The organism is Rufibacter latericius (assembly GCF_003721515.1).
Classification (GTDB): Bacteria; Bacteroidota; Bacteroidia; order Cytophagales; family Hymenobacteraceae; genus Nibribacter; species Nibribacter latericius.
Map to the genome: position 1 here is coordinate 749728 of NZ_RJJD01000001.1, position 230686 is coordinate 980413.

Annotated in this window: 163 protein-coding genes, 1 other RNA gene, 1 pseudogene and 1 riboswitch (2 of these 166 running past the window's edge); of the genes and pseudogenes, 75 read left to right on the forward strand and 90 right to left on the reverse strand. The window is 52.0% G+C overall.

Translation table 11 applies throughout. From position 1 onward, the window contains the following. Both EFB08_RS02935 and EFB08_RS02940 read right to left on the reverse strand, forming a co-directional pair. Window positions 1–887: the 5' portion of a trans-sulfuration enzyme family protein gene (locus EFB08_RS02935; RefSeq protein ID WP_123125390.1), read on the reverse strand. Its footprint begins 283 nt before the window's first position; 887 of the gene's 1170 nt are visible here — the first part of the coding sequence; it begins with the start codon at window positions 885–887; its stop codon lies off the left edge, out of view. 264 nt (window positions 888–1151) lie between these two features. Beyond that, on the reverse strand, window positions 1152–1574 hold the full coding sequence (locus EFB08_RS02940; RefSeq protein ID WP_123125391.1) for an OsmC family protein: 423 nt from the start codon (window positions 1572–1574) through the stop codon (window positions 1152–1154). Window positions 1575–1630: 56 nt separating this feature from the next. Between EFB08_RS02940 and EFB08_RS02945 the strand changes: the two genes are divergently transcribed. Then, complete coding sequence (locus EFB08_RS02945) at window positions 1631–2686, forward strand: homoserine O-acetyltransferase family protein (RefSeq protein ID WP_123125392.1); 1056 nt, start codon at window positions 1631–1633, stop codon at window positions 2684–2686. A gap of 78 nt (window positions 2687–2764) precedes the next feature. Here the strand turns inward: EFB08_RS02945 and EFB08_RS23955 are convergent, their stop codons facing one another. The 7 genes from EFB08_RS23955 to EFB08_RS02985 form a co-directional block, all read right to left on the reverse strand. Further along, window positions 2765–4264, reverse strand: a complete 1500-nt coding sequence (locus EFB08_RS23955; RefSeq protein ID WP_123125393.1) for a TSUP family transporter — start codon at window positions 4262–4264, stop codon at window positions 2765–2767. A gap of 204 nt (window positions 4265–4468) precedes the next feature. Further along, complete coding sequence (locus EFB08_RS02955; protein WP_123125394.1) at window positions 4469–6148, reverse strand: NADPH-dependent assimilatory sulfite reductase hemoprotein subunit; 1680 nt, start codon at window positions 6146–6148, stop codon at window positions 4469–4471. A 204-nt stretch (window positions 6149–6352) separates the two neighbouring features. Continuing rightward, the gene (locus EFB08_RS02965) at window positions 6353–8071 is read right to left on the reverse strand and encodes a diflavin oxidoreductase (RefSeq protein ID WP_123125396.1); all 1719 of its coding nucleotides are present in this window, start codon (window positions 8069–8071) and stop codon (window positions 6353–6355) included. A gap of 10 nt (window positions 8072–8081) precedes the next feature. After that, window positions 8082–8903, reverse strand: a complete 822-nt coding sequence (cobA, locus tag EFB08_RS02970) for a uroporphyrinogen-III C-methyltransferase (protein ID WP_123125397.1) — start codon at window positions 8901–8903, stop codon at window positions 8082–8084. 82 nt (window positions 8904–8985) lie between these two features. Beyond that, a complete protein-coding gene (locus EFB08_RS02975) occupies window positions 8986–10263 on the reverse strand; it encodes a sulfate adenylyltransferase subunit 1 (protein WP_123125398.1) in 1278 nt (425 codons plus the stop codon). 211 nt (window positions 10264–10474) lie between these two features. After that, on the reverse strand, window positions 10475–11383 hold the full coding sequence (gene cysD / locus EFB08_RS02980; RefSeq protein WP_123125399.1) for a sulfate adenylyltransferase subunit CysD: 909 nt from the start codon (window positions 11381–11383) through the stop codon (window positions 10475–10477). A 16-nt stretch (window positions 11384–11399) separates the two neighbouring features. Then, window positions 11400–12155: a phosphoadenylyl-sulfate reductase gene (locus tag EFB08_RS02985; RefSeq protein ID WP_123125400.1), complete on the reverse strand. Its 756-nt coding sequence runs from the start codon at window positions 12153–12155 to the stop codon at window positions 11400–11402. A gap of 498 nt (window positions 12156–12653) precedes the next feature. Here EFB08_RS02985 and EFB08_RS02990 point away from each other — a divergent pair, with 498 nt between their 5' ends. Next, window positions 12654–13985: a leucine-rich repeat-containing protein kinase family protein gene (locus EFB08_RS02990; RefSeq protein ID WP_123125626.1), complete on the forward strand. Its 1332-nt coding sequence runs from the start codon at window positions 12654–12656 to the stop codon at window positions 13983–13985. A gap of 185 nt (window positions 13986–14170) precedes the next feature. Continuing rightward, on the forward strand, window positions 14171–15952 hold the full coding sequence (locus EFB08_RS02995; RefSeq protein WP_193553955.1) for a glycoside hydrolase family 15 protein: 1782 nt from the start codon (window positions 14171–14173) through the stop codon (window positions 15950–15952). 146 nt (window positions 15953–16098) lie between these two features. Here the strand turns inward: EFB08_RS02995 and EFB08_RS03000 are convergent, their stop codons facing one another. Continuing rightward, entirely contained in the window at window positions 16099–18270 is a 2172-nt protein-coding gene (locus tag EFB08_RS03000) for a bifunctional alpha,alpha-trehalose-phosphate synthase (UDP-forming)/trehalose-phosphatase (protein ID WP_123125402.1), read from the reverse strand. A 232-nt stretch (window positions 18271–18502) separates the two neighbouring features. Between EFB08_RS03000 and EFB08_RS03005 the strand changes: the two genes are divergently transcribed. Further along, window positions 18503–19630: a mechanosensitive ion channel family protein gene (locus tag EFB08_RS03005; RefSeq protein ID WP_123125403.1), complete on the forward strand. Its 1128-nt coding sequence runs from the start codon at window positions 18503–18505 to the stop codon at window positions 19628–19630. Window positions 19631–19723: 93 nt separating this feature from the next. On the opposite strand, the gene EFB08_RS03010 is transcribed toward EFB08_RS03005, so the two are convergent. The 4 genes from EFB08_RS03010 to EFB08_RS03030 form a co-directional block, all read right to left on the reverse strand. After that, window positions 19724–20947, reverse strand: coding sequence for an RtcB family protein (locus tag EFB08_RS03010; RefSeq protein WP_123125404.1), 1224 nt, complete (start codon window positions 20945–20947; stop codon window positions 19724–19726). A 379-nt stretch (window positions 20948–21326) separates the two neighbouring features. Next, the gene (locus EFB08_RS03020) at window positions 21327–24605 is read right to left on the reverse strand and encodes a S41 family peptidase (RefSeq protein ID WP_123125406.1); all 3279 of its coding nucleotides are present in this window, start codon (window positions 24603–24605) and stop codon (window positions 21327–21329) included. Between the two features lie 452 nt (window positions 24606–25057). Then, complete coding sequence (locus EFB08_RS03025; protein WP_123125407.1) at window positions 25058–25651, reverse strand: thymidine kinase; 594 nt, start codon at window positions 25649–25651, stop codon at window positions 25058–25060. A 349-nt stretch (window positions 25652–26000) separates the two neighbouring features. Further along, window positions 26001–26321, reverse strand: coding sequence for a 2Fe-2S iron-sulfur cluster-binding protein (locus tag EFB08_RS03030; protein WP_123125408.1), 321 nt, complete (start codon window positions 26319–26321; stop codon window positions 26001–26003). A gap of 34 nt (window positions 26322–26355) precedes the next feature. On the opposite strand from EFB08_RS03030, the gene EFB08_RS03035 reads away from it, so the two are divergent. Next, the gene (locus EFB08_RS03035; protein ID WP_125077636.1) at window positions 26356–27402 is read left to right on the forward strand and encodes a hypothetical protein; all 1047 of its coding nucleotides are present in this window, start codon (window positions 26356–26358) and stop codon (window positions 27400–27402) included. Between the two features lie 185 nt (window positions 27403–27587). On the opposite strand, the gene rodA is transcribed toward EFB08_RS03035, so the two are convergent. From rodA to EFB08_RS03085, 11 genes are all read right to left on the reverse strand, one after another. Beyond that, the gene (gene rodA, locus EFB08_RS03040; RefSeq protein ID WP_123125410.1) at window positions 27588–28865 is read right to left on the reverse strand and encodes a rod shape-determining protein RodA; all 1278 of its coding nucleotides are present in this window, start codon (window positions 28863–28865) and stop codon (window positions 27588–27590) included. A 9-nt stretch (window positions 28866–28874) separates the two neighbouring features. Next, entirely contained in the window at window positions 28875–30710 is a 1836-nt protein-coding gene (gene mrdA / locus EFB08_RS03045) for a penicillin-binding protein 2 (protein ID WP_123125411.1), read from the reverse strand. Then, window positions 30707–31204: a hypothetical protein gene (locus tag EFB08_RS03050; RefSeq protein ID WP_227006185.1), complete on the reverse strand. Its 498-nt coding sequence runs from the start codon at window positions 31202–31204 to the stop codon at window positions 30707–30709. The genes mrdA and EFB08_RS03050 overlap by 4 nt, the downstream gene beginning before the upstream one ends. Before the next feature lie 19 nt (window positions 31205–31223). Further along, a complete protein-coding gene (mreC, locus tag EFB08_RS03055; protein ID WP_123125413.1) occupies window positions 31224–32141 on the reverse strand; it encodes a rod shape-determining protein MreC in 918 nt (305 codons plus the stop codon). Window positions 32142–32153: 12 nt separating this feature from the next. Then, window positions 32154–33182: a rod shape-determining protein gene (locus EFB08_RS03060; protein WP_123125414.1), complete on the reverse strand. Its 1029-nt coding sequence runs from the start codon at window positions 33180–33182 to the stop codon at window positions 32154–32156. A 407-nt stretch (window positions 33183–33589) separates the two neighbouring features. After that, the gene (gene purH, locus EFB08_RS03065; RefSeq protein WP_123125415.1) at window positions 33590–35119 is read right to left on the reverse strand and encodes a bifunctional phosphoribosylaminoimidazolecarboxamide formyltransferase/IMP cyclohydrolase; all 1530 of its coding nucleotides are present in this window, start codon (window positions 35117–35119) and stop codon (window positions 33590–33592) included. Window positions 35120–35151: 32 nt separating this feature from the next. Further along, complete coding sequence (locus tag EFB08_RS03070) at window positions 35152–35979, reverse strand: aspartyl protease family protein (RefSeq protein WP_123125416.1); 828 nt, start codon at window positions 35977–35979, stop codon at window positions 35152–35154. 12 nt (window positions 35980–35991) lie between these two features. Next, window positions 35992–36603: a phosphoribosylglycinamide formyltransferase gene (gene purN, locus EFB08_RS03075; protein ID WP_123125627.1), complete on the reverse strand. Its 612-nt coding sequence runs from the start codon at window positions 36601–36603 to the stop codon at window positions 35992–35994. A gap of 605 nt (window positions 36604–37208) precedes the next feature. Beyond that, window positions 37209–38045: a TIGR03915 family putative DNA repair protein gene (locus EFB08_RS03080; protein ID WP_123125417.1), complete on the reverse strand. Its 837-nt coding sequence runs from the start codon at window positions 38043–38045 to the stop codon at window positions 37209–37211. A gap of 15 nt (window positions 38046–38060) precedes the next feature. Then, window positions 38061–38204, reverse strand: a complete 144-nt coding sequence (locus EFB08_RS23405; protein WP_165864783.1) for a hypothetical protein — start codon at window positions 38202–38204, stop codon at window positions 38061–38063. 80 nt (window positions 38205–38284) lie between these two features. Continuing rightward, window positions 38285–39550, reverse strand: coding sequence for a putative DNA modification/repair radical SAM protein (locus tag EFB08_RS03085; protein WP_123125418.1), 1266 nt, complete (start codon window positions 39548–39550; stop codon window positions 38285–38287). 180 nt (window positions 39551–39730) lie between these two features. Here EFB08_RS03085 and EFB08_RS03090 point away from each other — a divergent pair, with 180 nt between their 5' ends. The 9 genes from EFB08_RS03090 (at window position 39731) to EFB08_RS03135 (ending at window position 53492) form a co-directional block, all read left to right on the forward strand. Continuing rightward, on the forward strand, window positions 39731–41632 hold the full coding sequence (locus tag EFB08_RS03090; RefSeq protein WP_123125419.1) for a BamA/TamA family outer membrane protein: 1902 nt from the start codon (window positions 39731–39733) through the stop codon (window positions 41630–41632). Window positions 41633–41786: 154 nt separating this feature from the next. Continuing rightward, window positions 41787–45617, forward strand: a complete 3831-nt coding sequence (locus tag EFB08_RS23960) for a gliding motility-associated C-terminal domain-containing protein (protein WP_123125420.1) — start codon at window positions 41787–41789, stop codon at window positions 45615–45617. Between the two features lie 12 nt (window positions 45618–45629). Beyond that, a complete protein-coding gene (locus EFB08_RS03100; RefSeq protein ID WP_123125421.1) occupies window positions 45630–46661 on the forward strand; it encodes a PorP/SprF family type IX secretion system membrane protein in 1032 nt (343 codons plus the stop codon). A gap of 111 nt (window positions 46662–46772) precedes the next feature. Then, window positions 46773–47141, forward strand: coding sequence for a hypothetical protein (locus tag EFB08_RS03105; RefSeq protein WP_125077637.1), 369 nt, complete (start codon window positions 46773–46775; stop codon window positions 47139–47141). A gap of 665 nt (window positions 47142–47806) precedes the next feature. Further along, window positions 47807–48643: a CvfB family protein gene (locus tag EFB08_RS03115; protein WP_123125424.1), complete on the forward strand. Its 837-nt coding sequence runs from the start codon at window positions 47807–47809 to the stop codon at window positions 48641–48643. Between the two features lie 32 nt (window positions 48644–48675). After that, the gene (locus tag EFB08_RS03120; protein WP_123125425.1) at window positions 48676–51171 is read left to right on the forward strand and encodes a DUF5916 domain-containing protein; all 2496 of its coding nucleotides are present in this window, start codon (window positions 48676–48678) and stop codon (window positions 51169–51171) included. A gap of 8 nt (window positions 51172–51179) precedes the next feature. Further along, the gene (locus EFB08_RS03125) at window positions 51180–51842 is read left to right on the forward strand and encodes an oxidoreductase (protein ID WP_123125426.1); all 663 of its coding nucleotides are present in this window, start codon (window positions 51180–51182) and stop codon (window positions 51840–51842) included. A 162-nt stretch (window positions 51843–52004) separates the two neighbouring features. Beyond that, window positions 52005–52844 carry an SAM-dependent methyltransferase gene (locus tag EFB08_RS03130; protein ID WP_227006186.1) on the forward strand — a complete coding sequence of 280 codons (840 nt, stop codon included), beginning with the start codon at window positions 52005–52007 and terminating at the stop codon, window positions 52842–52844. A gap of 138 nt (window positions 52845–52982) precedes the next feature. Beyond that, the gene (locus tag EFB08_RS03135; protein ID WP_123125428.1) at window positions 52983–53492 is read left to right on the forward strand and encodes a hypothetical protein; all 510 of its coding nucleotides are present in this window, start codon (window positions 52983–52985) and stop codon (window positions 53490–53492) included. Between the two features lie 106 nt (window positions 53493–53598). Here the strand turns inward: EFB08_RS03135 and EFB08_RS03140 are convergent, their stop codons facing one another. Next, the gene (locus tag EFB08_RS03140; RefSeq protein WP_123125429.1) at window positions 53599–54633 is read right to left on the reverse strand and encodes an alpha/beta hydrolase; all 1035 of its coding nucleotides are present in this window, start codon (window positions 54631–54633) and stop codon (window positions 53599–53601) included. A 272-nt stretch (window positions 54634–54905) separates the two neighbouring features. Next, window positions 54906–55014: riboswitch (SAM riboswitch) on the forward strand. 82 nt (window positions 55015–55096) lie between these two features. Between EFB08_RS03140 and metH the strand changes: the two genes are divergently transcribed. After that, window positions 55097–58786 (forward strand): methionine synthase, encoded by a 3690-nt coding sequence (gene metH, locus EFB08_RS03145; RefSeq protein WP_165864792.1) that lies wholly within the window; start codon window positions 55097–55099, stop codon window positions 58784–58786. A gap of 302 nt (window positions 58787–59088) precedes the next feature. After that, complete coding sequence (gene metF / locus EFB08_RS03150) at window positions 59089–60042, forward strand: methylenetetrahydrofolate reductase [NAD(P)H] (RefSeq protein WP_123125431.1); 954 nt, start codon at window positions 59089–59091, stop codon at window positions 60040–60042. Between the two features lie 218 nt (window positions 60043–60260). Here metF and EFB08_RS03155 read toward each other — a convergent pair whose 3' ends face one another. From EFB08_RS03155 to EFB08_RS03180, 6 genes are all read right to left on the reverse strand, one after another. Next, on the reverse strand, window positions 60261–61208 hold the full coding sequence (locus EFB08_RS03155) for a DUF4249 domain-containing protein (RefSeq protein ID WP_123125432.1): 948 nt from the start codon (window positions 61206–61208) through the stop codon (window positions 60261–60263). Window positions 61209–61214: 6 nt separating this feature from the next. After that, window positions 61215–63545, reverse strand: coding sequence for a TonB-dependent receptor (locus EFB08_RS03160; protein ID WP_227006187.1), 2331 nt, complete (start codon window positions 63543–63545; stop codon window positions 61215–61217). 151 nt (window positions 63546–63696) lie between these two features. Further along, window positions 63697–64635 (reverse strand): succinylglutamate desuccinylase/aspartoacylase family protein, encoded by a 939-nt coding sequence (locus EFB08_RS03165; protein ID WP_123125433.1) that lies wholly within the window; start codon window positions 64633–64635, stop codon window positions 63697–63699. Next, on the reverse strand, window positions 64613–65548 hold the full coding sequence (gene rimK / locus EFB08_RS03170; protein ID WP_123125434.1) for a 30S ribosomal protein S6--L-glutamate ligase: 936 nt from the start codon (window positions 65546–65548) through the stop codon (window positions 64613–64615). Before rimK ends, EFB08_RS03165 begins: the two co-directional genes overlap by 23 nt. Beyond that, window positions 65545–66039 (reverse strand): ATP-dependent zinc protease family protein, encoded by a 495-nt coding sequence (locus EFB08_RS03175; RefSeq protein WP_123125435.1) that lies wholly within the window; start codon window positions 66037–66039, stop codon window positions 65545–65547. Before EFB08_RS03175 ends, rimK begins: the two co-directional genes overlap by 4 nt. A gap of 60 nt (window positions 66040–66099) precedes the next feature. Next, window positions 66100–67308 carry a PQQ-dependent sugar dehydrogenase gene (locus tag EFB08_RS03180; protein WP_123125436.1) on the reverse strand — a complete coding sequence of 403 codons (1209 nt, stop codon included), beginning with the start codon at window positions 67306–67308 and terminating at the stop codon, window positions 66100–66102. Window positions 67309–67540: 232 nt separating this feature from the next. Between EFB08_RS03180 and EFB08_RS03185 the strand changes: the two genes are divergently transcribed. Then, window positions 67541–67726 carry a hypothetical protein gene (locus EFB08_RS03185; protein WP_123125437.1) on the forward strand — a complete coding sequence of 62 codons (186 nt, stop codon included), beginning with the start codon at window positions 67541–67543 and terminating at the stop codon, window positions 67724–67726. Between the two features lie 150 nt (window positions 67727–67876). Here the strand turns inward: EFB08_RS03185 and EFB08_RS03190 are convergent, their stop codons facing one another. Next, window positions 67877–68689, reverse strand: a complete 813-nt coding sequence (locus tag EFB08_RS03190) for an alpha/beta hydrolase (RefSeq protein ID WP_123125438.1) — start codon at window positions 68687–68689, stop codon at window positions 67877–67879. 103 nt (window positions 68690–68792) lie between these two features. Continuing rightward, window positions 68793–68969: a hypothetical protein gene (locus EFB08_RS23410; RefSeq protein WP_165864784.1), complete on the reverse strand. Its 177-nt coding sequence runs from the start codon at window positions 68967–68969 to the stop codon at window positions 68793–68795. 359 nt (window positions 68970–69328) lie between these two features. Between EFB08_RS23410 and EFB08_RS03195 the strand changes: the two genes are divergently transcribed. Then, window positions 69329–69700: a hypothetical protein gene (locus EFB08_RS03195; protein WP_123125439.1), complete on the forward strand. Its 372-nt coding sequence runs from the start codon at window positions 69329–69331 to the stop codon at window positions 69698–69700. A 164-nt stretch (window positions 69701–69864) separates the two neighbouring features. Here EFB08_RS03195 and EFB08_RS03200 read toward each other — a convergent pair whose 3' ends face one another. The 5 genes from EFB08_RS03200 to EFB08_RS23415 all read right to left on the reverse strand — a co-directional run bounded on the left by EFB08_RS03200 (window position 69865) and on the right by EFB08_RS23415 (window position 75191). After that, the gene (locus tag EFB08_RS03200; RefSeq protein WP_123125440.1) at window positions 69865–72441 is read right to left on the reverse strand and encodes a family 20 glycosylhydrolase; all 2577 of its coding nucleotides are present in this window, start codon (window positions 72439–72441) and stop codon (window positions 69865–69867) included. A 335-nt stretch (window positions 72442–72776) separates the two neighbouring features. Continuing rightward, window positions 72777–73319 carry a DUF502 domain-containing protein gene (locus tag EFB08_RS03205; RefSeq protein ID WP_123125441.1) on the reverse strand — a complete coding sequence of 181 codons (543 nt, stop codon included), beginning with the start codon at window positions 73317–73319 and terminating at the stop codon, window positions 72777–72779. A gap of 76 nt (window positions 73320–73395) precedes the next feature. Beyond that, complete coding sequence (locus tag EFB08_RS03210; RefSeq protein ID WP_123125442.1) at window positions 73396–74289, reverse strand: 4-hydroxy-3-methylbut-2-enyl diphosphate reductase; 894 nt, start codon at window positions 74287–74289, stop codon at window positions 73396–73398. A 20-nt stretch (window positions 74290–74309) separates the two neighbouring features. Continuing rightward, on the reverse strand, window positions 74310–75005 hold the full coding sequence (cmk, locus tag EFB08_RS03215) for a (d)CMP kinase (protein WP_123125443.1): 696 nt from the start codon (window positions 75003–75005) through the stop codon (window positions 74310–74312). A 24-nt stretch (window positions 75006–75029) separates the two neighbouring features. Then, entirely contained in the window at window positions 75030–75191 is a 162-nt protein-coding gene (locus EFB08_RS23415; protein WP_165864785.1) for a hypothetical protein, read from the reverse strand. Window positions 75192–75301: 110 nt separating this feature from the next. On the opposite strand from EFB08_RS23415, the gene ade reads away from it, so the two are divergent. Together ade and EFB08_RS03225 are read left to right on the forward strand one after the other, a co-directional pair. Next, entirely contained in the window at window positions 75302–76960 is a 1659-nt protein-coding gene (gene ade, locus EFB08_RS03220) for an adenine deaminase (protein WP_123125629.1), read from the forward strand. Between the two features lie 276 nt (window positions 76961–77236). Beyond that, window positions 77237–78073, forward strand: coding sequence for a sulfite exporter TauE/SafE family protein (locus tag EFB08_RS03225; RefSeq protein ID WP_227006188.1), 837 nt, complete (start codon window positions 77237–77239; stop codon window positions 78071–78073). A gap of 128 nt (window positions 78074–78201) precedes the next feature. On the opposite strand, the gene EFB08_RS03230 is transcribed toward EFB08_RS03225, so the two are convergent. From EFB08_RS03230 to EFB08_RS03255, 6 genes and pseudogenes are all read right to left on the reverse strand, one after another. Further along, window positions 78202–78633 carry a response regulator gene (locus EFB08_RS03230; protein ID WP_123125445.1) on the reverse strand — a complete coding sequence of 144 codons (432 nt, stop codon included), beginning with the start codon at window positions 78631–78633 and terminating at the stop codon, window positions 78202–78204. Then, entirely contained in the window at window positions 78630–79967 is a 1338-nt protein-coding gene (locus EFB08_RS03235) for a sensor histidine kinase (protein WP_165864786.1), read from the reverse strand. The genes EFB08_RS03230 and EFB08_RS03235 overlap by 4 nt, the downstream gene beginning before the upstream one ends. A gap of 125 nt (window positions 79968–80092) precedes the next feature. Continuing rightward, window positions 80093–81070: pseudogene (locus tag EFB08_RS03240) on the reverse strand (PLP-dependent cysteine synthase family protein); the annotation flags it as partial. An 86-nt stretch (window positions 81071–81156) separates the two neighbouring features. Further along, the gene (locus EFB08_RS03245; protein WP_123125448.1) at window positions 81157–81843 is read right to left on the reverse strand and encodes a carboxypeptidase-like regulatory domain-containing protein; all 687 of its coding nucleotides are present in this window, start codon (window positions 81841–81843) and stop codon (window positions 81157–81159) included. Between the two features lie 81 nt (window positions 81844–81924). Beyond that, window positions 81925–82731, reverse strand: a complete 807-nt coding sequence (locus EFB08_RS03250; RefSeq protein ID WP_125077638.1) for a hypothetical protein — start codon at window positions 82729–82731, stop codon at window positions 81925–81927. Between the two features lie 261 nt (window positions 82732–82992). Then, complete coding sequence (locus EFB08_RS03255) at window positions 82993–84222, reverse strand: metallophosphoesterase (protein WP_123125450.1); 1230 nt, start codon at window positions 84220–84222, stop codon at window positions 82993–82995. Window positions 84223–84371: 149 nt separating this feature from the next. On the opposite strand from EFB08_RS03255, the gene radC reads away from it, so the two are divergent. The 6 genes from radC to rny all read left to right on the forward strand — a co-directional run bounded on the left by radC (window position 84372) and on the right by rny (window position 91162). Then, entirely contained in the window at window positions 84372–85076 is a 705-nt protein-coding gene (radC, locus tag EFB08_RS03260) for a RadC family protein (RefSeq protein WP_123125451.1), read from the forward strand. A gap of 201 nt (window positions 85077–85277) precedes the next feature. Then, on the forward strand, window positions 85278–85883 hold the full coding sequence (locus tag EFB08_RS03265; RefSeq protein ID WP_123125452.1) for a DUF1684 domain-containing protein: 606 nt from the start codon (window positions 85278–85280) through the stop codon (window positions 85881–85883). A 437-nt stretch (window positions 85884–86320) separates the two neighbouring features. Beyond that, on the forward strand, window positions 86321–88735 hold the full coding sequence (gene pheT / locus EFB08_RS03275) for a phenylalanine--tRNA ligase subunit beta (protein ID WP_123125454.1): 2415 nt from the start codon (window positions 86321–86323) through the stop codon (window positions 88733–88735). 1 nt (window position 88736) lies between these two features. After that, complete coding sequence (locus EFB08_RS03280; RefSeq protein WP_123125455.1) at window positions 88737–89033, forward strand: hypothetical protein; 297 nt, start codon at window positions 88737–88739, stop codon at window positions 89031–89033. Window positions 89034–89209: 176 nt separating this feature from the next. Continuing rightward, complete coding sequence (locus tag EFB08_RS03285) at window positions 89210–89500, forward strand: cell division protein ZapA (RefSeq protein ID WP_062542813.1); 291 nt, start codon at window positions 89210–89212, stop codon at window positions 89498–89500. A gap of 69 nt (window positions 89501–89569) precedes the next feature. Next, window positions 89570–91162, forward strand: a complete 1593-nt coding sequence (rny, locus tag EFB08_RS03290; RefSeq protein WP_394342944.1) for a ribonuclease Y — start codon at window positions 89570–89572, stop codon at window positions 91160–91162. 430 nt (window positions 91163–91592) lie between these two features. Here the strand turns inward: rny and EFB08_RS03295 are convergent, their stop codons facing one another. The 5 genes from EFB08_RS03295 to EFB08_RS03315 form a co-directional block, all read right to left on the reverse strand. Further along, a complete protein-coding gene (locus EFB08_RS03295) occupies window positions 91593–91898 on the reverse strand; it encodes a hypothetical protein (protein WP_123125457.1) in 306 nt (101 codons plus the stop codon). A 24-nt stretch (window positions 91899–91922) separates the two neighbouring features. Then, window positions 91923–92402 carry a VOC family protein gene (locus tag EFB08_RS03300; RefSeq protein ID WP_227006189.1) on the reverse strand — a complete coding sequence of 160 codons (480 nt, stop codon included), beginning with the start codon at window positions 92400–92402 and terminating at the stop codon, window positions 91923–91925. A 19-nt stretch (window positions 92403–92421) separates the two neighbouring features. After that, window positions 92422–93006: a carboxymuconolactone decarboxylase family protein gene (locus EFB08_RS03305; protein WP_123125631.1), complete on the reverse strand. Its 585-nt coding sequence runs from the start codon at window positions 93004–93006 to the stop codon at window positions 92422–92424. Between the two features lie 155 nt (window positions 93007–93161). Further along, window positions 93162–93719 (reverse strand): peroxiredoxin, encoded by a 558-nt coding sequence (locus EFB08_RS03310; protein WP_123125458.1) that lies wholly within the window; start codon window positions 93717–93719, stop codon window positions 93162–93164. Between the two features lie 59 nt (window positions 93720–93778). Next, complete coding sequence (locus tag EFB08_RS03315; RefSeq protein ID WP_123125459.1) at window positions 93779–94255, reverse strand: Dps family protein; 477 nt, start codon at window positions 94253–94255, stop codon at window positions 93779–93781. Window positions 94256–94514: 259 nt separating this feature from the next. Between EFB08_RS03315 and EFB08_RS03320 the strand changes: the two genes are divergently transcribed. Next, window positions 94515–95450 (forward strand): hydrogen peroxide-inducible genes activator, encoded by a 936-nt coding sequence (locus EFB08_RS03320; RefSeq protein ID WP_123125460.1) that lies wholly within the window; start codon window positions 94515–94517, stop codon window positions 95448–95450. Between the two features lie 92 nt (window positions 95451–95542). Here the strand turns inward: EFB08_RS03320 and sucD are convergent, their stop codons facing one another. Beyond that, window positions 95543–96433 carry a succinate--CoA ligase subunit alpha gene (sucD, locus tag EFB08_RS03325; RefSeq protein ID WP_123125461.1) on the reverse strand — a complete coding sequence of 297 codons (891 nt, stop codon included), beginning with the start codon at window positions 96431–96433 and terminating at the stop codon, window positions 95543–95545. A gap of 302 nt (window positions 96434–96735) precedes the next feature. Between sucD and uvsE the strand changes: the two genes are divergently transcribed. Continuing rightward, complete coding sequence (gene uvsE / locus EFB08_RS03330) at window positions 96736–97626, forward strand: UV DNA damage repair endonuclease UvsE (protein WP_123125462.1); 891 nt, start codon at window positions 96736–96738, stop codon at window positions 97624–97626. A 160-nt stretch (window positions 97627–97786) separates the two neighbouring features. Continuing rightward, the gene (locus tag EFB08_RS03335) at window positions 97787–98755 is read left to right on the forward strand and encodes a DUF6929 family protein (protein ID WP_125077639.1); all 969 of its coding nucleotides are present in this window, start codon (window positions 97787–97789) and stop codon (window positions 98753–98755) included. Between the two features lie 77 nt (window positions 98756–98832). On the opposite strand, the gene EFB08_RS03340 is transcribed toward EFB08_RS03335, so the two are convergent. The 4 genes from EFB08_RS03340 to EFB08_RS03355 all read right to left on the reverse strand — a co-directional run bounded on the left by EFB08_RS03340 (window position 98833) and on the right by EFB08_RS03355 (window position 102523). Continuing rightward, window positions 98833–99246, reverse strand: coding sequence for a T9SS type A sorting domain-containing protein (locus EFB08_RS03340; RefSeq protein WP_227006190.1), 414 nt, complete (start codon window positions 99244–99246; stop codon window positions 98833–98835). Between the two features lie 98 nt (window positions 99247–99344). Next, on the reverse strand, window positions 99345–100043 hold the full coding sequence (locus tag EFB08_RS03345; RefSeq protein WP_165864787.1) for an SGNH/GDSL hydrolase family protein: 699 nt from the start codon (window positions 100041–100043) through the stop codon (window positions 99345–99347). A 211-nt stretch (window positions 100044–100254) separates the two neighbouring features. Continuing rightward, entirely contained in the window at window positions 100255–101640 is a 1386-nt protein-coding gene (locus EFB08_RS03350; RefSeq protein WP_123125466.1) for a lysophospholipid acyltransferase family protein, read from the reverse strand. Window positions 101641–101791: 151 nt separating this feature from the next. After that, window positions 101792–102523: an adenine nucleotide alpha hydrolase gene (locus EFB08_RS03355; protein ID WP_123125467.1), complete on the reverse strand. Its 732-nt coding sequence runs from the start codon at window positions 102521–102523 to the stop codon at window positions 101792–101794. A 270-nt stretch (window positions 102524–102793) separates the two neighbouring features. On the opposite strand from EFB08_RS03355, the gene EFB08_RS03360 reads away from it, so the two are divergent. After that, window positions 102794–104026, forward strand: a complete 1233-nt coding sequence (locus EFB08_RS03360; protein WP_123125468.1) for an ROK family transcriptional regulator — start codon at window positions 102794–102796, stop codon at window positions 104024–104026. A 368-nt stretch (window positions 104027–104394) separates the two neighbouring features. On the opposite strand, the gene EFB08_RS03365 is transcribed toward EFB08_RS03360, so the two are convergent. Next, window positions 104395–104886: a DUF4112 domain-containing protein gene (locus tag EFB08_RS03365; RefSeq protein ID WP_123125469.1), complete on the reverse strand. Its 492-nt coding sequence runs from the start codon at window positions 104884–104886 to the stop codon at window positions 104395–104397. A 686-nt stretch (window positions 104887–105572) separates the two neighbouring features. After that, on the reverse strand, window positions 105573–107225 hold the full coding sequence (gene pruA, locus EFB08_RS03380) for an L-glutamate gamma-semialdehyde dehydrogenase (RefSeq protein ID WP_123125472.1): 1653 nt from the start codon (window positions 107223–107225) through the stop codon (window positions 105573–105575). A gap of 144 nt (window positions 107226–107369) precedes the next feature. On the opposite strand from pruA, the gene EFB08_RS03385 reads away from it, so the two are divergent. After that, window positions 107370–108116: a class I SAM-dependent methyltransferase gene (locus tag EFB08_RS03385; protein WP_123125473.1), complete on the forward strand. Its 747-nt coding sequence runs from the start codon at window positions 107370–107372 to the stop codon at window positions 108114–108116. A gap of 112 nt (window positions 108117–108228) precedes the next feature. On the opposite strand, the gene EFB08_RS03390 is transcribed toward EFB08_RS03385, so the two are convergent. The 3 genes from EFB08_RS03390 to EFB08_RS03400 all read right to left on the reverse strand — a co-directional run bounded on the left by EFB08_RS03390 (window position 108229) and on the right by EFB08_RS03400 (window position 110814). Next, window positions 108229–108768 carry a hypothetical protein gene (locus tag EFB08_RS03390; protein WP_123125474.1) on the reverse strand — a complete coding sequence of 180 codons (540 nt, stop codon included), beginning with the start codon at window positions 108766–108768 and terminating at the stop codon, window positions 108229–108231. A 313-nt stretch (window positions 108769–109081) separates the two neighbouring features. Further along, window positions 109082–109918: a metallophosphoesterase family protein gene (locus EFB08_RS03395; RefSeq protein ID WP_123125475.1), complete on the reverse strand. Its 837-nt coding sequence runs from the start codon at window positions 109916–109918 to the stop codon at window positions 109082–109084. A gap of 155 nt (window positions 109919–110073) precedes the next feature. Beyond that, the gene (locus tag EFB08_RS03400) at window positions 110074–110814 is read right to left on the reverse strand and encodes a nucleotidyltransferase (RefSeq protein ID WP_123125476.1); all 741 of its coding nucleotides are present in this window, start codon (window positions 110812–110814) and stop codon (window positions 110074–110076) included. A gap of 288 nt (window positions 110815–111102) precedes the next feature. Between EFB08_RS03400 and EFB08_RS03405 the strand changes: the two genes are divergently transcribed. Further along, window positions 111103–111507, forward strand: coding sequence for a hypothetical protein (locus EFB08_RS03405; protein WP_123125477.1), 405 nt, complete (start codon window positions 111103–111105; stop codon window positions 111505–111507). Window positions 111508–111517: 10 nt separating this feature from the next. Here the strand turns inward: EFB08_RS03405 and EFB08_RS03410 are convergent, their stop codons facing one another. Next, window positions 111518–112216, reverse strand: coding sequence for a TIR domain-containing protein (locus EFB08_RS03410; protein WP_227006191.1), 699 nt, complete (start codon window positions 112214–112216; stop codon window positions 111518–111520). A gap of 294 nt (window positions 112217–112510) precedes the next feature. On the opposite strand from EFB08_RS03410, the gene EFB08_RS03415 reads away from it, so the two are divergent. The 11 genes from EFB08_RS03415 to EFB08_RS03475 all read left to right on the forward strand — a co-directional run bounded on the left by EFB08_RS03415 (window position 112511) and on the right by EFB08_RS03475 (window position 130839). Beyond that, window positions 112511–114454 (forward strand): DNA polymerase III subunit gamma/tau, encoded by a 1944-nt coding sequence (locus EFB08_RS03415; RefSeq protein ID WP_123125478.1) that lies wholly within the window; start codon window positions 112511–112513, stop codon window positions 114452–114454. A 66-nt stretch (window positions 114455–114520) separates the two neighbouring features. Further along, on the forward strand, window positions 114521–115057 hold the full coding sequence (locus tag EFB08_RS03420; RefSeq protein ID WP_123125479.1) for a hypothetical protein: 537 nt from the start codon (window positions 114521–114523) through the stop codon (window positions 115055–115057). A gap of 536 nt (window positions 115058–115593) precedes the next feature. Then, entirely contained in the window at window positions 115594–118557 is a 2964-nt protein-coding gene (locus tag EFB08_RS03430; RefSeq protein WP_227006192.1) for a M16 family metallopeptidase, read from the forward strand. A 200-nt stretch (window positions 118558–118757) separates the two neighbouring features. After that, on the forward strand, window positions 118758–119252 hold the full coding sequence (locus tag EFB08_RS03435) for an RNA polymerase sigma factor (RefSeq protein WP_123125482.1): 495 nt from the start codon (window positions 118758–118760) through the stop codon (window positions 119250–119252). Next, window positions 119252–119860 carry a hypothetical protein gene (locus EFB08_RS03440; protein ID WP_123125483.1) on the forward strand — a complete coding sequence of 203 codons (609 nt, stop codon included), beginning with the start codon at window positions 119252–119254 and terminating at the stop codon, window positions 119858–119860. The genes EFB08_RS03435 and EFB08_RS03440 overlap by 1 nt, the downstream gene beginning before the upstream one ends. Before the next feature lie 361 nt (window positions 119861–120221). Then, on the forward strand, window positions 120222–121463 hold the full coding sequence (locus EFB08_RS03445) for an alpha/beta fold hydrolase (RefSeq protein WP_123125484.1): 1242 nt from the start codon (window positions 120222–120224) through the stop codon (window positions 121461–121463). A gap of 329 nt (window positions 121464–121792) precedes the next feature. Then, the gene (locus EFB08_RS03450; RefSeq protein ID WP_123125485.1) at window positions 121793–123001 is read left to right on the forward strand and encodes an alpha/beta hydrolase-fold protein; all 1209 of its coding nucleotides are present in this window, start codon (window positions 121793–121795) and stop codon (window positions 122999–123001) included. A gap of 383 nt (window positions 123002–123384) precedes the next feature. Next, on the forward strand, window positions 123385–124578 hold the full coding sequence (locus tag EFB08_RS03460) for an MFS transporter (protein ID WP_227006193.1): 1194 nt from the start codon (window positions 123385–123387) through the stop codon (window positions 124576–124578). Between the two features lie 80 nt (window positions 124579–124658). Continuing rightward, on the forward strand, window positions 124659–125726 hold the full coding sequence (locus EFB08_RS03465; protein ID WP_123125487.1) for an SDR family oxidoreductase: 1068 nt from the start codon (window positions 124659–124661) through the stop codon (window positions 125724–125726). Between the two features lie 545 nt (window positions 125727–126271). Beyond that, the gene (locus EFB08_RS03470) at window positions 126272–128800 is read left to right on the forward strand and encodes a cellulase N-terminal Ig-like domain-containing protein (RefSeq protein WP_123125488.1); all 2529 of its coding nucleotides are present in this window, start codon (window positions 126272–126274) and stop codon (window positions 128798–128800) included. Between the two features lie 548 nt (window positions 128801–129348). Then, window positions 129349–130839: a S8 family peptidase gene (locus tag EFB08_RS03475; protein WP_123125489.1), complete on the forward strand. Its 1491-nt coding sequence runs from the start codon at window positions 129349–129351 to the stop codon at window positions 130837–130839. Window positions 130840–131082: 243 nt separating this feature from the next. Here EFB08_RS03475 and EFB08_RS03480 read toward each other — a convergent pair whose 3' ends face one another. Further along, window positions 131083–133308, reverse strand: a complete 2226-nt coding sequence (locus EFB08_RS03480) for an NADP-dependent isocitrate dehydrogenase (RefSeq protein ID WP_123125633.1) — start codon at window positions 133306–133308, stop codon at window positions 131083–131085. Between the two features lie 810 nt (window positions 133309–134118). Here EFB08_RS03480 and EFB08_RS03485 point away from each other — a divergent pair. From EFB08_RS03485 to EFB08_RS03530, 10 genes are all read left to right on the forward strand, one after another. Then, a complete protein-coding gene (locus EFB08_RS03485) occupies window positions 134119–135912 on the forward strand; it encodes a T9SS type A sorting domain-containing protein (protein WP_123125490.1) in 1794 nt (597 codons plus the stop codon). Window positions 135913–136128: 216 nt separating this feature from the next. After that, window positions 136129–136842: a hypothetical protein gene (locus tag EFB08_RS03490; RefSeq protein WP_125077640.1), complete on the forward strand. Its 714-nt coding sequence runs from the start codon at window positions 136129–136131 to the stop codon at window positions 136840–136842. A 247-nt stretch (window positions 136843–137089) separates the two neighbouring features. Continuing rightward, complete coding sequence (nfi, locus tag EFB08_RS03495; protein WP_262707462.1) at window positions 137090–137716, forward strand: deoxyribonuclease V; 627 nt, start codon at window positions 137090–137092, stop codon at window positions 137714–137716. Between the two features lie 164 nt (window positions 137717–137880). Next, entirely contained in the window at window positions 137881–138072 is a 192-nt protein-coding gene (locus tag EFB08_RS03500) for a hypothetical protein (RefSeq protein ID WP_123125493.1), read from the forward strand. Next, on the forward strand, window positions 138069–138863 hold the full coding sequence (locus EFB08_RS03505; RefSeq protein ID WP_123125494.1) for a prohibitin family protein: 795 nt from the start codon (window positions 138069–138071) through the stop codon (window positions 138861–138863). Before EFB08_RS03500 ends, EFB08_RS03505 begins: the two co-directional genes overlap by 4 nt. A 95-nt stretch (window positions 138864–138958) precedes the next feature. Continuing rightward, entirely contained in the window at window positions 138959–139507 is a 549-nt protein-coding gene (locus EFB08_RS03510) for a hypothetical protein (protein ID WP_123125495.1), read from the forward strand. A gap of 204 nt (window positions 139508–139711) precedes the next feature. After that, window positions 139712–142330, forward strand: coding sequence for an ATP-dependent chaperone ClpB (gene clpB / locus EFB08_RS03515; RefSeq protein WP_123125496.1), 2619 nt, complete (start codon window positions 139712–139714; stop codon window positions 142328–142330). A 681-nt stretch (window positions 142331–143011) separates the two neighbouring features. After that, complete coding sequence (locus EFB08_RS03520) at window positions 143012–143614, forward strand: HupE/UreJ family protein (protein WP_123125497.1); 603 nt, start codon at window positions 143012–143014, stop codon at window positions 143612–143614. 52 nt (window positions 143615–143666) lie between these two features. Continuing rightward, complete coding sequence (locus EFB08_RS03525; RefSeq protein WP_123125498.1) at window positions 143667–144290, forward strand: J domain-containing protein; 624 nt, start codon at window positions 143667–143669, stop codon at window positions 144288–144290. Between the two features lie 82 nt (window positions 144291–144372). Continuing rightward, window positions 144373–146706 carry a M1 family metallopeptidase gene (locus tag EFB08_RS03530; protein ID WP_123125499.1) on the forward strand — a complete coding sequence of 778 codons (2334 nt, stop codon included), beginning with the start codon at window positions 144373–144375 and terminating at the stop codon, window positions 146704–146706. 103 nt (window positions 146707–146809) lie between these two features. Here EFB08_RS03530 and EFB08_RS03535 read toward each other — a convergent pair whose 3' ends face one another. Both EFB08_RS03535 and EFB08_RS03540 read right to left on the reverse strand, forming a co-directional pair. Beyond that, window positions 146810–147310 (reverse strand): hypothetical protein, encoded by a 501-nt coding sequence (locus EFB08_RS03535; RefSeq protein ID WP_125077641.1) that lies wholly within the window; start codon window positions 147308–147310, stop codon window positions 146810–146812. Between the two features lie 129 nt (window positions 147311–147439). Continuing rightward, window positions 147440–148129 (reverse strand): carboxypeptidase-like regulatory domain-containing protein, encoded by a 690-nt coding sequence (locus tag EFB08_RS03540; protein WP_227006194.1) that lies wholly within the window; start codon window positions 148127–148129, stop codon window positions 147440–147442. 82 nt (window positions 148130–148211) lie between these two features. Between EFB08_RS03540 and EFB08_RS03545 the strand changes: the two genes are divergently transcribed. The 4 genes from EFB08_RS03545 (at window position 148212) to ssrA (ending at window position 150986) form a co-directional block, all read left to right on the forward strand. Continuing rightward, complete coding sequence (locus tag EFB08_RS03545; RefSeq protein WP_123125501.1) at window positions 148212–148598, forward strand: ArsR/SmtB family transcription factor; 387 nt, start codon at window positions 148212–148214, stop codon at window positions 148596–148598. 4 nt (window positions 148599–148602) lie between these two features. Beyond that, complete coding sequence (locus EFB08_RS03550; protein ID WP_123125502.1) at window positions 148603–149724, forward strand: acyltransferase family protein; 1122 nt, start codon at window positions 148603–148605, stop codon at window positions 149722–149724. A gap of 57 nt (window positions 149725–149781) precedes the next feature. Further along, on the forward strand, window positions 149782–150486 hold the full coding sequence (locus EFB08_RS03555) for a YjjG family noncanonical pyrimidine nucleotidase (protein WP_123125635.1): 705 nt from the start codon (window positions 149782–149784) through the stop codon (window positions 150484–150486). 127 nt (window positions 150487–150613) lie between these two features. Continuing rightward, window positions 150614–150986, forward strand: a transfer-messenger RNA (tmRNA) gene (gene ssrA / locus EFB08_RS03560). A 112-nt stretch (window positions 150987–151098) separates the two neighbouring features. On the opposite strand, the gene EFB08_RS03565 is transcribed toward ssrA, so the two are convergent. The 12 genes from EFB08_RS03565 to EFB08_RS03620 form a co-directional block, all read right to left on the reverse strand. Then, on the reverse strand, window positions 151099–151623 hold the full coding sequence (locus EFB08_RS03565) for a hypothetical protein (protein WP_125077642.1): 525 nt from the start codon (window positions 151621–151623) through the stop codon (window positions 151099–151101). Window positions 151624–151716: 93 nt separating this feature from the next. After that, window positions 151717–154281, reverse strand: coding sequence for an alpha-L-arabinofuranosidase C-terminal domain-containing protein (locus tag EFB08_RS03570; protein WP_123125504.1), 2565 nt, complete (start codon window positions 154279–154281; stop codon window positions 151717–151719). 134 nt (window positions 154282–154415) lie between these two features. Continuing rightward, a complete protein-coding gene (locus EFB08_RS03575; protein ID WP_227006195.1) occupies window positions 154416–156821 on the reverse strand; it encodes a glycoside hydrolase family 127 protein in 2406 nt (801 codons plus the stop codon). A gap of 433 nt (window positions 156822–157254) precedes the next feature. Further along, entirely contained in the window at window positions 157255–158640 is a 1386-nt protein-coding gene (locus tag EFB08_RS03580; RefSeq protein ID WP_123125637.1) for an aminopeptidase P family protein, read from the reverse strand. A gap of 171 nt (window positions 158641–158811) precedes the next feature. Then, window positions 158812–161997 (reverse strand): glycoside hydrolase family 2 TIM barrel-domain containing protein, encoded by a 3186-nt coding sequence (locus tag EFB08_RS03585; RefSeq protein WP_123125505.1) that lies wholly within the window; start codon window positions 161995–161997, stop codon window positions 158812–158814. 328 nt (window positions 161998–162325) lie between these two features. Further along, complete coding sequence (locus EFB08_RS03590; protein ID WP_123125506.1) at window positions 162326–164308, reverse strand: glycoside hydrolase family 97 protein; 1983 nt, start codon at window positions 164306–164308, stop codon at window positions 162326–162328. 109 nt (window positions 164309–164417) lie between these two features. Continuing rightward, the gene (locus tag EFB08_RS03595; RefSeq protein ID WP_123125507.1) at window positions 164418–166634 is read right to left on the reverse strand and encodes a S9 family peptidase; all 2217 of its coding nucleotides are present in this window, start codon (window positions 166632–166634) and stop codon (window positions 164418–164420) included. A 161-nt stretch (window positions 166635–166795) separates the two neighbouring features. After that, window positions 166796–168568 (reverse strand): DUF885 family protein, encoded by a 1773-nt coding sequence (locus EFB08_RS03600; protein WP_123125508.1) that lies wholly within the window; start codon window positions 168566–168568, stop codon window positions 166796–166798. Window positions 168569–168661: 93 nt separating this feature from the next. Continuing rightward, window positions 168662–169909, reverse strand: coding sequence for an NAD(P)/FAD-dependent oxidoreductase (locus EFB08_RS03605; RefSeq protein WP_123125509.1), 1248 nt, complete (start codon window positions 169907–169909; stop codon window positions 168662–168664). Window position 169910: 1 nt separating this feature from the next. After that, entirely contained in the window at window positions 169911–170912 is a 1002-nt protein-coding gene (locus EFB08_RS03610) for a 4-hydroxyproline epimerase (protein ID WP_123125510.1), read from the reverse strand. Window positions 170913–170918: 6 nt separating this feature from the next. Then, window positions 170919–172373, reverse strand: a complete 1455-nt coding sequence (locus EFB08_RS03615; RefSeq protein WP_123125638.1) for an aldehyde dehydrogenase (NADP(+)) — start codon at window positions 172371–172373, stop codon at window positions 170919–170921. 114 nt (window positions 172374–172487) lie between these two features. Beyond that, a complete protein-coding gene (locus tag EFB08_RS03620; RefSeq protein ID WP_123125511.1) occupies window positions 172488–173420 on the reverse strand; it encodes a dihydrodipicolinate synthase family protein in 933 nt (310 codons plus the stop codon). Between the two features lie 210 nt (window positions 173421–173630). Here EFB08_RS03620 and EFB08_RS03625 point away from each other — a divergent pair, with 210 nt between their 5' ends. After that, on the forward strand, window positions 173631–174539 hold the full coding sequence (locus EFB08_RS03625) for an AraC family transcriptional regulator (protein WP_123125512.1): 909 nt from the start codon (window positions 173631–173633) through the stop codon (window positions 174537–174539). Between the two features lie 71 nt (window positions 174540–174610). Here EFB08_RS03625 and EFB08_RS03630 read toward each other — a convergent pair whose 3' ends face one another. From EFB08_RS03630 to EFB08_RS03655, 6 genes are all read right to left on the reverse strand, one after another. Then, window positions 174611–176926 (reverse strand): S9 family peptidase, encoded by a 2316-nt coding sequence (locus EFB08_RS03630; RefSeq protein ID WP_123125513.1) that lies wholly within the window; start codon window positions 176924–176926, stop codon window positions 174611–174613. A 431-nt stretch (window positions 176927–177357) separates the two neighbouring features. After that, the gene (locus tag EFB08_RS03635) at window positions 177358–179031 is read right to left on the reverse strand and encodes a M1 family metallopeptidase (protein WP_123125514.1); all 1674 of its coding nucleotides are present in this window, start codon (window positions 179029–179031) and stop codon (window positions 177358–177360) included. A 134-nt stretch (window positions 179032–179165) separates the two neighbouring features. Continuing rightward, complete coding sequence (locus EFB08_RS03640; RefSeq protein WP_123125515.1) at window positions 179166–181136, reverse strand: glycoside hydrolase family 127 protein; 1971 nt, start codon at window positions 181134–181136, stop codon at window positions 179166–179168. Window positions 181137–181225: 89 nt separating this feature from the next. After that, window positions 181226–183625 (reverse strand): glycoside hydrolase family 127 protein, encoded by a 2400-nt coding sequence (locus EFB08_RS03645; protein ID WP_123125516.1) that lies wholly within the window; start codon window positions 183623–183625, stop codon window positions 181226–181228. A 360-nt stretch (window positions 183626–183985) separates the two neighbouring features. Next, window positions 183986–185578 (reverse strand): RagB/SusD family nutrient uptake outer membrane protein, encoded by a 1593-nt coding sequence (locus EFB08_RS03650; RefSeq protein WP_123125639.1) that lies wholly within the window; start codon window positions 185576–185578, stop codon window positions 183986–183988. Window positions 185579–185595: 17 nt separating this feature from the next. After that, window positions 185596–188595: a SusC/RagA family TonB-linked outer membrane protein gene (locus EFB08_RS03655; protein WP_227006196.1), complete on the reverse strand. Its 3000-nt coding sequence runs from the start codon at window positions 188593–188595 to the stop codon at window positions 185596–185598. 1154 nt (window positions 188596–189749) lie between these two features. Here EFB08_RS03655 and EFB08_RS03660 point away from each other — a divergent pair. From EFB08_RS03660 to EFB08_RS03730, 15 genes are all read left to right on the forward strand, one after another. Next, a complete protein-coding gene (locus EFB08_RS03660; protein ID WP_123125517.1) occupies window positions 189750–190838 on the forward strand; it encodes an acyltransferase family protein in 1089 nt (362 codons plus the stop codon). Window positions 190839–191246: 408 nt separating this feature from the next. Further along, on the forward strand, window positions 191247–192119 hold the full coding sequence (locus tag EFB08_RS03665) for a YsnF/AvaK domain-containing protein (protein ID WP_123125518.1): 873 nt from the start codon (window positions 191247–191249) through the stop codon (window positions 192117–192119). Window positions 192120–192467: 348 nt separating this feature from the next. Next, window positions 192468–194270, forward strand: a complete 1803-nt coding sequence (locus tag EFB08_RS03670; protein WP_123125519.1) for a glycoside hydrolase family 13 protein — start codon at window positions 192468–192470, stop codon at window positions 194268–194270. 203 nt (window positions 194271–194473) lie between these two features. Next, window positions 194474–194806, forward strand: coding sequence for an ArsR/SmtB family transcription factor (locus tag EFB08_RS03675; protein WP_123125520.1), 333 nt, complete (start codon window positions 194474–194476; stop codon window positions 194804–194806). Between the two features lie 35 nt (window positions 194807–194841). After that, window positions 194842–195414, forward strand: coding sequence for a DUF6428 family protein (locus EFB08_RS03680; RefSeq protein WP_123125521.1), 573 nt, complete (start codon window positions 194842–194844; stop codon window positions 195412–195414). Window positions 195415–195446: 32 nt separating this feature from the next. Further along, window positions 195447–195866, forward strand: coding sequence for an arsenate reductase ArsC (locus EFB08_RS03685; RefSeq protein ID WP_123125522.1), 420 nt, complete (start codon window positions 195447–195449; stop codon window positions 195864–195866). A gap of 109 nt (window positions 195867–195975) precedes the next feature. Further along, on the forward strand, window positions 195976–197070 hold the full coding sequence (arsB, locus tag EFB08_RS03690; RefSeq protein ID WP_123125523.1) for an ACR3 family arsenite efflux transporter: 1095 nt from the start codon (window positions 195976–195978) through the stop codon (window positions 197068–197070). A gap of 614 nt (window positions 197071–197684) precedes the next feature. Further along, window positions 197685–200651 carry a SusC/RagA family TonB-linked outer membrane protein gene (locus EFB08_RS03695; protein WP_123125524.1) on the forward strand — a complete coding sequence of 989 codons (2967 nt, stop codon included), beginning with the start codon at window positions 197685–197687 and terminating at the stop codon, window positions 200649–200651. A 13-nt stretch (window positions 200652–200664) separates the two neighbouring features. Further along, window positions 200665–202134 (forward strand): RagB/SusD family nutrient uptake outer membrane protein, encoded by a 1470-nt coding sequence (locus EFB08_RS03700; protein ID WP_123125525.1) that lies wholly within the window; start codon window positions 200665–200667, stop codon window positions 202132–202134. A 176-nt stretch (window positions 202135–202310) separates the two neighbouring features. Further along, a complete protein-coding gene (locus EFB08_RS03705) occupies window positions 202311–203933 on the forward strand; it encodes a glucoamylase family protein (RefSeq protein ID WP_123125526.1) in 1623 nt (540 codons plus the stop codon). Window positions 203934–203981: 48 nt separating this feature from the next. After that, window positions 203982–205322: a glucoamylase family protein gene (locus tag EFB08_RS03710; RefSeq protein ID WP_123125527.1), complete on the forward strand. Its 1341-nt coding sequence runs from the start codon at window positions 203982–203984 to the stop codon at window positions 205320–205322. Then, window positions 205319–207076 (forward strand): family 43 glycosylhydrolase, encoded by a 1758-nt coding sequence (locus tag EFB08_RS03715; RefSeq protein WP_193553956.1) that lies wholly within the window; start codon window positions 205319–205321, stop codon window positions 207074–207076. The genes EFB08_RS03710 and EFB08_RS03715 overlap by 4 nt, the downstream gene beginning before the upstream one ends. Window positions 207077–207295: 219 nt before the next feature. After that, window positions 207296–209686, forward strand: a complete 2391-nt coding sequence (gene bglX / locus EFB08_RS03720) for a beta-glucosidase BglX (RefSeq protein WP_227006197.1) — start codon at window positions 207296–207298, stop codon at window positions 209684–209686. Window positions 209687–209991: 305 nt separating this feature from the next. Continuing rightward, window positions 209992–212172, forward strand: a complete 2181-nt coding sequence (locus EFB08_RS03725; RefSeq protein ID WP_123125529.1) for a glycoside hydrolase family 97 protein — start codon at window positions 209992–209994, stop codon at window positions 212170–212172. A 293-nt stretch (window positions 212173–212465) separates the two neighbouring features. Further along, complete coding sequence (locus tag EFB08_RS03730; protein WP_123125530.1) at window positions 212466–214604, forward strand: glycoside hydrolase family 97 protein; 2139 nt, start codon at window positions 212466–212468, stop codon at window positions 214602–214604. Window positions 214605–215038: 434 nt separating this feature from the next. On the opposite strand, the gene EFB08_RS03735 is transcribed toward EFB08_RS03730, so the two are convergent. From EFB08_RS03735 to EFB08_RS03765, 7 genes are all read right to left on the reverse strand, one after another. Continuing rightward, the gene (locus tag EFB08_RS03735) at window positions 215039–215566 is read right to left on the reverse strand and encodes a DinB family protein (RefSeq protein ID WP_227006198.1); all 528 of its coding nucleotides are present in this window, start codon (window positions 215564–215566) and stop codon (window positions 215039–215041) included. Window positions 215567–215722: 156 nt separating this feature from the next. Further along, window positions 215723–216412: a helix-turn-helix transcriptional regulator gene (locus tag EFB08_RS03740; protein ID WP_123125531.1), complete on the reverse strand. Its 690-nt coding sequence runs from the start codon at window positions 216410–216412 to the stop codon at window positions 215723–215725. An 89-nt stretch (window positions 216413–216501) separates the two neighbouring features. Beyond that, window positions 216502–216939 carry a DUF1801 domain-containing protein gene (locus EFB08_RS03745; RefSeq protein WP_123125532.1) on the reverse strand — a complete coding sequence of 146 codons (438 nt, stop codon included), beginning with the start codon at window positions 216937–216939 and terminating at the stop codon, window positions 216502–216504. A gap of 179 nt (window positions 216940–217118) precedes the next feature. Continuing rightward, window positions 217119–217517 carry a hypothetical protein gene (locus tag EFB08_RS03750; protein ID WP_123125643.1) on the reverse strand — a complete coding sequence of 133 codons (399 nt, stop codon included), beginning with the start codon at window positions 217515–217517 and terminating at the stop codon, window positions 217119–217121. 139 nt (window positions 217518–217656) lie between these two features. Next, entirely contained in the window at window positions 217657–219087 is a 1431-nt protein-coding gene (locus EFB08_RS03755) for a sugar MFS transporter (RefSeq protein ID WP_123125533.1), read from the reverse strand. A 432-nt stretch (window positions 219088–219519) separates the two neighbouring features. After that, the gene (locus EFB08_RS03760; protein ID WP_123125644.1) at window positions 219520–221328 is read right to left on the reverse strand and encodes a glycoside hydrolase family 9 protein; all 1809 of its coding nucleotides are present in this window, start codon (window positions 221326–221328) and stop codon (window positions 219520–219522) included. Between the two features lie 243 nt (window positions 221329–221571). Beyond that, window positions 221572–225744, reverse strand: a complete 4173-nt coding sequence (locus EFB08_RS03765; RefSeq protein ID WP_123125534.1) for a hybrid sensor histidine kinase/response regulator transcription factor — start codon at window positions 225742–225744, stop codon at window positions 221572–221574. Between the two features lie 599 nt (window positions 225745–226343). Here EFB08_RS03765 and EFB08_RS03770 point away from each other — a divergent pair. Then, window positions 226344–228662 carry a glycoside hydrolase family 3 N-terminal domain-containing protein gene (locus EFB08_RS03770; protein WP_123125535.1) on the forward strand — a complete coding sequence of 773 codons (2319 nt, stop codon included), beginning with the start codon at window positions 226344–226346 and terminating at the stop codon, window positions 228660–228662. 179 nt (window positions 228663–228841) lie between these two features. Here the strand turns inward: EFB08_RS03770 and EFB08_RS03775 are convergent, their stop codons facing one another. Beyond that, window positions 228842–229714, reverse strand: a complete 873-nt coding sequence (locus EFB08_RS03775) for an AraC family transcriptional regulator (RefSeq protein ID WP_123125536.1) — start codon at window positions 229712–229714, stop codon at window positions 228842–228844. A 565-nt stretch (window positions 229715–230279) separates the two neighbouring features. Between EFB08_RS03775 and EFB08_RS03780 the strand changes: the two genes are divergently transcribed. After that, window positions 230280–230686, forward strand: the 5' portion of a protein-coding gene (locus tag EFB08_RS03780) for a glycoside hydrolase family 26 protein (RefSeq protein ID WP_123125537.1). 751 nt of this gene lie beyond the right edge of the window; 407 of the gene's 1158 nt are visible here — the first part of the coding sequence; its start codon is at window positions 230280–230282; the stop codon falls past the right edge of the window.

Below are 230686 nucleotides of genomic sequence, written 5' to 3' on the forward strand. Positions count from 1 at the left end.
CTGGCAACCTCATGACTTGGGTGCGTGGGCAGGAACGGGTATTTTACCCAGTTCAGCTTGGGGTGACCCTGCAGTTTGGTAGCAATGGAAAGGGCGTTACCGGCGTGGCGTTCCATACGCACATCCAGCGTTTCAAGGCTCTTACTCAACACCCAGGCATTGAACGGCGACAGGGCTGGGCCTGAGCTTCGGCAGAAGAGGTAAATGTCCTTAATCAGCTCTTTTTTGCCAACCACAACACCGCCTAACACACGTCCTTGCCCGTCAATCCACTTGGTGGCCGAGTGTACCACCAGGTCAGCACCGTATTGGATGGGCAGCTGGTTTACCGGCGTGGCAAAGCAGTTGTCCACGTTGAAGATAATATTATGCTTCTTCGTGAGTTGGCCGGCTGCTTCCAAGTCTATGATGTCTAACCCGGGGTTGGTGGGCGTTTCAATGTAGAACATCTTGGTGTTGGGTCGGATGGCTGCTTCCCATTCCTCGGGCTTGTCGGCGGGCACGTAGGTGTACTCAATGCCGTACTTGGGCAGGTACTTGGTGATGATGGTATGCGTGCTCCCGAAGATGGAATTACAGGCCAGCAGATGGTCACCCGCTTTCAGCAAGGCCATAAACGAGGCGAACACGGCACTCATGCCCGAAGACGTGGCATAACCAGCTTCCGCACCTTCCAACGCCACCATCTTATCCGTAAACTCCTGCACACTGGGGTTGCTGAACCGGCTGTAGATGTTATCATCAGTTTCATCAGCGAAGGCGGCCCGCATGTCCTCGGCATTGTCGAAGGCGAAACTGCTGGTCAGGAACATAGGCGTGGCATGCTCCATCTCATTCGTGCGCTCGGTTTGTATTCTGATGGCTTTGGTAAGCGGATGGTATTCCATGGGGTAATGTGCTAATTTTTAATTTGCTGATGTGCTGGCTAGGTCTATATCTGTAGCGGCGTTACACCGTAACGGCGTGGTGCTATAAAACGGTAGAGCCGCCCCAAAGAATAAGCCCTGCTACACCGCAGGAAAAGGTTTCTTATAGATTGGAGACTGCGCTGGTGCCTGCCGCCACAGCGTTACGGTGTAACGCCGCTACATTTCTGCGCCTCTGTTCGCTCCTGAAAAACTCAGGACTCAGAACTCAAGACTCAGAACTCGTTACGCAGTAACCTTCACTTCATAGGTGATTTGGGCACCGGCTCTGCGGAGGGTTTCAGCCACGGAGCAGTACTTCATGATGGACAATTCGCAGGCGCGCTCAGCTTTGCCTTGGTCAATGGTGCCCTGCAGTTCAAACACCACGTGCACGTTAGACCACAGGGATGGCTCTTTGCCTTTCTCGCGCTCACCAGAGATATCCATTTTGAAGCCGGTTACTTCCTGCCGCTGCTTTTTAAGAATCATGACCACATCAATGCCGCTGCATCCGCCTAAAGCCATCAGCATCATCTGCATGGGGCGGGCGCCAAAGTTAATTCCGCCGCTCTCAGGGCTGGTATCAGTGGTAATGACGTGCCCGTTGGCGTCTTTGGCTTCAAACCCGTAGTCGCCGCCTACCCGGTTCATCTCAATTCTTATCATTTTTATTACGGTTTTACGCCTGTAGGCCTTTACTTTGTAAGTTATAAAGGTACTACATGAATTATTTTCAATATAACCAACCTTTTGAACTAGAAGGAGGGCAAACGCTTCCGGAAATCACAGTGGCTTACCACACCTTCGGTAAGCTGAACGCAAATAAAAGCAATGTGGTCTGGATTTGCCATGCTCTTACTGCTAATTCTGACGTGTTGGATTGGTGGGGCGGTATAGTGGGGGAAAGTAAGGTCATTGACCCTGAACAGCATTTCATTGTCTGCGCCAACATTCTGGGCTCCTGCTACGGCAGCACCGGCCCGCTGAGCACCAATCCCGAGACCGGAGAACCCTATTACAGCACCTTCCCGCAGATCACCATCCGTGATATGGTACGGGCGCACATCTTGTTGCGCGAGTACCTGGGCCTGAAGAAAATCCATATCCTGGGAGGGGGCAGTTGTGGTGGCTTTCAAGTTCTGGAATGGGCGCTAGCAGAGCCTGAGGTCGTTGATAACCTCTTCCTTTTGGCTACCGCCGCCGCTGAAAGCACTTGGAGCATAGGCATTCATACCACGCAGCGCCTCATGCTGGAAGCCGACGGTACCTGGGGAGAACCCAGCTCTACGGCGGGGAGCAAAGGCCTCAAAGCCGCCCGCGCCCTGGGAACGCTCACCTACCGCAATTACCATATCTTGGCCCAAAACCAAACAGATCCTGATCCCGAGAAGTTGGACAATTATCGCGTGTCTTCTTACCTCAATTACCAGGGCGATAAACTGGTGAACCGCTTCAATGCCTACAGCTACTGGTTCCTGACTAAGTCGCTGGACAGCCATAACATTTCCCGTGGACGCGGCGGACGTTTAGAGCCTGTTTTAGCGAAAATAGCCCAGAAAACGCTTATTATTGGTATCAGCAGTGATATCCTCTGTCCAGTGCAGGAGCAGCAGTTTATAGCCCAGCACCTGCCCAATGCATCTTACGTGGAGATCGATTCCAATTACGGCCACGATGGGTTTATCATTGAAGGCGAGAAGATTTCCCAACATTTCTCTGCTTGGTACCTTGAGGTGCAAAAAGAAAACCAGGTTACTGGGTCTATTCTCTCGGTTTAGACTTCTTTTTACCTAAAAAGCGTTTGGGAGCTGTTTTCATGAAAACAGCTCCCAAACGCTTTTTAGGTTTATGTCTTTTTAGAACAACCCTGCGGCTTTCAGCAGGATGCGGAGGCTCCAGATAATTACCAGCGTTCCTACTGCAATGAACATAGTTTTCATAGGCAGTTTCCCGACCAATCTGGCAGCGATAGGAGCCGCTAACATGCCACCTATTACCAACCCAACAATCACCTGCAGGTGACTCAGCCCTAGCATGGCAAAAAACGTCAGGGCACTGGCAAAGGTCACAAAGAACTCGGTGATACTCACGGTGCCAATCACGAAACGGGGGGTGCGGCCTTTGGCAATAAGCGTACTGGTCACCAACGGTCCCCAGCCGCCGCCGCCGAAGGAATCCAGAAAACCACCGGCTCCGGCCAGAACTCCGGCCATCTTGATCTTCTTCCGTTCTTTGTTTTTCTTGAAGGCCGTGTAGATGATTCTCGCGCCTAAAACCAAGGTATACGCCGCTAAGATGGGCCTAACATAGTTCGCGTACTCCTCTCCTATTTCTGACAGCAGCCAGGCTCCTGCTACTGCGCCCAGGATGCCGGGCACCAGCAAGACCTTAAACAACTTGCGGTTCACGTTCCCGAACTTGTAATGACTGAAGCCCGAGATACCGCTGGAAAAGATTTCGGCGGTATGGATGCTCCCGCTAATGGCCGGCAGATTCACGCCTAAAGACAGCAACACCGTGGTGCTGGTCACGCCGTAGCCCATGCCCAACGCGCCGTCTACCATCTGGGCCAGGAACCCGGCAAAAATCATCCAGTAGAAGATCGGCTCAATGTTACCCACGAAAGTGGAGACCTCGGAAAAGGTGATAGCCGAGAACACAAACCGACCCAGAATCATGAAGAAGAACGCCAGGGCTGCGCCAGAGGCAATCAGTTTCCAGGGCTTTTCCTTGCGTTTCGGAGAATTCCGAACTGGCTCTTTCACGGCCAGCACTTTGGTGATGTCGTTGAGTTGGGTCACCTTGGCGGAAAAGTCTCCTGCGAGTTGGTTCCGGATGGACTGCAAGTTGTCCAGCACCTCGTCCAGTTCCTCGGGCAGCGTCTCGTTGAAGGTCTCCTTCAGGCGCTTGGCCATGGTGGGCGATTTGCCGTTGGTGGAGATGGCAATCTTGAGGTTGCCTTTCCGGACCACCGAGCTCAGGTAGAAATCACATAAATCAGGCGTATCGGCTACGTTCACCAGTTTGCCCTGATGTTTGGCTTCCAAGCTGATGGCCCTACTGACCTCGCGGTCATTTACGGCCACAATCACGATATCAATTCCGTCTAAATCAGAAGGAGTGAACGCTTTGGCTTCTAACGTGATGTTGCCATGCTCTGACGCCAGTTGCAGCACTGATTCATGGAACTGGATGGCCACTACTTTAATGGTGGTCTTTGGAGAATTCTGCAGCAGCGCCGTCAGTTTCTCCAAGCCAATATTGCCTCCGCCCACCACCAGCACGCGCATCTGCTCCAGTTTCAGAAAGACGGGAAACAGGTTGTTTTGTTCTTTGGTAGCGACAGCGGAAATCATCTTTTTAGCTTCTTGGGAAGGAACCAAAATATTGCTTTAATCAAATATACTTGTAATGTCTACCAATCCTATCAGGTATCAGAATTAAAGTTCATATATAAGGGCCACTTTCTTAAAAGCAGCCCTTAAACAGATCATGACAGATTCTGAATGACAGACGGTAGAGCTATTTCTTCAGCATTTTGTCGAAACTTAAGCCGAAGCTTAGTTCAGCAGCGTACGGTACGCGAAGTCACCGAAACGCTCCCCGGCAATGCGGTTCTGCTTGAAGAGACCAAACGCGACATCCAACTCCTGCAAAATAGCGGCTTCATCCAGGTTCTCCTTGTAGAGTTTGTTCAGGCGGTAGCCTTGCTCATCCCCGCCCAGGTTCAAGTTGTAACGACCCGGAGCCGTACCCACGAACCCTATTTCAGAAAGCACCGAACGACCACAGCCGTTGGGGCAACCAGTCATCCTGATGATGATTTCCTCGTCCTGCAATCCGTGGTTTGCTAACACGCCGTCAATCTTGGTGATCAGTTCCGGCAGGTAGCGCTGAGCCTCGGCCAGAGCCAATGGGCAGGTAGGAAGTGCTACACAAGCAATCGCATTTTTACGAAGAGGTGAAGCCGCATCGGTGTGCACGATTACGTTGTGTTTTACCAGAATCTGCTCAATTTCAGCCCTGTTTTCCGGCGTGATGTCGCTGAGAATCACGTTCTGGTTACAGGTGAACCGGAAGTTGGCTTTGCCAGTCTGCGCTACTTCCAGCAACGCCGATTTTAGGGCCACCGTTAGCAAATCTGTGATGCGGCCGTTTTCCACAAACATGGTATAATGCAGTAAGCCATTGTAACTCGTTGCCCAGCCGTAATGGTCTACGCGGGTTTTCAGCTCGTACGAACGGGGTGCTTCCAGCGGAAAACCGGTGCGTTTCTCCACTTCCTGGCGGAACACATCCTGGCCCATGTTGTCCACGGTGTACTTCAGGCGGGCCAACTTGCGGTCAGTCCGGTTGCCGAAGTCACGTTGCACGGTCAGCACCTCATACACGGCTTTGAACAGCTTCTCGTCAGATTCTTCAGTACTCACAAACCCGATTTCAGAAGCCAGACGTGGGTACGTTTCTGCGTTTCCGTGGGTGAAGGATAAACCACCGCCAACGGCGAGGTTAAAGCCTTTCAGTTCATCGTTCTCAATGATGGCAATCAAACCCAAGTCCTGAGCGAATACATCTGAATCATTGTTAGGCGGAATCACCAGACCGATTTTGAACTTGCGGGGCAGGTAGCGGTCCTGGTACAACGGATCTTCTTCCTCTACCTTGTCATAGATTTTCTCCTCGTCCAGCCACACGTCATAGTAAGAGCGGGTTTTGGGCAGCAGGTAGTCACTGATTCTGTCGGCGTACTGGTAGATGCGTTCGTGCAGCGGTGATTCCAGCGGATTGGCAGAAGAAACCACGTTCCGGTTCACATCGCCGCAGGCAGCAATGGAATCCAGTCCGGCCAGGTTGAAGGCCTTAATAGTGGGTTTGGTTTTGCCCTTCACAATACCATGCAACTGCAGGGTCTGGCGCGTAGTAATTTTAATCACCCCAGTGGAGTTTTCACCCGCAATGTCGTGCGTGGCGATGTATTGTTCTGGCGTCATGAATCCGCCGGGCAGGCGCAGACGAATCATGAAGGTGTACAGACGCTCCAGTTTCTTGGCGGCACGCTCTTCCCGGCGGTCACGGTCGTCCTGCATGTACATGCCGTGGAACTTCACCAGCGCGGTGTCATCCTCGCGAATGGCTCCCGTGATTTCGTCTTTCAGGCTTTCTTTGAGAGTACCGCGCAACCCTTCGCTGACCTCTTTTATTTTCTCTATAGGAGATAAATTCTTTTTCTCAGTTGACATGGTAACTGGTGTTTAGGATAACAGGAAAGCTCCTGTCCATAATGTTTGGTATCTGTTCTAAGCCTACTTTCAGGAAAACAGGCTTAGAACAAAGTTTGATGAGTTTCATCTTCGACCCCCTTTGAAGGGGGACGGAATGCGTGGTTTCGCAAGTTGCAAACTTGCCCCATGGTTGCTCCAAGTTAAAAACCTGAAGCATGGACATTAATACACGTCTTTCAGGTAGCGGCCTTCTTCTTTCATTTGCTCCAGGTATACGGCGGCTTCCTCTGGGGATGAACCGGCACCCAGTCCTATGATTTGCAGCAGGGTGTTTTCTACGTCTACGCTCATAGGTTCTTTGGCGCCGCACACGTACACATACGCCCCGGAAGTCAGCCACTCGTAGAAGTCAGTGGCGTTTTCCAGCATTTTGTGCTGCACATAAATTTTCTCTTTCTGGTCGCGGGAGAAGGCTCCGTTGAACTTGGTCAGAGTACCTGTCTCATACCAGTTCTGGATCTCCGTCTGGTACAGGAAGTCGGTGGCGAAGTGCTGGTCTCCGAAGAAAAGCCAGTTACGGCCATCGGCTCCGGTGGCATCGCGCTCTGCTAAGAAGGAACGGAAAGGCGCTACTCCGGTGCCTGGCCCAATCATAATCACATCTTTGTCAGCGGCCGGTAACTTGAACTGGTTGTTCTTGTGGATGTAGAATTCCAGCGGCTGGCCTCCTTTCTGCTCAGATAAATAATCAGAGCAATGGCCGCACAGCAACTCTTCGTTGATCCTGAATTCATCGCGGGCCACCGTCACGTGAATCTCACCGGAGTGCGCTTCCAAAGAGGAAGAAATGGAATACAGTCTTGGCGCAATCGGCTCCAGAATTTGCAGTACATCTTTGAACTGTTCGGTGTCTTTTACCGGGTAAATTCTCAAAAGGTCCAGCAAATCAATGCGGGTAGCTGGAATGTCCTGTTCCACCACCTCGGCGTATTTCTTTACTACGCGCTCAGGCAGGAACGTGATGTTCAGTTTATCGTGGAGCAATTCGCGAACGGTTGATTCGCTGTTGCGGTGGTTTACTTTTTCATCCGGTGAGATGCCAGTCACTTTCAGGATGGCCTCTATGGTAAACGGACGGTTTTTAGGAACTACGCCTAACGCATCACCGGGCTCATAAGCTAAATCTTCGGCCTCGATTTCAATGTGGTGCGTGAGTTTGTTGGAGCCCACATCGTTCAGGATGATGTTGGTGAGGATGGTGCCGTTGTATATTTTCTTACCTGCTTTTTTGGCGGGCGTCGGAGCGGCGGCCGGGGCAGAAGCAGGAGCCGAGGATTGGTTTAAGGTTTCCAGCACGCTTTGGAACCAGGCGTTGGCCTCGTCTTCGTAGTCTACGTCGCACTTCTGAATAGGCACCAAAGGGCTTCCACCTAGGCGCTGTAATTGGGTGTCTACGTCTTCACCGGCTTTGCAGAACAGCGGGTAGGCCGTGTCACCCAACGCCAGCACGCTGTACTTCAGTTTAGGCAGCTTTTTATCGGTCTGGTGCACGTAGTCGTAGAACTTCTGGGCCCCGGCGGGCGGGTCACCCTCGCCTTGGGTACTAATGACAGTTAAGAAATATTCTTCCTTCTCCAGGTCGTTCAGGCGGTATTGGTCTAAGCTGACCACCTTGGCATTAATACCAGACTTCTTCGCTTTGCTCGCAAAATCATTGGCTACGCGCTTAGAGTTACCGGTCTCGGTGCCATAGGCAATGGTAATCTTACCTACCGATGCTTTAGGAGCCTCTGCCGTCACTGCGCCCGCGGCGGGAGCCGAGGATGTTGCACCCTGAGATGAAGTAACCCCCGCCAGGAATCCGCTCATCCAGATGAGTTCATCTTTAGATGATTGCTGGACCAGTTCCAGGAAGGTTTTTAATTTAGCTTCTGCTAACATAGCTTTGATATTATTGAAGTACTAAGCCTACTTGTTCAGAAACCGGCTTGAAGTAATGTTCTCTACTTGGGTTGTTGGTGAACCACTTGAACTCATGGTGCAGGTTCACCACTCTGCCTATAATCACGAGCGACGGCGACACAAACGTCTTTCCGCCTAGGTTCTTCTCATAGTCATACAGGCTGCTGGTTTGCACGTGCTGCAAAGGAGTGGTGGCCTGCTCCACTACCGCCAGTTGCTTCTCCTCTGAGATACCGTGGCGCGTCAGTTTCTCCACCACCTCTCCCAGCCGCTCACTGGACATGTAAAACACCAGCGTGTCTTCGGTCTGGGCTAGTTCCTGCCAGTAGGCATCGGTGAGTTTGCTGTAGGTGTAGAAGGTAAGGAACCGCACGGCGGTAGAATGTTGGCGGGCCGTGAGTGGAATGCCAGCATAAGCGGCTGCGCCTAAGGCTGCCGTAATGCCGGGTATGATTTCATATTCAATCTCATGGGCTACCAGGCTTTGCAGTTCATCCAGCACGTTGGAGAAAATGGACACGTCTCCGCCTTTCAACCGAACCACTTGTTTGCCCAATAACGCATATTCCACCAGCAGTTCATTGATGGTGGCTTGCGGCGTGGTTCCGTAGCTGCGGCACTGCTTGCCCACGTACACCACCTCCGCCGAAGGCGCGGCATAGCTTTGCAGGATTTCGGGGCTTATCAAGCGGTCAACCAGAATCACCTCGGCGTGGCGCAACGCTTTTACCGTCTTCACGGTAATCAAATCAGGGTCACCGGGACCGGCTCCTGCTATGATTACTTTTCCTTTCTGTGGCGCTGCTTGCATGGTTTTAAGCTTCTGTTCATGAACCTCCGGCGAGGGAGATGCGTGAATTGGTTTGATGGGTATTCTGTTTTAGGCCTGTTTTCTAGATTTCCGGCCAGAAAGGCTTCTCAGTGGCTTCGGTGGAAATCATGCAGGCGCCAACCGTTACGTTGCTGGTTTCATCAATTAAGATGGCCCCGCCGTTGGCTCTCAGGTTTTTGTAGGAATCAAAGGCAATCGGCGAAGCCGTTCTGATGGTGGCTTTCACTACATCGTTAAGACCCGCCGACACCGGAGAAAGTTCTTTTTCCAGTGAATTTACATTCAGTTTGTACTCCAGTTCTTTCACCACGCAGCGCACGGTGCGGCTGTTGATTTGCAGCAGGTATCTGTTGCGAGGCACCAGCGGCGTGTTGCTCATCCAGCAAAGCACTACTTCAAATTCCTGGGCCACCTGTACGGGAGCGTCCTGCTTTACAATGCTATCGCCGCGGCTAATGTCTACGTCGTCTTTCAGGTGTAGCACGGCGCTTTGCGGGGCGAAGGCTTCTTCCACTTCCTCGCCGCCAACTTCCACGGCAGAAATGGTGCTTTCCACGCCAGATGGCTGAATCACCACTTTATCACCCTTGCGGTAAATGCCGCTGATGATTTTTCCGGCGTACCCACGGTAATCAGGCAATTCCTCGGTCTGAGGACGGATGACGTACTGCACCGGGAAACGGCCTTCGGTGAGGTTGATGTCCTCGTGTACCTCCACTGTTTCCAGCACGCTCAAAAGAGACTCGCCTTCATACCAGGGCATAGAAGTAGATTTCTCCACTATGTTGTCGCCGTTCAGGGCACTGATGGGAATATAGGTCACATCTTTCAAACCCAGAGATTTGGCTACCTGTGAGTAGTCAATCACGATGTCATTGTACACATCCTGCGAATATTTCACCAAATCCATCTTGTTGATAGCTACCACTACGTGCGGCAAATTCAGCAACGACACAATGATGGAATGACGGCGGGTTTGCTCCACTACGCCATGACGGGCATCAATCAGGATGATGGCCAGGTCTGAGTTAGAGGCACCAGTCACCATGTTGCGAGTGTACTGGATGTGGCCCGGCGTATCTGCGATGATAAACTTGCGCTTAGGCGTAGAGAAGTACTTGTAGGCCACGTCAATGGTGATGCCCTGCTCCCGCTCCGCACGTAAACCGTCAGTCAATAGCGCCAAGTCCACCTGACCTTCTTCGCGGTTTTTGGTGCTCCGCTCAATCGCCTCCAACTGGTCTACCATGATGGATTTGCTGTCATACAACAAACGCCCAATCAAAGTACTCTTGCCATCGTCTACGCTCCCGGCGGTTAAAAATCTTAGAATATCCATTTGAAATGAGTTCTGAGTCTTGAGTGCTGAGTCCTGAGTCTGTTTTAAGGCTGCTTTCTTGAAAACGGCTCCTAAACTCCTCAGTGACTCTTCACAGAAAGGCTCTTTCTATATCTTGCATCGGCTGCGCCGATATTTATTATTATTCACTTATATGAAGTCGGAGACGAATAATTCTCTCATTTACTCCATCCCTCAATCATTCAATTTCCTAGAAGTATCCGTTTTTCTTACGGTCTTCCATGGCGGCTTCCGACACGCGGTCGTCAATGCGGGTCTGGCCGCGCTCGCTGGTGTTGGTAGCGATGATTTCGTTGATGATGTCATCCAGGGTAGAAGCGCTGGACTCCACGGCTGCGGTACAAGTCATGTCACCCACGGTGCGGTAACGAACCACTTTGCGGGTCACCACGTCATGGTGGTCAAGCGTCACAAACTCGTTGGTAGCTACTAAACGGCCATCAAACTCCAACACCTCGCGCTCATGGGCGAAGTAGATGGACGGCAGCTCAATTTTCTCGCGGCGGATGTAGTTCCAGATGTCCAGCTCGGTCCAGTTACTGATAGGGAACACGCGTACGTTTTCGCCCTTGTTGATCTTGCCGTTGTAGGTATTCCAGAGCTCGGGGCGTTGCAACTTAGGGTCCCAGGAGCCGAACTCGTCACGCACCGAGAAAATACGCTCTTTGGCGCGGGCTTTCTCTTCGTCACGGCGGGCACCACCAATACAAGCGTCAAACTCGAACTCCTCAATGGTGTCCAGCAAGGTGTAGGTCTGCAACCCGTTGCGGCTAGGCAATTTGCCTTTCTGCTCAGTGAGGCCTTTGGCTTTGATGGTGTCTTCCACGTTGCGCACAATCAGCTTCTCGCCAATCTTATGGGCCAGGTAATCCCTGAAGTCTAGGGCTTCCTCGAAATTGTGGCCGGTGTCAATGTGCACCAACGGGAAAGGAAACTTGCCGGGACGGAAAGCTTTCAACGCCAAATGCACCAACACAATAGAGTCTTTTCCGCCGGAAAACAACAAGGCCGGACGCTCAAACTGACCTGCTACTTCTCTGAAGATGTGAATCGCTTCTGATTCAAGCTGGTCCAGGTAATCTAATTTATATGCTGACATAATCTGAAAATGCTAACTAAACTATTTTGGCTAATGAGTTGGCAACCCCCGGCTCCTGCTCGGTCACGTGCAAGCCGCACTCTTTTTTGCTGGCGTCTTCCCACCACCAACGTCCAGCCCGGAAATCTTCGCCCGGTTGGATGGCGCGGGTACAAGGGGCGCAGCCGATGCTGATGAAGCCTTTGTCGTGCAGTTTGTTGTAAGGGATGTTGTTCTGCTTGATGAAGGCCATCACCTCGTCGGTGGTCCAGTACAGCAGCGGGTGGAACTTGATGAGCTTGTTTCCCTCGTCCCACTCAAACTTAGGCAAGTCACCGCGGCCCGGAGAGTGCTCGGCTCGCAGGCCGGTAATCCAGACAGCGTTGCCTTTGAGCGCGCGCTTCAACGGCTCCACTTTCCTGATGTGGCAGCAGTCTTTGCGGTTCTGGGTAGATTCATAAAAGGAGTTTGGACCGGTAGAAGACACAAATTCCTCCAGCTGCTCATTGTTAGGGTAATAAGGCTTGATACGGGTGTTGTACGCCTCATTGGTGCGGCTCCATACCGAGTAGGTCTCGGGGAAAAGGCGGCCGGTGTCTAACGTGAAAATGCTGATAGGAAACTGGTTCTCCAGGATCTGGTGCGAAATCACCTGGTCTTCAAAGCTGAAGCTGGAAGAGAACGTCACCTCATTAGGAAAACGGTTGACCAGCAGCGCAAACGTCTGGTCTATGGTTAAACCTTCTGTCTCTTGAATAAGCTGAGACACCTGCTCTTGTGTTGAAGAGGCCATGGCTAGAAAGTACTAAATAAGAAAATGGATTGTAAGGGTGCCGGATAGGCAATAAAGATTTGTTGACTGCTAAGGACTAGCAACAACAGCAGCAAGGGCTGCAACAGCAGAAGCGCATTCGCTTTATGTAAGATGAATAGACCATGTAGTCTTTATCTGTTTCTGACTGTTAATTAGATGACACAAAGGTAGGTACTGATTATTACAAATCAAGTTTTCCTATCAATTTAATAGGGATTATAGATTAAAAATTCAAAGGCTAGTCTGCTTCCTCTTTATGTTTTTCCCTAAAATTTGTCTGTTTCTTTAACGCTTAGTTAAAACCCAGCGTTCCCTTTAGAACCTATTTTTTTCAAAACAGGCCGAAAGCGCTGGAGTATCAGAGAGGTAACAGCATCCGGTTAGGTTTCGATTTTGGTTCGGCTGTTTCCGGCCTGTTTTCCAGAGAAAACATTTAAAGGCAATCCTTACCTTCGCAGCTTTCATACCCACATCCACATGCAAACCCTCCTACGACTAAGGGCCGGCGAACTTTCTGGCACTAAAAGGCTAAAACTATCCTGTGGCCTCACCGAGTTCCCCCTGGAGATCCTGGACTTAGCCGATACCTTAGAAGTGCTAGACCTGACCGGAAACAGGTTAACCCATCTGCCCGAAGAGTTTGCCCGATTGACCCACCTGAAAATTGCGTTCTTCTCAGACAATCCGTTCACAGAGTTCCCAGCGGTGCTTGCCCAGTGCCCGGCTTTGGAGATGATCGGGTTTAAGTCTTGTCAGATCCAATACATCGCGGAGGATGGCATTCCCCTGAATACCCGCTGGCTTATCCTCACGAACAACCAGATCACGGAACTACCGGCTTCCATCGGGAAATGCCACCGCATGCAGAAGTTCATGTTGGCCGGAAACCTCCTGACGCAACTTCCCCCGGAACTTGCTTCCTGCCAAAACCTGGAGCTGCTGCGGATCTCGGCCAACCAGATCACCCACCTGCCGGATTGGCTTTTCTCCCTGCCCCGTCTGTCGTGGCTCGCGATCTCAGGTAACCCTTGCAACCAGCATCCGCATGAAATAGAAGACTTGCCCGAGATCAGCTGGGAAGAACTGGAACTGGAAGAAGTTTTAGGCGAAGGGGCCTCGGGAGTCATTTCCCGGGCGCATTGGAACACACCTGGTGCTCACGGTGCCCCTGATCAGGTAGCGGTGAAAGTGTTCAAAGGCGAAGTGACCAGCGACGGACTGCCGCAGGACGAAATGCAGGCCTGTATGGCGGCCGGGGTTCACCCCAACCTAGTGCAGGTGCTGGGGAAACTCGCGCAGCACCCCGCTCAAAAGCAAGGCCTGGTCTTTGAACTGATTCCGGCAGGTTACCGAAATTTAGGCGGTTCGCCCAGCTTTGCCTCCTGCACCCGCGATGTCTACCCAGAAGGCACTGTTTTCACCTTACCCGAAACCCTCAGCATAGCATCAGGGATTGCGTCTGCGGCGGCACATCTGCACGCCCACGGCATCATGCACGGTGATCTGTACGCGCACAACACGTTGGTGAACGCCACGGGGCACGCGCTGTTCGGAGACTTCGGGGCGGCTACACTCTATGACAAATCCGATGTAAAGCGCGCTAGTGAACTGGAACGTTTGGAAGTGCGGGCCTTTGGTTGTTTGCTGGAAGATTTGCTGGATCACCTTTCCGCAGAAGAGGCCCAAAAGTCAACTGTCGCTTCCCTGGTGCAATTGAAGCAGGACTGCATGAGACCAGAAGTAAAGCTTCGGCCCGATTTTACATCCATTCTGGAACGGCTAACTGACGCTGCGAAAGAGGTGCTTTGAGAAAAGATATGGATACAGGTAAAAGTCCGCAAGAAGGTTTTCGTTTATAGGTTGATTTTCAGGAAACAGGCCTAAAACGGGTGGCTTCTACGGTGGGTATGAAAAATTAGGAAACCTCTATACCTCTAATACGGTACATGTAACCTTAGACATCCACTGGCTATCCACCTATCCGTATAAACCGTATGGCGAAACATACCTATGACATGGGGCTGATTGGCAATTGCGCCTACCTTGCCCTCGTTCACAAAGACACCAACATTGAATGGCTCTGTTGGCCTCGTTTTGACAGCAGCTTTGTATTTGGCCCTCTCATGGACCGGGAAAAAGGCGGCGAGTTTTCCCTCAAGCCCGATGCCGAGGACTTCACCTCGCACCAATACTATGTGGAGAACACCAACATCCTGTGCACCGAGATCACCAGCCCCGAGGGTTCTTACCGCGTCACTGATTTCGCGCCCCGTTTCCGGCAGCACCAGCGGTACTACAAACCTTTGATGCTCATCAGAAAGGTAGAGCCGCTGTCTGGCTCGCCGCGCATCAAAGCCACCTGTCGGCCCGTGGGCAATTACGGCCAACTGGAACTCAAGCGCCGCCGCAGCAGCAACCATATCGCCTTCTTGGGTCTGGACGAGGAAGTAAGGCTTACTACCAATGCCTCCTTGAGCTACATCCTGGAAGACCAGTTCTTTGTCTTGAACGAGACCTTGTACTTTGTCATTACCTACGGAGCACCGCTGGAAGCCAACCTGGAAAGCACCTCTGAGGAATTCCTGCGCCAGACCACCCGCTACTGGCGCATGTGGGTGAAGAACACCAGCATCAGCAACTTCTTCCAGGAGCAGGTGATCCGGAGTGCCTTGGCCCTCAAAATCCATCAGTACGAAGACACCGGCGCCATCATCGCCTCGCCTACAACCAGCTTGCCCGAGCACCCCGGCAGCGGCCGCAACTGGGATTACCGTTTCTGCTGGATGCGCGATACCTACTATATCCTTAATGCCTTCAACAACATCGGGCACTTTGAGGAGATGGAGCGCTATTTCCACTTCATCGCCAACATCACCGCCAAAGACACCCAGCGCTACCAGCCGCTGTACTCCATCAGCGCCCAAAGCAAGCTCACCGAGATTGAACTGGAACTGGACGGCTACCTGGGCAACAAACCGGTGCGCATTGGCAACGACGCGTACACGCACATCCAGAACGATGTCTACGGCCAGATTCTGGTAGCCCTGCTCCCGCTCTACATTGACCGCCGTTTCAATGACGCCGAGCGGATTGAGTCGCAGAAACTCATCTACAAGACGTTGGAGAAAATCAAGCAGACCCTCCACGAGCCCGATGCCGGTCTTTGGGAGTTCCGCGATTTTGCGCAATACCATTGCTACACCTACCTGTTCCACTGGGCGGGTGCCTCGGCGGCCCGGAGCGCCGCCAATTACATGGGCGATGCAGAGCTCGCCAAAGTGGCCACCCAGCTCAGAGAGGAAGCAGCCGCCAAAATTGAGGAGTGCTTTGACGCGGAGCGCGGCGTGTACACCCAGGCCATAGGCAAACACCACCTGGATGCCAGTACGCTGCAGCTCATCATGATGCACTACATTGATCCGGCCTCTGAGCGCGCCAAAACGCACTTAGCCGAGATGGAGAAAGAACTCAAAACCCCGGAAGGCCTCTTCTACCGCTACAAACACGCTGATGACTTCGGGGTGCCGCAAAGCACGTTTCTCATCTGCGCTTTCTGGTACATTGAAGCCCTTGCCTGCGTAGGTCGCCTGGACGAAGCAGTGGCCGAGTTCGAGAACATCCTCAAGTACACGAACCACCTGGGACTGCTCAGCGAAGACGTAGACTCCAAGGACGGAAGCCAGTGGGGCAACTTCCCGCAGGCTTACAGCCACGTGGGTCTGCTCAACGCCGCTTACCGCATCTCCAAACGCTTGGATAGACCGCCGTTTTTATAGAAAATCGGAGTACTGCAAAACAGAGAAGGCCCGCCATTTGGCGGGCCTTCTCTGTTTTAAACTGATTTCAGGAAAACGAGGCCAAAACCGGAGGGGCTTGCAACCCTAACAATCAGCAATTAACAATTATCTACCAACCCCAACCCTCAACAAAGAGATTTCAGCAGTTTCCGGACTTCTTTGGAATTACCCAGATTGAAGCGGGCCAGTGAGCGTTCGCTGCCTACTTTGATGGTGAACGCGTCTTCGGGCATCACCCGGAACATGTCTTCATCGGTGCGGTCATCGCCAATGGAGAGGACGAAGTCATGCGGGTGTTGCTCAAGCCAGCGGGTACTGCCTATGCCTTTGTTCACCTCTACGTTTTTCACTTCTACGATTTTGTCGCCCTCCATAACCTGCAGGTTGATGTTGGCGGCCATAAACAAGAGGTAATTGCTGAGTTCCCGGGCCCTAAGTTCGGCCAAGGCGCGGTCTACTTTACGGTAATGCCACACCAGGGAGAAGTCTTTTTCCTCGATGAAGGAACCCGGAGTGCGACTGACGTGCAATTCCAGGATGGGCCTTACCTCGGCTTTCCAGGAATCAGACAGAGTTTGGAACATTTCCCATTCTCCGCTCCGCTCCCTGAACCAGACTCCGTGCTCGGCAATGAAATCAACAGGCAGGTGCCCCAACCACTTCTGCAGGGTGTTGCGGTCGCGGCCGCTTACAATGACAACGCGGTTTTTAGGATCCTGGGTAAGACATTCCAAGGTGGAGATCAATTCTTTGTCAGGAAAAGCGTTCTGGGGGTTCTTGGTGAAAGACGTGAGGGTGCCGTCATAATCCAGGAACAGCAACCGCTGCTGGGCCTGCCGGAAACTGTTTACCAACTGCTCACATTCCTCAGTAGACAGGTACTGGGTGGCCATGGCTTCTTGCTTCCCTTTGATATAGTCCAGTCGGTTCATGAAAATCTTTACCCAGTGATGGATGTTGTAGCGCCGCACGATGTCCTGCATGTGTTCCATCCGGGTGGTCTGTTCCTCCTCGGGCATGGTAAGGGCAGCGTTGATAGCCTGCACCAGTTGACCCAGATCATTGGGATTAATAAGCAGGGCATCGGCTAACTCCCGCGAAGCTCCGGCCATCTCGCTCAGCACCAATACTCCTTTCTTATCCAATTTACTGGCAATGAATTCTTTGCACACCAGATTCATACCGTCGCGCATGGGCGTTACCAGTGCGACATCAGCGATGGAGTACAGCGCAGAGAGTTCTTCAATGCGAAAAGAGCGGTAAAAATACTGGATGGGGTTCCAGGTGATGGTGCGGTATGAGCTGTTGATGCGGCCCACCAACTCGTCAATGGTTTCTTTCAGCTGACGGTACGTTTCCACCTGGTCGCGTGAGGGCACCACCAGCATGAAAAGGGTCACCTGGCCCTGGAATTGGGGGAATTCTTTCAAAAACAGCTCAAAAGCCTGCAGGCGCTGAGGAATACCCTTGGAGTAGTCCAGCCGGTCAATAGACAGGATGATCTTCTGCTCCTGCAGGGCCTCACGATACTCCTGTATCTTGCTTTTGGTTTCCTCAGAGGCTGCCAGCGAGGCATATTTCTCGTCATCGATCCCCATGGGGAAGGCGTCTACCATGATGCTTCGGTACCCGTTGTCAATCAATCCCTGCGAGGTGTTCAGGCCCACGATCCGGCTTACGGAGGAAAGGAAATGGCGGGCATCGTCATAGGTGTGGAACCCGATGAGGTCGGCACCCAGCATGCCTTTCAGGAGTTGCTCCCGCCAGGGCAGCAACCGGAAGATCTCGTAAGACGGAAACGGAATGTGCTGGAAAAACCCGATGGTACTTTGGGGCATTGCCTCTCTGATGAGGTTGGGCAGCAGCAGCAGTTGGTAATCATGTACCCAGATGGTATCGCCGGGCTGGGCCTGCTCCATGACCGCGCGGCAGAACTTCTCGTTCACCTGCAGATAGGCTTCCCAGAAAGTGTCTTCATACACGGCGTACTGGTTGAAATAATGAAAGGTAGGCCACAGGGTTTCGTTGCTGAAGCCCTCGTAGAAGTCCCTGATTTCGGTTTCGGTGAGGAAGACGGGCTGCATGCTTTGCTCGGCCAGGTCTTTGGTCACCTGCTGCTGTTCGGCTTCGTCGGTGAAGAAGGTGCCGGGCCAGCCAATCCAGATGTTGTCGTCTTGTTTATAGATAGAACCCAATCCGGTAGCCAGGCCGCCCTCGCTGGACTCATAGGTGAGTCCGTTGTCGGTGCGCTGCACCTTGATAGGCAACCGGTTAGAGATAATGATGGTCTTTGGCATAAGAAGATATTTAAAGTAACAGGCCGGTGGCTGCCCTGTTTTGGGAAAGGCCTTCGGCGTGATCCGCAGAAAAAAAACGCGGTGCTCTATTTACTCCCTTTTTCCGGCCGGGGTTAAGACAAAACCAAAAAGTACTATCGCTGAGGGGTAGCAGACTTGGCGCTGGAAAGAACCAAAAGCAACCTTTCGTTCTGGAAACGGGTATGGAGGAACTTGCCTTTGCCTTACTTTTATGAATTTGCTTAATGAATTGCTGGATGACCTCACGCATGTAGTCCAGGACCACCTCCCGCTGATTCTGCAGGGTGCGGGGGTAATTACCGGCGGACTCCTGGCGGGCGGCTTCGCGAAGTGGCTTCTGTTCAGGTTCTTGGCAGCCTACAACCAACGTTTCCCCAGGTTCTGGATTGCCGGCACCCTGAAACACCTAGACCGCCCTCTCTTCTATTTCCTTCCCTTACTGGTTTTGTCCACGGTACTGCCCCTGGTGCCCTTAAGGGCCGATGCCCATGAGGTTTTCCGCCGGATCGTGGAGATTGCTCTTACCTGCGCTTTCGCCTGGACCTTGATAGGCTGCGTGTACGTGGTTCAGTACAGAATCCGTCATAAGTACCAACTGGACAAAGCCGACAACCTCAAGGAGCGGAAACTTTATACTCAGCTCCAGTTCGTGAAGAAAGTGGTGATCATCACCATCGTCTTCTTCACCATCTGCCTGATTTTGATGAGCTTCCCTACGGTTCGGAAAATAGGTACCGGCTTGGTCACTTCCGCTGGTATTGCCGGGGTGATTCTGGGTTTCGCGGCGCAGCGCTCTCTGGGAAACCTGTTGGCTGGTTTCCAGATTGCCTTTACCCAACCCATCAGGATAGACGATGTGTTGGTGGTGGAGAATGAATGGGGTAAGGTGGAGGAAATCACGCTTACGTACGTGGTGCTGCGTATCTGGGACCAGCGGCGCCTCATTCTCCCTTTGAACTATTTTATTGAAAAACCCTTCCAAAACTGGAGCCGCACCACCGTGGAATTGCTGGGCACCGTGTTTATCTATTTAGACTACTCGGCTCCGCTGGAGGAAATCCGGAAGGAACTCACCCGAATCCTGCCCCAAAACCACCTTTGGGACGGCCGCGTAGGCATTCTGCAAGTCACCGATTTCAAGGAACGCACCATGGAGGTAAGGATTCTGGTAAGCGCCAGTGATTCTGCCAGTGCCTTTGACCTGCGCTGCTGGGTGCGGGAAAAGATGGTCACCTTTATCCAACAGAATTACCCCGAGAGTTTACCCGTCACCCGCACCGCCGGCACCGGGGAAAGCTCCAAACCTCCGTTTGTTCCCATGGAGGAAGCCACGCAGTAAAGGCCTAAGTGATTTTCCGTTTAGGGCCTATTTTCTTCAAAACAGGCCCTAAACGGAAAATTTTGTTTCATTTCAGAGAAGGTCTCCGAATTATCAATCTTTGTACGGGTCATACACATCCTCCCCCGCCATGGCAACGCCCAAAGGTTTAAGGGTATGCAAAACCTTGATGGTGTTTCCCTGGTACTTCAGGACGTCTTCCAGCTTCTTGTAGGCCTCAGGTGCTTCATCGGCTCCGGCACCCCGCAGTTCTATGCCTTTGCTTTTCATGCGCTGCTGCACGGCCTCAAAATCTACCAGACCCGGAGAAACCACCGTTTTGCGTTTCACGCCTTTCTTATCCCTGATCCATTTGGTTTTCCCGGCAGCGGCCCGGCGGCTGAGCAAACGACCCGCCCCGTGTACGGTAGAATACAACCCCCTGATGGAAAGCTCACTCTCCACCCCTTCAATGATCACGGAGTTATCAAACATATTGGCGCCAATAAAGCCTTTCTGGCCTGGAAACGCGGGTGTACAGCCTTTGCGCACTACCCAATAATTCTCTCCCTGGTGCTTTTCAAACCACGCGAAGTTGTGGTGGTTGTGGATGACCTCAGTGGCTTTTCCGCCCAGGATCTCCAGCACTTTCTCCACTACCACATCGCGGCCCGCGTAGGCGTACTCGCCCGCCAAAGACATAGCCGCGATGTAGTCTTGGCCCAGCTCAGAGTCGATGTCAAACAGGATGGGCGGCGCATCCATAGAGCCTTCCTTGGCTTTATCGAAGAAACTCAAGCCTTGACTCAGCGCGATGAACCCCGAAGCCGTTTTATGCCCGAACCCTCTGGACCCGAAGTGCACGCCTACCCACAGATACCCTTTCTCGTCTTCAAACAAATCAATAAAGTGGTTGCCGCTACCCACGGTGCCCAGCTGTTCGGTGGCTACTTTACGCAACTCTCGCTGCGGCTTGAACTCGGCTTTCTTGATGTGCTCCAACACCGGATGGTCAATGCGCTTGGGATTAGGCCGCCCCACGCCAAACCCAATGGTTTTCACTATTTCATCCATGATGCGGGAGACGTTCACATCAGAAGCCATGATGTCGGTGCGCACGGCTTTGTTTCCGCAACCAATGTCAAAGCCAACGCCAGACAACGAAACCTTGTTTTTGTAGGCCACAGCTCCGCCGATAGGGTGCGCGTAGCCGTAGTGGGCATCGGCGGTGAGTACGCCAATGTCTTCTTCGCTCACGCAGCGTTTTAACTGATCAATAGCGCTCTGGTCAATGATCTCTTCTCCAAAAACAGTGATGTTGTCTTGCACAATAGCCATGGTCCTACAAATTGGTGGTACAGGCTATACGTGAAAAGGGCATTGCGTTTTTTACCTGTTTTCAGGAAAGAGAGTAAATAAAGGCAGGTCTGTTATAATGCTTTAAATATGAAGTAGAGACCGGATACAATGCCCATCAATCCAGCAGAAATCAGTTGAACATTTGATTTTGTGAACTGAGCCCTGGTCTCCTTTTCATTCGAATGCCAAATCAACATCAATATAATTCCAGCAATCCCGAGGATTAGTCCCCAAATGAAGCTTTCCCATTCTATGTTCATCTTCTTCCCTTTCCAGGCTTTTTTCTCCAAAATAGCTTAAAAACAAAGAAGCCCCACCAAAAGGCGGGGCTTCTGATTATTCATGTATTCCGGAAGGATTACTCCTTCGCAGGTAACTCTTTCAACAGTACTTCTACTGCCTTCTCTATTTGCTGGTCACGTCCTTGCGCTACCAGAGCTGGGTCATTAGCTACGAGGTAATCTGGTTCCAGTTGAGCGTTCTCCAGGAACTTGCCGCCACTGAGCGTGCGGTAGCCTACCTGCGGAATCCCGAAAACCATGGTGGGGTCAATCAGGGTTTCCCACCACACGAAGGTACCGGTTCCGGCCACAGGCATACCCACGGTTTTACCGATGCCCAGTTCTTTGTACAGTACCGGGAAAATGTGCGCATCTGAGTAGTTGCTTTCGTTCATCACCACAATAGACGGACGGGTCCATTTGTTACGGGGCTCGTCTGAGAGGTTCTGGCCGCGCGGGATGAACTCGGCGTATTGCTTGGTGTTTAGGAAGCTGATGAGGTCATCGTGCAGGTTTCCGCCGCCGTTTGAGCGGGTATCTACCACCAACGCTTCTTTGGTGGCGTTTTTACCCAAACCATCTTCATACACCGTGCGGTAGCTGGCATCGTTCATGCCTCTAATGTGCACGTACCCCAAGCGACCGCCTGATAAACGGTCTACTTCTTTGCGGCGATTATCTATCCAGCGTTGGTACAGCAACTCACTTAATTCGGTGCCCGAAATAGGCTTCGCGGTCTCTTCCCAGCGCTGCTTTGTTTTCTCGTTGTACAGAGACACCAATGTGTACTTACCCGATTTGCGGTTCAAAAGCTGGTCTACATCGGTGTTGTCTTCAATAGGCTGCCCGTCAATTTTCTCGATAATGATGCCCGGCTTCACTTTAGAACTGGCGCGGTCAAACGGACTTAGGTTGATGACTTCCTTCACTTTCAGGCCCGGACCGGTGTATTGTTCGTCATAGAACAAGCCTAACGAAGCAGTAGCATCTGGGTTGGCCGAGCGGTGGCTGTAACGGCCTCCCGTGTGCGAGGCATTCAGTTCACCCAGCAACTCGCTCAACACATCGGCGAAGTCATAGTTGTTGGCGATGTGCGGCAGGAACTGACGGTAATTCTCGGTGTAGAACTTCCAATCCACGTTGTGCAGGTCCTTCACGTAGAATTTCTTGTCCAACTGCCGGATTACGTGATCGTACATATAAGCACGCTCAGCGGCGGCGTTCAGGTTCATCTCGCCGTTCACCTTAAGGGTCTCCTGCTTGCCGGTTTCAGTGTCTACTTTCAGGATTTTGCCTTCGGTTAACACAAACAGGTTCTTGCCGTCTTTGCTCATGACCATGTCTCCGCCGCGGGCACCCAGTTTGGCCAGCAGTTTGGTGTCATTGTCGCGCAGGTTGGTCACCCACAGGTCATAGCCTTTCTCGAAACGGCTTAAATAGAACATGCGGTCGCCTTTATCTGTAACCACGGCATCAGCTAAGTCTGAGGAAGTGGCTGTGAGGCGGGCTTTGCGCTGGGGCAGGTTGTCCAGTTCCAGTTTCATACCGGCCGGAGCGGCAGTTTTAGCTGCTTCGCCTTTCTTGCTTTTTTTCTTCGGGTCAGCTTTTTCCGCAGAGACACCTCCTGCCGCAGCTTCGCGCTTCTCCAGGTCTTCCAACAGAGTGAAGTCTTCTTTGCTCAGTTTGAAACGGTCAAAGCCGTCTTGCGTGGTGAAAAGGGCGTAGATGTCACCAGTACCGGAGTTGTTTCCGTTGCCGCGCAGACCTTCGCGGTTAGAGTAGTAGGTGATCATTTTACCACCCATCATCCACTGCGGACTGTTCTCATAATAACCACTCTGGGTCAGGTTGATGATCTCCCCTTTGCCGCTGGCTGAAATCAGCCCTACTTCGCTCAGCCACTGTTTGGGTTGGTTGTACTGCACCAGAAACCACTTGCTGTCCGGTGACCACTCAAAGTACTGGTCACCGTCTGAGTACGAGTAATTGTTGGCGTTGCCCAGAATGGTGCGCACCTGCTTGCTGGTTTTGTTTACCACTTTCAAGGTCACGCGCTCCTCCAGGTAAGCCACTTCCTTGCCATCAGGCGAATACGCCGGCTGGAATTCCTCAGCAGCGGTGGCAATCACGGGCTCTTCTTTCAGCACAGTGGAAGCGTAGAAATAAGGCTCGGCGCTGCGTACCAAGCTGGTTTCATAGATGTTCCAGCTGCCGTTGCGCTCGCTGGCGTAAAGGATTTTACGGCCATCCGGGGAGAAGCTGACGCTCCGCTCCTGCTCTGGGGTGCTGGTGATGCGGCGGGTGATGCCCCCGTCTACCGATGACACGAACACCTCACCCCGGTTCACAAATACCACCTCTTTGCCGTTGGGCGATACCTCCATCTCGGTCATACCGCCGGAGATAGGCAACACAGTCTCTGGGTTAGACCGGATGTCTGAATACAGCTGAATGGCTACTTTCTGCGGCTGCGCGCCCGGCTTCAATGTGTAAATCTCGCCGTTGTAGGTAAACGACAGCACGCCATCTTTAGAACCGCTCAGGTGACGTACCGGGTGTTTGCTGAAGTTGGTGACCGCAGCGCTCTGCTTCGGATTCTGCAAACTCATCTTGCGCACGTTGAACGTGCCGTTGGGCTGCTCACTTAAATAATACACCTCTTGCCCATTAGCGGTAAACACCGGCTGACGGTCCTCGCCCACGTTATCGGTGAGTTTAGCGTGCTGCTTGGTTTTGGTGTTGTACGTCCAGATATCGCGGGCAGTGGACGAGGTCTGGTGCTTCCGGAAATTGTTCTCCAAGCTTTTTTTGTCCTGGTAGATCAGCACATCGCCGGAGGCGTTGTATCTGGCAGCTTCGGCAGGAGTGGTCAGGACCATGGCATTTCGACCACCACCAAGAGAAACGCTGTATAACTCAGGAAAGGTCGCCGAAGGGAACATGGTATTGGCGGCGGCATCTATTCTAGCAGAGGAGAAGATCACGTTCTTCCCGTCTGGGGTAAAGTCTGAGGGCACATCACTTGACGAGTGAAACGTGAGCCGTTTGCTTTCGCCACCTTGGGCAGGCATCACAAACACGTCAAAGTTGCCGTAGCGGTCAGAGGCATAGGCAATGGATTTTCCATCCGGAGACCAGACCGGCATGTACTCGTAGCCTTCGTGCATGGTGAGCGGCGTGGCGTTTCCGCCAGTCGCGGCTACTTTGTAAAGGTCACCTTTGTAACTGAAGACAATAGTCTGGCCATCGGGCGAAATCGCTGGGGTGTTGAGCCAGAGAGGGGTTTGGGTTTGGGCCATGGTTCCCAAGCTACCTGCGCAGCAAAGGGCCAAAATGGCTAGAAACCTCTTTTTCATGATGTAAGCGGTTGTTTGTTAGATTATAATACTAAATGTAATGATTGTTCACTCAGCATCAAAAGAAGCATGGTTACAGGGATGTTTCAGGAAAGAAATAAAATAAATTAGGTGTTTAGGAGGTGTTTTGTCAGAAACAAACTTGAAATGGGAGCGGCGCAACTGCCTTGTTGTAGGGGCAATCCCTTGTGGGTGCCCTTCGCGCAATTTACCGCTGCTTTGGTTGTTGGTGAGAACACCAACAACGGCGTGTGATATAGCGAATGTGAAACGGCTGCCATTAACTCCATCATCACTATGTTGAGGTGACCAGAAACGTTAAGGGCAACCACAAAGGATCGCCAACTGACCAAAATATTAAAGCCGCTTTACCCCTGTTTTCAGAAATTCAGAGGTAAAACGGCTTTCGAGATCCTGACTCAGAACTCAGGACTATAGACTCAGAACTCCCTTTAGTAGTTTCCCTTTAGGCCTTCCTGGAAGCAGTGGCGGCAGCGGGCTTCGTAGGAATCAGTTTCGCCTAAGAGGACTTTCTCCTGGGAGGCAGCTTTCCGGAAAGAGTAGGAGGCAATGTCGCCGCACTGCACACAAATGGCGTGGACTTTGGTCACGTACTCGGCTACACCCATGAGCGCGGGCATGGGTCCGAAGGGTTTTCCCAGATAGTCCATGTCCAGACCGGCTACAATCACGCGGACGCCCGTGTTGGCCAGATGTACGCAGACCTCGGTAATGGCTTCGTCAAAGAACTGGGCTTCGTCTACACCCAGGACATCGCAGCCACTGCCCAGCAACAGCATGTCGTTCGCAAACTGGATGGGTGTGGAACGGATGCTGGTGGCGTTGTGCGAAACCACGTCAACCTCATGGTAACGCGTGTCAATGGCGGGCTTGAAGATCTCCACGCACTGCTTGGCAATTTTGGCCCGGTTTAAGCGCCTGATTAATTCTTCGGTCTTCCCCGAGAACATAGACCCGCAAATCACTTCTATCCAACCTCTTCTCTGGGCCTGTTGGCGGTTTCCCACCCGGGGTTCTATGAACATAACTTCTACTGAATGATTGAATGACTAAGTGATTGAGAGAATAGGTAGCGCCCAATCACAAACCGAAGGTACTAGCCCCCTGCCCTTTCCTAATGAACAATTTTTCCACACAGTTATCCATTTAACTGAACCTCAACGCGTTGAATGATTGAGTCATTTAATGAGTGAGAGAATAAATTTAAACTGATTGTTTTGCAACGGAATATAAGGCTATGAATGATTGCCTTTGCAGGGTGCCCACAAGATCCTTTCAGGATGACAAAGAAGGAGGGAAATTGGAAGAAAGAAGCAGAATAGAAATTTAATTCAATCACTCATTCCCCACTCTCTTATTCTCTTATTCACTCCCTCACTTGTTATAAGAAATGTGGGGGAGTTTCGTTTGATGGGGAACCCGACAGGAAACGGGGCCGGTGAGTTGAGTTTGGCAGGTGAGTCGTTCATTGGGTTTCAGACGACCGTTGTTTCTGAAACGCATCTCGGGAGCCGTTTCGGGGGCCAGGTTCTCAGCGCCTTCCACTACAATCATGCGGCAGGAGGTGCAGCGGCCTTTAGCACCGCAGGCGTGCATCCAGTCCACTCTGGCAACGTGCAAGGCGGCCAGAACCGTTTGCCCCGGGGCTACGTTCACCACAACTCCACCCAGATTTTGAACCGTTAATTCGGCCATATTTCGCTATATTTACGAGCGTATGCTTCCTCCAATGAAAGACAAATATAATCAAATACGCTTGGCGCAGTACAGCCAGGCCCTTGCCCAACGCCTTAGCGAAGAACATTTTGCTCATCATGAGAATGTTACCGCCCAACAACTGATCTCCTTTACCCCAATCAAACAGGTGAACTTGTACATGATCAGAGAGCTGCTTACGCTCTGGAACCATGAGATGGCCAACCTGCGCAGCCCGTACTTTGATTTTGAGCACCCCGAGGTGAAAGATGCCCTGGTGCAGTTCATGAATGTGCTGTCGCGTAAAATCTCCATCAAACGTCCGCACTTTGAGCCGCTGCTCCTGAAGGCCATCCAAGACACCCTCCGTTGCGTGCTAGAGCCGGCAGCAGTTTTTGAGGAAAAGTTCATGCGCCTGGACGACCTCACGGTAGCCAAACTGCAGGAGACCCTGAAGTACCAGGAGGTAGACAAAGACCTGTACCGCCGTTTCCTGGAAACTCTGTCTGACAGCACCCTGGACCGGCACCAGATTTCCTCCCAACTGAACCGCTTTCTGGCTGAGCACGAAGCCGAGCGCACCTCAGTAGAGGAGTTGGTGGCCCGCTTCAATGAATTGCAACCCCTGCGTGTAGATGAACTGTACACCTTGGTAACAGCCCCGGTATCTATTCCTACCCCGGCGGTGAGTACCCAGGTGGTTTCTCCGCAGCCAAGCTTCCGGCCAACGCTCAACCCTGAACCTAAACTGAATGAGCGTCTGCAAACCGAGCAAAGACCCAACCTGAATGAGCGCCTGAAACAACCCGTAGTTGCTTCCATGGCAGACCGTCAGCAAGACCAGAAAATCGAGTCCTTGAAGGAAGCTATCTCCATCAACCAGCGGTTTGCCTTTATCAACGAACTCTTCGAAGGCGACAACATGGCCTATCATGCCGTGATCAAGCAACTAGACGAATACGACAACTCAGACCAGGCCAAACAATACCTGGTGCAGGAAGTAGGCAGAAAATACAACTGGAGCCGCAAAGAAGAGCACGTCCAGAAACTCACCAAGCTCATAGAACGAAAATTCGCCTGATCGTTTCAGGCCTCTTTTTCCTAAAACATACGCCAAACGCCCGCCTCTATTGTAGAGGCGGGCGTTTGGCTTTTGAGACTTACCCCAAATACAGAATTAGGTACTATAAAAAGATGAATCCCTTTTGAGCCTGTTTTGCGGAAAACAGCCTCAAAAGGGATTCATCTTGCTACCTGATACAGAAACTATCCCCTACCTAAATCCAATTTCCGATGAGCGTCAATAGCCAGGAGAATGAACAACAGGATGGTAAAGGACCACAAAGACGAACCGCCATAACTGAAGAACGGTAACGGAATCCCCACCACCGGCGCCAGACCAATGGTCATGCCGATGTTCACCAGAAAGTGGAAGAAGATGATGGAAGCCACACAGTAGCCGTATGTACGCCCAAACACCGATCGCTGCCGCTCAGCCACAAAGATGATGCGCGTGAGCAGCCCCATGAATAAGCCAATGATGATAAAGCTGCCAATCCAGCCGTGTTCTTCGCCTACGGTGCAGAAGATGAAGTCGGTGCTTTGCTCGGGCACGAAGTCAAACTTGGTCTGGGTTCCTTCCAGAAATCCTTTCCCGAAGAATCCGCCCGAGCCGATGGCAATTTTGGACTGCGTCACGTTCCAGCCCACACCCAAGGGATCAATCTCAGGGTCCACCAGTACCTTGATCCGGTTCTGCTGGTGTTCCTGCAAGATGTTATCAATGAAATACGTCACGCTGAACACCATCACCAACACCGCTACCCAAATACCTATAAAGGTAGGCAAGTACCGCTTGATTCTATGAAAATTAAGCCACAGGTAAGCGCCCATCAGCACCGTGACAATGCCCGCCAGATACCACTGCGGAATCAACAGCGTCAGCACAAAGACAAAGACTGCCACTGCCCCTATGATCAGGATCAAAGGCGACATTCCTTCGCGGAAGAAGGCCAGCGTAAAGGCGGCAAACACCAGGGCAGAACCGGTCTCGTTTTGCAGGATGATAATCATGGGCGGCAACAAAGCCAATCCGGCCAGTTTGGCCTGGTCTTTCCAGTTCTGCTGCCGCAGATTGATGCCACTCATAAACCGGGACACCGCCAAGGCCGTGGCGAATTTAGCGAACTCCGCGGGCTGCAGCCGCACAGATTCGGTGATCACGAGCCAGGAGCGGGAACCTTTGATCGGCGAAGCCAACACCAGTGTGCCCAACAGAATCAGGATCACAAACCAGTAAATCCCGTAGGCCAGCGAATCATAGGCTTTGTAGTCAATGGCGAACAGCATGATGATGATTACTACCGAAGTCCCGATCCAGGCCAGCTGTTTTCCGGAGTTCAAAGTGAAGTCAAAAATGCTGGTCACGTTCTCGGGGTTGTAGACGGCGGCGTAGATGTTCATCCAGCCCAGCGTCACCATAAGCCCGTACAAGCCGATGGTCACCCAATCTATGTTCTGCGTTATTTTATAGGAGGTCCGCATCAGTTAATTTTAATCGCCCCATTTGTAGAAACTACCGGTGATAATATCGTGCTCCCACCGCTTGCGGCCTACCGTCTTAATGGTATCGGTCAGGTACTTCTCCACAATCAGACTGGCCATAGGAGCCGCCGCAATGGCTCCGCTACCGGCATTCTCCACGTACACGGCAATGGCTATCTTCGGATTATCTTTCGGGGCGAAGGCGATGAACACCGAGTGGTCTTTTCCGTGCGGGTTCTGTACCGTTCCGGTTTTTCCGCACAGTACTACCCCGATGTGGTCTAACCGGGCATAGCGGGCAGTTCCGGTTTCCACCACCTTCTGCATACCTTCCACCACCGGCGGAAAGTGCCTCGGGTCTACCGAGGTGAAGCGCTTCACGGAGTACTCTGGCAACGGTTTTCCTTTCTCGCCCACAGAACGCACAATGTGCGGGGTATAGTAATAGCCTCGGTTTGCTAAAATGGCCGCAAAATTGGCCATCTGCAACGGTGTCACGCCGGTCTCGCCCTGTCCAATGCTTACTGAGTAAATGGTAGGGAATTTCCAGCCGGTGGCCCCGTAAATCTTGTCGTAAAATTGCGCGTTGGGCATCAGACCCTTCTTCTCATTTGGGAGATCAATCCCCAATTTCGTCGCGAATCCGAAACTCTTGATGTGCTTGTTCCAGGCATCCAGACCTAACTTAGAGTCTTTGTAGACATTCCCCGACCGCCCGCGGTTCACTACGGAACGGAAGACCTGGTAGAAGTACGGGTTGCAGGACTGCTCAATGGCAATGCCTAAATTGGCCGGGTACGGGTGCCGGTGCGAGCATTTCACCAACGACCAGTTACAAGGATAGCCGGTTTCGGGCGTGAGCGTGCCCTCCTGTAAGGCGATGAGGGCCTGGGCCAGTTTAAAGATAGAGCCCGGCGGATACGTGGCCATCAAAGGTCGGTTGAAGAGTGGTTTCACCGGATCTCTGAGCAGCCGCATGTAGTTGTTGCCCAGCTCTTTCCCGGTCAGCTGCGAGGGATCATAATACGGAGCCGAGACCAGCGACAAAATTTCGCCGGTGCTGGGCTCAATGGCCACCACGCTCCCGGTTTTCCCTTCCATCATTTTCTCGGCGTAGGCCTGTAGTTTCAGGTCTATGGTGGTCACCAGGTTTTGGCCCGCCTGGGAAAGGGTGTCATAGGCGCCATCTTTAAAAGAGCCTTTCTCAATGCCGCGCACGTTCACCATGGTGTATTTCACCCCGCGCTTGCCCATCAGGAACTGCTCGTACTCACGTTCCAGCCCGCTGATGCCCAGGTAATCCCCTTGCCGATAGCCGTGATAAGCCGTGTCTTCCAGTTGCCGCGGGCTGATCTCCCCGATGTAGCCCAAACCATGCGCCAAGCTTTTATGCGGATAACCGCGCACGGTACGCGCATTGATGTAGAACCCCGGAAAATCCACCAGGTTGTCCTGAATGGCGGCGAACTCAGCGTTGGTGAGGCGTTGCACAAACGGTGAGGGCCTTACATACGAATACGCCTTCGCGGCTTTGATTCTCTCCCGGTACTCTGGCAGAGTGATACCTACCAGTTGGCAGAACTTGAGCGTGTCAATGGCTTTGGCCTCTTTGGGCACCACCATCAGGTCATAGACGGGCGTGTTCTCCACCAGCAATTTGCCGGTGCGGTCATACACCAACCCACGGAACGGATACTGCACCACCCGGCGCAAGGCATTCGTCTCGGCAGCGGTTTTATAGCTGTCGTCCAGTACCTGTATGTAGAAAAGTTTGATGAGATAAACCGCCCCAATCGCTATGAAAATCGCCTGGATTACGTATTTGCGGCCTTCTAAGTATTTCATCTAAAGCCCCTTGCCCTTCGCTCAAAAAATAACATCTGAAAAATCACCAGCACCGTTCCGGTGAACAAGGTACTGGCCACTATCTTGGCTAACGTAAAACCAATCAGTTTAAATCCGTTGAGCTCCAGAAAAAACAGGGTGAAATGGTGCACGAAGATCAGCGTCATGCCATAGGTGAGAAACCAGCGCCAGCCCATTGAGGGCAAACTAGCATGGTCTGAAGGCTCGTATCCGTCCCGCGGGGTAATCAGTTTGAGCATGGAGGGCCGAAGATACGCCAAAAGCACCGTGGCCGCCGCGTGCACCCCAGAGGTGTCATAGAACAGGTCAATGGTGAACCCGCAGATGAACCCCAGAAGCAGCAACAGCACCTTGTCCATCTCTATGGGCAGGAAAAGAATGAACCCGATGTACACAAAGCAGAAGCCGGTCTCAAAGAGCACCAGGTTGCGCATGAGCAACACCTGCAGGCTCATCAAGACTACGAACTGCACAAAGTGTATGAACCTGAAACTATTCATTGCCTTCGGTTATGCCTGATTTTACCAGCAAGCTGTCAAGCTCGGGCTTGCGTTTGTTTTCCACTACGTACACGTAAGACAGTTTCTCAAAATCAACGCTCAGGCCTACCACAATGGTGTAGAAGCTTTTATCCAGTTCTTTCTTTACGCTAATCACACGTCCCACCAAAATACCCGGCGGATAAATCCCCCCGGCCCCGGAAGTCACCACCGAATCGCCTTTGAAGATCTTCTCACTCAACGGAATGTAATGCAGACTGGCGGTTTTAGGATCTTCGGTATCCCAGCGGATGGAGCCCAAACTCTTGTTTCGCTTCAATTTCACCGAGATCAACGTCTGGGAGTGCAGCAGCGAGGTCACGGTGGCGTAATGCTTAGAGACGGCTTTCACCCTGCCTACAATGCCGTTGGCCGTCAATACTCCCATGCCCGGCTTTATGCCAGCATCTGAGCCTACGTTGAGCGCCAAATGGTTATTCAAGCCACGCACCGAGTTGCTGGTTACCCTGGCAGGATGGTAGGTAAACACCACTGGCCCTAACGAATCTACCGGAGCCGTGAGGGAATCGTTGGCGCCCCCCGGCACTGGAGTTGGAGGCAGGCTCGCGAAAAGAGAATCTCTTGGGGTACCCAGGCTATCGTTCAGTTGCTGTTCCTGTATCTGGGTGATCTGGGCCCTTAGCCGGGCATTCTCTAGGGCCAGGCTCTGGTTTACCTCCGTCAAACGGAAATAATCAGACACCTGGCTCTGGAGCTCTAATATCCGTCCCACATAGTAGTTAGATGACTGATAGAACGCAGCACTGTGGTAGGTGTTGCTCCGGTACAGCAGGTAAATGGAAACCCCCTCTAACAGCAAGAACACCAGAAAAGCCCTAATCCGGAAGATGAAAATAAATAGTTTCCGCATGGGCGCGTGCGCTTAGCTCAACAGCACGTTGCGGAAACCCTCAATGTTTTTCACGGCAGCGCCGGTACCCCGCACCACCGCTCTCAACGGATCTTCCGCAATATGGATAGGCAATTTGGTTTTGGCGGCCAGACGTTTGTCCAAGCCTCTCAGAAGTGCTCCCCCGCCAATCAGGTGAATCCCGTTGTCGTAGATATCGGCGGAAAGTTCTGGCGGTGCAATCTCCAGGGCCTTTAGAACAGCCTCCTCGATTTTAGACACCGACTTATCCAGCGCGATGGCAATTTCCTGATAAGTTACCTTGATCACCTTCGGGATACCCGTCATCAAGTCACGGCCTCTGATCTCAAAGTCTGCGGGGGGGTTGTCCAGCTCGGTTAATACAGCACCAACCTCAATCTTGATTTTCTCCGCAGAACGTTCGCCAATCAGCAGGTTGTGCTGGCGGCGCATGTGGTCCAAAATGTCTTTGTTGAACACGTCACCCGCTACGCGGATGGACTGGTCGCACACGATCCCTGACAGGGCAATCACGGCAATCTCGGTGGTACCACCTCCTATGTCTACCACCATGGTTCCGATGGGCTGCTCCACATCAATTCCAATCCCGATGGCGGCGGCCATCGGTTCCTGGATCATCCAGACCTCGCGAGCATCGGCGTGCTCGCAGGAGTCTTTAACGGCGCGTTTCTCTACCTCGGTGATCCCAGACGGAATACACACCACCATGCGGTAAGAGGGCTGAAAAAGGCGTTTCTTGCCTTTGTCAATCATCTTGATCAACCCCCGGATCATCATCTCAGCCGCGGTGAAGTCCGCGATCACGCCGTCTTTCAACGGACGGATGGTTTTGATGTTCTCGTGGGTTTTCTCGTGCATTTGCTGCGCCTCGCGTCCTACGGCCAACACTTTGTTGGTTCTTCGGTCAAGGGCTATAATAGAAGGTTCGTCTACTACAATTTTATCGTTATGGATGATGAGGGTATTGGCCGTACCCAAATCAATCGCTATATCAGAAGTAAAAAAGTTAAATAATCCCATTATTCGTCAGTGGTGCGGTCTCCGTCAGAACGCTATATATGAAATTTATTTTCGCAGCTAGGCATTACAATGGCGCAAAATTACGTATTTCCCGCCAATAATTACGCTTGAGGGTGAGACAGTTCTGTTTTATCCCTTTTTAATGGAAAACGGCCCTAAAAAGGGCAAAATCCCCCTCCTCTCAACCCGCTTTGGTCTTCTACGAATTAAGAACCGGTAACACTGGAAATACCTATGAATTCAAACGAGATCCAATTTCTGAAATGGGATAGCTATGAGTCCTGGATTTGCAAAATCCATTTTTGCAGGTTTCAGTTTTTAAGCTACTTCCGGGAAAACGCTCTCAAAACAAAAGCCCGGCCGCTTTTAGAGCAACCGGGCCTGCACTGCCTCAAAATGGGTGAGAATTAGTGTTTAAAGTGGCGCACGCCAGTCATGACCATGGCCATGTTGCGGGCATCACAGGCGGAAATGGAGTCCTGGTCTTTGATGGAACCACCCGGCTGCACCACCGCAGTAATGCCGGCTTCTGCGGCGATCTCCACACAATCCGGAAACGGGAAGAACGCATCTGAGGCCATAACGGCGCCTCCCAAGTCAAACCCGAACCCGCGGGCTTTCTCAATGGCCTGGCGCAGGGCATCTACGCGCGAGGTCTGGCCCACGCCGCTGGCCAGCAACTGATTTCCGCGGGCCAGTACAATGGTATTTGACTTGGTGTGCTTGCAAACCTTCAGGGCGAACTCCAGGCCTTGCACCTCTTCCTCAGACGGACCACGCTGGGTAACCGTTTTGAAATCAGCGGCTGTTTCAACAGCGAGGTCTTTGTCTTGCTCAATCACGCCGTTGAGTAAGGTCTTGAACAGCTTGGAAGGCAATTGTACTGGTTTCTGGCGTAGCAGAATGCGGTTTTTCTTGGAACGCAGCAGGTCCAGGGCATCCTGGTCATACTCGGGGGCAATCAGTACCTCGAAAAACAATTTGTTTAGTTCTTCGGCGGTAGCCAAGTCCACGGTTTTGTTCACGATGATCACCCCTCCGAAGGCAGACACCGGGTCGCAGGCCAATGCGTTCACGTAGGCCTGGTGCAAAGAATCAGCCACGGCCACGCCGCAGGCATTGGTGTGTTTCAGGATGGCAACGGCCGGTTGGTCTGAGAACTCCGCCATTAAGAGAACGGCCGCATCAACGTCTACCAGGTTGTTGTACGATAGCTCTTTTCCGTTCAGTTTGTCAAAAAGGGCTTCTAAATCGCCGTAGAAATACCCTTTCTGGTGCGGGTTCTCGCCGTAACGCAGGGTTTGGCTGGTGCGCTCGCTTTGCTTGAAGGCCGGGGCCAGGTCCTGTTCTTTGCTCAGATAATTGAAGATGTGGGTGTCATAGTGCGACGACACATCAAAGGCTTTGGCCGCGAAACGCTTGCGGTCCGCCAATACAGTGTTGCCTTCTTTGGTTTGCAGCAACTCCACCACTTCGCCGTACTGCTCACGCGAAGACACGATCAAAACGTCCTGGAAATTCTTCGCCGCCGCGCGGATCAGGGAAATTCCCCCAATATCGATTTTCTCAATCACGTCTTCTTCGGCGGCGCCGGAAGCTACGGTTTCCTCAAACGGGTACAGATCTACAATCACCAGATCCAGAGCCGGAATCTGGAATTGCTCTACTTCCTGCTGATCTTGTTCGTGGCTGCGGCGATGCAGGATTCCCCCAAAGATTTTAGGATGAAGGGTTTTCACGCGTCCTCCGAAGATAGACGGATAATCGGTCACGCTGTCAACGGCCACCACATCGGCGCCCAAGCCTTCCAGGAAGGTCTGGGTACCGCCGGTAGAATAGAAAGTGACGCCTTGTTTCTGCAACTCGCGCACCAACGGCTCCAGGCCATCTTTGTAGTACACCGAGATTAGGGCAGATTTGATTTTAACGGAATTCATATAGATAACAAAATGTAGGTTCTCAGATAGATTCAATTTCTCCAGACCTGGTACTGCTTCAGGTCAAGGTAATAGGTGTTTTCCCGGATGAAGTCGAAGTTGAGGGCTCCGTCATACAGTATGTCTTTCACGGTAGCAGGTGCCGGCAGTGCTTTGCGGTGCAGGGTTAACGGTACCTTCTCCAACTGAGTACCGGGAGCAGCCGAGGCATTCAATCCCAGTAGGTTTACCGTTGCGGGAGAAAGCAGGATTTGATCCAGATTACCGGAGTCAAACAAAAACCAAAGTTTTCGGTGTGGAGCCTGCACTTCCAGAAAAAGGCTGAGCTCATTTCCTGCCAAACCAGTGGCAAAGCGGCTGTTCACCAAAGCAAGGTTCTTTTGCCTGCCGGCGAAGCTTTTTTGGTCCTCCAGGGTAAGTTGGTCGTTCTTCAGGTCGATACCCAGGATTTTACCGGCAAACGTCTTCAGGGAGATCACGCCGTCTAAGTGGGGCAAACCCGCGGGCAGAATACGCATTAAGTCCCACACCGCCACTTGATTTTGAAACAAGCGCTGCCCGTTCAACAACAACTCCACGCTATCGCATTTCTGGAAAACCACTTTCTCGCCCGTCATTCGGTACGCCGGGATCTGGCCATACGGAGTTTTAGAGAGCGCCTTGGCTACCTCTGGGGAGATGATGGTTTCGCCGCCTCCCGTATCAAACAAAAACCGATACGGCTTGCCTTGTACCACTACCTGCACGGCTTTCAGGTTACCGGCGTATTTTTCAAGAGGGATTCTGGCCTGGGAGAAGGCCCGCAGATGACACGTCCAAAGCAGCAAGAGCAGTAGAAAAGTCCGTGTCAGTTGCTTCATCTCTTCTCAGGGTTAGGCTGCGGGCGTTTCGGGGCTGTTTTTGGAAGAAGTCAGCAATTCCTCCACCACGCGGGGCAGGTGCCGGTGCTCCAGGGTAAGGACGCGGGCGGCCAGAGTCTCGCAGGTATCATCGGCCTGAACAGGGCAACGTTCCTGGAAAATAGGCGCTCCCTCGTCATAATGTTCGTTCACGAAATGGATGGTGATGCCGGTCTCGGCTTCCTGTGCGTTGATGACTGCCTGGTGCACGTGCTGCCCATGCATGCCTTTGCCGCCAAACTTGGGTAATAGCGCCGGATGGATGTTGATGATTTTATCGGGAAACGCCTGCACAAACGAAGAAGGCAACAGCCACAGAAACCCGGCCAGCACAATGAGATCTGGATGGTAGGCCTGCACCTGTGCCAGTACCTCTCCGCTTTTTAGGGCCGCACGATCAAAAACCGCCGTAGGCACCCCAAAGTTCTGGGCACGCTGTAGGGCATACGCGTCTGGATTGTTGGAAAAGAGCGCCACCACCTGAATGTGCGGGTGCTGCTCAAACTGCTCCAGCAGGCGCTGGGCATTGCTCCCTGACCCGGAAGCGAAAATAACGATGTTCTTTTTGTCTGACGTGGTACCCAAAACTGCCTGTGCTGTCAATGGAAGAGCAAAGATAGTGTTTCTGGGGTATTTTTCCGGTAAACCGGGTGAAAACGTTTAAAAGGATAGGGTTTGGCGTTTAACCTGCAGAAAGAGAAGTCTATTTTGTATGGTTTTTGGGTTTCCTGTTAGATTGGCCAGGATTGAGAAAAGATTGTTGAATGTGTTTTGAAGGTAGTTTTCAGAAAACAGCCTCTAAGCCTTTTTTTATTGGAATTGACTTCTTTAACTTTTTTGGTTGTTTTCGGCTTCACTCATCTCTGCAACTTCGCCAGCCGTTGTTGGTGTTCAAATGAACGACTAGAATTGCCTTCCCAAATGCACGTCCCCTTTGAAGTGGGTAGGGGAATGACATCTCCTGCCGGTCTTCTTTCATGGTTCAAGTCTGAGACTTGGACCTACTTTGATCTGTAGTTTGCAACTTCAGTGAGGCGATAGCCTCAAAACCACTTTATGGGTCATTACCTCCCACTTCCTCCCTTCTAACTTTTGGGCGAGGTGACAGCCGCAACTAAGGTTTTTTGTTAAAATAAGGGTACAAGCGTTTATAGGTCGATTTCATTAAAACAGCTTTAAAATGGCAATGCTTAGGCGTTCAACCGCATGACTCCGGTGGGCACTTGTTTGTTTTGGATGGGTTGGTGCGCTTGAACACGGGGTTTCTTTTCCGTCAAATACTTCCAGTAACGCTTGGGCATGTGGCGGAGGTGGAGCTTTTTGTTTTTCCGTTCCGGGATGTTGACGTGGTCAAAATAGGCTTGCCACAGTTGCTGGTAAAACGGTTCCACCTGGGTGAGGATATCCGGAGATAATTGTCCTTTCCGCAAACCCAAAGGTGCTTCTTCCAGGGAAACCATGTTGACTTGCTCCAGATCATAATAAGCCCCGTATTCCCGACGCACGTCATAGATAAGCCAGGGCTGATCGGCGTAGCGTTTCTCAAAATGGGGCACTACCAACGGAAGCACGTTGAAGTCCGGGCTAATGGGTGCGATGTACAACCCATCTTGGGTGCGCTGGAACCGGATAAAGGCTTCCATGCGATGCTTCTCCCGGAACATCTGCTTGCCTACCGCCGCCATTTTCTGGACGCAGGGTTCGGCAAAATTTTCTTCTATGCCTTCCTTGGTACTGGAAAACACCAGACGCACAAACTGGAAGAGGAGCATCTCAAACCCGGGTTGTTCCCAGAGATAAGCCTTGTACACGTTTTCCCAGGCGGTTTTCGACAGCTTTTTGCCTAAACCGTCCCAAACGCGTTTGGCTTTTTCCTCTTGAGTGGGCACGAAGTGGTGGGTTGCGAAAATGCCCGGCGGGGCCTCGCCTTCTTTGCCTATCTGGGTAGGCCATTCTTTGCGCTCATACGCTTCAAACACCACCGTCAGGAGGCCTTCAAAGGAACCATCGTAGGTATAGAAATGCATGGGCACTTAATTTAATCAGGAAGCGATGCGCACAGAGGTGCGTCTGCCGTTGTTGTCGTTGCGTTGCGCCGAAAGCTGACGAAGGTAGGGCACCAGGGTGCTGAGTTTGCAACGGAAAGAAACAGGAGCTACGGTTTGGCGGTTGGCTACAGTTGGCATGGTAGGTAATGATCTATGAGGTTTTACAAAAACAATTCTTTTTCTCTTTAGCGGAGAAAGGATACAAGGCAGATGGGGTTTTAGCCTGCCTGCTGGAACAGATCCAGTTGGCTCCCCCATAAGCTGGCCCGGCTCCCCTTCTCCCCGAAAATGATTCTTCTCCGGATGGCTTCTTCGTCCCATTCTCTTGTCTCCAAACTGCGCCCTCCGCAGGTGATAAAATACTTGGCCCGTTTCAACACCACCCCTATCTGGCGCAGGTGCTCCCAGGTGAGATGGGCAAAGCGGCGGGCGGCCACTATCTTTTTCGCTGACTTAATCCCGATACCCGGCACCCGCAAAATCATCTCGTAGTCGGCGGTATTGATCTCCAGCGGGAACACGTGCCGGTTGCGCAGGGCCCAGGCCAGCTTAGGATCAATCTGCAGGTCTAGTTGCGGGTTCTGTTCGTCCAATAATTCGTTCACTCCGAACCCGTAAAGGCGCACGAGCCAATCGGCTTGGTACAACCGGTTCTCCCGGATGATGGGCGGCGTACTGATAAGAGGCAGGCGGCTATCTGTCACCACTGGCACGTACCCTGAGTAGTACACCCGCTTGAGTTGGAAGTTCTGGTACAGGCCATCGGCCAGGGTCATGATCTGGCGGTCACTCTCTCCTGTGGCACCTACAATCAACTGGGTGCTTTGCCCGGCTGGCGCGAAGGAAGGCGTAGACTTGAACAGTTTCTTCTCCTCCTTCACCAGCACCAACTGGTCTTTGATGTGCCCCATTGGGGTAAGCACCTCCTTGAAGTTCTTCTCAGGAGCTAAGGACTGTAGACTTTCCTCGGTGGGCAATTCAATGTTCACGCTCAACCTGTCGGCGTACAGGCCGGCTTCCTTTACCAGTTCCTCGCTTGCACCCGGAATGGTTTTGAGGTGGATGTAACCGTTGAACTTATGTTCCTGGCGCAGCTTTTTCGCCACGCGTACCAAGCGTTCCATGGTGTAATCTGCGTTCTTGAAGATACCCGAGCTCAGGAACAGGCCCTCTATATAGTTACGACGGTAAAAGTTGATGGTCAGGTCTACTACTTCCTGCACGGTGAAAGCCGCGCGTTTCACGTCATTGCTTTTCCTGGACACACAATAGGCGCAATCGAAAATGCAGAAGTTGGTGAGCAATATTTTTAGCAAAGACACGCAACGGCCATCCTCGGTATAGCTGTGGCAAATCCCCATGCCCTCGGCATTCCCTAATCCTTTCCCCTCATTTTTGCGTTTACCGCCGCTGGAAGAGCAGGAAACATCGTACTTAGCCGAATCTGCCAAAATACTTAGTTTTTCTACAAGCGAAGTATGCATCTGCTATGCGTTTTAAGTCTTTGAATACGTTAGCAAGATAGAGCCCTCCCTTCAAAATAACTAATATTTTTAGTTTAAATTTATCCACAGTCTGTGGATAAAGCTAATTAAAATAGCATTAATGAAGCAGATATTGCACCCAGCAGAAATTTGCTGTATTTTAGGGATGGGTAATAAGGTATGGTAACGGGCATCAAATCTTGGAAGCAATTCAGGGGGCTCCTCTTGCTGGTGGCAGCAGGGTGGTTTACCTGTCTTTGCGCCCATGCCCAGGATCTTCCTCCGGTCTCCTCGCCTGCGGGGACCCAAATGCTGGAGGATACCACCAAAAACAAAAGCTTCTTAGAGTCGCTCAAGCGCATCAGTCAAAGGAAGACGTTGTTTGGCAGGGCGGTAAAGGCTTTGGTGGTATTCAAACCTAGAAGAGTAGATGGGCCCATTGAGAACGAACTGCTGCCCCCCAGCCATGAACAACACACCTATAAGGTAGTCCGGAGTATTTACTTTAAAAGGCTGGATGCCTTTGGGTATTCCATCAACGACACCCTGGCCCTGCCTGACAACGCCTTGGAGCACTTGGGCAATGCCCTGCACATGCGCACCAAACGCAACCTCCTCCGTAACCAGATTCTGTTCAAAGAGGGAGACTTGTTGGAGCCCCTGGCCTTAACGGAGTCAGAGCGTTTGCTACGCCAAACCGCTTACCTCTTAGATGCCCGGGTTTTTGTCAATGACTCAACTTCCACCAAAGACAGCGTGGACGTGGTCATCATCACCAAAGACGTGTTCAGCATCAGTGGTTCCGGCTCGGCCAGTACCTCAGGCACCCGGCTAGCCTTGCGCGATATCAACTTCATGGGGGTGGGGCACCAGATCAGGACCAATTACCGCTTTGGGTTATCTGAACCGCAGCCTTGGCAATTTCTGGGCAGTTACTTTATCCAGAACATCTCCCACACCTTTATCTCAGGAGAGCTGATCTATCAGAACACCCATTATTATAAACAGCAGAGCCTTAGTTTCAGAAGGGATTTCTTCTCCACCAACACCCGGTACGCGGGCGGTGCCTCCGTGGCCTGGTACCAGACCCTGCAACCCGATTACTACGAGCAAGGGGAGAAAGAACCAGAAGAGGGGCAAATCATGGAGCATGTGCCCTTGGATTACAATATTCAGGATTTTTGGATTGGCCGATCCTTCCATTTGAAATCATATGACCTGGCTCAGGAATATGCGGGTAGCTTTATCACCGCGGCCCGGTTCATGAACATCAAGTACACCCAGGGAGGGGGCCCTACGATCCAGAGCGCCCGCCTGTACCTCACCGCTTTTGGGTATAGTTTCCGGAGATACTACAAAGACCAGTACCTCTTCGGGTTTGGCCGCACGGAAGACGTTCCGGCCGGCAACCTGCTGGCCCTAACGGCTGGTTTTGAGGATGGGGCTGTCAAGAACCGCCTGTACTTCGGGATTAAAGGGGCTTTTGGCAAATACCAACCAGATTTCGGGTATTTCTATGGTGGCATTGAATACGGTAGTTACCGGCACCTTAACTCCTGGGAACAGGGCGTACTCACCTCTGAAGCCTTGTACTTCACCCCTCTATACCGTTTACGCAACTGGCGGTGGCGGCATTTCCTGTGGAACAGAACCTCGCTGGGAATGCGCCGTCCAGATTTGTTTGCATTGGACATTGACCAGGAAGATGGCATTAGAGGGTTCAGTTCGGGGCAAGTGCGCGGGTACCGTAAGTTCGTGCTGAATTATGAGACCAACTTTTTCACGCCCCTCACTTTGTTGGGGTTCCGGCTGGCCATCATCGGGTTTGCAGACCTTGCTTGGCTGACCAGCGTTGAAAACAGATCACCACTCAAAGAAAAACCTTATACCGGTTTTGGGGCCGGTTTACGATTCCGGAACGAATTCCTGCCCATCAACACCATCCAGATTCTGCTGGGGTACTATCCCCGTTTGCCACAGGTTAACGGGACTCAGGATTTCAAGCTTTTTCAAACCACCCGGCAGTACTATGACTTTAATGATCTGCGCTTTACCCAGCCCCTGCTTTCAGAGTTCAGGTAGTTTTGAGCAATTTTTCGGTCTTTGCTTAGAATTTAGGCACGGCAACAAACTATATAACTTTAAAAAGCTTATATTGTGTGTTACAAAGAAAAGGCTTTTCCTTCTTTGGGAGCAAAAGTCATAAACGTGGTTAAAATTCAAAAGCTCGGGGACCTTGAAATTTTACCTCAACCTTCTCATCAGGAGCCTACTTTCGGGTTTTCTGCTTCTATGGTGTCTTTCCACAAACGCGCAAACCACCTCCAACAAAGGGCGTGACTTTTGGATAGGGTACATGGCGCACATTCAGAACGAGTCTGGCCCCGATCCGCCGCAGGGCATTTCCAGCATGAACCTGTACGTCACCTCAGACGTCAACACCAATGTGAAGGTAGCCATTGGGCAGGGAACTGCCACTACGTACCCTGTAACTGCTAACTCGGTTACGGTTGTCCCCATCAGTCCTGCTGTGGCGTACGTGGGCTCAAGCGAAGTCATAGAAAATAAAGCCATTCATGTGACCGCTGAAGCACCAGTGGTGGTTTATTCCCATATCTATCACTTAAATAAGTCTGGGGCTACTCTGGTCTTACCGGCGAATACTTTAGGACGTTCGTATTATGCCATCAGCTATCATCAAACCCAATATCTAGACTCCAGAGCGGCCTCGCAACTCATGGTGGTGGCCTTGGAAGACAACACCACCATTGAGATCACCCCCACCGCTACAACCCTGGGAGGACAACCTGCCGGGAAAACCTTCTCCCCTTCCCGGCCCCTGAAGAAAGGCGAAGTATACCAGGTGCGTTCTATGCAAGATCTTACGGGCACTAAAATAGAGTCTGTTGATTCTGGAGTAGGAACCTGCAAGCGAATCGCGGTTTTCTCGGGTAGCTCATACACAGCCATACCGGAGCCATACAATTGCTCTGAGCAGTTCAGCGGAGACAACCTGTACCAGCAGCTTTACCCTGTGAGCGCCTGGGGCAAAAACTTCATGACCGCTCCCTTCAAAAGTCGCACTTCCGGGGAGATTTATCGGGTACTGGCCTCCAAAGACAATACGGTGATTACCGTGAATGGTAACTCGGTGAGCAGAAACAGCGGGCAGTATTTTGAATTTGAGAATACAACGGCCAACTACATCACCGCCTCAGAACCAGTACAGGTCACGCAATACACCAAATCGCAGATGTGCGACGAAATCCCCAGCGACCCGGAAATGGTGTTGATCAACCCAGTGGAGCAGACGCTTAAAGACATTACCCTCTACTCCTCTCCGTTCTTCCAGATTTCGAGTCATTACATCAACGTGACCATGAAGACTGCGGACATTGGTACGTTTCGGCTAGATGGGCGACCGGTTTCGTTTACTCCCGTACCAGCTAATCCGGCGTATTCCTATGCGCAAAACAGCGTTTCCGCCGGGAACCACACCCTTACCGCAGATAGCGGATTCAATGCCTTGGCCTACGGATTGGGGAATTTTGAGTCGTATGCTTATTCAGCGGGGGCAAACGTGACCAATCTGAACCAGAACATCACCGTAGCCTCAGACAGCATCTGTGATGGGCGCAACATCCGGTTTAAAGGATTTGCCATATACCAACCATTAGCCTGGAAGTGGTATTTCGGGGATGGCTCCACCTCATCGGAACAGAACCCTTCCCACAGCTTTGCCAAACCGGGCCAGTACACGGTTTCCCTGGTCACTACCAAATCGAACGGAAATGACTGCGATTCCCAAGATTCCACTTCCATAGAAGTAGAGGTTTTCCCTACCCCAGAAGCCAGTTTATCTTATGAGGTAGCTTGTACCAATGACAGCACCCGCTTCCGGGACGAAAGCAAAATTACCACCGGCGACACCATTACAGGGTGGCGCTGGGATTTCGGTGACGGCACCTTTTCAGACAAACAGCACCCTGCGCACCGGTTCAAGAACCCGGGCACCTATAACGTAAAGCTTACCGTCACCAGCAAGAACCTCTGCGTAGCAGATACCACCCGGCAAGTCATTCTTTTTGCCCCACCGGTAGCCAAGTTCAGTGCCCCTGAAACCTGTGACAAAGAGGTCCTGCTTTTCCAAGACCAGACCACCGTAGCACAGGGAAAAATCACCCGATGGGAATGGGACTTTGGCGACGGAACACCACGCAGCACGGAACAACACCCCCGGCATGTGTTCCCGCAGGTGGGAACCTATACGGTGAAACTTAAAACCTTCTCAGAGCAGGGCTGCAGTGATTCTACCCAACAAACCGTCACCATTAACCCTAAACCAGTTGCTGCCTTCACTCTACCCGATCTCTGCGTTAGGGACGAGGCCGCTTTCCAGAACCAATCCACTGTGCCTTCTGGCACCATTACGTATCGCTGGGACTTTGGGGACGGAAGCACTTCCACTGCCCAGGCTCCACGCCACCGGTACACCGCCGAAGGGGAATACACGGTAAAACTGGTGGTCACCTCAGGCAAAGGTTGCCAGGACAGCGTGTCACATACCTATACCATCAGCGGAGCAGTGCCCGTACCCAATTTCACGGCTACGTCTCTCTGCCAGGAGCAGGGCGTGACTTTCCAGGATGCCAGTTCTATTGCCTTCGGGAAGATCATCCGGCGGCAATGGACTTTTGGCGACGGAACTACTTCTGAGGAAATCAACCCCACCCATTTGTATTCTGCTCCCGGCACGTATCAGGTGAAACTAAGCGTTTGGTCGGGCATTGTCTGCACCGAGTCTATTACCAAGACTCTGATCATTAAACCCAACCCGGCCGCTAGTTTCACGGTCCAGAATGTGTGCGAAGGATCGCGGGCCCAGTTCACCAACACCACCCAAGCCCGCGGAAGCGGAGCCCTCTCCTTTACCTGGAATTTTGGCGACGGCACCAACTCCACAGAAGCCGCTCCCTCGCACCTGTACGCAGCCCCCGGCACCTATACTGTTTCACTGGCGGTGAAAGGCGCCAATGAATGCGAACAGACCTTTTCCTCTACCATCACCGTTTACCCCGCTCCTAAACCAGATTTCTCACCCACCGTGGGCTGCGCAGCCGATGTGGTTTCCTTCCAGGACATGACCAGCCTGGTTAGCGGCAGATTGACACAATGGACCTGGGACTTCGGGGACGGAACTACCGCTACTACTCAGCACCCCACCCACCGATATGGGCGGGAAGGATCTTATACCGTTCGGTTGACAGCGACCTCTGACCTGGGTTGTGTTACCTCCATCAGCAAGACCCTTTCTGTTTCACCGGCTCCTTTAGCCCAGGCAGGCCCTGATCAATTGCTCTGCGGCAGCGTCACGGCTAAGTTGGAGGCCAACGTTCCTAGCCCCGCCACTGGGCAATGGACAGTGGTACAAGGCACGGGCGGAACCTTCTCCAATGCAGCCAGTCCTTCAGCCACCTTTACCGGCACCATGGGCGGAACCTATGTCCTGCGGTGGACGGTAAGCAACAGTCCCTGTGTCAACGCTACCGACGACGTGGAGATCAGATTGAAGCCCATTCCTCAGGTGGAAGCCGGCCCTGACATTTTGTTGATTGAAGGCGAGAGCACGCCGTTGAAAGGCAGCGGCCAGGGCAAGCTTACCTGGAGCCCGGGCACCAGCTTGAGCAATTCGACGATGGCCAACCCAATGGCTTCCCCAACGACGACGACCAGATATTACCTGAACACTGTTTCAGACGATGGTTGCCCCAACCAGGACAGTATGCTAGTGACGGTGATCAAACGGTTGCAGGTTCCCACGGCATTTTCGCCCAACGGAGACGGATCTAACGACACCTGGGTACTGGAAGGAATACAGGATTATCCGCGCATCACCATTGAGATCTACAACCGATGGGGGCAGCAGGTCTATTCCTCGCAAGGCTATCCTAGTCCCTGGGACGGAAAGCGGAACGGAGCCGATCTGCCCATCGGGGCCTACTACTACATCATTGATCCGCATAACGGCCGGCCGAAGATGACGGGGCCACTCACCATTCTGCGCTAACTCAGGAGACCTATGAAAAAGAACCGCTACCTCCTGCTTTTCCTGTTCTGTTTCCCAATTCTAGCGATGGCACAGCAGGTGCCGCACTACAGCCAGTACATGCTCAACCCTGTGCTTCTCAACCCCGCCGTGAGCGGCACCGATAACTATGTGGATGTGCGGGCCGGTTACCGTAACCAATGGACGGGCCTGGAAGGTGCGCCCACTTCTTATTACCTGAGCGGCCACATGCCCCTTTCCCGCATGGATTACCTGAGTCCGCCCACTACGTTCAAGCCCCGGAACGCCGTGAAAGGGAAGTTCAAAAATCAATGGCGGCCAGAGTACCGAAACAACGCCCAGAAAACGCGTCCGCACCATGGGGTAGGTATTCTGGTGCAAGCCGACAAAGCCGCCGGCCTGAAACGCACCGAGGTACAGTTCCTGTATGCATACCACCAACCCCTTACCTCGTCCATTAAACTGGCGGCCGGTGTAGCAGCCGGTGTGACCCAGTTCGGGCTGAACCGAGACATGCTTACCTTCGCCAGTGCCGGAGACCCGGTCATCAGCGCCGATGAGTACAACCGCCTGCTGCCCAACATTGGGGTGGGGGTGCTTCTCTATAGTTCCCGCTTTTTCCTGGGGGCTTCGGTAGCGCAGGTGCTACCTACGCCTTTCAGTTTTCGGGACACCCGTGCAGCCGTATCGGCTAAACAGCAACGGCACTTCTTCGGGCACGCCGGGTACCGGTTGGCGGTGAGCAGTTACCTGAGCGTGATGCCGTCGGTGGTGGTGAAGTATGCGGCTCCCAGTCCGCTTTCCGTGGATCTGAACACCAAAATTTTCTGGCGCGATCAGTTCTGGGTAGGTGGTTCTTACCGGTTGCATGATGCGGCCGTGCTGACGGCGGGGTTCCAGTACAAGCAGAAATTCCATTTGGGGTACGCGTATGACCTCACCACTTCGGGGCTGAGCCAGGTGAGTTACGGGTCGCACGAGATTGTGCTGGGGTTTATGCTTCGTAACCGCCGCAGCATCTATTCCCCGTCGCAGTACTGGTAAACTTGTTTTGGACTCGTTTTCAGAAAAGCAGGCGTAAAATGCCAGCAGCTTTTTTCACTTAGGAAACGGTAATTTGGCTAGGCGAGTCGGTTCATCAACGGAACGGGTAAAATGTGTACATCAGCAGGAAAATTTATTCACTTTGCGCTAAGGTCGCTGCTCTTGCTTGTAGCAGTTAACGCTTTTGGAGGCGGTTACTACGGCATGGCGGGAGCAGAGAATATTCCTGCCCAATGGCTGAAGGGTAGCCCTTTTCAAGACTACTTTATTCCAAGCCTTATCTTGTTTGTTTGCGTGGGCGGTTCGGCGCTTGCTGTTGCTACCCCTCCCTTTTGGCATCATTGGCTGGCCCGAACATCTGCTTTCATTTGTGGTGTAATCCTTCTTCTCTGGATTAGCATTCAGGTAGCCATCATCGGCTTTGTTTCCTGGCTGCAGCCAGCTACTACTATCGCGGCTTTTCTCATCCTCTTGTTTTGAGGGCAGATTCTAAAAAATGGGCATAAAACACTTTCTACTTTGGCTACCCATGATCGTGATTGCATTTGCCAATGCAACGTTAAGAGAATTGGTGTTTATAAAACACTACCATGAGCTTAGGGCGCATCAGTTGTCCACGATAACTCTCATCCTCTTATGTGCCATATATGTAGGATTTGTTTTCCCGCATTTGGGCATTCATTCGGCCAGGCAGTGCTTTCTGATTGGCATATCATGGGTGTTATTGACGGTGGCTTTTGAATTCACCCTTGGCCGGGCAACCAATAAATCATGGGACTATCTTCTCCAGGACTATAACCTGTTAGCCGGCCATATCTGGCCCGTTTTCCTGGTTTGCCTTTTCTTACTACCGTATGTCTTTTATATTTTGGGAAATAAGTAACAAATCCTTCTTCTAACCGCACCCACCTTCGACACAATACCTATGACGTGCCAGATTCACCCAGAAGGTCATTAAAACAGCCGTTCAAACAGCCCCTTTCCACAATTGGGTTTACTTCTGCTCTATTTCAAGATTCCTGTTTCAGCCCTGATTTGAGTAAAACAGCCCCGAAACACCTGCCTAGAACAAACTTTGCCTAACGCATGATAGGTGCCGGATAGATTCAATATCTTTGTCTGAATATCCCAAAACTGCTGACACCATGCTACACCTAGGCGATTACAACTATCTGGAAATTCTGCGCGATGTGGAACACGGTCTTTATCTGGGTTCTGAGGACGGCGACATTCTGCTGCCCCGCAAGTACGTTCCCGCCGATGCCCGCATCGGAGACATGATCCCGGTGTTTGTGTACCGTGACTCAGAGGACCGCCTCATTGCCACCACGCTGGAGCCAAAAGCCAAGGTAGATCAGTTTGCCTGTCTGCAGGTAAGGGACGTGACAGATTTCGGGGCATTTTTGGAGTGGGGCCTGGAAAAAGACCTGTTTGTACCCTACAAAAATCAGCACGACCCTCTGTTCACCGGCCAGTGGGCTTTGGTGTACGTTTACCTGGACGATAACTCAGACCGCCTGGTGGGCTCAACGAAACTGGGTCCCTTCCTGAACTACGACCCCATCACGCTGGAGGAAGGCGACGAAGTGCAGCTGTTGATCGGGCCGGAGAAGGCATTGGGTTTTCAGGTCATCGTGAACAACAAATACCTGGGCATGCTCTACCGCAACGAGGTGTTCCGCAGCCTGGAGCCCGGCACTTACACCCAGGGTTACCTCAAGAAGGTACGCGAAGACAACAAACTGGACGTGAGCCTGCAGAAACAGGGTTATGATGAGGTGCTGGAAGCCTCTGAAATGATCCTGGCGCGGCTGCGCGCTGAGAAGGGGCACCTGCCGCTCACTGACAAAAGCACTCCAGAACTGATCTACCAGACGCTGGGCATGAGCAAAAAAACCTTCAAAAAAGCAATCGGGGCCTTGTACAAACGAGGAGACGTGCAACTATTGCCCGAAGGCATTAGTCTTTTGAATAACCCATAATCTGTTTCCACAACACCCGTCCTTTTTGCTTTATGAAATACGTCTGTCTGCTTTTGCTTTGTCTTTGCAGCACCCTCATCACCTATGCCCAAACCGCTCCTAAAGAAACAAAGCAGATCGCAGCAGGCCGGACAGCCACCCCACCAAAGTTAGACGGCATCCCAGACGAAGACATCTGGAAACAGGTAGAACCCGCCACCGGCTTCACCCAGATGAACCCCGCCAACGGATCTCCGGCCAAGCAACGCACCGAAGTTCGGGTGTTGTATGACGATGAAGCCGTGTACGTAGGCGCCATACTCTTTGACACCGCCCCAGACTCCATCTTGTCGCAGTTAAGCCAGCGCGATGGCGGCCAGGTAAACGCCGATATGTTTGGGGTGTACTTTGACACCTACTTAGACAAGCAGAACGCCTTCGGGTTTGAGGTTTCCACCGCCGGGGTGCAGACCGATTTCAAGGCCACCAGCAACGGGAATGAGACCTCCTGGGATGCTGTTTGGCAAAGTGCCGTGGCGCGTCACCCGCAGGGTTGGAGCGTGGAGTTCCGGATTCCGTATTCCGCCATCCGTTTTCCTAAAAAAGACGTGCAGACCTGGGGCATCAACTTCTGGCGCTCTACCCGCCGCTACCGCGAAGAGGCGTTCTGGAATTTCGTGGACAGCTCCATTCAAGGATGGGTAAACCAGTTTGGCCAGGTGCACGGCATCACCGGCCTGAAAGCCCCTTTGCGCCTGTCTTTGATGCCGTACCTCTCTGGCTACGCCGACCACTTCCCCCAAGACCAACCCGGTAAGAAAGACCTCAAAACTACTGTCAACGGCGGCATGGACATTAAATACGGGATCAACGATGCCTTCACCCTGGATATGACCCTGGTCCCGGATTTCGGGCAGACGCAGTCAGATGCGCAGGTGCTCAACCTCTCGCCGTTTGAGGTCCGTTTTGACGAAAACAGGCAGTTTTTCACCGAGGGAACCGAGCTCTTCAACAAAGCCGGTCTTTTCTACTCGCGCCGCATAGGAGCCCAGCCCATGAACTACGGCAACCTTTCCTATGACAAAGAACGGCACGGCGAGGTGGTGGAAGTAGTGGAAAATCCCGAGAAAACCAGCTTGGTAAACGCGACCAAGATATCGGGGAGAACAAACAAGGGCTTGGGAATTGGGGTCTTCAACGCCGTGACCCGCAACACCTACGCCACCCTCAAAAGCGGACTTACGAACGAGGAGTTCAAGGTCTTAACCGACCCCGTGACCAACTACAACGTACTGGTGCTGGACCAAAGTTTGAAGAACAGTTCTTACGTGACGCTCACCAACACCAACGTGACCCGTGGAGGCGGTTTTTACAACGCCAACGTCACAGGCTTCATGACGCGGCTAACGAACAAGAAAAACTCTTACACCCTGAATGTATCTGGGAACCTGAGCCAGCGCTACAACAAAGGGGAACTTCCTGTGGGCACTGACCAGGTGGAGCTGGGCCACGCCTATTCGGCCAGTTTTGGCAAAACCAGTGGTAGTTTCCAGTTTCAGGCGCGGCACACCGCCGAGAACCACACCTATGACATCAATGACCTGGGCTACCTGGACAACAACAACTCCCGCGAAACCCAGGTCCACGTGGCCTACAACTTCTACAAGCCTTTCTGGAAGCTGAACAACGCTTACAACGCCTTGGGAGTGCAGCAACGCATGCTCTACAAGCCGTCTGCGTTCACCCAATTGGCCTATTTCCTGGAAACCAACGCCACCACCAAGAACTTCCTCTCGTTTGGGTACACCCTGGTTTGGCTCCCCAAGGACGGCTACGACTACTTTGAACCCCGCTCCTACAAAGACGGAGTTCCGGACCGGAAATGGCGCAAGCCCGCTGGGTGGGAAGTGAATTCTTACGTTTCCAGCGACTACCGCAAGAAATTGGCCGTAGATCTGGAATTCGGTTTCTATTGGGCCCCGGAGTACAGCGAATTAGACAGATGGTTGGGTATAAGTCCCCGGGTACGGGTCAATGACCACCTACAGTTGGTCTACGGTGTCCGCTACAATGATACGCCGCGCGGGTTCGGATTTGCCGGAAACGGAGTTCAGGACAGCATTTTCTTCGGGCGCCGCAAGGTAAAGACCGTGAGCAATACCTTAACGAGTACCTACATCTTCAACGCCCGCACCGCCCTCAACCTGAATATGCGCCACTACTGGTCTAATGCCACATTTGACAAGTATTTCCTGTTGCAGGAAGACGGCAACGGTCGCCCCCTGGAGTACCGGCCCAGCTCCCCATCTGCTGATGCGCGTAACTTCAATGCCTTCAATATTGACCTGGTTTACAGTTGGCGGTTTGCCCCGGGCAGCGAGGTGAGCATCGTCTGGAAAAACGCCATCTATGACAGTGCGCTGCCAGAACGCCCAGACTATTTCCTGAACCTCAAGAACACCCTTCAGGCTAAACAATTGAATAGTTTCTCCGTTAAGGTGCTATATTACCTTGACTACCAAGTGCTCAGAAGAGCCCTTAAAACTTAACCCGAGATATGGTATCTGCCAAAGCTGCTCTCATTGCTGGCGCCAGCGGATTGGTAGGCAGTCACTGCCTACAACTGCTGCTGCAAAGCCCCCGCTACAACAAGGTAATCTCGGTGGGCCGCAAGAAACTACCCATAGAGCACCCCAAGTTGCAGCAGATCATCGTGGACTTTGACAACCTGGAGAAACACCGTCACAGCCTCATCGCCGATGATGTGTACTGCTGTTTAGGCACTACTATCAAAAAAGCAGGCTCAAAGGAGAATTTCAGAAAGGTAGACTTCACCTACGTCCTGAACCTGGCCCGCAGCACCTCTTCTCATTTCGCCACGCAGTTCCTGGTGGTTTCCGCGCTGGGCGCCGATGCCCATTCCCGCATTTTCTACAACCAGGTGAAAGGCGAGATGGAGGAGGCGGTGAAAAAGCTTCCTTTCACGGCAGTGCACATCTTCCAACCATCCCTGCTTCTGGGCGAACGGCAAGAGGTACGGTTTGGCGAGCGCGCCGCCGCCGCTGTCATGAAACGGGCCGGTTTCCTGTTCAGCGGCCCTCTGCGCAAATACAAAGGAATAGATGCCAAAACGGTGGCCAAGGCCATGCTGGAGGCGGCTAAACAAGACGGCGGCGGCGTCCTGATCCACCCCTCAGAGCAGATGCAGCAGTATGCTTAACTGAACAGCGTCGTTACCCTGTAACGACGTGTCACTCTGAAACAGGAGCCTCCCGTATAAATCAGCCCCTTTTCCAAGGCATAGGGTTGCTGAGAATGGTTCTTTGTTGGAGGCGGCATTTCTGCTTCGTAGAACTACGTCCTTACAGGGTAACGACGCTACATGGGTCAACTTCCGTCCGTTTCCCGCGTAATGTTTGCAAACCCAACGAAAACCATGGACTCTGCCCAGCACCAGATCAAACACCATTTTCCGCGCAGCACCCAGTATGATCCCACGTGGGTGCGCGAGCATTCCATGGGCGAGAACGTGCTGTTCAACCTTGAAAGCATCACCTCTCTTATTCCGCTGGAGAAAGGCATGCGCGTGCTGGATTTGGGTTGCGGGAAGGCGGCCAGCTCCATTTTCCTGGCCAAAGAATACGGCGTGCAGGTGTGGGCCGTAGACGAAGCCATCTCGGCCACGGCCAATTACAAACGCGTGCAGGAAGAGAACCTGGAAAACCAGGTGTTCCCGCTTCAGGCCGATGCCCGCGACCTGCCTTTCCCCGAGGAGTTCTTTGACGTGGTGCTGGTCATCGACTCGTATACTTACTTCGGGACCGATGACAAGTACTTGCCCTACATCTGCCGTTTCCTGAAATCGGATGGCTACATTGGCATTGTGGACGTCTGTTTCAAAGAGGAGATTGAGACCATTGACCAGGTTCCCGAATTCCTGCAAGCCGATTTCCAGGCGTACTGGTACTACATCCACTCGGTGGCCTGGTGGCGCAAACTGTGGGAAAAGACCGGCTTGGTGCTGATCAAAACCGCCGAGCTCCTGCCCGCCGCTGACCTTATCAGGGAACAGTACGTGCGTGATTTCGAGGAACACGGCCAGAAAAAAGATCCGTTTGCCCGCGGCCTCAAAAAAGACAACGACCACCAGATCAGCTTTTTCAGGCTCATTGGGCAGCGCACCTCCCGCGAGGCGTACCTACAGTCGTACAAAAAAGCGTAACTTGGCCACCCAATAACAAAGGTGCACATAGAAGAGCAGCTTCCCTGTATTTATCAACAGGTAAAATAATCACCGGTTCTGCGCAGTTTTAAAGGGGCAAGCATCCATCTTCTTTCTTTTGCGAAGAATCTTTTTTCTATGAGAAACAAACATCTTATTTTTGGGCTCGGAATCCTGCTGCTCTCCCTGGCCAACCTGCCAAGTGCCCAGGCGCAGAAAGCGGGGATTGGTCTCCGGCTGGGAGGCCACACCGGGGGCATCTCAGGGAAATATTTTTTCAGAGACGCCCTGGCGGTGGAAGCCCTTCTGGGCACGGGCTGGGGCCGAAGAGGGCTCCAGTTGACTGGCCTGGTGGAGATACACGCCTCGGCCTTTGACGTGGAGGGGTTAAGGTGGTTTTACGGTGGAGGAACCCACGTGGGGTTTTTCAAAGGACGGTACTACCACAAGCCTTCTAACAGGCATTATGCAGAATCTTACAACAGAAACCTCACCACCGTGGGGATAGATGGAATTGTAGGTTTGGAATATCAGATTACGGAAATTCCGGTTTCCCTTGGGATCGATTTTAAGCCATTTATCGAAACCAACCGGGACGGTCTTTTCTTGTATGGCGACGGAGCTCTGACCGTCCGATACACCTTCTAATGCTTCCCCGAACCTACTAGGAAAGCCTGCCTCGTGCAGGCTTTTTCTTTTTAGCCGTTTTCTGTTTTCCGGCTGTTTTGCATAAAACACCCCTAAAGCGCCTCTCCTACTCCTTCAATTTTATCTTCACGTAGTTCTTGGACCGATGAGGATTCACGCCGCCGGGGTACAGGAGCCGGTCCACGAAGTTGAGGTTCTCGGCTACGTTGCGGTTGGTCTTGATGACCGGGTCACCGTGGGAAGCACCTTCAAACGGAACCAGTTGGGCCAGTTGCTTACCGGTGGCCTCGTTCACTTTCTTCTGCATGTCTACCGATTGCTGAAAAGGCACCACCTTGTCATTAGTGCCGTGTACCAGCAAAATGGGCGGGAAATTTTTGGAGACCAGATCCAGCGGGTTGGCATCACGGGTTTTGGCTTTTTCTACCCGCACATCGAAGCCCATGATTTTATTGGCGGGCGGAAGACCGATATCGGTAAGGGTGCTCACATCGGCTACGCCGTACCAAGCCACCACGCCCTGCACCGCACTGGAAGCAGTCTTGTTTCCCATAGACAGGTCTTCAAACGCAGGTTGGTGATTGGTGGCAGCCAGCATCTCAGCAATATGGCCGCCCGCTGAGGCACCCCACACCACCAATTTCTCAGTGTCTAACTGGTACTTTTGGCTGTTGGCTCGCAGAAACCGAATGGCAGCCTTGGCATCGTGCAGCGGCTTGGGCCACTTCACCTCCCCAGACAACCGGTAATTCACCGACACGACGGCGTAGCCCTGGTGCACCGCCTGAAAGATGGACGCGATGGTTTCGGATTGCTTGTGCCCGGCCATCCAGCCGCCCCCGTGGAACAGTACAATGGTTTTGTAAGGCGGCGTGCTGTGGTTAGGATACGTGATGTCCAGCGTCTGCCGGGAATTCTGGGTTCCGGCATAGGCAATGTTCAGAACGGTTTTCTTGAATTGGGTCATGTCAATGGACCGCTCCTTGCCCGAGGTACTCACGGTAAATTCGCCAAAGTCTGCGGGCGCAGCGGTTTGTTCTTCCTGCGGCTCTACCGTCTTCTGGCCCTTGCCGCAGCCAGCCACCCCAATCTCCAGAAGAGCCGGGAAAAGAAAGACCAAAAACCTACAGTGACGTTTCATGGCAACAGGGATGAAAAGACCAATCTGAGCAGCAGACCATTTGTCTCCGCTTCAAACAGACGCAGCTACTTAGCTACCCAAACGCTTCCATCCTAAATACGCTAAAATTGCCCCGAACGCCACCTTCTGCCGAGGGAATCATTGGCTTTCCATTTTTGGGCCTCATTTCACCAAAACAGGCCAAAAACTCTTTATCATACATTCCTTCCTTCCACCATTCAATCGCTTACTCCCTATTTGCAGAATCCAATACCAGCCTGTATCTTTGCTACTGCTTATCAAGAAAGACGGAGGGATTAGGCCCTGTGATGTCTTAGCAACCCAATTCAGTTGGGTGCTACTTCCTACCCACCACGCCAGCCGTGTTGGGGGAGATAAGTGTCCGAGACGACTCCTACACCCTCGCGCCACTTCCTCCTGCCCTTTCTTGAGACGCAACCTAACCTTCGGTTTGCAAAGAATGATGACTCCAATAGAGGAAGAAGTAAAAAAACGCATTTTAGTCTTAGACGGTGCCATGGGTACCATGATCCAGCGGTACAACCTCCAAGAGGAAGATTACCGCGGCGAACGCTTCAAAGACTACCACCTGGATGTGAAGGGCAACAACGATTTGCTCTCTATCACCCAGCCCCATATCATCAAGGAAATCCACAGCCTCTATTTTGAGGCTGGCGCCGATATAGCGGAAACCAATACCTTCTCCGGCACCTCCATCGCCATGGCCGACTATGACATGCAGGACCTGGTGTATGAACTGAACTACGAGTCGGCCCGCATCGCCAAAGAAGCCGCCGACGAGTGGACTGCCAGAACGCCTGACAAACCGCGCTTCGTGGCCGGGGCCATCGGTCCCACCAACCGTACCGCTTCTTTGTCGCCGGATGTGAACAATCCTGGTTTTAGAGCCATTACCTATGACGAGCTGGTAGAAGCCTACACCGAGCAGGTGCGCGGACTGGTGGACGGTGGCGTGGATTTGCTGTTGGTGGAAACCATTTTTGATACGTTGAATGCAAAGGCGGCTTTGTTCGCCATTGACCAGTATAGCCAACAAACGGGAAAGCGTCTGCCGTTGATGGTGTCTGGTACCATCACCGATGCCAGCGGACGTACCCTGTCTGGCCAGACCGTGGAAGCATTCCTGTACTCGGTGTCGCACATGCCGCTGTTGAGCGTGGGCTTTAACTGCGCGCTGGGTGCCAAACAGCTGCGTCCGCACTTGCAGTCATTGAGCAAGGCGTCTAAGTTCCACATCAGTGCCTACCCGAACGCCGGTCTTCCTAACGCCTTCGGGGCGTATGACGAGACGCCGGAGCAGATGGGCCAGCACATCCGCGATTTTCTGGAGAACAACTTCGTGAACATTGTGGGTGGTTGCTGCGGAACCACGCCGCCGCACATCAAAGCCATCGCGGAGATTGCCAAAGAATACCCGCCACGTCCGTTGCCGCAATTACCGGCCGTTCCTACCTACTCCGGTCTGGAGCCGCTGACGGTGTACGAAGGGTCTAACTTCATCAACATTGGCGAGCGTACCAACATAACCGGCTCTAAGCAATTTAAGCGTTTGATTCTGAACGAGCAGTACGAAGAAGCCCTGGCCATCGCCCGTCAGCAGGTGGAAAACGGAGCCCAGATCATTGACGTGAACATGGACGAAGGCATGCTGGACTCTGAGGCCGCCATGACCTTGTTCCTGAACCTCATCGCCTCTGAGCCAGACATCGCCCGCGTTCCTATCATGATTGACTCCTCCAAATGGAGCGTGATTGAGGCCGGTTTGAAGTGCGTGCAAGGAAAAGCCATTGTAAACTCCATCAGCTTAAAAGAAGGCGAAGAAAAATTCAAAGAGCATGCCCGCAAAGTGCGCAGCTACGGGGCTGCCGTGGTAGTAATGGCCTTTGACGAAGAAGGCCAGGCCGACAACTACGAGCGCCGTATCCAAATCTGCGAGCGTGCTTATAACATCCTCACCAAAGAAGTGGGATTCCCCGCCGAGGACATCATCTTTGACCCCAACATCCTCACCGTGGCCACGGGAATGGAGGAGCACAACAACTACGCCGTAGACTTCATCAACGCCACCCGCTGGATTAAGCAGAACCTGCCGGGTGCCAAAGTGAGCGGTGGCGTGAGTAACATTTCCTTCTCGTTCCGGGGCAATGACCCGGTGCGCGAGGCCATGCACTCTGTGTTCCTGTACCACGCCATTAAAGCAGGCCTGGACATGGGCATTGTGAACGCGGGTATGCTGGAGGTCTACGAGGAAATCCCGAAAGACCTGCTGGAGCGCGTGGAAGACGTGTTGCTGAACCGCCGCCCAGATGCGACCGAGCGCTTGGTGGAATTCGCCGAAACGGTGAAGAACAAAGGCAAGGAAGTAGTACGCGATGAGGCTTGGCGACAGGAGCCGGTACAGAAGCGTTTAACGCATGCTTTGGTGAAAGGACTGGTAGAATACATTGACCAAGACGTGGAGGAAGCCCGTCACCTGTACCAAAAACCACTGGAAGTGATTGAAGGCCCATTGATGGACGGCATGAACGTGGTGGGTGATCTCTTCGGCGAAGGCAAAATGTTCCTCCCGCAGGTGGTGAAAAGCGCCCGCGTGATGAAAAAAGCCGTGGCCTATCTACTGCCTTACATTGAGCAGGAGAAAGAACGCGCCGCCGCCGCCGGAGACACCTCTACACGCCAGACCAACGGAAAAGTCCTGATGGCCACCGTGAAAGGTGACGTGCACGACATCGGGAAAAACATTGTAGGCGTGGTTTTGGCCTGCAACAACTACGAAGTGATTGACCTGGGCGTGATGACGCCTGCAGATAAAATATTAGATGCAGCCCGGGAGCACAACGTAGACGTGATTGGCCTGAGTGGTTTGATTACCCCGTCACTTGACGAGATGGTGCACGTAGCCCGCGAAATGGAGCGCCAGAACTTCAACATTCCGCTGCTTATCGGTGGAGCCACCACTTCCCGCGCGCATACCGCCGTGAAAGTGGCTCCGGCCTACAATGGCACTGTAGTGCACGTACTGGATGCTTCTCGCAGCGTGCCCGTAGTAGGCAATTTGCTGAGCCCAGACAACAAGGAGAAGTTTGCCGCTGACACCCGCTTGGAGTACGACCAAATGCGCGAAGGCTACCTAAGCCGCCAGAAGGATAAGAAATACCTGCCTTTGCCGCAGGCCCGAGCCAACAAGCTACCTATTGAGTGGAAAGCCGAAGACGTGTACACCCCGGCCAAAACCGGTGTGCAGGTATTCGAGAACTTCCCGTTGGAGGAGTTGGTGCCGTACATCGATTGGACTCCGTTCTTCCAGGCCTGGGAACTGCACGGAAAATTCCCGAAACTGCTGGAAGACGCGGTAGTTGGCGAAGCAGCCACCAAACTGTACGCCGATGCTCAAGCCTTGCTCAAGCGCATTGTAGACGAGAAACTGCTCACCGCCAATGGCGTGGCAGGTCTGTTCCCTGCTAACAGCATAGGCGACGATGACGTGGAAATCTACACGGATGAAGCTCGTACTGAGATTTTGACCCACTTCCGGACGCTGCGGCAGCAAGGCCAGAAAGGCCCGAACGTTCCCAACATTGCGTTAGCTGACTTTGTAGCACCGAAGGAAACCGGACTGGCAGATTACACCGGAGGTTTCGCGGTAACGGCGGGTATTGGCCTGGATGAACTGGTGCAACAGTTTGAAGCCGACCACGACGATTACCACAGCATCATGGCCAAAGCCTTGGCTGACCGTTTAGCCGAAGCGTTTGCGGAGAAGCTGCACGAGATTGTTCGGAAGGAAATATGGGCTTATGAACCGGAGGAAAGCCTTACCAACGAGGACCTGATCAAGGAAAAATACCAAGGCATCCGTCCGGCTCCAGGTTATCCAGCCTGCCCAGACCATACTGAGAAAACCACCTTGTTCCAGTTGCTGGAAGTGGAAAAGCACACCGGCATCACATTAACCGAGAGCCTTGCCATGTACCCAACCGCTGCGGTGTCTGGCATGTACTTCGCGCACAAGCAGTCGCGGTACTTCGGGTTGGGTAAGATTGAGAAAGACCAGGTAGTAGATTACGCCCAGCGCAAAGGCATGACCGTGGAGGAAACGGAGCGCTGGCTGTCAACTAACCTGAATTACTAAGAAATCTGTTTAGGTGCTGTTTTGATGAAAATGGCTCCTAAACGGAAAACTGCCTTTAGAATGACCCTCCTTTCTGTCATTTTGGAAAGATCTTGTGGGCAAACTAGGGAAGCGTTAAAAAAGCGCTACTACAGCTCGCCCACAAGATCCTTTTAGAATGACAAAGAGGGTGGAAGGGCATTAGAATTCAAAAAGTTAAACAACGAGGCGAAATGCCTCAAATCCTTTGCTCTCTTCAAAAATGAGGGAGACGAAACAATACCATACCAAGGCATACGCCTAAAGACACGACATTACGTCAAATGAAAGTTACCGAGCATTTACAGAAAGCCACTAACACCCTTTTCTCTTTTGAGATTTTGCCTCCGGTGAAGGGAACCAGCATTCAGTCTATTTACCAGGGCATCGATCCGTTGATGGAGTTCAAGCCGCCTTTCATCAACGTGACCTACCACCGCGAAGAGTACGTGTTCAAAGAGCGCGAGAACGGCTTGCTGGAAAAAATCACCATCCGGAAGCGGCCAGGCACGGTGGGTATCTGCTCTGCCATCATGAACAAGTATCATGTGGACGCGGTACCGCACATTATCTGCGGGGGCTTCAGCCGGGAAGAGACCGAGAATGCCTTGATGGACCTCAACTTCCTTGGCATTGACAACGTGTTGTTGCTGCGCGGCGATGCCGTGAAAACCGAGCCTGGTTTTAGGCCGCACAAAGACGGGCACTCCTACGCCTCTGACCTCATCAAGCAGGTGGTACAACTCAACCACGGCCAATACCTGGACGAGGAGATGGAAAACCCCGTGCCCACTGATTTCTGCATAGGCGTGGCGGGTTACCCGGAGAAACACATGGAAGCCCCGAACCTGTCTACCGACCTGCGGTACCTGAAACACAAAGTAGACCTGGGCGCCGATTACATCATCACGCAGATGTTTTTTGACAACCGGTGCTTTTTTGACTTCGTGAAGGCCTGCCGCGCTGCGGGCATCACTGTTCCTATCATTCCGGGCCTGAAGACGCTCACCACCAGAAACCAGCTCAACGTGCTGCCGCGTTACTTCAACATTGATTTACCAGAAGACCTGGTGAACGCGGTAGAAGCCTGCACCAATCCCAAGGATGTGAAACAGGTAGGCATTGACTGGACCATTCAGCAGTGCAAGGAACTAATGGACTTCGGGGTGCCGTGCCTGCACTTTTACACTATGAGTAAGTCAGACGCTACAGTGGCCGTTGCAAAGGCAATCTTCTAAACCGGCTTTCCCCTCCATTTCTGAAAAACACCCCAAAAGCAGCAGGCCCACTTACTCTAGTAAGTGGGCCTGCTGCTTTATGAAGAAAGTATCGCCGGAAGAAGGTATTGCAGCGTCCCCAATCGAAAAAGCCTTTGAAAAGCCATTAGAAGCAAAGTTTCCGTTTACAGGCTCTTTTCTTTAAAATGCCGCAAAACGGAACCGGCATGTTCCTGTGGTTACAGGTTGATCCGGTATTTGGTCACGGTTATCCCCCCGAAATTACCGTAGCCGTTCCGGATGTTGCTGTGCAGGTTCAGGGGCTCAGCGAAGGGGTTGTCTTCTTCGTAATTGTCCTTAGACCGTTCGTACAGGTACAGGTCTGAGGTGATGTGCTGCAGCGTGACTTCTAGTTGCGTGGCCGGTGCCCCACCACCGGTATAGGTGCCGATTTTATCAGAGAACGTGATCACGCCCTGGTTTGCCCATCCGTCATCGAACACCTTGTAGAGCTCAATCTTCTCCACCTCTTCGCCAAAGATATCGTCGTTCTCGTTTCGGGAGTAGGCATTGCCCACGGGGCGGCCCTGATCATCCAGCAGTTGCACAAACAGCCGGTAGTAGTTCCGCTGGCCCACCGGGTCGTTGAACTGCACCCGCAGAAGCCCCGAGAAATTGTAGGGATCATGCTTGGCATCTGGCTGAAAGGACGTTGACACCACCGGCACCGCCGTGGGCATGGTCAGCTTGCCTTCAATGGCCTCAAAGTTGGGTGCGCTTACCCTGAGGGTGTATTCCCGGCCCGGCTCGGGGGTAAATGCAGTCAAAGGTTTGTAGTTTCCTTGCTCAGCGTTATACTCCAGGGGCACAAAAACGAAGCTTTGGCGTACGCTGCCATTGCCTTCGGAGATGGTGATGCTGGCGTCTTTCACCAGGCCGTTGCGCCATAGGTTGTCTCCCGCCAGGACAGACTGGCTCCGCCCGATGTACATGTTCTGTTTAGGAGAATCGGTGTTGAGGTTGTACTGAACGGCCAGCCTGGGGGTATGCCCACGCACCTCAATGTCTACTTCCTTCTCACAGCCAGCCAACGCGACAGCCAGGGCAAGACACCCCAGGCCTCGCTTGAATGAAACCGGGCTTTTAAGTCCTTTTCCAGAAAACAGGGTAAAAACAGGTGGTAACATGCACTTCTAGAACTTAAAGGTTTTGCTGATGGACGGTAGAATAGGGAACAGGCTGATCTGCTTGAACCGCGCGGGGTCCCCCTCTTTCTCGCCGGCCTGCACGTAGATAAAGTAAGGGTTTTTGCGGTTGTAGGCGTTGTAGAAACTGAGGTTGTTCACCACCTCGCCCCAGCGTTTCTTCTTGGTATGGCTCAGGCTGATGTCGGCGCGGTGGTAGGCGGCCATGCGGTAGCCATTTCGGTTTCCGTAGTCATTGTAGGTCTGGGTGCCGCCGTAGCCGCCCTCCCACGCCTCGCCTAGGACATAGCGGGCCTCGGGAAGGGTGATGGAATTGCCCGTGCCGTACACCCAAGTCCCCGACAACGTCAGGTTGGGTTTGAGTTGATGGATGACCACAACCTCGAAATCATGCCGACGGTCATAGCGGTAAGGGAATTTCTCGCCTCGGTTCAGGTCTGGGAACTGGCGGTTAGACCAGGCCAGCGTGTACCCGATCCAGCCGTTGGTGCGGCCCGTCTTCTTGTGCAGGAACAATTCCGCGCCATACGCCCATCCTTTTCCGGTAGTTACCTTAGTATCCCAGCTGCTGGAGATGCCAATGAATGAAGCCCCTTCTTTGTATTCAATGAGGTGATCCATGGTTTTATAGTAGCCTTCCAGGCTGACTTCCAACTTGTCACCGGCAATGGTACGCGTGGCCCCCAATGCTACCTGACGCGAGCGTTGCGGCCGGATCTTCTCAGTAGACGGCACCCACAAATCAGTAGGCAAGCCAATGCCGCTGTTGGTGAGCAGGTGAATAAACTGGGTCATGTGGGCGTAAGATGCTTTCAAACTCAGCTTCTCCGTAGCGATAAACCTGACAGAGGCCCTCGGCTCAATGGAAGAATAAGTTTCCTTGTTCACCAGGAAACCGTTAGCCCGCACGCCCACGTTCACCTTCACCCGTTCAGAAAGCTTCAGGTCATCCTCTATGTACAGCCCTACTTCCTGCGCGTTGGTTTTCTGGGTGTTCACGTTGAGATCCTCGGCCGAGCCGCCGTTGTTGTCCCGCACCTGCAAGGCACCCGGCTGAAACTGGTGGTGCACGTACTGCCCGCCAAATCTAATGTAATGGTTGGGATTGGGAATGAAGTCAAAGTCAAATTTGGTGCTCAGATCCCGGATGTTGGAAAGGTACTTTAGTTTGTAGTTAAAGCTTTCGCCCTGGTAGGTTGACTCTTCCTCGCTGCTGATATCGAACTGGTATTTGGTGTAGGTGAGGTGCGTGTTCAGGAAAAGGCGCTGGTTCAAAACGCGGTTCCAACGGAACGCCGAGGTAAGATTACCCCAGCCCAAGCCTGCCCGGCTTTTCTCCCGCTCGTCGCCGCTCCGCTCCATATCGGCGTAAAACTCGTCGTAACCCCGGTAGGCACTCAGGTACAGACGGTCTTTCTCGCTTACTTTCCAGTTCAGTTTGGCGTTGAGGTCATAGAAATAATAACCGCCCACGCCTTCTTCCTTCTTCATGAACGGACGGGCGAGCACGTCAATGTACGTGCGACGGGCCGATACGATAAACGAGGCGACATCTTTCTTGATGGGCGCACCTACCGTGAGCCGCGAAGCAATGAGCCCGATGGAGCCTTCGCCATCTACCTCGTTCATGTTGCCCTCTTTCATGGAGATATCCAGCACCGACGACAGCCTTCCGCCGTACCGCGCCGGAAAACCGCCCTTCACCAGCTCCACGTTGTTCAGGGCCTCAGCCGTGAATACCGAGAAAAACCCGAACAGGTGCGAGGCATTGTACACCGGCACGCCGTCCAGTAGAATAAGGTTCTGGTCTGGGCCGCCCCCGCGCACGTACAAACCACTGGTTCCTTCCCCGCCACTCTGCACCCCCGGCAGCAACTGCAGCGTTTTAAGCACGTCTACTTCGCCAAACAACGCCGGCACCGCTTTTATCTGCGCCACACTCATGTTGATGGTACTCATGCGGGTACTCTCGCGCACGTCTTCCTCGCGGGTATTCACAATCTCTACCTCGCTCAGCGCGGTGGCAAACGGCGAAAGCAGCAGGTTTTGCTGCATGTCTTTGTCTAAATAAGCCGAAAACGTCTGGCGCTCATAGCCCACGTAAGACAGCACCAGTTTTACGGAGTCTTTGGGCAAGGTAAGGCTGTAGAAACCGTAGGCGTTGGTGGCGGTGCCCTGGCCGGTCACGGAGTTAAGGATAGCAACCCCAATGAGGTTTTCGCCGGTTTGGGCATCGCGTACATAGCCGCTGATGGTGAATTTTTGCCCGTACCCCATGAAGGGAAGCAACAGAAAAGCCAAGCCTACAAGGTACCGCAAACTGTGCTTGCCAGCCGGACCTTGACACCGTGAACGAGAGGACATTCAGAGAAAAGTTGAGAATGAAACGGAGACCGAAGGTAGAATTTACCTACAATGTAGGTAATTGACAGATTCAGTCCACTGTTCCCCTATCTCCATCGAAAATATTTCAGTACCCGATGTGCAGGATGGCGTCGCCTTGGTTTACCACCGGCATGTGGTTAAGCCCCACTACATGCCCGCTCACGTGCGTGGTGATGGGATGCGTAGCCTCGCCGTAGGGGTCAGACACAGCGCCAATCTGTTGCCCGCGGGTCACTTCCTGCCCGTTTTTGACAAAACTGCGGAAAAGCCCCGCCCGCGGGGCCCTGATCCAGGTGGTATGGTGGCAGATGACCGGGGGTTGCGAAATCGGAACCAATGCTTCAGTCATGCCCAGGTGGTGCATGACGCGTTGCGTGCCTTCCATGGCCATAATGATGCCTGGTTCATCGAACCGCAGTGATTCACCGGTTTCATACACGATGATGGTCTTGCCCTGGCCTGAGGCTTCCTTGCGCAGAGAACCCGGCCGGTAATTGGAATTCAGGACGAAGGGCGCCCCGAAGGCCTTGGCCAATGCATCACTCTCGCCATCCTCTAACCGGCACCTGATCTGCGGGTAATTGGATTTGCTTGCTCCGCCGGTATGAAAATCGATGCCATAATCTATGAGGGGCAGCACTTCTTTGGTGAACCGCGCGGCTACGCGGCTGGCCAGAGAGCCTTTTGCGTAACCCGGAAAGCTCCGGTTCACGTCTTTGCCGTCTGGCACCTCGCGCGAGAAATTCAGGAACCCGTAGATATTGAGAATAGGAATGGCCAATACGGTACCCCGCAAAGGCGTGAGCAGCTTCCGCCTGATCATGCGCCTGATCACCTCCACCCCGTTCACCTCATCGCCGTGCATGCCGGCCATGAGCACCAGCACCGGCCCTGGCTCCTCTGCCCGGAACACGTGGATAGGAATGTCTATCTCCGTTCCGCTGGGCAGCCGCGAGATGTTCAGGCGGATTAGTTTCTTATCCCCTGGATAGATGGGAATATCATTGATGATCATCTCCGCCATCGGGGGTACTCTTTGATTTGGTCTTTTTGGTTTTCCCTTTGTTCACCAGCAGTTCCGTGTACTCAATGATCTTTCCGGCGATGTCTTTCTGGGTGGCTTTCTCAATGCCTTCCAAGCCAGGCGATGAGTTCACTTCCAGGATCAACGGTCCGCGGGAAGACTGCAGCATGTCCACGCCGGCTACATCCAGACCAAGCGACTTGGCGGCCATCAGAGCGGCGGTTTTCTCGGCGCGGCTGAGTTTGATAAGGCTGGCGCTGCCGCCCCGGTGCAGGTTAGACCGAAACTCGCCTTCCTTGCCTTGTCGTTTCATGGCCCCTACTACCTCGCCGTTCACCACAAATACCCTTATGTCGGCACCTTTGCTCTCGGCGATGAATTCCTGCACAATGATGCGGGCCTTTAGGTTGTGGAACGCCTCAATCACCGACTCAGCGGCTTTCTGTGTTTCGGCTAAGACCACTCCTAAGCCTTGGGTACCTTCCAGCAATTTGATTACCAACGGGGCGCCGCCCACTTCCTTGATCAGTTCTTTGACTTGTTTAGAGTAGTTGGTGAACGCAGTCTTAGGCATACCCAAACCGGCACGGGCCATGATCTGAAGGCTACGGAGTTTGTCTCTGGAGCGCAGAATAGACTGGGAAGCCACCACGCTTTTCACCTTCATCATCTCAAACTGGCGTACCACGGCCGTTCCGTAAAACGTCACCGAAGCCCCGATTCTAGGAATGATGGCATCTATGCCGGTGAGCAACTCCCCTTTGTAAAGAATGTGCGGATCGCCTTTCTCCATGACTAGGTCACAGCGCAGGTGATCCAGCACCACCGCTTCGTGGCCCCGCTGCTGGGCGGCTTCCACTAACCGACGGGTTGAATATAACTTAGGGTCGCGCGAGAGAATCGCTATTTTCATAAAGGAGAGTTCTTGGGTGTGTTACTTCTTTTTTTGGTTTTGTTTTTGGCCTTAAGCGAGAGATTTTTCTTGGAGACGTCTACAATGAAACGTTTCCGGAGCAGCGTGCGCCCCAACAGCACGGGGTACTTGAGGTCACTGCGGTCAGAAAGAGAGAACTCAGTCTCCACCTCTTGCCCGTTGATGAGAATTTTGGTACTGATGACGTAGCGTTCCTGGACATCGCCAAACGAACTTTTTACGCAGCGCAAATCAAAATCAGTGAACTGAAAGGCCTTGTGGTTGTACCCCGGATGGTTTTCGTCCAGCAACTCAAAATGGATGACTTTCTGCCCATCAGGCAGTTCTACCTCCTTGATGTTGTTGCAATGGATGGAAGAGGTATACGCGCCGGTATCTACTTTGGCCTCTATCTCAAACAACTCCAGCTCAGGGAAATCCACCATCTCCCGCCTGCCTATGATACTCTTAACAGGTTTTTCTTTCTTCATACCCCTAAAGCTAAGTCGTTTAGGGCCCGTTTCCGGAAAAACAGGCCCTAAACAGATGTCTTAAATTCCAGTGTACGTGATGCGGTAAATGGCGTCGTTCATGTCATCAGATACCAGCATGGAGCCGTCTGGCATCACCTCCACGTCTACGGGGCGACCCCACTCTTTTCCGTTTTGGAGCCATCCTGCGGCAAACGGCACAAAACTGCCTTTGCCCTGGGCATCGGTCCGGTATAAACTTACGCGGTACCCGATCTTCTCGGTCCGGTTCCAGGAGCCGTGCTCGGCAATGAAGATCTGGTTTTTGTAGTTCTCGGGGAACATGGCGCCAGTGTAGAACTCCATGCCCAGAGTCCCGCCATGCGGATTGAGTTTCTGCACGGGGGCGGTGTAGCTGGCGCAGTCCTTTCCTTTCCCGAACTCAGGGTCCAGGGTTTCGCCGGCGTGGCAGAATGGGTACCCGAAGTGCATGCCTTTCTTAGGGGCACGGTTCAGTTCATCGGGGGGCATGTTGTCGCCCATGAGGTCGCGGCCGTTGTCGGTGAACCAGAGTTCTTTGGTGGTGGGGTGCCAGTCAAAGCCTACGGTGTTGCGCACGCCGTGGGCGAACACCTCCAGGCCGGAGCCGTCTGGGTTCATGCGGCTGATGGCAGCGTACACGGGTTCTTTTCTAAGGCAGATGTTGCAGGGCGCGCCCACCGGCACGTACAGCTTGTCATCGGGCCCAAAGGCGATGTATTTCCAACCGTGGTGCTCCTCAGTAGGGAACTTGTCATAGACTACCGCTGGTTTAGGCGGGTTTTTCAGATTCTGGGCGATATTGTCATAGCGGGTGATCCGGCTGATCTCGGCCACGAACAGGGAGCCATTGCGCAACGCTACACCGTTGGGCATGTTCAACCCCGAGGCGATGGTGATCACCTCATCGGCTTTGCCGTCTTTGTTTTTATCTGGGAGGGCGTACACGCTGCCTTTGTCACGAGAACCTACGTAGAGCGTGCCGTCTGGCCCTAAGGCCATGGAACGGGCATTAACCACGTTACGAGCGTAATAGCTGATCTGGAAACCGTCTGGCAAAGAGATTTTGCTTAGGTTGGCATCTGCGGCGGGTTCCTCGGTGACGTTCTCAGAGGCGGTGTCCTGGGCGGCGGTAGAGGTTCTCTCGCCTTCCTCTTCCGCATCGGGCTTGCCCGAGTTAGAAGAGCAACTTAATTGAGAAAGCAAAATGAGCAAACAGGCACTCCATTTCACTAGTGAGAGTTGTTTCATAGTTGTAGAGACAGGTGTATAAAGCAGGCACAGATATTCAAATACTGCAATTACAAATTAAACTTACAGCATAAATTTTATTACAATATTAATGAATTTAAATATAGATTAAAATTGATATAAACGACGTAGCGCAAGTTTTAGGGGTTCTTTTACTTTTGCATTCCCATATCAATTAGGAGAACTGAACATTAGATCCTCTTAAAAGTATTACAAACCCCCAAGTACCCAAGTGAACCCCATCAAATTTAAAATCATCTCCAAGATTCTTGCGCATACCCTCTTCTTCCTGTTAATGGTTTACTCCTTTTTCCATTACGACTTCCTTGGCCTCTTGCCTAACATCCTCTGGGGTGTTGCTTACACAGCCAACCTCACCAAAAGGGTGCTTCTGCTCAGGAATTTCATGTACACGTAAGCAGATTCCGGCAAAAAAGCCAGGCTATCATTCTGGAAAGTCCACAGTCACAGCCTTGCGTTTCCTTAACCACCTTCAGGAAGGTATATCATTTAGAAACCGAGCGAAACCCTGGTAAGGGGTTTCTTATGGGCGTATACGCAAAGAAACTCAGTTGGCTGTCTTTGAGCGATGATTCCGCAGCCAGGTGGCCACGGTGTAGAGCAGGTTGGTATGCCCCGTCTGCAAGACCACCAGGTTGTGCCGCTTGAGGGCGTTCAGGAAAACCTGCAACCGCTTTTGCGAGATGATCTGGTCATACTTGCCCAGAAAGACGTTCACCTCAATATTGCTCTGGTTCAGCAACCACACAATTTTACGGGTATCGAAGGTTAGGTTACTGAAGCCGGTCCAGCTGCGGTACACGCGCAGGCGCTTCTGCGGAGAGTCCATCTGCCAGTTGGCGAATTTCACCAGCCCGGGGTCTACCCATCGTTTCTGCTCCAGCCAACTCAACGTCCTGAAAAACCGGGTAGGCCGCAGCACAATCCGTTTGAAGAGCCCCTGCAACCAACCGGGGTAGGTGGCCAAACTGTAGAGCAAATGCGTTTTGATGCCATCCGGGGCTATCAGGTACAATTCCTGCATGCGGTCATGGAACTTCTCCAGCACCGTCAGGGCGAATTTGCCGCCCATGCTGAACGCCATCACCGAGAATCGGCCTATTTCCTCCTGCTCCAGCAACGCCTGAATAAAGGCCTGCAGTTTCTTTTTGGAGAGCGGTTGGTCTGCCTTGCTCAAGGTACTTTTGCCATGGAAGAAAAGGTCAATCGCAAACACCTTGTACTCGGGTTGCAGCGTCCGGGCCATGGTGTCATAGTAATGCCCTTCCTGCCCGTACCCATGGAACGCCAGCAGGGCCCTGTGCCCGTTACCCATGACCCGGTAATGCAGTTTAGAAGATCTGATGTGGATGAATGGCACGAAGAAACAAAGATTATCTGTGATGAATAGCTTGTAGAAAATTCTGGCGGAAACCTGCGCATGGGCAGGCCCCTTCCAAGACTTTGATTTCCCTTTTACTGATTCAGGCCAACGGGGTTTTGGTGACCTCCCGCTCATAGTAGACCAATTCTTTTTGGCCCCGATACTCTTGCACAGTACAGTGGTAAATGCGTTTCGCGAAATGCCACACCACCAATTCCAACCCAGGGCTCACTTTCACAAAAACGACAGTGCCCGGAACATATAAATTTCCCGCCATCTAGTAAGGTACGCAAAAGCAGGCAGCTTTGGGGTTTAATTTCTGGTATTCGCAGTCAGGCTGATTTAACCGTGAAATGAAAGCATCCAGGGCCTATCCCACACTCTCCCGGAGAAAACTTAAAAGCCGGTATTGGCAGGAGTTCTTTCCTCACAACTCCAGGCCTTGGTTGCCACGGTTTTTGCCCAATGCTCCTTGCCACGTGGGACGTTAGGGAGGCACCTACGTTTGTGGCTTTTCCCCAAGATAGGGGCAAGCGTCTCACAGGCTTTTGATAGTCTCATTTATATATAGTAATCTTTCCAGCTGTTTTACGTCCGTTTACGTAAAAACAAACAGGAAACACCAACGCTAACAATATGAAAACCAAGATCTTATTACTCACTTTATTCACCGTCGCCTTTTCCTTTTTCACAGGCCAGGCATGGGCACAAACCACCGAGAACCAGCAAGAGCTAAAAACCGAGCAGGACTCTATCAAGCAGCGGGCGCAAGATGATAAAAAACGTCTAAACGCCTTAACAGACCTAAAGAAAGACACCAAAGCTGATGCCAAGGTGGCCAAAGAACGGTCCAAGGAAGCCAGCCGGATAGAAAAAGAAGCCTCAGACGCAGCACAGGAGGCAAAGCAAGCCGCCAGGCTGGAACGCAAAGCCCAACGAAACAGAATGAATGCTGATAAACAAGCCCGAAAAGCGGAGAAAGCGATGGAAAAAACAATCGACAATTAACCCGCTACTTTCCACCTCTATCTGGTAGTCTTTTCTAATCTGATGGAAGCGAGAAAAAGCAGAAGCCGTTTCAGGGCTGATTTGAAGAAATCTGCCCTGAAACGGCTTCTGCTTTTCAGGTCTGTCTACAGGAAGACTTCGGGTTATTAAGCCCTCCTCTCTGTCTAAAGTACGGGTTTGTTTTCCTGGGCGGTCACTCTGCTGCTTCTACCCGTCACGTCAAAGGCGGCAAATTTGATGGTTCCTTTCTCTGTGATAGGCCCCGTATACACTTTGCTTTGGGCAGTGGGCTCTGATCCATCGGTAGTGTACCTGATAACCATGCCGGGCATCTGCACGTTGGCCAGCACTTTGCCGTCCTGGATAGTGGACCCAACCGTGGGGATGCGGTACTGGAACCCACCCGCGTAGTAACTCATGCGGGGCAGTTCGCGCTTGCCCAGCACGTTCACAAACTGGGACCAGGCTTGCGTGTAAGCCTCTTTGCTTTGCGCCGATTCAGGGTTGGTGGCCCAGGTGGGCTCCGGCGCCCAGGCTCTTTCCGCGAGGCCTAACAATTTGGGCAACAGCATATATTCCAGGCGGTCTGGGGAGGTAATGGTCTCGCTCCACAAAGGTGCCTGCAGGCCCACAATGTTGGCCCGGGCGGAGGCCTTCAATTGCTCTTTCCCGGCAAAGGCAGTCGCGGAGTTAATGGGTTTCCCGTCTTCGTTCACCCTGATGCTCTTCATGTAGTCGAACGGATTGAAGTAGAAGGGTTTGTCCACGTCCAGGAAACCGCCCCAGTATAGGCCCTTCTCATCATATTCTTTCTGGTACGCCAGGTCCATGTAGAAGTGCGTTACGTTGGTCAGCACCACTTTGTAGCCGGCGTTGGCCATACGGTAAGGCAGGTCCAGATTGTCGCCCAGGTTGTTCCAGACATCCACGTGGAAATTCTTTTTCACAAACGTAGGGTTAGCCACATAAGACAGGCGACCGTTGGTTCTCACCTTGCGCAACCCAATCTCCTCCCAACCAGACAGGTACAGCTTGCGGGCCTCCAGCATCTTGCTCACCTTCCCGAAGAAGTAGTACCACAGGTCGTCTATGTTTTTCACCTCGGGGTTTTTGGCCATCAATTCCTTTACCTTCGGCGATTTCTCCCACACCCCGCCAGGAACCTCATCGCCCCCGAAATGGATGGTCTGGATGGGCGCTCCCGCGTCTTTGTACATGGCCAACAGTTCATCGGTCACTTTCTCCAGGAAGGTATAAGCAGACGGCAGGGCCACGTTGATCACGTTGTCATTGAAATACTGCACCGAACGGTACTCAGATTTATCGTTCAAATCGCGGAGCAGGTACTTTTGGGCTTCGGCGGTTTTGCCTTCTTTCATGAGCCGCTCGTAGCGGGCGTCCATGGACTTGATGGCCGCACGCGCGTGGCCGGGCGTCTCAATCTCGGGGATTACCTTGATGTGTCTTTCGGTGGCAAATTTGAGAATCTGCACCATATCTGCCCTGGTGTAAAAGCCACTGCCGGCAGATTGGTCCACCTCAGGGCCGGAGCCGTAGGCGGGCATCAGAAAGTTCTTCTCGCTTGGGTCATGGCCGCGGCGGCCGCCTACCTGCGTCAACTCAGGCAAACCCGGAACCTCAAAGCGCCAGCCTTCGTCATCGTTCAGGTGGAAATGAAAGACGTTCAGTTTGTACAAGGCCATGAGCTCCAGCACCTTCAGAACCTGTTCCTTCTTATGGAAGTTGCGGGCCACATCCAGCATGAACGCGCGGTGCCCGAACCGAGGCTCGTCTTTCACCTGCACGCCGGGAATTGAAACGGAAGTCTGTTTTTGAGCCAACGCCGAGGCTGGCAGCATGGTTTTCAGAGACTGCGTTCCGTAGAAAGCGCCCGCTGGCGTGGTGGCCGAGATAAGGATTTCCTGCGGCGTTACCTGCAGCTCATACGCCTCTTTTCCCAGACCTGCTTTTTTCTTCAGGCGGATGGCTTTGCCCGGGCCGGTGGTTTTTACCTCGGGGCTTTTTCCCAGGATAGTGCCCAGGTGCGCAGCCAGCAAAGTAGCCTCGTTCTGGAAAGCCTGATCTGTGATAATCGGCACCGCCGAGGTCAGGGCAAAAAACTCGTCTGTTTCTTTGTATTGCGCCGGGGTTGGGAAAACCTTCGTGAGATTTTCTGCAGGAATATCCTTGATGACGCTGTTCTGAGTGTAAATGTCTTTGGGCTCCAGCCAGCCTACCATGTTTTTGGCGGGTTTCAGGACCTGGGCAGCGGTGATAGGATAGCCTTTGGTTGGGTCTTTGTCCCATACCAGGTAGAAGCCGCGGGGCGCCCGGGACTCGTTCACAATCTGACCGGCCGCCACAAACTGAACCTTCTGCGTGGCTCCTGCCTTCAGTTCCTTGAAGTTACCGGTAGGCAGTATGCGCAAAAGGTCTCCGTTGATAGACTCAGTTTTCAAAGGGGCATCGGTCTCTTTGGGCACGAAGGACGGCGTACAGTGGAAGTAAATACTCCATCCCGAGGCCGGCAAAGCACCTGACCCATTGTTTTTCAGAGTAAGCACCGATAGCGTCTGGTTTTTACCCAAATGCCTCTCCTCCAACACTTCCCAGGTGAGGCTCAGCGGCTGAAGTTGGGCATCTATCGGCGCCGCGGTTTTCTGTTGGGGCTGGGCAGCAGGCGTTTGCCCACAGGACCAAATGGAAATCAGGCTCAGGACACAAACAAAGAGATGTTTCATCTAGGGGAGGATTTATGATTCACAATGCGATAAGCAAACTCAAGGCCAAAGGCTATTTTTCACTTAATTAGGCTTTCGCCAGGATTTGCACCTTTAAAGATAAGATTCCCCGCCTTACTTTCCTGCTTTCCCTTGATATAAGATTAAATTTCCAGGTTGCTCGGAGGTTTTCGGCCTGTTTTCTGTAAAAGAGGTTAAAAACCGAAAACCCGCTTTGAGCCTGGTTTCACAAAAACAGGCTTAAAGCGGGCGGCAATCTTTCCTCATTTCAGCCTCCTTTCTTAAAAACAAGGCTAAAACAGGAGCAAGGGTTAGACGGGCTATGGGGCAGCCGACTACAGTTTAGACACCCCGCCAGAGACTACAAACTTCATCACTTCGCTGCTCGGGATCTCCAGATAAGTGACGTTCTCGCGGGCCACCAGAAACAGCTCGCCGGAGAAGTTATAGGAGTGCGGGAAATAGACAGCCACTTTCTCGGGCAGGTTCACGGCCTCCATGGAAGCCTGCGTCACGAACCCCAGTTTGAAGGTATCATTGTACTGCGTCATCTTCACCAACACCGGTTGGTTGAATTTCTGGTTCTCGCCTACAAACGCATCAAAGAGGTCTTTGAGGGAAGAGTAGATCATGTTCACAAGTGGCAGGCGGCTCATGATGCGCTCGGTGAGCACGAAGAAAGGCTTCACCAGGAAAGAGGAACCAATATACCCCACCACTGTCACGAGCAGGATGATGAGCAGCAACCCTACTCCGGGGTAGTTGAGCCAAAAGAGATCATCGAGCCAATTAATAGTAGCCACAATGATATAGATGGTGATGGAGATAGGTGCTACAATCAGGAAGCCATTGAGAAAATAGCGTAACAGTTTTTTCATAAATAGGAAGGCAGGAAAAAAGCCCCGTCTCCGGGGCTTTCAAATATACTCAGTTTCTAATATTTTGTTCTAAACCTTAGGCCTCCACCGGATGCTGCGCCTGAATGGCATCGGCCACTTGATGCATGAGCCACATGGGCGTGGAAGTGGCTCCGCAGATACCCACGGAGGTTGCGTCTTTGAACCAGTCCATGTCCAGTTCCTCGGCGTTCTCCACGAAATAGCTTCTGGGGTTCACCCGCTGGCACACCGCGTAAAGCGCCTTGCCGTTGGAGCTTTTCTTACCGCTCACAAAGATGACCACATCATGGTGCTGCGCAAATTTGTCCAACTGCGGCTCTCTGTTAGATACCTGCCGGCAGATGCTGTCGTTGGCATCCAGGTCAAACACCTCAATCCCAGAAGCCCGTACCGCCGCTACCCGCTCCTCAATGAGCTCCTTCATGCGATAGAAGCCTTTGGTGCTTTTGGTGGTCTGGCTGAACAGGGTGATGGGACGGGTGTAGTCCAGTTTGTCCAGATCTTCCTCGGTGGTGATCACGATGGCCTCGTTGCCGGTCTGGCCGGCCAAACCTATTACCTCGGCATGCCCTTGCTGTCCGTACAGCACAATCTGGCCGTTATGGGCTTTGATGGAGTCGTAAGCGTGTTTTACGCGGTTCTGCAGTTTGAGTACCACCGGGCAGGAGGCGTCAATGAGTTCCAGGTTGTTGCGTAGGGCGGTCTCGTAGGTCTCGGGCGGTTCGCCGTGCGCTCTGATGAGCACCTTGCAGTCATGGAGTTCCTGGAGCTGCTCGCGGTCAATGATGCGCAGGCCTTTGTTATATAAACGTTGTACCTCCATGCTGTTGTGCACAATGTCACCCAGGCAATACAACTCAGACACTTCCTCTAATTCATCTTCGGCCATCTGGATGGCGAACTCTACCCCAAAACAGTAGCCCGAATTCTTATCTATGGTTACGTTCATATACAAAGGTAACAATCTGTTTATTGGGCAAGTTCTTTTTGCAGCAGCGCCGAGGCCACTAAATCCAGCACGAAGTCTACCTGCTCATCAATGGTGATGTGGGAGGTATCCAGCACATGGGCGTCATCGGCTTTTTTAAGGGGGCTTTCGGCGCGGGTAGAGTCAATGAAGTCCCTTTTCTTCAGGTTCTCCACAATCTCGTCATAGGGCACCATCTGCTTTTTCTCAAACAGTTCCTGCTGCCGGCGCTTGGCCCGGATCTCCACATCGGCGGTCATGAAGACCTTCACCTCGGCATCGGGGAAAACGGCGGTTCCAATATCGCGTCCGTCCATCACCACGCCACGCCGCTTGCCCATCTTCTTCTGCTCCGCTACCATGGCATGACGCACGGGCGCCAGCACGCTCACTTCGCTCACCTTGTCGGAGATGTACATCTTCCTGATCTCGTCCTCCACGTTCAGACCGTTGAGGAAAACCTCGTTGCGGCCCGTCTTGGAGTTCCGGTGGAAGGTGACTTCAATGTTATTCAACGCTTCCTGCACCTTTTTAGGGTTGGTGAGGTCCACGTAATGTTCAAGGAAATAAAGGGTAACGGCCCGGTACATGGCGCCGGTGTCAATATACGCGTAGCCTAGTTCTTGGGCCACTTGCTTGGCGGTGGTGCTTTTACCGCACGAAGAGTGCCCGTCAAGGGCTACTACAATCTTCTTCATACCAGTGCCTTAGGGTAAATAAAATTAACAGTCTTTGGTGGGACAGGGAATGCCTTTGCCCGCGCGCTGATGCCGCTGATAGTTCTTGGTTTTCTTGCTCAAGGACGAGGACTTACGCGTACAGGCCGGACTCACCGCACCCAGCAGCAAGCACCACAGCAACCCTAGGGAAAAAATCTTTCTCAAAACCATTAACTTTGACTGCAAAGATATACGTAATCTGCCGGAACCACTACGGTTTTTACGGGACCGCCCGTTTCCGGATCACTTTTCTGAAAACTCCTCAAAAACATACCATGGCTTCATCCAGATTCTACAAATTGAGCGGCAACATCATTGACGTGCTGCACCAGGAAATCTACCAGGGCACCCTGGAGATCATGGATGGCCAAATCGCCAACATCATCCGAGAACCCGTTTCTGAGACGCATTACATCCTGCCGGGGTTCATTGACGCCCACGTGCACGTGGAGAGTTCCATGCTGGTGCCCTCAGAGTTCGCTCGCCTGGCCGTGCCGCACGGCACCGTGGCCACCGTCTCAGACCCGCACGAGATTGGCAACGTGCTGGGCCTGAGAGGCGTGGAGTACATGCTGGAGAACGCAAAAAAAGTGCCGTTTAAGTTTTACTTCGGGGCCCCCTCCTGCGTGCCAGCCACGCCCTTTGAGACGGCTGGCGCCGAAATCACGCCCGAGGACATCGAAGAGCTTTTCCAGCGGCCTGAGGTCAAATACCTGGCCGAGATGATGAACTGGCCCGGCGTCTTGAACGGCGATGACCTGGTAATGCAGAAGATCACGCTGGCCCAGAAGTTCGATAAACAGGTAGACGGCCACGCGCCCGGCCTGCGCGGTGAGGAGGCCCAGGCCTACGCCGCCGCCGGCATGACCACCGACCACGAGTGCTTCACCGCCGAGGAAGCCAAAGACAAACTGGCTGCCGGCATGAAAATCTTGATCAGGGAAGGAAGCGCCGCCAAAAATTTCGAGGCCCTGGTAGAATTGTTGGCAGATCACCCCAAAGAGATCATGTTCTGCTCCGATGACAAGCATCCCGACAACCTGGTGGAAAGCCACATAGACGAATTGGTGAAACGCGCTCTGGCCAAAGGCCATGACTTGTTCCACGTGCTACAGGCCGCCTGCGTGAACCCGGTGCAGCACTACAAACTGGAAGTGGGCCTGCTCCAGGAAAAAGACCCCGCCGATTTCATCCTCATCGACAACCCTCAGGATTTCAACGTCCTTAGAACCTACATCAACGGGCAGCTGGTGGCTGAGAATGGTCAGAGCAAAATCGCGTTCACGCCCTGCGAGATCATCAACAACTTCCACGCCGAGGCTAAAACCGTGGAGGAGTTCCGGTTCCCGGCTGGCGATGCGGTAAAGATCCGGGTCATTGAGCCTTACAACGGGCAACTGGTAACCGGCATGCTGCTGCTAGATCCTAAGATTGAAGACGGACAAATTATAAGCGACCTGGCCCAGGATGTGTTGAAGATGACCGTGGTGAACCGGTACCAGAACACCGTGCCGGCTTTGGCCTTCATCAAGAATTTTGGGTTAAACCGCGGGGCCGTTGCCTCCAGCGTGGGGCATGACTCACACAACATCATTGCCGTGGGCGTAGACGATGACAGCCTGTGCCGTGCGGTGAATTTGCTCATTGAGGCCAAAGGCGGCATCTCGGCGGTAGATGGGGAACGCGAAGAGGTTTTGCCTTTGCCGGTAGCCGGTATCATGTCGCCGGAGGATGGGTATTGGGTGGCGGAGCAGTACGCCAAACTGGACCGAACCGCCAAAGAAATGGGCAGCACCCTTACCTCTCCGTTCATGACGCTGTCGTTTATGGCCCTTTTGGTAATTCCGGCCCTAAAACTCAGCGACAAAGGTCTGTTCGATGGGCAGCATTTCCAGTTCGTGGACGTCGCCAGCCCCACCCTTACCGGAAAATAAATCCGCTTTGAGGCTTCTGGCTATTTCACGCTTATCAACAAAAAGCTTTCTTTGATTGCTTTCGAGCAGGTTAATTTGGAGTTCCTAAGAACCCCAAATCTGAGGGAGGGTAGCCTGGCAGAATTTTTGCTTTTGCCAGAGCAACTATTCTGTCTTGGGGACGGTAAGCAAGTTGTTGGCTTCTTTGAAAGAGGCTGACGCTTTACTTCCCGGCAGGAGCATTATTTTCTACAGGAAAGCTCTTTTCTCTGGCATTGACTTCTACGCACGCACGGCTTGTTAACAGATATTCTCCTTTTTGCGGTTGGAATTTTGGTGAGCACTTTCGGGACGATGGTGGGCTTCGGGGGTGGTGTATTCATGGTTCCCATCCTCATCATGTTCTTCCAGTTCCCCATTGAACTAGCCATCGGTACGGCCATGACGGCTTTGCTTCCGGCCGCTTTGGTGTCTTCTATCTTCAATTTCCGGGAGAAAAGCATTGACTACGTGGTGGCCTCACTTCTGCAGTTCCCGGCTATGGTGGGCACCTTGATTGGTGCTTTTCTGGTGGCCTACATGCCGGTACTACAGATGCAGATCCTGTTTTCCCTGTTTGTGTTGCTGGTGGGCATTTACATGCTGGTGACTTACAACCAGCAGAAGAAACGCCAACGCGGCATGATGTACCGCCTTAACCGCATGCCCACCTCCTTTATCAGGAAAAACCACCCCCAGCACCGGGCCTACCGACTGAACGGCAGCCTAATGGCTTTTTTTGGTTTATGCACGGGTACCATCGCGGGGCTCTTCGGGATTGGAGGAGGTTTTCTGCAGACCCCCATTATGATTCGGGCTTTCAATATCCCGTCGCAGATCGCGATTTCCACTTCTCTTTTTATTTTGGTGGTTACCAGTATGTCTGGCATTTCGTCGCATTACTGGCTGGGGCACATTGACTGGCAAAAGAGTTTGCCGCTCATGCTGGCTTTTGCGTTGGGTGCTTTGCTAGGGAAAACCCTCAAAGGAAACCATTCGGCTACCCAGCAGGCTTCTGAGAAACTGATTGGTTTGGGTTTGGTTTTGGCGGGCCTGAGCGTGATGGTGCACATCCTCCTGAAATACCAATTCTAACCTTACCTCCCGTTTATTGGCTGATTAAACGAGAACGCGTTTATAGGGTGTTTTCCATAAAACACCCTATAAACGCGTTCTCGTCACTTTATTTCTGATTTCCTGAGCTTCGTTCCCTCTCTTCTTCCTTAGGCTCCCATTTCAGGGAAGTAGGTCTCCAAAAGGTCGTTCACCTTCTGGCTCGTGAGCGGTTTGGTGAGGTAGGCGATGTTGCTGGCCGCGGCGCGTTCGGTGTCCTGGCTGTGTTCAGAGGTGGAAAGCAGGGCCAATACAATGTCTTTCCGAAAATCGGAGTTCAGTTTCTCAAAGAGGTTGAGGAACTCAAAGCCGTTCATCACCGGCATGTTGATGTCCAGCAGAATCAATGAGGGTTTGAAATAATCTTGCGAAGAGGCTTCGTAATTGCCTTCACTGATGTTGTAAAGGTAATCGAAGGCCTGCTTGCCGTTGCGGAACTCCCGAATCTTCTCTGTGATCTGCATGCGGCTCAGCAACCGCTGGTTCAGGAAATTGTTGGTATCATCGTCATCGATGAGCATGATGCCCTTCAGTTTTTTCATATCCGTGGTCCGGTCTCTTGGTCATGGTTCACAAAATACAGCAGGAAGGTGGTGCCTTCGCCGGGCACGCTCTCTACCTCCACTTTCCCGCGGTTGTTGTCCATGATACGTTTAATAATGTATAGCCCGACGCCGCTGCCCTCTACGTGGTCATGAAAACGCCGGAACAAAGAAAACAAATGTTGGCCATACTGTTTCAAGTCAATCCCGATGCCGTTGTCTTGCACCGTCAGGACCAGGTATTGGTCCTGGTACCGGGTGGAGAGCGAAATAAGCAGGGGTCGTTGTGGATCGCGGTATTTCAGGGAATTGGAAATCAGGTTTAACAGCAGGCTGTTGAGGTTATCTTTAGAAAAGTACACCTCTGGGGCGGCAGAAAAATCGGCTTGTAGATTCGCCTGGCTGGCGCGCAGGGCTTCCTCCAGGGTTGCTCTCACCTGCTCCAGCACCAGCTCAAAGGAAACCATGCTCAGTTGGGTTTCGTCTACGGGCTTCTGGATGCGGCTTACCTCGGCCAGGTTGTTCAGCTTGCGGTTGATACTTGACACCGAATCATCCAGGCGGTCGAAGAGTTGGATAAACTCGGGATTACCCGGCGGCAGTTCCTCTCGGATGGCTTCCACCAGTCCGGCCACATTCAATACCGGCCCTTTCAGGTCACGGGAAGCGTAGTAGACAAAATCATCCAGATCGGCGTTTTTCTTGATTAGCTCGTAGTTTTTGGTAATGAGCTGTTTTTCGGCGCGCTTGCGGTTCTCAATCTCGCGCTCCAGCGCCCGGTTAGCAGTGATGGCCTGGGCACTTCGTTTCTGCACCCGGTCTTCCAGTTCCTGCTGCGTCTGGCGCAAGATGACCTGCGCCTTCTCCCGCTCCTCGATCTGTTCCAAAAGGTCCTTGTTGATTTTCTGCAGTCTAAGCTGACTTGGAATGGCCAATAAACCCGGAATGGCTTTGAACAGAAGATACACCCCTATAAAGGCAATCACCCCAAACACCAACCGAAGAACCACCAAGGTGTCTGCCCCTTCGGGAGGCCCCCAAAAACTGAGCGCATGCAAGGCCCCGCCCATCAACCCGATCGCGCCAAACAACGCCAGCACCACTTTCCGCTCGCGGTCATCGCGTTGGTAGGCCAGGTAGAACAAGATGGCGGATACCAGCAGATAGGCTGTCACCACCAGAAATTCACCCAGCAAATCTAATCCGCCAGACCTGGGAGCATCTGTCAGAGGGGAAGAGGAGAGCGTACGTGAGGGAATCTGAAAAAGCAGCACTGCCAAAAGGTTGAGGATATGGTCTTGCTTCAAACGGGAAGGACGGTATAAGGTTTCCAACAGGAGACTGGCCTATTCGTTAGACATCAGAACACATCCGGTAAAACAGAACGGCCACCGCCTTTTAAGGCAAGTGGCCGTTTAGAGCCCGTTTTCAGAAAACAGGCGTTAAACCAGTAAGCTTAGTCCAGGTAACCTTGGGCCCGCATCCAGTCATCGTTGTAGATTTTGGCCAGGTAACGGGTGCCATGGTCTGGCAAGATCACAACCAGGGTATCGTTCTCGGTGAGGTGCTCTTTGGCATATTCCAGGGCGCCATGCACCGCAGATCCGCAGGACCAACCCACAAACAGGCCTTCCTCTTTGGCCAAACGGCGGGTCATGAGGGCTCCGTCTTTATCGGTTACTTTGATGAATCTGTCAATTAAATCAAAGTTCACGTTTTTGGGCAGGATGTCTTCGCCTATGCCTTCGGTGGCGTACGGGTAGATTTCCTCTTCGTCAAAAACGCCGGTCTCTTTGTATTTCTGGAACACCGAGCCGTAGGTGTCAATGCCTACCACTTTGATGTCTGCATTCTGCTCTTTCAGGTATTTGGAGATGCCGCAGATAGTACCGCCGGTGCCCACGCCGCAAGCGAACGTAGTAATTTTTCCATCGGTCTGTTTCCAGATCTCGGGGCCGCTGGTGTCATAGTGGGCGGCGGTGTTGGAAAGGTTGTCGTACTGGTTGGGGTAGAACGAGTTAGGGATCTCCTGGTTCAGGCGCTTGGCCACGGAATAGTAGGAGTCTGGGTGCTCGGGGGCCACGTTGGTTGGGCACACGATCACCTCGGCACCTACCGCTTTCAGAATATCAATCTTTTCCTTGCTCTGCTTGTCAGACATGGTGAAGATACATTTGTAGCCTTTGGCGATGGCGGCCAGCGCCAGACCCATGCCGGTATTGCCCGAGGTACCTTCAATGATGGTGCCACCTGGTTTCAAAATGCCCGCCTTCTCGGCATCTTCCACCATGCGCAGGGCCATGCGGTCTTTCACGGAGTTACCCGGGTTGAAATACTCTACTTTCGCTAACACCGTGGCTTTTACGCCGTCTGTGACGCTGTTCAGTTTCACCAGGGGCGTGTTCCCAATGGCCTCTATTACATTATTGAAATACATACCTTCTTGCTTGGTTATTCAGTCTTAGAATCAGGCACAAAGGTAACCAAAATTTTAAGACCTACCGGCCCACCATGGAGAGTTCGCTACCAGCGCGGATCATAGAAACTGGTGGTGTCTCTGAAAAAACGGTTGTAGCGCAGACGAGCCTGTCGGATGGAGTCTTGCCGCATCATGATGCGCTCCAGTTCTTTTTGCCGTTCCCGTTCCTCCATGAGCTTGGCCACGCGGGTGCGCTGCCGGCCTTCTTTGGAAAACTGTTCATACAGGAAACTCAGGGGACTGGTGATCACATCTGCCGGAGCGGGCGGCCCGGGCGGAATGATGATGCGAGGCACCGTTACGTTCATTCTGGGTTTGGGCGGGGCAGGACGGGGTTTCATATTCCGGAGGACCCGGTCTACTTTTTCCGGCGACAGCGGCGATACCCTTACCTCACGCAACTGCACGCTTTCTTCCTGCAGCAGAATATTCACCCGCAGCTCTGTGACGCTGCGTAGCGAGGGCACGTACATCTTCTCCCGGAAGCCAAGGGCCCGAAAAACGAGCGTATCGGCGGAGGATATTCTTATTCTGAAGGCGCCCTGTTCATTGGTGGCTTGCCCCTGCCCCGTGCTTTTCAGGTACACAGACACGCCAGCAATAGGCTTTTTGGTATCTTCCCGCAGCACCTGTCCGCTCACCCAGATACTGTGCCCCTGCTGGGCGGGAGCTCCCTGCCAAGCCAGCAAGGGTAACATGAAAAGAAACAAAAAGCAGAAGCGCTTACTCATAGATTACAGAAGGGCAGAAACAGCCATGAAAAAGGCTTGCCTTTCTTACGGGCAAGCCTTTCAAAGATACTGAGAGAACGGTTAGTTCTCCAGTTTTATTTTAGTGTCACCGGACTTGTACTTCACTTCGTTTTTCTCGCGTTTCAGTTTGGCGTCATCGGTTTTGATCTTTGACTCACCGGGCTCTTTCTTCACTTTGATGTCTTCGGTTTTGAATTTAGACTCGTCACCGTCTCTTTTCACCTTGGTGTCACCGGCCTTCAGTTTGGCTTCATCACCGTCTACTTTCAGTTTAGAGCCGTCCTGAGCCTTGTATTTGGCCTCGCCGCTGTAGTATTTCTGACGGTTGGCCTCATACATCTTGAACTGCTCAGGCGTTAAAAATCCTTTTACCTCCATGTCTACGTTTGTGTTGATGGACTCCATCTCACTGTAGTACTGGGTAGGATAATCTTCTGGGTAGCCAGTTACTTCCATGGAGCTTTGCACCGCGGCGCCACTGTCCATCATGTTGTCATCTTCTACCGTCAAGTCATCGCTCATGGAGCTGCTATCCATGGCCATCCCGGCGCTTTGGTTTGTGCTGCTGTAGCGGGTCTCCAGCTCGTTCATCATGCGGGCGCGGTTATACATCACCGTTCTGATGCGGGCCTGGGCGGCGGCGTCTAGTTTCAGGTCTTGTGACATCTGGGAAGACATGCGGTTGGCTCTTTCCCGAGACTCCTTTTCATAGTTGTAAACGGTGGAGGAATCGGTGGTTTCGCCCGAGGCGTTGTCTGGGGTATCGCTATCGTTTTCGTTTGTTTCGGTGGAGGTACCTTTGTCTTCGCTGCAAGCGGTAAAAGCCAAGGCTCCGGCCGCAATAAACATTAACATATACTTTTTCATGGTCTGTTTTCTTAGGTGAAACATTTGCCGCCAAGAGGCTTAGCTTGTTCCTGCTGTTTACGCAGCCCCATAAGCCAGGTTTTACCTAAATTGCACTTAAGCCATATCATCGTTTTAGCACCACAATTTCCAAAACGGCCTTAAAAAGCAAAAATCCTGTTTTCTGGCTTAATTTAGCAAATCAGCCTGAAAACAGGATTTGTACTCCCTTCTGAAGATTGATGAAAAATTCTTCAGAAAGTCAGGGTTCCAGCGGTTGCCCTACCCTCTTTTGAACTCAAAAACGGTAATCTCGGGTAGAAAGCCCACGCGCCCGTGATAGCCCAGGAACCCAAGGCCTACGTTCACATACAGGTGCTGGCGGCCTTTCTGGTATAATCCTGACCATTGTTTGTACACGTACTGCACGGGACTCCATTTCCAACCGGGGATGTTCACGCCAAACTGCATACCATGGGTGTGGCCAGACAACATCAGGTCGATGTCCTGGTACTGGGTGTTCACCTCGCCGTCCCAGTGCGAAGGGTCATGCGAGAGCAGCACCTTGAATGGGTATTTCTCAGTGCCGGCATAGGCTTTGGACATGATGCCGTACTTAGGAAAATTCATGCGATGGCCCCAGTTCTCCACGCCCAGCAAGGCAATCTGCTGCCCGTCGCGCTCCAGCACCCGGTGCTCGTTAAGGAGCAGATCCCAACCCGCCTGCCGATGGTGGTTTTTAAGGGTGTTCAGGTTATGGATCTTCTCCTCGCGGCTTCCCCAAGCCACATAATCGCCGTAGTCATGGTTGCCCAAAATAGAAAAGACGCCATCGCGAGCCTTGATTTTAGCCAGCGTGGGAATATACGGTTCCACCTCTGAGGCCACGTTGTTCACCAAGTCGCCGGTAAACACCACCGCATCCACAGCTTGTTTGTTGATGATGGCCACCGCTTTCTCCAGCGGCTCCCCAGAATGGAAACTACCCGAGTGCATGTCGGTGATCTGCAGAAGCAGGTATCCTTCAAAAGCGGGCGGAAGGTTGGGGAATTTAAGGGTCACTTTCTTCACCTGGTAGTCATAGGCGCCTTTCACCATACCCCAGATCAATGCCGTGAACGGTAACGCCCCCATCACCAGCGCCAATTGGCTCATGAACCGGTGCCGCGACACATCAAACTTTGGCTGCTCGGGCCCGCGTACCGTGTTGGATATCCACTGCGTGAGGCGCACCAGATCATCCAGGAACAGGAAAAGCACGATCACCAGTTTAGAAACGAACAGGATGAACAGCACATTGGCCACCTGCATGCGGGTAGGATTAGGGGCCGAGCCTCGGGTTAACAAGGCCAGCAACAACGTGCCCAAGGTAAACAGGCTGATGGCCCAATAAATGATATAAGCCGCCTTTCGGGCCCCTGGCGCAAAGCTCCCCGCCACCGTACGCACGGCCTGGAAAACGTAAATGTCTATAAGTAAGACAAGGAGTAACGTGATAATCAGTCTGGTCATTTCTTATTTAAAATCCGAATTTGGTAACAAAGCTAATTTTCCATAACGAAGGATGTACGTGTAATTGTGATAACCCGGTGAACTATTTCTATACCATATAAATTGTACAAGAAATTTTATCCTGAATTCAATAAATTAATTTATCACCTATGTCAACCGTTTACGCCGCTGCACCGCTCTCTATTAAATCATGGGCCGAAGAAGACCGTCCTAGGGAAAAGCTTCTCCTGAAAGGCCGCGCTGCCCTCTCTGACGCCGAGCTGATAGGAATTCTGATAGGCTCAGGAACTCCCAAACTGAGCGCCGTAGACGTAGCCAAACTCATCCTCAGCGCCGTGGACAACGACCTGAACGCCCTGGCCCGGCTTACCGTGAAGGAACTACAGAAGCACAAAGGCATCGGCGAAGCCAAGGCCATCTCTATTGTGAGCGCCCTGGAACTGGGCCGCCGTCGGAAAGAAGCCGCCCCCGCCGTTAAAACCCGAATCACCTGCTCTACGGACATTTACGACTACATCCGTCCCCAGCTGCTGGACCTGCCCCACGAAGAGTTTTGGATCATCCTGCTCAATCGGGCCAACACCATCATGAAGAAAATCCAGATCAGCACCGGAGGCGTGGCCGGTACCGTGGCTGATCCCAAGCTTATCTTCAAACACGCTCTGGAGAACCTGGCCAGCGCCATCATCCTGGTACACAACCACCCCTCGGGCCACCTGAAACCCAGCGCCGCTGATATCTCGCTGACCAAAAAACTACAGGAAGCCGGAAAGGTTTTGGACCTGCCTATTCTGGACCACCTCATCTTCACCGATAATAGTTACTACAGCTTCGCCGATGAAGACCTGCTTTAAGGATTGTTGATTGCTAATTGTTGATTGTTTTTGTCTGCATGGAAGGTGGTCACTGCAAAGTGGCTGCCTCCTTTTTTGACCTGTGTTCTGAAAAAAGCCAAAAAAACAGCCTAGGCAGTAGAGCCCAAACACAGAGCTCAGGAATTTACCTTTTGATAAAGATTTCTTTCCGACCTTTGCGCCTTCAACCTGCCTTAGTACATGAAAGGATTCAAATACATCATTCTTATTGGCGTGCTGCTCATTGTGGGCTATCTGGTGAAAGACCTGTTCTTCAATGACGAGAGCTACAACCAGGCCGTCCTGAAATACAGGGAAAACAAAGACCTTACGTTCAGAAGCCTCACCCGCTCTCCCCTCCCCGATTCCATGCGCCGTGCGTTCAATAAACTCTCTTATTACGCTCCCACCCGGGACTTTGAGGTAGCCGCAGATTTCACGCCTCTAGAAAGCAAAGAACCAGTGGCCATGCCCATGACAACTGGCACGCAGGAACCGTATTTTGTGAAAGGAAAAGCCTCTTTTGAACTGGAAGGTCAGACACATACGCTCACCCTGTTCCAGAAAGCCGGTTCCGTATCAGACACGCTGTTCATCCCCTTCACTGACCAAACCAACGGTTTTGAGACCTACGGCGGCGGCCGCTACCTGGACGCCATCCCGAATGGGAAAACCATCGTGCTGGACTTCAACAAAGCCTATAATCCCTTCTGCGCCTATAACCCCGAGTTTGCCTGTCCCATGCCGCCCGCTGAAAACCGCCTAAAGGTGAAGATTCCCGCCGGAGAACAAGCGTTTGCCAAGTAAACCTGGCGAGTTCTGAGTCTTTAGTCTTGAGTTAATCGCTGGCGCGAGTTTCCGGCTCGTGTCCACACGCCTTGAAATTACTTCTGCTTTCTGAGTTGAAAAAAAGAGGATCCCGAATACGGGCAGAAACGAGCCGGAGGCTCGCGCCAGCATAGGTTTGCCTTTGCAATACTGCCCACTTAAAAGACCTCGTAGCGTCCGGAGGACCTGCGAGCGTCTGTGCCATTGACGTTTCAAGCCTGTTTTCCCCAAAACAGCCCCACATCACCCAACGAAGTAGCTTTTCCTTTTAATGGGAATTCTCGCAACACCCCATTCCACAAAAAATCATCCCTTTCCACCCATCTTAACCAGTTTTTGGTAATTTTGAAAATTGTAGCCGCAAAACGGCTGTAGGTGCGGCGTGGCTGCACCTGTCACACCCTGAGAAGAACACCATGCGCATATCACTGGATTGGCTCAAGACGTTAATTGCCATAGACAAACCCGCCCAGGAAGTGGGCAAACTCCTCACTGATGCCGGCCTGGAGGTAGAAGGTATTGAAACGGTAGAGGTTGTGGCCGGTGGCCTGAAAGGCATGGTCATTGGCGAGGTGCTCACCTGCGCCAAACACCCCGATGCCGATAAACTAAGCGTGACCACCGTGGACACCGGCGACGGCGAGCCCAAGCACATTGTGTGCGGCGCTTCCAACGTGGCGGCGGGCCAGAAAGTAGTCATTGCCACCGTGGGTGCTACCTTGTACCCAGCGGGCGGCGAACCCTTTCAGATAAAGAAATCAAAAATCAGAGGGGCCGTATCAGAAGGCATGATCTGCGCCGAGGATGAGATTGGCCTGGGTACCGACCACTCCGGCATCCTGGTGCTGGACACTGATCTGCCTAACGGAACTCCGGCGGCCCAGTACTTCGGGTTGGCCTCCGATGAGGTGTTCGAGATTGGGTTGACGCCTAACCGCGCCGATGCCGCCTCGCACCTGGGCGTGGCCCGCGACCTGCAGGCTTTGCTTAAAACGCCGTACAAACTGCCAGATCTAAGTGGTTTCAAAGTAGCCAATACAAGCCTGTCCATCACGGTGGAGGTGGAAAACCCGGAGGCTTGTCCGCGGTACGCCGGGGTCACTGTTTCCGGGGTGAAAGTGCATGAGTCACCTAAATGGCTGCAGCAGAGATTGCGCGCCATCGGGTTGTCGCCGATCAACAACGTGGTGGACGTGACTAATTACGTGTTGCACGAGTTAGGCCAGCCTATGCACGCCTTCGACGCCGAGAAAATCAAAGGCGGCAGGATCATCGTGAAAAACGCCGGTGACGGCGCGAAGTTCACCACCTTAGACAGCGTGGAGCGCACCCTGCGCGCCGGGGACCTGACCATCAGCAATGCCGAGGAGCCGATGGTACTCGCGGGCGTGTTCGGGGGTTTGCAGGCTGGCGTGACCGAGGCGACCCAGAACATCTTCCTGGAGAGCGCTTACTTCGCTCCCGCCGGCATCCGGAAAACGTCCCAGACGCACGGCATCAAAACCGACTCCTCGTTCCGCTTTGAGCGCGGCACCGATCCCAACATGGTCATCACGGCCCTGAAAAGAGCCGCTTTGCTCATTCAGGAAGTAGCGGGCGGCGAGATTTCATCTGAGATTGTAGATGTGTACCCAATGCCGGTAGTGCCTAGGCAGATTCAGGTAAGCTACGCGCGGGTGCACCAGTTGATCGGGCAGCACATCGGCGAAGCCCGGATCAAAGAGATTTTAACGGACCTGGGCATTGGCATTGAGGAAGAAACCGCCGAGGACCTGCTCCTGTCCATTCCGCCGCACAAGGTAGACGTGACCCGCGAGGCCGATGTGGTGGAAGAGGTGCTGCGTATCTACGGCTACAACAACATCACGCTGAGCGAGAACCTGGCGGCCAGCTACCTGGCCAAGTTCCCCAACCCAGATCCCGAGGTCATCACCAAGCGCATCGCCGATGCGTTGGCGGCTAACGGGTACCTGGAAACCATCACCAACTCGCTCACCAACTCCAACTACTACAAAGACGCCGAGGGCAACACGCCCGCTGAGCTGGTGCCTATCCTGAACTACAACTCCGAGGACCTGGATGCCATGCGTTTGACCCTGGTGTACTCTGGTTTGGAAGTTTTAAGACACAACATCAACCGCCGTCAGCGCGACCTGAAGGTGTTTGAGATTGGCAAGGTGTATCGCAAAGAAGGCGAGAAATACAAAGAGAACAACTATCTGGCCTTGTTCATGACCGGCAACCGCGCTTCTGAAAGCTGGCAGCAGGCCACCGCCAAAGCGAACTTCCATGATTTGGCCGGGCAGGTACAGCAGGTTCTCACGCTTTGCCGCCAGCCTAACTTCACCATGCAGCCTACGCAGCACCCGTATTTAGCGGGCGGTGTGACCTACCAGAAAGGCGATGTGACCTTGGGCCACATCGGGCTGCTGAAGGACGGCGTGTGCAAGCAGGTAGACGTGAAAGAGCCCGTTTGGTACGCTGAGCTGAATTGGGATTATTTGTTGCGCAACTACAAAGACAAGCTGGTGTTTGAGGAACTCTCCAAATTCCCCGAAGTGCGCCGCGACTTGTCTTTGGTGGTGGAAAAATCCGTATCTTTTGACCAGATCAGGCAGGTGGCCCAGAAGGTGGAACGTAAGTTGCTCCAGGAGGTGAATGTGTTTGACGTCTATGAGGGAGACAAGATTGAAAGCGACAAAAAAGCCATCGCCATCAGCTTCACCCTACAGGACAAAAACCAGACCCTGACCGACAAAGTGATTGATTCTACCATGAACCGCCTCATGCAACAGTTTGAGCACCAACTAGGAGCCGTAATCCGGAAGTAAGATGTCTGACCAATCTACCCTTCAGCAGATACAGTCCATTGAGGGCAAAGTGCGCCAACTGGTACAGCAGTACCAGGCCGGGCAGGAGCGGCTTCAGGCAGCCCACCAGGAAATAGCGCGCTTACAGCAAGTGATTCAGGAGAAAGATGCTGAGATAAAAAATTTTCAGAATCAAGATAATATTAGTAAAATTGTACAAACCATAGCAGTAGACACTACCAATTCAACGGAGTTGAAGCTAAAAATAAACGAGTACTTGCGCGAAATTGACAAGTGCATCGCTTATTTAAGAGAATAGAAGAACGGGTTGTCTGGTTGCGGTTGTTGATTGTTCTCTTTTAATGCGTGCCTGCACGCCCTTATACCAATTTAGAACCTTAGGCTTGACATGCGGAATTTTTACTTTTTTATGACATCGCAGGGCAACCTTCAAACCAACAAACGCGCCACGGCAGCACTTAACAGCATTTGGGCATGAGTGAGTTATCTATACGCATCAAGATAGCCGACCGCGAATATCCAATGCGGGTAAACGAGGACGAGGAAGAAAGGCTGCGGCAGGCCGGAAAATACCTGAATGAGCGCCTGAGAATGTTTCGGGAAGAGTTCGGGATTCATGACAAGCAGGATCTGCTGGCCATGATTGCATTGGAAACCGCCGCCGACAAGATAAAAACGGAAGACGCCGCCGTAGAAACCCAACTTTCGTTGGAGGAAAAACTCTCTTCTTTAAACCAACTGCTCTCTTCTCTGCAGCTCGGATAATCAACCGTCCGCTCCGCATCTGATTTGTTTGGTGTCATTGCTATACTTTAAACCCTTAAAGTTATAGCCATGACTATTTATATCATTTTAGCAGCCGTAATAGGCGCCAGCATAGGCTTCTATGCCGGCCGCGTGCTGCTCCTGAAGCTCTTCAAGGAGCAGGAAGAACAGGCCACTGAGCGGGCCAAACTCATCATCCGCGAGGCGGAGGTAAAAGCCGAGACCCAGAAGAAAGACAAGATGCTGGAAGCCAAGGAGCATTTCCTGAAGCTGAAAGCCGAGTACGAGGAAGAGGCCAACCGCAAGAAAAACATCATCATTCAGAACGAGAACAAGGTAAAGCAGCGCGAGCAGTTCATTACCAAGCAGCAGGAAGACCTGAAGAAAAAAGAGCAGGAAACCGATGTTCTCAAAGACAAACTGAACCAGCAACTGGACGGCTTCAACAAGCGCAAAGAAGACCTGGAGGCCCAGTACCGCGACAAACTCAGCAAAGTAGAGCAAGACCACCACGAAATCCTTAGCCGTCTGGAGCGCATCGCTAACCTGAGCGCCGAGGAAGCCCGTGAGCAACTGGTGGAAAACCTCAAGTCCGAGGCCTCTACCCGCGCCTCTTCCTACATCAAAGACATTGTGGCCGAGGCTAAGCTCACCGCTACCAAAGAAGCCAAAAAGGTAGTAATTGAAACCATCCAGCGCACCGCCGCTGAGCACGCCATTGAGAACTGCGTGTCCATCTTCAACATTGAGTCAGACGATATCAAAGGCAAGATCATCGGTCGTGAAGGCCGTAACATCCGTGCCCTGGAAGCCGCCACTGGCGTGGAGATCATCGTGGACGATACCCCGGAAGCTATCATCATCTCCGGTTTCGATCCGGTAAGACGCGAGATTGCCCGTCTTTCCCTGCACCGCCTCGTAGCCGATGGTCGTATCCACCCGGCCCGTATTGAGGAAGTGGTGTCTAAGACGAAGAAAAGCATTGAAGAGGAGATTGTGGAGATCGGTGAGCGTACCGCAATTGACTTAGGTATCCACGGTCTGCACCCTGAGCTGATCAAGATGGTAGGCCGCATGCGTTTCCGGTCTTCTTACGGCCAGAACCTGCTCCAACACTCCAGAGAAGTAGCCAACCTTTGCGCCACCATGGCCGCTGAGCTGGGTCTAAACGTGAAGCACGCCAAACGTGCCGGTCTGTTACACGACATCGGGAAAGTAACCACCGAGGAACCAGAACTGCCGCACGCTATCATTGGTATGCAACTGGCCCAGCAGTACAAAGAGCACCCAGACGTGTGCAACGCCATCGGCGCTCACCACGATGAGATTGAGATGACGGCCATGATTTCGCCTATCATTCAGTCTTGTGATGCCATCTCCGGCTCCCGCCCTGGTGCCCGCCGCGAGATTATGGAGTCGTACATCAAACGTCTGAAAGAACTGGAAGAAACCGCCCACTCTTTTGACGGTGTGAACCAGTGCTATGCCATCCAGGCCGGCCGCGAGCTCCGCGTCATGGTAGACGCCGACAACGTGACCGATGAACGCGCCCAGCAGCTGTCTTTTGACATCTCCCAGAAGATTGAGAAAGAGATGCAATACCCAGGTCAGATCAAGATCACCGTTATCCGCGAAATGCGCTCTGTGTCCTACGCGAAATAGTGATTAGTTAGAAGTCATCAGTGATTTGCCTTTTAGGGCCGATTTCTGAAAAACAGATAAAAAGGCCCTCTGCTACCAAGCGGAGGGCCTTTTATTTTATATTGAGATGTAGAGGCAATCCCTTGTGGTTGCCCTTTGCTGCTATCACCGTTAGGGCAACCACAAGGGATTGCCCCTACAGCATTAAACATTTATGCTGGCGCGAGCTTGTAGCTCGTGTCCACACGTATTCCAAATCCTCTGTTGCACATCAGCAAGACAAAGTTCAGCTATGCTTGCGGACACGAGCGGGACGCTCGCGCCAGCGGAGGTTGCATTTACCAATACCGTGAATCAGATTACGTTAATCAGATACCGTGGAGACAAGGCGATGCTTGGTCTCTACGGGTGTTTCATTAAACCCTGAACAGGAAAAAGAACCCTTCCCTTTTTAGGCCTGATTTCCAGAAAATGCCTTCGAAATGTTCTTCATCATGACCGCTCTGGAAATGGTAGGGCCACCCCAAACGATAATCTCGGTGCAGAGTCCGGCAGCGTTGAACCGAAGGGCCTGCATCGCGCTGTAGACCACGTTGTCTACGGAGCCCCAGGTGCCTTCCAACTGGGCATACCCAACTTCTCCCTGCACACCAATCAGCTGATAAGATAAGCTGGCGTATATGCCCAGGAACGTATCGTAATGCTGTTTGATCTTGGCCGGTCCGAAGATAGGCGCGGCAAAAGGCGATTCCAGCATCCTGACTTCCGGCGAAAATAACTGCTACAAAGCCAGCAGGTCATTCTCATTTAGAGCGGTTTGCATGGCGTCTAACCAAGTCGTGAGGTGAACGGGCGTCAGCAAATGCTTGTGCTTGCTTTCTGGTAACCGCCACTCGGGGTTCACGCGGCTCTGACCCGCATAGTACAGGCAAATGAGGTTACCCGAAGGATCACGCAAATACGCTTCGCGCCAAGCCCAGGGTTGGTCTTTGAGGTCCTGCTCAAACACATAGCCCTTGTCTTTCATGGAAAGCACTTGCTGGTCTACCTGAGCACACTCAAAGTACACAGTAGTAGTAGAAGGTTGAAACGTACCGTCTTGGTGGAGGTGGGCTGAGAACGTGGAAAGTCCATCGGGGCACACGAAACGGGCGTAATGCGGGCTTTGCACAATCAGGTGCAAGCCCAGGTTTTTATAAAAAGCAACCGCCTCCGGCATTTGATGCACAGAAACGGTTACCTGGTTTAATGCCAATGACATGGGCAAAAAGATAAGAATCCTAACGGATGACCTTGCTCACGCCCACCACTACGGCGGCAATACGCACGGCATCAAAAATACGCTGCTCAGAAGCGCCCAGCTTGCGTACGCTTTCCTCATGCGAGGTCACGCAGCGCTCACAGCCATTGATTGCCGAGATAGCCAGACTCACCAGTTCAAAGAATTCTTTGCCGGTCACAGGGTTCATCATGATGTTCATCTTCACTTTCGCGGGCGCTGATTCATAGAAATCAGTGTGCATGAAGTGCTTGAACCGGTACAGAATGTTGTTAGTGCTTAACAGCGACGTCACGGCCACGGCCTCGGCCAACTCAGCGTCAGTAGCTCCGTGAGAGGCAGCCAACGTCCGGAAAGACTCCGTAAGGGTATTGTTCTCTTCGTTCACCGCGGCTGACAAGGCAATCAGGTAGGCTTCCTTAGAAGTTACGTTTTCAGACTGCAGAGCGGTTTTCAGGTTAATGCGCAGGTCCTTCAGGTATTTAGAGTCGCCTTGCACCAGTTGGTCCAGGCGCGCGAAATCTTGGCCGGAAAGACCCAGGTCTTTCAGGAAATCTTGTTGGGTTTCTTGGATGACAGAAAGCATGGTCAATTTGATATAGAGAGGATGGACGGGCGGCATCTCTGAAAAGGGAATTGGGCTCGTTTTCCGGAAAGTGAGCAGGAAACAGAAGCGTTGGGGACCGGTAAGTGACAGAGGTTACCTTCCGGTCCTCCGCAGCCTTCCTGTATAAAAAACAATTAAACGGATAAAGTGGCTTCGCCTTTCTTCCAGTTGCAAGGGCAAAGTTCATCGGTTTGCAGGGCGTCCAGCACACGCAGCACCTCGGCTACGTTACGGCCCACGCTTAATCCGTTTACGCTCACCCACTGGATGATACCTTGCGGATCTACAATGAAGGTAACGCGGTAGGCTACTTTCTCTTCGGTGTCTAAGATGCCCAATTCTTCGGCTAGAGACTTGGAGGTATCCGCCAGCATCGGGAAACGAAGGCCACGCAGGTCATCGTGGTCGCGGCGCCAGGCAGCATGCACGAACTCAGAATCAGTGGAGGCGCCAATCAGTTGGCAGTCGCGGTCGCGGAACTCGTCATAGTTCTTGTTGAACTCAGCAATCTCAGTGGGGCACACGAAGGTGAAGTCTTTCGGCCACCAGAACATCACCAACCACTGGTCGTTTTGGCGGTGCTCTTGCTCGGTGATGGTTCTAAACTCTTGGTCTCTCTCTAAAGAAACAACAGCTTTTTTGGAAAAGGCAGGGAATTCTGCCCCAACAGATAGTACTCGGTTTTGTGACATGGTATATGTAAAGGTTAAAAGAAAATAAAGGGTGTTAGTAGTGTTTTAAGAACGGCGGATTAAGAACCTTGGAAGGCGTTCAGCATCCAAAGGTTTTTCTCCAGGGTATTCAGGTTATCACTGATCAGCCCTTGGGTACCTTCGTCGTCCAGTTCGGCGGCCAAGGCCAGCACCTCACGCTCCAGGTGGATAATCTGCCCGATGTTCTCCACAGTGGCGGCCACAGTGTCTACATCGGTGGTGAGGCCTTTTCTCTCCTGCACTCTGGACGTGGCCAGGAAATCAGAGAAGCTGTGCATGGGCACGTGGCGCAGGGTCAGAATACGCTCGGCTATTTCATCAATGGTTTCAAAGGCCTCGGTGTACAGTTCCTCAAATTTGGCGTGTAGCGCGAAGAAGTTTCCGCCTTTGATATTCCAATGGAAGGCGCGCAAGTTTTGATAGTACACGTGGTAATTAGCCAGCAATTCATTCAGTTTAACGGCTAAGTCTTTAGTGTCTCTGCGTTCCAGTCCTAATTCGTTGTGTGATTCCATAGTAATGTGATAGGTTAGAAAATGTTCTTGTGTTGCCTACCCATACGACAAAGGTGCCCGAAACGATTATATAGAACAAATTGATAGTACTTATACTATCATAGCCATTATCTATTACCTTTGCCTCAGCTTCAGAAACTGCCTTTTAGGTCTCCTTTTTAGAAAACAGGCCCAAAAAGCCATCTGGAATAAACACCAAAAATTCACCCGAAGGCTTGATTCGGGCATTCAGACCATCACTCATTCACTCAATCTTAAGATGACCCTTACCCAACTGGAATACCTGCTTTCTGTGGACACTTACCGCCACTTCGCCACAGCCGCCGAGAAATGTTTTGTGACGCAGCCCACGCTGAGCATGCAGATTCAGAAATTGGAGGAAGAACTGGGCGTACAGGTATTTGACCGGAGTCGGGTGCCCGTACGCCCCACAGAGTTAGGGAAAGAGGTAATTGCCCAGGCCAGAGTGGCCGTGGCCGAGTTCAAAAAGATTGAGGAACTGGTGAAGGTGCAGCGCGATGGCATCACGGGCGAACTGCGGATTGGCGTCATCCCTACCCTTGCCCCTTACCTGGTGCCACTGTTTATCACCTCATTTATCCAAAAGTACCCCAAAGTACACGTAACCATTCAGGAATTGGTGACCAGCAGCATTGTGGAGAATCTACGTCTGGAACTGCTGGACGTTGGCTTGCTGGTGACGCCCCTGCACGATAAAACCATTGTGGAGGTACCGCTTTTTTATGAAGCATTTGTGGGCTACCTGCACCCATCGCACCCGCTTGCCAAAAACGAAACTATCACCGCCGAGGCCATTGAGCCCGCTGATTTGTGGCTTTTGAACGACGGTCATTGCTTCCGGAGCCAAGTGCTCCAGCTCTGTAACCGCGCCAAAGGCATTCGCAACGTGCACCTGGACTATGAGAGCGGCTCCCTGGAAACCCTTAAACGTATTGTGGAAACCCAAAGCGGCATGACCCTCCTCCCGGAGCTCTCCGTGCAGGACATGTCAGACGAGAAAAAAGCCATGATCCGGCCATTTGCGGAGCCGCAGCCCTTGCGCGAAGTAAGTTTGGTGGTGCACCGCAGTTTCCTGAAGAAGAAGCTGATTGAAGCCCTAAGGGATGAGATTGTAACGCACGTGCCTGATGGTCTGAAAGAGCGGCATCCTGTGCGGGTGGTAAAAATTAAGTAAAAGTTGTTTCAAGGCTGGTTTCACCAAAACAGGTCTAAAACAAGAAAGGCTGCCCTTAACAGAGCAGCCTTTCTTTATGCTAAAAGCAGAGATTACGCGTTGGTAGTCTCGCCTTGTAATACTCTTACCATTGTCTCGCCAATCTCGGCCGGAGAGTCCACTACGTGGATGCCGTTCTCACGCATGATGCGCATTTTAGCAGCAGCCGTATCATCAGCACCACCGATGATGGCACCTGCGTGACCCATTCTACGACCAGCAGGAGCAGTCTGACCCGCGATGAAACCAACTACTGGCTTCTTGTTACCAGTAGCACGGATGTACTCCGCAGCAACGGCTTCGTAGTTACCGCCAATCTCACCAATCATCACAATCGCATCCGTCTCCGGGTCTTCCATCAACAACTCCACTGCGTTTTTAGTAGGAGTTCCGATGATAGGGTCACCCCCGATACCAATGGCAGTAGAGATACCCAAACCAGCTTTCACAATCTGATCGGCGGCCTCATAGGTCAAAGTACCAGACTTTGAAACGATCCCGATTCTACCTGGCTTGAACACGAAACCTGGCATGATACCCACTTTCGCCTCACCTGGAGTGATTACGCCCGGGCAGTTTGGTCCTATCAAGGTAACTGCTTTGTTTTTGATGTAGTTTTTAGCGGCAACCATGTCTTTCACCGGAATTCCTTCGGTAATGGCTACAATCACTTCAATACCGGCATCGGCGGCTTCCATGATGGCATCAGCGGCAAACGCTGGTGGCACGAAAATGATAGACACGTTAGCACCGGCTTTCTGTACGGCCTCGGCTACGGTATTGAACACCGGACGGTCTAAGTGGGTAGAACCACCTTTGCCTGGGGTTACACCACCTACTACGTTGGTGCCATATTCAATCATTTGCTGTGCGTGGAAGGAACCTTCTGAGCCGGTGAAGCCCTGCACAATCACTTTGGAATCTTTATTTACTAAAACACTCATGTGTAGTGGATTATGTGAAAGATGTACGCTCTCGTTAAAACTGTACGCAAAAATAGGCTTTTTTGCTACCCATCCAAACTAAGAATCTGGATTCACCCTTCAACAGTTGGCTTACGGTTTTAACCGGTTCTCCAGAAAACAGGCCTAAAATAGGTAACGCTTCAAGGGAGTGGCTTGCCTCTTTTTCTACTTGCATCCTTTCCCGAGCATAATCTTCTGAACACATCTTTCGCCAGTCCGTTTAGAAAGGATTGAAACAACCGCTGTGTGTGGTGGTTACCAGTAGAATCAAATTGTCTTGTATGAAAATCGGATATCCTTGCGTGAATGAATCGTTGGACTGCACCTCTGCTACCACGTTCAGGTTGGCATCTTACAACGAGGAGCGGCTGGTGCAGACGGTGGAGAAGAACCTGGGCTGTCTGCGGCGCATACTGGAGTACAACCTGGAGCATGGGTTCCTGTTCTTCCGGATGAGCTCTGAACTGGTGCCGTTCGCCTCGCATGAAATCAATACCTATAACTGGCAGCAGCATTTCCAGATGACGTTCCGGCGCTTGGGCGATTTCATCAAGAAACACAACATGCGCATCTCTATGCACCCAGATCAGTTTGTGGTACTCAATTCACCCGATGCCCGCATTGTGCGCAACAGCATCGCGGAGCTGGTGTACCAGGCCACGGTCATGGACTTGATGGGGCTGGACTCTACCGCTAAACTGCAGATTCATGCGGGTGGCGTGTACGGCGACAAACCCAGTGCCCTAAAGCGCTTTATCCAGACGTACCAGACCTTACCCGAGAACGTGAAAGCCCGCCTGGTGGTGGAGAACGATGACCGGTTGTACAGCCTCAGAGACTGCCTGGAACTGAACACCGAGACGGGAATTCCCATCTTGTTTGACAATTTCCACCACGAGTGCCTGAACAACGGCGAGCCTATGGAAGAGGCGTTGCAACTGGCATCGGGTACGTGGCACCCAGAAAAGGACGGCGTGCTCATGATGGACTACAGTTCCCAAAGCCCCGGTGACCGCAAAGGAAAGCACATCACCAGCATTGAAACGGATTTGTTTAGAGAGTTTCTCACCCATTTAAACGGATTAGACGTAGACATCATGTTGGAAATCAAGGACAAAGAAGCCAGTTGTCTGCGCGCGCGCCAAGTGCTGGAAGAATTGGCTTTGGTCTGATGCTGTTTTTGCCCCGGTTTCCCGAAATCAGCCTTAAAACAAAATCCAATTACAATAGAAGATACATCTGCCAGCCAACCTTACTTAAAAAGCTGACTTAGATTATACATCCCCCATGAAAATTCTAGTACGGCTCTTACCTTATTGCACCTGCCTTGTTATGTCTATTTTTTCAGTCAGTTGCCAGTCAGACGCAGAGTCCACCACCACTCCCACGGCAATCATCAGAAAGAAACTGGTCTTGGAGGGAATTCCTTCGGCTTCTGGCATAGAGCGCGTGGGCGATCAGTACTACGTCATCGGGGATGATTCGCCTTATCTTTTTACCCTAGACAAGAACTTCAAGGTAACAAAGAAAACACCGCTGTTCGAGGCCAGTTCTATGGTGGAAGGTCGTATTCCTAAGCCTGTGAAGCCCGATTTGGAAGCCATTACCCAACTTACCATGGAAGGTGGTCAGCCCTACCTGTTCATCATAGGCTCTGGGGCCACCGAACCCCGCAACACCGGTTTTCTGATTCCCCTCACCCGAAACGGCCCAGACAAACCCATCACCATTAACCTGACTCCTCTTTACAACCAACTGCGCGCCAACAAAGCCATCACGGGGCAGGCGGCCCTTAACATTGAAGGCCTAGCAGCCGATGAAGAATATGTTTATTTCCTGCAGCGGTACGCGCCCGGCGGGCAAAACGTACTCATCACGTATACCCTGGAATCCATGGTGCCTTTCTTACAAGGAAAAGGCGCCGCCCCTAAACCAAGTGGCATCAAAAGCTGGACTCTGCCCGATATAGCACAGATTAAAACCGGATTCTCTGGGATGACGACCGCCTTGGGTGGCCGGATGCTCTTCACTGCCTCGGCCGAAGAAACCCCCAACGCCGTGCTGGATGGAGAAATCTACGGCAGCCTGGTGGGCTTGCTACAGGCACATCCGCATAACACCCCCGGACCCGCCAAACCACAGGTGGCTGTGACCATCACTGAGCAAGACGGTACTCCCTACAAAAGCAAGATTGAGTCTATCTGCATCTCAGGCCAGGACCGCAGCGACCTCACCGCCGTCTGCGTGGCCGACAATGACGATGGCTTTTCTGAACTGGTTGTGGTGAAATTCTCCTGGTAACGGAAAAACGCCTCCTAAACGGAAAGGCCTGCGGTGATGGATCATCTGCAGGCCTTTCCGTTTATATTGAATAATATTTATCTACGCCGAACGCGCATCTTTTTCCAATACACGGTATTAGACGTTTTTACTTCTACCAGATAGGTACCGGTGCCTAACTTACCAATATTGATGGGCGCCGCCAAGGTTTGGTCACCGGCCGGAATAGGTTGGGTATAGAGCACTTTCCCGGCGTAGTTCTTTAGTTCCAGAACGCCGGCCTCGGGCATGTCTTGCTGGAAGGATAGCAGGAACACTTCACCTTTTTTGTCTTGCGGGAAAAGGTCAATGCCTGATAAAGTTTCGCGGCGGACGGGAGCTTCCTTTACGGGAGCGGACATGGCCAACGTACCTTTCGGCAATGTGTTAGGTTTATTCTGTGCTTGCGTGGGGGCACCAGCAAAAGCTAACATCCCCGCCACTAACAAGGCACCAACTGCGTTCAATTTCATTTCCATACGGGATAGTTAAAGGAGTTAAAAGAAGCCCGCTCCTGCGGTGAAAGTTCCATTACATATACCGTTCCAATTTTGAGGCACCTCTGAAAAATCTAGTCCAGCAACTTCTTCTTCGCCTCTGGTAGCGCCATTTGGGCCCATCGCTGGTGCATTAAGCCGCTATAGTGCAACCCATCTGAGGCCAGGTAAGCAGGTGTCTCCTTCACCAACAAAGAGACCTCATACACGTCAATTACCGTGATGCCGGCTGCCGCTGCCTCGGCCTTTATGACCTCATTGAACTTCTGTATCTGAGCACTGATATATGCCTGGTCCCTGCTTGAACCAAACGGCGTAGCACCCCAGTCTGGTATGGTCAACACCAACACATTCTTCGGGTCTTTCATGGCAATAGCGGTGCTAAAGGTCAGCAATTCCTTGAACTGTGTTCTGAATTCCTCCAGACCACGCCCCTGGTACTGGTTGTTCACCCCTATCATGAGCGACACCAAGCCGTAGCCTCCGTCAAACTTCTCGGTTTTTACCCGTTGCAGGAGATCGGCGGTGGTCCAACCGGTTTGGGCAATGACGCGCGGCGCTCCTACCTTCACTCCTTCCCCGGATAAAAAGTTAGCCAAATGCACCGGCCACCGCTCTGTAGCCGCAACCCCTTGCCCAATGGTGTAGGAATCGCCTAAAGCCAGGTAAGAACCGGAGGCACTGGGCGTGTCAGGGATCTTGGGTGAAGGGGTAACTTCTGGCTCTTCGGTATCAGAGGAAGAACACGCCGCCAGGAAAAATAGGCTGGTCACGAAAACTAGTATTCTGGAGAATGGATGCATTTTTCTAAAATCAAGATAAAAGCAGAACCTCCTGCCCTTTTCCTATTTACGCAACAGGACCTCTGGATGGATTGTTCATGCAGCTTTCGGCTTGAGCAATAGAAAGAAGCCTTTTCCTGAACACTACACTTGCTGAATTGTAGTGTTCAGGAAAAGGCTTTAGGAAAGGTTGATCTTTGAATTACGCCTGTTTCGTTTCGGCCGTGTTTTCTGGGAAAGAGGCTAAAAACTCTTCGCGGGCTTGCTCCAGGGCGGCCATCAAACGGTTCCGCTGTTCCAGGAGACTGTGCAGCACCGTGGAGCGTTTGGAGAAAAGGGAAAAGAAAATCCAGTTGCGGCGGGCTTCCTGGATGCGGTGCCAGTAGTGCAACACAAAAAATCCGGTGATGGGCAGGGCCACCAGATACCCCACCAAGGCCCAACCTGATATACCCAACCAGGTATGCACCGCCCACCCAATCAGCGTATAGAAGATGGGGAACGTGAACATGCCAATGGTCATCATCATGGGCGCGTAAAACTCAATGTCTTTGGTCAGGCTGCGCGCAATTTTAGCTGGCAACAGGTACGGCAGGTAGTTGTGAATGACCCCAAACAAGTAGAAGGGAAAGCCCAACACCAGGTAGAAAATGGTTTTCACCGTACCCCAAGCTACTTCGCGGCGGTTGGGGATTCGTTTGAACGCATCGGGCACCAGGCCTACACTTTCCAGGTGCTGAAGATAGTCCTGCAGCTCGGTACGCAGATAGTGCATACGTTCTGGCTGGCGGGCCTCAAAGTATTTAATGCTTTGCAGGATGCCTTTGGTAATCAGGAACCGCTCCTCCGATTCTGACTCTGATAGGTCCAGTTCTTTCACCAGTTTGCTTTGATACACCGCTTCTACCTGACGGGCCAGGGCGTCTTCCTCATCGGTTTCGGTGTGGATGACCAGGTCCTCCAGCCGCTCCTTTAGATGGTCAGTGAGGGCGTGGGCAGCTTTGAAGGGATCTTCGGCGTACGCCGCCTGAAAGTCTTTGACGTAGATGGGCTCGCCTACGTTCACAAACACATCGCTCCGGAAGCGGGACGGGTCTGAGTAATTCACGCCTACCGGCACAATGCGCAGCCCCAAGTTGAAATTATGCTGCGCCTCGGCACCCAGGCTGATGCGGGCAGTACCGGTTTTGAGCGGACGGAGGCGGCGCTGCATGAAACTGTTTCCTTCGGGGAAAACCATAAGGGTGCCACCCTTGCCCAGAAACTCATAGCATTTGGAAAACGTGGCATCGTTCTGAGCGGTTCCTCCCTCACCCACGTCTTCGCGGCGGTACACCGGAATCATGAACAGACGGTGGAAAAGCCAGCCCTGAATACCGGGTTTGAAAAAGCTGCTTTTCGCCAGGAAGTAGACATTCTGCTTCATGAGCGAAGCCGTCACCACGGGATCCATGAGCGTGTTGGGGTGATTAGACACCACAATCAACGGACCTTCGGAGAACAGCAGGTGCTTGTTATTCACCGTAAACCGCCGGAAGAACACGCGCAAGGCAATCTGGAAGAGAGTCTTAAGCAGAAAGTACAACATAGAGGAGCAGCATTAGGGAAGGAAGCTACGCATTTTCAAGCCGATTTCAGAAAAAGGGCTTGAAAATAGCCAAGAGCTCTGTTTGAGGTCGCAGAAAGGAAGCGTTTCAGGCCTGTTTCAAAGAAATCAGGCTACAAACGACAGCCTACTATTACGCAGGCAGCAGGTCACAGAACCAGAAGCCGGTATCATACGAAACCGAAGTAGCGGCAAAGCAGTCATCGTCTGAATCTTGGGTAACCGGCGCATAACTTCTGAACAACACCTCACCTGTTTGCACCGGTACCGTCTGTTTGAAGTTGGGTCCGTCATAGACAAAGGAATGGTACTCGCCGTTTTCGCCGCAGGGATCTACGTGAGCGGGCAGGTCGTTGATGAAAGCCTCGTCCAACTCACGGCCCGCAAAGGAGGCATCCAGGTGCTTGCCGTTGACGCAGACTATCTTGGCTTTGAACCCGGCGTGCCAGAACTCCTTTAGCAACGCGGCCGGGTCTTCGTCCCACAAAGGGAACTCGGCCTGAATCTCCACTGTGGCCAACTGTTCTTCGCGGTACTTCCGAAGATCCTCCAGATAGATATCCCCGAAGACGCCGTGCGTTACTCCGGCCTTCTTAAACCCGGTCCAGACTTGGGCCATGGCTTGGTTGTACACCGGCATGCTGGCCCCTTCGGGCAAGTAGAGAGGCCGCCAGGGCAATCCTAACGCTTGAGCCTGAGCCTGCATCAGTTCTTCGCGTACGCCGTGCATGGTCACCCGCTGGTGGGCCTGGCTTAACGTGGTGAAAAGGGCATGAAGGCCAAAGCTTTGCTGTTGCTGAATTCTGTGTAAAGCGAGGGCAGAATCTTTGCCACCGCTCCAGTTGAAAATGGCAAGGGGTATCATACCGGGAAGGTACGCAATCTGGTTTGCAGTCAAAGTGGGCTCCTTGGGTTTCTACCCAGCCGAATAAGGAGGGATAAACCTAAAAAACTGTCATTTTTGCATAAATAAAGCTATTTTTTAGGTGTATGTACTTGAAATTTAACAGATTAGATTCGTATATTGAAGAATTATGTAAAGTTAGCGCCACCTTCTTCGGAAATAAGTAAATTTGTACTGCAAGCCGAATAATCTGAGGATACTACCTCCCGTCTAACCCTTACGCCACCCAAGATGAACAGTACTTTCTTTGAGGAAATGAACCATGATTTCCCAACTGGGGTGGCCTTCAAGAATGTCAACCTCAAGAAGAAAGTTATCTCCTATTTTGCCAATACGGGCAACGCCACCATTGCCGAACTGGGCAAGGAACTGAACCTGAGCATTCCTAAGATCACCAGCCTGCTGAATGACCTTATTCAGGAGGGATTGGTGCAGGACCACGGCAAGGTAGACTCTACTGGCGGCCGCAAGCCCAACGTTTACGGGTTGGCTCCGGAATCGGCCTTCTTTCTGGGAATTGACGTGAAAACGCACCACATCAACATCGGCCTCACCGATTTCCAGAAGAATCTGATCAGTGAATTCCAGAGCTATCCTTACCTGTTGTCCAATGACAAGGCTTCGCTGGATGAGCTTTGCCATATCATCAACAACTTCATCACTGAGCTGCCCATTCCCAAAGAGAAAATCCTGGGCATCGGCATTAACCTCTCGGGGCGCATCAACTACTCCAAAGGCTACAATTACAACCTCTTCGATTTCCATGACGCGCCGCTGAGTAAGGTCATTGAGGAGGAGATTGGCATCAAGGTATTTCTGGAGAACGATTCTCGGGCCATGGCCTACGGTGAGTTTTGCTCTGGCGTGGTAGAAGGCGAGAAAGACGTGCTGTTCCTGAACCTGGACTACGGAATTGGCATGGGCATGATCCTGAACAACCAGCTGTTCTACGGCAAGTCTGGGTACTCCGGCGAGTTTGGCCACATTCCGCTGTACCAGAACGAGAAGATGTGCAAGTGCGGCAAAAAAGGCTGCCTGGAGACCGAGGCTTCGGGTTGGGCCTTGATTGAGATGTTCAAGGAAAGCATGCAGGCGGGCGCCTCTACCATCGTTTCCCAGAGCAACATCCACCCCGATGAGCTCACGCTGGAGGACATCATCAACGCCGCCCAAAAAGATGATGTGCTGGCTATTGAGCTGATTGCCAAAATAGGCGATAAGATAGGCCGCAGCATTGCCCTGCTCATCAACATCTTCAACCCCGAACTGGTGGTCCTGGGCGGAAGCCTGGCTTCTACCGAGGATTACATTCTGCTGCCCATCAAGAGCGCCATCAAACGTTATTCTCTAAGCCTGGTGAACAATGACACACAACTGAAGGTCTCCAAACTGGGCGAACAGGCCGGGGTGATAGGCGCCTGTCTTCTGGTACGCCATCGTTACCTCGCGCTAGAGCATAATTAGATTTCCCCAATATGATCTTTGGACTCCAGAAATCGCTGGCACTAGTGTCTCGCTCGTGTCCGCACGCATGGCAGATAACTTTAAAGGAACTCTCCTCCCCTATTTTGTCATCCTGAAAGGATCTTGTGAGCAAACGGCAATGGCGTTTCTCCACCGCTGTTCTAGTCCGCCCACAAGATCTTTCCAAGATGACAGGAATGTGTATTAAATCGAATATTCTCAGGAATACATGCGGACACGAGCGGGACACTCGCGCCAGCGACGGCAAAGCCCATTCTTTCCTTAAACAGTAAGGCCCGTTTCAGGTCTGTTTTCCTAAAAACAGACCTGAAACGGGCCTTCTATAATTTTACCGTTATTCTAAAAGGTTACCACGCCGAGGAGGCCCAAAGCCACAGGTACTCCGCCACTTTCCAGAGGCCATAGAGCAAGAGCCCGAACAGAATCAGAAAAGCAATCAGCACGCCGATGATGAACCCTGTTCCTTTGCCCTGGTACTTGCCTTCCTGGTAATGGCGGCGCAGCAGGTTTACGTTCTTCTGGTTGGCTTTGTACCCGAAGTCAAAGATCCAGCCCACGATGGGGATACTACCGATCACCGCATCCAGGAAAATATTAAAAAGCATCCTGACCACCAACGCCCGACTAGCCCCATGTTTGGCCATGGTCATGACCAGCACCCCCGACATTGCGAAGGAGGAAAGATCGCCTACCACCGGCAACAAACCCATGATAGGGTCCAACCCGAACCGGAAGTTGGTGCCGGGCATCTTGAATTGATTATCCAGTAAACGGGAGATAGACTCTACCCACTTCAGGCGTTCATCAACGGGGGTAACGGGCGGGGTTATCTGGTTCATGGCGCTTTAGGATTTCTCCTTCATACGCAGAAAAAAGCCACAAGATTAGTTTCAGCCCTGGCGTTGCAGCAATCCCTGCAGGCTGTTCTTCACCTCGGACCACTACTGGTCAACGATGCTGAGGATCACGGTATCATGCACACGACCTTCTGAAATAACCATGTGATTACGCAAAATACCTTTCTTCCTGGCCCCTATGCGGCGCATGGTCTAGCGGGAGCGCTCAAGGACCACATCGGTTTTCAGGGTGCCCCTGATGCAGCCCAGGCCTTCAAAAGCATGTTGGAGCAGCAGGTATTTGCCCTCGGTATTCACGTCGGTGCATTGCCCGGCCGGGATGAGCTAGGTCAGCCTACCCTTTTTCCACCTTGAAAAATCACCTTCTCTACCCTTGAAAGTCTCGTCTATTTGGCATCCTGAAAAGTCTTCCCTTTTGTCATCTTGGAAAGATCTTGTGAGCGAGTTAGAATTGTCATGGCCCTAACGTTATTTTCGTTCGCTCCCAAGATCCTTTCAGGATGACAAAAGGGAGGAACCCACCCAATTCCATTTACAACAAAGAAGGGCTTCCCCTTTAGTAACACCGCAACAAGAAACCAAGGCTTGTTCAGGCCCTCTTTAAACAAAACAGCCCTGAAACGGAAATCCGTTTCAGGGCTGTTTTCAGGAAATCAGGTCAAAAACGCTTAGAGAGCACCTTCGGCAGCACTTCCGCCTTGCAGGAACGGGTAGCGGTAATCTACCGGCGGCACAAACGTTTCTTTGATCGTACGGGCACTGGTCCAACGCAGCAGGTTCAGCATGGAACCGGCTTTGTCATTGGTACCCGAGGCACGGGAACCCCCGAACGGCTGCTGCCCAACCACGGCACCAGTCGGTTTGTCGTTGATGTAGAAGTTACCGGCCGCATGGCTCAGTTTCTTCGTGGCCAATTCTACGGCGTAACGGTCATTGGAGAAAATAGCACCCGTCAATCCGTAAGGAGAGGTTGTATCTACAATCTCCAGAATCTCCTCAAACTTATCGGCATCATAGACGTGCAGCGTGAGTACCGGTCCGAAAAGCTCTTCGCACATGGTCACGTACTGCGGGTCCTGCGCCACAATCAGGGTTGGCTCAATGAAATACCCCTTGCTCTTATCATGGTTACCGCCGGCGATGATTTCTACCTGGTCATCGTTTTTGGCGGCATCAATGTACTTGGCCAGTTTGTCAAAGGATTTCTCATCGATCACGGCGTTGATGAAGTTACCGAAATCCTCGGGGTCACCCATTTTCAAGGATTTCAGGTCTTCTACCACATGCTGCTTCACCTCTTCCCAGATGTTGCTTGGGATGTAGGCACGGGAAGCGGCAGAGCATTTCTGTCCCTGGTACTCAAATGCCCCGCGGGTAATGGCCACAGCCACTTCTTTGGCGTGCGCCGATTTATGTGCCACGATAAAGTCTTTTCCTCCGGTCTCACCCACAATGCGCGGATAACCACGGTATCTGGTGATGTTCTCCCCAATGGTTTTCCAGATGTGGTTGAACACGCCGGTGCTGCCGGTGAAGTGAATACCCGCGAACTGACGGTGCTTGAAGATGACATCTCCGGCCTCAGGACCGTCTACGTACACCAGGTTGATCACGCCATCTGGCAAGCCAGCGGCTTTGAACAGATCCATAATCACTTTAGCGGAGTACACCTGGGTGTTGGCAGGCTTCCAAACCACCACGTTCCCCATCATGGCCGGAGCGGCGCACAGGTTAGCGGCGATGGAAGTGAAGTTGAACGGTGTCAAAGCAAACACGAAACCTTCCAGCGGACGGTGTTCCAGACGGTTCCACATGCCCGGTAAAGACTCCGGCTGCATTTTGTAGACATCGGTCATGTACTTCACGTTGAACCGGAAGAAGTCAATCATCTCGCAGGCGGCATCAATCTCGGCCTGGAACGCGTTCTTAGACTGACCCAACATGGTGGCAGCGTTCATGCGCGCCCGGAAAGGTCCGGCCAACAGATCGGCGGCTTTCAGGAAGATAGCGGCGCGGCTTTCCCACGGCATCTGGGACCATTGCTCGCGGGCGGCCAGAGCGGCGTCAATGGCCTGCTGTACGTGGCTTGCGTTACCGTAGTGGTAATTCCCGATCACGCGTTTGTGGTCGTGCGGAGGCGTTACAGGCATCAGGTTGCCGGTGCGTACTTCCTCGCCCCCGATGTACATGGGTATGTCTAATTGCTGCTCACGCAGCTCCTTATAGGCTTGAAGCAGTTCTTCTCTTTCTTTGCTGCCCGGCGCATACCCTTTTACGGGTTCGTTTACCGGAATGGGGACATTGAAAAATCCGTTGGACATATTGGGTATTGGTTTTAAATTCAAGTATTGAGATAAGCAAAGGTAGGGCTTTCGGGGAAAAAAGGCTAACCCATGGTAGCCAGCGGGTTCATGGGCTTTTCTACCCCAACGGCTACACCTTCTAAAGGTTAATTCTATACTGCTATGGCACCCAAAGACCATTTCTCTACCCAAGCCAGCCTGTACAAGAAGTTCAGGCCCACCTACCCAGATGCCCTGTACCAGCATCTGCGCTCCCTGGTTCCCACCCCTGAACTGGCCTGGGACTGCGGCACCGGCAACGGACAGGTAGCCGTGGAACTAACCAAGTTCTGCCCCCACGTGCACGCCACCGACATCAGCGAGAAGCAACTGGCGCAGGCCCCGGCCTCAGACCGCATCACTTACCACCTGCTTCCGGCGGAGCACACCACTTTCCCGGATAACTCCTTTGATCTGATCACCGTAGGCCAGGCCGCGCATTGGTTTGATTTGGAGAAGTTCTACCAGGAAGTGAACCGGGTAGCCAAACCGAATGGCGTTCTGGCTCTCTGGGGTTATGGCGTGCTTTCCATCTCGCCGGAGGTGGATATACTCTTCCATCATTTCTACTCACAGACAGTAGGGCCCTACTGGGATTTCGAGCGCAGCTACGTTGACAAAGGCTACACCACCCTTCCATTTCCGTTCCGGGAGGAACCCGCTTTTACCGGCGCCATTACCACCCACTGGTCTTTACCCGACTTTGAAGGCTACCTCAATTCCTGGTCCAGCGTGCAGACGTTTATCAAGAAGCACGGGGAAAACCCGGTGAATGGGTTGATGGAGAGGGTGAAAGAGGTTTGGCCAGAAAACGACACCAAAGAAGTGCGGTTCCCGGTTTTCAGCCGAATAGGCAGGAAAAATAAGTAAGCCTGTTTTGAGGCCGATTTTAGAAAATCGGCCTCAAAACAGGCTTATGAAAATTTGATTTAGAAGTACGCTGCCCAAGAACTAGAAACGGGAGCAATTGAAATGACAGGAATTAGTTGCTAGTAAGCTTCATAGAGTTAAGGAATTTTCTCAGAGGTGCCTCAGAAGTCCCTACTGGTTGCGCAAGAGAGGTATGCCCTAAATTGTAAACGCGTCCATTTATAAATAAAAGCCTATTGCTGCGTTTAACTTTGGCGCCGTCTTGTTGAACGGTAGTATAGGAAAATTCAATGCCCTTATGCGTACCTAAATTAAAAGAGCTGGAATCAGTAAGAGTAGCCTTTGCATTCCGAATCATAGAATCCATCATACCGAGATAAAAAGCATATTTATCTTTAATCGGCTCTTGTCCAGGTTGCACCGTGTGATCCATGAAGAAGGCCATGTAAACAGCTTCCTGCGATCTAGAGACATATAGTTTTATTCCGTTAGCATCCTGCTCTGAGGGTTGACTGGGAAACTCTACAGACATTGTTTGGTCTAATTGCACTCTGGACTGCTCCGATAAAGGTGTGGTCAAAGCTAGCAGTGGGCAAAAGCAGATAGCAGCAAGGATTAGGGTTAGCCAGTTAGGAAATTTAGAGTTTTTCATGAGATCTTTTAGGATGCAGAATCGAGCCTTAATTATTCTTATTGGGTTTGAAAATTACTAAATCTAAATTGATTCTCTCCTACCAGGTAAAAGCATATTAAATGAAAGATCAAAAGTCTGCTTTGTAAATACACAATGGCTCCAAAATCAGAGATCCGCTTTTGACCTGTTTTTATGGAAACAGGTCAAAAGCGGATCTCTGATTCTAAATATTATACAGCGCCGGAAAACCAAAGGGCAACCACAAGGGATTGCCCCTACAAGTTCTTGCCAAAAGACTCAGGACTCTAGACTCAGAACTCAGGACTGCCTTCTAGACATCAAACAAGAAAAAAGGCATCGCAAAGCCGGCTTTCTGCAGGATGGGTTTGGCTACGTTGAATACTTTGATGCCTTTGGCGGTCTCTCCTTCCAGGGTTCCGATGTGCGCGTGCCCGTGGAAACAGGCTAGCACGTTCTGCCGGTCCAGCGGCTCAGCGAGGCGGGAACAGCCCAGGAACGGATGGATGGCTTCTGGCTCGCCTTCTACCGTGGCCCTGATGGGCGAATAATGCAACACCGCAATTTTCTTTACCTCCGGATTCTCGGTATCCAGGCGGGAGAGGCCGGCTTCCAGTTTGAGGGCCTCATCTACGGCCTCCTGCACGAAGGCTTTGTTGCTCACCTCCCCGAACATGGACAACATGTATTTGTCAAAACCGCCGCCAAAACCCTTTACTCCTGCAAAACCCACGTTCTTGATCACCACCGCATCGCCGTCCAGGAAGTGCACATTGTCACGCATGAGGCAGGACCGGATTTCTTCGTGCTCGTCTTTGTCATGGTCGTGGTTGCCCAGCACGCAGACTACCGGAATGGTACAGGCGCGCATTTCCTCGGCTAAAACTTCGGCTTCCTTGGCGTAGCCGTGATCGGTGAGGTCGCCGCAGAGCAGCAGGATATCGGCTTGGTCAGAGGCGGCTTTGAAGAAATCAACCCACTTGCCTTTGTCAGTTTCGCGTACGTGGATGTCGCCCACGGCGGCAATGCGAACGGGCTTTTTCACTTCTTCGGGCCCGATGGCCGACTCACCAGCGGGAGACGGCGGGGCAATGGGCTGTAAAGGCTGAACGGGCTGCGGCGTAACGTAGGATTGCGGTTGTTGTTCCATTCGGGTTTAGAGTTTAGACGCTAGACAATAGTTGTTAGACCTTTTGTTTGAGTCATGGAATACGGGAGAAGAGCGGGGCTTGGTTTAATCCAGGCTTTCGTGCGCTCCTTTCCTATTGAAGATCAAACATCTAAAATCTAGCCTCCAGTATCTTTTTAAATGGTCATGATGGTCATGGCTTTGAAGCCCCACTCAGTCACGGCCGGGGCATACTGCGTCTGGTCTATGAGCAGACCTCGGCATACTTTCTCAGTAGGCGGCGGCATGTCAAACTGTTCTTTGGCACGCAGCAGCAGCTCATCAAACATCCAACGCGGAATGATGTCCCTTTCTGATGGGTACACGAACTGAAACGACAGGAATTGCATGAGCACCAGTTGCCAGTGTTGCTCCAAGGTCTGCAAAATACGTTCCCAATCCATGTGCTCGCCGTAGCGCAGAATGAGGTGGTTCAGGTCTGATCCATCGTAACGCTCGCGGTTCTGCACGTAAATCTTGCACCGGAACAGGTCCTCGGCGGAGATGTATTTCACGGGCACGCCAAACTCAGTTCCATCCGGGGCTCTCCGGAACCAGCCATCGTTCACGGGCATGTTGTTGCCGGGGTTGTTGAAGATGAAGTCCACGTATTTCCCATCTTTGAAGGCTTTGGCCAGCCAGCGGGCATCAACCAGCTCGGTCTTGAAACCTTCATCGTTGAAAATCTTGAGCAAACGCGGGCAGTCGCCGGCCTTGCAGAACACGTCCATGTCTTTCATGGCCCGTTGCATGCCAGTGTACTGCCGAAGCGCAAAACCGCCGCCCATCAAGAAAGGCAATCCGCTTTCGTGCAGCATCTTGAGCGCTTGCGGGTAAAATTCCTGGGCCACCTCTGGGGCCATATCGTCTAATTCCATAATATTTTCGGTGCTGAAAGGTACATAAGGTGTTCGCCTGCGAAAGCGCTTCGCCCGCTGCCCTGTTCACGGGTAGCTGAAAGCCGCCTTCGGGAAAGAAACAGTGGGTATAGCATTTACTGAATCCTTTGAAAAATGTTATCCAGAAATCCTTCAATATGCCCTTACCTTGCTTACCAGCCTCTTTTTAGATCGATTTCAGAAAAATAGCCCCAATTCGGAAAAAGCAGTCCCGCTTGTGGTCTGGGCAAGCCTGCGTAATTTTGGGCTTTACTTCAAGAAAAAACAATGTCTGGAAAGAAAGTGAAATATATCCTGATGGCAGTATTCGCAGTTCTGATCATCTGGTTTGTCAAAGATGCGTTTACCCAACCGGGCGTGCAGGATTTAAAAGGAGATTTCACCGAAATAGCCATGTACCGGAACGAAAACAACACCGGTCCCATCCAGCGGATCTATGCCGTCACCCTAACAGACACGCTCTGGGATCAGATGCAGCAGTACGGAGACTACATGCCCCATACCAAATACGGCACCACCAAAGTGTATTTCTTTCTGGAAGGACAGCCCGCACCACAGGCAGTTACGCCAGGAGAACAGAACTTTGACGCACAGTTCCAGCCCCACTGCCTGGCCAAATACGAGAAAGATGCTATGGGCCAGGTGAGCCTGGTGAAGCGGCCTTTTAGGTAAGGCATTCTACCTAAAATGGCAAATCATCATTTGGTAGGTCATCATTTATAGATGATAAAGCTGAAATTTTGCTTTCATTTTGCAACAAATACTCGACTCCACTTTGAGAAATTTTGTATGCATAAAAAACATTCCCAGAATTATCTTCGGTATTTTCCTTTTCAAGATATCCTAGTCTTTCCAACTTTATTACACACAAATCAATTTGATTATCATTAACCTCCTTAATATCTTTCTTTACAACCCAAATTGGCCAACCTACTGGAGCTTGAGTATAAGTAGAAATCAGTGAGGAAAGGACTTTAAAATCAATATCTGACAGGTGATTATTTAGTGTATGATTTAATTGATTATCAACTTTGTATAATTGGGCATTTTTGATGGACCCAAGTCTTTCAACTTCTCTTTTAATCTTGGTACAAGCTACATTTACGGCAGATGTTAGATCATTATCCGATCTGTTTGGCTCGTAATCAGCAGTTGTCATTCCAAGTAGGTCTGTTGGCAGGTGCAATTCTACACCCCTTGGCTTGACGATATAGCATCTTTCCTTTCCTATTGTACCAATAAATAACCCAAGTTCAAAAATCACATTATCTCTTACCACTTTCTTTTGCTCCTCCCTGATCATTAATAGATCATCAGGTGAGAATATAAAAACAGCAAAATCAACAGAGTATTGTATTGTTTGATAAAGCAAATGTGCCATTCCTCCAAATAGTTACCTCAGTTGAATGATCCATGTTCTCATTTATAGCATCAGCTATACTTAAACTTTCAACTGAACATCCTATAAACAATCTTGGCTTTCTCATTTGGGAGGTATTATGCTTTTCAAAAGTAATAATAAACTTGCTAATTAAGATTTCATACCAATCAACTTAGCTCAGCTACCCCAAAACAGCCCTTAGACACCATCCCCTTTGCACTAAACCAAGAACCTTCCTACCCTGCCCAGATTCGGTTTCGCAATCGATTTAGAAACCTTTAACTTTGTAGAGCGATGGAGAATTTTGTTGTATCTGCTAGGAAATACCGCCCAACTACGTTTGATAGCGTGGTGGGGCAGCATCATATTACCACTACTTTAAAGAACGCGATCAGCAGTAACCACCTGGCGCAGGCATTCCTGTTCTGCGGCCCGAGGGGCGTGGGCAAAACCACGTGCGCGCGGATTCTAGCCAAGACCATCAACTGCCAGAACATCACGCCGGAGGTAGAGGCCTGTAACGTGTGTGATTCCTGCAAGAGCTTCAACAACAACAGTTCGTTCAACGTGCACGAGCTGGATGCCGCGTCCAACAACTCAGTAGAGGACATTAGAAACCTGGTGGAGCAGGTGCGCTATGCGCCGCAGACGGGCAAGTACAAAATCTATATCATAGATGAGGTGCACATGCTCTCCAACTCGGCCTTCAACGCGTTTCTGAAGACCTTGGAGGAGCCGCCAGCCTACGCCATTTTCATTCTGGCTACCACTGAGCGCCACAAGATCATTCCTACCATTCTCTCGCGCTGCCAGATCTTTGACTTCAACCGCATCCGGATTGAGGACATGGTGCAGCATCTGGGCCGCATTGCCCAAAAAGAGGAAATCAAAGCCGATGACGATGCCCTGCACCTGATCTCGCAGAAAGCCGACGGTGCCCTGCGCGATGCCTTGTCTATCTTCGACCAGATGGTGACCTTCTCGGGACATCACCTCACCTACAAGGCCACCGTGCAGAACCTGCACATCCTGGACTACGATTATTACTTCCGCCTGACGGAATACCTGCTTACCCAGAACCTGAGCGGCGCCTTGCTACTTTATGACGAAATCCTGAAAAACGGCTTTGATTCGCACAACTTCGTACTGGGCATTGGCGAGCATTTCAGGAGCCTCTTGGTGTGCAAAGACACGGTAACGGTTCAGCTGTTGCAGGTCTCTGACAACATCAAAGCCCGCTACGCGCAACAGGCGCAGGAAGCCTCGCTGAGTTTCTTGTTATCAGGACTGAACCTAGTAGGAAGCTGCGACCAGAACTTCAAAGCGGCTAAGAACCAGCGGTTGCACGTGGAACTGCTGCTCATGAAACTGGCTCACCTGCCGCACGCCTTGCAGCTTGCCTCAGACCTCTCTGTGAACGGAGAGGTCAAAAAAAAAACTAATGGAAGTTCCGTCGTAGGAGCGCAGAACGGTTCGGCTCCGGTTGGTGCTCCGGCAACTCCTGCTCCGGCGCCCGCTCCAGTTATTGCCCCGGCTTCCCCAGCTCCGGCTACACCGGTTTTAGCCCCTTCTGCGAAAAACGGCTCTGAAACGCACCACAACACCGCTCCCTCAGACATGGACGCCGGCGAAGACCCGGTGTTTGACACCTATCCGGATCAGGCGCCTTCCCCGGTGCCTTCCATGGCGCCTCCAATGCCCGTAGCGGCGCCGGCAGCCCCGGCCCGGCCCATTGCTTCCCCCCTGGCCAGCCGGAAACTCTCCAAGCTGCCCAGCCTGAAGAACATTGAGGAACAGGTAGCAGCCTCGGCAGCGCCGATGGTGGAAGTCTTGGAAGAGGAGAATGAGGCCTATGTGCCCGGCTCCCTACCCACCATAAATGAGCACAAACTGCAACAGCTCTGGAAACTGTACGTGGACCGCGTGAAGCACACCGACCGCACCCTAGAGTACACCATCCTGAACCGCGAGTGGTACTTTGACGCTGAGAAAGCCGAGGTGCATTTGCAGGTGGAAAACGAAGTGCAAGTAGCCGAGTTCAACAGTTTTAAGCCGGAGTTTCTCTTGTATCTGCGTCAGGGACTGGGCCATAACCGCCTGCAGGTGCACATTGACGTGGTGCAGCAGGAAAATGCCCGCAAGCTCTACACCTCGCAAGACAAGTACAATTACCTGGCAGACATGTACCCTGCCCTCAAGGACCTGAAAAACCGGCTGGGTTTGGACACCGATTTCTAATACACCCTTCCGGTAAACCTGTGGGCCGTTTTGCACGTCTCACAGGTTTACACGTAACTCCCTCCCATGAACCAGCACCTCTTTGATCGTAAAACAGATTCTTTCTTCGGGGCCCTGAGTTATGTGGGATATGCGCTGTTGCTGGCGGGCCTGGTGCTAGGCAGCAGTGCCTGGTGGCGCACGGATGATGTAGACAAGGTTCAGATGCTGGCCGTTGGCACGCTCCTGCTCCTACTAGGCGTACTGTTCAAATTCACATTCCACGGTTTCCAGCTCGATCTCCAGCACCGCCGCGTGCGGGAATACCTGAGCATGTTCGGCCTGAAGACCGGCAAGTGGGCGCCTTTACCCGCGTTCCAACATGTGCGACTCACCTCCCACCTCAGATTAGCCAAGGACCACGGCCACACCCATGATCATGACCATGAACCCGCGGCTCCTGTCATGTGGTACACCATCGGGCTGTACTCCCAATCTGCAGAACCAGACTACGAACTCCGCACCGACAACGCCGAGGACGCCCTGAAAACCCTCCACCTCCTTTCCACCCAACTAGGCATTCCCGCCGAGAACAACCTTGCCTCCCCTGCTTCCCATATATAGCGATTGTTTTTGAGCCCGTTTTCAGCAAAACATGCTGTAAATCAGCAGGTGCAAACTCTCCTCTTTGCTCCTCCCAAGAGAGGAATTTGCTATAGCCATTCTTATACTCACGGCAGTTGCAAACTGCCGGTCATGTTGGGTCCAAGTCACAGACTTAAACCATGAAAAAGGGAGAAGTCTTACCATTCTAATTGACGCATTTCCGTTTCCAGCCTTTCGGTTGAGCGCCTTTGTTTTAGACCTGGTGCCGCGGATGCGGCAGGCCAACCGGCCAAGGCTAAAACAGCAGCGCGATGCCGGAAGGCGGGGCCTCGCGGCCATGAGCGCTCGGAGCCCTGCTATGCAACAATAAAGCTATTGCACCTACGCAAACAGCAGCGCCACGCCAGCACAAACAGACTACGCATGCACAAAAAAACCTTTTAGAGAGCAAAGCCCCTGTCCTACCCTCAACATCAACCCGTTATAAAACTCACCATAAAATCCCCCGGTTTTCTTATATTTGATAACTATCTATCAGATAAATTCCACCTGACGTGAAAAAAAGATTTATTGCTTTTTCCCTCATGGGAGCAGTGCTGTTCTCCCAATGCAAGACCAGTACGCCAACCCAAACCACCGCCACGGCCGCCGAGACGCCAACTGCGGAGGCAGCCAAGAAAGAGTTCACCTACACCACCGTGCCAAATGATCCGCTGAAGGCGCGCATCTACAAGCTGGACAACGGCCTCACGGTGTACCTGACCAAGTACGAGAATGCGCCCCGTATCCAGACCTACATCGCGGTACGCGCGGGCAGCAAGAATGATCCCGCCGATGCCACCGGCTTGGCGCACTACCTGGAGCACATGGCATTCAAAGGTTCTACCCGCTTAGGAACCATCAACTGGGAAAAGGAGCAAGAGGAACTGGCCAAGATTGAGGCGCTGTATGAGCAGTACCGCACCCAGAAAGACCCGGCGCTGCGCAAGAAAACCTACCACCAGATAGACTCCATCTCGGGGGTGGCCGCGAAGTATGCGGTGCCTAACGAGTACGATAAACTGGTGGCGGCCATGGGCATGAAGAACTCCAACGCCAGCACCTGGGTAGAGCAGACCATTTATTACGGCGACATTCCCAGCAACCAGGTAGACAAGTGGGCCATGCTGGAGTCTGAGCGTTTGGGCGTGATGATCCCGCGTCTGTTCCACACGGAACTGGAGGCGGTGTACGAAGAGAAAAACCGTTCGCTGGACTCTGACAACAACAAAGCGTTTGAAGCGGCTTTCGCTGCCTTGTTCCCCACGCACCAGTACGGTGCTCAGACTACTATTGGGACGGTGGAGCACCTGAAGAACCCGTCCATCACCGAGATCAAGAAGTATTTTGATAAGTACTACGTGCCCAACAACATGGCCATTGCCATGAGCGGCGACCTGGACTTTGACCAGACCATCAAAACCATTAATGAGCACTTCGGGAGATGGCAGCAGAAAGCTGATCCAGCCTACGCGCCGCCGCAGGAGAAGCCGATTACCGCACCCGTGGTGAAGGAAATCTTGGGACCGGAGGCCGAGAGTCTGTTGATGGCGTACCGTTTTCCGGGTATTAAATCAAAAGACGCGTTGGTGTTGCGCATGATCAACCAGATCCTGAGCAACGGCCAGGCCGGCTTGATTGACCTGAATATCAACCAGAAGCAGGCCGCATTGGGCGCCGCCTCTTTTGCCGAGGTCTACAATGATTACAGCGCGCACTTCCTGAGTGCCAATCCACGCCAGGGCCAGACCTTGGACCAGGTGAAGAACCTGTTGCTGCAGCAGATTGAGTTGGTGAAGAAAGGGCAATTTGAGGATTGGCTCATCCCGGCCATCGTGAACAAGAACAAGATCAGCAAGATGCAGGCCTACGAGAGCAACGCGGCCCGCGCTACCGCGTTCGTGGATGCGTTCATCGCCCGCCAGGATTGGGCCGATTACCTGAAGCAGGAAGTCGATTTTGAGAAAATCACGAAGCAGGATGTGATGGATGTGGCCAACCGCTACTACGGAAACAACTACGCCGTGATTTACAAGCGCACCGGTCAGGATCCTACCGCCCAAAAAGTGGAGAAACCTACCATCACGCCGGTTCCTGCTAACCGCGAGGCCCAGTCTGAGTTCTACAAGCAGGTGGCCAGCCGTACCGTGTCTGACCTGCAGCCGCAGTTCGTGGATTACAAGAAAGACATCCAGGAAGGCAGCCTGAAGAGCAACATTCCGGTATACTACACCAAAAACAAAGAAAACGGCTTGTTCAACCTGTTCTACATCCTGGACATGGGCACGAACAACGACCTGAAACTTGGCTTGGCCGTGGATTATCTCCAGTACCTGGGCACCGACAAATACACCGCCGAGGAGCTGCAGAAAGAGTTCTTCAAGATCGGCTGCTCCTTTGGCGTTTCCTCGGGTCAGGACCAGGTGTATGTGTCTTTGACCGGTCTGGACACGAACCTGGAGAAAGGCCTGCAGTTGTTTGAAAGTCTCCTGCAGAATCCTAAAGCCGATCCCAAAGCCCTGAACGACATGGTGGCCGGCATCCTGAAAGACCGCAAAGACGCCAAATTGGACAAGAACACCATCCACAGCGTGGCCATGGTGAACTACGCCAAGTACGGCCCTAAGAACCCGTTCACCCACATTCTGAGTGAGCAGGAACTGAAGAAAGTGAAGCCTGCCGAGCTGATCTCCCGCATCAAGAGCATCCCTACGTACCAGCACCGCGTGCTGTACTATGGCCCGCGCGAGCTGCAGGCGATTACCGCCACGTTGAACACTGGCCACATTGTGCCGGCTGCGTTGAAACCGGTCCCTGCGGAGAATTCCTTTAAAGAGCTGGAGATCAAAGACCGCAAGGTGTATTGGACGAACTATGACATGGTGCAGGCCGAGCTGCTGTTTTTGACCAAGTCTCTGAATTATGACCCTAAACTGGTGCCTACCATCAGGTTGTACAATGAGTACTTTGACGGCGGCATGGGCGCGATTGTATTCCAGGAACTTCGGGAGTCTCGCGCGTTGGCGTACTCGGCCAGCTCAAGGTTTGCGAATGCCAGTCGGAAAGACCGCGCCAACTACATCATGTCGTACATCGGAACGCAGAGTGACAAGTTGCCTGAGGCCATGGCTGGGATGCAGGAACTCCTGAACGATCTGCCGCTGGCGGAGACCAACTTCACCAACGCCAAGGCATCGGTGCGCAACAGCATCGCGACGGAGCGCATCAACAAAGTGGGCATTCTCATGAACTACGAGCAGGCGCGTAAACTGGGCGTGGACCATGACCTTCGCCGCGATATCTACGAGAGCTTAGATGCGCTCACCCTAAATCAGATCAAGGCTTTTCAGCAGCAGTTTGTAAAAGGCCAGAACCAGACCATTCTGGTCATCGGGTCAAAAAACAGGCTGAACTTCAAGGAACTAGCTAAATATGGCAAAGTGAAAGAGTTGACGTTGAAAGAGCTGTTTGGGTACTAAGCGATGGATGTTAGACACTAGATTTTAGTATTTAGACTTTTGCAGAAGGAGGGGCCGTGGGTCTCTCCTTCTTTGTTTTTGGCCTGTTTTGCAGAAAAGAAGCCAAAAACAATATGGCTTCCTTCCCTGAAAATAAATCTCCCTGCGCCTGTGATTTTCTTCCGGCTAGATACACTAATGGGATGAAGATTGATTTTTAGATGGATTTACAAGAGCAGTTTACCCACGTCATCCAGGAAAACAAAGGCTTGATCTTGAAGATAGCGGCTATGTATACCAACACCTTAGACGATAGAAAGGACCTGCAGCAGGAGATTGTGTTCCAGCTCTGGAAATCATATGCGTCATTTAAGCAGGAATCTAAGCTGAGTACCTGGATGTATAGGGTGGCCCTGAACACTGCCATTTCTCAACTTCAGCAAACTAAAAGGAGAGTAAGTACCACACCCTTGGAACTGGATGCAGATGGTCTCGCCGAAGAGTATGACAAAGCCGAGGAGGAGCAGATTCAGCAGATGCACGCCCAGATCCAGAGTCTTAACCTGCTGGACCGAGGCATCATCCTGCTATTTCTGGAAGGCAAGAAGTACGATGAAATAGCCGCCATTGTGGGCATAACGTCCAGTAACGTGGGTACCAGAATCTCTCGCATCAAAGAAAAACTAAGAACACAGTTAACTAAACAACCCGCATAATGGAACTGGAAGAAATGCAACAGGCCTGGCTTAAACTAAGCCTGAAAGTAGAGCAACAAGAAGCCTTGGCCACTCAACTGGTGGAGAAAACCATGCATCAGAGCTATCACTCCACTTTGAACAGAATCAAGTATCCTGAGATGGTGGGCACCTTTGTCTGCTACGCGGCCGCCGGATACGTGAGCGTGCACCTCTTTAAAATAGAAGGCCAGTTTATGCAGCTACTGGCAGCCTTGACCATTGTGGTGCTCTTGGTGCTGCCCATTATTTCTTTGTCCGCTGTGCGCGCCATCAAGGGCGTGAACATCTCAGGGGCCACATATGTGGAAACCATCAAGACGTTTGCCCAACAGAAGATACGGTTTCAAAGGCTTCAGAAAATAAACGTATTGCTGGGGCTGGTGCTCTTTGGGGTTTCTCTGCCGGTAATGGCCGCCATTCAAGGAAAAGACCTTAACCAAATCCCTTACCTCTACACAGTGATGCTACCCGTGGGCGTGGCGACGTTTCTGGCCTTCGCATATTGGGTGTTGAGGGCTTACAATAAAACGCTGGCAGAGATGGAAAGCCTGCTCACAGATATACACAATGGATTAGCTTCACTTTAAAGAATAGCCATGCCGATAGAGCTTATGGGCTGAGGCTATAAAATAGTTTTCCGTTGTGCCGTGATTAAGTGTGGTTCACAGCGCCTACAGATAAGGAAGGAGCGGCCGTTGGTCTCTCCTCCTTCGTTTTTGGGCTGCTTCAACCAAACTAGGCCAAAACTGAATTTGTAATCCGTAGGAAAACTAAGCGGATTCTCTTCAACATCAAGTTGTACTATCTTTCTTGAGCAGCATCATTCCTAAAAAAGAAAACCTCTCAGGCAACCAGCGTCTTCTATATAGCATCTACAAGATATTAACCTTCTGCAGGGGCTTTAATATTAGAGCCGCTTGACCTACATCTTGTTAAACAACTAATTCTATGATGCTCAAAAGAACCTTGCTGTTGCTGTTTTTCCTGGGGAATATGGCGTTGGCCCAAGCGCAACAAACCCAGATGGTGAATGTGGGGAACCACTCGCTGGAAATGGTACAGGCAGGCGCGGGAGAATACACCGTCATCTTTGAATCGGGGTTTGGAACGGCTTATATAGTATGGGGCAACGTAGCCTCTGAGGTGATGCAGACCAACCGGGTACTACTGTACTCCAGGGCCGGAACAGGCAACTCAGAACCGAACCCCAATCCGCATACCCTGGAGCAGGCGGTGCAGGACCTGGAAACCCTGGTGCAAAAGGCCAACCTCAAAGCACCCTTCATTCTAGTGGGTCATTCCTACGGGGCCTTCATTATCCGTGCCTACGCGGCAAGGCACCCCGACAAAGTGAAGGGCTTTGTGTTTGTGGACCCGGCCCACGAGAAAATGATGCAGGAGCTGAAAAAGGCAGACTATGCCAAAGCGATGAAAGACATAGAACTACAGAACAGCTTCGTGCCCGCCAAGTTCAAGCAGGAGAACGAGGCCATTAACCAGATCTTCGAGAAAGCCGAGCTGCCTTATTTCGGGAAGCTGCCCCAGGTACCCGCCGTGGTGCTGACCTCGGTACAGAAACGAGCGAACCCCGAGTTGTTCCTGCACGAGCCCAAGGGCGTGGAAATATGGCGGAATCTGCACAGCACGTTCTTTGATCAGCTTACCAGCGGCGCGCATGTCATCACCTCCAGAAGCGGACATAACATACATCGCGAAGAGCCGGAGCTGGTGGTGAATGCCATCAACCAGGTGGTGCAGGCCGCCGCCAAGGAAAAGCAGCGGCAGGAACACGAAGCGAAAATGACGGCCCTGGAGGCGAAGATGCTGCAAGCGGCCGCTCTCTTAAAACAGCGCAAAGAGCCGAAGGCCGAGGCAGTGGTGTTCGAGGCGCTGCGTAACTCCGGTTTTAAAGAGCCCATGATCAACACCATTGCCTACCAGCAGCTCAACAATCTAGATCACATCGCCCTGGCCCTGCTGACCTTCAAATACAACACCGTCCAGTACCCGCAATCGGCCAATGCATTTGACAGCTACGGGGAAGCCTTGCTGAAGCAGGGAAACCTCAAACTGGCAGAACAGCAGTTCCTGAAAGCCGTTGAACTTGCCTCCTCGGCAAACGACGCCTCCACCCTCAGAAACAGCAAGAACAACCTTGAGAAAATCAACCAGCTGAAACAAGCCAAATGATGAAGGGCGAATGGTCCTTTGGGTTGCTGAAGCTTATGGGGTGAAAGGTGCTTTTGCCCCTGGCCATCCTTGCTCTTGGAAGGTAGCGTCGTCCTTTCATCCTGCCGGATGACGTCGTAACGTACGCATCCCGTGAGAACGCTGCTTTTGGGTTGTTTTCACAAAATAAGCCCGAAAACGGGAACTTGCTTCCTGAAGCAAGTCAGCAGCAGAATATACAGCTAATTATATATAGATTTTTCAGGGTGTAATCGGTGAAATCAGTTTACCTTAGTGAATCAATATTCGAAAAACATTTAACCACCCTAACCTTTCTTCCCCTCACCTTCATGAGAGCATTTCTCTTCGCCTTATTGCTATTACCAACACTTTGCTTTGCGCAGGCTGCTAAGCAGAACGACAACCTAATCACCATCGGCACCAAAGAAACCATCCATTCGGCTATTCTAAAAGAGGACCGACACTTGTGGGTGTATGTGCCTAAATCTGGTGATGGCGCGAAGACGCGATACCCGGTGATGTACCTGTTAGACGGAGACGCTTTTTTTACGTCCATGGCCGGCACAGTAGAATATCTGAGCGGACAAGGCAAGATGCCCGAAATGATCATAATAGGCATTGAAAGCCCAGACCGGGTGCGGGACCTGACGCCTACTTATTATCCGTTCTACGCAGACGGAAGGGCAACCAACGATTTAAAGACTTCAGGCGGAGGAGCCAACTTTATGGCCTTTTTGGAGAAGGAGCTCATGCCGTACATTGAAAAGCGGTACCAAACCCAGCCGTACCGCATGCTAGTGGGGCACTCCCTGGGTGGTTTGACTGTCTTGCAGGCCCTGGTGCACCAACCAGCCCTGTTTACTTCTTACGTAGCCATTGACCCTAGCGTTTGGTGGGACAAGCAACTCATCATGAAACAGGCCGAGAGAGTACTCACTCAGAAAGATTATGCCAGCGAAAGCCTCTTCTATGCTGTTGCCAACACCATGGAGAAGGGAATGGATACCGTGCGGGTCCTGCAGGACAACACAAACGACAACCACAGTGTGCGGGAAGCCCTCCAGTTCAGGGAGACGCTCAGAAAAAGCAAGAACCTTTCCTGGGCTTGGAAATTCTACCCAGAGGACAACCACAACTCGGTACCACTGCCTGGGCAGCAGGACGCACTGCGTTTCCTGTTCAAAAAGTATGAAATGCCCAAAGAATTAGATGACTCCACCATCACGGTGGCGTACGTCAAAGACCATTACAAAGCGGTGTCGGCCATGATGCAGTATCCGGTGCTGCCATCAGCGGGGACGGTAAACGCGTTGGGCTACATCTCTCTGGGCAAAAAGCAGTATACAAAAGCTTACCAATTTTTCAAACTGAACATAGACAACTACCCCACCAGCTCTAACCCGTATGACTCTATGGGAGATTATTATTTAGAGATAGGCGACAAGAAGAAAGCCATGGAAGCCTTCAGGAAGGCCCTGTCTCTGAAGGAGGTAGCAGAAACCAGACGCAAGTTGAAGCAGTTGGAAGCCGGTCAATAAGGCTGGGGCACAAAGCTTAATTTATAAAAGCGGGAGCGACCACTAGTCGCTCCCGCTTCGTTTGGAGGCCATTTCAGAGAAAACAGGACTAAAACGCGGGTGCAGATGTCCTTAGGAAGCAATGGGGTTTATACTTAATTGTCTTTTTCAGGGGAACATCAAGGCAACAAGATCGTTAGACCTAATTCGTATTTACTTTTTGGCGCGGCAGGCACTCCGTTGGGAGCAGTGGTTTATTGTTCCATACCAACCTGTTGCGGCTGGCTTAACTTATGTTTACCTACCTTTAAACTACAAACCGGTTGCTGTGCTTTATTCGGCTCCTTGTGGGAGGAAAGGCAAAACTCTTTTTACGATCCTCGGATTATCAATAATACGCTTACATGAGTAGTACAAACAATTCCCCTATCAAACTTAGCCTGATCTCCCTTTTGCTCGGTGGTTTCAGCATTGGCATGACCGAGTTCCTGATGATGGGCATTCTGCCCGATATGTCAAGGGCAGTCAACATCTCCATTCCCGAAGCTGGACACCTTATCTCTATCTATGCCTTGGGCGTAGTGATCGGCGCACCTTTGATGGTGGGGCTCACGTCTAATATGCCGCCTAAAAAAGTATTGATTGGCTTGATGCTGATGGTGAGTGTCTTCAATGGTTTATTTGCCTTGATGAACAGCTATCCATTGCTGATGGCTGCCCGTCTCCTGGCCGGTCTTCCGCATGGGGCTTTCTTTGGCATAGGCGCTGTGGTAGCGAGTAAATTAGCCCAACCAGGCCGAGAGGCGAGGGCAGTCTCCGTGATGTTCGCGGGGTTGACGGTAGCTAACATCATTGGGGTTCCGCTGGGCACGTACATAGGCCACCACTATAGCTGGCGGTTTTCTTTTGCCTTAATCGCCGCGGTGGCCTTAGTGGCTGCGTTCGCCGTGAAGATCTGGATGCCCTCGGTGAAATCAGACTCGGAAACCAGTTTCCTGAAAAGCCTCAATATTTTCAAGTACAAGGAGCTTTGGTTTATCATCGGCATCTCCACCATTGGCACCGGAGGCTTCTTTGCCTGGATCAGTTACATCGCTCCATTAATGACCGAGATAGCCGGCTTCAACCCCAATTCCATGACCATCATCATGGTGGTGGCGGGCCTCGGCATGGTCGTGGGGAATATTATGGGCGGTCGTCTAGCCGATCGATTTTCTCCTTTAACTACCACTACCCTCTTGCTGGTAAGCATGGTGGCGGCTCTCTTTCTGATGGTCGCTTTGGTGCATTTCAAACCCACCGCCATCCTGATGACGTTTACCATCGGGGCGATTGGTTTCGGGATGATTGCTCCTATGCAGATGCTGATTGTCCAGCAGGCCAAAGGTGCCGAGATGCTGGCTTCTTCCCTTCTGCAGGCCACGTCCAACATGGGCAACGCCTTAGGCGCTTTCCTGGGCGGGCTACCTATTGCCGCTGGTTTCGGGTACACGTCTCCGGAGTATGTGGGCGCCGCATTGGCATTTACCGGGGTTCTGTTCTGCCTTCTTCTGATGGCTTCGTATAAGCAAAGAGCAAAAAGCATGGCGGTAGCCTAACATCCCTTCCCTATTGCGGGAGGCAGTAGGTTGCTGAACCATGCTACTGCTTTCAAATCAATTCAACCAGAGACAGAAACATGGATAAAATAGCTTTAGTGGTTGGGGCCAGCGGCATCATAGGCAGCAACCTAGCCCAGGAACTCATTTTTCAGGGGTGGACTACCTACGGTTTAGCCCGCAATCCTCAAACCGATGTACCCGGCCTGCAGCCAATCTCCGCGGACTTGATGAACCCCGAGAGCCTGCAGACAGCTTTGGCAGACATTGCGCCTACGCACGTGTTTTTCACCAGCTGGATGCGCCAGGAAACCGAGGCCGAGAACATCAGGGTGAACAGCGCCATGGTCCGGAACCTGCTGGATGCTTTGTCTCCGAAGAAATCGGTGCAGCACGTGGCGTTGGTGACGGGTCTGAAGCATTACCTGGGGCCGTTCGAGGCCTATGCCTCCGAAGGGTTTCTGCCCGAGACTCCTCTGCGGGAAGAACATCCGCGCCTGGATATCGAGAACTTCTATTACGCCCAGGAAGACGAAGTGTATGCCGCCGCCGAGCGGGACGGCTTTACCTGGAGCATCCATCGGCCGCACACCGTCATCGGCAAAGCCGTGGGCAACCTCATGAACCTGGGCACCACCCTGGCCGTCTACGCCACCATCTGCAAAGAAACCGGACGCCCGTTCCACTGGCCGGGTTCCTCCGCCCAATGGAACGGCCTCTCTGACGTGACCGATGCCCGCGTGCTGGCCAAGCATCTGGTATGGGCCGCCACCACCGAGGCTGCCCGTAACGAGGCCTTCAACGTGGTCAACGGCGAGTACTTCCGATGGAACAAGTTATGGTACCAGCTGGCCGATTGGTTCGGGGTGAAGCCCGTGGGCTATGACGGCACCATCCGTCCGCTGGAAGCCGAGTTAGCGAATGATGGCCCGCTATGGCGCGAGATTGCTCAGAAATACAACCTGGCAGAACCCAACCTTGACCGCCTGGCCTCGGCCTGGCACACCGACCTGGACCTGGGCCGCCCCATAGAGGTCATGACCGATATGTCCAAAAGCCGCCAACTGGGTTTCCACGTCTACCAAAGAACCGACGAGTCTTTCTTTGACCTGTTTGAGCACCTGCGCAAAGACCGGTTGATCCCGTAAAAGATTCAAGCGCTGAGTTTATAAAAAGAAAGGATAGATTCAGGACGATTTACCCCCTTGAAAGAAATAAAGAAGGAGCAGCTGCAGGGTTGCTCCTTCTTTATTTTTAGGCAGGCTTTAGAGAAATAGACCCAAAACAGAATACCTACAAAGTCCTTCAGTTGGGAAAATGCGAATTCACCTTCGGCACGATTATACGCTGGGCTGGTTTCCCTGTGCCAAAGACGAGCAATAGACTATGTTCAGCGTACTCCTGCCCCAAATCGGCGAAGATGTGTTTTTTGTTGCGGGCCCCGAGGTATGATCACGACCAACCCTCTACATCAACCTGCCCTAAAGGCCGGATTCTTGAAGGTGATGTAGCAGCCATAAAAGATTATTTCTGCTAGTGAATATTAATTAATATCTTAATGCCAACGTTGGCACAATTACACATTTCTCTTTGATGGATTTGTACGCCACTTCGCAAATGATATCCAACCTCAGTAAGAGGTCCAACAGGAGGTCATTTATTTTTTAAACATGAAAACACGGATGTAAGAAACATGAAAAGACGAACACTTTTACCAGTAGTCATGCTACTACTAGGAGCCTTACCCTATGCTTCGGGCCAGGATCTGAAACTCAATGACCGGGAGTATTTTGAGCAGCAAGGCGTCAATGTCCTGGTGTACAACAACCTTTTTACCGGAGGTTTCAACGATGAGAAGAACGCCGGTATAGAGTTGATTCACCATGCCGTGAGAACAGCGCAAGGCGGCGCGGTGCGGCTCTCCAACACGCCGGAGCAATGGGACTTGGTTCCTGACATCCTGAACCGAAAGGTAGACCGCGTCGCCAAAACGGTAGAGGCTACGTTACGGTACAAAGAGTACAATTTTGATTCTAGGGTAGTGGTGACAGCCAAGGGCAAAGGCGTGGAGATAGCGGTTTACCTGGACAAACCCGTTCCCAAGGAGCTGGAAGGAAGTGCCGGCTTTAACCTAGAGTTCCTGCCCTCGCAATACTGGGCAAAGAACTACCTAGTGGATGGCCGTCCCAATCTCTTCCCGCGCTATGTGGTTGGTAACACCGTTACCCGGCCCAACACCCAGAAACCGAAGCAATATAAAGGCTACGTCACCTCAGATGACCGGGGAACCGGCAAATTCATTGATCCGCTTCCGCTGGAGACTGGCCGTACCTTTCTGTTTGCCCCTGATGCCCCGGAACGGATGGTGAAAATCACCTCGCCAGATGCCGATCTCATGCTGTTTGATGGCCGCATGCTGGCCCAAAACGGCTGGTTTGTGGTGCGCAGTCTGCTTCCCGCTGGGAAAACAGGCAAGGTCTTGACCTGGACCGTGGAGCCAAATGCCATCAAAGACTGGGTAAGAGATCCAAACATCGGCTTCTCCCAGGTAGGCTACCTTCCAGCGCAACCAAAAGTCTCTATTATTGAACTGGACAAGAAAGACAAACCGGCTAAAAGCGCTTCTATCTTTAAAGTAGGCGATGACGGCAAAGCCACCAAAGTATTCACCGGCAAAATCAATCCTTGGGGAGACTACTTCAAGTACCACTACGTGAAGTTCGATTTCTCCTCTGTAAAGACGCCCGGCATCTACTACATTCAGTACGGAGACACCAAGACCAATAATTTCCTGATCGGAGATCAGGTGTACAGCAAGATCACCGATGCTACCAGCGACATCTGGATTCCCATCCACATGAACCACATGTTCGTGAACGAGGCCTACCGCGTGTGGCACGGCGAGCCGTTCAAGGAAGGTTACCGCCAGGCTCCGCCCAACACCGATCACTTCGACCTGCACGCCCAAGGACCCACCACCGACACCAAGTACAAAGCGCTGGATTTGATCCCGGGCTTGAATGTAGGCGGCTTCTTCGATGCCGGAGATTTTGACATCGAGACCGGATCCAACATTAGTGTGGTGCAGAACTTTGTTAAAACCTGGGAGAGTTTTAAACCCCAGCGCGACCAGACGTTTATTGATCAGAAGCAGCGGTACGTAGACCTTCACCGCCCCGATGGGATTCCGGACGTGTTGCAGTTCATTGAGCACGGCACCCTGAACCTGGTAGCGCAGGCAGAGATTATCGGTCACATGGCCCAGACACTCTCCAATGCTGTGCTTGATAATTACCACCACCTGGGTGACGCCGCCTCCTTAACAGACGGCCTTCCTTATAACCCCAAGCTTGGTCCGTACGAAGTAGCCAAGGATGGCCGCTCCAGCGGGGTGAAGGATGATCTGTGGGCCTTTACCAGCCGCGAACCCGAACTGGACCTCAGGGCAGCCACCATGTTTGCGGCTGCCAGCCGGGCCTTAAAGGGCTACAACGATGACCTTTCGGCAAGAGCATTAACCCAATCCAAAAGACTTTTGAAAGAGGCCACTGCCTTACTGACCAATCAGAAGCAGGATACCAGTGGTCGGGGCAACGCTGCCAACATGGCCACCAACCTACAACTGTACATCGCCACCAACGAGAAACAATACCTAGATAGGTTCCAGCAGCTTCTATGGCCTGCCCTGGAGCGAAACGTGAGCGGCAACCTATTGACGGCCCTGGATGCCATCCCGCACCTGGACGCCTCTTATAAAGAAAAGCTCCGTCCGTACGTGGTGAAGTACAAAGAATACATAGCTGGCCTTGAAAGGGATAACCCCTACGGAGTGCCTATTGGCCTTACCAACTGGGCTGGTAGCGGCGACGTGATGAACTTTGGTACCACCGTTTGCTTTGCTACTAAATACTTCCCCGAGATCATTGAGGGCCAACATGCCTTCAAAGCCACCAACTACCTATTTGGCGCGCATCCATACCATAATTATTCCTTAGTGGCCACTGTGGGCGCAACTCGCCTTAAGGCAGTTTTCTATGGTAATAACCGGGCTGATTTCTCCTTTATCCCCGGCAACGTGGCCCCCGGTATCTTATTTAGAAAACCAGACCACTTTGAAAACTACGATGACTGGCCTTTTCTGTGGGGCCAAAACGAAGGCACCATCGGTGGCAACACCGCATATTTGATTTTCGGGTCAGCGTTTAAGAACCTAGTGAAATAACCAGATTGCTTTTAGCAGTTTTAGCGCGAGTTGTAAGTCTATCAATAGGGCTTATAACTCGCGCTTTTTGTTACCACCTGGTCCTGAGAGAAGAACCCGGCTTTCAACTCCTCGCTTTGGCTTACTTCGCTAAAACTTAGGCAAGGAATTATATGTCTTTATTTAAAGACAAAACAAAATTTTAGGATAATTACTGGAAACTGACCTGACAAGCTATTCACCCCTATCTTACAACCCCAAGAATTAGATAATTTATATATTTAAAAACCAAATAGTTACTCATCTTGCTCACCTGCTTTTAAGTGATCTAAGCTTAACTTAAGTTTAAAAATACAAAGAGCAAAGCCCACCTAAAATAACACCTGACTGTCAGCACTTTAAACATTTAAGTTCAACTACAAACGCCTATCCATGAAAATAAAATTAAGTTTAATTAACTTAAAATGAACCATATAGAGTCTATATGCACTATATTCCTAATAAATAGAAAATTTCCTTTCCCACATTTTATACAGTTTAACTATTCTTTAAACCTTTTATCAACTACCATGAACAAACAAATCAAATCCACATTCATCAATTCACTGTTTGCAGTAGGGCTGCTAGGAGCATTTGGGTGTAGCGAAGAAGAGATCGTTCCAGAAGGCCTTAGACAGAATGTGATCAGCAATGCAACTTCAGCAACCCCTTCTGTCACCTTCCAATCAAAGAAGTACATTATCATCTCTTCTGGCGCTAAGCTACCAGCAGATATTGAAGGAAAAGTAAATGCCTCAAATGGCAAGTTAACAGCCTTGCTTACTGAAGTGGGCCTGGCAACTGCTACTTCAGATGACCCTAACTTTGCGGCCAAGGCAGCCAAAATCAGTGGCGTTCGGTCTGTTGTCAATGACTTTACTTACCAGGGATTTGATCCGCTGAAAGACAAAGCAGTAGAAGCAGACAACGTAAACCCGGCAAGCACCGGGGACAGCAACCCTTACTTCCCGTTTCAGTGGGGACACACCGCCATTCAGGCACCTGAAGCCTGGAATGAAGGCGCGCTGGGCCAGGGAGTCAGAGTAGCTGTGTTAGACGGCGGCTTTGACCTGACGCACCCAGATCTTCAAGGCAACATAGTGGATGCCAGATCCTTCGTACCTACGGAACCGGCCCAATTCAACAGAGCTGGAGCCAGCCATGGCAGCCATACCGCCGGCACAATTGCCGCCGTAGACAATAACCTAGGCGTTATTGGCGTGGCCCCGGCTGCTAAATTGATTTTGGTGAAAGTATTGGCTGATGCTGGTTCAGGGTCTTTCTCCTGGATGATGCAGGGGATCTTGTACGCTACTCAACAAAAAGCTGACGTCATCAACATGAGCTTGGGAGCTGCTATACCGCGCAACTCTAAGTACCTGTATGACAATGGCACGCCAGAGAATCCAGCGGACGATTATGTGGTGAATGAAACCAAAGCCATTCAGGAGTTAGTTGTGGCCATTAACCGGGTGACTACGTATGCCGCTCAGCAAGGAGTGACCATCATCACTTCTGCTGGTAACGATGCCAATAACGGAAACGCCGATCAGGATCTGGTACACATCCCGTCTGATGCCCCTAACGTTATTTCTATCTCTGCCACTGGTCCAACAGGCTGGGCCAATGCCCCCCTCACCACCAACCTGGATGAGTTTGCCTCTTACTCTAACTTCGGGACATCTGTAATTGACTTTGCAGCTCCAGGTGGAGACTTTGACTACCCTACTAATGAACTCATCGCTTTCAGAGGTATCACCCAATACACCTGGGCCCTTGACATGGTCCTGAGTACTTCCGCTAGAGGGGGTTATACCTGGATGGCTGGAACCAGCATGGCGGCACCACATGCTTCAGGCGTGGCCGCTTTGATCATTGGCAGAAACGGCGGACAAATGGACCCAGCTAAAGTAGAAGCAGTGCTTCGCGCTTCTTCTGATGACTTGGACAAACCAGGACGTGACATGTACTATGGTAATGGCCGTGTGAACGCTTTACGCGCCATAAGAGCTGTTCAATAAGCGTAAAGTCTTAGCACAAATTAAAAGAAGAAGGGCAACTCTGCCAATACGAGTTGCCCTTCTTCTTTTAAGCCATTTCGCTTGCCGCTTTTCTCAGGCATAAGGACACAAGCGTGATACTCCCTCCTTTACCCGTACGCACACGAGGTCGTTTTATGAATGTTTTTTTGAAAAACAGGCGTGAAAAAGGCTGCCCAGGATTTCTCCCGGACAGCCTTTCTTTTGTTAAGCTATTTTTCTCGCTTAGAACTGATCTATCAAAGCATTCAAGGTAGCACTTGGGCGCATGGCTTCAGCCGCTTTGTTAAAGTCTGGGTGGAAGTACCCGCCTAAATCAACTGGTCTGCCTTGGGCTGCAATTTGCTCCTGAACAATCTTTTCTTCGTTCTCGGTAAGCGCCTGGGCCAAAGAAGAGAAACGGGTTTTCAGTTCCTCGTTCTTGGTCTGCTCCGCCAAGGCTTGTGCCCAGTAAAGCGCCAGGTAGAAGTGACTGCCGCGGTTGTCAATGCCGCCTACTTTGCGCGACGGTGACTTGTCTTTCTCCAGGAACTCGGCATTGGCTTGGTTCAGGGTCTCAGCAAGTACCTGGGCTTTCTCGTTCTTGGTCTTGTAGGCCAAATCCTCTAAAGAAACTGCCAAGGCCAGGAACTCACCCAGGGAATCCCAGCGCAGGTAGTTTTCTTCCATGAACTGCTGCACGTGCTTAGGGGCAGATCCGCCGGCACCGGTTTCAAACAGTCCGCCGCCGTCTAACAAAGGCACAATGGAAAGCATCTTGGCGCTGGTACCCAGCTCAATGATCGGGAACAAGTCGGTGAGGTAATCACGCAGTACGTTACCGGTTACGGAGATGGTATCCTGGCCGGCTCTGGCGCGCTCGCAGGAGAAACGCATGGCTTCCACCGGAGACATGATCCGGATGTCCAATCCGTTGGTATCGTGGTCTTGCAGGTAACGCTCTACTTTCTTGATCAGGTTGGCGTCATGCGCTCTTTGTGGGTCTAACCAGAATACCGCAGGGGCTCCGGTGATGCGGGCACGGGTCACGGCCAGTTTCACCCAATCCTGGATAGGCAGGTCTTTGGTCTGGCACATTCTCCAGATATCGCCTTCCTCTACCTGGTGCTCCATCAAAGCGCTGCCCGATGCATCCACTACGCGTACGGTTCCGGTGGAAGTGATCTGGAAAGTCTTGTCGTGTGAGCCGTACTCCTCGGCTTTCTGCGCCATCAACCCGATGTTAGGCACGGTGCCCATGGTTTTAGGATCGAATGCGCCGTTTTGCTTACAGAAGTCGATTACTTCCTGGTAAATGCCCGCGTAGTTGCGGTCCGGGATCATGTATTTGGTGTCGTGCAGTTTGCCATCTGGTCCCCACATTTTGCCCGAGGAACGGATAGCGGCTGGCATAGACGCGTCAATGATCACGTCGTTCGGGAAGTGCAGGTTGGTGATGCCTTTGTCAGAGTCAACCATGGCAATAGCCGGGCCATTCTGGTAAGCGGCTTGCAGGTCGGCTTCAACGGCTGCTCTCTGCTCTTCTGGCAGTGCCTGAATTTTGCTGTATACATCGCCCAGACCGTTGTTCGCATCTACCCCGATGGACTTGAACAGTTCTGCGTGCTTCTCAAATACGTCTTTGAAGAACACAGTTACCGCATGCCCAAACATAATAGGGTCAGAGACCTTCATCATGGTGGCTTTCAGGTGCAGGGAAAGTAACAAACCCGATGCCTTGGCATCCGCAATTTCTTTCTCATAGAAAGCGCGCAACGCCTTTTTGCTCATGCGCGAAGCATCAATCACTTCACCGGCCTTCAGGGCCAGTTTATCTTTCAGGACGGTGGTAGTTCCGTCAGCGGCTACGAACTCAATTTTTACGTCACTAGCTTGATCTATTACCACAGACTGCTCGCTGCCGTAAAAATCACCCTCTGCCATGTGCGCCACGTGCGACTTGGAATCAGAGGTCCAGGCACCCATGGAATGCGGGTTCTTTCTGGCGTATTGCTTTACCGCATCGGCTACGCGGCGGTCAGAGTTACCTTCTCTCAGCACCGGGTTTACCGCGCTACCTAATACTTTACCATAACGGGCTTTGATTTCTTTCTCGGCATCAGTTTTCGCATCGGCCGGATAATCTGGAATGTTGTAGCCTTGGGCCTGCAGTTCTTTGATTGCCGCGGTCAACTGCGGAATAGAGGCACTGATGTTAGGTAACTTGATGATGTTAGCCTCTGGCGTTTTGGCTAGTTCGCCCAAATACGTCAGGTCATCGGACTGAGCCTGATTTTCTCTTAGATGGTCTGGGAAGGTAGCCAGAATACGGGCCGCCAGCGAAATGTCTCTGGTTTCTACATCAATATCTGCCGCCTTGGTAAACGCCTTTACAATGGGCAGGAAAGACTGCGTGGCCAAGGCCGGAGCCTCGTCGGTGATGGTATAAATGATTTTCGCGGTTTTTGTCATGTTGTTCTTAACGTTAAAATGAAACGGCCAAGTGTTTCTGCTTCTGAACAACACCTGACCAAAGTCCCTCCTGATGGCAGCAGGTTCTCCAAGCAAATATAAGCGACTTTTTAATATAGGCTAGCCCCGTTAGCGGTGCGGGCCGCTTCAATTCCCCTACGTACAAACAGCCATCAGGATTACCCTACTGAAAGCATGGACATGCCCTCTACCCAAGGAAGCTACCAAAAAACTGTGGTTTGTCCCTCTCCTTTAAAAGCTATTCCCCTGATTCTTCTCTTATCATTTTAGGCACTCTCAAACTACCTCATTCTCTATCAATAACTTACCAATAACCACTCAGGACTTCTATCCCCTAAAACTTGGCACCACGAAGGAAATTCTACTAAATAAGAAAACTTCAACTTGGATTCCCTCTTTAAGCCTAATCCATACGAAGTTGAATATCTTCTTGAGGCTCGTTTTATAATTGAAGAAAGGCACTGGATACGTTTGGAATTTTAAGAATCACTATTTCCTAAAAAATAATAAAAATATATTATACAAATATTTAATATAATTATTTAAACAGTAAAATCTATATTAACATCTTCTAAGTCACAAAATTTTTAACTAAACAAATGTATACTTCCATATAGACAAGAATCAGGAGTCATTGTAGGGCCTCCAAACTATTGCAGAATAGTTTAATAAATTATAGTTTAACGCCAATTATTATATACAATATAAAACTTAAGTAATTTTGATTATAACATAATACAACTAAACACAACCCCTAACTAAATATATATTAAATTTAATATTACCGTTATGAAATCAGTTTTACAGATGATCTTAGTGGGCTTGGTGGTTTTCCTCCAAACAGCGGCGTATGGGCAAAGAACCCCTATCTATCATGAAAATTTCTCCGGCACTCTCTCCAATACCGCCTATCGTGGCGGAGACTTCCCTTGGCAATTAGGCTCTACCTCGGTCAATACTGATTCCTATCCCAAAGCTTCCCGAACCGATCACCTCAAAACAGGAAAAGATGCTGGGGCCTATGTTTTAGAGATTGGTGAGTTCTCAACCGGAGGGTATGAAGACATAAAGGTGAGCTGGGGCGGCAAAACCTCAGGCGAATCATCCATAAAACTGGAATACAGCTATAATGGCGGCCCGTATGTACCCGTAACTAACTGGTTTGAGGTAGGCACTGAGTGGTCTAAAGTAAATGCCGAACAGGAAATTCCGCTTCCGGCGTGTTTTAACAAAGGAAGGGTAAAACTGCGCTGGACCTACACAGTGACTAACTCCTCTACCACCTATGCTATAGACGACATCACAGTGACGGGCATTCCTTACGGCGGCCCCAATGTTCCGTCGGCTACTTCTACCTTCAATTGGTATTCCAGACCGGTGAGAGAGACAGAGAACCCCTTCACAGTGGTAAAATACAAAAGCAACAATTACTATGAACAGGATGGGGTTCTCATGCAATGGGACAAAGAACAATTTGGTTCTGCCGCTATGTACACCCAGCAAACCACCTATAATTATCAGGGAATTTCTTTTGCCATAGAACAATCACTGGCTGGCAACACCACCAGCAACAACTACACCGCCAGCAAGCTTTATTTTACAAATAAATCGGTGAGAGGGCTCACGTTCACCATTTATGATGTTGACCGCAACAGCAATCAGTTTTTGGACATCTTGAAAGTAGTGGCTTTCAAAAAAGGACAATCTGCTCCTATCTATCCACAGAAAAACCTGGTACAGACTACGTCCAACAATGAATTTGTGGTGGAGGGATCAACGGTATTGCTTAAGAGCAAAACCCAATCTAACGGGGGAGCCAACATAGATAATTCCTCTCCTGAGGGAGACATCACCGTCACTTTCGCTGAGACCATTGACTGGGTGGAAATCTACTACTACAATGGAGCCAATTATTCAAAAGTTAGCCACCAGGGCTTAGCTATCTCTGATCTTTCCTGGCGCCACACTGAACTGCCAACCCCGCCCGTAGACTTCACCACGCCCAGCGGACCCGGCGACTTAGGTGGCACCGGCCCGAACCCTCTTCCTATCACCTTAGTTTCCTTTGAGGTAAAGAAGGTAGCTGAAGGCGCCCGTCTTACTTGGGCAACCGCCGCCGAGAAAGACAATGACCGTTTTGTAGTAGAGCGCAGCGTAGACGGAAAAACCTTTGAGGCTATAGGCGAAGTGAAAGGTGCCGGCAACAGCAACGTTCTCCTGAAGTATTCTTTCCTTGACCGTTCGCCCAGAACCGTGGTAAATTATTACCGCCTGACCCAACATGATTATGACGGGAAAGCCGAGACGCACCGCACCATCTACCTGGTGATAAAAGACAACCCCGCGACTTCCCTTACGCTCACCACTTACCCCAACCCTGCAACAGATGAGCTCACGATCAAGCCGTCGGCAAGCTCCAACGAAGACCAGACCTTTTACCTCCTGAATGCGGCAGGCAGTGTAGTAAAAACCGTGGTTTTGCCTAAGCATGAAAACGCCCTGCACCTCTCTGTACGTGACTTGGCTAGTGGCTTGTATCTGGTGAAATCAGGGAAAGCGGTGAGCAAGTTTTTTAAGCAATAAGACTGGCTGCCAGGATAAGCATATACAAAGTGCTTTTAAAAAAGGAAAGGTGCCTGCTCCGCTGGGGTAGGCACCTTTCCTTTTTGGTTTTACCACCCTTTTCCGTAAAAGAGGTGTAAAACAACTATCCATCAAACTGAGGCATACTTCCCCCGCAATATTTGAAAGGGATTCACTGCTTCTCTACACCCGGCGAAGGTTCTTCGTATACCGCATATGAAAACTTCGCGATTTGTACCGGTTTTGGCACTGATCCTATTAGCAAGTTGCCAATCCAATTCTCCACAACCCGGGGCTTCGGGGGAAGAAAGCAGGAAGCAGGTTACCCTTCAGGAGAAAAAGCGTTCCCAGGATCATGTGCTGGAGAAAGATACCCTTAACGCCTTACAGGAGGAGGTCATCCGGAAAACGTCAAGAAATAAGGAAGAAGCTTTCAGGGTGTTTTTCTCAAAGTTCGCCCAAAGCATAGAACAGCAGCAGGCCGAGGTTTTCAACCAATTTATTGACCCGGAACTCGGACTTTACTTGATTGAATCGCCGGGAGCCGTGCCTCATTTCACCTTCGTCACCGATATCAAAACCTTCCGGCGGGCAAACGCCCAGCAAGGTTCTTTCTTCACCATCAGGGAGGCATTTACTGATTGCAAGCTGGAGGAAGTGAAGGAACTACCCACTCTCACCTGCGCCGGCGAAAACAACAACTTTACCCGGCAGGGTTGCTTTGTGGCAGATGCCGCCGTGTTCCGGAAAAGCGATGCCTATAAATACGCCGATTTACCCACCGAGGAACAACGCCGGATTGCCCAACACCAGGCAATGGCAAGTAAAACGGTGCTGCACACCGGCAGCGGTTTCAAGTTCCACTTCGGGCAGGTCAAGGGTCAATGGCGCGTGCTGTTTGCAGATCTCATGGTTCCGTGCAGTGCGTGATGCTTGTATCAGGCAGCCTACAGTTTTCTGTTCTATGGGCGCAAACCAATAACCAGCAACCGAAATAGCATCCTGCGCACCGAAGCACCGTATGAGACATTGCCAAGTCTGTTTCGGCCCTGTTTTTCTGAAAGCAGCCCCCAAACAGATTTGTCCTAAAACTCAGAATTCAGAACTCTAGACTCAGAACTCTCCTATGGCCTGGCCTTCCCAACTCCCTCCACCCGATCCGCAGCTTGTCAAATCCTTGACGGAGCAGCAAGAGACTTTGCGCCGGCAAGTGGTGCTGCAAAAACCTCAGTTCGAGTTGAAACTGCTGGCAGGCTGCGATTCTTCGTTCATCGGGGAGAATATCCTGTCTGTCTTTGTGGTGTTGAAGTACCCGGAACTGGAACTGGTGGAAAGCGTGTGGCATTACGGGGAAGTGGAGTTGCCGTACATCCCGGGGTTCCTGGCGTTCAGGGAGGCGCCCAACCTGGTGAAAGCGTACGGAAAGCTGCAACATGAACCAGACCTGATCATGGTAGACGGACACGGCATTGCGCACCCTCGGCGGTTGGGTATTGCCAGTCAGTTGGGCGTGTTGCTGAACAAACCCACCATGGGCGTGGCCAAAAAAGTGCTCACCGGCAAGCATGAAGAACCATTTATGGAAAAAGGAAGCATCACGCCGCTCACCCACCGTGGCGAACACATCGGCAACGTGATCAGAACCAAAGACAAGGTAAAGCCGGTTTTTGTCTCGCCCGGCCATCTGATGGACCTGGAATCTGCCACCGCGCTGGCCCTGCAAACCGTCCTGAAACACAAACTACCTGAGCCTACCCGCCTGGCAGACCATTACGCTGAGGTATTCAAGGCCGAGGTCCGGTAAATCATTTTCATTAACCTTTCAAAAGCTCAGTTAACTTCGTTAGCTGAGCTTTTTACGTCTGTGCTGTTTGAATATAGATAGTATTGTAGATATTGCATATACCATTCAGGCCCAGGAGTTGAAACACCTGATTCCGGGTATCATCCGCCAAGACAGAGTAAGTTATGAATTTGCTGTTTATACTTCTACTGCTGGTTTTAGTGGCCCTGGACATAATGGCCTTCACTGAGATCGTGCAGCTTTTACGGGCTCCCTCAGACAACGCCGTGCTCAAAGGGGTGGTGTTCTTCGCCTTGTTGATTATCTTAAACTATTTCCTTCTTCGTTTTCTCTTCTCTAAAATTAAAAACAGATGAACCGCAGAGTTATTACGGGTGTCGTGAGTGCGCTCCTATTCCTAGTCTTAACGGTAACCCTTACCCAATCCTGCACCCGGGTAGATGCCGGGCATGAGGGTGTGCTGGTGAAATTGTACGGCACCGACAAAGGGGTACAGGATGTCTCCCTGGTGACGGGCCGGGTGTGGTACAACCCCCTTACCGAGGAGGTGCACGAGTTTCCCACCTTCATCCAGACCCGCGACTATGAAGCCTTCACCGTCAATGCCAAAGACGGATCGGTGTTCACGGTAGATCCTACCATTTCGTTTTATGTAAAGGCGGGCGCTTCGCCGCTTATTTTCAAAAAATACCGCAAAAACATAGACGAGATCACCCAGACCACCTTGCTCAACTATGTGAAAGACGCCTTCCGGATCCAGCTGAACCAGTACAGCACCGAGGAGATCATCTCCAAGCGCCAGCAGTTTGAAACCGAAGTCCAGAACACCCTGGATGCGGCCTTGCAGAAAGACGGCTTCAAACTAGAGCAAATGACCAGTGGTCTGTCGTACCCTGAGGAGATCGTGCGGGCCGTGAACCTCAAGAACCGCGCGGTACAGCAGGCCATGCAGGTAGAAAACGAACTGAAGGTAGCCGAGGCCCAGGCCCGCAAAAAGATAGTGGAAGCGCAAGCCGAGGCCGAAGCCAATAAACTGCGCCAACAGACCCTTACCCCGCTCCTCATCCAGCAGCAGTTCATTGAGAAATGGAACGGTTCCACCCCGCTGTACGGCAACTCGCCGGTGTTCTTCAAAAGCATGGAATAACCCCCTTAACCAACGCCTACCAACCAAAAGCTCCGGTCTTACGTCCTTAGCCTAAACCAGAGCTATCACAGAAAGCTCCCACCAAAAAGAAACCTATGGAAACCATCAAATCCTTTTCCGCCGAAACCGAAGAAGAACTTTGGCACCAAGTGGCCCACGACATGGCCAGCCAGAAGGAATTGCTCTCCTATTCTGCGTTACTGGAGCAGCGGGGCACCCAGATCTATTTTGACACCGACATAGACCTGGGCGGCGGCTTTGAGAGCGGCATTTCCTCCACCACCTTTATGGCGCCGGTACCCAGCCACGTCACGCTCAGATTCGCCCTGCACGAACAAGGCTGGATAGACGAAGTAGGAAAGTTCTTCGGGATGGAAGACATAGAACTTGGTTTCCCCGATATTGACGATGCCTTCATCATCAAGACAAATCAGCCGGAGGTCCTTAAAAACCTGTTCGCCGATCCCTTCATCCATGAAACCCTGCTCAAGCACAGGAACTGCGAGCTGCGCTTGAACGATGACGAAGATGAAACCGGTCCTGAAACCGTCCTCACCTTCAGCAAAGACGAGGCAATCCTGGACATGGGCGAACTGCGCGAGATTTACCGGCTTTTGTACGAGATGCTGCATAAACTGCGGTAATTCAAGGAGCCACTCGTAGGAACTGCTCCCACTACAGGTGGCTCCGCCAACTGCCTCTCCCCCAGACATTCCGTCACATTATGTTAATTATAACAACATAGTTTCTGCCACATTTTCCGAAAAACAGGCTAAAAACGGATCGGTACCTCATTTGCTACTATCGTCGTAACAAACTTAGTAACTACGCAACGACGATATAGAGCTATGAACTTTAACAACTATACCATTAAATCGCAGGAGGCCGTGCAGAAGGCAACCGAGATTGCCGGCGGCAACCAGCAGCAGGCCATCGAGACGGGGCACTTGCTGAAGGGAATCCTGCAGACCGACGAGAACGTGACCGGTTTCTACCTGAAGAAGCTGGGTGTGAACGCCAACCAATTCAACACGCGTCTAGACGAGATTGTGAACGCTTACCCCAAAGTGAGCGGTGGCAGTCCGTACCTGGCGAATGAGGCCGCGGCTGCGTTGCAGAAAGCCAATTCTTACCTGAAAGAGTTCGATGATGAGTATGTGGCCATTGAACACTTACTCTTAGGCTTGCTGGCAGGTAGAGACAAGGTGGCAACGCTGATGAAAGATGCGGGAATCACCGAGAAAGGCTTGAAAGCCGCCATCAAAGAACTGCGTGGTGACTCTAAAGTAACCGACCAGAACGCCGAGGCGAAATACAACTCGCTGAAACGTTATGCCATTGACCTGAACGAGCAGGCGCGCTTGGGCAAGATCGACCCGGTAATTGGCCGTGACGAGGAGATCCGCAGGGTGCTGCAAATTCTGAGCCGCCGCACCAAGAACAACCCTATTCTGTTGGGTGAGCCGGGCGTGGGTAAAACCGCCATTGTGGAAGGTCTGGCCCAACGCATTGTGTCTGGTGACGTGCCCGAGAACCTGAAGTCCAAAACCATCATGAGCCTGGACATGGGTCTGCTCGTAGCGGGTGCCAAATACAAAGGGGAGTTTGAGGAGCGTCTGAAAGCCGTGATCAAAGAAGTGGTAGACTCTGAAGGCGAGATTGTGCTCTTCATTGACGAGATCCACACCTTGATTGGGGCCGGGGCCGGAGGTGACAGTGCCATGGACGCGGCTAACTTGCTCAAGCCAGCTTTGGCCCGAGGTGAGTTACACGCCATTGGTGCTACTACTTTGAAAGAGTACCAAAAGTACTTTGAGAAGGATAAAGCCATGGAGCGCCGCTTCCAGGCCGTAACCGTTGATGAGCCAAGCATTCCGGATGCGATTTCTATCCTGCGCGGTATCAAAGAGAAATACGAGCTGCACCATGGGGTACGCATCAAAGACGATGCGATTATTGCTTCCGTGGAGTTGTCCAGCCGTTACATCTCTGACCGTTTCTTGCCAGACAAGGCCATCGACTTGATTGATGAGGCGGCGTCTAAACTGCGCATCGAGATTGACTCTTTGCCAGTTGAACTGGATGAGGTGCAGCGCAAGATCATGCAGTTGGAGATCGAGCGCGAAGCCATTCGGAGGGAGAATGACAAAGAGAAGGAGAATCTGCTTTCCAGGGAGATCGCGGACCTGAGCGAAACCAGAGATGCCTTACGCGCTCAATGGCAGAGCGAGAAACAGGTCATTGAAGGCATCCAGAAGCAGAAAGAAGCCATTGAGCAATACCGCCTGGAAGCCGAACATGCTGAGCGGGCTGGTGATTACGGTAGAGTAGCGGAGCTGCGTTACGGTAAGATCCAGGAGGCTGAAGCCAAGCTGAAAGAACTACAGCAGCAAGTGCAGGAGCAACAAAACGGCGACCACATGTTGCAGGAGGAAGTTACCTCTGAGGACATCGCCGAGGTAGTGGCCAAGTGGACCGGTGTACCAGTAAATAAAATGCTGCAAAGCGACCGTGAGAAACTGTTGCACCTGGAAGAAGAACTAGGCCGCCGCGTAGCCGGTCAGGAAGAAGCGATTGCCGCCATTTCTGATGCCGTGCGCCGCAGCCGGGCTGGTCTGCAAGACCCTAAACGCCCCATCGGTTCGTTTATCTTCTTAGGTACTACAGGTGTGGGTAAAACCGAGTTGGCGAAGGCCCTGGCCGACTTCCTGTTCAACGACGAGAACGCCATGGTACGCATTGATATGAGTGAGTACCAGGAGCGCCATGCCGTGAGCCGTCTGGTAGGAGCGCCTCCAGGATACGTGGGTTACGATGAAGGTGGTCAGTTGACCGAAGCCGTTCGCCGGAAGCCGTACTCTGTGATTTTGCTGGACGAGATTGAGAAAGCGCACCCAGATGTGTTCAACATCTTGCTGCAAGTGCTAGATGATGGCCGTTTGACCGATAACAAAGGTCGGGTTGCCAACTTCAAGAACACCATCATCATCATGACGTCTAACATTGGGGCGCACATTATCCAGGAAAACTTCCAGGATTTGGACGAACTGAACCCAGAACCAACCATTGACCGGACCCGTGACGAGGTGTTTGAGGTGCTGAAGAAAACGCTCAGACCTGAGTTCCTCAACCGTATTGATGAGTTGATCATGTTCCGTCCGCTGAGTTCCCGCGAGATCCGGAAGATTGTGGACATCCAGTTCCGCCACATCCAGGAACGTTTGGAAGACAGCGGCATCCGTCTGGAAGCCACCGACGAAGTACTGGACTTCCTGGGCCGCGAAGGGTACGATCCGCAGTTCGGTGCCCGTCCGCTGAAACGTGTGCTGCAACGCCGCATCCTCAACGAGCTGTCCAAAGCCATCCTGGCCGGTGACATCCGCAAGGATGCCGTAGTAGAAGCTGAATTGGACGGTGACCACATCCGGTTCGTGAACGTGGACATTGACCTACCGATTGACAGATAATAGTTAATAGTTGTTTTAAGATTGATGAAGGCGCCAGAGAAATCTGGCGCTTTTTTTATGCTCCTCTCATTACACTCGTACCATGTTTCAGGGCAGATTTTCATAAAAGAGGCATTAAACCAGAAGCAATCACAAGCCATTTCAAATGCTGTAGCAATGCCCGCTGGCGCGAGCCGATGGCTCGCGCCAGCGGGCATTGCTAAACCACTTTCGTCTCCTACTTTTCACATCATGTATTCTAGTCCATTTTGAAAGAATTTCTCTCCGTTTGTCATCCTGGAAGGATCTTGTGGGCAACCTAAAAAGGCGTTGAAGAAACGACAATACCGTTCGTTCACAAGATCTTTTCAGGATGATGCAGTGCATGTTTTCAGGAATGCGTGCGGACACGAGCGGGACGCTCGCGCCAGCGATTAGTAACTAAGAAAACTAGACATTATCAAACTTTCAATTTATAAAGACGCACTCTCACCGCATATGCAAACCAAATACAATTAGCACCTATTCACCTTTCTCTTAGACTTCTTCTGTTTTAGAACTTGCTTCTACAAATTAGTCAATAAACCGTACCTCTTCCTGTAAGATGATGTAGAACTCCCGACCTGAGGCGCCTTGAACTTGTGAAAATGCTTCGTTTTTCTAATCTTGCCTGTTAAACACCTCATTAATCCAGCATATCACGTGTCTTCTGTCTTTTTCACATACCTCCAATTAGGCTTTCACCACATCTTCAACCTGCTGGCATATGACCATATGGTGTTTGTATTGGCCATGTGTGCGGTGTACTCTGCCAGTGAGTGGAGGCGTATTTTGGCGTTGGTGACCAGTTTTACCATTGGGCACTCCATCACCCTGGCTCTTTCTACCTTAAACCTGCTAAAGTTCAATACGGCGCTTATTGAGTTGCTTATTCCTATCACCATTCTGCTCACGTGTTTGTACAATTTCACCCAGCTGGAAACCGTGAAACGCCGGGGAGGCGCTCTGTGGTCATTCAATAACCTGTTTGCGGCGTTTTTCGGGTTGGTGCACGGCATGGGCTTCTCCAATTACCTCAAATCTTTGCTGGGCCAAGGCCAGAATATTGTGGTAGAACTGCTGGCGTTTAATGTGGGCATTGAATTGGGTCAACTGTTGATTGTTTTGCTCGTACTTTTACTTAACTTTCTTTTGACCCGGGCCTTGCCGGTCAAAAAACGGGATTGGGCTTTGGGTATCAGTAGTGCTGCCGGAGCCATTGCGCTCATGTTGATCCTGGATCAGGATTTTTCGGCTATTTTCTAAAAAAGGCCCCAAAACGGCAGAACCATCACCCATTACCCTCAAAGCCGTACCCATGCTGACCGAGTCTTACCGCGTGTTAGGAGTTCCTTTTGGCGCTGACATGCCACAGATCAGGCATGCCTACCGGCAATTGGTGCTACAGTACCACCCAGACCGGAACCACCACCCAGATGCCCCGGCCATGTTTTTGCGCATCCAGTCGGCGTACGAGTACCTGCAGCGGTTCCAGGAACTGGCAACGGCCCCCGCTAAGACCCAGGCTGCTGCTACTTCCCCGCCCCAGCCGCAATCTGACTGGGAAAAATACCAGTACACGTATGATCCGCCCGCTGACCCCAAAGAGTACCTGGCCTGGGCAGCCGTGGCCCGCGAAAGGGCCCGCCGTCAGAAAGAAAAAGACCACGCCGAGTATGTGCGCCGCACCCTGGAAATGAAGCAAAAGTGGTGGTTCCCGTTGGCTTATTACAGCAGCTACCTGGTGCTGGTGTTAGGCGCCATGGCCGGGTTGGTCTTCCTCCTGATTCCTTTGCTTTTTCTGGTGACCGGTCAGTTCAGGTCTATGTTCCTGGGGGTCATGACCGTACCTATGGGTATCATGATTATGCGGCTTATGCAGGTGCTCAGGCAAGACATCAGAAAGCATTTCGGGGAGGACCTTCCTGAATTGTCTAAATAACCTATTTCAGGCTTTTTTCTTTGCGCAGAATTAACCAATTTGCTAGTTCTCACAACCCAACAAACACAACCTTACCTACTAAATGAAACAGTTCTTACTCGCCTCCGGGCTGCTCCTGAGTTTGGCAGCACCGGTCCTGGCGCAGGAAAACATTGATAAGTCCAAGTTTCGGCAACTGGCACAAGAACTTCCCACTCCCAATACGTACCGTACTGCCTCCGGAGCCCCGGGCCATGAGTACTGGCAGCAGCGCGCCGATTACAACATCAAAGCCGAGCTGAACGATGATAACCAGTCGCTCACCGGCTCCGAGACCATCACCTATACCAACCTTTCTCCGGATGTTTTGACGTACCTGTGGGTGCAGCTGGACCAGAACATCTTCAAGAAGAACTCCATGACCAATCTCACCCGTACGAACAAAATCCCGGACAAGCCAACCTTCGGTGTCGCCGAAGCTTTGGGCGAGCAGACGTTTGACGGCGGCTACAAAATAAAATCGGTGAAAGATGCCAACGGCAAGGCCTTGCCGCACACCATCAACTTCACCATGATGCGCATTGACCTTCCTCAGCCGTTGAAACCGAAGCAGAGTGTAAAGTTCAGCATTGACTGGTCTAATAACATCAATGACCAGAAAAAGCAGGGCGGCCGCGGCGGTTACGAGTTCTTCCCCGAAGACGGCAACTACGAGTACCAGATGGCCCAATGGTTCCCGCGCATGGCCGTCTATGACGATGTGAACGGCTGGCAGCACAAGCAGTTCCTGGGCACCGGCGAGTTCGCCCTGCCCTTCGGTGACTACAAAGTGAGCCTTACCGTTCCCGCTGACCACGTGGTAGCTTCTACCGGCGAGTTACAGAACGAAGATGTGTTAACCTCTGCGCAACGCAACCGCCTGGCCCAAGCCAAAAAAGCAAACAAACCAGTGCTGATCGTGACGCCTGACGAAGCCCTGAAGGCCGAGAAAAACAAAGCCAAAGGCAAAAAGACCTGGACCTTCGTGGCCAAAGACGTGCGCGACTTCGCGTGGGCCTCTTCCCGCAAGTTCATCTGGGATGCCATGAACGTGAACTACGCCGGCAAAAACACGCTGGCTATGAGCTATTACCCCAAGGAAGGCAACCCGTTGTGGGGCCAGTACTCCACCGAGGTAGTGGCGCACACCATCAAGACGTATTCCAAGTTCACAATTGACTACCCGTATCCGGTGGCCATCTCAGTGCACGGTGCGGTGGGCGGTATGGAGTACCCCATGATCTCCTTCAACGGCGGCCGTCCGGAGAAAGACGGGTCTTACACCGAGCGTACTAAATACGGCATGATCTCCGTGATCATTCACGAAGTGGGCCACAACTTCTTCCCGATGATCATCAACTCAGATGAGCGCCAGTGGACCTGGATGGACGAAGGCCTGAATACCTTCGTGCAGTATCTGACTGAGCAGGAATGGCAGCGTGATTACCCGTCTAGCCGTGGCGAACCAAGAAACATGGTGACCTACATGAAGATGGACAAGAGCATGCAACAGCCCATCATGACCAACTCCGAGTCTATCACGCAGCTGGGCAACAACGCCTACGGCAAACCAGCCACAGCCTTGAACATCCTGCGTGAGACCGTAATGGGCCGCAAACTGTTTGACTACGCCTTCAAAGAATACTGCCGCCGCTGGGCCTTCAAACACCCTATGCCAGCAGACTTCTTCCGCTCCATGGAAGACGCCTCGGGCACTGACCTGGACTGGTTCTGGAGAGGATGGTTCTACACCACCGATCACGTAGAGCAGGAACTCACCGGTGTGAAATGGTACTCTGTAGACACCCGTAACCCTGAGGTAGAAAACACCAAGCGCAGAACCGAGATCAATGCTGCGCCTAATAGCCTGTCGCAGCAACGCAACCTGCAGGATATCCCTAAAACGCTGCTGGACTCCAAACCAGAGCTGAAGGATTTCTACAACACCTATGATCCATTGGCCGTGACCGAGGAAAGCAAAGCGCAGTATCAAAAATACCTGCAGTCTTTGGCCCCCGAAGAACGCGCCCTGCTGGAGAAAGGCCTAAACTTCTACGAAGTGGGCATCCGAAACAACGGCGGACTGGTGATGCCGGTAGTAATGCAGATGACCTACCAAGACGGAGCCTCTGAGATTGTGCGCATCCCCGCCGAGATCTGGCGCTACGATGAGAACGAGATTACCAAGGTGTTCGTGACCGAGAAACCGGTGGCCAGCTTTATGCTGGATCCTTTCCAGGAAACGGCCGATATCGACATGAACAACAACTCGTATCCGCAGCGTCAGCAGCCGAGCCGTTTTGAGCTGTTCAAAGAGCAACCCCGCGGCATTACACCCAACCCGTTGCAGCAGCAGACCCAACGCCAGGGCGCAACTCGCCCGCAAGGCGGCAAATAAGCATTCTATTTAGAGCCTATCTTCCTGAAAACAGGCTCTAAACAGCAACCCACCCAAAAGCCTCATCTGTTCGTTCAGGTGAGGCTTTTCCCTTTTTGGATTCCTATTCTGGATTTACGCACTGCCAATTCCTGCCATCCCAAAAGATCCATCTCACCTCGTCTGGTTGATTCAATTCAAGCACAATACCACCTCCTTTGATGCCCGGCAAGACAGTGCCAGCGCCTGCCGGAAAATGGGAAGTTGCTTTCCAAAAAGCAATCTTGTTGAAAGCTTTCAACGCAGGCCATTCGCCTTCTCCCATCAAGATTGGATTCGTGGGAACAGCGCCCAGAACAAAGGCGATAGCAGGTTTCTGGCTGCGCTTGCTTTGTAGGAACACGGCGTAATCTGTGCTGCCGTCTCCATCAAAATTCCCGCTGAGGTAGAAAGGATTTAGGTTAGGGTTCAGCGTGTATTCCGTTTCTAGGTCGTTTTGCTCAAAAGCGGGCAAAAGCACATTGGGCAGTTGGTCCAGCGTTGGAGTTTTGAACAGCAGAGGTTTCGGGCAGCAACCCGTCAGCGCAAGCGCGATGCACAGCATAAGAGAAAAAAGCGTTTTCATTTGAGTCTGAAGTAAACCAGTCTTTAGAAGACAGTCATTCGCTTCGTTTCCCTCCCACTTGTTTTAAAGGGCATAAAAAAAGGGCTGCCCATTGCCTGGACAGTCCTTTGATTAGCAGTTGTCCTGCGTTTATTCTTTTTTGAAATCGCCGTTCTTAATGGCCTTGATCACCTGGTACCACTTGATTGGATCTAACAGCGGATTGGTGGCCCCGGGATTATATCCGCCCCGGCGCATTTGCTGCTGGTTTTGCAGGTTCATGTACGTGCGGTGGTTGGAGTTGGCATCCATAGGAGTGTTGCGGAACATCTGGTCCAGAATCTGCTGACTCATGGCGCTCTCCCGGTCAATATCTCCTACCGGCGATTTCATGGCCAGCACCGCCTGGGTAAAGTCCCGGAAAGTGGCATACGGGAATACCCGTATTTCAGGAAGCATGGTAGGGTCTTCCAGCATTTCCACGATAATGGAATAACTGTCGCGCTCAAAACTCTCCGGAATCACCAGAGACTGTTTGGCGTACCCAATGGAACTGAACACCACGCTGTCGCCGGCCAGCACCGGTAACGAGAAGAAGCCATACTCATTGGTGTTGGTTCCGCGTCCGGCCCGAGGGATGTAGACACTGGCTCCGGGAATTCCCAGAAGGCTATCGCCGGCGGTAACCACCCCGGTCAACTGGATAACTTTCTTGGCTCCCTGCCCATGGGCGGAAGAAAGGCTAATGCCCGAGAGGAGGATAAATGCGATTAGAAAGTGCCCCAATCTTCCCCAAAGGCAGGAATACAGGGGTGAAGAATTGATATATTGCGTCGTCATGGATCAGTTCGTTTACAAGTATAGGCTTTTTATAGTACTTTGTGCCGAAGCGCTTTAAATTAATTTTACGAAGAGATACTCCATGAGGCTCAAACATTTTAACGTCAGTTTTGGGGAGCAAGTATTCAAGGCCATGAGTGACGTCTCCAGAATTCGGGTCCTTCACCTTTTACTGCGCAACAAGGAGTTTTGCATCGCCGACTTGGAGTTGGTACTTGATTTTACCCAAACCAAGACCTCCCGCCACCTCATCTATCTAAAAAACACCGGCTTGGTGTCTTTCCGTAAACAGGATCAATGGGCATTTTATTTCATAAAAGACGAAATGCTGGACTTTTTACAGCAGATGTTCGGCTACCTGGAGAAAGATCCGGTCCTGCTCAAGGACCAGGAAGTCTACCAAACCCTCTTCTCTAACCGCGAACTGGCCATCAACCGCCTTCAGCAGCGGCATTTCACGGGCCTGTAGCAACATGAATTTACCTGCTTCTTCCAGGCAATACTTTCCGGCCTTAACCGGTCTACGCGCCGTGGCTGCCTTCCTGGTTTTTGCGCACCACGCTAAACCACAGGTACCCTTCGCCTCAGATTTCTTTCAGGCCTTCTTTCAGGAGGCGCACATGGGGGTGTCGGTTTTCTTTGTGCTGAGCGGATTTTTGATTGCTCTTCGGTATAGTCAATCATTCCAGGAAAGAGAACAAGGGGCCTGGAGGGTGTATTTGTTGCATAGAGTGGCGCGCATCTACCCCGTTTATCTATTTTGCACAGTTATAGCCTTGCTGTTCAGGCATGATGTCAGGGTCAGTTCCTGGATCATCAACCTCCTGATGCTGGAGGGCCTGTTTCCTGAGTTTGCTTTCTCCGGCATTGGGGTGGGCTGGTCAATGACGGTGGAGCTTTTCTTCTACGCGGCAGCTCCTTTGGTCCTGATGTACTGGGAAAAACTTGGCCTAATCCGGTGGACCCTTATCACCTTGCTGGCAGGTGTCATTTTCCTGATGATAGGGCAACTTCCTCTTCCTTTTGAGTTCTTCCCAGACTGGAATTTCCTGACCAGGTCTACTTTCTTCGGCCGATGTTTTGAATTCTACGCAGGCATCTGGCTGGCCAAAAGGTTTTTTCTGGCTTCTTCGGCTCCTTTAACGACCAGAAAAGTGCCCCTTGGGATGGTAACGTATGGTGGGGTAGTAGGTATCTTGGCCTGCATGTTTTGCATGGGGTATGTTCGGGGCTTCCCTCCTACTCCCCTTTCTTTTGCCAGACTTTTGACATTCCATGGGGTAAACAACTATGTGCTTCCGCTGTTTATAGGAGCCACCATTTGGGGGCTGGCGCGGGAAAAGACCTGGCTCTCCCAAGTGCTAAGCACCAGAATAAGCCAGGATTTAGGAAAAGGCTCTTACCTCTTCTACTTGGTGCATTATACCTTCGGGTTTGATATTCTGTATTTCCATGTGTGGCCCAACCGGGGAGGAGTCTTGCTGCTCCTGGCCGTTCTTTCCATTGCAGGATATTACGGTTTAGAGGCTCCTTTGCGGAAAATGGCTCTAAAACGCCGGAGTTTGCCCCTTCTGCGCGAAACTAAAATCACTTAGAATGGTTATAAAGTAGCACCTTTGCTGTTCTGGGCTTTCCAGCGCGCAAATTCTTCTATGAGAAAACCAAAAACATACCGTCACTTGTTCTTCGATCTGGACCACACCCTGTGGGACTTCGAAAAGAATTCAGAAGAGACGCTCCATCACTTATATGATCATTTCAACCTAGGGCAACTGGGCAATTTCTCCCGGGATTCTTTCTACCGGAAGTACAGTTTCGTGAACCAGCGTATGTGGGACCTTTACCACAAAGGAAAGATCACGCAGCAGCAGCTCCGCGAGAACCGGTTTATCAAATGCCTCACAGGGTTGGGAATGGCCGCCGATGATGTGCCCGCCGGTCTCAGCAAGGCCTTTACGGATATCTGTCCTACCAAAACAGGTGTTTTCCCGTTTACGCACGAAGTATTAGCTTACCTGAAGGAGAAGTACGTGCTGCACATCATCACCAACGGGTTCAAAGACGTGCAGCATATTAAAATGAAGTCTGCCAACCTGAACTCCTATTTTTCAGAGATCATCACTTCTGAATGCGCCAACTGCACTAAACCTGATCGGCGCATCTTCTTCCATGCGTTGGAGAGAGCCGGAGTTACAGCCCAGGAAAGCTTAATGATAGGTGACAGTTTGGATGCCGATATCTTAGGCGCCATGAACGCCGGAATTGACCAGGTTCTTTTTAACCCGGAGAAGAAACGCCCCCGGTTAAGACCTACCTACGAAATCCATTGTCTAAGCGAATTGAAGACGTTTCTGTAAGCCATTTCGAGGCTCCTTTCACGAAAACGGCCTTTAAACGGGAACTCCTGAAGCGTAGGATTTGTCTATTATTTGGTTACTTTTGCAGGCCTCGGCCGTAGAAGGCTGAAAGAGTTCTTTTACAATTGGGGATGACCGGAATTGACAGCTTGAGCAAGCTGGGTGTAAGCATGTCGGGAGTTGGCAGTTTTCCCGTAAATCAGAATTGACCGACGATTATCTGGCGAGTCTAACTACGCCATGGCTGCCTAGTCTAGGTACTAAGCATTTTGCCATTGTCCTGCAGCTCCTCGGTTCGGTGGGGGTTGGTCACAGGGCATCGTAATGCCGATCTAGTGTAGTCCAAGGTGCGGGGACTGCATGAAACTAAAGCATCTAAGGTGACTTCATAGGCTAGGCTTGGGCCTGAAGCCACACGAAAACCCAACCAAGACTAAACATGTAGAAAGCGCTCAAGTTTCCTTGTCTGGACCAGGGTTCGAATCCCTGCATCTCCACTATTATTGAATAAAACGCCCTGTAAAGCAAATCTCTACAGGGCGTTTTTGTTTATTCCGGAAGTATCCTGGACATCTTCCTACTAATTGGCACCTCCAAGCCGAAGCTTCAGAGTTACAGATGCTGACTTGTTGGGGCTGGCTGCTCCTGGACATTATTAGTTACGGCATTCTTGTATTCCCTCTTTTTGCTTGGAACTAGAAGTCCTGTCTCAATGGAGTTTACCAACCTTTTACTGATGTTCAGGCATTCTTTCAGTAGGTCTTGCCCCTCCTCTGAAGCGGTAGATTGCTTTCTTTTCCTCGTATTCAATTCTTGCCAGTAGCGGCATAGATCATAAATCAATTTGGCCACTACGAAATTATTCTCCTGCGCCCATATTCCACGCATCCGGTTAGCTTTTGACCCCGTTCCAACCTTATACTTTTCATCCATCAAGTCAATCCCAACACTTTTAGTGATAAATAGTTGCAAGGCATTATCAGTAAAGTTGAGCAAAAACCCTTGATTCATTCTCAAGAGTTTCTCTAGCTTTTGTTTCTCGGCAGCAGTAATATCAGACATACTTTCTGAATTGAAGATGTTGGATAAATTTATGTAGGTTAAATCTGCTATTAAATTCTTGTTGATGTGTTGCAAGGGTTTATGTAGCTCAGGACCCCTTCATTCTTTAGTTCCTGTACAATCTAATGTCAGGTTGCCCAAGTGGGAAAACCATAAATTATGACCTCATCACTTTGTTTTAAGCCTTAAAACCGAAATCGAAAAGGGTTTTAAACCTACTTTAAAAGAAGGCGCTACATTGTTCAGGGCAGTTGTTTGCGGCACGTACCTTATAGGGCTCGCAAAGGAATTCTCCGCCTCGTAGGAATCAGCGTTCAAGGTCACAACTTCCCCAACAGGTGCCAGGTTGCTTACTCCTTCTACCTTAATATTAGCCTGATAGGGCTCTGAGGACCCGTTCACCACTTTCACGATGATATCGCCGGTTTTCTCGTCTACGCCGGAGATGCTGTAGAACATATCGGGGATGGTATAGCTCATGAGGAATTTATCATTCAGGTAGCAATCCACTTTGTCGAGGCCCACTTCCAGCCGGATATCATACCAGCGGCCAGTCTCTATTTTCTCAGGCAGTTTGGTGGAGGAAGAAAGGTTGGCCACTTCGGTGCCTTCGGTTACCTGTTCGAAGACCGCGTACTGGTTCCAGTAAGAGCCTATGTGGGCCCGTATCTGCGTTTTGCCGCCATCTTTCACCGCAAACGGAATGATGAACGCATTGTACCCGCTGAGCTTGCGGCCTTTCAGCTTGAGAGTGTAAGTATCGTAGGATTTTTCTTTGAGCATGGCAAAAAGCTGCGCTCCCTCCGCGGTTTGGCCCATGGCGCCTTCCTTCACGCCCCAGGTGCCCCGCACCTTCTCCCACTCGCCTTCAGCTTTATCAAAGTTGCTGCTATAGACCACTTTGCCCTTCTGGATGACCTGGATGTCTTTGTACTCGGTCTGGGTGTCCCAGGTACTGAGACCAATGCCCCCGGCAAAAGCCGGCTTGGTTACCTTGGCGGGCTGCACCTGAACCGTGGTGGCCAGGTTCTGGTCGGCGCGGTGGTTGTTGAGCATCTGGATGGCGTAGTAGGAAATCCGCGCAAAACTCTGCGAATTATTGAAGTTGATCAGGTTCACCGGCCAGTCCACATCGTTGGTATTGACCAGCAACGGCGCGTAACTGGACATGGTCACCAGGTCGCCGTTACGCTCCATGGCAAGGATGTACACGGCGTCATTCAGCGCCGCGAGCATGTTCCCGCTGCCCACGCCAGCATTGGTGGCATATTCGCCCACGTACAGTTCCCAGTCGCCCCGTTTGTATTTGTCAAAGTGGTTGTAGTTGTTCATGGCCCAGAACGCCGATTTGTAGGCGTGCTCATCGGCGATGTCCAGCTTCTTCATCCCAGACAGGGTATGTTGGTTCACATCCCCGATACCCATGCTGGCAATCACCTTCAGGTCTGGGTATTTGGCTTTGATGGCGTCGTAGAAAAGGTTGAACCGGTTAGCGTACCAGGGACCGTGCTGCTCGTTGCCCACTTCAACGTATTTTAAAGGAAAAGGAGCCGGGTGCCCGTTGGTGGCCCGTACTTTGCCCCATTTGGAGGTGGCGGGACCTACAGCGTATTCAATGGCATCCAGCACATCGGCAATCACCTCGGGCAATTGGGCATCGGGCAGGAAAGTGCCGCTCCTGAACTCACAGGCCACGCCGGCATTGAAGACGTACATGGCATCAGCGCCGGTGTCCTCGCAGAACTGCAAGAACTCATGGTAGCCGAGGCCGTCGCTGGACCAGTAGCCCCACGGGCTGAACGTACCCGGCCGTTTCTCCACCGGCCCAATGCTCTCTTTCCAATTGGGCGCACTTTCTACAGTGATGCCTTCCACAAAGCAACCGCCTGGCCACCGGATGAAGGAAGGTTTGAGATCAGCCAGGTACTGCGCCAAATCCGGCCGCAAGCCGTTCTCCCGGTTCTTGTAGGTTTCAGCGGGGAAAAGTGAAACGAAGTCCAGAAACAATGTTCCGGTACTGCCGAAGCTGATAACGAATTTGGCTTTTGGATCAGAAACCTTCGCCACTAAATCACAGCTTAACTTTTGCCAGTTTCCGGCTTTGAGGGAGTTTTCAAATACGTGACTGACCAGGGTTTTCCCGCCTTCGCTCTGAAGCGCCACGGTCAATGGTCCCTTGTATTTTTTCTCAGAGCGGGCGTAGAAATTGAGTTTGTAGGTTTTGCCCTGGTCCACCTTGATGCCCCAGAATCCCTCATTGACCAAGCTGGCATTGCCCGACTTATGGAGACCAGAAACGGTTACCTTCAGCGAGTTGGGCGTAGCCTCGTTCAGGGGCTTTTCCTGCGTTAAGGCCAGCGTTATGTTGGCCCCACCACTGGTCTGGCTTGACCAGGCCGGCCAATCAGACTTTAACGTCCAGGGCATTTTCCAGTCGCTGGCTTGTCCGTTGGGCAGGTTGTAGTGCGGTGCCGGGTTAGGGACCAGAAACCCGTTCTGCAAAGTGGTACCTTTCGGGATGCGTACTTCCTCAAAACCTCGGTTCTGGATCAGCTCGCCGTACAAGCCGCCTTCGCCCCCATGGCTGATTTCCTCAAAGAAGATTCCATGCAGCGATGGCGAAACCTTCTTTTCACGCTTCTGGGCATCAATAGAGATGGTGGCCTGGCGCTGCCCTAAACAGACAGAAAACGAAGCAATCCAAAGAAGAAGAGTTCCAACTCTAGCGTTCATACGAAAACTGCCTTTTAGAATTCATTGCGGGGAGAGGTGTGGGATTGTAGGTCGTTTTTAGGAAAGGAGCTTTATCCTGAACTGGGAAACTCAAAGTCACTTTGAATTTCCCAATTCAGAATAAAGTGAAAAAGTTACTTAACTGCCCACTCATGGATGCCCGTAGCTGCTTCCTTGGGCAACTGGATCTCCATCCGTAGCGCGGTGGTTTTCACCGGGGCAAACTTAACCATGTTGTACTTGTCCTTGGCCACCTCGTAAGCCGTGGTGTTTTTCACCGGCACCCACTTGTCGCCTTGCTTGTAGAAGATTTGGTAAGAAGCTGGAATAGTGCAACCGCCCCATGGACTGTCATCAAACCAGTACACCTGCGACTCAGACACGGTATGCTCCCCGTCAAAATCCAGCTGCACAAACTCTTTGGTGTCTTTATTGGGCCACCAATGCAGGTAAGGGTAGTTGGAGTCGCGGGAATCCTGCGGATCGTACTGGTCTACCAATGCGGCCAAGGTTCTGGCGTTCTTGAGCGAGGCTGAGATCTTGCTGGTAGAGGCGATGGTGGGTGCGGGTTGCGGCTTGGCGGCCGAGGCCTCATAAGGTACCCACACCGTCATGTCCACTGAGCCGCGGTTGGCCCAGGCGAAATACGGGATGGCTTTCACGGCCTGTTCAGTTTGCAGCAAGGCGGTGGTGTTAGTCTGACGTTTGGTACCTACCCCGTTGGTCTTGATCACCGGCACTCCCTTCAGCAGACTTGCCTCGAAAGTCTCCTCCACGGGGGCATTCTTGTCTACCAGGATGTTATGTACCAGGTTGTCTTTGTTATCGGGTCCTTCCAGGCAATACACCAATGGGCCGCGCTGGAACGAGAACTTCCCAAGATCGTCTTTCACATTCTGGTTGGCCAGCACTTTCTCGGTTTCCATGGGCAGGTCAAGGGTGATTTTGTCCCCTTTTTTCCATTTCCGCTTCAAAACAGCATAGCCTTTCTCGGTGCTGTATTGGACGGGTTTCCCGTTCACTTTCAAAACGATTGGTTTCTTCGTAGCATCGGCGAAGGTGTACAAATCGCCAGGAACCGGCTGCTGCTGTGCCCAACCCGGTATCCTTACTCTGAGGGTAAAATCCTTATTTTTCTGAGGGTCTACTTCCAGATCTACGGTGCCTTTGTATGGGTAATTGGTGGTTTGTTTCACGTTCACGGAGCCGCCGGGCAAGCTGATGTCGCTGGTGCTGGTCATAAACAGGTTTACATACAGGTCATTGTTGTTCTGCGCGTACACGTAGCCCGGCACCGAGGGCAGGAAGCGTGTCATGTTGGAGATACAGCAGGCGCAGCTGAACCACTCGCCCCGCTGGTGCTGCCCCATGGAAGCCAGCGGATTGGGATAGAAGAAACGGTTTCCGGTGAGGGAAATGCCGGAAAGTAGCCCGTTATACAAGGTCCTTTCCAGCACGTCTATGTACTTAGCGTCGCCGTGCAGCAGGAACATGCGGTTGTTCCAGTACACGTTGGCGATGGAAGCGCAGGTTTCGGCGTAAGCCGACATGTTGGGCAGCTCATACGCCTTCCCGAAAGCCTCGCCGGCGCCCGTCGCCCCGATGCCGCCGGTGATGTACAGCTTTTTGTTCACCACATCGCTCCAAATGGCGTCAATGGCTTTCAGGTAACTTTTGTCCCCGGTGAGTGCTGCTATATCGGCCATGGCGGTGTACATGTAAGTCGCCCGTACGGCGTGGCCCACGGCTTCTTGCTGGTCTACCACGCGTGCGTGCGCCTGGTTGTATTCAGTTCCTTTAGGACCGCGCACGTCCAGGAAGAACTTGGCCAGATCCAGATATTCTTTCTTGCCGGTGATTCTATAAAGTCTCGCCAACCCGATCTCCACCACCTGGTGGCCTGGGTACTTCTCCTCCTTGCCGTACCCGAAGTCCTTCACCAGCAGATCGGCATTCTTCAGGGCGATATTCAATAGCGATTTCTTGCCGGTAGCCTGGTAATGCGCCACGGCCGCCTCAAACAGGTGACCCGAGTTGTAGAGTTCATGGCTGAGTTCTTCCTCTTTCTCCCAACGCTTGCTCCCGATCCACTCATGCGGCTTGGCGGCCTTCACCGTCCGGAAGGTAAACAGATACCCATCCGGCTCCTGCGCATCCCCAATGATGGTGATCAGGGAATCCACGTAGGCGTCCAGCTTGGGATTTTTCTGCACCTGCATGGCGTAAGAAGCGCCCTCGATCACTTTGTAAATATCGGTATCATCGAAGGTGAACTGACTGAGCTTGTCGCCTTCCATTTTCCCGGCCGCCCGCAAGAAATTGTCTATGCGGCCCTGTTCCCGGCTTTTCTCTAGGGTATGGGGAATGGTCACTGTGGCGTTCACCTTCATCTTGGGCGCCCAGAACTCATCATGCACGTGCACGTGCGTGAACGGCACCGGCTGGATGGGATAATCATTGTGTTGGTGCTGCGCCACTCCAGGTTTTGCGAGAAACACAAATCCGGTAAGGGCAACAGCCATGAATCTGTTTATGAACATGGCGTAAAACGTTAAGGCTTTGAAAAATGGGGAAGGATGGAAAACCGAAACAGGTTTACCAGCGAAAAAGCGTGTCTGACAGACACCTTTCATCTAACCAAATTTAGATTTCCCAAACCACTTTCCCTGACCGGATATTAGCCGATGCTTCCACCATATTAACATCAACCTAACATCTAACTCAGCCAGATGCCTGCAAGCTGTTTTTAGCCTACTCTTCAGAAAACATCTTCAAACCACAATTGACCTAAAAACTGAAAAACAAAACGGTCACCCACATGAATATGGATGACCGTTTTTAACTCTTTCTGGATATTCTTTATTTGGGCTATTTTCTGGAAAACAGGTCAAAAACCATTTTTAATCTGAATACATTCCTCAGCGCGAGCAATCTTATCATTTGCGACAAAGCTTAGTTATTGCCGAGGGGCGATTACCCCGCAGAACTTCTGAACTCTTCCATATTTCTTGGAACAGGATTTCCCAGCAGTCGGCTACCCTCCGGGGTAATCAGAAAATCCTCTTCAATCCTGATGCCACCGAAGTCTTTGTAGTTCGCTACCTTGTCATAGTTGATGAAGTCTGCATGCATCTTCTCCCCCGCCCAAAGGTCAATCAAATCAGGATTGAAGTAAAGGCCGGGTTCTACCGTCAAAACAAACCCTGGCTCCAGGGCACGAGCCAGCCGCAGGGACTTCAACCCGAATTGGTTACTCTTTTGCTGGTCCTCGGCGTAACCCACATACTCCTCGCCCAGGTCTTCCATGTCGTGGGTGTCCAGACCCAGCATGTGACCCAACCCGCACGGAAAAAACAAGGCGTGGGCTCCCTGCGACACTGCTTCCTGCGTGTCTCCCTTCATGAGGCCGAACTGCTTGAGTCCGTCTACCAGGGAAGCACAGGCCTGCAGATGCACGTCTTTGTAACGAACGCCGGGTTTGAGCATGGCCACAGCTTGCTCATAGGCCGTCATCATCACCTCATACATTTCTTTTTGCTGATTGGAGAAGCGCTCGTTTACAGGGAAAGTACGGGTCATGTCACCGGAGTAGTGCATACTTGAGGCCGCGCCGCAGTCTACCAGCACCAGTTGGCCTGCCTGCAGTTGGGCGGAGCTGTAATGGTTGTGCAGAATCTGTCCGTTCACCGTGAGAATAGTGGGGAAAGCCAGGTCACCGCCGTCTTTGATAGCAATGGCCTGTAGCTGTCCTGCCAGTTCTGCCTCGGTCATTCCGGCCCGGGCCAGGAGGGCGGCCGTTTTCAGCATCTCACCGGTGGTATTGATGCCTTTCTCAATTTCTACCACTTCCTCCGGAGTCTTGATGGAGCGCTGCGCCACCACCGCCTTAATCAACGGCACTGATACTATGGACTTGATAGAAGCCGGTGACGTTTGCAGCCAAGAACTAAGCTTCAACAGGTTCTCGGGCCGGTAAGGAGGCAGAAAATGGATTTCGCGCTTCTTTGCCAAAGCATCTTGAAAATAGGAATCCAGCGTTGAAATCGGTTTAGTCACACCTACCCCTATCTCACTGGCTTGCTCCCGGATGGATTTCTGCGGCCCCATCCAGACAATGTCATCCGGCGTCAGCTCATCCCCAAAGATGATTTCGGTATCATCCTCTACATCCAACACCGCCACCAGCCCGGCGCGGTCAATCCCGAAGAAATACAGGAAGGTACTGTCCTGCCGGAAGTGGTACCAATTATCTTTGTAGTTCATGCTGCTCTGCTCATTGCCCAGCAGCACAATCAACCCACTTCCTACCTGTTTTTTCAGCCGATTTCTCCGGCTCACGTACGTTTCTTTGGTGAACATATTCTTATCGTCTATCAGGTGCCCGCCCACTACCGGCAAGCACTTCTGGTCTGTAACATCGGGGCACTCGAATTCAACTGATTTCCTTCAAGAAGAGGGTGAAGCACCTCCTTCCGGCAAACCTGTTTTAAGGCAAGTTTATAGAAAATGGCCCTAAAACGGTTTTTAAAATTACTTACTTTTCAGCTGGACCTGAGCGCCTGCCGCCCCCTTGACAGGTTTGATCATAAACTGCACCTCATAAGAGGCATACGGCAAACGGTATTTTTCCAGCGGCCAGGAGCGCCAGCTGTCTACCCCTCCAACGCCCATCTGCGCGGCGTCAATGCTGAGTTGGGTCTGGGGCCGGGGTTTCAGTTCGCCGGCGTGCCTTTGCTGCTTCTCGTCTCCGTCGTCCAAATCCTGGTCGAAGTAATGCAGGGCACTAATGCTGAGAGGCGTCTCTGACGTCACCAGCAATCCGTTACCGGTGCCATTGGTGACTTTGTACCAGCGAATGTCGGTTTTGTTCCCGGTCTCCTGCGGACGCACGTAAGGGAAGTACTGCTCCGCGACGGTTTGCTTGTACACGCCCAGGTGAGCGCTGTAATTCCGGTCCTGGTAGTTCTCGTGCGGACCTCGGCCGTAGAACTCCACGGCGTTGAAACCGGCGGGCAGAATCCACTGCATCCCGAAGCGGGGCAACATGGCCACTTTCTTGGTGGTGTCGGCTTGCAGGTGCTGCCGAACCAGCAGCTCTCCGGCGCTGTTCACGCGGTACTGCATTGAGAGCTGTCCAGATACCTCCGGCAGCGTGTACACCGCCTCCACCGTCGCCAGATTGTTTTGCACCGAGGAGGTCAGCTTTTGCAGTTTGGCTTGCTGAGGCGCGGTTTTCCAGGCTTTCAGTTTGGTTTGCAAACCCGCGCCGTAGTCGTTGTCGTTGGGCGCGCGCCAGAAATTGCTTTTCAGCCCGGCTCCTTCTTCCAGATACCGCACGCCCTCCACCACGTACTGGTTTAGCCAGCCCGTCTGCTTGTCAAAGCTGATGGCCCCAGAGGCCAGCGCAATGGTCAGCGCGTTCGCCGATTCCTGCACGTGCAGGGCTGCCTTTCCTTTCAAAGCCAGCTGCTGCGGAGCTTTCCTGCGCAATACTAACTGCTCCGTGGCCACAATATGACCGGCCGCAACCAGAGGTTCGGCGTTCTTCAGTTTGTAGGTAAGGTTCAGGAAGGCTTCACCGGAGGTGGGTAGTTTGACGGGCACTTTTACCTGGGCTGTTTCCTGCGACCCGACCTTCAGGTTGGAGATCACCCCAGATTTCTTTTTGACGCCATCCACCACTAATTCCCACTCCAGCTTCACGTTCTCCAGTCCGGTAAACAGCTTCTCGTTGTACACCGAAATGGTGGTTGGGTTCACCAGCGTGGAATGGATGTCCTGGTACACTTTCTTCATTTCCCAGGCGTGCGGATACGGCTCCCGGTTGGCGTAGAAGATGCCGTTGCAGAGGAAGTTCTTGTCTGAGGGAATGTTTCGGTCTTTTGGGCCGTAATCGCCGCCGTAGGTGTAAATGGTGTCGCCGGCTACGTTCACCTCCTGAAAGGCCTGGTCCACGAAATCCCAGATGAAGCCTCCCTGAAACGCGTGCTTGTTTTCCCGGATCAGCTTCCAGTAGTCTGTAAAATTGCCCAGGGAGTTGCCCATGGCGTGGGCATACTCACACATGATGAAGGGGCGCTCCGGTGTGGGGTTGGCTTTAGCGTACGCCGCCATTCCCTCAGGCGTGGGGTACATGGGCACAATCGCGTCTGAGTTCCACTCCCAGGTAAAGGTCTTGTAATCGGCCACGGCCCGCTCGTACTGAACCGGACGAGAAGCATCGCGTGCCTTCATCCAGAGATAAGAGCGGTAGAAATTGTAGCCGTTTCCGGCCTCATTTCCCATACTCCAGACAATAATAGACGGATGGTTCTTGTCCCGCTCCATCATGCGCTGTACCCGCATCAGGTGCGCGTCCACCCAAGTTGGTTTATTGGCCACGGTTTTGGTGATGTCATAGCCCATGCCATGTGATTCAATGTTGGCTTCGTCTACCACGTACAAGCCGTATTCATCACAGAGCTCGTACCAGTACTCCTCATTGGGGTAATGGCTGGTGCGCACCGCGTTGATGTTGAACTGCTTCATCAGCTTGATGTCGCGCAGCATGGCTTCTTTGGAGATGGTCTGGCCGGTCACGGGATCGGTTTCGTGGCGATTGACACCTTTCACCAGCACCGGTTTCCCGTTGACCAGCAGTTTACCACCTTTGATCTCCACCTCCCTGAAACCTACCCGCTGCGGGATGATCTCGGTGACGGTGCCCTGCCCGTCTTTCAGCCGGATGATGGCGTGATACAGGTTCGGAGTTTCGGCCGACCACAGTTTGGGAGCATTCACCGCTAGATTGAAAACGGCGGAGTCTGAGGTAAAGGTGATTTGCTGCTGCTTGATGAGCTTTTTCCCGTCTAACAGTTGGAAATCGGCGGAGATGGGTTGCGTGGGTTTCTGGTTCAGTTTGAGTTTCACCCGGAGGGAAGCGTTTTTGTAAGCATCGTCCAAATCGGGTACCAATTCCACATCATAGAGGTGCACCGGATTGCGGGCTAAGAGGTAACAGTCACGGGTGATGCCGCTGACGCGCCACATGTCCTGGTCTTCCAGGTAGGTGCCGTCACACCAGCGCATGAGCTTCAGGACAATAAGGTTCTTGCCGGGCTTCAGGTAAGACGTGACATCGAAATCAGAGGGTAGTTTGCTGTCCTCGCCGTAGCCTACGTAGGTGCCGTTCACCCACACCGCCAGGTTCGATTTGGCCGCCCCGATGTGCAGCACTACCTGTTTTCCTTTCCAGTTCTGTGGCAAGGTGATCTCGCGGCGGTACACGGCTGTGGGGTTTTCCTGCATAGGAACCACCGGCGGATTAGGAGCCATGAGGTAAACAAATTCAAAACCGGCACTGGAATAGATGGGGAAGCCGTACCCGTTTACCTCCCAGTTACCCGGCACTTTGAAGGTTTTCCATTGACTGTCATTAAAGTCAACAGCCTCAAAGCGAGCGGGCAGATCTGCGGGGTTCTCCACCCATTTGAATTTCCAGTCGCCATTCAGGTTCAGGTAATTGTTAGACAATTTCCAGTCCGCTTTCTGCAAAGCCGCCTCTGATTCATACACCTCGTACGAGCTGCGCATGGGCATTCGGTTCTCTTCGTTCCGGCGCTCATCCAACCACATGGGCACCTGCGCATGCGCCGCAGTGAAGGCTAAGAAGAAAACCAGGAAAGCTACTTTTCGGAAAAGAGAAAGAAGCAAAGCAGGGGAAAAATTAAAAATCATAATGTTACTCAAATGGTGCCAGCTTGGGCTTTGAAGCAGTTTTACTAAAACGAAGCCAAAAACAGGCAGAAATTATCTGTTAGTAGAAGGTAGTTTCGGATTTAACATACTCCTGCCGCTTTTATATAGTAAATAGACTAAAATCAGCATACCTCCCCTTCTTATTGTCATCCTGAAAGGATCTTGGTGGCGAGCGGTAGTAGCGCCTAAACATAGCTTTATTAGTTCGCCCACAAGATCTTTCCAAGATGACAAGAGGTGTGATTTAAATTGCATCACTACCTAGTTTAAGCCAACTTTTCTAAAATCAGCCCCAAAACGGAAAGCCTTATTCTACCGGTCTCAGGATGGCCGCCCATCCTCCGCCGCCACTCATTTTCACTTGAATGGTCTCACCAGCCTTCACGTTTTTGGTTTCAATCTTGTAGTCCTGCGGATGACGGTCGGCGTTGATGCCATCGCGGAGCACTTCCATCCGGTAGGCTTTTCCGTCCAGGAATGTGAGCGGGATACTTAGGTCGCGGGCATCCCAGTTGGTCATGCCCCCGATGTACCAGTTCTTGCCGTGCTGCCGCGCCATGGCCACGTACTCCCCGGATTTCCCAGCCAGCGCCACGGTTTTGTCCCAGGTAGTGGGAATCTGGCTGATGAACTTCGTGCACTCCGGGTCTTTGAGGTAATTGGTGGGGCTATCGGCAAGCATCTGCAGCGGGCTTTCGTAAATCACGTACATGGCTACCTGGTGCGCTCGGGTGCCCTGGCTCATGGGTTGGTTGAAAACGTCTTTGAAGCCTACTTTGGTGGAATTCACCATCGCGCCGGGTGTGAAATCCATAGGTCCGGCCACCATGCGGGTGAAGGGCACCGTGACATTGTGCGTGGGTGTGATGATGTCGCTCCACTTGTTGTTCTCCAATCCCTTCACACCCTCGTAACTCAGCACGTTGGGGTACTTCCGGTTCAGGCCTACCGGTTTGTAAGCGCCGTGCAGATCCACCAACAGTTGGCGACGGGCGGCGGCTTTAGCCACGCGCTCATAGTAGTTGACCATGTACTGATCGCCGCGGGCCATAAAATCGACCTTCACCCCTTTCACGCCCCATTTCACAAACTGGTCCAAAATCCCGTCAATGTCTTTGTCCAGGGTGTTCCACAGGGCCCACAAAATCACGCCTACCTTCTTGCTGTTGGCATATTGCATGAGTGCCACCAGGTCCAGGTCTTTGTTGGGCGCCATCAAGTTGGTGGTGGCCGCCGACCAGCCCTCGTCCAGGATGATGTACTCCAGACCGTAATGGGCCGCAAAGTCGATGTAGTACTTGTAGGTATCGGTGTTCACGCCGGCCCTGAAATCCACGCCGTACACGTTGTTGAAGTTGTACCAGTCCCAGGCTACTTTGCCGGGCTTAATCCAGGCGGTTTGGCTCAGGACATTGGGCGTTGCCAGTTTGTACACCAGTTCTGTTTCCAGCAGGCCTTTGTCATCGGTGACAATAACCGTGCGCCACGGGAAGGTTCGTTTGCCGGAGGTGCGGGCGATGTACTCGGCTTTGCGGGTGATCTGCTCGCTGCGGTCGCTTCGGGGTTTCAATTGAGACTCCAGAATGACTTTGGGGAAAGCAGAGGTGAGCCGCGGGCTGCCCGTTCCGAAGAGAAACAGGTTAGGGTAGTCGTACAAATCAGATTCCGTCAGGAGCACTTTGGTGCCTTTCGTAGAGGTAAACATCAAAGGCAGGTACCCATATTGCTGGCTATTGATGGAGGCAACGGTGGTGTCTTTGAACGTGGCTTCGTAGTGCGACTGAAACTCCGGGTCGGTTTCCTGGGGCCAGAACACCTGGTAATTACCGCCCAACTGAAAGTCGGCGGTTTCGTGCTGCACCTCTATTTCCCGGCCGGTGAACTGCGTCTCAAAGCGGTAGGCGGCACCATCGTTGTACGCCCGAAAGTGCACCACGTAGCCGCCTTTGCACTGCAACTTCAGCTCATTGTACACATCTGGGATAAAACGGTTCTTCACAGGCACCACCGCCGTAATGGTTTCCTTTACTGATTTCCGGCTATCCTTCTGCACCACTGGATTAACGCCCAACTTCTCCCCAGAGATCAAGGTCATGCTCAACGGACTAGGCAACATCACCGTCTCTCCGTTTCTCGCCACCGACCACTTGATAACATCCGTCACCGATACCTGTACCCGAATGGATTTATCAGGCGAGGTGAGGAGGTAGTCTTTCGCGAAGGCAGCGGTGCTGGTGACCAGGAGACAGAGTTGCAGGACCAAGATTTTCCCGAGGAGGTTTCGTAGCATGGAGGATTAGTTGGTTTTCTCAGGTTCTATCCGAGCTTTTTTAGGCCTGATTTCTAAAAAATAGCCTTAAAATGGGTTTAGCTTAATTGAAGGCAGCAGCGAAGAAAGCTTACCGTCCACCCGGTGGGCAATACTGCTTCAGGTAATTGGTGAACAAGGTAGCCAGGTGCGTGGAAGTCCCCTCCCCTTCTGAGATGCTGTGCGACCGGTTGGGGTACGGCATCATCTGGAACTGCTTGTTGTGCTTGATCAACTCGTTAATGAGCTGCTCAGCGTTGTTGTAGTGCACGTTGTCGTCGCCGGTGCCGTGGATGTAGAGCAAGTTGCCCTTCAGGTTTTTGGCGTGCGTGATGGGCGATCCGTTCACGAAATCTTCCAGGTTCTCCTGCGGCAGCCCCATGTAGCGTTCCTGGTAGATATTGTCGTAAGTAAGCTGATTGCCCACCGCGGCCACGGAGATGCCCGTTTTGTAGATCTGCGGAAACTGGAACATCAGGTTGAGCGTGGCCGAGCCGCCGCCGCTCCAGCCCCACACCGCCACCCGTGAGGTGTCCAAGAAGGGCTGCTTCAGGATTTCCTGCGCCGCCATCGCCTGATCTTTGATGTTGAGTTGGCCTACTTTGCGGTAGATGCTTTTGCGCCAGTTCCGGCCCTTCGGACCAGGTGTGCCCCGGTTGTCTACGGACACGTACACGTAGCCATCCTGGGCCATGTTGCCATTGTACAAATTGTTCATGCCGGTGCCATAGGAGTCCAGCACCGTTTGGCCGGCAGGCTCAGTGTAGACATGGAAGACTACTGGGTATTTCTTCTTCGCGTCGAAGTTGGTAGGCTTTACCATCCAGGCATCCATCTCCACGCCTTCTGAGGTTTTCACTTTGAAGAACTCTACAGGAGAATTGGCTTTGTTTGACTGGGCCAAGGCTTGATCTACCGCGCTGGTGCCGCCCAAGGCTTTATGGTCAGGCAGGGAAATGGATTCCGAGGCGGGTCTGGTGTAATGATTGGAGAAATTGTGGAAGGCGAACTTAGCGTTGGGTGACACGGTGTACTGGTGCGTACCCGGCTGCGAAGTGGGGGAAAGCCGTTCCAGTTTGCCTTTCCCGTTCAGCGCCACGCGGTACAGGTATTTTTGGGTGGCATTCTCCGGCGAGGCCATCACATACACGTAGCCCTCGGGCTCGTTCACGTTCACGATGGACATCACGTCATAGTTGCCTTTTGTGATCAGGGCTTCTTTTTTGCCGTCACGGCTCACGCGGTACAGGTGGCGCCAACCGTCTTTCTCGCTCGCCCACAAGAACTCTTTCCCGTTACTGAGCCAGTCCCAGCCGCCGTTGTTGTAATTGCTGTCCCAAGTAGAGATCACATCAATCCAGGCTTGGTCTTTCTCGGAATGGATGTTGGTGGCTTTACCGGAAGTGGCGTTGCAGAGGAACAGCTTGCTTTCATTCTGCTTGCGGTTCAGTTGCTGCAGGATTATCTCGTTGGCATTGGTGGCCCACTCCATACGTGGCACGTAATTCTGGCGGGGATCACCGGGAACGTCCATCCATTTGGTAGCACCCGCGGCCACGTCAATAACGCCAATTTTGTAGGGCGAAGGGGCTTCTCCCGCCGAAGGATATTCTACCGGTAAAACCTTAGAATAAACGCCATCGGTGAGGTTGAACATGAAGTAATCTTTCACGTCTGAGGCGTCTATCTGCCAGAAGGCTATTTTCTTACTATCGGGGCTCCAGCGGAAACCATCTCGGCAGGCGAACTCTTCTTCGTAAGCCCAGTCAAAGGTACCGTTGATGCGTTTGCGGGTACCGTCACTCGTGAGTTGCTTTATTTGTTGCGAGGCGATGTCCTCAGAATAGATATTATTCTCGCTCACGTAGGCCACCTGCTTGCCATCTGGCGAGAACTTGGCAAACATCAATGAGGAGACCGGACGACTAGCGCCCAGCTGCTGCAGTTTCTTCGTTTGGCGGTCATACACCCAGTAATCGCCGCGGGTGTGGTAGCGCCAGACTTTCTGGGTGTTGGTGAAGAGCAGCACTTTCTGCTCATCGTCAGAGAAGGCGAAACTGCGCACCTTCAAAGGTTCTGACTTCCCGGCGGGCACTAACTGTGCTTTCTCCACCAGTACCTGTTTGGTTTTGCCAGGCAAAGTATAGGCGGTAATGTTCCCCTCCTCCGGTACCACATAGGTATTTCCGGACTTAAGCCAAAACACGCCGCCTCGCTGCTGCGCGAACCCAGGCAAGCATAAAATCAGCAGTAGAATAAGTAAAAGGAAAACTGGTTTCCTGGAAGCATGGCGTGGCCTGTTATTCATAGATCTATTGAAGAAGATTTACCTGCAGTATCGTGTATTTTAGAAGAACCTCAAAGTGCCGATGCTAGACACCCTTGTTTTTGGCCTACTTTCCTAAAATTGGGCCTAAAATAAGGTTTGAAAAAGAATGTTGCACCTCGGGCTTTTAGGGTCTGGCCTACCTATTTTCTGGAAGCGGATTTTCCATTAGTGTTGCCATAGAAGCGCCAGTTGGAGGTAAAATCCTTGGACAGTTGCTGGTTCAGCAGGATGGCGCGGACCATCTCCACGGGCATGTTGTTTTCCTGGATAATCGCGTCATGGAACTGCTTGTTCGTCATCTTTCCGGTCTGCACCAGTTCTCTTTGTAAGGCGTAGAATTGTAGCCCACCAATCATGTAGGCCAACTGGTACAACGGACTGTACCGGCCCTCGAAGGAGCGGCGCACCTCACCTTCGGCGTTGGCGCGTTCGTGGCCTACGCGGTCTACCAGGAAGTCAATGCATTCCTGCGGGGTCCATTTGCCCAGGTGGTAATTGAGGGAGAAGATGATGCGGGCGCAACGGTGCATCCGCCAGAACAGCATGCCTACGCGGTCCTCGGCGGAGCGCGGAAACTTCTGGTCCCAGAGCTGCATCTCCCAGTAGAGCGACCAGCCCTCGGTCCAGAAGGGCGTGAAAAAAGTTCGGTAGGCTTTGTAACGGTCGTTCATGAAGCCCTGCAGGTGGTGCCCGGCGATTAGCTCATGGTGCACGGTGGCGCGGGAGAAGTGTGGGTTGTTGCCGCGCATGCTCATGAGTTTGTCTTCATGGGCCATAGTGCTGGTCGGGTACGAGATGATGAAGGTCTCCCCTCCCAGGAAAAAGGGGTTCACCAGTTGCCGCTCAGGGCTCATCATCTGCATGCGCCAAGTTTCCTCGGCCACGGGCGGAATGGTGATCAAGTCTTTTTCCTTCAGGAAGGCCACCGATTGGTTGTAGAGGTCCAGCATAGCTTCGGGCTGCTTGCCGGCAGGCACGTACAGGTTTTTAACCTTCTCCAGCGCCGCGTGCCAGTCTTTCCCGAAGCCCATCTCCTGCGAGGCCTTCAGCATCTCCTGGTCGCACCAGGCAAACTCCTTGTTGGCAATGTCAATCAGTTCCTCGGGGGTGTAGGGAATCATCTCAAACTGCAGCTGCCGGATCAGTTCATCCTTCCCGATGGGGTTACCCACGATGCCGCTCTGGTCTATCTTCTGGCCTTTCGCCGGAACCTTGCCTTTTTTCTCGGCCAGGGCCGCGTACTGGGTCAGCAGCGTATCTACTTTCTTGTACGGCTCTTTGGTCCACCATGAGAAGCTGGGCTCATAGTCATAGTAGAACGTGTAGACACTTTTGAGGGCATCCTTCAGGTCCAGCGTCACGCCTTGCAAGCGGTAGGCCAGGTCCCGGTCTAAACGCGGTTCAGCCTCCAAAGCGGTTTTGGAGGTTTTCAGGCTTTTCTCAATCAGGTTCAGTTCGGCGGCTATTTTCTGCCCGTCCACGTTGAGGCCGCGGCGGCGGGGTTTCTCCAGGGCGTAGATCTTCTCGGCGAACGGTACCCACTTGCTGATCTGGCTGTACTCATTGGCGGCCACGTCCAGCAGGCGCAACTCCTCGGCCAGGTCGCGTTTGGTGAGCAGGTAGTCTACCCGGCTGCCGGTGTTCAGGTTCTCGTAGTTGAGGGTGTTGAGCTGCTGCTGGTATTCTTTGTACAGTTTCTGAAAACGAGCCGTAAACTCGGGCGAGTTCTCCATGAAATAGAAGCGCCGGAGGCTCCCTTCATCGGCTTTCAGTTTTACCAGCAGGTTGTTCACCTCGCTTGTCTGTTCATACAGCACATTGGGGCTTTGGGCAAAGATGTCACCCGAACTTAGCAGGGTGAAAACAACCGGTAAAAAGGAAAGCTTCAGGAAACGGGGGCAACGGTGGGTCATGGTTTTCAGAAAGGGCTTAAGGGTCTCAGGTAAGTAGGATAAGCGCAATCAGGGTTTCCCTCTCCCTGGGAGAGAGGAACCTACAAAGATGTTTTAGCTGTACCGGTCCGGCGAGAAGGCGTCAATGGCCACCGATGATTTCCGGCTCATGAGTTCCTCGGTGAGCAGTTTGCCGGTGGCCGGGGCCAGGCTGAGGCCCATCATACTGTGGCCAGTACCGAACAGCACATTGTTCCAGCGGCTGGTGGCCCCGATGTAAGGCAACCCATCGGGCGAGCACGGACGCAGGCCACTCCAGATTTTGCCTTTTTCCGGAAAATCGGCCTTAAAACCGCCGTAGTATTTGGAGATGGAGTTGTGGATGCCTTTCACCCGGTTCAGGTTGATGCTGGTGTTGTCATTGGTGATTTCCATGGTGCCGCCAAACCGGATCTGATCCCCAAATGGCGTCACCGCCACGCGGGCCTCGGTGAGGATGGCGGGCCGCTGGATGGCGGGCGAATTCTTCGTGAGGAAGCTGTAGCCTTTGCCGCCCAGCATGGGCATGTTGATCTTGAGTTTCCGGGCCACTTCGCCGGCCCAGTTCCCGGCGGCAATGATGACCTGGTCTGAGGCGAACTCGCCTTTGTCGGTGATAACGGAGGTGACGGACCGGCCGGAGGTGGCAAAGTCCAGCACCTCGGCGTGGCGCACGATCTTCACGCCTTTTTTCTCCAGGTGCTTGATAAGATAAGCGTGTAGTTGCGCCGGATTCAGGTGCGCATCGCCGGGGAAAAAGACCCCGCCGCGCACGTCCATCCCGGCATGGGGCTCCAGTTGCTTTACTTCGTCCGGCGACAGGATTTCGGTTTCCAGGCCGTGTCTGCGGGCCAGGTGCGCGAACTCTACTTCTTCGTGGGCTGCTTCCTCCGTTTTGTAGAGCATCAGCAAGCCTTTTTCCTGAAAGCCAACTTCCGGCGAGTTATGCTGTCCGGCAAATTCCCCATACAGACTTCTGCTGTAAAGGCTCAGGTTCTTCAGGTACGGAATGCTGTATTCCACGTGCTTTTTGGTGGCCGCTTTGTAGAAAAGCAGGCACCATTGCGCCAGCCGCAAATCCAGTTTGGGGTGAATGTAAAACGGACTGGTGGAGGAAAGCATCCATTTCATGCCTTTGGCAATGATGCCCGGCGAGGCCAACGGCACGATGTGGCTGGGCACGATCATGCCGGCGTTGCCAATGGAACAGCTGTTGGCCATGTCTCCTTTGTCTAGGATGGTGACCTCAAAACCTTCTTCTACTAAGTAATAAGCGGTAAAGAGGCCGATGATGCCGCCCCCCACAATGGTAACTCTACTCATATTAAATCACTTGGAATCCGTGGACATAAGGGTCTTCGTCATCAAAGAAGATGGTGTTGAGCCCTGTAACGATGGCCCAGCCTTCAATGCCGGGCAGAATGGCGGGTTTGCCGGCAACCGTGGTTTCCCCCTCAATGGTGCCGTTGAAGATGGACCCGATGTAGCTTTCATGCACAAATACATCGCCCGGTTTCAACTTGCCTTTGGCATACCACTGGGCCATGCGCGCCGAGGTTCCGGTGCCGCAAGGCGAGCGGTCAATTGCTTTGTCGCCGTAGAAAACGGCGTTGCGGGCCGTGGAGGTGGGTTGCAGGGTATCGCCGACCCAGAGCACGTGCGACATACCGTTGATGGTAGGGTTCTCCGGATGCACGAAGCTGTACTTTTCGTTCATGCGCTCCCGGATGACGCGGCTCCAGGAAATCAGCTTATCGGCGGTGAATTCCTGAATACCCGGGAAATTCTCCTGCGGGTCAATGATGCCGTAGAAGTTTCCGCCGTAGGCCACGTCAATGGTCAGTTCGCCCAACTCCGGGCATTCTACCGTCAGACCCTCGGCGGCCAGGTAGGAAGCCACGTTGGTCAGCTTCACTGATTTTACCTTTTTGCCTTCCTGCTTATATTGAATTTTCACCAAGCCAGCCGGAGCTTCCAGGCGCAATTCACCGGGGGTTTTAGGCGTAATCAAGCCTTCTTCAATGGCAATGGTCACGGTGCCTATGGTGCCGTGTCCGCACATGGGCAGGCAACCGCTGGTCTCAATGTACAAAACCGCAACGTCGTTCTCAGGGTCATGCGGCGGGTACAAAATGCTCCCTGACATCATATCATGGCCGCGGGGCTCAAACATGAGACCTTTCCGGATGTAGTCGTATTCCTGCAGGAAGTGTTGGCGCTTTTCGCTCATGTTGGCGCCCTGCAAAACGGGTCCTCCGCCGGCCACCAGGCGTACCGGGTTCCCGCAGGTATGGGCATCAATACAGAAGAAGGTTTTTCTTGCCATAAAGGGTTAAATGGGGTCTTTGGTGAATTGTCCATCCACGGTGCGCCAGATGGAAAGGGGGTTCTGATCTTTTAGTTCATCGGGCAGGAGTTCCTGCGGTGCCGATTGGAAAGTGATAGGCCGGGCAAAACGCTTGATGGCGTTGGTACCCACCGAAGTACTGCGGCTGTCAGAGGTAGCCGGGAACGGTCCACCGTGCGTCATGGCGGGGCTTACCTCCACGCCCGTTGGCACGCCGGCGAACAACAGTCGACCGCACTTCTCACGCACGGTGTCTACCAGGTTTCCGGCTTCAGCTAATTCTGAGTTCGTTCCCCAGATGGTACAGGTCAACTGACCTTGCAGCAATTCTGCCGCTTGTTCCAACTCTGCCATGTCTCCGTAGGTCACTACCAACGTAAATGGCCCGAAAACCTCTTCCTGCAAGGCCGTGTTTTTGAGCCACTCACTTACGGTAGTTCTAGCTAGGGCCGCATTGCCGGTCAATACATCTTCCTCCGCCGTCACCAAAGTTTCCACGCCGCTTTCTGCCAATAATCTGGTCAACCCCTGGTAATAGTTCTTGGAGATGCCCTCGTGCAGCATTTTATCGCCGGTAGATTCACTCAGTTTTTGGGAAAGGAGGTCCAAAAAGGCTTCGGTGGTTTGGCACTGGGGATAAAACACTAAACCCGGACAGGTACAGAATTGCCCTACGCCTTGCAACACAGAGGCTGCTGCCTGTTCTGCCAAGGCGGCGGTCTCGGCTTCCGCTTTCTCAGGTAAAATTAAAATGGGGTTGATGCTTCCCATCTCGGCGTACACCGGGATAGGTTGCTCGCGCTGACAAGCCAGATCAAAGATGGCTTTGCCGCCTTTGTAAGAACCCGTGAACGCCACCGCCTTGGTTTTAGGATGCTTCACCAGTTCCTGCCCTACTTCAATGCCGCCACTTACGTGCTGGAAAACCCCGGCCGGCATTCCGCAGGATTCAAGCGCTTTCTGGATAGCACCAAACACCATCTGTGAGGTTTTAGGGTGACCCGGATGCTCTTTGTACACGACCGGACAGCCAGTCGCCAGCGCCGAGGCGGAGTCCCCGCCGGCGGTAGAAAAGGCCAACGGGAAATTACTGGCGCCAAACACCACCACCGGTCCCAAAGGAAACAGCATGCGGCGCAAATCTGGTCTGGGCAAAGGTTTTCTGTCTGGCATGGCCGGGTCAATGGTGGCTTCCAGCCAATTGCCCTGGTCCAGGAGATCAGCGAAAGCTTTGAGCTGGTTCATGGTGCGGCCCCGTTCTCCGGTCAGTCTCGCCAAAGGCAGATTGGACTCTTGGCTGGCCACCTGTAGCAGTTCCTCACCTAAAGCTTCTATCTCGGTGGCAATGGCTCTCAGGAAAGTAGCTTTTACCTTTGCAGGTGTTTTTTTATAGGTATGAAATGCTTCCTCTGATGTTTGCAGTACTTGGTCAAGCGGCATGCTTTGCATTGATTATCCTCCGTTTTAATAAATTCTCTTCCTTTCAGCGCAAGCCATCTTACCAGATGGCCCTATAACACCTAAGCCCATGTTCAATTACATGGGCTTAGGTGTTTACAAGGAGATAAGTTCTTTTTCTTTTTTGAACTCGGGCAAGGCCGGACGGTTTGCAAGGGCCTCATTGATAATGCCCAGAACTTCTTCGCGTTCTGCGCCTTCCAAAGGCAGGCGTGGCAGACGAACAGCTTCGGTTCCCAGGCCAGTACAGACTTCGGCGAGTTTGATGTTCTGCACCAGTTTAGGGTGTATGTCTAATTCCAGCAGCGGGTAGAACCATCTGTTAATGGCTACGGCTTCTTCCAGACGTCCGGATTTCACCAGATTGTAAATGGCTACGGTCTCACCCGGGAAAGCGCAAACTAAACCCGCTACCCAACCATCGGCACCCAGCACCAGACTTTCTAAGGCGATGGTATCCACACCGGAAAGGACTTTGAATCTGTCTCCGAAACGGGTCTTCATCTTGGTGATATTTCCTACATCGCGGGTAGATTCTTTCACCGCCTGAATGTTGTCTTCACTGGCCAGCTCTGCAAACATATCCAGGGTCACCAGGATGCGGTAATCAACGGGGTTGTTGTAGATCATGATAGGAAGCGGCGTTGACTGTGCTACGGCCTTGAAATAGGCTACGGTTTCCTTGTCATCCGCCTTGTAGCGCATGGGAGGCAACAGCATGAGTCCGCTGGCTCCGTTTTTACGGGCTTCCTCGGCCGCCTGAATGGCCTTGGCAGTAGACTGCTCGGCTACGTTCATGATCACGGGCACCTTCCCGCCCACGAAAGCAACGGTTTCTTTCACCAGAGTTGCTTTTTCTTCATCTGTTAAGGTGCTGGCTTCCCCTAAGGTGCCCCCTAAAATAATCCCGTCCACCCCGGCATTCAGCTGAGCCTCAATATTGCTCAGAAACGCAGGAATATCAAGCCGGTCATTATCCGTGAACTTGGTAGTGACAGCAGGGAAAACTCCTTTCCATTGTACATTCATGGCGTGCTTTTTTTATGTTACTGTATTTGATTTTATAATTTGTAGACCTGAATAAGAGCTTAACAAAACTAGCCGAAAGGGGCTGAAGCGGGTTCCTACATTTTACCCATTGGTAATACAGGATTATCAATTGGGCTTCTTATGCCGATTTCTCAATTAAGTTGGTTAAATTTAGGTACGTTCACCGTTTACTTTTTTCTCACCCAAACCATGAAACCCCTTCATTTCAAAATCCCGAAGACGTCAGGAGAATCGGTCCGGATTCAACATGATGAACAACGCCACTTCTATGAAAACCTGCATTTCCACCCGGAGCTGCAGATCATGGTCATTTGCGAAAGCACCGGAACCCGTTTCATTGGCGACAGCGTGGGTAGTTTCAATGCCGGGGACATCATTGTCTTAGGCTCCAACCTGCCGCACGTTTTCCGGAACGACAAAAGATACTACGAATCTGACTCTGAGCTGAAGGCCGTCAATATATCGGTGTTTGTGGACCTTGCGGCTTTTGAAGATAATCTTTTCTCGCTTCCCGAGGCTCATGGCCTGCAAAGATTATTACTCAACAGCAAACGCGGATTGCTCATTCAGGGCGAGACCCGGAAAAAGGTCTTAGCCTTGGTTCAGGACATGCGCTCTATGAAAGGTTTTGAACGCATCATCCAGGTCCTCATCATCCTCAACCTACTCTCCCACTCCAATGAAGTGGAAATGCTTTCCTCGGTGGGTTTCAACGCCAACCTCAACGAATCTGATAACCGCAAAATCAATGATGTCTTCAGTTACATCATGAACAACTTCACCGAAGACATCAAACTCAGCGATGCCGCCAACGTGGCCAACATGAGCGTGAATGCGTTTTGCCGGTATTTTAAGCAACACACCCAGAAAACGTACTCCCAGTTCCTGAACGAAATCAGGATTGGCCATGCCTGCAAGCTGCTGATTGAAGACAAATGGAACATCAGGGAAACGGCTTTTGAATGCGGGTATGACAATATCTCCTACTTCAACCGCCAGTTCAAAGACATCACCAATTTCACGCCCACCGAATATGTGAAGCTCCACAACACCAAGTTCACCAGTGACTTCTCTTTGATGGAAACCACCGAAGCCTAAAGTTTAGCCATTAGGTTACCCAACTAGGATTGGTTCTGTTTTGAGGCCGTTTTTGGGTTTTCAGGCCTAAACTAGATTTTAGACATTCCCTGGTCTTTGGTCTCCCAGGCTGGCGGATCTATGCCCAGCAGATGCTTCACGAAGAAGTCACGGCGCTTGTGCTCCCCATATTCCCCACCCGACGAGTGGCCCATTCCAGGTACCATCAGGAAGTCAAAGTTCTTGTTGGCTTTGATCAAGGCGTCTACCAGTTGCAGCGTGGAAGCAGGGTCTACGTTGTCGTCCAGTTCGCCCAGAATCAGCATCAGTTTGCCCTGTAGTTTGTGGGCGTTGACCACGTTGGAAGAGGCGGCGTACTCCGGCCCGATGGGGAAGCCCATCCACTGCTCATTCCACCACATCTTGTCCATCCGGTTGTCATGGCAACCCGCCGAGGAAACCGCCACTTTGTAGAACTCCGGCTGGAATAGCAAAGCCCCTGCCGAGCTCTGCCCTCCGGCGGATGTCCCGAAAATGCCTACCCGCGTCAGATCCAAATAAGGATACTTTTGAGCAGCAGCCTTCATCCAGGCAATGCGATCCGGGAAACCAGCGTCTTTGATATTTTTCCAGGCAACATCCTGGAAAGCCTTGGACCGATTAGAGGTTCCCATGCCGTCTATCTGCACCACCACAAACCCTAATTCTGCCAGTTCCTGCATGTGCCTGGCCCCGGAATTAAACGTCTTGGGCACAAACGCGCTGTGCGGCCCGGCATAGATGTATTCAATGACAGGGTACGTTTTGCCAGGGTCAAAATTGGTAGGCCGCACCACGATGCCCCAGATATCGGTTTGTCCGTCGCGGCCTTTGGCCGAAAACACTCCCGGGGCTTTCCAGCCGGTTTTCTGCAGTTCAGCGGCATCTCCTTTCTCCAATTCCATCACCACTTTCCCGTCGGTAGCACTTCTGAGCACCGTTACTGGTGGACTGTCTACCCGCGAGTAATTGTCCACGAAATACTTGAAATCAGAAGAGAAACTTCCGGTGTGGTGGGCATCTTCTTTGGTGAGGGCAGTAAGCCCGGAGCCGTCAAAGTTCACCCGGTAATACTGCACCAGATAAGGGTCCTGCCCTGCCTCACGGCCGCTTCCCTCAAACACAATGCTGCGGTCCTTTTCATTTACGTTGATGACTCTACGCACCACCCAATCGCCTTTGGTGATCTGGTTCTTGACTTGGCCGGAGGTACCGTCAATGAGGTAAAGGTGGTTCCAGCCATCGCGCTCAGAGGCCCAGATGATCTCTTTCCCATCACCTACATCCTGCCGGAATTTCTTGCCGCTATAGTCAATAAAGGTTTTGCTTTCTTCTTTGATCAAATCCCGCACCTTGCCTGTGAGCGCGTCCACTTCCAGCACTTTGTAAGCCTGGTGCCCGCGTTGGTTATACTCCACCGTGAACGCCTGCCCATTCTTCCGCCAGTTTGGGTTAGATAGGTCATATTGCTGCCCCACCCCGAAGAGCGCCGGGTCTACTGCGACCTGCCGTTTCTCCTCCACCAGAAAAAGTTGGGGAGCTCTTTGCGGCAGCGCATCGCCGGGTTTGAGGTAATTTCGGGTTTGCAGTTTGGGCTGGAGCTGATCCTTTGGGGAGGATTCGATCAGGTACAAGAGGTGCTCTTTGTTGGGACGAACCCGGTTGGTGGCCAGTTTTTTTGAATCCGGGGACCATTCCATTAAAGAAGAATAGTACTCCCCTGCCGAGCCATCGAAACTCAGTTGATGCTCTGTTTTCTTGTCTTTAACCGGCCGGATGTAAACGTTGTAGTTTTTGATAAAGGCTTCCCATTGTTTGTCAGGGGAAAGCACCGGCTTGTTGCTTTGGTCGCTCCAGCGATCCCCCCAATAACGGTTGTTTTGGTCCGGGGCTTTCCCCAAGTTCTGCAGTTTATAAGACCCCAAAGTGCTGCGCCACTTCGTTCCTTCCGCGTTGAATTCAATTGCCTTGTCGTCCTCCACAAACGTGACCTCAGAGAAAGGAAGATTGTACGCTTCCACGGGCTTGCCTAAAGCGGCTGATAATTCTTTGGCTAGTTTCTGCTGATCGAAGGCAGGTTTTTTGGATCGTTTCTGGGCATTCACCAACATAAACTCCTTCCCTTTGGGTGTCTGCCGCACATACCAGAAAGTGTCTTTTCCCTTCTCCCAACTGAACCGCGAGGGCGCATGGTACACCTTCGTATTCATGGCGACTTTCAGTTTCTCCGCCCGCTCATAATCTGCCTTGGTGCCCTGCGCCTTAAGTTGGGCAGAACTCAGCAGAACGATGGCACAAACCAAAATCTGTTTCAGTGTGAAGTGATGCCCACACGGGTTGATATTAGGAAGGTAGGGGAAGTGAAACATTTCAGGCAGGGGTTAGTGGAAGTGTATGGCAATATGTCTGTAATACCGGCAATTTCTGTTCAGCATATTAGCACGTCCTGATACAATATTAGCAGGACCGCCGTAGTTGGGATTTCAAACAACAAATCCGTAAACAATTCTTTATCAGAATGAAATACCCGTTTTACACCAGACCCTATTTCTGGTTCCAGTGAAACCGCTGTTCCTGTTTAGGGCTTGATTTTGGGAAAACAGTCTTAAAAGAGGAACCTACTTTTTACTCTAAAAGCAGGCCTTTTCCTTGTTTCTTCTTAAGGCAAACTATTACCTGTTTTGTGGGTCTTTTAGGTAAAACAGCCCAAAAAAGGTAATAGTCATTCTTAGCAGCAGGTAGATTCAGAAACTGATTTCATACTTTGGAAAACAGACCGCCTAACGAGCAATCCATTAAATCAACGTGACGAAATGCTCTCCTTTCGGGAAGACTCCACGTAGAAGTTTGGATCAAGGGTGAGCTCGGTTCCAGGCTTCACACCGCTTACTTCTTTCCAGGCGGTTACCGGTTCCAGCCATTTCTCTTTTCCATTCAGGTACACTTTCACCGGTAAGTTGAACCCGTCCACTGTGTTACTCCAACGGTACTTGAGCGTGTTGCCGGCAAGTTGGTACTCTAACTTGGGAATCCGGATGTCGCGGAGGTACTGGTTGAAGAAAGGCGTGAGGTCACGGCCTACTTGTTTGCTCAGGTAGTTTTCGATCTGCTGCGTGGTGACGGTCTGGTGGTAGAACGTCTTGTTGAGCCCCCGCAGAATGTCGCGCCACTTCTTGTCATTGTTGACTACCTGCCGAAGCGTGTGCAGCATGTTGCCGCCTTTGGGGTACATGTCGCCGGAGCCTTTGTGGTTCACGTTGTACTCCCCGATGATAGGCTGCTTGTTCCCGATGCCTGCTCTAGTGCCGATCACGTACTCGCTGCCGGCTTTCTTGCCGTAATGATACTCCACGAAAAGGTTCTCAGAGTAGTTGGTGAAACTCTCGTGGATCCACATGTCGGCGATGTCTTTGTAGGTGATGTTGTTCGCGAACCACTCGTGCCCCGATTCATGGATGATGATGAAATCGAACTTCATGCCCCAGCCGGTGGACCCGCTGGGGTCCTTGCCCCGATAGCCGTTTTTATAGCCGTTGCCGTAGGTGACGGCGCTCTGGTGCTCCATGCCGGTATAAGGCACCTCAATCAGTTTAAAACCGTCTTCATAGAAAGGGTAAGGCCCGAACCAATGCTCAAACGCCTTGAGCATACGGGGCGCGTCTTTGAACTGCACTTTGGCTTTCTCCAGGTTTTCTTTCAAGACATAATAATCCAGGTCCAACAGGCCTTTCTCGCCTTTGTATTTCTCGGAGAAATGCACGTAGTCGCCAATGCTCAGGTTCACGCCGTAGTTGTTGATAGGGTTGGCCACAAACCAATGGAAGGTCTTGGTGCCGTCGTTATTCTGCTTCACGCCCCGGAGTTTTCCGTTGGAAATATCCATCAGGTTCTCGGGCACGGTGACGCTGATCTGCATGCTGTCGGGTTCATCGTACATGTGGTCTTTGCAGGGCCACCACAAACTAGCGCCATCGCCTTGGTTCGAGTTTGCCACGAAGGGCTGACCGTTGGCGTCTTTCTTCCAGGTGATGCCGCCGCTCCACGGTGGGTTCTTGCTCACCACCGGTTTGCCGCCGTAATACACCTCTACGGTGTTCACCGCACCCTTCGTCTGTTTCCGATCTAACTGGACAAACCAGGCATTGCCGTCGCGGGTGAAGGTGAGTTCTTTGCCGTTCTGCGTTACTTTTTCAATCTGCATGGGCGGCTGCAGATCCACCTGCAAGCGCTGGCTCGGCGTGAGGACTTTGTAGGTGATGGCGTTCATGCCTTTGATGGTGCTATCGGCGGGGTTCACCTTCACATTGAGGTGGTAATACGCCAAATCCCACCAGGCCCGCTCCGGGGTGATGCTTCCCCGCAGGGTATCCTGACGAGTAAACGTTTTGGTCTGCGCCTGCGCGGCGGTGCCCCAAAGCAGCAGAAAAATGACCGACAAAAAACAGGTTCTCACGCTAAGTGATGTATAATTCATAGGAAAACTGATCAGGTGTTTCAGGCCCGATTTTCAGGAAACAGGCCCAAAACAGGTAAAGTAAAATCAGGAAGGCACGCTGGCCCCAACCTGGCGAAAAGCATTCGGCTGGGCCATCGTGCATCTTCCTTTTATCACTGGGTATAATTCAGCATGATGCCGTTGATCTTGGTGGGCAGCCAAACCTGCATAGGGCTTTTGCCGCGGTTAGCCCAGGAATAGTACGGGATGGCAGTGATGGTTTTCCTTTGGGTTACCGTTGACAAACCATCGGCACTCACTGAGATAACCGGTACTTCGGCTTTCAAAGCTACCACGCCGTTTAGGAGCTGTTGGTTGAAAGTAGCCTCAAAACGGGTATCCTCGGGCACCACCATGTTCCAGGCGGCATTGCCGTTGTCCACGCCTTCAACGCAGTACACCAGTGGTCCGCGTTGCAGGGCAATTCTGTTCTGGTTGTAGGTCAGGCTGTCTTTGGCGACTACCTTTTTCACCTCCATGGGGAAGTCCAGTTCCAGGTGGTCGCCTTTTTTCCACTTCCGGTCGATAACGGCATAGCCCCGTTCCATTTTGTAGGGCACGGCTTTCCCGTTCAGTTTTAGGGTGAATTTAGAAGGGGTTTTGTCAGAGAAGCGGTACAGATCGCCGGGCACCGGTTCTCCCTGTACCCAGCCCGGAATGCGCAGGCGCAGCGTCGCGCTGGTTGCCTTCGCCGGATTCACGGTCAGATCCACTTTGCCCTCCCAGGGATAATTCGTTTTCATCTCCAGCGGAAGGTTCCCGTTAGGAGTACTGAGGTTGGTCTGGCTCCCGATGTACAGATTCACCCACACCCCATTGCCGGACTGCGCATAGACGTAATTGCCCAAAGAGGCGATCAGGCGGGAAATATTAGCCGGACAACAAGCTGTCCCGAACCACTCGCTGCGCTGGTGCTGCCCCCGTGAGGCCAGCGGATTTCCGTAAAAGAACCGGTCGCCGCTCAGCGACAAACCATCCAGGGCCCCGTTGTAAAGGCTTCGTTCCAGCACGTCTACGTATTTGCTGTCGCCGGTCATGGAGCTCATGCGTTGGTTCCAGAACACCATGCCTACCGAGGCGCAGGTCTCGCAGTACGCATGCTCGTTGGGGAGGTCATAGTCTTTGGAGAAGCCTTCGTTGCGGCCAGAAGAACCGATGCCGCCAGTGATGTACATGTTGCGGTAGACCACGTCTTCCCACACGTTTTTCATGGCGCCCATATACGCTTCATCGCCTTTCAGGGCGGCTACATCAGCGGCGCCGGTGTACATGTACATGGCGCGCACGGCGTGGCCTGTGATTTCCTTCTGCAGTTTCACCGGCACCACGTCCTGGGCGTAAGCGGTGTCTTTCCAATCGGTCCAGGTGTAGCCTTTGGCCAGTTTACGGCCCCGCTCCTCCAGAAGCCAATCGGCTAAGTCCAGGTACTTTTTGTTTTTGGTGGTTTTGTACAGCTTCACCAGGGCTAGTTCCAGTTCCTGGTGCCCGGTTACCCAGTGCTGCTTGCCCGGCCCGAAAAGCGAGGCGAAATGATCGGCAAACTTGATGGAAACATCCAATAGTTTGCGTTTACCGGTAGCCTCATAATACGCCACAGCCGCTTCTATGAGGTGCCCGCCGTTGTAGTCTTCGTGCATGCTCATGTCGGTCCACCGCTTCTCGGGGAACTGGAGTGTGTAATAGGTGTTCAGATAGCCATCGGGTTGCTGGGCTTTCGCGATGAGGTCAATCCACTGATCAGCTTTCTTCTCCAGCTCAGCCGAGGGCTTGTTTTTGATGGAATAGGCAATCGCCTCCAGGGCCTTGTAGACATCGGAGTCATCGTAGAAAATGCCTTTGAACTCACCTTTCTTCAGACCCGCCATGATCTCGAAGTTCTGGATGCGGGGCGTTTTCACCTCGGTTTGCTCAATACAGACCGGAATCGTGACGGTGGCCACTTGGTCAATACGGGGCTTCCAGAAGGCATCGTTGATGGTGACTTTGGAAAAGTTGACCGGCGCAATGTTCCTGATGCCTCCCTGCGCGAACGCCCCCGTCTGCACGAGGCAGAGGGCAAATAGACTAAGTATGTTCTTCTTCATTTTTTTGGTCTTTTACAAAAAACAGAGCGTAAACACTTGAGACAAAAAGGACCAAATAAAACCGTTTTCCTGATCCTTGTGATGAGATTCTATTTGGCAGATGCCCTTCCTGTGGCCACATTTTCCTTCACCATCCGGACACCATAGACCGGACCAGCGCTGTTCTTCGGCTTGGCCTGGAGGGTTACCGTCACCTGCTGCTTGCCTTTCACCAGCTCTTGCGGAAGGTCATACCCAATGTCGTAGAACTTGCTTGCCTTGTACTTGTTCAGGTCCTCAGAGGCTATTTTCACGCCGTCCACCAGAATATCGAAGTTCCGGTCGCGGTTGTCCATGCCCCAGTAGGTAGCTATGAGGGTGTTCTTGGCAGTAGGCGCCACTTTCATCTTGAACACCAGCTTGCCGCCCTGTTTGGTGGCCCGCCACTTCCGGCCGTGGTCTTCTCCGTTTGTGATGCTGTCGCCGGTGAGTTCATGGTCGCGCTCGGGCTGCATCTCCCCTACCCGCAGGATGTCCACTGTGCGGGCTTCCAGGTCCCTTTGCTTCTGCTTTTCGGCTTCGTAGACTTTCTTCTGCACTGCCCACTTCTCGGGGGTGAACACGTCCCAGTAGACGGTGTAGTATTCGGTGCCGGTCTGGTTGAACGGGATGAGGTTCACCTGCTCTGGCACGGCAATGCCCGAAGTCTGGAACTGGAGTTTCTCTTCGTTGAGAGTTCTAATCCACTTGTTCGCGTTGTTCTCGCTGGTCACCAGCACCGGCACGCCGGTCACAGGCTCCGGCTCTTTCTCCCCTAACACGCCGGCCAGCAGCACCGGACCGTAGAACACGGCTTTGCGGTTGGGGTTATCGGGCATGGCTTCGGTGTAGAAATCAGATTGGGCGGTAAATTCTATTTTATCGTTGTTTTTCCAATTTCGGGTCAAAACCAGGTAGCCGTCTTTGCCTGGGGTTACTTTCTGGGGTTCGCCGTTCACTTTCACCTGCAGGTTTTTGCCCCAATGCGGTCGGCGGATGCGGAGCGGGAAGGTGGTTGTTTTAGCTGTGGCGATGGTTAGGGTGGTGTGGTCTTTGGCCGGAAGTTCGGTCTCCTGTTTCACCTTGACGCCTTTCTCCTTCCAGTCCAGCTCTGAGGGGATGAACAGGTTGACGAACAAGCTGCCGTCCTCTCCCCGGAAGTAGATACTCTCGCCGTATTTCACGTGATTTTCCATACCCGATCCCACGCAGCAGGTGAAATCATCAAAGGGCGTGCTGTAGAACTTCCGGCCGCCCATGCGCAAGGGCACAAAGTAGGTCATCATGCCATCTGCGTGGTTCTGGGAAGCCAGGATGTGGTTATAGAGCGCTTTCTCGTAATAATCCATCAGATGCGCCGAGGGCTGCAGGGTGAACAAATGCCGAGTCAGCTTCAGCATGTTGTAGGTGTTGCAGGTCTCGGTGGTGTTGTCGGTGAGCTTATCGTTCAGTTTACCGGGCTCAGCGAGGTACTCATAGTTGCTGTTTCCGCCGGTGGCGTAGGAGTGGTTCTGGGTAACGGTTTTCCAGAAGAAATCGGCAATGGCAATGTCCTTCTTATCACCGGTGAGCTCGTAGCGGCGGGCGCTGGCAATGATCTTTGGAATCTGGGTGTTGGAGTGCTTGCCCGGCAGGATGTCTTTTCCCTGCGCCAGCGGATCCAGGATGCTTTTGTCGTAGAACCGGTACGACAGGTCCAGGTACTTTTTATCTTTGGTGATGGCATAGGTATTGACCAGGGTCTCGGCCATGCCGCCGTACTCACACACCATCATCTCCTGCATTTTCTCGTCGCTGAGGCCTTTGATGGTTTCGCCGGTCCAATCAGCGATGCCTTTGTTCACGGCCAGGGCTTTCTCGTTGCCGCAGTACTGGTAGGCATCCAGGAGGCCGGCCATGATCTTGTGCACGGTATACCAGGGTGCCCAGGCGCCGTTCAGGTCAAAGCCCCGGGATTCGATGTTCCCGCTGGCCACCTCGGCCCACATCTTGTCTTCGTTTGGGATAGCCCCCACGTACCCGGTTTTGCGGGCTTTCTGGGTTTCGGCTAACTCGTCTACAATGTAGTTTACCCTGTCCAAATAGGACTTGTCTTTGGTGGACGCATACTGCATGGCGCACGCCGAGAGGTAATGCCCTAGGCTATGCCCCGCCAAACCCGAGGATTCCCAACCGCCGTACTTAGGCGCTTTGGGCTGCATACCGGCATGGGTCCGAAAATCGGACAATAAGCGGTCCGGCTCAATCTTGAGGAGGTAATTGGCGTCCGCTTTCATGGCCTCTTTGAAGGGGCTTTCCAGCAGTTTCACGTCCTGTAGGTTGAAGGAATAGGCCTTTATACCAACGACCGGCTTGACCTGCATCTTGATGTTGTTCCATTCCGGAACATAGGACTGCGCTTGTGCCGTTTGGATAGAGAATAAACCACCTAGAAGCAATGGCAGGATAGACCATCTTTTTCGTTTGTTCATAAATAGGGGGTATTATTTATGTCTACTGATTTTATCCACCTGACCCGGCCTAAAGTCTAACCAGGTGCAACCTGATGGATTTACTCCCTCTTTTTGCGTGAGGCAATGCACTTTTCTACTCACTAGTCCTGTTTTATGCCTGTTTTCAGAAAAACAACCTTAAAACACTCAGCTATTGAAATCTTCTTCTAGTGCAATAAACATTAATAACATTAGAAGAAACTTCAGCATGTTAGCTAAAGGTAATACTATGTTAACAGCCACTTAACAAGCAGGTAAAAAGAAGATCTGCTCACCCTTACACCTTTTTCAAGGAGCATGAATGAGCAGATCTTCTAACAAACAAACCAACTACTTTCTCTAATACCCAGGGTTTTGCGCCAGCTTGGGGTTCTTGTTAATTTCCTCGGCTGGAATGGGGAACAAAGCCTTGTTGGGACTGCTTGGGCTATGGTTAAACCAGGCTTTCGTGCCGAAAACTCCAAACCGAATCAAATCCTGTCTGCGGTGCGCCTCTGCGGCAAACTCCCATCCCAGTTCATCCAGCATCCGTCCGAACTGAATGTCGCTTCCGCCGCTTCCCGGGCCAGGAAGTACATTCCCGTTCTCATCCTGAAGACCATACTCATAGGTACTTCCTTGCTTTAGATCATCGCCAGTTACGGTGGCTTTGGTGGGGTTAGTATCCCGGAATGCACGCTGACGCACCTGGGTCACCAAAACGGCAGCTTCATCGGCGCGGCCCAAGCGTAGCAGGCTTTCTGCTTTCATCATGAGCACATCGGCGTAGCGCAGCATTGGAAAATCATTGTCCAGTGCCCCAGTGGCTCCTTCCTTGATTTTGTACTTCCCAATGCGGTAGCCTTCATTTGATTCGGTGGCAGCTATACTTGGCAGTAATTTCACGTAATCAATTGCAACTTCGCCGGTAGTGGCATTTTTCTGAGGCCCCATGATCCAGGTGTCTTTCAGGCGCCCGTCTTGTTCATCATAGGTGTCAATGAACTGCGGAACGGCGGCATTGCCTCCCCAAGGCCCAGCTTGCATCTTGTACACGAATCTACTAGCGGGATCCAGCGTTTTCATATGAACAATATTGCCGGTACCGTAGATTTGGTCGTAAGGAATGGCAAAGATGATCTCCGGGGAGTTCTGGTTGGTGTAGGTAAAGACATCTGAATAGTTGGGGTCCAAGGTATACTTCTGGCTATTAATGATCTCATCAGCCTGCTGAATACATTTTTCCCACTGTGGCGTGCCGGTATACACCCCTGCATTCAGGTAGAGCTTTGCCAACAAGGCTTTCACGCCCCATTTATTCAACTGACCATAGGTAGCTGATGGATCATCATTCAAGACATCTACTACTTCTAATAATTCTTGCACTATGAAGTCGTACACTTGCTGCCGGGGCTTCTGATCGGGCAGTTGGGTGTCTTTGTAATTGGTTACAATGGGAACATTGCCGTGGTTATCTAACAAAAGGTAATAGGCAAAGGCTCGGGCTGCCCTCAACTCTGCTACTAGCGCCTCTTGGCCGCTTTCCATGGCAATATCTCCATCTTCAATCTGCGCTAGCACCCGGTTAGCAGTGGTGATGCTACTATAGGCACTGTTCCAAGTGTTTTGGGGCTGCCACTGAAGAGGAGTCCAAGTGTGCGTGTGCATCCGCAGATACGTGCCTCCATCGTACCAACCGTTAGGACGGGCTGGCGTGACAATGGCATCCGCGCTTTCTTCCTGTAGGTCAAAATATCCTTGCCAGCCCATCATCAATCCCCTAAAGGAGGCATACACCGGGGCGATAATGGATGGGATGTCTCTCTCAGTTGGATTGAAACTAGTGGCCAGTACCTCTGAGTAAACCTCTTCATCCAGGTTGGTACAGGAACTGATAGTGCCCACAGCTCCTAAAGTGGTAGCCAGGGTATAGACAATTAATTTCTTTTTCATGATCATACTTTTAAAACCTAGAAGGAAACATTGAGGCCGGCCGTGAACGTACGCGTAGTTGGATATTTGTCACGCTGATCGTTGCCTGGGTCGAAACCTGAGTAGCTCACTCCTTCCGGATCCAGTCCTTTGTAGCCGGTGATAGTAAACAGGTTCAGGCCAGACACAAAAACTCTTGCATTTCTAACGACCTTTATCAGGTCCTTAGGCAAGGTGTAGCCAAAGGTGACGTTGTCAATTTTCACGTAGTCTCCTTTTTCAATGTAATGGCTTACATACACCAAGTCATTATTGAGCCGTTTTCCATAAACTGGGTCATAAGCGGTTTTCAACATGTTATAGGCTGGGTTCTTTGGGTTTTCATAGAACATGCGCTGAAAATTGAGGATGTCATGCCCAAAGGCTCCTCTTATATTCACGGTCATGTCAAAGTTCTTGTACCGGGTAGAGTTGTTCCAGCCCAGCACATGTTTAGGAATGGCGTTACCGTAGTATTGGCGGTCTTCCTGAGTGGCGTCATTGATAGGAATGGCCTCACCGGTTTTGCTTTCCACCAGCCAGCCGCCGTTCGCGTCTACCCCTACTGTTTTCCAAACATAGAAGCGACCTATGGGTTCTCCAACTGCTACCCGGTGGGTAAAGTCCTGAATGGGTTCTCCGGTATATCCAGCGTCAAAGTACTCTACTGTATTATCAAACTGGTCATTGGTTAGGGAAACTAACTTTGTCTTATTAGTAGAGTAAGTCACATTGGAATTCCAGGTAAAATTCTTGGTTTCAACAGGGACAAAATTCACCAATGCCTCAAATCCCTGGCTGCGCAGAGCACCCGCGTTGATGGTCATGAAATCAACCAAGTAAGGGGGTCTGGGAACTTCAAAGTTATAGAGTAAGTCTTCAATATCGCGACGGAAGAAGTCCAAGGAACCACTGATACGGTTTTTTAGGAAACCAAAGTCAAGCCCCACATTGTATTCCCCTTTCTTTTCCCACCGGAGATCTGGATTGAAATTACGAGCTGGTTCGAAGCCAGGCACCCATCTTCCTCCGATATAAGCACCCACATTTTGATCAAATCTATAACTGATCTGTGACAGGTAAGGGCTGTTGGCAATTGTACCCGTAACTCCGTAACCTGCCCTAACCTTGAGGTCTGTAATAAAATCCATAGATTTCATGAAACCCTCTTGGTTTACTCTCCAGCCCACAGAGACTGCTGGGAAAGTACCCCACTGGGAGTTAATCCCGAATTTTGAGGAGCCCTCACGCCGCACGCTGGCCATAAACAAGTATTTATCGTTCCAGCTATAAGTTACACGACCGAAAAAGCCGATCAGTTTCCAGTTGTCTTTGTAGCTACCCATGCCGGCGAGACCAGCCTGGTCAGCTTGGCCCGCGCCAAGGTTGTTCCATCCGAAAGCATCTGTTGGAAAATTCCAGTTATCAGCGTTGAATCCCTCATTTGTTTCATCTTGCCAGCTATAGCCACCTAATACACTGAAACTATGAGCACCAAAGGTTTTGGCGTAGTTAGAGGTGAGTTCCAGCAAGTTAGTCCGGCTAGCGCCGGTGCTTCTGCCTGCATTGCTGTTACGGTTGTCTAGCCATGTGTCTGAGTGATTAAACGTAGAGGCATACCCGTACAAAGAACCCCATTGAATATGGGACCCTAGCACCTTGAAATGCAGGTCTTTGATGGGAGAATAGTCCAAGCTTCCGCTCATTCTCAATTCTCTGGTGGTATACTCCCGGTCAAATTCCTCTATTCTGGACACTGGGTTAAGATAGAAGTACCCGCCGCGTTCCTGCCATTCACCCGTCTCAGTTCGCACCCGGTCGGTAGGGTTACGGATAATCGCCTGCCGGTACGCATATCCGTCGCCGCCGCCTTGCACGGAAGAACCAATCGTATTGATCAACTGGATATTTGCCTTCAATTTCTCATCAAACATGGCGTGGTTTATATCTGCGCGGGCTATGAAGCGCTCTTGCCCTGTCCTTTTCATGATTCCTTCCCAGTTTCTGTAGTTAAGCGAACCTGTGAAATTGGTCGTGGAGTTTCCCCCGAAGAAGGTTAAGTTATGGTTATGGCTAATAGGCGTTTGCATGATCTCGTCCAGCCAGTCAGTATTGCCGCCATAGTCATCGTAGTCAATTCCTTCGTCTCTGATTAACCGTCGGTAATCATCACCTGTCAACAGTTCAGGTCTTCTGGCAATGGTCTGCACGCTGGTATAGGCATTGTATTCCACTGTGCTGCGGTCACTCTGGTTTTTGCGGGTGGTGATCAGGATCACTCCTCCGGTAGCACGTGTTCCGTAAATAGCTGCTGCAGAGCCGTCTTTTAACACGTCCACCGATTCAATATCCTCCGGAGCCACGGTATTCAGATCACCCGGAACGCCATCTATAATCACCAACGGATCAGAACTTCCCTGAATGGAGCTTATCCCTCTCAAGTTTATTTGAGTATTCGCGGTGGGATCACCGCTGGGGGTGGTTACCCGCAGACCGGCTACTTTCCCTTGCACCAACTGGGCTGCATCGCGCACGGCACCCTGCACAAAGTCTTCTCTGTCTACGCCAGCAACGGCACTGGTCACATCTCCCTTTTTCTGGGTACCATACCCAATTACCACTACCTCGTCCAGCACTTGTCTATCTGACTTTAGGCGGATGTTTAACTGGGCCTGATTATTCACCAGGACTTCCTGGGGAGTATATCCTATGTAACTAAAAACCAAGACCGCAGAATTCGGTACAGAAATCTGGTATTTACCTTCTGCATCGGTCATAACTCCCGCTGTACCACCTTTAACAGAAACAGAAACCCCAATGAGAGGTGAGCCATCCTCTGCGGAGGTGACCAAGCCAGACACCGGCCGGTCTTGCATAGAGCCCGCCGGATACTCCATCACACCGGCAACAGCAACTCCCTGGTGAAAACCAGGAAAAACGGTGTACAAAATTACACTACCTGACAAAGCAAGTAGCCTATTCGTAAATCTCCATTTCATAAAGTCAATTGTTAAATTATAAAGTACAAGAATTCCCCTACCCCTCAGAATTGAAGGTGCCATCAAGTAGTATTAAGAGACACTGGGTTACTATCTGCTCAAATTGACAGACAGAAGCATTTAGATTAATCAGTCAACGCCTGATTAGGGTTATATCCATCAGCAGTGTGGATATACCTATAAAAGGAAGTGCTGCTGCACACTTCCCACTCTCAGGAAAATTACAGAAAAGCCTGTTCTACTTTCAGTAGAATAAGCAGAAACGCAAGAGGATTGGAACATATGGACCATCCAAACCTATTCTTCTGTTCTTTTTGATACCTAAGTCCAATTTCAACCCACTTCTAATGCACAAGCAATTGGAATCAACTTCAAAAAATACAAGCAAAACCTTTCAGCCCTCAACGGCCCAAGTATAGTTTAAATGGCGCCTCCAAATATTCACAATACTTCTGGCCTATCTCTTAGCTCCACCCAATAGGCAAGTCACCTTAGGATAGAGCTCCCTTGTTCATATTTTATTTTTGCCCTTCTCTCTCCAGGCTAGGCTGAATCTCATTTTTAAAATCACCAAACAGAGTTCCATGTTATCACTTCCTTGTTATTGTTTGTTCTAACCGAATAAGTTTAAACTAAAACAATATTGAGTGCGGCACCTTTACAAATCTACCATATCCACTTATAGAACCCCTCTTCTGGATTATCTAATACAGATACTATATTAACAACTGTCTCCGGCAGGCAACCAAATGGTATAACAGGAGTAGTACAGGTGTCAACGTTGTTATTAGGGCAGAATATTCTGCCCTAATAACACGGGTTTATTAAACCTGTGTTATCCCATCCATCACCGGCAGCTGCCATCTTTCTGTTTCTAAAAACCTGTTAATCAGCCGTTATAAACGAGAAACTTCTTTCCCGTTTTCTTTCATAGGCTTGGCTTTTGATTATTTATATCTAATTTTAAACACAAATTTTTCTATTAAGAGTACATCTCTCCTTACTTCTGCCAATGCTTTTGACTTGGTAGAATGGATACCTAAAGCAGTTTGATCCACGGGCCTACTTCCTGAAATCTGAAAGGGAAAGCAGGATGAAAGAAAACCTTCACCTATACATACCCGAAGAAGCCTGTCACTCTAAATTAGCTGAGCATGGGGTACATCAAGCAGTTAGATTCCTTGAGAGCCATTGCCATTTTCTTTGTTCTATGTAATCACTGGCTTCCGGAGGGTAATGTCCTCCAATCGTTTTCACGAGTCATCTCTGCCCCAGACATCTTTTTTACCATTAGCGGTTTTCTGATCACCATGATTCTGTTGAAAGACAGGAGAAAGGCAGAGGCAAACCAAACCAGCAAAGCACTTGCCTTCAAGGACTTTTTCCTCAAGCGGTCTCTCCGCATTTTTCCGGCCTATTATCTTACTATTCTGGTCACCTATGTACTGAAACCGCACGCTGTTTCTAATTATAGTAGCTACCTAAGCTTTACGGCCAATTTTGACATGTATGCCCAAAAGTACTGGGGAAACCTTACCCACCTGTGGTCTATGTCTGTGGAGCAGCAGTTCTATTTGTTTTGGCCCTTGCTTATTCTCTTCACCCCAAGAAGGTTTCTGCCCTACACCATTCTATTATTTATAAGCATTGGGATCATCAGCCAGAATACCATCCCAAATCGGGAGTTCTTATGGGTGCTTCCGCAGACCTGTTTCGATGCGTTGGGGATAGGTGCCCTGCTGGCCTGGGTGGTAGTTGAAAAGAATTCCGCCTTTCCGTGGTTTCATGTGGCGTTGCGCTTTTTGGGTATTCTGAGCATTCTGGTCATTGCAGGGCAGTATATTTGGGGAGAGATCCCGGTAATCCATCACCGCACCCTGGTTTCAATCATTATAGCCTGGCTTATCGCTTTTTTCATCTCAGAGGGCAATGAAAGCGCCAATAGGGTGAACCTTCTTTTCCAGAACAAGGCCTTGCTGCTGATCGGGAAAATGAGCTATGGAATTTATCTGTATCACCTTACCCTTTACTTACAGAGCCGCCGCCCACTCGGCATCCTGAACCAATCGCTTCCGCTTCCGCAGTTTATTAGGGAAAACCATTACCTGTTTGTGGCCGAGAACCTTATCCTGCTTTTTGCCTTAGCCTGGCTTTCCTGGAAATTCTTTGAGCTTCCGGTTTCAAACCTTAAAAGGCACCTGAAAAAGGAAAAAACCATCAGCGTGGTGCGGCAAACCGCTTAACAGAACTTTCTCTTAGGCAAGGGAGTCCAATTGCCGTTTTCTTAGCAAATCTTTCTCTACGGAAGGCCGTCCTTCTGAATACAACCAGAACCTTTAAGTTCTTGAATGGGCTTTACATCAGGCTTGCCTGAAGGTTTTTGTGCACTACTCCCAACCCAATTCTCAGAAACATCTCCTCTCATGCCTCGTTACATTTAGATACACCGGTGAGACTAAAATGAGGCACTTATCCTATAAATCAGTTTTAGGCACATTTAACAAAAATGGCCTATAAACCGGCCTTGAAGCTTTTAAATAAACGTTGATGGTGAAGCCCAACGCTTGTAGACAAGAACCCGAAAGACCAGGAAAGACCTAAATAGTTTCTATTTCCATACTCTATTCTCAAATCAGAAAACAAGTAAAACGATGGCACAGACAGTAGTAGGAATATTTGATCAGACAGCGGAAGCGGAGGGAGCAGTGCAACACCTGAGATCTCTAGGCTTAAGTGAGGCGAACATTGACATTTCCAGGGCACGCACCAGCGTAGATGCTACCACCGCTTCTTCCACCCCGTCGCACCATGAAGGAATCAAAGGATTCTTCCGGTCTTTGTTCCATAACAACGAAAACCACGCCCGTACCTTTTCGCATGTTGCCAGCTATTCAGAAAGCATTGTGACGGTACATGCCCAGACCCTGGAAGAAGCCCACTTAGCCGCCGAAACGCTGGACCGGTACGGCGCGATTGACGTAGACCTCCGCGCCCAGGAATATGGGTACGCGCCCGACACGTCCTTTCCTGACGACCAGGTTGCCGAATTCACCACCGATACCCCGGCGAACAATACCACCATTCCTATAGTAGAGGAAAACCTGCAGGTAGACAAACGCGAGGTGGCAACCGGCGGCACCCGTTTGCGCAGCCGGATTGTGGAACGTCCGGTAGAACAGCACCTGCGCTTGCGCACGGAACACATCTGGATAAAACGTCATCCCGTGAACCGCCCTGCCTCCGAGGCTGATTTCGCCAACTTCAAAGAGGGCGAGATGGAACTTCGGGAACATACTGAGGTGCCGGTGATTAACAAAGAGGCCCGCGTGGTAGAAGAGCTTTCGTTGGGCAAGGAAGTATATGAGCGCAATGAGGTCATCAGAGACACGGTACGATCAACCCAAGTAGACACGGACAATCTGGATCCTGATCAAACCAACCTGAACACAACCCGCTCTGGCCTGGACCGTGACCAGACCGGCCGCCCTTACCCAGATAGCAGCAACTCTCTTTCTGCTTTGTAAATCCTTCTATAAAAAACGGGGAACGGCTACTCATAAGGGTAGCTGCTCCCCGTTTTCTTTTAACATGATTCCTATGGCAAGGAGCAAGGGCGCTTTCGGCCCCAAAATTCATTTTCAGGTTCAAAATGGCTTTCTTTACGTTTGGGCTATTCCAGAATCTTGCAGAAAACGCTTTTTCGTTGCGCAAGGAAAACAAACGTCTTAGCCTTCCTTGCTTTAGATTTCGGCCTGTTTTCAGGAAAACAGCCTTAAAGCGTCTTAAAACCTTTTACCACTTATCACTCCATCACCAAACAAATGGTCAAAAACGAAACAAGCCTCACAGCGGGGAGAACATCGAAACGAAGGATGCTTTCTCTGCTCTTCGTGTACCTCTTTGGCGGCGCCTCGCTGGGCTGGGCGCAACAGCCGAAAGATTTTACCCCTGAATGGAGCAAAGGCGTGGTGTGGTACCAGGTCTTCCCGGACCGGTTCTACAACGGAGACCCCTCCAATGACCCCAAAGTCACCGACCAAAGCGGCGCCTACCCCTTTGATGACTCCTCGGCTTTCCAGATTCATCCCTGGACCAGTGACTGGTACCAGTTGCAGCCTTACGAGCAGAAAAACGGGAAAGACATTTACTACAACCTCCAACGGCGTAGGTACGGGGGCGATTTGCAGGGGGTGATCAAGAAGCTGGATTACCTCAAAAACCTGGGGGTCAATGCCATCTACATGAACCCTATTTTCTGGGCCCCTTCCTCGCATAAATACGACGCCCTCACCTACCACCACGTAGACCCTACCTTCGGCCCCGATCCCGAAGGAGATAAAAAGCTGATGGAAAAGGAGAATCCCCTAGACCCCGCCACCTGGGTGTGGACCTCAGCCGATAAACTGGCCCTGAAGCTCATTGAGGAAGTACACAAGCGCAAGATGTACATCATCTTTGACGGTGTGTTCAACCACATGGGCGTTAACAGTTTCGCGTTCCGCGATGTGGAGAAAAACCAGCAGGCATCGGCTTACCGTGACTGGTTCATGGTTGACAGCTGGCGCGATCCCGCCAAAGGCACTCCCTTCAAGTACAAAGGCTGGTTTGGCGTGAAAACCTTACCCGAACTGAAGGAAGACAGCACCGGCATAGTGGCCGGCCCCAAGGAATACATCTTCAATGCCACCAAACGCTGGATGAACCCCATGGGCAAAGGCGCGGCGCACGGCATTGACGGCTGGCGCCTTGATGTGGCCTATGACGTGGGGCACCCTTTCTGGAAAGAGTGGCGCAAGTGGGTGCGCAGCATCAACCCGCAGGCCTACATGACCGCCGAACTTGTGTTTTCCATTGAGCAGACCCGCCCTTACCTAAGCGGAGACGAGTTTGACGCCACCATGAACTACAACTTCGCCTTTATCACGCATGACTTCTTCGTGCAGGAAAAAACTGCCTCTACCGTCACCCAGTTCGATACCAGGCTGAAGGAACTGCGCGAGGCGTTTGGCGAAGGCGTGGCCCATAACATGCAGAACCTCATGGACAGCCACGATGCCACCCGCCTTGGCAGCGCCGTAGCCAACCCAGACGGCCTCAAGTTCGGGGACTGGGGGAAATACTTTAACTGGAGCCAGAAAAGCAACAACAAGAATTACAACGCCCGCAAACCTACAGCCGCCCAGTTGCAGAAACAGAAACTGATTGCGGCTTTCCAGTTGCTCTACCTGGGTGCACCTATGATCTATTACGGTGATGAGGTAGGCATGTGGGGTTCCAACGACCCAGACTGCCGCAAACCCATGGTGTGGCAGGAAATGAAATACCAGCCAGAAACCCACAACCCAGACCAAAGCAAGCATGATCCAGACCAGGTTGCCTTCAACAAAGACCTGTATGCGTGGTACAAGAAATTCATTGGGTTACGCAACCAGTACAAGTCCATCAAGCTTGGCAACTACACTACCCTGGAAACAAACGATGCGCAGAAACTGTACGCCTTCAGCCGCAAACTAGGCAATGAGGAAGTGATTGTAATTATCAACCGCGGAGACAAACCCGCCTCCTTTACTCATGCGGCCCTGCAGAAGGGCGGTTTTAAGGACGTTTTCACAAAATCGGCCTCGAAACAGGTTACGGTGAATCCTATGAATCTGGCAGTGCTTAGCAACAAGTAAAACAACCCTTTGGGAACCTAAGCCAGGCGAACGAAGAAACATCAGAACTGGGGTGTGGAGGAAAACTCTGCACCCCAGTTCTGCTTTAGGCTGGGCCGGAAGTCAAACCTCTTTCTTACATGGCATAACACCACGGGCATCAATGATTTGCTTTCGCGCTAGCTTCATCGTATCTTTACGATAAATTAAACAACCCTACTTTCATGGGAGTCACCAAAACAGAAAACTTCACAGCCGAGCAAAACCTGGTGGCCGGGTATGCAAAAGCACTGGCGCATCCTGCCCGAATTGCGATTCTGCAGCACCTCCTGCAAAAGCAGACCTGCGTTTGCGGTGATTTGGTGGACGAACTTCCGCTGGCCCAGGCCACCGTCTCCCAGCACCTCAAAGAGCTTAAATCGGTGGGATTGATCAAAGGCACCGTAGAAGGCACCAGCGTCTGCTACTGCATTGACCAGAACAAGTGGGCCGAGGTCAGGGACATCTTCCTGCAGTTGTTCTCCAGCCCTGTTGCCTGCCAGGACTCCTGCTGTTAAAAACCTGCTTTCTTCTAGCGTAACATTTCAATCATATGAATCATCATAATCTTTTTACCTGGGGAGCTTTCAAAAGCGAGCTTGCCCAATACCCCGCTCTCCCGTTGCAGTTCCAGTACGCCGAGGACAAATGGGTAGACGCCTCTTACCACATCACTGAGATCAAACAGGCTCCCATTGTGTCTGTTGACTGCGGCGGGCAGATGAACAGTTGGACCGAGGTCATTGTGCAGTTGTGGGAACCCGGTCAGGGAAACGACGGTCAGCCCATGGCGGTGAGCAAGGCGCTTTCCATCATTGAGGTGGTTGAGAAGGTTTTGCCGTTGAACCCGTTGGGCATCGTAAAAATAGAGTTCGGGAATGCTCAGTTTGACACGCGCCAGATGTACCCGGCCCAATTGACGGTGAACGGAGGAAACCTGGTGGTGAACCTTACGCCCGATGCCACGCAATGCAAAGCCATAGAGCGCGGCGGAAGTTGCGGCACCACCGCCTCTGGGGAAGAATGCTGCGCACCTGCTCCGGCGTCGGAGAAAAAGAAAATCCAATTGGTAGAGCTCACCACCTTTCAGGGTGATAGCTGCACTCCGGGCTCGGGCTGCTGCTAATTCCCCTTTTGACCTTACTTTTTGAAAACCACATGAAAAACGTACTTGTTCTGTGCACCGGCAACTCCTGCCGCAGCCAACTAGCCGAAGGGTACCTACGCCAATTTGCCAACGGGAAAGCCAACATCTACAGCGCTGGTATTGAAACGCATGGCGTTAACCCTAAAGCGGTAGCTGCCATGGCCGCCGATGGCATAGACATCTCGGGGCACACCTCTAACCACATAGATGAATACCGCCAGATTCCGTTTGACTACGTCATCACGGTGTGCGACCATGCCCAGGAAAACTGCCCCTATTTTCCTACCAATGCGGAGCGTATCCACCATAACTTCCCAGATCCAGCAAAGGCCACGGGCACACCAGAGGAAATCACCGCCACGTTCCACCAGGTACGCGATCAAATCAAACAATTCAGCCAGCAGTTTGTAGAGAAGTATCTGCCAGAGTAGACTATAGGCAGAAGTGCCCTGTTTAGCACCTGTTTTAAGAAAACTGCCCAAAAAGAGTACTGCCTTTTATTCTCATAAGGCCCGTACCCCTTTTAATTAGGACGAAGATATGAGTCAATGCACTGTAGATAAACGCAAACAGCTTTCCACCCTGGATCGTTTTCTCACCCTCTGGATTTTCGTGGCCATGGGCGCAGGCGTGCTCCTGGGGTACCTGTACCCCGGCACCGAAGACGTCATCAACACGTTTCAGGCGGGTACCGTGAACGTGCCCATCGCTGCGGGCCTAATTCTCATGATGTACCCGCCGCTGGCCAAGGTGCGCTACGAGCAGTTGGGCCGCGTGTTTGAGAACGTGAAGGTGATTACCCTGTCGCTGGGGCTCAACTGGATCATCGGGCCGGTGCTCATGTTTCTGCTGGCCATTATTTTCCTACGAGATTACCCCGAGTACATGGTGGGCATCATCCTCATCGGGCTGGCCCGCTGCATTGCCATGGTGCTGGTCTGGAACGAACTGGCCGAGGGCGACCGCGAGTACGCCGCCGGGCTGGTGGCGTTCAACAGCATTTTCCAGGTTTTGTTCTACAGCGTCTTCGCCTTTGTCTTCATCACGGTGCTGCCCACCTGGTTCGGGCTGGAGGGGAAAGTGGTGGACATCAGCATGGGCGCCATTGCCGAGAGCGTGTTCATTTACCTGGGCATTCCGTTCCTGCTGGGCTTTTTGTCACGGCTCTTTCTCCGTAAAATCAAGGGCGATGCCTGGTACACGCAGAAGTTCCTTCCGGCCATCAGCCCTATAACGCTGGTGGCGCTGCTGTTTACCATTGTAGTCATGTTCAGCCTGAAAGGAAACCTGATTGTGAGCATTCCGCTGGATGTGTTGCGTATTGCCGTGCCGCTGGTGATCTACTTTGCTATCATGTTCCTGGTGAGCATTTACCTGGGCAAAGCGTTGGGGGCCAATTACCCCCAGAACGCCTCCGTGGCCTTCACTGCCACGGGCAACAACTTTGAACTGGCCATTGCGGTGGCCATTGGCGTGTTCGGGTTGAACTCAGGGCAGGCATTTGCCGGCGTGGTGGGCCCCTTGATTGAGGTACCGGCGTTGATTGGCTTGGTAAACGTTGCTTATTGGTTCCGGAGGAAATACTACAACTCTGAGCCCCTGCTCACTTCTACTCCTGAAACAGGCAAGATGTAAGAAAAACAGGCCCTAAACGCAGGCTGACTTTTGCTCACGTCAATCAGGCAGTTCCTCTTCCTGATCTTTTCCCGGCTCAACCTTTCTGAATCAGGGAAAATTACAAGAGAATACGGACATCGGACAGCCTGCCTCCTGCTTTGGCTACACGCTTTTACTGTGGTTTGCTCCTTTTGTGCCCAAAGCGGGAACCCAGGAACAACCGCCCCTTAGAGTACTTCAGCCCGCCGCTTTTTAAGACAGGCCCTCCCCAAGTGGTTCCCACTCGCTTAGAAGTCCCTTTTCCCCGGCTCACCATCGGCCTGAATCCTGGCAAACGGTTAATTGGGCAAATCTTCGGACCTAAATCCCTCTGGAAAACAGCTCTGGCACTTACAAACTTACCTCCCTATCACCTCTCTCATTCAAGGCATTCGCTGCACGATAATTGAAATTATAATATACCCATTAAAGTTTGGATTTCAATTCCATAGTTTTCAATTGGAATCAAGCCATAATATTATAAATCTCGTAATTGAAGTAATATTGTTGAGGCAACTTATTAGCCTTTAGTCAATTATGTAAGGACTTTTAGGTCAGTTCAGCAGAGTTTGTACCCTTATACCAAACTACCTATGAAACAATCCCTACTCCTTCTCCTTATTTACCTGTTAACCCTCAACCTTGCCCATGGGCAGAGCACCGTTACCATAACTGGTCGGGTTACCGATGCTGGTACCGGTGAAGCCCTTATTGGCTCGAGTGTACAGGTAAGGGGCACCACCCTAGGTGCCCAGACCGACGCTACCGGTGGGTTCACCATCGCTAACGTGCCGCCAGATGCTACCCTGGTGATCAGCTACATTGGCTACGTTGACCAAACCGTAGCCGTGAACGGCAGAACCTCTATCAACATTCAATTGGCGCCTGCTTCTACTGAGTTAGCGCAGGTAGTGGTAGTGGGCTACGGAACGCAGCAGAAACGAGACGTGACCGGCTCCATCTCCTCGGTAAAGAGCGTAGAGTTTGAGCGGCAGTCATCGCAAAATCCAGTCAGCTCTATTCAAGGGAAAGTGGCCGGCGTGCAGGTGACCAACTCCGGGGCGCCGGGCGCGGCTCCGCAGGTCAGGATCAGAGGAGTAGGCTCTGCCCAGGGCGGGGTTGAACCGCTGTATGTGGTAGATGGCACCTTCGTACCCAACCTGAGCTTCCTGAACCCTGCCGATATTGAGTCCATGGAGATTCTGAAAGATGCTTCCAGCGCCTCTATCTACGGCATTAGGGCGGCTAACGGAGTGGTTATTGTGACCACCAAGCGTGGGAAAGCCGGCGAGACCAGAATCAACTACAACGGGTTTGTGGGCATTCAGCGGGCGACAAACAAACTAGAAATGGCCGATGCCCGGGAGTATGTGGAGTTGTACAATGAGAAAAACGCCCGAGATACTGCCACAAATATCGCCAGCACTGACTGGTTTGATCAGATTCTGCGCACCGCCATGATCCACAACCACCAGATCTCTGCCTCCGGCGGATCTGAGAAAGCGACTTACAACGTGAGTGCCGGTTACCTGAAACAGGAAGGTTTGGTGAGAAGCCATAACTATGAGCGGATTACGGCCCGGCTTCAGTCAGATCTGAAGCTTTCTGATAGAGTGAAAGTAGGCTACAACGGTATTTTCTCCGGCTACAGGTTCAGGGACAGTATTCCCAACAACATCTTCTACCAAGCGTATGTTCTGCCTCCCATTGTACCCGTCAGAGATGCCAGTGGGAACTATGGTGATCCCGCAGCAGTCGGCACCTTTTCCAATCCGCAGGTTACCCTTGACTGGTTTAACCAACGGTCTAGTGGCCAGCGGGTAACCGGCAACGTGTTTGGGGAGTGGAATTTCCTGAATGCGTTCACGTTCCGGACCAGCCTGGGCCTGGACTATAGCATAGATGAATTCCGGACCTTCCAATCCGCTGAGTTCTTTACCGCTGCCCAAAACGCCACCGTCAGCTCTTTAACCAGAAGCCGGAGTAAAACGAACAGTTGGCTTTGGGAAAACACACTTACCTTCCAGAAAACCTTTGGGGACCATGAGGTGACGGCTCTGGCGGGTACGTCCTCCCAGGAGGCCTTTGCCGAAAGGCTGGGAGGCTCTGTGAGAGGCGTGACCTATGAAACCGAAGCCAACCTCTACCTCAGCAACGGCGACCCAACCACCCTCATCGCCAATAACAGTGCCAGCAGGGAGAAATTCCTGTCCTACTTCGGGCGGATCAATTATTCTTTCCTGGGAAAATACCTGTTAACGGCCACCCTCCGGTACGACGGTTCCTCTAAATACCCTGAAAGCGACCGCTATGATTATTTCCCTTCTATTGGGGTAGGCTGGGTAGTAACAGAAGAGTCCTTCATGCAGAACCAGGATGTCCTGGACTTCATGAAAGTGCGGGCAAGTTGGGGCAAACTGGGAAACAACAACGTACCGGCCAACATTACCTCTGTGACCGTATCCAACCTGCCAAGGTATATCGCCTTCTTCAATGGCGTTCCTAGCCCCGGAAGGAACATCAACACGGTTGCTCCTCCCAATTTGCTATGGGAGGTAGTAGAGGAGACAGATATTGGAGCGGAGTTCGCTCTCCTGAATAACCGGTTAACCTTTGAGGTAGACTGGTACAACAAGAAAACCGAGAACGCAGTCTTCTCCATTCCGTTGATTGGTACTTCCGGCGCTGAGAACAATTCTATTACGGGTAATTATGCCACGTTCCAAAACCGAGGATTTGAGCTTGCCGCGCGCTGGAACACCACGGTAGGCAACGATTTCTCCTACAGCGTGGGGGTTAACTTCGCCAAAAACAAGAACGAGGTTATTGGCCTGGCTACCGGTAACACTTCCCTGGCTGCCGGGTCTCTAGGCTTTGGCCAGTATCTGGTTACCGTTTCCAGAGTGGGTCTCCCCATTGGTTCTTTCTACGGATACCAGGTAGACGGCATCTTCCAGACCGACCAGGAAGCTGATGAATCTGCCCAGCCCAATGCCGTTGCCGGTGATTTCCGGTACCGTGACCTGAACGGAGACAATGTCATTGACGCCAGTGACAAAACATTGTTAGGCAATCCAAACCCCGGGATTCTCTACGGCATCAACACCAGTTTTACGTATAAGAACATAGACTTACAGCTAGATATCCAGGGGGTTGCCGACGTAGACATCTACAACGCCAACCGAAATATCCGTTTCGGTAACGAAAATTACGACCAAGACTTCTATGACAACCGATGGAGGGGACCTGGCACCTCTAACACCTACCCTTCCGCCAGACTGATAGGCTCCAATTTGGACCCGAGCAGTTTCTATGTTGAGAGCGGCGATTATATCCGGATCCGGAACCTGCAATTGGGCTATACCTTCCCCACCACAACCATCTCCCGGTGGAAAATGCAAGGGCTCAGGGTCTTCCTCAATGCGCAGAACCCGATCACCATTTTTGACTACAACGGTTTCTCCCCAGAAGTGAGCGGCTCACCAATTGAATCTGGGATTGACCGCAACGTCTACCCACTCTCCGCTACTTACAACTTAGGTGTGAACGTAACTTTCTAAACAGACAAAAACCATGGAAAATAGACTATATCAGAAAAAACGTGGCACCTGGCTGTTGACGGGGGCTTTCGCACTAGGGATTTTGTACTCCTGCAATGATTCATTCCTGGATGTGCCGCCCGAAGGGAAGGCGGTGGAAACCCAGTTTTTCCAAACCCCGGCCCACGCCGTGGAAGCGGTGAACTCAGTTTACGGTAACCTAAGGGAATGGAACAACATTGCGTTCGCGCACATGGCTTTAACCACCGTTACCTCTGACGATGCAGACAAAGGAAGCGTGGAAGGCGACGCTGACTTCATGAATCTATATGACCAATTTACATTCACGTCCACCGAGGGGCAATTAAACGGCTACTGGGTAGGGCAATACCAGGGCATCAACCTGGCTAACCGGGTACTGGACAATGTACCGGGAATCAGCATGGATGAAAACCTGAAAACCCGGATGTTGGCTGAAACTAAGTTCCTGCGGGCCTATCACTACTTCAATTTGGTTCGGGCCTTTGGCGGGGTGCCCATTGTGAGCAAAGTTCCGGAGACCCCGGAAGAACTGAACCCGGCCCGGGCTTCCCGCGAAGAGGTATACGCGTTTATTGAACAGGATCTGAATGATGCCATTGCGGTGCTGCCCGTTTCTTACCCGGCCTCAGATAAGGGGCGGGCTACCAAAGGAGCCGCCCTTAGCTTATTGGCCAAGGTGAACCTCTACCAAAGCCAGTGGCAAGAGGTACTCACGCTCACCGAGCAAGTCATGGGCCTGGGCTACAGCCTGACACCTGATTTTTACCAGATTTTCCGGATTTCGGGCGAAAACAACAATGAGTCTATCTTTGAGATCCAGGCCCAATCCTTGCCCGGTAACTGCGATGCGGCCAACAGCCAATGGGCAGAGGTACAATCTCCGCGCCTTCCTCAGATAGGCTGGGGTTTTTTCACTCCCTCTGAAGACTTGGTCAACGCCTTTGAACCCGGTGACGAGCGCAGAGAGGCCACCATTCTGTTCCGCGGCGAGACCACTCCAGAAGGAGACCTCATTAGTCCCGATGCTCCCAACCCCCGGTACAACCAGAAAGCCTATGTTCCTTTCAGCGTAACCAGAGTGTGTGGATATGGCAAAGACCAGAACATCAGAATTCTGCGCTACGCGGAAGTACTGCTCATGCACGCCGAAGCCGCCAACGAATTAGGGCAAACCGGCAAAGCGGAAAGCTCCTTGAACATGGTGCGGCAGCGGGCCGGTCTGGATCCGGTCGCCTTCACCACCAAGGAAGACATGCGCATGAGAATCTGGCACGAACGCCGGGTGGAGTTGGCGCTGGAAAACGGCGAACGCTTCTATGACCTGGTACGCCAGGGCCGCGCTGAGCAGGTGCTGAGGGCCCTGGGCAAGAACTTCACCACAGGTAAAAACGAAGTATTCCCCATACCGCAGACCCAGATCACCCTCAGCGGCGGAAGGCTGGAGCAGAACCCGGGTTACTGATAGTTACAACAGGTAAAAGGCCGGAGCTTGCTGCTCCGGCCCCATCTATGAAATGCCTGCTTCTTGTGCAAACACCCCAGCGTTTTAGGCCTCCTTTCAGGAAAATGGCTTAAAAACAAACCTACGCTATCCGTTACCTGCCGGAGACTTCACCAGCAATTCATGCCATGCCTCCAATGACGAAACTGACGGTTTACTTCCTCTGCCTGCCGCTAGTTTGGCTTGCCTTCGCCTGCGATATAGGCAAAACCGAACCAGACGGCTCCACAGGGCTCCCGCCAGAAAACCCAGTAAATACCGAGCCTGATAAGGAGTTGCTGGACCGCGTGCAGCGGGAAACATTCAATTACTTCTGGGAGTATGCGCACCCCACCTCCGGCATGACGCGGGAAAGAACCAACTCCGGCGAAACGGTCACCAGCGGCGGCACCGGGTTCGGCGTGCAGGCCATAATCGTAGGCGTGCACCGCAAGTTCATCACGCGACAGGAAGCTACCGAACGCTTACTGAAGCTTTGCAACTTTCTGGCCCCAGCAGACCGGTTCCACGGAGTTTGGCCGCACTGGCTCAATGGCAGCAACGGTAAAGTAATTCCATTCAGCGCCAAAGACAACGGCGGCGATGTGATAGAAACCGCTTTCCTGATAAACGGGCTGCTTACCGCCAGAGCTTACTTCAACGGCGCCGATGCTCAGGAAACTGAGTTGCGCACCAAAATCACCCAACTCTGGGAAACCGTAGAATGGGATTGGTACGCCTCCCGCGGCGACAATAAGTTATACTGGCATTGGAGTCCTGATTACGGTTGGGAAATGAACATGCCCATCCAGGGCTGGAACGAGGGGCTCATTGCGTACGTGCTGGCGCTCGCCTCCCCTACCCATGCCATCTCTCCGGCGGTGTACCAAACTTCCTGGATTGGCAGCGGCTTTAGAAGCACCCAAATGCTGGAAGGCTATCAACTGGAGATTGGGCCACCCTATGGCGGGCCGCTGTTTTTCGCCCATTATTCATTTCTGAGCCTTGATCCCCGTCAGATGCAGGACCAGTACGTGAACTACTGGCAGCATAACGTAAAGCACACGCTCATCAACCGCTCCTACAGCATCTACCTGGCCCCAAAGGCTTACGGATATTTTGAGCAACTGTGGGGGCTAACAGCTTCTGATGATCCATTCGGCTACTCGGCCCACAGCCCTACCAACGATAATGGCACCGTTACGCCTACGGCGGCACTCAGTTCCTTTCCCTACACACCTTATTACTCCATACAAGTACTTCGGTATTTGTACGGCGGATTTAACGGCCAAATGATCGGGGCGTATGGTCCTTATGATGCTTACAATAAGCCTCGTAACTGGATAGGTAAGGATTACCTGGCCATTGATCAAGGGCCTATTGTGGCCATGGTTGAGAACTACCGCAGCGGGCTTTTATGGGGTCTTTTCACCAATCTGCCCGAAATCCAGGCTGGCTTGACCAAAGCAGGCATCACAAAACCAGTGTATGAAACCGGCTTCTACCTGGCCATTCCGGAAGTAAGAAGCGGTCAGTTTCACATGCTGAAACACCCCGATGCCGATGCTTACGGGATAGACGTGGCGGTGAAAGAGGCAGGCCCCATGACCCTGACCGTGGAGATGCCAGACGGAACCGTCATGGAGACGCTCTGGAACAATGAAAGTAAAGCCAGCGGGCAGTACCAGGTCAATTTCGGGAAAACCCTTTCGCCGGGGGCTTACAAACTCAAACTTAAAACCAGTACCCTCAACAAAGAACTGGCGGTTTTCCTGCATTAACGGAAAAACGGCCTCAAAACAGAACTGCACACCACCAACCAACGAACTATGAAGCAATTCTACACCATAGCACTTCTGCTGATTCTCTTCTGCGGCTGCGTGAACGCCCAGAAGAAAGGCACCCTGAAACGCCCCAAGAACCTCTCCGATGAACAACTCATGGAGCTGGTGCAGCGGCAGACCTTCCGGTATTTCTGGGATTTCGGGCACCCGGTGAGCGGTATGGCCCGCGAGCGGAGCAACGTGGCCTTTGACTACGGCGGCGAGGTGGTGACCACCGGCGGCACCGGCTTCGGGGTGATGGGCATCATCGTGGCCGCCGAGCGCAAGTGGATTACCCGCCAGCAGGCCGCCGAGCGGATGCTCAAAATCGTGAATTTTCTCTGGAAAGCCGATCAGTTCCATGGCGTGTTCCCGCATTGGCTCAACGGCGAGACGGGCAAAGTAATCCGGTTCAGTCCCAAAGACGATGGCGGCGATCTGGTGGAAACCTCCTTCCTGTTTCAGGGTCTGCTCTGCGCCCGCCAATACTTCAACCAAGACAACCCCACCGAGAGCCAGGTGCGCAACAAGATCCTCTGGATGTGGGAAGGAATTGAGTGGAACTGGCACACCCAGGGCGGACAGAACGTGCTGTACTGGCACTGGAGCCCCAACAACGGCTGGAGCATGAACCACCAGCTCCGCGGCTGGAACGAGGGGCTCATCACCTACGTACTGGCGGCCTCCTCGCCGCGGTTCAGCATCCCTCCGCAGGTGTATCACCAGGGCTGGACCACGAACAACTACTTCCGCAACGACCGCGAGTTCTACGGCATCAAACTGCCGCTGGGCTTTGACTACGGCGGGCCGCTGTTTTTCGCCCATTATTCCTTTTTAGGCCTTGATCCGAGGGGGCTCAAAGACCAGTACGCTGATTACTGGGAGCAGAACAAACGCCACACGCTCATCAACCGGGCCTATTGCATTGACAACCCTAAGAAGTACAAAGGCTACTCAGAGAACTCCTGGGGCCTCACCGCCAGCGACAGCTACCGGGGCTACGCCGCCCACTCGCCCACCGAGGACCTGGGTGTGATCACCCCCACCGCGGCCTTGTCCTCGTTCCCCTACACGCCGGAGTATTCCATGAAAGCGATGCGGTACTTCTATGACACCCTCGGCGATAAAACCTGGAGCGAGTACGGCTTCGTGGATGCCTTCAGCGAGCACCACAACTGGTACGCCAACTCGCACCTGGCCATCGACCAGGGCCCCATCATCGTCATGATCGAAAACCACCGCACCGGCCTGCTCTGGAAGCTGTTCATGAGCATTCCCGATGTGCAGAACGGCTTACGCAAACTCGGGTTTGAGAGTCCTCAGTTACCAGTAAACGCTAGCAAATGAAAACAGTCCTACACCTGGGCCTACTCCTGCTCATCGCCTTGCTGATGCACCTGCCGGCAGCCGCGCAGAAAACGCAACGCACCTACTGTAACCCCATGAACCTGGATTACGGCTACACGCCCATCCCCAACTTCACGGAATCGGGCAAACACCGCGCTACCGCCGACCCAGTCATTGTCATGTACAAAGGCGATTATTACCTGTTTTCCACGAATCAGTGGGGATACTGGTGGAGCAACAACCTCTACAACTGGAACTTTGTCTCCAAGTCTTTCCTGAAGCCGCACCACAAAGTCTATGATGACCTGTGCGCCCCGGCGGTGTTCGTGCTGGGCGATACGCTGCTGGTCTTCGGGTCCACGCACGAGAAGAATTTCCCGCTCTGGATGAGCACCAACCCCAAGGCAAATCAGTGGAAAGAGGCCGTGGAGCCGTTCCAGGTGGGTGCCTGGGACCCCGCCTTTTTCCTGGACGATGACAACCGCCTGTACCTCTACTGGGGCAGCAGCAACGTGTACCCCATGTACGGCATTGAGATCAACCGGAAAACCTTTGAGCCCATCGGCGAGAAAAAGGAGATGATCGGGCTGAACCACGAGCGGTTTGGGTGGCAGCGTTTCGGGGAGTACCTGGACAACACCTTCCTGGACCCGTTCATGGAAGGCGCCTGGATGGACAAGCACAACGGCAAGTATTACCTGCAATACGGCGCGCCCGGCACTGAATTCAGCGGCTACGCCGATGGCGTGCAGGTGGGCGACAGCCCATTGGGGCCGTTCAAGCCGCAGGCGCATAATCCGTTCGCCTACAAACCGGGCGGGTTCGCGCGCGGCGCGGGGCACGGCAACTCGTTCAAAGACAAATGGGGCAACTGGTGGCACGTCTCCACGGTGGTCATCTCGGTGAAAAATAACTTCGAGCGGCGTCTGGGCGTTTGGCCCGCTGGGTTCGACAAAGACGGCGTCATGTACTGCAACACCACCTTCGGGGATTACCCGCACTATCTGCCCAACGGCCCTTCTGATCACCTCAAGAGCCGCTTCACCGGCTGGATGCTCCTCAACTACAACAAACCTGTGACGGTTTCCTCCACGCTGGCGGCCTACGCACCCAACTACGCCGTGGACGAGAGCATCAAAACCTATTGGAGCGCCGCTACCGGAAACAAAGGCGAGTGGATCCAGACCGAGCTCGGCCAACCCAGCACCGTGAACGCTATCCAACTCAACTACGCTGACCAAGACGTGACTTTCCTAGGAAAGCAAACGAACATCTACCACCAGTACAAGCTGTACCATTCCCTAGACGGCAAAACCTGGAAGGTGCTGGTAGACAAAAGCCAGAACAAAACCGATGTACCGCATGACTACATTGAGTTAGACAAACCGGTGCAGGCGCGGTACCTCAAGCTGGAGAACCTGCACATGCCCACCGGCAAATTCGCCATCAGCGGGTTCAGGGTATTTGGAAGCGGCAACGGCAAAAAGCCCCAAACCGTGAAAGACCTCACCATCCTGCGCACCGAGAAAGACAAACGCAGCGCCTGGATCAAATGGTCGCAGGTGAGCGATGCTTACGCCTACAACCTCTACACGGGCGTGGCGCCAGACAAGCTCTACAACTGCATCATGGTGCACGGCGGCGGCGAGTACTACTTCAAAGGTATGGACAAAGAGCTGCCGTACTACTTCCAGATTGAGGCCATCAACGAGAACGGCGTTTCCACCAGAAGCAAAGTGATAGAATCTAAGTAGTGGTGTTTTAAAGCCGATTTAAGCAAAACTGTTTTAAAACCTCCACCCATAATATTAGGTGAAAAGCGCCTGGAGTATAGTTCCGTTTCGGGGCTGATTTTATTAAAACAAACTTAAAACAGCAGGTCCATATTTCTCCAAGCGAGAGGTTATCGGCGGCCGCTAAATAATATAAGAGAATATAAGAGAATACCATTAGAAGCCACTAAACACGCGCGAATGATGAGAAATTTTACCCTTGCCTTGCTCCTGCTCATAAGTGGCGGCTGCACACAAATGCCCCCGCAGAAAACACCGGAAACTGCCTCCGTCGGCTCCGGACAAAACCAGCCTGCCGCTACCGCCACTATCCCCATCCCCAATCGGCCGCAGGACCCTAAGATGAAGAAGTTCATTGATGACCTCATGGGCAAGATGACGCTGGAAGAAAAAATCGGGCAGCTGAACCTAGTATCGGTGGGCTTTACCGTAACTGGGCCGGTGGTGAGCGAGAACGTGGACGAGAACATCACTAAAGGTTTGGTAGGCGGCGTGTTCAATACGTTCACGCCTATTGCCGTGCGCAAACTGCAGGAGAAAGCCATCACCCAATCCCGCCTTAAAATCCCGCTTCTGTTCGGGTACGATGTGATCCACGGGCACCGTACCATTTTCCCGATGCCCATCGCCTTGGCCGCATCCTGGGACATGGCCGCTATTGAGCGCAGCGCCCGAATTGCCGCCGATGAAGCCTCGGCCGATGGCCTGAACTGGGTCTTCTCGCCTATGGTAGACATCGCCCGTGATCCGCGCTGGGGCCGCATAGCTGAGGGGGCAGGCGAAGACACCTGGCTGGGCTCTCAGGTAGGCAAAGCGATGGTGCGCGGCTATCAAGGAAATGACCTGGCCGCCAACAACACTGTGATGGCCTGCGTGAAGCACTTTGCCTTGTACGGTGCCGCCGAGGCTGGCCGCGACTACAACACCACCGACATGAGCGAACGCCGCATGATGGAGGAATACCTGCCGCCCTACAAAGCCGCGCTGGATGCGGGTGCAGGCAGCGTCATGTCCTCCTTCAACGACATCAACGGTGTGGCTGCCACCGGTAACCGTTGGCTCATGACCGAGCTGCTCCGGAACCAATGGGGCTTTGATGGGATGGTGGTCACCGACTACACCGCCATTAATGAGTTGATTCCGCATGGCTTAGGCAAAAACGAGTACGAAGTAGCCAAAGTAGCCTTAGATGCTGGCATTGACATGGACATGGTAGGTGAAGTCTTCCTGAAACACCTGGGCCAATTAGTGAAAGACAAAAAAGTCACCGAGGATCAGATCAATGTCGCCTGCCGCCGCATCCTGGAAGCCAAATACAAGCTGGGTTTGTTTGAAGACCCGTACCGTTACGCCAACGAACAACGCGCCAAAGAAACCTTATTGAAAAAGGAGTACCGCGATGCTGCGCGTGACATTGCCCGCCGTACCATGGTGCTGCTCAAAAACCAGAACCAGACGTTGCCACTAAAGAAAACAGCATCTATCGCCTTAGTGGGACCTCTGGTGAAAAGCCAGGTAGACCAACTGGGCAACTGGAACGGCGCCGGCGACTGGAAACAAGCCATCTCTGTAGAACAGGGCATCCGGAACGTAGCTGGCGCGGGCGTGAAAATCACCTACGCCAAAGGCGCTAACATCGCCGATGACACGCTCATGCTACGCCGACTGAACGCCCACGGCGGCAACATTGAAGTTGACCCACGCTCTGCCGAGGCCATGATTAGGGAAGCGGTGCAGGTCGCCCGCCGGGCCGATGTGATAGTAGCCGTGGTAGGCGAGTCGCAGGGCATGACGGGCGAGGCCTCCAGCCGTTCCGATATCACCTTACCCGGCCGCCAGCTGGATCTGCTCAAAGCCCTGAAAGCCACGGGCAAGCCTTTGGTAGTTGTGCTTATGAATGGTCGGCCGCTGGCCTTGAAATGGGAAAGCGACAATGCCGATGCCATTTTAGAGACCTGGTTCGCTGGCACCGAGGGCGGAAACGCCATCGCCGATGTATTGTTCGGGAACTACAATCCGTCCGGAAAGATTACGGCCACTTTCCCGCAGAACGTGGGCCAGGTGCCTATTTACTATAACCAGAAAATGACGGGTCGGCCTTACGGTGGGCAACAACTGGACAAGTACAAATCGCGCTACCTGGATGTGCCCAATGATCCGCTGTATCCGTTCGGGTTCGGGTTGAGCTACACCACGTTCTCCATCTCAGCGCCTACCTTAAGCACCGCCAATTTGCAGCCGGGGGGCAACATGACCGTGAGCGTGCAGGTGCAGAACACCGGTAACTATGACGGAGAGGAAGTTGTGCAACTGTATGTGCAGGATTTGGTGGGCACCGTCTCTCGGCCGGTGAAAGAGCTGAAAAACTTCAAGAAAGTCTTCCTCAAGAAAGGCGAGACGCAGACGGTGACCTTCACCCTCACGGAGAACGACCTCAAGTTCTATGACATCAACATGAAGTACGTGGCCGAGCCCGGCGATTTCATCGTGTACGTGGGCCCCAACTCCCGTGACGTGAAGTCAGCGCCTTTCACGCTCACGTCTTCGGGAGCCGCAGCCGGGAATCCGTAACCGGGAACGGAACTTGGTAGAAAGACCCAATTGGGTTTAGGGGCTGTTTTCCAAGAAACAGCCCCTAAATGCGTTTCAGCCTCTAGGCAACACAGTCCTTTCTCCGCCAGATCCTTTGTACCTTCCGGGGAATACACGCAAGACAGATTGGGCAGGCTTTTTTGAAAAGAGCCACTAAACCCTCATCCTCCACTAGAGTGAAGCAAATGCAAACGTTGGCAACTTGTCTAAGCTGGATTGAATTGCTTTCGTCTCGTCAAAATCAAGTAGCTTTATTGATTCCATTCAACAATCGCATATAAAACATGAGTAAACTTTCTTTATTGACCCTCCTGATGGTGTTTTTCGTGGGAATGGCCCAAGGGCAGGAACTGAAGTCGCCGAACGGGAAATTCAGCATGCGCTTCTCGTTGCAGAGCAACGGGGTGCCCACCTATACCCTCACTTACAAAGGCAAGCAGGTGATCACCCCCAGCAAGCTGGGTTTCGAGCTGAAGACCAAGGATGCGGCGGCGGCCTCGGGCGGTTCTGATGCCAACATGGACCAGAAGGCCGTGAACCAGCAGGCTTCGCTGCATGACAACTTCACGGTGGCAGAAACCAAGACCTCTTCGGTGAATGAGAACTGGAACCCGGTGTGGGGGGAGGTGAAAACCATCCAGAACCACTACAACGAACTGGCGGTGACCCTCAACCAAAAAGGCACCGACCGCAGAATGGTGGTACGGTTCCGTTTGTTTGATGACGGTCTGGGCTTCCGCTACGAGTTTCCTACCCAGAAGAACCTCACCTATTTCGTGATCAAGGAAGAGAGAACCCAGTTTGGCATGGCCGGTGACCACACCGCCTTCTGGATTCCGGGCGACTATGACACCCAGGAGTACGACTATACCACGTCCAAGCTTTCCGAGATCAGGGGCATCATGTCCAAAGCCGTGACGAACAACTTGTCGCAGACTACCTTCTCGCCTACCGGCGTGCAGACGTCTTTGATGATGAAATCCAACGACGGCCTGTACATCAATCTGCACGAGGCTGCCTTGATCGATTACCCGGCCATGCACCTGAACTTGGACGACAAGAACATGGTGTTTGAGTCCTGGCTTACGCCTGATGCCATTGGTGACAAAGGCTACATGCAGGCGCCGCGCAGCACCCCTTGGCGCACGGTAATCGTGAGTGATGACGCCCGCGACATCCTGGCTTCCAAGATGACCTACAACCTGAACGAACCCAGTAAAATCAAAGACACCTCCTGGATCAAACCAGTGAAATACGTGGGTGTTTGGTGGGAGATGATCACCGGCAAGAGCACCTGGTCTTACACCAATGACTACCCTACTGTGCAAATTGGCATCACCGATTTCTCCAAGGCCAAACCTAACGGCACCCACGGCGCCAACACGGCCAACGTGAAACGCTACATTGACTTCGCGGCCAAACACGGGTTTGATGGCGTGCTGGTAGAAGGCTGGAACGTGGGCTGGGAAGACTGGTTCGGGAACTCCAAAGACTTCGTGTTCGATTTCGTGACCCCGTACCCAGACTTTGATGTGAAGGGAATAGCCGAGTACGCCAAGTCCAAAGGCGTGAAAATGATCATGCACCACGAGACCTCTTCCTCGGTGCGCAATTACGAGCGCCACATGGACAAGGCCTACCAATTTATGAAAGACAACGGCTACGATGCGGTGAAAAGCGGCTACGTGGGCGACATCCTACCGCGCGGCGAGAACCACTCCAGCCAGTGGATTGTGAACCATTATCAGCACGCCCTGGAGAAAGCCGCCGAGTACAAGATCATGGTGAACGCCCACGAAGCCGTACGCCCCACCGGGGTAGCCCGTACCTGGCCTAACCTCATCGGGAACGAGTCGGCCCGCGGCACCGAGTACCAGTCGTTTGGCGGCTCCAAACCCAACCACGTGACGCTGCTTCCCTTTACCCGCCTCATCGGGGGCCCGATGGACTACACGCCCGGCATCTTCGAGATGGATCTGAGCAAGCTCAACCCCGATAACAAGTCGCACGTGAACAGCACGTTGGCTAACCAGTTGGCGCTGTACCTGACCTTGTACAGTCCGCTGCAGATGGCCGCTGATCTACCCGAGAACTACGACCGCTTCCCCGATGCTTTCCAGTTCATCAAAGACGTAGACGTAGATTGGGATGATAGCAAATATATTGAGGCTGAGCCAGGCGAATACGTGACCGTAGCCCGTAAGGCCAAAGGCACCGGCCAGTGGTTCCTGGGCAGCGTGGGCGGTAACGAGGCCCGCACCTCCAACATCAAGCTGGACTTCCTGGACAAAGGCAAAAAGTACGTGGCCACCATCTACGCCGATGCCAAAGACGCTCACTACAAAACCAATCCGCAGGCCTACACCATCCGGAAGGTGAACGTAACCAACAAGTCCAAGCTGTCGCAGTTTGTAGCCCCGGGCGGTGGGTACGCCATCAGCTTTGCGGAGGCTACCGGAAAATAATTTTAGCCTGATTTTCATAAAGTAAACCAGAAACGGGTTGGCGGTTTTTCCGGCCAGCCCGTTTCTGGTTTATGCACCTTGAGGACGATATTCCTTTTTAAACCTTTGCTGCGTTTAGAAGTCCTTTTCAGAAAAGGAGCCGTAAATCAAAAAGGAGCCTTTAACTTGCACAACACTTTCTTCTGGTTTCAGCCTCACCCGCTGACATCCGGAGAGAGAAAACTGTTTGAGGCTGTTTTCCTAAAATCGGCTGAGAAACAACCCGTACCTACACCTACATCCTAATTTATTCTATGCAGAAGATTCTCCTCTTGCTCCTGACCTGCGTCTTTACGGCGCAACTGCAGGCCCAGACGCTCACCTCACCCGACAAGAACTTCACGTTCAAATTTGAGTTGAAAGAGAAAGGCGTTCCCTCTTACCAACTGACGTACAAGAAAAAACCGGTGATCAAGTCCAGCACCCTGGGCATTGAAACCAAAGACGTGGCTTCTTTCCTGGATGGCTTCACGGTAACTAAAACCGAGGTACAATCGGTGAATGACACCTGGGAGCCGGTGCTGGGTGAGCAGAAAACCATTAGAAACAACTACAACGAGCTGTTGGTGACGCTTACCCAGAAGGCGCAGAAAGACCGCATCTTGCGCATCCGGTTCCGGTTGTTCAACGACGGACTGGGCTTCCGCTACGAATTCCCCAAACAGAAGGAGCTGAACTACTTCGTGATCAAGGAAGAGCAGACGCAGTTCAACCTGGCCGGCGACCACAAGATCTTCTGGATACCGGGCGACTATGACACGAATGAGTATCCGTATACCACGTCTAAAGTATCGGAGATCCCGGGCCTACAGAAGAAAGCCACGGTGCAGATCACGGCGCAGACTCCTATCAAAGAACCATCGGTGCAGACGCCTTCCATGATGAAATCTTCTGATGGCCTGTACATCAACATCCACGAGGCGGCGCTCATCAACTACCCGGCCATGCACCTGGAAGTTGATGCCAAGGGCCTCCGAATGAAATCACATCTGGTGCCCGATGCCGTGGGCAACAAGGGCTACATGCAAACCGATGCCCAGACGCCTTGGCGCACCATCATCGTGAGCGACAAAGCCACAGACATTCTGGCTTCCAAACTGATTCTGAACCTGAACGAGCCTACCAAATACAAAGACGTTTCCTGGATCAAGCCGGTGAAATACATTGGCGTGTGGTGGGAGTACTTTGTGGCCGGTAAAAGCACGTGGGCCTATGGCACCGAGAACAACGTGAAACTGGACCAGGATTTCAGCAAACTCACACCCAACAATCGTCACGGCGCCACTACCCAGAACGTGAAAAGACACATTGACTTCGCGGCCGAGCACGGTTTCGATGCCGTTTTGGTAGAAGGTTGGAATATCGGTTGGGAAGACTGGATCGGGAACTGGAAAGAGAACGTGTTCGATTTCACCACGCCGTACCCAGACTTCGACGTGAAGGAACTGCAGCGCTATGCCGCTTCTAAAAAGGTGAAGATTATGATGCACCACGAGACCTCGGCCTCAGCTACCAATTATGAGCGTCGTTTGCATCCGGCCTTCCAGTTTATGGTGGACAATGGCTACAACGCCGTAAAAACCGGCTACGTGGGCCAGATCATTCCACGCGGCGAGCACCACGACGGACAGTGGATGGTGAACCACTACATTCACGTGGCCAACACTGCCGCCGATTACAAAATCATGGTCAACAGCCACGAAGCCGTGCGCCCCACCGGCCTCAACCGCACCTTCCCGAACTGGATCGCGCAGGAATCTGCCCGTGGCACCGAGTTTGAAGCCATGGGTGGCCTGGCGCCGGAACACACCACTATTCTACCCTTCACCCGTCTCATGGGTGGCCCGATGGACTACACACCCGGCATTTTCCAGACTGATTTATCTATCTACGGTACCAACAACAAGCAGCGCGTGAACACCACCCTGGTGAAACAACTGGCCTACTACGTGACCATGTACAGCCCGCTACAAATGGCTGCCGATCTGCCTGAGAACTACCTCCGCTTCCCAGATGCGTTCCAGTTCATTAAAGACGTGGCTGTGGATTGGGATGACACCTACGGACTGGAAGCGGAGCCCGGCGATTATGTGACTACTGCCCGTAAGGCCAAGGGCAAAGACGAGTGGTACGTAGGCGGCGTCACCGATGAGAACCCACGCACTGCCACCGTGAACCTCTCCTTCCTGCCCAAAGGCAAGCAGTACATCGCCACCATCTACGCCGATGGCGCCGATGCCAGCTATGACAAAAAACCGCAGAGCTACACCGTTAAAAAAGTGGTGGTGACTCCTAACAGCGTCATCAAACAAAAATTAGCTTCCAGCGGCGGCTTGGCCATCAGCATCAAAGAAGGCAGCAAGAAAGAAGTAAAAGATCTGCCTAAATTGTAAGGCGTTTCTTACTTGATTTAACAAAAAGCCCTGTCAAATACATTGACAGGGCTTTTGCTTTTACGCTTGTAATGTGATCAGTATCTCTCATACATCTAACTGACTTGCTGCCTGTATCACTGTTTCAGCGAATACTTCCCTTGAGGATTGCCCAAACGAGAGTTTGAGGCAGCAAACGCAGCTCTAAAAAGGGGTGTTTACACGCATATCGTCCCCCTTCGAAGGGGGTAGGGGGATGATTCACTCCTGCTGATAACGGCATTTCCGAAATGTAGGGGCAATCCCTTGTGGTTGCCCTTGCCCGAGTACTGCATACTTCTATTACAAAAGCAGAACGGTTCTTGAAACGCCCTTGTCATCCCCCTACCCCCTTCCAAGGGGGACGGAACGCTTGACAACAGGAATATTCCCCGAGTTCAAATTACAGCAATTCCTTACATACCTGTCTCATCGGCGCTTGGGCCGTAGCTGCCGGGGATGGGCACGTTGAGCAGACGAAGGAACACGCCCAGTTGCGCCCGGTGGTGGATGATCTGGCTCATAGTCATGCGCAGCACATCGTATTTAGTGGAGGTGAGATAGATGGTGTCTCCGTCTCTGAGGGTCCATTCCTCGTTCAGGTACTCATCGGTGTTTTCAGCGAGATGCTTTCTGGCGTCTTCCAGCATTTCCTCAAAATAGGCCAGCAACTCGGCGGTTGTATTCACCACTCTAGGCTGGTAGGGATTTTTGGCGAAATCCAGTTCAGAAGTGGTCAGGGTCATGCCTACCCAAGATGGCAAATCTGCGATGTGCGTGGCCAAGGTCCGGATGTCCATGCTTTTGGGGTGAGGTCTCCAGTCGTACTTGTCGTCTGGAATCCGCTCCAGCATTTTACGGGTAGTGACAGCTTCCTGTTCTAGTTCTTTGGCGAGCAGATCCAGGATAGTAGTGGTGGCGATGGAGGTTTGCATTTCTGACATAAGGTTAGTGGTTTAGTGATGACACAAAGAAATAGCCACCCACTGACAACCCTATGGCAGTCTACTTTCAGGAAATGAAAATTATTTTTTGAGTTCTGCTTTAAGCCTGATTTCTGAAAACAAGCCTAAAAAAGATTTTTCAAACAAGCCCCTAAATCAATACGGCACGGGCAGTTGCTTCATGTACTCGCTCACTGCCATGTGCTCGGTTTTACAGAAAGGCAGTCCGGTGTTCTTGATGGTGAGAATGCGGGACACCCTAAAATCTCGGTAGTCCTGACGGTGGTGGCACCACCCGATGAGGTGCCAGCTGTAGGCGTAGAAGATCAACCCGATGGGTTCCAGTTGCCGTTTGCTAACTTCCTCTTTTTTGTTTTTGTACCCGATCTCTAGGATGGTTTTCTCTGAGATGGCCTGCTGAATAATTGCTAGGTACTCGTAGTCATTGTTGATACACGGCGGCAGCTGCAGCTTGATGTGGTTGTCCAGGAAGTCTAGCTTTTCTTTCTGGGTGGTGCGCAGCACAGCTTTCACTTTGCTCAGCGCCGAAGCATAGTGCGTATGGATAGATTTATCGGTGAACCCGAAGACCATGGCCTCCATCAACAGCAGCGCGTTGGCTTCCTCGGAGGTAAACGAGACGGGCGGCAGAAAATAGCCCTGCACCACAAAATAGCCTTTGTGCGGCTCAAAGCCCACGGGCACGCCTTGCTCGCCCAACGCTTTTACATCACGGTACACGGTGCGCACACTGATGGAAAACGCCTCAGCGATCTTTTCGGCGGTCACGTATTTCTTGGACTGCAGCAAGGTCAGTATCCCGAAAAGCCTGTCTACCCGGTTCATGCGTTTAGTTTGTTTGTATTTGAAAGGAAAAGGTAATTTGTGGGAAATGCTAAACTGCCGCGATGTTGCCGTTAAAGGAAAGTCCGTCTTCAGATTTTTCGGTGGATTTTGCTTTTCTCTTTCTTTTGGGCAAACAGCCTGCCATCCACTTCCCCGGCCTCGTACAGCAGCACCTTGATTAGGTCGTAGTCTAGTTCATTTACCTGAGCGAATGTTTTGGTGAACACCTGCTTCCGTTTGCCTTTCTCCAGGTAGTCAGCGTCATCTTGTAGCAGGTTTCCGTTGCAGAAGCCTAGTTGCACGCCTTTTTGCTTCACCGTTCCCCAAGGCACCGAGCCGGGCCAGATAAAACAGATGCGAGTATGTCCCACGTAGAAGGGCACGTTGTAGGAAAGCTTTTCGGAACAGAACGGCAGGCACTCAAAAACCAGCTGCCGCAACTCAGCCACCAACTTCCGCTCCTCCAGAGGCAGGTACGCCAGCAACTCTTCCACGGTGTCAAACTTCTGGATTTCTTCTGCTTCCATATCGCCTATGTTTACTTACAACAACCGTTTAGCGCAGGATGAAGATAACCCAAATTGCCGAATCTAAGGAGCCCTAGACCAGATAAAAATGACTTCCTAAAGAGAATCCTTGAAAAGTTATTTCAGGCCCGTTTTTCCTAAATCGGAACAAAAACAGGCCGAGACATTCTTTACAGAGATCACTTTCCTGCCAAGGAGGCTTTCACGGGATGTCGGAACGTAATCAGCCCGAACAGCACCGCCAACACGGCATACACCACAGCCAAAACCCAGATAGCTTCAAGCTGATGTCCCGCCTGCAGGCCTTTCAGAAGCGCCATCGCTCCGGCGAAGAAGTGCAGGAAATTTCCCATAGCCAAGGGCCGCGCGTAAATCCCTCCAATCAATATGCCTTTTGCCATCCAGTTCAGGATCGCGAAACCCAGATAAAGTGCGCCCAATATCTGCACCAGCAACGGCGCTACTCCGGTGGGCTCAGCGCCCAGGTAACTCAATACTTCCTGCGGCAGAAAGGAAGCGGTGAATCCTAAAATGGCCATCACCACAGCACTACCCGACATAATAATTCTTGTGTTCATAGGGTAGGCAAGATAGAAACTTTCAGGAATGAATGGTAAAAACGAACGGCCCTGCAAGAATAAACACTTGCAGGGCCGTTCGTTTTCAGGCGATCTATTTCAGGGCCATTTTCAGGAAATCAGCCCGTAAACGGTTTAACTAATCTACCAGCCGGTGACTCTCGCGGGTACGATAGCCTCTGAAACCGTAGAAAACGATGTAGAGGTAGCAAAGCATGGGCACAATGAAGGAAAGCTGCACATCACCGGTGACATCGGCGATGGCGCCCTGAAGCGGCGGAACAATGGCTCCCCCCACAATGGCCATTACCAAAAGCGAAGAACCTTGGCTTGTGTGGATGCCCAGTCCTTTAATAGCTAAGTCAAAAATGGTAGGGAACATGATGGAGTTGAACAACCCAATGCCGATCACCGCCCACATGGCCACGGCGCCCTGTCCGAAGGTTCCGATCAAGAGCAGCACGATCACCGCGGTGGCGTAGAGGCCCACCGTCCGGTTCGGAATGAAACCGCCTAGCAGCAGCACCACAAAGTTGGCGGCAATCAATCCCAGGATGATGAGCGCCTGATCCAGATCATAGATGGCATACACCGTCCCGAAGGTCACCGCCGCAATTACGGCCATGATCACGTATTTAAGCGAATTGTTGCGGAACTGCGCCAGCGCCACCGCCCCGAAGAAACGACCGATCATGGCCCCACCCCAGTAGAACGACAGAAAGTGCTTGGCTTCTGACTCGTCCAGACCGGCAATCTGCGGCAATTTGAAGTAGTTGATGAGCATGCTGCCCACGGCCACTTCGCCGCCTACGTACATGAAAATACAGATAATCCCCAGCACCAGGTGCTTGTGCTTTAACGCGCCTGAACCGGCCACCACAGTGTTGCTGTCGCCAGTGAGGCGGGGCAAACGGGCCAGTTTAATGATCACGGCAATCACAATCAAAGTAATAGCCAGGCCCACGTACGGCATCTTTACTGAATCCGCGGTGGCAGCATCGTTAGACACCTGATCGAAAATAAGGTAGCCCCCGATGATAGGCGCAATGGTCGTTCCGAAGGAGTTGAGAGCCTGGGTCATGTTCATGCGGCTGGAGGAAGACTCCGGCGGACCCAGAATGGAAACGTACGGGTTGGCCGTGATCTGCAGCACCGTAATGCCCGAGGCCAACACGAACAATGCGGCCAGGAACAGTCCATAAGAGTGAGAATCAGCCGCGGGCAGGAACAGAAGACAGCCAATGGCCGTCACGGCCAATCCCACAATGATCCCGTTCTTGTAACCGATCTTCAGGATAGGATCACCTTTGGTCACCGAGAAGATGAAGTACAACAGCGAAACAATGAAGTAGGCCCCAAAGAAGGCCGTCTGGATGAGCATCGCCTGCCAGTTCTGCAACGTGAAAACCTGCTGCAGTTTCGGGATGAGGATGTCGTTCATACACGTGATGAAGCCCCACATAAAGAAGAGCATGGTCACCACCATCAAGGCGCCGGTGTAGCTTTTGCCGGTGGTGCCGGCCGCTGTTGCTGCGGGAGCCGAGGCCGCGCTGCTGGAAATTCCTGCCATATTGGTTGTTTTGTTTGTAAAGGGGGTGAAACGTTAAAGTTCTGGTCTTCAGAAGCGGACTAAGGAAGCTGGTTTCTTCAGGAGGTGAAAGGTTTACAGTCAGCAGGGCCGCGGCGGAAGTACTTCACGTATTCTTCCCTTTCGTGGATTCCTGTTTTAGGGCGATTTTCCTAAAAACAAGCGTAAAATCTGCCGTCCTGGTACCACCTTCTACCCTTCAAAAAAGCATCCTTGTGTAAGTAGCGGCTTTCTGACAATAGAATCTTCAAGTATACTGTTTTATCGGCAGATTTCTGTCATAAAGAGGGGTAGAAATAACTGTTTCCAGACCGTTAAAACAATTTAGCAAAGAATAAAGGGGAAGAGAATAAAGTCAGACCTTTTCTCTCCTCCTTCCAACAAAAGGATACCCTTCATCAGTACACTTCCTGACTACTTGGCGCTTTTTGCGGCAAAGCCTGCCTGCTGTTGCAGGGCTTCCAGGGCTCCAGTCAAATAAACCAACGGGGCGTTCCAGTTGATGGCGATTTCGTTCGAGGCGTAGGAGCAGTCTGAGTCCACGTACATCTCATCTGGGGAGGTAGCGGTATACCCCTGGCATTTGTCCTGCTTGTTCGCGTTGCCGTTGGTTCCGCCAGAAAGCAGGCCCGGTACCGGCTCCTTGATGCCATCGGCCATGGACGGACGGTGGTGCGGGTTCATCGTGGACTTTTCCCCGAACCCGGTGACAAAGGAATACCCTACCGCGTTGCGGCCCAGCAGGTAATCCAAGTTAGAGAGTGCTGCCTGCAGGTACTTTTTGTTTCCGGTGATTTGATAGGCTTGCACCAGGGCAATGCCTTGATTGGCAGCCACCGAGGAGCTTCCCCAGATATAGTCTTCCTTCACTCTGCCCATCACCGTGCGGTAAGCACCGGCCTCGGCTCCTGTTACCATGTCATCGGCAACCTTCAGCAGTCTTTTCTTTATTTCCGGCAGGTCTTTCTGCAGAGTAGCGCCTTTGTTGTTCTTATTCCGCAGCAAGGTATAATAGCCTAACAGCCGCACTTGCGCCCAGCTGGGGATAGGCATTTTGGGATCGGGCAGCATGTTTACGGCTTGGTAGTAGCTTTCTTTCTGGGTAGTGGTGTAAAGCTCGGCGGCGGCCCACAGGAACTCATCACTGAAATCTTTGTCGCCGTAGGCGCCGGTGGTCACATCTGGGTCGAAGCTTTTATTGATGGCTTCCTGCTCGTAGGCAACATTAGGGTTTTTCTGGGCCCAGTCCCAAGCTTTGGTGGCGGCGGTAAGGCAAGAGTCTGCCAGCCCCGGGAAGTCTTTGGAGAAATTTCTGTACACCCGGCTTGCCTGCGCCATGACGGCGGCAAAGTTCAGGGCGGCGCCGGTTCCTTTCTGCACCACATACCTATGCTTGGTAGCCTGATCAGGCATGATGATGCCGTCAAAGGAAGGGTTCGTCAATTTGTGGTACACGCCACCGTCCTGAGGGTCTTGCATGGTGAGCATCCACCGGAGGTTCCACAGGCTTTCGTCCAAGATGTCAGGAACCCGGTTTCCGCTCTCAGGGATGTTCAGTTTCTGAGCCTGGTAAAACTGCGGAAAATCTTCGTAAGCCGACAGCAGCGTACCCATGGTGATACCGCTGTTCACAATGTATTTGTTGTAATCGCCGGCATCGTACCAGCCGCGCGGAGACGAGATTACTGTGCCGGCCGGGCGTTGGGTTGTAGCTGCCGAAGGATGCACCAGTACTTTATCATCTGGATGACCGGCCGGCCGATGCCATTTCCCGGCGTACTTCTCTGGTAGGTCAATAGCCGTACGCTGGAAGTAAAACCCTTTGATGGCTGCGGCGGCCACGTCCTTGTGAACCTGCTGCTTTATCTCAAACGGGTAAGATCTGCCCACACCCTGAATCTCCAGCACATAGGCTCCGCTGGCGCTGAACCCGCTGAAATCAGCGACCCTAGTGGGTTTGCCTGAAAGCTCGGCGGGTTTGGTGTCGGTTAGTTTCCCGGTGAAAACGGTTTTTGATCCATCGGCGGTTTTCAGGGTAAAGGTAGTAGCCTCGTTCTCGCCCGCCACCACGGCTATTTTAGCGGCGTTTGGGTAAAAACCCACCTGATTCAGGCGGATGCTCTCCACGCCTTGCACGGTGTTTTGGGAAGCATTCTGCGCTTGGGTGCAGGAGAAAGAAAGACAGAGCAGGGCTCCGCCGAGGGTCTTGTAGAAGGGATGCATAGGTTGCCTTAGGGTTACAGGCGCGGGAAGAAACCGAACGCCTTTAGAATGACTGATAAATAAAGCCAAGGTCATCTCTGACCTGGCACTCGGGTTGCGTTTTTCTGCGTAGCTAAGGTAGGCACGCCCCGTGGTTACCAGGGTTATCAAATGTTTCAAATATATCCTTGGGATGTTAACCTGCTCCTCCAGATTGTCTAAAGGAGCGTTAAGCGGAAGCAAAACAGCAACCAGACCCAGTCACTACACCTGCTTTCGCTCGTTTTGCTTGATTTCAGCGTACTGCGAAGGCAGGATGTTGTATTCGTCTTTGAAGTACTTGGTGAAGTACTTGCGGTTGTTGAACCCCACTTTGTAGGCGACCTCGGCTACCGTTAACTGGCTCTTTTCCAGAAACTGGGCTGCATGCTGCAAACGGATCTTCCGGATGAACTCCACCGGCGACTGCCCGGCAATGGCCATCATTTTCTTGTACAAATGTACCCGGCTCACCCCCAGTTCCCGGCTCATTTCCTCTACAGACAGGTCTGGGTTGCTCAGGTGGGCTTCCACGTACTGAATGGCCTTCCGGATGAATTTATCATCCAGAGAGACAATCTCGTTTTCACTGGCCTGCACGCTTATCTTTTTCTCAAAGACCTTCTGCAAGAGCTCACGTTGTGAGATCAGGTTCCGTAAGCGCGAGAGCAGGAGATCGAAATTGAAAGGTTTGGTGAGGTAATCATTGGCGCCCACATCTAAGCCTTTCAGTTTCTTCTCATCTGAGGCATGGGCGGTAAGCAGCACAAACGGAATCTGGGAGGTGCGGGAATCAAACTTGATCTTTTTGCAGAACTCCACGCCATCTACCTCGGGCATCATGAGGTCACTCACAATGAGGTCTGGTAAATGGAACAAGGCCTTTTGCCAGCCTTCTTTTCCGTCTTTGGCTTCCAGCACATGGAAGTACGGTTTAAGGCTGTCTTTGAGGTAAAACCTAAAATCTTCGTTGTCTTCCACCACCAGCACCACCGGTTTGGCATCCGGCGAAAGGGTTTTCTGCAATTTGGCAGGAGCGATTTCTGCGGCAGTTTCCAAATCTTGCGGCTCCACAATAACTTCCTCCTGAATACCTTCCAGGGTTCGCTCTTTTACCGGAAGAGTTACCGTAAAGCAACTTCCCTGACCTGGAGCGCTTTCCACGTTGATCACGCCGCCGTGCAGGTGCACAAACTCCTGCACCAAGGCCAGTCCGATGCCGCTGCCCTGGTTCATTAGGTGGCTAGGTACCGCATCCCGGAAGAAACGCTCAAAGATCTTCTGCTGGTTTTCCTTGGGTATGCCAATGCCGCTGTCTTTCACCTTGATCTCCAGAATCTTGATTCCCTCTGAGGAAGAGTCGTTTTGGTGGCAGTTCAGGGCAACCTCAATTTTACCGTGCTCAGGGGTGAACTTGAAAGCATTGGACAGCAGGTTGAACATGATTTTCTCCAGCTTGTCTTTGTCAAAGGACGTGTACAGCTCTTTGACGCCTGCCTGAAATGTGAGCGAAATACTTTTCTTGTCAGACAGATCAGCGAAGGAGTCTACGGTTTCCTGCACAAAGGCCACCACATTGCCCTCAGAAAGCGAAAGCCGAATGTCTTCCATGTCCATCTTCTTGAAATCGAGGAGCTGGTTCACCATGTTCAGGAGCCGTTTGGCGTTCTTATGGATCATCTGGTACTGTTGGTGCACCTCGGGGTCTGGGGTTGACTTGAGCAGTTTCTCAATAGGAGCCAGAATCAAAGTCAGTGGGGTCCGGAACTCATGGCTCACGTTGGTGAAAAACTTGATCTTTAAGCTATCCAGCTCGTGCAGCTGAACAGCCTCCCTTTTTTCCTGCTCCTGCTCCATCCGGGAAATGGTCTTTTTCAGTTCCGTCCGGCGTAGCCAAACCAAGCCTAAAGCAATGGCCAGGGCATACAGCAGAAAAGCGAGGGGCGTTCGCCAGAAAGGGGCCAGCACGGTGATCTTCAGGGTAGTCGGGGTTGGACTCCAGACACCGTCGTTATTGGCGGCCAGCACCTTGAACTCGTACTCGCCCGGGTCCAGGTTGGTGTAGGTAACCCTTCGCTCCTTGCTGCCCACGGTGTGCCATTCCTTGTCAAATCCCTCCAATTTGTAGCGGTACCTGTTTTTCTCCGGATGAATGTAGTTCAGGGCCGCAAACTCCAGGGAGAACACGTTCTCATCATGCTCCAGGGTAATCTGCTTTGTGTGGGTGATGGCCTGTGACAGAATGGTCCTGCCATTGAAGGCTTTATTGGTTTCCAGGCTTTTATTGAACAGCTGAAAGTCGGTGAATACCACCCGCGGCGCGGCCTTGTTTTTCTGGATACTCTCGGGCAGGAAGAGGTTGAAACCGTTCGCGCCACCAAAGATCAGCTCTCCTTTACGCGTCCCTAGGGCGGCATTCACGTTAAAGACTTTGGCCTGCAGCCCGTCCAACTCGTCATAGTTCCGGAAATCATTCTGGTATCTCTGCCCTTTCTTCTGGATAATCAGGTTAGCTACCCCGTTATGGGTGCTCACCCACAGGTTTCCGCTTTTGTCTTCCAGCAAGGTGGTGATCGCATTGTGGGGCAGCCCGTCTTTGACCGTAAAATGGGTAAAGGAATTATCGCGCTCGTTGTACAGGTCCAATCCCTCAGTGGTGCCTATCCAGAGTTGGTTCCGGCGGTCTCTGAGCAGGGAGGTGATGTTGTTGCTACGCAGGCTCTTGGGGTTCTTGGGGTCATGGAGGAAATAGGTACTCTTACCGGTTTCCTTGTTGAAGACATCAATGCCGTAGCCACCGCCCACCCAAAGGTTCCCCTGCCGGTCTTCGGCCATGGCCGAGATGTAGTTGCAGTGGATGGGGAATTTTCCTCCTTCTACCTTGGAATGGACAAACCCGTTCTGATTGGGGTCAAACAACTCTAGCCCGCCCCGGAGCGTGCCAATCCAGAGGTTGCCTTTGGCATCTTGGTACAGTTCCCAGATGCTGTTATCCGCCAGGCTTTTGGGGTTTCCGGGCTCGTTTTTATAATGGATGAACTTTTCGCCGTCGAAACGGGAGAGTCCGCCCAGGTAGGTCCCTACCCAAAGCGTCTTGTTCCGGTCCAGAAGCAAACTCACGATTACGTCGCTGGAGAGGCTGCTGGCATCGGCGGGGTTATGGGCATAGCGGGTGTACTGGCCAGTGGCGCGGTTCAGGTACAGCAGGCCAGATCCGTTGGTGCCAATCCAAAGGTTGCCATTCTCATCTTCGGCAAAGGCATTTACATCGTCAAAAGGGAGGCTGCCCGGCACAGAGGCCTGGTGTCTGATGTGCGGAAACCGGATGAGGTTGGGATGAAAGTAATTGATTCCTCTCTTGAACGTTCCTACCCAGATGATTCCCTCCGGGTCTTTGTAGAGCGCATTGATGCTGTTATCGGCCAGGCTTTGGGTCACTTCTTTGTTGTGCCGAAGGTACTGTACCGTGCCCGACTTTTTATGGATCACGTTGATGCCACCGTGGTCGGTGCCCACCCAGATTTTGCCGGGCTCCGCTTCCACAATCCCCCGGATGAGGTTGTTGTTGAGTTTCGTCGGGGAAGAGTTTTTGTGGAAATGCTCTAGGCTTTTCTGGGCGCTGGAATAGAAATAAACCCCACCTTCCTTTTCGCGCACGTACAGCCAGAGGTCATTTGCGGCATCTACGGTGAGGGCGTAATCCAGGGCTTCCTGGCTGTACTTCCGGTAGATCTCGTCGTTGCGCTCTACCACTTTCAGGGTTTTGCCGTCCAGTTTCTCCAGGATGCCGTTGTGGTGCACCAGCCAGATATCTCCGCCTGAGGTTTGCCCGATGGCCGAGATATTGTCGGTACTAAGGCTGCTTTTGGCCGGAAAGGAGTGTTTGAGGTGAAGGGAACTGCGCGTACGCGGATTGTATCTGACTACTCCCTTTCCCGAGAGGACAAACCAGAAATCCCCACGTTTGTCTTTCAGGATGTCAGCTACCACGCTGTTGGCGGGCAAATGGTATTGTTTCCGAAGAGTGGCTTGGTTCCGGGAAAACTGCTCGGTGACCGGATCAAAGACACAGTTCCCTTGCAGGGTCTGGACCCAGATTTTGCCGTCTGGCCCTTCCACCAGTTTGGTGACATCGTTGCTGATAAGGGAGGTGGTGTCGTCTGACGCGTGGGTAAAGGCTTTGAACTGATAGCCATCGTAGCGGTTCAGGCCGCCGGCAATGGTGCCTACCCACAGGTAGCCGCGGCTGTCTTTCAGGAAACACTTGACCTGGTTACTGGACAGCCCCTGGTTGATGTCGAGCAGCGAAAACCTGAACTGCTCGGGCATTTGGCCAAAACCTTGGGTCCATATCCCCAGGAACATCAGCGCCACTATGATCCATCTATCTACCCTCATGCGTCACCTTAAATAGTATTTCCTTTAGAAAGCCAGAACCCCTTTCCGGCCACTGCTTCTTTTAACTAAACCTACTCTATTCTCCCTTCACCCGCTTGGGCTAATGCCACTGAAAATGCCGCCTCCTTTTGGGGCTGTTTTCTGAAAAATGGCCCCAAAAACTGAGACCCAGGTTTCTGCGGAAAATCTTGCCAGCGGGTTATCCTTTCATTCCCCTCCTACACAGGTGGGCATCAGAAAACGTTCCAAGTCAAGGCTGCGCTTTGGGGCAGTTTTTGCCAAAACAGCCTTAAAGCGCTTTTAGTCGTTACCCTGGATTTCGGCTCCCTAATTTACCACTTTGGCAACATAACTCAACCTGTGCCTCAGAAAAGCGGGAGAATGTCAACCAACAGCCAGCTCTAAATTCAACGGCTTTCCCACAAGTTGCGGCCTTGGCTGAGCCTGGCACGTATCAAATGTTTCCTTTTGATGGTTCATTTGTTAAGAACCCTTTATTGCCGAGGGTGTACTCAAAAAGATGCTTTATACTTGTATTCCCGCATTGGCGGGCACTTTAAAACAGGACGCTCTTACCCTTAAACCAATCAACAAAAAAGATGAAATATATCACCCCGTTGGCGTTGGTGGTGGCACTGGGGCTGCAGGCTTGCAGTTCTTCCCAGACAGGCCAGTCTGGTCAATCGGCACCAGCTGCCGCTGCAACCAGTAACACGGCCTCCACTCCTGCCCCTGCTGAACCCGCCCGCGACAAGCAGATCGATGACCTGATTTCCCGGATGACGGTAGAAGAGAAAGTTGGGCAGATGACCCAGCTCACCATCGACCTGATCCTGAAAGACACTGAAGCGGCCACGGTAGATACCGCCAAACTGCGTCAGGTCCTGGTGAACCACCACGTAGGCTCCATCCTGAACGTGAAAGGCCGGGCTTACACCATTGACGAGTGGCACACCATCCTGAACGCCATCCATGACGTGACCGACAGAACCCGTCTGAAGATTCCGGTGATTTACGGGATTGACGCCATCCACGGGAACAACTACCTGGCAGGTACTACCCTTTACCCGCACAACATCGGGATGGCCGCCACCCGTAACCCCGAGTTGGTGAACCGACTGGCACAAATCACGGCCCTGGAAACCAGAGCTGCCGGTATTCCGTGGAACTTTGACCCGGTTTTGGATGTAGGCCGTCAGCCGCTTTGGCCCCGTTTTGAGGAAACCTTCGGCGAAGACGTGTTTGTGGTAAAAACCATGGGCAGCGCCGCTATCAGAGGCTATGAGCAGAACGGCAAGGGCCAGGATTTCTCGGTTGCCTCCTGCATGAAGCACTTCCTGGGGTACTCTTACCCTTCTACAGGAAAAGACCGCACGCCTTCTTACATTCCGGAGCAAATGCTGCGCGAGATTTTCCTGCCGCCGTTCAAGGCAGCCGTAGAGGCCGGTGCCTCTACCGTCATGATTAACTCCGGTGAGATCAACGGCGTGCCCGTACACGGCAGCAAGTATTACCTAACCCAAATCCTGCGGAACGAACTAGGCTTCCAGGGCGTGGCCGTGTCTGACTGGGAAGACGTGATTCGGTTGCACACCCGCCACAAGGTTGCCGCCACCCCGAAAGAAGCCGTAAGAATGGCCGTAGAAGCCGGTTTGGACATGAGCATGGTGCCTACTGATTTATCGTTCTACAACCACCTGGTAGCCTTGGTAAAAGAAGGCACTATCTCTGAGGAACGCATCAACCTATCGGTGCGCCGCATTTTGGCCCTGAAGAAGAAACTGGGTCTGTTTGAGCAGGTGAGACCGAAGGCGGCCCTGAAAACCACCATCCACAAAGCAGAGTTCGATCAGGTATCGCTGCAATCGGCGCTGGAAAGCATCACCCTGCTCAAAAACAACAACCAGGTATTGCCGCTCAAGAAGACTTCCAAAATTCTGGTAGCCGGTCCAACCGCCAATACCCTGGCGGCCCTGCACGGAAGCTGGTCCTACATCTGGCAAGGGACCGATGAGTCGCAGTATCCATCTAAAGCCAAGACGTTAGTACAGGGTCTGATCGCTGAGATTGGCAAAGACCGCGTGATTTCCCGCTCCGTGGCTGATTTCAACGGTGCCGCCAACTATGACGTAGCCCAACTGAGAAAAGACGCTGCCCAGGCCCAAGCCATTGTGCTTTGCCTAGGTGAGAAAGCGTACGCTGAGAGCCCCGGTGTGATTGATGACCTTGATTTGGAGGAAAACCAATTGGCCTTGGTGCGAGCCGCTAAAGCGACCGGCAAACCGGTAATTATTGTACTGCTGGAAGGCAGACCGCGCGTATTATCCTCGGTGGAGCCACTGGCTAATGCCGTGGTGATGGCGTACCGTCCGGCTACGTTCGGGGCCGCGGCCATCGCCGATGTGCTGTTCGGGGACTACAACCCTGATGGCGTGCTACCGTTCACTTATCCGCGCTTCTCCGGCGACGTGCTCACCTATGACCACAAAGGCACCGAGATCATCCGGGAAGACATTCCTAACGCAGCCGGTAACCGTGGGTTCAACCCGCAGTGGCCGTTCGGGCATGGCCTGAGCTACACCACGTTCGCTTTCTCTGACCTGCGCGTGGACAAGACTACCTTCGGGAACAATGACAATCTGAAGGTCACCGTGAAAGTGCGTAACACCGGCAGCAGAGCCGGTAAGAAGACCGTGGAACTCTACAGCCACGACCAGTATGCCAGCATCACGCCTTCTGCCAAACGCCTGCGCGCTTTCTCCAAAGTGTCGCTGCAGCCCGGTGAAGAAAAAGAAGTAAGCCTGACCATCTCCGCTAAAGACCTGGCATTTGTGAACGAAGCCGGCCAATGGGTGACCGAACCCGGTGCCTTCGACCTGATGGTGGGCGACCTGAAAACCGTAGTAACGCTGCAATAAACAACCTGTTTTGGGGCTGGTTTCTCTAAAACAGCTCTTAAACGAAGATAAAACCAGAAGCCCGATCAGACAGATGCATCATCTTGTCTGATCGGGCTTCTTCTTGTGTAATGCTTAGCGAAAGGGATTTGTTTTAGACCTGGTTTCAAGAAAACAGCCTTAAAACCCAAGAATCCTGTTTAGATAAACACCCTGGAACCGGAGTAGTTCTGCCGGAATTCTTTAGGCGTGCACCCGTTCTTGCGCCGGAAAATGCGGTTGAAGTACGACAGATTGTTGAAGCCGCATTTAAACGACACCTCAGAGATGGTTTCAGTGGTATCAATGAGCATGCGGGAGGCATGGCCCAACCTGATTTCGTTCAAGCTTTCGATGAAGGTTTTTCCTGTCCGTTTTTTGATAAACCGGCTAAAAGAGACTTCGGGCATATTCACCACTTTGGCCACATCGGCGAGGGAAACCTCCTTGTCATAGTAGGTCTGCATGTACTCAAATGCCTTTTCTATGCGGCGGCTGTAATAGTTGAACTGGTCTGAGGTGAACGTGCTGTTGGAGAGTGTGCGCATGTTACGGGAAACCGACAGATCATGCAGAATGGAGATCAGTTCCAGCACCGAGTCGAAGCCGCCTTTCTGGGTGAGTTGTTCTAACCTGGGCCTGAACGCTTCCTTTACCTCGCGGGAAAAAGAAATACCCTTACTGGCCCGCTCTAATAAAGCCCTGATAAAACTCAACTGGTTGCGGCGCAGAAACTTCTCGTCAAAAAGGTCTTTGTGGAATTGGATGGTGATCTCCACAATTTCCTTGCTTTTGCATTGGTGCGTAAACCAGCCGTGCGGCAAGTTGCTGCCCACCAGCACCAATTCCAGGTCATCTATGACTTCCACGTGGTCGCCCACCACGCGCTTGGCCCCGGCGGCGTTATAGATGAAGTTCAACTCAAAGTCTTCATGGTAGTGAAGCGGGAAGTTGAATTCCTCTTTTACCCTGGAGAACAAAGTGAAACAATCGTTCTGGGTTAACGGGGTAATTTCACGGTAGATAGCACTCATAATAGCGGATTTACTCTGTGAAGTTACACATTCTTGCGTTTACTTACTGCCTAATGGTTAAAAAAATACCAGTTATTGACTCAATAATATCTCAGCCAAGCATTGCCTTCTGGTTCCGCATGTAATTCTTCCTGAATTTATCTTCTTGTCCACAGTGGCTTCAAACAATTTATTCGTTAAAAACTTAAAGAGTATTATTGTGTTTCTATAGCTTTTCTCAAGCAATAGGCTTCATTTTCATGAGCTTTTCATTTTCTTGCAAAGCACCGATGAATCAGATGTAAAAGGCTGTTCCGGCATAACACCGCTAGTCTCTTCTATATTTCATCAAACAAACGATAAAATAGTATTACCCCTCAGCCTAAAAACTACCTAGTTTTGTAAAGTAGCTTAGATGTACTCCATAAGTTGTTCTGCATTTAGAAAGAAGGGCACTTATTTCCATTGGTGCACTTCTGGCACAAGCTCAACGGCAAACCACCAATGAAGAGACAGAAGCGTAGGCTATGGCCTAGTTAAAGCTACTTTACGGTGAACATTCTTTACCTTTTCCCAATTAGAACCCATGACTAGAACCTTACTGGCTTTCCTTTTACTGGCGTTCACTTATCTTCCCTCCCAGGGGCAGGTTTCTCCCATTAACAAGAAAGCCACCCCTGAAACCAGGAACCTCTACACCAACCTGAAACGCCTTTCCCAGAAAGGTATCATGTTCGGCCACCAGGATGCGTTGGCGTATGGGGTTGGTTGGAAATATGAACCAGGCCGCTCTGATGTAAAGGAAGTAGTGGGCGAGTACCCTGCGGTTGTTGGTTGGGAACTGGGCCATTTGGAACTGAACAAACCCATGAACCTGGACAGCGTGCCGTTCCAGAAAATGCGGGAGTATGCGCAGGAAGTGTACGCCAAAGGTGGTTTGAATACCTTTAGCTGGCACTTGAACAACCCCGTGGACCCGGCTAAAACCAGCTG

Bases quoted from the DNA above. Each gene is read 5' to 3' on its own strand.
- EFB08_RS03010 (WP_123125404.1), bottom strand. From the start codon at position 20,947: ATGGCTATTGTGCAAGACAACATCACTGTTTTTGGAGAAGAGATCATT.
- EFB08_RS03545 (WP_123125501.1), top strand. From the start codon at position 148,212: ATGAGGCTCAAACATTTTAACGTCAGTTTTGGGGAGCAAGTATTCAAG.
- EFB08_RS03635 (WP_123125514.1), bottom strand. From the start codon at position 179,031: ATGAATTATACATCACTTAGCGTGAGAACCTGTTTTTTGTCGGTCATT.
- EFB08_RS23955 (WP_123125393.1), bottom strand. From the start codon at position 4,264: ATGATTTCCGCTGTCGCTACCAAAGAACAAAACAACCTGTTTCCCGTC.
- EFB08_RS02985 (WP_123125400.1), bottom strand. From the start codon at position 12,155: ATGGCCTCTTCAACACAAGAGCAGGTGTCTCAGCTTATTCAAGAGACA.
- EFB08_RS03505 (WP_123125494.1), top strand. From the start codon at position 138,069: ATGAACCGCAGAGTTATTACGGGTGTCGTGAGTGCGCTCCTATTCCTA.
- EFB08_RS03385 (WP_123125473.1), top strand. From the start codon at position 107,370: ATGGCACCCAAAGACCATTTCTCTACCCAAGCCAGCCTGTACAAGAAG.
- EFB08_RS03030 (WP_123125408.1), bottom strand. From the start codon at position 26,321: ATGGCCGAATTAACGGTTCAAAATCTGGGTGGAGTTGTGGTGAACGTA.
- EFB08_RS03710 (WP_123125527.1), top strand. From the start codon at position 203,982: ATGAAGCAATTCTACACCATAGCACTTCTGCTGATTCTCTTCTGCGGC.
- EFB08_RS03285 (WP_062542813.1), top strand. From the start codon at position 89,210: ATGAGTGAGTTATCTATACGCATCAAGATAGCCGACCGCGAATATCCA.
- EFB08_RS03450 (WP_123125485.1), top strand. From the start codon at position 121,793: ATGAGAGCATTTCTCTTCGCCTTATTGCTATTACCAACACTTTGCTTT.
- mreC (WP_123125413.1), bottom strand. From the start codon at position 32,141: ATGCGGAAACTATTTATTTTCATCTTCCGGATTAGGGCTTTTCTGGTG.
- EFB08_RS03080 (WP_123125417.1), bottom strand. From the start codon at position 38,045: ATGCATTTCTATACCTACGATGGTTCCTTTGAAGGCCTCCTGACGGTG.
- EFB08_RS03460 (WP_227006193.1), top strand. From the start codon at position 123,385: ATGAGTAGTACAAACAATTCCCCTATCAAACTTAGCCTGATCTCCCTT.
- EFB08_RS03420 (WP_123125479.1), top strand. From the start codon at position 114,521: ATGAACCAGCACCTCTTTGATCGTAAAACAGATTCTTTCTTCGGGGCC.
- EFB08_RS03650 (WP_123125639.1), bottom strand. From the start codon at position 185,578: ATGAAAAAGAAATTAATTGTCTATACCCTGGCTACCACTTTAGGAGCT.
- EFB08_RS03475 (WP_123125489.1), top strand. From the start codon at position 129,349: ATGAACAAACAAATCAAATCCACATTCATCAATTCACTGTTTGCAGTA.
- EFB08_RS03320 (WP_123125460.1), top strand. From the start codon at position 94,515: ATGACCCTTACCCAACTGGAATACCTGCTTTCTGTGGACACTTACCGC.
- EFB08_RS03315 (WP_123125459.1), bottom strand. From the start codon at position 94,255: ATGGAATCACACAACGAATTAGGACTGGAACGCAGAGACACTAAAGAC.
- EFB08_RS03470 (WP_123125488.1), top strand. From the start codon at position 126,272: ATGAAAAGACGAACACTTTTACCAGTAGTCATGCTACTACTAGGAGCC.
- sucD (WP_123125461.1), bottom strand. From the start codon at position 96,433: ATGAGTGTTTTAGTAAATAAAGATTCCAAAGTGATTGTGCAGGGCTTC.
- EFB08_RS03480 (WP_123125633.1), bottom strand. From the start codon at position 133,308: ATGACAAAAACCGCGAAAATCATTTATACCATCACCGACGAGGCTCCG.
- EFB08_RS03255 (WP_123125450.1), bottom strand. From the start codon at position 84,222: ATGACCAGACTGATTATCACGTTACTCCTTGTCTTACTTATAGACATT.
- EFB08_RS03200 (WP_123125440.1), bottom strand. From the start codon at position 72,441: ATGAAACATCTCTTTGTTTGTGTCCTGAGCCTGATTTCCATTTGGTCC.
- cysD (WP_123125399.1), bottom strand. From the start codon at position 11,383: ATGTCAGCATATAAATTAGATTACCTGGACCAGCTTGAATCAGAAGCG.
- EFB08_RS03085 (WP_123125418.1), bottom strand. From the start codon at position 39,550: ATGCATACTTCGCTTGTAGAAAAACTAAGTATTTTGGCAGATTCGGCT.
- EFB08_RS03745 (WP_123125532.1), bottom strand. From the start codon at position 216,939: ATGGAAGCAGAAGAAATCCAGAAGTTTGACACCGTGGAAGAGTTGCTG.
- ade (WP_123125629.1), top strand. From the start codon at position 75,302: ATGGCTTCATCCAGATTCTACAAATTGAGCGGCAACATCATTGACGTG.
- EFB08_RS03715 (WP_193553956.1), top strand. From the start codon at position 205,319: ATGAAAACAGTCCTACACCTGGGCCTACTCCTGCTCATCGCCTTGCTG.
- pruA (WP_123125472.1), bottom strand. From the start codon at position 107,225: ATGTCCAACGGATTTTTCAATGTCCCCATTCCGGTAAACGAACCCGTA.
- EFB08_RS03765 (WP_123125534.1), bottom strand. From the start codon at position 225,744: ATGAGGGTAGATAGATGGATCATAGTGGCGCTGATGTTCCTGGGGATA.
- EFB08_RS02945 (WP_123125392.1), top strand. From the start codon at position 1,631: ATGAATTATTTTCAATATAACCAACCTTTTGAACTAGAAGGAGGGCAA.
- EFB08_RS03680 (WP_123125521.1), top strand. From the start codon at position 194,842: ATGAATCATCATAATCTTTTTACCTGGGGAGCTTTCAAAAGCGAGCTT.
- EFB08_RS03585 (WP_123125505.1), bottom strand. From the start codon at position 161,997: ATGATTTTTAATTTTTCCCCTGCTTTGCTTCTTTCTCTTTTCCGAAAA.
- EFB08_RS03130 (WP_227006186.1), top strand. From the start codon at position 52,005: ATGGGTCAACTTCCGTCCGTTTCCCGCGTAATGTTTGCAAACCCAACG.
- mrdA (WP_123125411.1), bottom strand. From the start codon at position 30,710: ATGAAATACTTAGAAGGCCGCAAATACGTAATCCAGGCGATTTTCATA.
- EFB08_RS03415 (WP_123125478.1), top strand. From the start codon at position 112,511: ATGGAGAATTTTGTTGTATCTGCTAGGAAATACCGCCCAACTACGTTT.
- purH (WP_123125415.1), bottom strand. From the start codon at position 35,119: ATGAATTCCGTTAAAATCAAATCTGCCCTAATCTCGGTGTACTACAAA.
- EFB08_RS03655 (WP_227006196.1), bottom strand. From the start codon at position 188,595: ATGAAATGGAGATTTACGAATAGGCTACTTGCTTTGTCAGGTAGTGTA.
- rny (WP_394342944.1), top strand. From the start codon at position 89,570: ATGACTATTTATATCATTTTAGCAGCCGTAATAGGCGCCAGCATAGGC.
- EFB08_RS03550 (WP_123125502.1), top strand. From the start codon at position 148,603: ATGAATTTACCTGCTTCTTCCAGGCAATACTTTCCGGCCTTAACCGGT.
- EFB08_RS03570 (WP_123125504.1), bottom strand. From the start codon at position 154,281: ATGAACGCTAGAGTTGGAACTCTTCTTCTTTGGATTGCTTCGTTTTCT.
- clpB (WP_123125496.1), top strand. From the start codon at position 139,712: ATGAACTTTAACAACTATACCATTAAATCGCAGGAGGCCGTGCAGAAG.
- EFB08_RS03695 (WP_123125524.1), top strand. From the start codon at position 197,685: ATGAAACAATCCCTACTCCTTCTCCTTATTTACCTGTTAACCCTCAAC.
- EFB08_RS03770 (WP_123125535.1), top strand. From the start codon at position 226,344: ATGAAATATATCACCCCGTTGGCGTTGGTGGTGGCACTGGGGCTGCAG.
- EFB08_RS03360 (WP_123125468.1), top strand. From the start codon at position 102,794: ATGAACAGTACTTTCTTTGAGGAAATGAACCATGATTTCCCAACTGGG.
- pheT (WP_123125454.1), top strand. From the start codon at position 86,321: ATGCGCATATCACTGGATTGGCTCAAGACGTTAATTGCCATAGACAAA.
- EFB08_RS03060 (WP_123125414.1), bottom strand. From the start codon at position 33,182: ATGGGATTATTTAACTTTTTTACTTCTGATATAGCGATTGATTTGGGT.
- EFB08_RS03195 (WP_123125439.1), top strand. From the start codon at position 69,329: ATGAAAACCAAGATCTTATTACTCACTTTATTCACCGTCGCCTTTTCC.
- EFB08_RS03230 (WP_123125445.1), bottom strand. From the start codon at position 78,633: ATGAAAAAACTGAAGGGCATCATGCTCATCGATGACGATGATACCAAC.
- cmk (WP_123125443.1), bottom strand. From the start codon at position 75,005: ATGAAGAAGATTGTAGTAGCCCTTGACGGGCACTCTTCGTGCGGTAAA.
- EFB08_RS03705 (WP_123125526.1), top strand. From the start codon at position 202,311: ATGACGAAACTGACGGTTTACTTCCTCTGCCTGCCGCTAGTTTGGCTT.
- EFB08_RS23410 (WP_165864784.1), bottom strand. From the start codon at position 68,969: ATGGCGGGAAATTTATATGTTCCGGGCACTGTCGTTTTTGTGAAAGTG.
- EFB08_RS03645 (WP_123125516.1), bottom strand. From the start codon at position 183,625: ATGAACAAACGAAAAAGATGGTCTATCCTGCCATTGCTTCTAGGTGGT.
- EFB08_RS03600 (WP_123125508.1), bottom strand. From the start codon at position 168,568: ATGACCCACCGTTGCCCCCGTTTCCTGAAGCTTTCCTTTTTACCGGTT.
- EFB08_RS03295 (WP_123125457.1), bottom strand. From the start codon at position 91,898: ATGCTGGAATCGCCTTTTGCCGCGCCTATCTTCGGACCGGCCAAGATC.
- EFB08_RS03025 (WP_123125407.1), bottom strand. From the start codon at position 25,651: ATGTTCATAGAACCCCGGGTGGGAAACCGCCAACAGGCCCAGAGAAGA.
- EFB08_RS03180 (WP_123125436.1), bottom strand. From the start codon at position 67,308: ATGAAACAACTCTCACTAGTGAAATGGAGTGCCTGTTTGCTCATTTTG.
- EFB08_RS03265 (WP_123125452.1), top strand. From the start codon at position 85,278: ATGAAAGGATTCAAATACATCATTCTTATTGGCGTGCTGCTCATTGTG.
- EFB08_RS03400 (WP_123125476.1), bottom strand. From the start codon at position 110,814: ATGGAATTAGACGATATGGCCCCAGAGGTGGCCCAGGAATTTTACCCG.
- EFB08_RS03615 (WP_123125638.1), bottom strand. From the start codon at position 172,373: ATGCCGCTTGACCAAGTACTGCAAACATCAGAGGAAGCATTTCATACC.
- EFB08_RS03625 (WP_123125512.1), top strand. From the start codon at position 173,631: ATGAAACCCCTTCATTTCAAAATCCCGAAGACGTCAGGAGAATCGGTC.
- EFB08_RS03355 (WP_123125467.1), bottom strand. From the start codon at position 102,523: ATGATACCCCTTGCCATTTTCAACTGGAGCGGTGGCAAAGATTCTGCC.
- EFB08_RS03755 (WP_123125533.1), bottom strand. From the start codon at position 219,087: ATGGCAGGAATTTCCAGCAGCGCGGCCTCGGCTCCCGCAGCAACAGCG.
- EFB08_RS02965 (WP_123125396.1), bottom strand. From the start codon at position 8,071: ATGTTAGCAGAAGCTAAATTAAAAACCTTCCTGGAACTGGTCCAGCAA.
- EFB08_RS03310 (WP_123125458.1), bottom strand. From the start codon at position 93,719: ATGTCACAAAACCGAGTACTATCTGTTGGGGCAGAATTCCCTGCCTTT.
- EFB08_RS03500 (WP_123125493.1), top strand. From the start codon at position 137,881: ATGAATTTGCTGTTTATACTTCTACTGCTGGTTTTAGTGGCCCTGGAC.
- EFB08_RS03590 (WP_123125506.1), bottom strand. From the start codon at position 164,308: ATGCTACGAAACCTCCTCGGGAAAATCTTGGTCCTGCAACTCTGTCTC.
- EFB08_RS03125 (WP_123125426.1), top strand. From the start codon at position 51,180: ATGGTATCTGCCAAAGCTGCTCTCATTGCTGGCGCCAGCGGATTGGTA.
- metF (WP_123125431.1), top strand. From the start codon at position 59,089: ATGAAAGTTACCGAGCATTTACAGAAAGCCACTAACACCCTTTTCTCT.
- EFB08_RS03175 (WP_123125435.1), bottom strand. From the start codon at position 66,039: ATGAAGAAAGAAAAACCTGTTAAGAGTATCATAGGCAGGCGGGAGATG.
- EFB08_RS03490 (WP_125077640.1), top strand. From the start codon at position 136,129: ATGAAAACTTCGCGATTTGTACCGGTTTTGGCACTGATCCTATTAGCA.
- EFB08_RS03000 (WP_123125402.1), bottom strand. From the start codon at position 18,270: ATGCCAAAGACCATCATTATCTCTAACCGGTTGCCTATCAAGGTGCAG.
- EFB08_RS02940 (WP_123125391.1), bottom strand. From the start codon at position 1,574: ATGATAAGAATTGAGATGAACCGGGTAGGCGGCGACTACGGGTTTGAA.
- uvsE (WP_123125462.1), top strand. From the start codon at position 96,736: ATGAAAATCGGATATCCTTGCGTGAATGAATCGTTGGACTGCACCTCT.
- EFB08_RS03525 (WP_123125498.1), top strand. From the start codon at position 143,667: ATGCTGACCGAGTCTTACCGCGTGTTAGGAGTTCCTTTTGGCGCTGAC.
- EFB08_RS03610 (WP_123125510.1), bottom strand. From the start codon at position 170,912: ATGGCAAGAAAAACCTTCTTCTGTATTGATGCCCATACCTGCGGGAAC.
- EFB08_RS03005 (WP_123125403.1), top strand. From the start codon at position 18,503: ATGAATTTGCTTAATGAATTGCTGGATGACCTCACGCATGTAGTCCAG.
- radC (WP_123125451.1), top strand. From the start codon at position 84,372: ATGTCAACCGTTTACGCCGCTGCACCGCTCTCTATTAAATCATGGGCC.
- EFB08_RS03760 (WP_123125644.1), bottom strand. From the start codon at position 221,328: ATGCATCCCTTCTACAAGACCCTCGGCGGAGCCCTGCTCTGTCTTTCT.
- EFB08_RS03070 (WP_123125416.1), bottom strand. From the start codon at position 35,979: ATGAAGCAACTGACACGGACTTTTCTACTGCTCTTGCTGCTTTGGACG.
- EFB08_RS03250 (WP_125077638.1), bottom strand. From the start codon at position 82,731: ATGAAAAAGTATATGTTAATGTTTATTGCGGCCGGAGCCTTGGCTTTT.
- EFB08_RS02990 (WP_123125626.1), top strand. From the start codon at position 12,654: ATGCAAACCCTCCTACGACTAAGGGCCGGCGAACTTTCTGGCACTAAA.
- EFB08_RS03575 (WP_227006195.1), bottom strand. From the start codon at position 156,821: ATGTTCATAAACAGATTCATGGCTGTTGCCCTTACCGGATTTGTGTTT.
- EFB08_RS03465 (WP_123125487.1), top strand. From the start codon at position 124,659: ATGGATAAAATAGCTTTAGTGGTTGGGGCCAGCGGCATCATAGGCAGC.
- EFB08_RS03395 (WP_123125475.1), bottom strand. From the start codon at position 109,918: ATGGAACAACAACCGCAATCCTACGTTACGCCGCAGCCCGTTCAGCCT.
- EFB08_RS03445 (WP_123125484.1), top strand. From the start codon at position 120,222: ATGATGCTCAAAAGAACCTTGCTGTTGCTGTTTTTCCTGGGGAATATG.
- EFB08_RS03620 (WP_123125511.1), bottom strand. From the start codon at position 173,420: ATGAATGTACAATGGAAAGGAGTTTTCCCTGCTGTCACTACCAAGTTC.
- EFB08_RS03365 (WP_123125469.1), bottom strand. From the start codon at position 104,886: ATGAACCAGATAACCCCGCCCGTTACCCCCGTTGATGAACGCCTGAAG.
- EFB08_RS03540 (WP_227006194.1), bottom strand. From the start codon at position 148,129: ATGACGACGCAATATATCAATTCTTCACCCCTGTATTCCTGCCTTTGG.
- EFB08_RS03530 (WP_123125499.1), top strand. From the start codon at position 144,373: ATGAAACAGTTCTTACTCGCCTCCGGGCTGCTCCTGAGTTTGGCAGCA.
- EFB08_RS23405 (WP_165864783.1), bottom strand. From the start codon at position 38,204: ATGCCAACTGTAGCCAACCGCCAAACCGTAGCTCCTGTTTCTTTCCGT.
- EFB08_RS03410 (WP_227006191.1), bottom strand. From the start codon at position 112,216: ATGGCACATTTGCTTTATCAAACAATACAATACTCTGTTGATTTTGCT.
- metH (WP_165864792.1), top strand. From the start codon at position 55,097: ATGACTCCAATAGAGGAAGAAGTAAAAAAACGCATTTTAGTCTTAGAC.
- EFB08_RS03340 (WP_227006190.1), bottom strand. From the start codon at position 99,246: ATGAAATTGAACGCAGTTGGTGCCTTGTTAGTGGCGGGGATGTTAGCT.
- EFB08_RS03105 (WP_125077637.1), top strand. From the start codon at position 46,773: ATGTGTACATCAGCAGGAAAATTTATTCACTTTGCGCTAAGGTCGCTG.
- EFB08_RS03555 (WP_123125635.1), top strand. From the start codon at position 149,782: ATGAGAAAACCAAAAACATACCGTCACTTGTTCTTCGATCTGGACCAC.
- EFB08_RS03140 (WP_123125429.1), bottom strand. From the start codon at position 54,633: ATGAAACGTCACTGTAGGTTTTTGGTCTTTCTTTTCCCGGCTCTTCTG.
- rimK (WP_123125434.1), bottom strand. From the start codon at position 65,548: ATGAAAATAGCGATTCTCTCGCGCGACCCTAAGTTATATTCAACCCGT.
- EFB08_RS03405 (WP_123125477.1), top strand. From the start codon at position 111,103: ATGTCTGGAAAGAAAGTGAAATATATCCTGATGGCAGTATTCGCAGTT.
- EFB08_RS03510 (WP_123125495.1), top strand. From the start codon at position 138,959: ATGGAAACCATCAAATCCTTTTCCGCCGAAACCGAAGAAGAACTTTGG.
- EFB08_RS03660 (WP_123125517.1), top strand. From the start codon at position 189,750: ATGGGGTACATCAAGCAGTTAGATTCCTTGAGAGCCATTGCCATTTTC.
- EFB08_RS03440 (WP_123125483.1), top strand. From the start codon at position 119,252: ATGGAACTGGAAGAAATGCAACAGGCCTGGCTTAAACTAAGCCTGAAA.
- EFB08_RS03035 (WP_125077636.1), top strand. From the start codon at position 26,356: ATGAAAGACAAATATAATCAAATACGCTTGGCGCAGTACAGCCAGGCC.
- EFB08_RS03300 (WP_227006189.1), bottom strand. From the start codon at position 92,402: ATGTCATTGGCATTAAACCAGGTAACCGTTTCTGTGCATCAAATGCCG.
- EFB08_RS03640 (WP_123125515.1), bottom strand. From the start codon at position 181,136: ATGAAGAAGAACATACTTAGTCTATTTGCCCTCTGCCTCGTGCAGACG.
- EFB08_RS03090 (WP_123125419.1), top strand. From the start codon at position 39,731: ATGGTAACGGGCATCAAATCTTGGAAGCAATTCAGGGGGCTCCTCTTG.
- EFB08_RS03205 (WP_123125441.1), bottom strand. From the start codon at position 73,319: ATGAAAAAACTGTTACGCTATTTTCTCAATGGCTTCCTGATTGTAGCA.
- EFB08_RS03120 (WP_123125425.1), top strand. From the start codon at position 48,676: ATGAAATACGTCTGTCTGCTTTTGCTTTGTCTTTGCAGCACCCTCATC.
- EFB08_RS03685 (WP_123125522.1), top strand. From the start codon at position 195,447: ATGAAAAACGTACTTGTTCTGTGCACCGGCAACTCCTGCCGCAGCCAA.
- EFB08_RS02955 (WP_123125394.1), bottom strand. From the start codon at position 6,148: ATGTCAACTGAGAAAAAGAATTTATCTCCTATAGAGAAAATAAAAGAG.
- EFB08_RS03670 (WP_123125519.1), top strand. From the start codon at position 192,468: ATGCTTTCTCTGCTCTTCGTGTACCTCTTTGGCGGCGCCTCGCTGGGC.
- EFB08_RS03435 (WP_123125482.1), top strand. From the start codon at position 118,758: ATGGATTTACAAGAGCAGTTTACCCACGTCATCCAGGAAAACAAAGGC.
- EFB08_RS03725 (WP_123125529.1), top strand. From the start codon at position 209,992: ATGAGTAAACTTTCTTTATTGACCCTCCTGATGGTGTTTTTCGTGGGA.
- EFB08_RS03115 (WP_123125424.1), top strand. From the start codon at position 47,807: ATGCTACACCTAGGCGATTACAACTATCTGGAAATTCTGCGCGATGTG.
- EFB08_RS03580 (WP_123125637.1), bottom strand. From the start codon at position 158,640: ATGTTCACCAAAGAAACGTACGTGAGCCGGAGAAATCGGCTGAAAAAA.
- EFB08_RS02975 (WP_123125398.1), bottom strand. From the start codon at position 10,263: ATGGATATTCTAAGATTTTTAACCGCCGGGAGCGTAGACGATGGCAAG.
- EFB08_RS03245 (WP_123125448.1), bottom strand. From the start codon at position 81,843: ATGAGTAAGCGCTTCTGCTTTTTGTTTCTTTTCATGTTACCCTTGCTG.
- EFB08_RS03595 (WP_123125507.1), bottom strand. From the start codon at position 166,634: ATGAATAACAGGCCACGCCATGCTTCCAGGAAACCAGTTTTCCTTTTA.
- bglX (WP_227006197.1), top strand. From the start codon at position 207,296: ATGATGAGAAATTTTACCCTTGCCTTGCTCCTGCTCATAAGTGGCGGC.
- arsB (WP_123125523.1), top strand. From the start codon at position 195,976: ATGAGTCAATGCACTGTAGATAAACGCAAACAGCTTTCCACCCTGGAT.
- EFB08_RS03730 (WP_123125530.1), top strand. From the start codon at position 212,466: ATGCAGAAGATTCTCCTCTTGCTCCTGACCTGCGTCTTTACGGCGCAA.
- EFB08_RS03665 (WP_123125518.1), top strand. From the start codon at position 191,247: ATGGCACAGACAGTAGTAGGAATATTTGATCAGACAGCGGAAGCGGAG.
- EFB08_RS03210 (WP_123125442.1), bottom strand. From the start codon at position 74,289: ATGAACGTAACCATAGATAAGAATTCGGGCTACTGTTTTGGGGTAGAG.
- cobA (WP_123125397.1), bottom strand. From the start codon at position 8,903: ATGCAAGCAGCGCCACAGAAAGGAAAAGTAATCATAGCAGGAGCCGGT.
- rodA (WP_123125410.1), bottom strand. From the start codon at position 28,865: ATGCGGACCTCCTATAAAATAACGCAGAACATAGATTGGGTGACCATC.
- EFB08_RS03155 (WP_123125432.1), bottom strand. From the start codon at position 61,208: ATGTTACCACCTGTTTTTACCCTGTTTTCTGGAAAAGGACTTAAAAGC.
- EFB08_RS03775 (WP_123125536.1), bottom strand. From the start codon at position 229,714: ATGAGTGCTATCTACCGTGAAATTACCCCGTTAACCCAGAACGATTGT.
- EFB08_RS03485 (WP_123125490.1), top strand. From the start codon at position 134,119: ATGAAATCAGTTTTACAGATGATCTTAGTGGGCTTGGTGGTTTTCCTC.
- EFB08_RS03165 (WP_123125433.1), bottom strand. From the start codon at position 64,635: ATGGCGGAGATGATCATCAATGATATTCCCATCTATCCAGGGGATAAG.
- EFB08_RS03535 (WP_125077641.1), bottom strand. From the start codon at position 147,310: ATGAAAACGCTTTTTTCTCTTATGCTGTGCATCGCGCTTGCGCTGACG.
- EFB08_RS03740 (WP_123125531.1), bottom strand. From the start codon at position 216,412: ATGAACCGGGTAGACAGGCTTTTCGGGATACTGACCTTGCTGCAGTCC.
- EFB08_RS03350 (WP_123125466.1), bottom strand. From the start codon at position 101,640: ATGTTGTACTTTCTGCTTAAGACTCTCTTCCAGATTGCCTTGCGCGTG.
- EFB08_RS03280 (WP_123125455.1), top strand. From the start codon at position 88,737: ATGTCTGACCAATCTACCCTTCAGCAGATACAGTCCATTGAGGGCAAA.
- EFB08_RS03305 (WP_123125631.1), bottom strand. From the start codon at position 93,006: ATGCTTTCTGTCATCCAAGAAACCCAACAAGATTTCCTGAAAGACCTG.
- EFB08_RS03390 (WP_123125474.1), bottom strand. From the start codon at position 108,768: ATGAAAAACTCTAAATTTCCTAACTGGCTAACCCTAATCCTTGCTGCT.
- EFB08_RS03100 (WP_123125421.1), top strand. From the start codon at position 45,630: ATGAAAAAGAACCGCTACCTCCTGCTTTTCCTGTTCTGTTTCCCAATT.
- EFB08_RS03630 (WP_123125513.1), bottom strand. From the start codon at position 176,926: ATGTTTCACTTCCCCTACCTTCCTAATATCAACCCGTGTGGGCATCAC.
- EFB08_RS03605 (WP_123125509.1), bottom strand. From the start codon at position 169,909: ATGAGTAGAGTTACCATTGTGGGGGGCGGCATCATCGGCCTCTTTACC.
- EFB08_RS03735 (WP_227006198.1), bottom strand. From the start codon at position 215,566: ATGTCAGAAATGCAAACCTCCATCGCCACCACTACTATCCTGGATCTG.
- EFB08_RS03020 (WP_123125406.1), bottom strand. From the start codon at position 24,605: ATGAAAAAGAGGTTTCTAGCCATTTTGGCCCTTTGCTGCGCAGGTAGC.
- EFB08_RS03750 (WP_123125643.1), bottom strand. From the start codon at position 217,517: ATGAACACAAGAATTATTATGTCGGGTAGTGCTGTGGTGATGGCCATT.
- EFB08_RS03135 (WP_123125428.1), top strand. From the start codon at position 52,983: ATGAGAAACAAACATCTTATTTTTGGGCTCGGAATCCTGCTGCTCTCC.
- EFB08_RS03700 (WP_123125525.1), top strand. From the start codon at position 200,665: ATGGAAAATAGACTATATCAGAAAAAACGTGGCACCTGGCTGTTGACG.
- EFB08_RS03675 (WP_123125520.1), top strand. From the start codon at position 194,474: ATGGGAGTCACCAAAACAGAAAACTTCACAGCCGAGCAAAACCTGGTG.
- EFB08_RS02995 (WP_193553955.1), top strand. From the start codon at position 14,171: ATGGCGAAACATACCTATGACATGGGGCTGATTGGCAATTGCGCCTAC.
- EFB08_RS03335 (WP_125077639.1), top strand. From the start codon at position 97,787: ATGTCTATTTTTTCAGTCAGTTGCCAGTCAGACGCAGAGTCCACCACC.